Origin of the sequence: Streptomyces sp. NPDC005791 (genome assembly GCF_042871485.1) — a bacterium.
Classification (GTDB): domain Bacteria; phylum Actinomycetota; class Actinomycetes; order Streptomycetales; family Streptomycetaceae; genus Streptomyces.
Genome location: NZ_JBIAIP010000009.1, coordinates 169,050 through 366,475, shown reverse-complemented (window position 1 = coordinate 366,475; position 197,426 = coordinate 169,050). Strand labels below are relative to the sequence as shown.

General features: G+C 70.7%; 166 protein-coding genes, 4 tRNA genes and 6 pseudogenes (1 of these 176 only partly in view). 105 read left to right on the top strand and 71 right to left on the bottom strand.

Annotation, left to right across the window (positions count from 1 at the left end):
* The first annotated feature begins 36 nt into the window (after nucleotides 1–36).
* From ACFYSH_RS20225 to ACFYSH_RS20210, 4 genes are all read left to right on the top strand, one after another.
* The gene (locus ACFYSH_RS20225; RefSeq protein ID WP_388754176.1) at nucleotides 37–348 is read left to right on the top strand and encodes a pore-forming ESAT-6 family protein; all 312 of its coding nucleotides are present in this window, start codon (nucleotides 37–39) and stop codon (nucleotides 346–348) included.
* A gap of 81 nt (nucleotides 349–429) precedes the next feature.
* The gene (locus tag ACFYSH_RS20220; protein WP_388754173.1) at nucleotides 430–858 is read left to right on the top strand and encodes a DUF6507 family protein; all 429 of its coding nucleotides are present in this window, start codon (nucleotides 430–432) and stop codon (nucleotides 856–858) included.
* Nucleotides 855–4,106, top strand: coding sequence for a hypothetical protein (locus tag ACFYSH_RS20215; protein WP_388754170.1), 3,252 nt, complete (start codon nucleotides 855–857; stop codon nucleotides 4,104–4,106). Before ACFYSH_RS20220 ends, ACFYSH_RS20215 begins: the two co-directional genes overlap by 4 nt.
* Entirely contained in the window at nucleotides 4,103–4,870 is a 768-nt protein-coding gene (locus ACFYSH_RS20210) for a hypothetical protein (protein ID WP_359464270.1), read from the top strand. Before ACFYSH_RS20215 ends, ACFYSH_RS20210 begins: the two co-directional genes overlap by 4 nt.
* A 363-nt stretch (nucleotides 4,871–5,233) precedes the next feature.
* Here ACFYSH_RS20210 and ACFYSH_RS20205 read toward each other — a convergent pair.
* Nucleotides 5,234–5,422 (bottom strand): annotated as a pseudogene (locus ACFYSH_RS20205) (transposase); the annotation flags it as partial.
* Nucleotides 5,423–5,517: 95 nt separating this feature from the next.
* Here ACFYSH_RS20205 and ACFYSH_RS20200 point away from each other — a divergent pair.
* The 3 genes from ACFYSH_RS20200 to ACFYSH_RS20190 all read left to right on the top strand — a co-directional run bounded on the left by ACFYSH_RS20200 (nucleotide 5,518) and on the right by ACFYSH_RS20190 (nucleotide 7,328).
* Nucleotides 5,518–5,979, top strand: coding sequence for a hypothetical protein (locus tag ACFYSH_RS20200; protein ID WP_388754167.1), 462 nt, complete (start codon nucleotides 5,518–5,520; stop codon nucleotides 5,977–5,979).
* Complete coding sequence (locus tag ACFYSH_RS20195) at nucleotides 5,936–6,835, top strand: immunity 49 family protein (protein ID WP_388754165.1); 900 nt, start codon at nucleotides 5,936–5,938, stop codon at nucleotides 6,833–6,835. The genes ACFYSH_RS20200 and ACFYSH_RS20195 overlap by 44 nt, the downstream gene beginning before the upstream one ends.
* A gap of 79 nt (nucleotides 6,836–6,914) precedes the next feature.
* Entirely contained in the window at nucleotides 6,915–7,328 is a 414-nt protein-coding gene (locus ACFYSH_RS20190; protein ID WP_388754162.1) for a hypothetical protein, read from the top strand.
* 417 nt (nucleotides 7,329–7,745) lie between these two features.
* Here ACFYSH_RS20190 and ACFYSH_RS20185 read toward each other — a convergent pair whose 3' ends face one another.
* Both ACFYSH_RS20185 and ACFYSH_RS20180 read right to left on the bottom strand, forming a co-directional pair.
* Nucleotides 7,746–8,048, bottom strand: coding sequence for a hypothetical protein (locus tag ACFYSH_RS20185; protein WP_388754159.1), 303 nt, complete (start codon nucleotides 8,046–8,048; stop codon nucleotides 7,746–7,748).
* Nucleotides 8,045–8,254: a hypothetical protein gene (locus tag ACFYSH_RS20180; RefSeq protein WP_388754156.1), complete on the bottom strand. Its 210-nt coding sequence runs from the start codon at nucleotides 8,252–8,254 to the stop codon at nucleotides 8,045–8,047. Before ACFYSH_RS20180 ends, ACFYSH_RS20185 begins: the two co-directional genes overlap by 4 nt.
* A gap of 165 nt (nucleotides 8,255–8,419) precedes the next feature.
* Between ACFYSH_RS20180 and ACFYSH_RS20175 the strand changes: the two genes are divergently transcribed.
* Together ACFYSH_RS20175 and ACFYSH_RS20170 are read left to right on the top strand one after the other, a co-directional pair.
* Nucleotides 8,420–9,226 (top strand): helix-turn-helix transcriptional regulator, encoded by an 807-nt coding sequence (locus ACFYSH_RS20175; RefSeq protein ID WP_359464278.1) that lies wholly within the window; start codon nucleotides 8,420–8,422, stop codon nucleotides 9,224–9,226.
* Nucleotides 9,207–9,428, top strand: coding sequence for a DUF397 domain-containing protein (locus tag ACFYSH_RS20170; RefSeq protein ID WP_359464281.1), 222 nt, complete (start codon nucleotides 9,207–9,209; stop codon nucleotides 9,426–9,428). Before ACFYSH_RS20175 ends, ACFYSH_RS20170 begins: the two co-directional genes overlap by 20 nt.
* A 37-nt stretch (nucleotides 9,429–9,465) precedes the next feature.
* Here the strand turns inward: ACFYSH_RS20170 and ACFYSH_RS20165 are convergent, their stop codons facing one another.
* Nucleotides 9,466–10,593, bottom strand: a complete 1,128-nt coding sequence (locus ACFYSH_RS20165) for a tetratricopeptide repeat protein (protein WP_388754153.1) — start codon at nucleotides 10,591–10,593, stop codon at nucleotides 9,466–9,468.
* Nucleotides 10,590–11,825, bottom strand: coding sequence for an ATP-binding protein (locus tag ACFYSH_RS20160; RefSeq protein ID WP_359464286.1), 1,236 nt, complete (start codon nucleotides 11,823–11,825; stop codon nucleotides 10,590–10,592). Before ACFYSH_RS20160 ends, ACFYSH_RS20165 begins: the two co-directional genes overlap by 4 nt.
* Before the next feature lie 246 nt (nucleotides 11,826–12,071).
* Between ACFYSH_RS20160 and ACFYSH_RS20155 the strand changes: the two genes are divergently transcribed.
* The 3 genes from ACFYSH_RS20155 to ACFYSH_RS20145 all read left to right on the top strand — a co-directional run bounded on the left by ACFYSH_RS20155 (nucleotide 12,072) and on the right by ACFYSH_RS20145 (nucleotide 16,773).
* Entirely contained in the window at nucleotides 12,072–12,233 is a 162-nt protein-coding gene (locus tag ACFYSH_RS20155) for a hypothetical protein (RefSeq protein ID WP_359464289.1), read from the top strand.
* Between the two features lie 9 nt (nucleotides 12,234–12,242).
* Nucleotides 12,243–16,214, top strand: a complete 3,972-nt coding sequence (gene eccCa, locus ACFYSH_RS20150) for a type VII secretion protein EccCa (protein ID WP_388754149.1) — start codon at nucleotides 12,243–12,245, stop codon at nucleotides 16,212–16,214.
* Between the two features lie 148 nt (nucleotides 16,215–16,362).
* Entirely contained in the window at nucleotides 16,363–16,773 is a 411-nt protein-coding gene (locus ACFYSH_RS20145) for a RidA family protein (protein WP_359464293.1), read from the top strand.
* Between the two features lie 282 nt (nucleotides 16,774–17,055).
* On the opposite strand, the gene ACFYSH_RS20140 is transcribed toward ACFYSH_RS20145, so the two are convergent.
* Both ACFYSH_RS20140 and ACFYSH_RS20135 read right to left on the bottom strand, forming a co-directional pair.
* Nucleotides 17,056–17,658: a hypothetical protein gene (locus ACFYSH_RS20140; protein WP_388754146.1), complete on the bottom strand. Its 603-nt coding sequence runs from the start codon at nucleotides 17,656–17,658 to the stop codon at nucleotides 17,056–17,058.
* A 208-nt stretch (nucleotides 17,659–17,866) separates the two neighbouring features.
* Nucleotides 17,867–18,721: an alpha/beta fold hydrolase gene (locus ACFYSH_RS20135; protein WP_388754143.1), complete on the bottom strand. Its 855-nt coding sequence runs from the start codon at nucleotides 18,719–18,721 to the stop codon at nucleotides 17,867–17,869.
* A 240-nt stretch (nucleotides 18,722–18,961) separates the two neighbouring features.
* Here ACFYSH_RS20135 and ACFYSH_RS20130 point away from each other — a divergent pair, with 240 nt between their 5' ends.
* On the top strand, nucleotides 18,962–19,363 hold the full coding sequence (locus tag ACFYSH_RS20130) for a peptidase inhibitor family I36 protein (RefSeq protein ID WP_359464301.1): 402 nt from the start codon (nucleotides 18,962–18,964) through the stop codon (nucleotides 19,361–19,363).
* 273 nt (nucleotides 19,364–19,636) lie between these two features.
* Here the strand turns inward: ACFYSH_RS20130 and ACFYSH_RS20125 are convergent, their stop codons facing one another.
* Nucleotides 19,637–20,104 carry an Asp23/Gls24 family envelope stress response protein gene (locus tag ACFYSH_RS20125; protein ID WP_359464304.1) on the bottom strand — a complete coding sequence of 156 codons (468 nt, stop codon included), beginning with the start codon at nucleotides 20,102–20,104 and terminating at the stop codon, nucleotides 19,637–19,639.
* 168 nt (nucleotides 20,105–20,272) lie between these two features.
* Complete coding sequence (locus ACFYSH_RS20120; protein ID WP_359464306.1) at nucleotides 20,273–20,614, bottom strand: DUF5713 family protein; 342 nt, start codon at nucleotides 20,612–20,614, stop codon at nucleotides 20,273–20,275.
* Between the two features lie 198 nt (nucleotides 20,615–20,812).
* On the opposite strand from ACFYSH_RS20120, the gene ACFYSH_RS20115 reads away from it, so the two are divergent.
* The 4 genes and pseudogenes from ACFYSH_RS20115 (at nucleotide 20,813) to ACFYSH_RS20100 (ending at nucleotide 24,380) form a co-directional block, all read left to right on the top strand.
* Nucleotides 20,813–21,970, top strand: a complete 1,158-nt coding sequence (locus ACFYSH_RS20115) for an acyl-CoA dehydrogenase family protein (RefSeq protein WP_359464309.1) — start codon at nucleotides 20,813–20,815, stop codon at nucleotides 21,968–21,970.
* 21 nt (nucleotides 21,971–21,991) lie between these two features.
* Nucleotides 21,992–22,867, top strand: a complete 876-nt coding sequence (tesB, locus tag ACFYSH_RS20110; protein ID WP_388754138.1) for an acyl-CoA thioesterase II — start codon at nucleotides 21,992–21,994, stop codon at nucleotides 22,865–22,867.
* Between the two features lie 31 nt (nucleotides 22,868–22,898).
* Nucleotides 22,899–23,021 (top strand): annotated as a pseudogene (locus ACFYSH_RS20105) (cation transporter); the annotation flags it as partial.
* A gap of 129 nt (nucleotides 23,022–23,150) precedes the next feature.
* Nucleotides 23,151–24,380 (top strand): cytochrome P450, encoded by a 1,230-nt coding sequence (locus tag ACFYSH_RS20100; RefSeq protein WP_388754135.1) that lies wholly within the window; start codon nucleotides 23,151–23,153, stop codon nucleotides 24,378–24,380.
* 7 nt (nucleotides 24,381–24,387) lie between these two features.
* On the opposite strand, the gene ACFYSH_RS20095 is transcribed toward ACFYSH_RS20100, so the two are convergent.
* Nucleotides 24,388–25,185, bottom strand: a complete 798-nt coding sequence (locus ACFYSH_RS20095) for a phosphatase (RefSeq protein WP_388754132.1) — start codon at nucleotides 25,183–25,185, stop codon at nucleotides 24,388–24,390.
* Nucleotides 25,186–25,280: 95 nt separating this feature from the next.
* Complete coding sequence (locus ACFYSH_RS20090; RefSeq protein ID WP_359464321.1) at nucleotides 25,281–25,895, bottom strand: TetR/AcrR family transcriptional regulator; 615 nt, start codon at nucleotides 25,893–25,895, stop codon at nucleotides 25,281–25,283.
* Nucleotides 25,896–25,993: 98 nt separating this feature from the next.
* Here ACFYSH_RS20090 and ACFYSH_RS20085 point away from each other — a divergent pair, with 98 nt between their 5' ends.
* From ACFYSH_RS20085 to glmS, 9 genes are all read left to right on the top strand, one after another.
* Nucleotides 25,994–27,625: a carboxyl transferase domain-containing protein gene (locus tag ACFYSH_RS20085; protein ID WP_388754129.1), complete on the top strand. Its 1,632-nt coding sequence runs from the start codon at nucleotides 25,994–25,996 to the stop codon at nucleotides 27,623–27,625.
* Nucleotides 27,626–27,638: 13 nt separating this feature from the next.
* Nucleotides 27,639–29,687, top strand: coding sequence for a biotin carboxylase N-terminal domain-containing protein (locus ACFYSH_RS20080; RefSeq protein ID WP_388754126.1), 2,049 nt, complete (start codon nucleotides 27,639–27,641; stop codon nucleotides 29,685–29,687).
* Between the two features lie 17 nt (nucleotides 29,688–29,704).
* Nucleotides 29,705–30,634, top strand: a complete 930-nt coding sequence (locus ACFYSH_RS20075) for a hydroxymethylglutaryl-CoA lyase (protein ID WP_359464782.1) — start codon at nucleotides 29,705–29,707, stop codon at nucleotides 30,632–30,634.
* Between the two features lie 8 nt (nucleotides 30,635–30,642).
* Complete coding sequence (locus ACFYSH_RS20070) at nucleotides 30,643–31,809, top strand: acyl-CoA dehydrogenase family protein (protein ID WP_359464330.1); 1,167 nt, start codon at nucleotides 30,643–30,645, stop codon at nucleotides 31,807–31,809.
* A gap of 54 nt (nucleotides 31,810–31,863) precedes the next feature.
* Nucleotides 31,864–32,106 (top strand): hypothetical protein, encoded by a 243-nt coding sequence (locus ACFYSH_RS20065; RefSeq protein ID WP_388754123.1) that lies wholly within the window; start codon nucleotides 31,864–31,866, stop codon nucleotides 32,104–32,106.
* Between the two features lie 174 nt (nucleotides 32,107–32,280).
* Complete coding sequence (locus tag ACFYSH_RS20060) at nucleotides 32,281–33,309, top strand: ABC transporter substrate-binding protein (RefSeq protein WP_359464333.1); 1,029 nt, start codon at nucleotides 32,281–32,283, stop codon at nucleotides 33,307–33,309.
* Nucleotides 33,310–33,385: 76 nt separating this feature from the next.
* On the top strand, nucleotides 33,386–34,243 hold the full coding sequence (locus tag ACFYSH_RS20055) for a siderophore-interacting protein (RefSeq protein WP_359464336.1): 858 nt from the start codon (nucleotides 33,386–33,388) through the stop codon (nucleotides 34,241–34,243).
* Nucleotides 34,244–34,443: 200 nt separating this feature from the next.
* A complete protein-coding gene (locus ACFYSH_RS20050; protein WP_359464338.1) occupies nucleotides 34,444–34,719 on the top strand; it encodes a hypothetical protein in 276 nt (91 codons plus the stop codon).
* 59 nt (nucleotides 34,720–34,778) lie between these two features.
* Nucleotides 34,779–36,608 carry a glutamine--fructose-6-phosphate transaminase (isomerizing) gene (gene glmS, locus ACFYSH_RS20045; RefSeq protein WP_359464340.1) on the top strand — a complete coding sequence of 610 codons (1,830 nt, stop codon included), beginning with the start codon at nucleotides 34,779–34,781 and terminating at the stop codon, nucleotides 36,606–36,608.
* An 83-nt stretch (nucleotides 36,609–36,691) separates the two neighbouring features.
* Here the strand turns inward: glmS and ACFYSH_RS20040 are convergent, their stop codons facing one another.
* On the bottom strand, nucleotides 36,692–37,213 hold the full coding sequence (locus ACFYSH_RS20040; RefSeq protein ID WP_359464343.1) for a universal stress protein: 522 nt from the start codon (nucleotides 37,211–37,213) through the stop codon (nucleotides 36,692–36,694).
* Nucleotides 37,214–38,037: 824 nt separating this feature from the next.
* Here ACFYSH_RS20040 and ACFYSH_RS20035 point away from each other — a divergent pair.
* The 16 genes and pseudogenes from ACFYSH_RS20035 (at nucleotide 38,038) to ACFYSH_RS19960 (ending at nucleotide 47,182) form a co-directional block, all read left to right on the top strand.
* Entirely contained in the window at nucleotides 38,038–39,273 is a 1,236-nt protein-coding gene (locus ACFYSH_RS20035) for a helix-turn-helix domain-containing protein (RefSeq protein WP_359464345.1), read from the top strand.
* Nucleotides 39,274–39,283: 10 nt separating this feature from the next.
* Nucleotides 39,284–39,889: an oligoribonuclease gene (gene orn, locus ACFYSH_RS20030; RefSeq protein ID WP_359464348.1), complete on the top strand. Its 606-nt coding sequence runs from the start codon at nucleotides 39,284–39,286 to the stop codon at nucleotides 39,887–39,889.
* 150 nt (nucleotides 39,890–40,039) lie between these two features.
* Nucleotides 40,040–40,112 (top strand) — tRNA-His (locus ACFYSH_RS20025).
* 141 nt (nucleotides 40,113–40,253) lie between these two features.
* Nucleotides 40,254–40,454, top strand: a pseudogene (locus ACFYSH_RS20020) (HAD hydrolase-like protein); the annotation flags it as partial.
* Between the two features lie 274 nt (nucleotides 40,455–40,728).
* The gene (locus ACFYSH_RS20015; RefSeq protein ID WP_388754117.1) at nucleotides 40,729–40,947 is read left to right on the top strand and encodes a hypothetical protein; all 219 of its coding nucleotides are present in this window, start codon (nucleotides 40,729–40,731) and stop codon (nucleotides 40,945–40,947) included.
* Between the two features lie 240 nt (nucleotides 40,948–41,187).
* Nucleotides 41,188–41,487, top strand: a complete 300-nt coding sequence (locus tag ACFYSH_RS20010) for a gas vesicle protein (RefSeq protein ID WP_359464352.1) — start codon at nucleotides 41,188–41,190, stop codon at nucleotides 41,485–41,487.
* Between the two features lie 58 nt (nucleotides 41,488–41,545).
* Complete coding sequence (locus ACFYSH_RS20005) at nucleotides 41,546–41,989, top strand: gas vesicle structural protein GvpA (RefSeq protein ID WP_359464354.1); 444 nt, start codon at nucleotides 41,546–41,548, stop codon at nucleotides 41,987–41,989.
* A gap of 3 nt (nucleotides 41,990–41,992) precedes the next feature.
* Nucleotides 41,993–42,706 carry a GvpL/GvpF family gas vesicle protein gene (locus ACFYSH_RS20000; protein ID WP_359464356.1) on the top strand — a complete coding sequence of 238 codons (714 nt, stop codon included), beginning with the start codon at nucleotides 41,993–41,995 and terminating at the stop codon, nucleotides 42,704–42,706.
* A 33-nt stretch (nucleotides 42,707–42,739) separates the two neighbouring features.
* Entirely contained in the window at nucleotides 42,740–42,997 is a 258-nt protein-coding gene (locus ACFYSH_RS19995; RefSeq protein ID WP_359464358.1) for a gas vesicle protein GvpG, read from the top strand.
* Between the two features lie 26 nt (nucleotides 42,998–43,023).
* Nucleotides 43,024–43,590: a hypothetical protein gene (locus tag ACFYSH_RS19990; protein ID WP_359464359.1), complete on the top strand. Its 567-nt coding sequence runs from the start codon at nucleotides 43,024–43,026 to the stop codon at nucleotides 43,588–43,590.
* A complete protein-coding gene (locus ACFYSH_RS19985; RefSeq protein WP_359464361.1) occupies nucleotides 43,587–44,762 on the top strand; it encodes an SRPBCC family protein in 1,176 nt (391 codons plus the stop codon). Before ACFYSH_RS19990 ends, ACFYSH_RS19985 begins: the two co-directional genes overlap by 4 nt.
* Before the next feature lie 36 nt (nucleotides 44,763–44,798).
* Nucleotides 44,799–45,215: a gas vesicle protein gene (locus tag ACFYSH_RS19980; RefSeq protein WP_359464363.1), complete on the top strand. Its 417-nt coding sequence runs from the start codon at nucleotides 44,799–44,801 to the stop codon at nucleotides 45,213–45,215.
* The gene (locus ACFYSH_RS19975; RefSeq protein WP_388754110.1) at nucleotides 45,212–46,036 is read left to right on the top strand and encodes a GvpL/GvpF family gas vesicle protein; all 825 of its coding nucleotides are present in this window, start codon (nucleotides 45,212–45,214) and stop codon (nucleotides 46,034–46,036) included. Before ACFYSH_RS19980 ends, ACFYSH_RS19975 begins: the two co-directional genes overlap by 4 nt.
* The gene (locus ACFYSH_RS19970; RefSeq protein WP_359464367.1) at nucleotides 46,033–46,224 is read left to right on the top strand and encodes a gas vesicle protein; all 192 of its coding nucleotides are present in this window, start codon (nucleotides 46,033–46,035) and stop codon (nucleotides 46,222–46,224) included. The genes ACFYSH_RS19975 and ACFYSH_RS19970 overlap by 4 nt, the downstream gene beginning before the upstream one ends.
* A gap of 20 nt (nucleotides 46,225–46,244) precedes the next feature.
* Nucleotides 46,245–46,658 (top strand): gas vesicle protein K, encoded by a 414-nt coding sequence (locus ACFYSH_RS19965; RefSeq protein ID WP_359464369.1) that lies wholly within the window; start codon nucleotides 46,245–46,247, stop codon nucleotides 46,656–46,658.
* Between the two features lie 47 nt (nucleotides 46,659–46,705).
* Nucleotides 46,706–47,182 (top strand): hypothetical protein, encoded by a 477-nt coding sequence (locus ACFYSH_RS19960; RefSeq protein ID WP_388754106.1) that lies wholly within the window; start codon nucleotides 46,706–46,708, stop codon nucleotides 47,180–47,182.
* A 158-nt stretch (nucleotides 47,183–47,340) separates the two neighbouring features.
* Here ACFYSH_RS19960 and ACFYSH_RS19955 read toward each other — a convergent pair whose 3' ends face one another.
* The 8 genes from ACFYSH_RS19955 to ACFYSH_RS19920 all read right to left on the bottom strand — a co-directional run bounded on the left by ACFYSH_RS19955 (nucleotide 47,341) and on the right by ACFYSH_RS19920 (nucleotide 58,628).
* Entirely contained in the window at nucleotides 47,341–49,179 is a 1,839-nt protein-coding gene (locus ACFYSH_RS19955) for a TerD family protein (protein WP_388754103.1), read from the bottom strand.
* Between the two features lie 186 nt (nucleotides 49,180–49,365).
* On the bottom strand, nucleotides 49,366–50,412 hold the full coding sequence (locus ACFYSH_RS19950; RefSeq protein WP_359464375.1) for a LacI family DNA-binding transcriptional regulator: 1,047 nt from the start codon (nucleotides 50,410–50,412) through the stop codon (nucleotides 49,366–49,368).
* A 244-nt stretch (nucleotides 50,413–50,656) separates the two neighbouring features.
* A complete protein-coding gene (locus ACFYSH_RS19945; protein ID WP_359464378.1) occupies nucleotides 50,657–52,114 on the bottom strand; it encodes a GH1 family beta-glucosidase in 1,458 nt (485 codons plus the stop codon).
* Nucleotides 52,115–52,271: 157 nt separating this feature from the next.
* A complete protein-coding gene (locus ACFYSH_RS19940; RefSeq protein WP_359464380.1) occupies nucleotides 52,272–53,192 on the bottom strand; it encodes a carbohydrate ABC transporter permease in 921 nt (306 codons plus the stop codon).
* A 15-nt stretch (nucleotides 53,193–53,207) separates the two neighbouring features.
* Entirely contained in the window at nucleotides 53,208–54,206 is a 999-nt protein-coding gene (locus ACFYSH_RS19935) for a carbohydrate ABC transporter permease (RefSeq protein WP_388754098.1), read from the bottom strand.
* 164 nt (nucleotides 54,207–54,370) lie between these two features.
* Complete coding sequence (locus tag ACFYSH_RS19930) at nucleotides 54,371–55,693, bottom strand: ABC transporter substrate-binding protein (protein WP_359464385.1); 1,323 nt, start codon at nucleotides 55,691–55,693, stop codon at nucleotides 54,371–54,373.
* Between the two features lie 782 nt (nucleotides 55,694–56,475).
* Nucleotides 56,476–57,927: a HAMP domain-containing sensor histidine kinase gene (locus tag ACFYSH_RS19925; RefSeq protein ID WP_359464389.1), complete on the bottom strand. Its 1,452-nt coding sequence runs from the start codon at nucleotides 57,925–57,927 to the stop codon at nucleotides 56,476–56,478.
* Nucleotides 57,924–58,628 carry a response regulator transcription factor gene (locus ACFYSH_RS19920; RefSeq protein WP_359464392.1) on the bottom strand — a complete coding sequence of 235 codons (705 nt, stop codon included), beginning with the start codon at nucleotides 58,626–58,628 and terminating at the stop codon, nucleotides 57,924–57,926. The genes ACFYSH_RS19925 and ACFYSH_RS19920 overlap by 4 nt, the downstream gene beginning before the upstream one ends.
* 78 nt (nucleotides 58,629–58,706) lie before the next feature.
* On the opposite strand from ACFYSH_RS19920, the gene ACFYSH_RS19915 reads away from it, so the two are divergent.
* Complete coding sequence (locus tag ACFYSH_RS19915) at nucleotides 58,707–59,264, top strand: hypothetical protein (RefSeq protein ID WP_359464393.1); 558 nt, start codon at nucleotides 58,707–58,709, stop codon at nucleotides 59,262–59,264.
* Nucleotides 59,265–59,351: 87 nt separating this feature from the next.
* On the opposite strand, the gene ACFYSH_RS19910 is transcribed toward ACFYSH_RS19915, so the two are convergent.
* Both ACFYSH_RS19910 and ACFYSH_RS19905 read right to left on the bottom strand, forming a co-directional pair.
* Nucleotides 59,352–60,239 carry a fused MFS/spermidine synthase gene (locus ACFYSH_RS19910; protein WP_359464397.1) on the bottom strand — a complete coding sequence of 296 codons (888 nt, stop codon included), beginning with the start codon at nucleotides 60,237–60,239 and terminating at the stop codon, nucleotides 59,352–59,354.
* A gap of 86 nt (nucleotides 60,240–60,325) precedes the next feature.
* Nucleotides 60,326–60,688: a hypothetical protein gene (locus tag ACFYSH_RS19905; protein ID WP_359464399.1), complete on the bottom strand. Its 363-nt coding sequence runs from the start codon at nucleotides 60,686–60,688 to the stop codon at nucleotides 60,326–60,328.
* Nucleotides 60,689–60,940: 252 nt separating this feature from the next.
* Here ACFYSH_RS19905 and ACFYSH_RS19900 point away from each other — a divergent pair, with 252 nt between their 5' ends.
* The gene (locus tag ACFYSH_RS19900; RefSeq protein WP_388754092.1) at nucleotides 60,941–62,296 is read left to right on the top strand and encodes a tetratricopeptide repeat protein; all 1,356 of its coding nucleotides are present in this window, start codon (nucleotides 60,941–60,943) and stop codon (nucleotides 62,294–62,296) included.
* A 23-nt stretch (nucleotides 62,297–62,319) separates the two neighbouring features.
* On the opposite strand, the gene ACFYSH_RS19895 is transcribed toward ACFYSH_RS19900, so the two are convergent.
* Nucleotides 62,320–62,916 (bottom strand): histidine phosphatase family protein, encoded by a 597-nt coding sequence (locus ACFYSH_RS19895; RefSeq protein ID WP_388754090.1) that lies wholly within the window; start codon nucleotides 62,914–62,916, stop codon nucleotides 62,320–62,322.
* Nucleotides 62,917–63,228: 312 nt separating this feature from the next.
* Here ACFYSH_RS19895 and ACFYSH_RS19890 point away from each other — a divergent pair, with 312 nt between their 5' ends.
* The 7 genes from ACFYSH_RS19890 (at nucleotide 63,229) to ACFYSH_RS19860 (ending at nucleotide 69,569) form a co-directional block, all read left to right on the top strand.
* Complete coding sequence (locus ACFYSH_RS19890) at nucleotides 63,229–64,176, top strand: phosphatase PAP2 family protein (RefSeq protein WP_359464406.1); 948 nt, start codon at nucleotides 63,229–63,231, stop codon at nucleotides 64,174–64,176.
* Nucleotides 64,073–65,257, top strand: a complete 1,185-nt coding sequence (locus ACFYSH_RS19885; protein WP_359464408.1) for a hypothetical protein — start codon at nucleotides 64,073–64,075, stop codon at nucleotides 65,255–65,257. The genes ACFYSH_RS19890 and ACFYSH_RS19885 overlap by 104 nt, the downstream gene beginning before the upstream one ends.
* The gene (locus ACFYSH_RS19880) at nucleotides 65,248–66,885 is read left to right on the top strand and encodes a hypothetical protein (RefSeq protein ID WP_359464411.1); all 1,638 of its coding nucleotides are present in this window, start codon (nucleotides 65,248–65,250) and stop codon (nucleotides 66,883–66,885) included. Before ACFYSH_RS19885 ends, ACFYSH_RS19880 begins: the two co-directional genes overlap by 10 nt.
* Nucleotides 66,882–68,216: an AAA domain-containing protein gene (locus ACFYSH_RS19875; protein WP_359464413.1), complete on the top strand. Its 1,335-nt coding sequence runs from the start codon at nucleotides 66,882–66,884 to the stop codon at nucleotides 68,214–68,216. The genes ACFYSH_RS19880 and ACFYSH_RS19875 overlap by 4 nt, the downstream gene beginning before the upstream one ends.
* A gap of 72 nt (nucleotides 68,217–68,288) precedes the next feature.
* Nucleotides 68,289–68,630 (top strand): hypothetical protein, encoded by a 342-nt coding sequence (locus ACFYSH_RS19870; RefSeq protein ID WP_359464416.1) that lies wholly within the window; start codon nucleotides 68,289–68,291, stop codon nucleotides 68,628–68,630.
* A gap of 179 nt (nucleotides 68,631–68,809) precedes the next feature.
* Entirely contained in the window at nucleotides 68,810–69,505 is a 696-nt protein-coding gene (locus ACFYSH_RS19865) for a bifunctional DNA primase/polymerase (RefSeq protein ID WP_388754084.1), read from the top strand.
* Nucleotides 69,496–69,569 (top strand) — tRNA-Lys (locus ACFYSH_RS19860). Before ACFYSH_RS19865 ends, ACFYSH_RS19860 begins: the two co-directional genes overlap by 10 nt.
* 58 nt (nucleotides 69,570–69,627) lie before the next feature.
* Here the strand turns inward: ACFYSH_RS19860 and ACFYSH_RS19855 are convergent.
* The gene (locus tag ACFYSH_RS19855; protein WP_359464420.1) at nucleotides 69,628–70,869 is read right to left on the bottom strand and encodes a M6 family metalloprotease domain-containing protein; all 1,242 of its coding nucleotides are present in this window, start codon (nucleotides 70,867–70,869) and stop codon (nucleotides 69,628–69,630) included.
* Between the two features lie 422 nt (nucleotides 70,870–71,291).
* Here ACFYSH_RS19855 and ACFYSH_RS19850 point away from each other — a divergent pair, with 422 nt between their 5' ends.
* Entirely contained in the window at nucleotides 71,292–73,133 is a 1,842-nt protein-coding gene (locus tag ACFYSH_RS19850) for a putative bifunctional diguanylate cyclase/phosphodiesterase (protein ID WP_388754081.1), read from the top strand.
* A gap of 19 nt (nucleotides 73,134–73,152) precedes the next feature.
* Here the strand turns inward: ACFYSH_RS19850 and ACFYSH_RS19845 are convergent, their stop codons facing one another.
* Together ACFYSH_RS19845 and ACFYSH_RS19840 are read right to left on the bottom strand one after the other, a co-directional pair.
* Complete coding sequence (locus ACFYSH_RS19845; RefSeq protein WP_359464427.1) at nucleotides 73,153–74,253, bottom strand: LLM class flavin-dependent oxidoreductase; 1,101 nt, start codon at nucleotides 74,251–74,253, stop codon at nucleotides 73,153–73,155.
* A gap of 102 nt (nucleotides 74,254–74,355) precedes the next feature.
* Entirely contained in the window at nucleotides 74,356–75,120 is a 765-nt protein-coding gene (locus ACFYSH_RS19840) for a decarboxylase (protein ID WP_359464429.1), read from the bottom strand.
* Nucleotides 75,121–75,691: 571 nt separating this feature from the next.
* On the opposite strand from ACFYSH_RS19840, the gene ehuB reads away from it, so the two are divergent.
* The 6 genes from ehuB to ACFYSH_RS19810 all read left to right on the top strand — a co-directional run bounded on the left by ehuB (nucleotide 75,692) and on the right by ACFYSH_RS19810 (nucleotide 79,934).
* Nucleotides 75,692–76,594, top strand: coding sequence for an ectoine/hydroxyectoine ABC transporter substrate-binding protein EhuB (gene ehuB / locus ACFYSH_RS19835; protein ID WP_359464432.1), 903 nt, complete (start codon nucleotides 75,692–75,694; stop codon nucleotides 76,592–76,594).
* Between the two features lie 21 nt (nucleotides 76,595–76,615).
* Nucleotides 76,616–77,350 carry an ectoine/hydroxyectoine ABC transporter permease subunit EhuC gene (gene ehuC / locus ACFYSH_RS19830; protein ID WP_359464436.1) on the top strand — a complete coding sequence of 245 codons (735 nt, stop codon included), beginning with the start codon at nucleotides 76,616–76,618 and terminating at the stop codon, nucleotides 77,348–77,350.
* Nucleotides 77,347–77,988, top strand: coding sequence for an ectoine/hydroxyectoine ABC transporter permease subunit EhuD (gene ehuD / locus ACFYSH_RS19825; protein WP_359464440.1), 642 nt, complete (start codon nucleotides 77,347–77,349; stop codon nucleotides 77,986–77,988). Before ehuC ends, ehuD begins: the two co-directional genes overlap by 4 nt.
* Complete coding sequence (ehuA, locus tag ACFYSH_RS19820) at nucleotides 77,978–78,811, top strand: ectoine/hydroxyectoine ABC transporter ATP-binding protein EhuA (protein WP_388754075.1); 834 nt, start codon at nucleotides 77,978–77,980, stop codon at nucleotides 78,809–78,811. Before ehuD ends, ehuA begins: the two co-directional genes overlap by 11 nt.
* A 176-nt stretch (nucleotides 78,812–78,987) precedes the next feature.
* Nucleotides 78,988–79,746 (top strand): IclR family transcriptional regulator C-terminal domain-containing protein, encoded by a 759-nt coding sequence (locus ACFYSH_RS19815; RefSeq protein ID WP_359464442.1) that lies wholly within the window; start codon nucleotides 78,988–78,990, stop codon nucleotides 79,744–79,746.
* Nucleotides 79,747–79,860: 114 nt separating this feature from the next.
* Nucleotides 79,861–79,934: transfer RNA gene (locus tag ACFYSH_RS19810), tRNA-Lys, on the top strand.
* 61 nt (nucleotides 79,935–79,995) lie between these two features.
* Here the strand turns inward: ACFYSH_RS19810 and ACFYSH_RS19805 are convergent.
* The 3 genes from ACFYSH_RS19805 to ACFYSH_RS19795 form a co-directional block, all read right to left on the bottom strand.
* Nucleotides 79,996–80,586 (bottom strand): lytic polysaccharide monooxygenase, encoded by a 591-nt coding sequence (locus ACFYSH_RS19805; RefSeq protein ID WP_359464444.1) that lies wholly within the window; start codon nucleotides 80,584–80,586, stop codon nucleotides 79,996–79,998.
* A gap of 170 nt (nucleotides 80,587–80,756) precedes the next feature.
* Nucleotides 80,757–82,631: an SPFH domain-containing protein gene (locus ACFYSH_RS19800; RefSeq protein WP_388754070.1), complete on the bottom strand. Its 1,875-nt coding sequence runs from the start codon at nucleotides 82,629–82,631 to the stop codon at nucleotides 80,757–80,759.
* Nucleotides 82,632–82,674: 43 nt separating this feature from the next.
* Complete coding sequence (locus ACFYSH_RS19795; RefSeq protein ID WP_359464449.1) at nucleotides 82,675–83,949, bottom strand: peptidoglycan-binding protein; 1,275 nt, start codon at nucleotides 83,947–83,949, stop codon at nucleotides 82,675–82,677.
* A 169-nt stretch (nucleotides 83,950–84,118) separates the two neighbouring features.
* Between ACFYSH_RS19795 and ACFYSH_RS19790 the strand changes: the two genes are divergently transcribed.
* The 3 genes from ACFYSH_RS19790 (at nucleotide 84,119) to ACFYSH_RS19780 (ending at nucleotide 88,349) form a co-directional block, all read left to right on the top strand.
* Nucleotides 84,119–84,192 (top strand) — tRNA-Lys (locus ACFYSH_RS19790).
* 318 nt (nucleotides 84,193–84,510) lie between these two features.
* On the top strand, nucleotides 84,511–86,418 hold the full coding sequence (locus ACFYSH_RS19785; protein ID WP_359464451.1) for a cellulose synthase catalytic subunit: 1,908 nt from the start codon (nucleotides 84,511–84,513) through the stop codon (nucleotides 86,416–86,418).
* Nucleotides 86,415–88,349, top strand: coding sequence for a galactose oxidase-like domain-containing protein (locus ACFYSH_RS19780; RefSeq protein WP_388754066.1), 1,935 nt, complete (start codon nucleotides 86,415–86,417; stop codon nucleotides 88,347–88,349). The genes ACFYSH_RS19785 and ACFYSH_RS19780 overlap by 4 nt, the downstream gene beginning before the upstream one ends.
* A 96-nt stretch (nucleotides 88,350–88,445) precedes the next feature.
* Here ACFYSH_RS19780 and ACFYSH_RS19775 read toward each other — a convergent pair whose 3' ends face one another.
* The 6 genes from ACFYSH_RS19775 to ACFYSH_RS19750 all read right to left on the bottom strand — a co-directional run bounded on the left by ACFYSH_RS19775 (nucleotide 88,446) and on the right by ACFYSH_RS19750 (nucleotide 94,281).
* Nucleotides 88,446–89,516 (bottom strand): glycoside hydrolase family 6 protein, encoded by a 1,071-nt coding sequence (locus ACFYSH_RS19775; protein ID WP_388754063.1) that lies wholly within the window; start codon nucleotides 89,514–89,516, stop codon nucleotides 88,446–88,448.
* A gap of 286 nt (nucleotides 89,517–89,802) precedes the next feature.
* Nucleotides 89,803–90,477 carry a class F sortase gene (locus ACFYSH_RS19770; RefSeq protein WP_359464458.1) on the bottom strand — a complete coding sequence of 225 codons (675 nt, stop codon included), beginning with the start codon at nucleotides 90,475–90,477 and terminating at the stop codon, nucleotides 89,803–89,805.
* 1 nt (nucleotide 90,478) lies between these two features.
* Nucleotides 90,479–91,042, bottom strand: coding sequence for a hypothetical protein (locus ACFYSH_RS19765; protein ID WP_388754060.1), 564 nt, complete (start codon nucleotides 91,040–91,042; stop codon nucleotides 90,479–90,481).
* Between the two features lie 66 nt (nucleotides 91,043–91,108).
* Nucleotides 91,109–91,903, bottom strand: coding sequence for an HAD-IIA family hydrolase (locus ACFYSH_RS19760; RefSeq protein ID WP_359464461.1), 795 nt, complete (start codon nucleotides 91,901–91,903; stop codon nucleotides 91,109–91,111).
* A 222-nt stretch (nucleotides 91,904–92,125) separates the two neighbouring features.
* Complete coding sequence (locus ACFYSH_RS19755) at nucleotides 92,126–92,995, bottom strand: hypothetical protein (protein WP_359464464.1); 870 nt, start codon at nucleotides 92,993–92,995, stop codon at nucleotides 92,126–92,128.
* 140 nt (nucleotides 92,996–93,135) lie between these two features.
* Nucleotides 93,136–94,281, bottom strand: a complete 1,146-nt coding sequence (locus ACFYSH_RS19750) for an ROK family transcriptional regulator (RefSeq protein ID WP_359464467.1) — start codon at nucleotides 94,279–94,281, stop codon at nucleotides 93,136–93,138.
* 56 nt (nucleotides 94,282–94,337) lie between these two features.
* Between ACFYSH_RS19750 and ACFYSH_RS19745 the strand changes: the two genes are divergently transcribed.
* Nucleotides 94,338–95,444 (top strand): Gfo/Idh/MocA family oxidoreductase, encoded by a 1,107-nt coding sequence (locus ACFYSH_RS19745; RefSeq protein WP_359464469.1) that lies wholly within the window; start codon nucleotides 94,338–94,340, stop codon nucleotides 95,442–95,444.
* The gene (locus ACFYSH_RS19740) at nucleotides 95,441–95,920 is read left to right on the top strand and encodes a heme-degrading domain-containing protein (RefSeq protein ID WP_359464470.1); all 480 of its coding nucleotides are present in this window, start codon (nucleotides 95,441–95,443) and stop codon (nucleotides 95,918–95,920) included. Before ACFYSH_RS19745 ends, ACFYSH_RS19740 begins: the two co-directional genes overlap by 4 nt.
* A 43-nt stretch (nucleotides 95,921–95,963) precedes the next feature.
* Here the strand turns inward: ACFYSH_RS19740 and ACFYSH_RS19735 are convergent, their stop codons facing one another.
* The 4 genes from ACFYSH_RS19735 to ACFYSH_RS19720 all read right to left on the bottom strand — a co-directional run bounded on the left by ACFYSH_RS19735 (nucleotide 95,964) and on the right by ACFYSH_RS19720 (nucleotide 98,721).
* Nucleotides 95,964–96,824 carry a fumarylacetoacetate hydrolase family protein gene (locus ACFYSH_RS19735; protein WP_359464472.1) on the bottom strand — a complete coding sequence of 287 codons (861 nt, stop codon included), beginning with the start codon at nucleotides 96,822–96,824 and terminating at the stop codon, nucleotides 95,964–95,966.
* Nucleotides 96,825–96,949: 125 nt separating this feature from the next.
* The gene (locus ACFYSH_RS19730; RefSeq protein ID WP_388754053.1) at nucleotides 96,950–97,720 is read right to left on the bottom strand and encodes a YidC/Oxa1 family membrane protein insertase; all 771 of its coding nucleotides are present in this window, start codon (nucleotides 97,718–97,720) and stop codon (nucleotides 96,950–96,952) included.
* 91 nt (nucleotides 97,721–97,811) lie between these two features.
* Entirely contained in the window at nucleotides 97,812–98,144 is a 333-nt protein-coding gene (locus ACFYSH_RS19725; RefSeq protein ID WP_388754050.1) for a DUF6412 domain-containing protein, read from the bottom strand.
* A gap of 43 nt (nucleotides 98,145–98,187) precedes the next feature.
* A complete protein-coding gene (locus ACFYSH_RS19720; RefSeq protein ID WP_359464480.1) occupies nucleotides 98,188–98,721 on the bottom strand; it encodes a helix-turn-helix domain-containing protein in 534 nt (177 codons plus the stop codon).
* Between the two features lie 132 nt (nucleotides 98,722–98,853).
* Here ACFYSH_RS19720 and ACFYSH_RS19715 point away from each other — a divergent pair, with 132 nt between their 5' ends.
* Both ACFYSH_RS19715 and ACFYSH_RS19710 read left to right on the top strand, forming a co-directional pair.
* The gene (locus ACFYSH_RS19715; protein ID WP_388754047.1) at nucleotides 98,854–100,257 is read left to right on the top strand and encodes an MFS transporter; all 1,404 of its coding nucleotides are present in this window, start codon (nucleotides 98,854–98,856) and stop codon (nucleotides 100,255–100,257) included.
* 120 nt (nucleotides 100,258–100,377) lie between these two features.
* The gene (locus tag ACFYSH_RS19710; RefSeq protein ID WP_388754044.1) at nucleotides 100,378–101,385 is read left to right on the top strand and encodes an SEC-C domain-containing protein; all 1,008 of its coding nucleotides are present in this window, start codon (nucleotides 100,378–100,380) and stop codon (nucleotides 101,383–101,385) included.
* A 28-nt stretch (nucleotides 101,386–101,413) separates the two neighbouring features.
* On the opposite strand, the gene ACFYSH_RS19705 is transcribed toward ACFYSH_RS19710, so the two are convergent.
* From ACFYSH_RS19705 to ACFYSH_RS19695, 3 genes are read right to left on the bottom strand one after another with little or no spacing between them, the layout of a single operon-like run.
* Complete coding sequence (locus ACFYSH_RS19705; RefSeq protein ID WP_388754041.1) at nucleotides 101,414–102,865, bottom strand: extracellular solute-binding protein; 1,452 nt, start codon at nucleotides 102,863–102,865, stop codon at nucleotides 101,414–101,416.
* Nucleotides 102,862–105,681, bottom strand: coding sequence for a substrate-binding domain-containing protein (locus tag ACFYSH_RS19700; protein WP_388754038.1), 2,820 nt, complete (start codon nucleotides 105,679–105,681; stop codon nucleotides 102,862–102,864). Before ACFYSH_RS19700 ends, ACFYSH_RS19705 begins: the two co-directional genes overlap by 4 nt.
* A 5-nt stretch (nucleotides 105,682–105,686) precedes the next feature.
* Entirely contained in the window at nucleotides 105,687–106,211 is a 525-nt protein-coding gene (locus ACFYSH_RS19695) for a hypothetical protein (protein ID WP_388754035.1), read from the bottom strand.
* A gap of 252 nt (nucleotides 106,212–106,463) precedes the next feature.
* On the opposite strand from ACFYSH_RS19695, the gene ACFYSH_RS19690 reads away from it, so the two are divergent.
* The gene (locus ACFYSH_RS19690) at nucleotides 106,464–106,670 is read left to right on the top strand and encodes a DUF4287 domain-containing protein (protein WP_359464498.1); all 207 of its coding nucleotides are present in this window, start codon (nucleotides 106,464–106,466) and stop codon (nucleotides 106,668–106,670) included.
* 55 nt (nucleotides 106,671–106,725) lie between these two features.
* Here ACFYSH_RS19690 and ACFYSH_RS19685 read toward each other — a convergent pair whose 3' ends face one another.
* Complete coding sequence (locus ACFYSH_RS19685) at nucleotides 106,726–109,038, bottom strand: SpoIIE family protein phosphatase (protein ID WP_388754032.1); 2,313 nt, start codon at nucleotides 109,036–109,038, stop codon at nucleotides 106,726–106,728.
* A 182-nt stretch (nucleotides 109,039–109,220) separates the two neighbouring features.
* Nucleotides 109,221–110,786 carry an MFS transporter gene (locus ACFYSH_RS19680; RefSeq protein WP_359464503.1) on the bottom strand — a complete coding sequence of 522 codons (1,566 nt, stop codon included), beginning with the start codon at nucleotides 110,784–110,786 and terminating at the stop codon, nucleotides 109,221–109,223.
* 114 nt (nucleotides 110,787–110,900) lie between these two features.
* Between ACFYSH_RS19680 and ACFYSH_RS19675 the strand changes: the two genes are divergently transcribed.
* The 6 genes from ACFYSH_RS19675 (at nucleotide 110,901) to ACFYSH_RS19650 (ending at nucleotide 119,210) form a co-directional block, all read left to right on the top strand.
* Complete coding sequence (locus ACFYSH_RS19675; protein WP_359464506.1) at nucleotides 110,901–111,818, top strand: TetR/AcrR family transcriptional regulator C-terminal domain-containing protein; 918 nt, start codon at nucleotides 110,901–110,903, stop codon at nucleotides 111,816–111,818.
* A gap of 196 nt (nucleotides 111,819–112,014) precedes the next feature.
* On the top strand, nucleotides 112,015–113,544 hold the full coding sequence (locus ACFYSH_RS19670) for an ATP-binding protein (RefSeq protein WP_359464510.1): 1,530 nt from the start codon (nucleotides 112,015–112,017) through the stop codon (nucleotides 113,542–113,544).
* Between the two features lie 45 nt (nucleotides 113,545–113,589).
* Entirely contained in the window at nucleotides 113,590–116,493 is a 2,904-nt protein-coding gene (locus ACFYSH_RS19665; protein ID WP_359464513.1) for a Z1 domain-containing protein, read from the top strand.
* Nucleotides 116,494–116,513: 20 nt separating this feature from the next.
* Nucleotides 116,514–116,966, top strand: a complete 453-nt coding sequence (locus ACFYSH_RS19660; protein WP_359464515.1) for a very short patch repair endonuclease — start codon at nucleotides 116,514–116,516, stop codon at nucleotides 116,964–116,966.
* Nucleotides 116,963–117,919: a DNA (cytosine-5-)-methyltransferase gene (locus ACFYSH_RS19655; protein ID WP_359464518.1), complete on the top strand. Its 957-nt coding sequence runs from the start codon at nucleotides 116,963–116,965 to the stop codon at nucleotides 117,917–117,919. Before ACFYSH_RS19660 ends, ACFYSH_RS19655 begins: the two co-directional genes overlap by 4 nt.
* Before the next feature lie 46 nt (nucleotides 117,920–117,965).
* Nucleotides 117,966–119,210: a DNA cytosine methyltransferase gene (locus ACFYSH_RS19650; protein ID WP_359464521.1), complete on the top strand. Its 1,245-nt coding sequence runs from the start codon at nucleotides 117,966–117,968 to the stop codon at nucleotides 119,208–119,210.
* 49 nt (nucleotides 119,211–119,259) lie between these two features.
* On the opposite strand, the gene ACFYSH_RS19645 is transcribed toward ACFYSH_RS19650, so the two are convergent.
* The 3 genes from ACFYSH_RS19645 to ACFYSH_RS19635 all read right to left on the bottom strand — a co-directional run bounded on the left by ACFYSH_RS19645 (nucleotide 119,260) and on the right by ACFYSH_RS19635 (nucleotide 123,220).
* The gene (locus ACFYSH_RS19645) at nucleotides 119,260–120,162 is read right to left on the bottom strand and encodes a DUF6339 family protein (RefSeq protein ID WP_359464523.1); all 903 of its coding nucleotides are present in this window, start codon (nucleotides 120,160–120,162) and stop codon (nucleotides 119,260–119,262) included.
* The gene (locus tag ACFYSH_RS19640) at nucleotides 120,159–121,070 is read right to left on the bottom strand and encodes a hypothetical protein (RefSeq protein ID WP_359464525.1); all 912 of its coding nucleotides are present in this window, start codon (nucleotides 121,068–121,070) and stop codon (nucleotides 120,159–120,161) included. Before ACFYSH_RS19640 ends, ACFYSH_RS19645 begins: the two co-directional genes overlap by 4 nt.
* A gap of 62 nt (nucleotides 121,071–121,132) precedes the next feature.
* Entirely contained in the window at nucleotides 121,133–123,220 is a 2,088-nt protein-coding gene (locus tag ACFYSH_RS19635) for a helix-turn-helix domain-containing protein (RefSeq protein WP_388754025.1), read from the bottom strand.
* A 327-nt stretch (nucleotides 123,221–123,547) separates the two neighbouring features.
* Here ACFYSH_RS19635 and ACFYSH_RS19630 point away from each other — a divergent pair, with 327 nt between their 5' ends.
* The 5 genes from ACFYSH_RS19630 to drmB all read left to right on the top strand — a co-directional run bounded on the left by ACFYSH_RS19630 (nucleotide 123,548) and on the right by drmB (nucleotide 135,857).
* Nucleotides 123,548–123,919 (top strand): hypothetical protein, encoded by a 372-nt coding sequence (locus tag ACFYSH_RS19630; RefSeq protein WP_388754022.1) that lies wholly within the window; start codon nucleotides 123,548–123,550, stop codon nucleotides 123,917–123,919.
* A gap of 118 nt (nucleotides 123,920–124,037) precedes the next feature.
* On the top strand, nucleotides 124,038–128,837 hold the full coding sequence (locus tag ACFYSH_RS19625) for a DEAD/DEAH box helicase (protein WP_388754019.1): 4,800 nt from the start codon (nucleotides 124,038–124,040) through the stop codon (nucleotides 128,835–128,837).
* Nucleotides 128,834–130,750 (top strand): UvrD-helicase domain-containing protein, encoded by a 1,917-nt coding sequence (locus ACFYSH_RS19620; protein WP_388754016.1) that lies wholly within the window; start codon nucleotides 128,834–128,836, stop codon nucleotides 130,748–130,750. Before ACFYSH_RS19625 ends, ACFYSH_RS19620 begins: the two co-directional genes overlap by 4 nt.
* Complete coding sequence (locus ACFYSH_RS19615; protein ID WP_388754013.1) at nucleotides 130,747–133,998, top strand: helicase-related protein; 3,252 nt, start codon at nucleotides 130,747–130,749, stop codon at nucleotides 133,996–133,998. Before ACFYSH_RS19620 ends, ACFYSH_RS19615 begins: the two co-directional genes overlap by 4 nt.
* Nucleotides 133,999–134,000: 2 nt before the next feature.
* Nucleotides 134,001–135,857, top strand: a complete 1,857-nt coding sequence (gene drmB / locus ACFYSH_RS19610) for a DrmB family protein (RefSeq protein WP_388754010.1) — start codon at nucleotides 134,001–134,003, stop codon at nucleotides 135,855–135,857.
* Between the two features lie 254 nt (nucleotides 135,858–136,111).
* Here the strand turns inward: drmB and ACFYSH_RS19605 are convergent, their stop codons facing one another.
* Together ACFYSH_RS19605 and ACFYSH_RS19600 are read right to left on the bottom strand one after the other, a co-directional pair.
* Nucleotides 136,112–136,303: a DUF397 domain-containing protein gene (locus tag ACFYSH_RS19605; protein ID WP_388754007.1), complete on the bottom strand. Its 192-nt coding sequence runs from the start codon at nucleotides 136,301–136,303 to the stop codon at nucleotides 136,112–136,114.
* Nucleotides 136,300–137,163 carry a helix-turn-helix domain-containing protein gene (locus tag ACFYSH_RS19600; RefSeq protein WP_388754004.1) on the bottom strand — a complete coding sequence of 288 codons (864 nt, stop codon included), beginning with the start codon at nucleotides 137,161–137,163 and terminating at the stop codon, nucleotides 136,300–136,302. Before ACFYSH_RS19600 ends, ACFYSH_RS19605 begins: the two co-directional genes overlap by 4 nt.
* A 242-nt stretch (nucleotides 137,164–137,405) precedes the next feature.
* Between ACFYSH_RS19600 and ACFYSH_RS19595 the strand changes: the two genes are divergently transcribed.
* Nucleotides 137,406–137,870, top strand: a complete 465-nt coding sequence (locus tag ACFYSH_RS19595; protein ID WP_388754002.1) for an ATP-binding protein — start codon at nucleotides 137,406–137,408, stop codon at nucleotides 137,868–137,870.
* 467 nt (nucleotides 137,871–138,337) lie between these two features.
* On the opposite strand, the gene ACFYSH_RS19590 is transcribed toward ACFYSH_RS19595, so the two are convergent.
* From ACFYSH_RS19590 to ACFYSH_RS19580, 3 genes and pseudogenes are all read right to left on the bottom strand, one after another.
* Nucleotides 138,338–139,165, bottom strand: coding sequence for a cytochrome c oxidase assembly protein (locus ACFYSH_RS19590; RefSeq protein ID WP_388753999.1), 828 nt, complete (start codon nucleotides 139,163–139,165; stop codon nucleotides 138,338–138,340).
* A gap of 11 nt (nucleotides 139,166–139,176) precedes the next feature.
* Nucleotides 139,177–139,740, bottom strand: a complete 564-nt coding sequence (locus ACFYSH_RS19585; RefSeq protein ID WP_388753996.1) for a DUF2243 domain-containing protein — start codon at nucleotides 139,738–139,740, stop codon at nucleotides 139,177–139,179.
* A 99-nt stretch (nucleotides 139,741–139,839) separates the two neighbouring features.
* Nucleotides 139,840–140,282 (bottom strand): annotated as a pseudogene (locus ACFYSH_RS19580) (sugar nucleotide-binding protein); the annotation flags it as partial.
* 442 nt (nucleotides 140,283–140,724) lie between these two features.
* Between ACFYSH_RS19580 and ACFYSH_RS19575 the strand changes: the two are divergent.
* The 4 genes from ACFYSH_RS19575 (at nucleotide 140,725) to ACFYSH_RS19560 (ending at nucleotide 143,717) form a co-directional block, all read left to right on the top strand.
* Nucleotides 140,725–141,165, top strand: a complete 441-nt coding sequence (locus ACFYSH_RS19575) for a MarR family winged helix-turn-helix transcriptional regulator (RefSeq protein WP_388753993.1) — start codon at nucleotides 140,725–140,727, stop codon at nucleotides 141,163–141,165.
* Between the two features lie 82 nt (nucleotides 141,166–141,247).
* The gene (locus ACFYSH_RS19570; RefSeq protein ID WP_388753990.1) at nucleotides 141,248–142,138 is read left to right on the top strand and encodes an NmrA/HSCARG family protein; all 891 of its coding nucleotides are present in this window, start codon (nucleotides 141,248–141,250) and stop codon (nucleotides 142,136–142,138) included.
* Nucleotides 142,139–142,430: 292 nt separating this feature from the next.
* Nucleotides 142,431–142,799 carry a hypothetical protein gene (locus ACFYSH_RS19565; RefSeq protein ID WP_388753987.1) on the top strand — a complete coding sequence of 123 codons (369 nt, stop codon included), beginning with the start codon at nucleotides 142,431–142,433 and terminating at the stop codon, nucleotides 142,797–142,799.
* Nucleotides 142,800–143,087: 288 nt separating this feature from the next.
* On the top strand, nucleotides 143,088–143,717 hold the full coding sequence (locus ACFYSH_RS19560; RefSeq protein ID WP_388753985.1) for a CAP domain-containing protein: 630 nt from the start codon (nucleotides 143,088–143,090) through the stop codon (nucleotides 143,715–143,717).
* Nucleotides 143,718–143,815: 98 nt separating this feature from the next.
* Here ACFYSH_RS19560 and ACFYSH_RS19555 read toward each other — a convergent pair whose 3' ends face one another.
* On the bottom strand, nucleotides 143,816–147,343 hold the full coding sequence (locus tag ACFYSH_RS19555; RefSeq protein WP_388753983.1) for an NACHT domain-containing protein: 3,528 nt from the start codon (nucleotides 147,341–147,343) through the stop codon (nucleotides 143,816–143,818).
* Between the two features lie 431 nt (nucleotides 147,344–147,774).
* Here ACFYSH_RS19555 and ACFYSH_RS19550 point away from each other — a divergent pair, with 431 nt between their 5' ends.
* Nucleotides 147,775–149,910, top strand: a complete 2,136-nt coding sequence (locus tag ACFYSH_RS19550; protein WP_359464568.1) for a hypothetical protein — start codon at nucleotides 147,775–147,777, stop codon at nucleotides 149,908–149,910.
* A 32-nt stretch (nucleotides 149,911–149,942) separates the two neighbouring features.
* Here ACFYSH_RS19550 and ACFYSH_RS19545 read toward each other — a convergent pair.
* Nucleotides 149,943–150,053: pseudogene (locus ACFYSH_RS19545) on the bottom strand (NADPH:quinone reductase); the annotation flags it as partial.
* Between the two features lie 177 nt (nucleotides 150,054–150,230).
* Between ACFYSH_RS19545 and ACFYSH_RS19540 the strand changes: the two are divergent.
* From ACFYSH_RS19540 to ACFYSH_RS19530, 3 genes are all read left to right on the top strand, one after another.
* Entirely contained in the window at nucleotides 150,231–151,991 is a 1,761-nt protein-coding gene (locus tag ACFYSH_RS19540; protein ID WP_388753980.1) for a hypothetical protein, read from the top strand.
* 71 nt (nucleotides 151,992–152,062) lie between these two features.
* Nucleotides 152,063–152,605, top strand: a complete 543-nt coding sequence (locus ACFYSH_RS19535; RefSeq protein WP_388753977.1) for a hypothetical protein — start codon at nucleotides 152,063–152,065, stop codon at nucleotides 152,603–152,605.
* Complete coding sequence (locus tag ACFYSH_RS19530; protein WP_388753974.1) at nucleotides 152,602–153,369, top strand: hypothetical protein; 768 nt, start codon at nucleotides 152,602–152,604, stop codon at nucleotides 153,367–153,369. The genes ACFYSH_RS19535 and ACFYSH_RS19530 overlap by 4 nt, the downstream gene beginning before the upstream one ends.
* Before the next feature lie 89 nt (nucleotides 153,370–153,458).
* On the opposite strand, the gene ACFYSH_RS19525 is transcribed toward ACFYSH_RS19530, so the two are convergent.
* The 5 genes from ACFYSH_RS19525 to ACFYSH_RS19505 form a co-directional block, all read right to left on the bottom strand.
* On the bottom strand, nucleotides 153,459–154,301 hold the full coding sequence (locus ACFYSH_RS19525; protein ID WP_388753971.1) for a phosphotransferase: 843 nt from the start codon (nucleotides 154,299–154,301) through the stop codon (nucleotides 153,459–153,461).
* A 69-nt stretch (nucleotides 154,302–154,370) separates the two neighbouring features.
* Entirely contained in the window at nucleotides 154,371–154,976 is a 606-nt protein-coding gene (locus ACFYSH_RS19520; protein WP_359464578.1) for a response regulator transcription factor, read from the bottom strand.
* On the bottom strand, nucleotides 154,973–156,190 hold the full coding sequence (locus ACFYSH_RS19515) for a sensor histidine kinase (protein WP_388753968.1): 1,218 nt from the start codon (nucleotides 156,188–156,190) through the stop codon (nucleotides 154,973–154,975). Before ACFYSH_RS19515 ends, ACFYSH_RS19520 begins: the two co-directional genes overlap by 4 nt.
* A gap of 57 nt (nucleotides 156,191–156,247) precedes the next feature.
* Entirely contained in the window at nucleotides 156,248–157,060 is an 813-nt protein-coding gene (locus ACFYSH_RS19510) for an ABC transporter permease (protein WP_359464583.1), read from the bottom strand.
* Nucleotides 157,057–157,983 carry an ABC transporter ATP-binding protein gene (locus ACFYSH_RS19505; protein ID WP_388753964.1) on the bottom strand — a complete coding sequence of 309 codons (927 nt, stop codon included), beginning with the start codon at nucleotides 157,981–157,983 and terminating at the stop codon, nucleotides 157,057–157,059. The genes ACFYSH_RS19510 and ACFYSH_RS19505 overlap by 4 nt, the downstream gene beginning before the upstream one ends.
* Before the next feature lie 310 nt (nucleotides 157,984–158,293).
* On the opposite strand from ACFYSH_RS19505, the gene ACFYSH_RS19500 reads away from it, so the two are divergent.
* The 3 genes from ACFYSH_RS19500 (at nucleotide 158,294) to ACFYSH_RS19490 (ending at nucleotide 164,204) form a co-directional block, all read left to right on the top strand.
* Nucleotides 158,294–160,504 (top strand): HelD family protein, encoded by a 2,211-nt coding sequence (locus ACFYSH_RS19500; RefSeq protein ID WP_388754190.1) that lies wholly within the window; start codon nucleotides 158,294–158,296, stop codon nucleotides 160,502–160,504.
* Between the two features lie 181 nt (nucleotides 160,505–160,685).
* Nucleotides 160,686–161,252 carry a hypothetical protein gene (locus ACFYSH_RS19495; protein ID WP_388753961.1) on the top strand — a complete coding sequence of 189 codons (567 nt, stop codon included), beginning with the start codon at nucleotides 160,686–160,688 and terminating at the stop codon, nucleotides 161,250–161,252.
* Nucleotides 161,253–164,204 (top strand): M56 family metallopeptidase, encoded by a 2,952-nt coding sequence (locus tag ACFYSH_RS19490; RefSeq protein ID WP_388753958.1) that lies wholly within the window; start codon nucleotides 161,253–161,255, stop codon nucleotides 164,202–164,204.
* A gap of 131 nt (nucleotides 164,205–164,335) precedes the next feature.
* On the opposite strand, the gene ACFYSH_RS19485 is transcribed toward ACFYSH_RS19490, so the two are convergent.
* The 3 genes from ACFYSH_RS19485 to ACFYSH_RS19475 all read right to left on the bottom strand — a co-directional run bounded on the left by ACFYSH_RS19485 (nucleotide 164,336) and on the right by ACFYSH_RS19475 (nucleotide 168,517).
* Nucleotides 164,336–165,013: a response regulator transcription factor gene (locus ACFYSH_RS19485; protein WP_359464591.1), complete on the bottom strand. Its 678-nt coding sequence runs from the start codon at nucleotides 165,011–165,013 to the stop codon at nucleotides 164,336–164,338.
* Entirely contained in the window at nucleotides 165,010–166,203 is a 1,194-nt protein-coding gene (locus tag ACFYSH_RS19480; protein ID WP_388753955.1) for a sensor histidine kinase, read from the bottom strand. The genes ACFYSH_RS19485 and ACFYSH_RS19480 overlap by 4 nt, the downstream gene beginning before the upstream one ends.
* A gap of 97 nt (nucleotides 166,204–166,300) precedes the next feature.
* Complete coding sequence (locus tag ACFYSH_RS19475) at nucleotides 166,301–168,517, bottom strand: MMPL family transporter (RefSeq protein ID WP_388753952.1); 2,217 nt, start codon at nucleotides 168,515–168,517, stop codon at nucleotides 166,301–166,303.
* 260 nt (nucleotides 168,518–168,777) lie between these two features.
* Between ACFYSH_RS19475 and ACFYSH_RS19470 the strand changes: the two are divergent.
* Nucleotides 168,778–168,963, top strand: a pseudogene (locus tag ACFYSH_RS19470) (AraC family transcriptional regulator); the annotation flags it as partial.
* An 8-nt stretch (nucleotides 168,964–168,971) separates the two neighbouring features.
* Here ACFYSH_RS19470 and aac(3) read toward each other — a convergent pair.
* Nucleotides 168,972–169,841 (bottom strand): aminoglycoside 3-N-acetyltransferase, encoded by an 870-nt coding sequence (aac(3), locus tag ACFYSH_RS19465; protein WP_388753949.1) that lies wholly within the window; start codon nucleotides 169,839–169,841, stop codon nucleotides 168,972–168,974.
* Nucleotides 169,842–170,047: 206 nt separating this feature from the next.
* Here aac(3) and ACFYSH_RS19460 point away from each other — a divergent pair, with 206 nt between their 5' ends.
* From ACFYSH_RS19460 to ligD, 8 genes are all read left to right on the top strand, one after another.
* Entirely contained in the window at nucleotides 170,048–172,096 is a 2,049-nt protein-coding gene (locus ACFYSH_RS19460; protein ID WP_388754187.1) for a fibronectin type III domain-containing protein, read from the top strand.
* A 382-nt stretch (nucleotides 172,097–172,478) separates the two neighbouring features.
* Entirely contained in the window at nucleotides 172,479–174,164 is a 1,686-nt protein-coding gene (locus ACFYSH_RS19455) for a cellulase family glycosylhydrolase (protein WP_388753947.1), read from the top strand.
* Nucleotides 174,165–174,284: 120 nt separating this feature from the next.
* Nucleotides 174,285–174,653, top strand: coding sequence for a CU044_2847 family protein (locus tag ACFYSH_RS19450; RefSeq protein ID WP_359464604.1), 369 nt, complete (start codon nucleotides 174,285–174,287; stop codon nucleotides 174,651–174,653).
* A gap of 1 nt (nucleotide 174,654) precedes the next feature.
* A complete protein-coding gene (locus tag ACFYSH_RS19445; protein WP_359464606.1) occupies nucleotides 174,655–176,856 on the top strand; it encodes a trypsin-like peptidase domain-containing protein in 2,202 nt (733 codons plus the stop codon).
* Nucleotides 176,853–177,845, top strand: coding sequence for an AAA family ATPase (locus ACFYSH_RS19440; protein WP_388753943.1), 993 nt, complete (start codon nucleotides 176,853–176,855; stop codon nucleotides 177,843–177,845). Before ACFYSH_RS19445 ends, ACFYSH_RS19440 begins: the two co-directional genes overlap by 4 nt.
* Nucleotides 177,846–177,847: 2 nt before the next feature.
* Nucleotides 177,848–181,576 (top strand): SAV_2336 N-terminal domain-related protein, encoded by a 3,729-nt coding sequence (locus ACFYSH_RS19435; RefSeq protein WP_388753940.1) that lies wholly within the window; start codon nucleotides 177,848–177,850, stop codon nucleotides 181,574–181,576.
* Between the two features lie 224 nt (nucleotides 181,577–181,800).
* Entirely contained in the window at nucleotides 181,801–182,394 is a 594-nt protein-coding gene (locus ACFYSH_RS19430) for a dihydrofolate reductase family protein (protein WP_388753937.1), read from the top strand.
* Between the two features lie 46 nt (nucleotides 182,395–182,440).
* Nucleotides 182,441–183,403, top strand: coding sequence for a non-homologous end-joining DNA ligase (gene ligD / locus ACFYSH_RS19425; RefSeq protein ID WP_388753934.1), 963 nt, complete (start codon nucleotides 182,441–182,443; stop codon nucleotides 183,401–183,403).
* Nucleotides 183,404–183,424: 21 nt separating this feature from the next.
* Here ligD and ACFYSH_RS19420 read toward each other — a convergent pair whose 3' ends face one another.
* The 3 genes from ACFYSH_RS19420 to ACFYSH_RS19410 all read right to left on the bottom strand — a co-directional run bounded on the left by ACFYSH_RS19420 (nucleotide 183,425) and on the right by ACFYSH_RS19410 (nucleotide 185,808).
* Nucleotides 183,425–184,360, bottom strand: coding sequence for a Ku protein (locus ACFYSH_RS19420; RefSeq protein WP_359464615.1), 936 nt, complete (start codon nucleotides 184,358–184,360; stop codon nucleotides 183,425–183,427).
* A gap of 170 nt (nucleotides 184,361–184,530) precedes the next feature.
* On the bottom strand, nucleotides 184,531–185,007 hold the full coding sequence (locus ACFYSH_RS19415) for a GNAT family N-acetyltransferase (protein ID WP_359464617.1): 477 nt from the start codon (nucleotides 185,005–185,007) through the stop codon (nucleotides 184,531–184,533).
* Between the two features lie 105 nt (nucleotides 185,008–185,112).
* Nucleotides 185,113–185,808: an SDR family oxidoreductase gene (locus tag ACFYSH_RS19410; RefSeq protein ID WP_359464619.1), complete on the bottom strand. Its 696-nt coding sequence runs from the start codon at nucleotides 185,806–185,808 to the stop codon at nucleotides 185,113–185,115.
* Between the two features lie 138 nt (nucleotides 185,809–185,946).
* On the opposite strand from ACFYSH_RS19410, the gene ACFYSH_RS19405 reads away from it, so the two are divergent.
* From ACFYSH_RS19405 to ACFYSH_RS19390, 4 genes are all read left to right on the top strand, one after another.
* The gene (locus tag ACFYSH_RS19405; RefSeq protein ID WP_388753929.1) at nucleotides 185,947–186,843 is read left to right on the top strand and encodes a helix-turn-helix transcriptional regulator; all 897 of its coding nucleotides are present in this window, start codon (nucleotides 185,947–185,949) and stop codon (nucleotides 186,841–186,843) included.
* Between the two features lie 216 nt (nucleotides 186,844–187,059).
* Nucleotides 187,060–187,905: an excalibur calcium-binding domain-containing protein gene (locus ACFYSH_RS19400; RefSeq protein WP_388753926.1), complete on the top strand. Its 846-nt coding sequence runs from the start codon at nucleotides 187,060–187,062 to the stop codon at nucleotides 187,903–187,905.
* Nucleotides 187,906–188,057: 152 nt separating this feature from the next.
* A complete protein-coding gene (locus tag ACFYSH_RS19395; RefSeq protein ID WP_388753923.1) occupies nucleotides 188,058–188,900 on the top strand; it encodes a ketose-bisphosphate aldolase in 843 nt (280 codons plus the stop codon).
* Nucleotides 188,901–188,926: 26 nt separating this feature from the next.
* Entirely contained in the window at nucleotides 188,927–189,706 is a 780-nt protein-coding gene (locus ACFYSH_RS19390; RefSeq protein WP_388753920.1) for a DeoR/GlpR family DNA-binding transcription regulator, read from the top strand.
* Nucleotides 189,707–189,718: 12 nt separating this feature from the next.
* Here the strand turns inward: ACFYSH_RS19390 and ACFYSH_RS19385 are convergent, their stop codons facing one another.
* On the bottom strand, nucleotides 189,719–190,240 hold the full coding sequence (locus ACFYSH_RS19385; protein ID WP_388753917.1) for a hypothetical protein: 522 nt from the start codon (nucleotides 190,238–190,240) through the stop codon (nucleotides 189,719–189,721).
* A gap of 111 nt (nucleotides 190,241–190,351) precedes the next feature.
* Between ACFYSH_RS19385 and argG the strand changes: the two genes are divergently transcribed.
* Nucleotides 190,352–191,800 (top strand): argininosuccinate synthase, encoded by a 1,449-nt coding sequence (gene argG, locus ACFYSH_RS19380; RefSeq protein ID WP_359464633.1) that lies wholly within the window; start codon nucleotides 190,352–190,354, stop codon nucleotides 191,798–191,800.
* Nucleotides 191,801–191,868: 68 nt separating this feature from the next.
* Nucleotides 191,869–192,174, top strand: a complete 306-nt coding sequence (locus ACFYSH_RS19375; protein WP_359464636.1) for a hypothetical protein — start codon at nucleotides 191,869–191,871, stop codon at nucleotides 192,172–192,174.
* A gap of 45 nt (nucleotides 192,175–192,219) precedes the next feature.
* Here ACFYSH_RS19375 and ACFYSH_RS19370 read toward each other — a convergent pair whose 3' ends face one another.
* Nucleotides 192,220–193,581 carry a DUF445 domain-containing protein gene (locus ACFYSH_RS19370; RefSeq protein ID WP_388753914.1) on the bottom strand — a complete coding sequence of 454 codons (1,362 nt, stop codon included), beginning with the start codon at nucleotides 193,579–193,581 and terminating at the stop codon, nucleotides 192,220–192,222.
* Between the two features lie 153 nt (nucleotides 193,582–193,734).
* Between ACFYSH_RS19370 and ACFYSH_RS19365 the strand changes: the two genes are divergently transcribed.
* The gene (locus ACFYSH_RS19365) at nucleotides 193,735–194,988 is read left to right on the top strand and encodes an SGNH/GDSL hydrolase family protein (RefSeq protein WP_359464640.1); all 1,254 of its coding nucleotides are present in this window, start codon (nucleotides 193,735–193,737) and stop codon (nucleotides 194,986–194,988) included.
* A gap of 28 nt (nucleotides 194,989–195,016) precedes the next feature.
* On the opposite strand, the gene ACFYSH_RS19360 is transcribed toward ACFYSH_RS19365, so the two are convergent.
* The 3 genes in view from ACFYSH_RS19360 to ACFYSH_RS19350 are tightly spaced (at most 18 nt apart) and all read right to left on the bottom strand, a layout consistent with a single transcriptional unit that may run on beyond the window.
* Nucleotides 195,017–195,727: a DUF1707 domain-containing protein gene (locus tag ACFYSH_RS19360; RefSeq protein ID WP_359464643.1), complete on the bottom strand. Its 711-nt coding sequence runs from the start codon at nucleotides 195,725–195,727 to the stop codon at nucleotides 195,017–195,019.
* Nucleotides 195,728–195,737: 10 nt separating this feature from the next.
* Nucleotides 195,738–196,730 (bottom strand): ATP-binding cassette domain-containing protein, encoded by a 993-nt coding sequence (locus ACFYSH_RS19355; RefSeq protein ID WP_388754185.1) that lies wholly within the window; start codon nucleotides 196,728–196,730, stop codon nucleotides 195,738–195,740.
* 18 nt (nucleotides 196,731–196,748) lie between these two features.
* Nucleotides 196,749–197,426, bottom strand: the 3' portion of a protein-coding gene (locus ACFYSH_RS19350; RefSeq protein WP_388753911.1) for an ABC transporter permease. It continues 195 nt past the right edge of the window; only the last 678 of its 873 coding nucleotides appear in the window; the start codon falls outside the window, past its right edge — the gene reads right to left on this strand; the stop codon is at nucleotides 196,749–196,751.

The window sequence follows — 197,426 nt, the reverse complement described above, 5'->3', positions numbered from 1 at the left end:
CAGGCTCGGTTTTCATTCCACGGGGAGTAATCAGTTATGGCCACGGACAGTGACCGGCGTTCGTACGACACGGGTGCGTCGAGTGAGGCGCAGGGCAACATCCAGGCGGTGATCGCCCGTCTGGAGCAGGTGATCTCGGCGCGGGACGCGCAGGTGAAGGCGGCGATGCTGGACTTCGCGGCTGACGGGGTGGCGGATGAGTACCACGGCAAGGAAATCCGCTGGAACAACACCTCGAACGAGGTCAGGAACATCATCCAGTTGCTGAGGACGACGCTGGAGAAGAACGACGGCACCGCGCAGCAGACGCTGTCGCGTGCGAAGGCAGCGGTCGACAACATCGGCTGAGCCGCTGTGTGAGGGCGTCGGGAGGAACGTTCCTTCTGGTGGTTGTGTGGTGGGGTGTGGGTTCACGGGGGTGGGGTGTTCATGACGGCGTGGGACATCAAGCCGCAGGGTGTGCAGGGTCAGTTGCAGGTCACCGGCACGCATGCGGGTGACCTGGAGAAGGCTCTGACGGCGCTGGTCACGACGATGTCGGAGGCGGCGACGGCTGCGGGGACGGCCGTACCGGGCACGGAGGCCACCGTGCCGCTGCAGGGGCCGGTACCGGTGGGGGCGGCCCCGTTGTCGGCGCCGACGCTGGGGCCGGTGGCCTCCGCACTGAGCCAGTACATGGCCCAGCGCCAGGGGTATCTGAATTCGATGGCGGAGCGTATCCAGGCCGCTGTGCTGGGGGCGGCCAAGGCCACCAACGAGTACGTGGCCGGTGACCTGGACGCGGCGAAGCACGCGCAGGACGCGGCCAGGGCCGTGCGGCTGGACCTGCTGAAGGAAGCTCCCGGGGGGAACAAGTGAGCAACGACCAGCCGATACCCCTGGAAGGCATCCCGGTCTTCACCGGGAACCTCGCGACTCTGGACGTGAACGTCACCGAGCTGACTTCGGCCGGGGAGACCATCGCGACGGCCACGAGTGACGTCCACAGCAGCTTCGGCGGCCTCCGGGCCTTCTACAAGGCGCCCGAGGCAGAGCAGCTGTTCGCGACGACGAAACCGGTCGCCGACAGCGGGCTGACACTGCAGTCCGACCTCAAGACCATCGCCGGTGCGCTGAGCACGTACTCGGACGAGGTCCATCCGCTGGTCGAGAAGCTGAAGGAGATCAAGCGGGACGCCGGCGCGTTCCTCGTGAAGGTCAACGCCGACGACAAGTGGCGCGAGGACGGCGACCTGATCGAGGAGAACAACGACCGCCGCGACGAGATCCGTGAGACGTTGGCGGCTTTCCAGGCAGCCGAACGCGACTGCCACAACAAGATCGTCGCGCTGGTCTGCGGTGTGCCGCTGAAGGCGCACGACGGCTCGGAGAGCAAGCACCAGTACGGCTACGACGCCGAAACCCTCGAGCACGTCAAAGGCCTCCCCTGGGGCGACCCACTCGTCGAGTCCACGCCGGGCTGGCAGGTGTGGGAGCACGCCTGGGACTTCACCAAGGGCTTCTTCGTCGACGGGGTCTGGGGCACGGTCAAGGGCCTGGGCACCCTGGTCGGCTTCGACGGCTGGGACGCGGCCGGCCAGGCGTGGAAGGGCCTGGCGCAGCTCGCCACCGGTGTGGCGATATCGCTGAGTCCGGTGGCGGCGGTGCAGTTCTGGACGGCGAAGGACGAGGACCTGCCGACCTGGCTGCGTGAGTCCCGCACAGCTGTGAAGGAGACCGGGAAGGCGCTGATCGCCTACGACCAGTGGGGCGAGAACCCCGCCCGGGCGGCCGGGGCGGTCACCTTCAACGTGGTCACCACCGTCTTCACCGGCGGTACGGGTGGCGCGGTCGCGGGCGGCGGCAAGGCCGCCCTCGCCGCGAAGGCCCTGTCCGCGGCGGGCAAGGTGGGCCGCTTCGTCGACCCGATGACCTACATCTTCAGGGGCACAGGCTTCGGCCTCACGAAGATCGGCGACGCGATGGCCGGCCTCAAGGGCCTGGGCACCATCGAGATACCGCCCCTCCCCGACAACGTCTTCACCCTCCCCGAAGGCGCCGTACGCCTGGCCGACGGGACGGTCGACCTCCCCGCGGGCGCCACCCTCCCGGACGGAGCGGTCCGCCTCGCGGACGGCACGGTCAGACTCCCCGAAGGCGTGATCGCCCTCCCCGAAGGCACCGTCAAGAACCCCTTCGACGAGGGCGCCGCCTACGCCGACCTCAACGGCAACCTCTACGACGAGAGCGGCAACCTCGTCCAACGCGCCGAAGACGCCCGCACGGAACCCGCCAAGACCGACCTCGACGCGAACACCCCGGACCACACCCGCGTCGAAACCCCGGTACGGCAACCGATGCTGGTCGGCGCGGGGGCGCGCGGCGGGAGCGGTATCGGTGACGGCATACGCCTTGGCAACGACTTGGGTGGCGTCGACCGGGTTGGCGATGATCTACTAGGCGGCCGCCCCGACGACTTCGCTCACGGTCCGGCCGCGAGCCACGGGCCCTCCACCGGCGGGCACGGGGACAGCCCCCACGAGGGTAGTAACTCCGACGGACTTGCCGGCAGCGACCGCACTCCAAAGGGTGGGAGCGACCACGTTCCGGGCGGCTCCGGATCAGATGGCCCGCCTCCTCCCGACGCAGACGGGCTCGGTCGTCCAGGCGCCGCCCAGCCCGACAGCCCACGCGGCAACTTGCCCGACGGCTCCTGGACAGGTGAGAACGGCCTGCGCCTCGATCGGGAGGCGAACGCGGCAGCGGACGACTTCATGCGCAGATCCGCCGAGGCCGAACCGCGTATTACCCAGTCCATGCAGAGCATCGCAGGCAAGGTGGATAGCGGCAGGCTGATAGGGCTTGAGTACCGCTTGAAGGGCGACGAGTCCCTCAAGCGCAAGTTTGCCACGGACATGCTGGAAGACAGCGCCGTGGCCTATGGCAGGATGCTCGACGACATCAAGGACTCCATCCGCTACACGATGGAGGTCCCCGGCAAGAACTACACTCACGGCGTCCAGCAGGTGATCAACGACCTGCAGGCCAAGGGGTTCGAGAACGTGACGTTCAAGAACACCTGGGACTCTGTTGGCTACAAGGGCATCAATTCGACCTGGCGCGATCCGCTCAGCGGCCAGATTTTCGAGCTCCAGTTTCATACGGCGGACAGCTTCGTGGCCAAGATGGACGGCCACGCCCTTTACGAGAAGGAGCGTTTGCCAGGCAACACCTCGGATGAGCTCGCCGCGATCAGAGCTGAGCAGTCGGAGCTGTTCGGCAAGGTGCCCATACCGCGCGACGCGGGCGCCATCAGGCTCGGCGCACACAACGCCGACGACGTGGCATCCGCATTCGGCAGACATGTAGACGCGACGCCTAACGAGGTTCCGCTGGTCGCCGACGACGTGGGGCATCTAGGCGACGACGCTGCGGAAGAAGTCGGCAGGGCGACCGACGATGCCGCCGATGGTGCGGGCAAGACACAAAACGGCTACACCAACGGCTCCGACGGAGGCTGGGGAGGGGCCGGCTGGGTCGAGCAACCCTCCGACTACGCGGCGGGAATCTACGACTCTCTGCGGGCCACGCCCAATCACATCGACATCCCGGCGATGTCGCGGAACACCGGCATCAATGAGTCGGTGCTCCGCCAGGTGAAGAGCCACATGATCCGCTCCCAATACGACGTGGTCGTTCGGCCCGGCGAGTGGGTGCGGGGCCGGTTCACGCCTCGTGACGACATCGCAGACCTGTGGGATGGCGCACGCAAGGGAACGCTGGACAAGGCGCAGATCAAGGAATTCAGGAACCTCATGACGCATGAGTACGTGGAGAGCCGACTTATGAAGGCAGGTCTGCCGTACCTCCATGACCAGGCAGGCCTGTGGCGGAAAGAGGCCGATGGCACGTACGCCGACGGCGGAAGGTACTCGCCGAAGAGCCTGAGTGCGGCTGGCGCACACGACCTGGCGCCGAACCCCGTGCGAGGCGGTTTCGGTACCGCCTGGCAGAAGCTCGGTCTGAGACACCCGAAAACACAACTTGCTGAGGATTTGTCGAATATCGATGACTTCGTGAAGGATGTTTTCCATGAGCTACGCGCCAAGGGACTGAATCTGAAGTGACTGACAAGCTTTCGCGTATCGTGTCGGACCGGCTGCGGGCCATCAACTGGGCCGATGACTCCGCTGCCTTCGACCATCCGCATTCGCGTGCTCTGCTCATGCGTGAGTACCTGCGCCGGGCGGCTCTGTGGGCCAAGACCTACGACGCCGAGTCATCCTGGCCGTTCTTCGACATTGCCGAGCACATCGACGCCGAGATCAAAATCTCGCCCCACATCGCTGACGAGCTGGAGGGGCTCCTGGAGGAGCTCGCCCCCGCCTCCCTCAGGACCACCTGCCGCGGTGCCGTCCGCTGGGCGGCCCTGCGGGAAGCCCGCAACGACCTCCCTACGGATCTGCCGGATCCGTACGAGCCGCTGCTAGCCATGTACGAGCGCGGTGGCGGCTACTACCTCGAGGAATATCTCGACCTCAACGGCGTCATGATCCCGTTGGGAGACGTGGAGAGCAACGCCTCCGCACCTCCATTCCTCACGATCGCCCCGGCCACCCTCGACGCGCTGGACGCCGAGGGGGAGATGACGTACTACGCGAAGATCAGCGACGGGTACCCTCGGCACAGCCCGCGCGGGATCGTTCGTCGGCGAGTCGACGGTGATCGGACGTACGACGAAGCCTTCACCCGCAATCTCCGCTGGGAGCCGACCGAATACCTGAGGCTGTACGATCTCGGGCACAACGACATCGACCATGTCGGGATCACCGAGATCGAGGCTGCCGCGTTCATTGAAGCGCTGACGGAGAAGCTCGTCGGCTCTCCATGAGTCCACAGGCGCGCTCTCCGCTCAGATATTGTCTCCGGGCTCTTCCCGCCGCCACCCAATCGGGTCGGGCAGGAGGGCACTTTTTGCCTTGAAGCGCGCCCCAGCTTTTCCGCGATCCGGTGTACGTCGCGCAGCGCTTCGGCCATGTACTCCACGACGTAGCGGGATTGGACCGGCGTGTCCTGCCAGTCGTCAAGCATGTTTGCCGCAGGTTGAACAGTCCGCAGCCTGGATGGTCTCGACGTCGTCAGCAACACGAGAGACATAGCTCGGACCGTTGCCGACGGACGTAACAGGGCTGGCCATCCGCCATGGCAGAAGCCATCCCGGGGCGCCTGTCTGGTCGCGCCTTAAGAGGGCGTCTCATTTGGTTCGTCTGCGGTAGCAGATGAGGGTGTAGGCGATGCTGGTGAAGGCCAGGAAATGTTCGGCTTTGCGTTCGTAGCGGCGGTGGAGTCGACGGCATCCTGCGAGCCAGGCCATGGTGCGCTCGATGGTCCAGCGGTGGCAGCCAAGGCGCTTCGAAGACTCGATCGCCCTGCGGCCGCGACGGAGCAGACGGCACCACCCGCTCGAACAACATCCACAACTCATCCGGCACCAACCGCTCCACGATTCCCACGACACCGGATTACCGAACAAACCAAATGAGACATCCTCTTAACAGCAAGCTTGGCGAGGCCCTTGGCGAGGAGGCCGCCCGTAAGCGCATGCTCCTGCTGAAAAAATTCGACGGCGCCCGAGAGATAACCGACCTCCTTGATACGCCCAACGGTTCCAGAAAGTTCGACCAGCTCTGGCGTGACAGGGACGGGAACCTGATCGTCGTCGAGGCGAAAGGGCCCCAGGGAACCCTGCTCTGGCGTCAAGGAAACGGCGATCTGGACAGTGGCACTTTGGTGAAGCAGGGGACCCTCGAGTACGTCCGTACTATTGTCGCTGATATGGAAGAGCGCGCCCTCTTCTCACCGGAAGATGCGAAGTACGCCGAGGAGATCGATACGGCCATCAAGAAAAAGACCTTGCGCTACGTCCTTGTGCAGGCTACTGAGAACACCGGTAAGTATGCTGGAGCCGAGCTCAAGCATTTCAAGATTTTCGAGGAGTAACGCGTTGGTTTTCCACATCTCCCACCCCTCCCTCCCCACAGAGAAGGCGGAAGCAGGCATCGCCGTGCTCCAAGCGAGCGCCCAGAAGCTTATCGATGGGCTCGAGACTGACTCTACGGATTTGGGCCGTGCCCAGCGCACCACGCTCACCCTGGCCCAGTCCCATTGTCTACTGGATCCGCGGGCATCGATCTTCCCGACGTGGGATGCCTGGGTCACCGCAATGCAGGTCAGCTCCGCCGTGTTCGCCGCAGCGACCACGACCGAGGAGCAGGTGCAGTGCCGCATCGCACACGAGGACCTCACGCTCCGGGCCACCGGCCCCCAGTCATACGTGACCCCTGGCTCTTGGACCACCGCCTTCTACCTGGCAGTGATATGCCGTGAGAAGGCCCGGATCACCGCCCTGTGCCACGTACCGCTCGCCCTGCTCCGGGAGAACGGTTCACGCTTCGACGCCTACCACTACAACTGGATCAGCACCCTTCAGGCCTACTGGCTGGGCGGACCCGACCTCGGCGAGAAACTGGTGGCCGCCGTCGACGGCACCGACCCCGAAACCGCCTCTGACCCGGAGACAGCGGGCAAGCTGATGTACCCGCCGATGGAGATGTTCCACCGCTTCATCCGCAAGGACCACGCCGGCTTCACCAAGGCCCTCACCACCGCCCTCCAGTGGCACAAGGAGTACTGGACCGAGGAAAGCCGCATGTACCAGTCCCCGGGCCTCGTCGCCCTCGCGCCCCTCGCCATGGCCTGCATCGCCCACGACGCGGGCATCCCCATCGAAGTCGAGTCTGAGTACCTGCCCGCCACCCTCCTCGGACGCAACTGGTGCGGTGAGTTCCCCACGTAAACGAGCAGAACTCCAGCTGCCCGGCCTCCAGCACCAGCTTTTGAGCGGCCATTCCAGTGGTTCACCGCTGAAGCCCTGGGTGAGTTCAACGGCAGCCGCCTTCTCACTCCTGGTGATCAGGAATGTCGTGCAGATCTCCGCCGACTCCCCCGCGTTCAGCTTCTTCTCGGATTCGGGGGCCGGGCAGTTCGGCCAGGTCGCATCGCCCATGAGGACGAAAAGGGCCTTGGTGCGGTCCCCCCGGTCCGTCCTGATGACCAGGTCGTTGTCCATCTCATCGACCTTCATGGCTGTCCTGCCGCTCTTGTGGGTGAGCGTGGACCACACGTACACGGGGACCCTGGGGCCCGGCAGCTCGGCCGTGTCCAGGCCGGAGTTGTCCACATCGGCCGACGTCCCCATCTGCACCTTCGTGGGTGTGACCGTGTACTTGCTGTCCGCCGACGTCGTCATCGCGCTCTCCTGCAGCGGGCTGGGCTCCCCCAGGCGGTAGGACGTCTTGTCCTTCGCCGCCGGCGAACCGGAACTGCTCGCGCCCTTCCCCGAAACCGAGTCGTTGCAGCCGGTCCGCACCGTAGCCAGCGCCAGGGCGCTCGCAGCCGCCGGAACGGCGCGTATCCAGGTGATCATGTTTCTCGCTCTCCCCGTTGCGGCTCGGCTGCCCTGAGAGCCGAGCCGCCGTCAGCACAGACAGACGATCATGACAGAACGGAACCGTCGGGCCGACGGAGGACTACGGCGCGCGTTCGCGCTGCGCGCCGCCTCCGTCGGTGCACAGGCTGCTCCAGCGGGGTGAGAGGCCGGGCACCGAGCCCGCCAGAGGGCGCAGTCCTCCTGAGGGACAACTCCTCTTCAGGCTTGATCGTCGGTGGGCACTCGCAGGCCGTGCAATCGGGCACCCTTCGAATCGTCACTGCCTCCCTGGTACTGCGCGAAGGCGTGCGCCCCGGCTCTCCGCGATCCGGTGCACGTCGCGCAGCGCTTCGGCCATGCGCGCCACCACGTAACGCAGTTGTGCTGCGGTGACCTGGCGGTCGTCGAGCATGTCGGCTGCGTGGTCGAGCAGTTCGGCAGCCATCCCGAGCTGGACGCTCTCGACGTCGTCAGCGATCCGTGAGACGTATCCCGCCCCGTCGCCGAGTACGTAGCAGGGCTTGCCGTCCAGGCCGGTCCACGGCAGAAGTCGTGCCGCGCGGGGCACCTGACCGGTCATGTCATCCCCCACATGCCGCAGTTCGAGCAGGGCTTGGTGTCGATGCCGTACATCGCGAGCCACAGTCCTCGCTCCGGTGCGGGACCGGGGCGCGTGACGGGCTCGGGGGTTTCGCACACGGGAGTGGGAGGGACCCGGGGCGCCGGCGGGGCAGGCCGCAGGAGGCGCAGCAGCGTCTCGAGGATGCGGATGTTGCAGGGCAGCACGTCTTCAACTCCGTTCAGGCAAGGGGCGATGGCCGCAACCGTGCCCATGGGCCAGCGCCTGGCCTTCTGTCGCTGAGTAGCGATCCAGTCACAGAGTGGGATGAGCGGGGTTAGGCTCGCCAGGGGGGCGTTGGTGACAAATCATTCGTCACATGGGAGGCGACGTTGAGTAACACCTATGGGGAGTGGCTCAAGGAAAAGCGCCGGGCAGCAGGGTTGACCCAGCAGGAGCTGGCCGATGTAGCGGTCATGACCCGTTCGCACATCGCGCACATCGAGGCGGGGCGTCGCATGCCGTCGAAGGAGGACGCCCGACGGCTGGACACGGTCCTGAACACGGGAAACGTACTGAGCAGCTTCCTGCCGGATGACGATGCGGCGGTGGCCGACTACTTCGAAGCGGCTCTGCTGCTCGAACGACAGGCGTCGATGATCCGCGAGTTCGCATACGCCTTCGTCCCCGGCCTTCTCCAGACGGAAAGGTACGCGCGTGCGGTACTGAGTGCTGCGTTCCCTCCTGCGAGTGAAGCGGAATGTGACAGGCTCCTCGTCACACGCCTCGAACGAGCCGCCGTCCTTGACAACCCGGTGACACCCGTCGTCTGGGCTCTGCTGGATGAGGGAGTGCTTCATCGCACCGTGGGGTCTCCCGCGATCATGGCCGACCAGATCAGGCACATCGTTCGTTTGGCTGAGCGAGGGCGGGTCCGAGTTCACGTGGTGCCGTACAACGTCGGGGCATACCAGCTCCTGCAGAGCATGCTGACTCTGATGTGGTTCGAGGATCAGCCACCCGTGGCGTACTCCGAAGGGCTTCACATGGGCAAGCTGCACGATTCTCCGGCCGTGGTCACACGCCTTCAGAGCATCTACGATCTCGCCATGAGCGACGCACTGTCGTTGAAGGAGTCACTCGACCTGCTGCGGGCGACAGCGAAGGGCTACGAATCCCATGATCAGGCACACCATTGAGGACGTCTCCGCACTCACCGGTTGGCGTAGGTCCACCTACAGCAACACCGAAGGCGGCAGCTGCCTAGAGGTCCTGGACGGCCACCCCTCCGGCGTCCCCGTCCGCGACTCCAAGTCGCCCCAGGGTCCCGCCCTGCTGATACCGGCCGCAGGCTGGTCATCATTCGTCTCCGCCGTCAAGGCTGGGCAATTCTGCGTGTGAAGAGGCACACGAACGGGGCCTCGACGTGCCGTCCGGCTCAGCCGGTCTTCCTCCGGTCGAACCACATCGTCGCAACCACCGGAACCAGGCCGGCCCAGAACAACACGAGCGGAACCGTGCGCTCCGTCCAGGGGATCTGGGTGATCGACAGCGCACAGAGCATGACCCACGCCGCCTGGCCCAGGACGATGCGGGGCCAGGTGCGGCGTCGGATGAGCGAGCGCAGGTTGACCTGGATACCGGCGCGCAGGCGGCGGTACCGCAGCAGGGCGCCCAGGACCCAGACGACGGCCATGGGGACGAGGTCCCAAAGCCGCTGGCCGAGCACCAGCGGCAGCTCCCGCTGGGTCTCCCCCTCCGTGGCGAACAGGTCGATTCCCAGTGCTGCGAAGACCAGGCAGAGCAGGGCCAGCCAGCGGACGCCGCGCAACAGGCGGTAGGAGGCGTGGTCCAGGCCACTCTGCATCAGCGCAGAGCCGGGGGCGGAGGACAGCGCGTCGGCGTACAAGGTGGCGGCCTCCTTCGCCATGACGCCGGGTGCCGTCGCCGCCTTCCTCGCCCGCCGGGACAGAGCCTCCTCGTGCTGCGGGTCGATCCGGAGGATGGCCCCCTCCCACTGGTCGGCGGCGGCCCGGTCGCCCAGCATGTCGGCGATCAGCAACGCCACCTCGTAGGCGTACAGCTCCTCGGGGCTCAGCCGGATGGCCTCCCGGACGAGTTCGTCGCTCTCCCGCAGGCCGGTCTCCATGTCCTCGCGTCGTGCCTGGCCGCCGTTGGCCTGTCCGGAGCGGACCAACGCGATGCGCCACAGCCAGTCGGCGAGCAGCGCGTAACCGTGCCAGTGGCCGGGGGCCAGGCGGATCACCTCGCGCAGCACGCCCTCCGTCTCAGGGAAGCGGCCCGACGCACGCAGGGCGTGGGCGTGCATGGTGAGGGCCCCGGTGTCCTCCGCGTTCAGGGCAAGTGCCCGCTCGGTGGCTTCCAGTGCCTTCGCGCCGTCCTTCTCGTCCCCGAAGAGGTGGCTGCGGGCAAGTCTGACCCAGGCCCGGATGTCGTCGGGGTCCTCCGCGAGCCGCCGCGACAGCAGTTCCCTGGCCTCTTCGTACCGCTTCAGGTCGATGAGCAGGCCGGCCCGCTCCACGGCGGGGTGCAGGGTCTTGGTCACAGCTTTCGCCTCTTCTTCAGGTACGCCACCAGGTCGTCGTACATGCCGCCCTCGTTGGCGAACATCGCCACGTTGCGCGCGGAGGCGAACCACGGTTCGGCGGACGGTACGACGTCGTCGGCGGCGGCCAGCAGGTCCTTCATGCCGATCATCCGCACGGTCCCGGTGCGTGCCGAGTCCAGCAGTGCCCGTTCGGCCGCGGCCTCGCAAACGTGGGCCAGGTCCGCGCCGGACAGACCGTCGGTGATCTTGGCCAGCTTGCCCAGGTCGATGTTCTCGATGGGCCTCTCCCGCAGGTGGTGGCGGAGGATCGCCTCCCGGGCGGGCCGGTCGGGGGGCAGGACGAGGATCGTCCGGTCCAGGCGTCCGGGGCGGCGCAGCGCGTTGTCCACGTCCCAGGGCACGTTGGTGGCTGCCAGCACGAACACGCCCTCGTTCGCTGCCGAGTCGACGCCGTCCAGCTCGCTGAGCAGTTGGTTGACCGTGTTGCGCATGCCGCTGTGCACGGTGCGGCTGCGCTTGGCTCCGAGGGCGTCCAGCTCGTCCAGGAAGACCACGCAGGGCGCCTGGCGGCGGGCGGTCTCGAAGATCTCGTGCATGTTGCGCTCGGAGTTGCCGATCCACATGTCCAGGACATCGTTGATGGACACGGACAGGAATGCGGCGCCGAGTTCACCGGCAACTGCCCGCGCGACGTACGTCTTGCCGCATCCGGGCGGCCCGTACAGCAACAGCCCGCCGCGAAGGCTCTTGCGGTACAGCCTGCGAAGCTCGGGGTTGCGCAGCGGGGCGAGGAAGGCGGCCTCCAGGCGTTCCTTCACGTCCTGCATGCCGCCGACGTCGGCCAGCCGCACGGCGCCGGGCTCCTCCACGTCCCACGCGTCGGCGTCTGCGGAGTCGTCCTGCCCGTCGGCGCGCATCGGCGTCTCGGCGAACCGCGGCGGCACGGCGTCCCCGACCTGGTCCGCGGCGGCTTTCCAGTCGAACCCGGCTCGCGGGCGCGAGGGCTGCTCCGAGGCCGGGGGCGCCACGCCCATCGCCTGGACCATCAGAGCCCGGGCCTGGGCATCGCCCGGTGCGTGCTGCAGGGCTACGGCCGCCTCGGCGACGGCATCATCGGGCCGTTCCGCCTCCAACAGGAGCTGAGTCAGGTGCAGCCGCAGGGGGACATCGGCGGGAGCGGCGGCAACCGCGGCACGCAAGCTTCGTATGAGAGGGGAGTCGTCCGGCACGATGCTCAGACTAACCAAGAGCTCCTCACGCGATCTTGTTAAAGTGTGCTGGTGGGTGTAATCGGCGTGTGGATTCGGCCGTTCGTGAGGGTGTGGGTACTCAACCGTGGATCGTGGACGATGAGTTGTGTGCGCTGATCGAGCCGCCGCTGTCGCCGCTTCGGTCAGAGCGAGCCCGGCTGGGGCTCGGCTCGAGCCGGACGTTCTGACATCGCTTGAACGAGTGGCAGAGGGCAGGGGTCGAGCGTGCGGGTCCTACCGTTCGGCCGTCACCTGGCCACCGGCCGGGCGTTCCACGCCGAACTGCTCTCCCGCGCGACACGGCAGGCCGTCACCCGGCTCGGCGCGGACGTCTTCCCACTCCCGCAGCAGCGTCGCTGCCCCCTGGCCGAGCCCGACCGTGAGTGACGGACGCCCATGAGCACCCGCCTGATACACCGCCCGGCCAGGACCACCCGCCCCCCAGCCGCCGTGCCTCCCCTCACCATCGAGGCCCCGCCCAACCTCCCCGAGGGGAAGGCCGGCGTCATCGCGGTGTCGCTGTTTCCCGCCGGGGTCATGTCGTCCGTCGTGCTGATGACCGCCGTACGCGACAGCCGGTTCGCCGCCCTGGGCGCGGTCATCCTCGTCGTGACCGTCATCGGCTCCGTCTCGCTCCACTTCTCCTCCCACGGCAGGGCCCAGCGCACCCACCGGACGCGACGGGAGACCTACCTCGCCTACGTGGAGAAGCTGCGTCGGCAGCTCTCCGCGGAGGAGCGCGCGCGCCGGGAGCTCGCCGACGTACTCGATCCGCCGCCGGGCGCCCTGTACGACATCGTGCGGGACCCCGCCCGCCGGTGGGAACGCCGCCGCGACGACACGGACTTCCTGCGTGTGCGGGTCGGCGTCGGGGAGATACCCGTGGGCGACCTGAAGATCGCCCGCACGAGGTCCTCCGTCCTCACGCCACCGGACCCCTTCATGCTCAACGAGGCCTCGGCGCTGGTGAGCCGTTTCCGCACCGGGACCGACCTTCCCCTCACGGTGCCCCTGGACCGGGCCGGGAACATCAGCGTCGTCGGCCCGCGCGAGGACTGCCTGCGCGTGGCCCGCGCCCTGCTCGTCCAGACCGCCGCGACGCACGCCCCCGAGGACGTGGCGATGGCGCTCGCCGTGCCCGGCGACCGGATCGCCGACTGGGACTGGGCGAAGTGGCTGCCGCACCTCCTGGACGTAGAACAGCACGACGGCCCGGTCGCCGCCCGGCGTATCGCCCCGTCGGCCCCCCAGCTCGCGCGACAGCTCGCCGCCGACCTGGGCCGCCGCGCGTCCTGCGCGGTGGAGGTACGTGGGGGGCCGGCCGGGCACGATGCCCTGTCCAGGACGTCCCGGCTCCTCGTCGTCACCGACGGACACGGCGGGAACGCCGTCGATCTGCCCCTCCCCGACGACACGGTCGGCCTGCGTGACATGGGCGTCACCGTCCTGCACCTGCTCGAACACCGCGTTCAGGAGCCCGGACGCGTCGGCATCCGGCTCACCGTCGAGGGCACCCAGGTCGTCATGGAGGACCTCCGCGAGCCCGAACCCGTCAGTGCCCACGGCACCGTCGACGAGGTCGGCAGCTCCTTCGCCGAGGGCCTGGCCCGGATGCTGGCGCCGCTGCGGCTGTCCGACGACGCCCTGGTGGCCTCCCCCCTGCCGGACACCGGCGGTTTCGCCGGTCTCCTCGGCATCGACGACCCGGCGCGCCTCGACCTGTCCCGGCTGTGGGCCCCACGCGGCGAACCCGCCTTCCTGCGCGTGCCCATCGGCGTCAACGACAGGCGTGAGCCGGTGCTGCTCGACCTCAAGGACTCCGCGGAGCTCGGCATGGGCCCGCACGGGCTGTGTGTCGGCGCCGACGGTCCGGGACGGTCCGAGTTCCTGCGCTCCCTCGTCCTCACCCTGGTGACCACGCACCCGCCCGAGGACCTCGCCCTCGTGCTCGTCGACTACGAGGACGAGGCGACCTTCGCACCCTTCGCGATGCTCCCCCACGTGGCCGGTGTCATCACCGGCCTGGAGGGCCGGGCAGGCCTCGTCGAGCGCCTGCACGCCTCGCTCGCCGGTGAGGTGGAGCGCCGACGGCAAGCCCTCGAGGAAGCGGGCGACGTCGCCGACATCGGTACGTACACCGCACTGCGATCCGAGGAACGGCCCGAGCTGGATCCGCTGCCGCACCTGCTCGTCGTCATCGACGAGTTCGGTGAACTCCTCGCCGAAGAGCCCGGCTTCATCGAGCTCCTCCTTTCCATCGGCCGCATCGGCAGCTCCATCGGTGTGCATCTGCTCCTGTCCGGCCGACAGATCGAGTACGACGGTCTCAAGGGCCTGGAGACCGCCCTCTCGTACCGGATCGGTCTGCGCACCTTCTCCGCCGACGAGTCGCGCGCGGTCCTGGACACCACGGACGCGTTCCACCTGCCCCTGCGGCCGGGCCTCGGATACCTCAAGGTCGACACCCGTCATTACGAGCGCTTCCAGGCCGCCCCGGTGTCCGGCGGCTACCGGGGGCCCTCGCAGCGTGCGGACGAGGCGCAGAGCGGGCCTCTCGCGGTGGAGTACGAGGCGTTCAACACCCTTTCCGCACCGGGCGGCCCGGGCCCTGGGGTACCGGCGCCCGGACGCCGTGAGACCGGGCCGTCCGAGGTGGACGTCGTGGTCGAACAGCTGGAGGACGCCGCAGCAGCGGTACACGGCATCTGGCTTCCACCGCTGCCTGCCGCGCTCGCCCTCGACAAGGCCGCCGGCCCCGTGGAAACCGGCCCGCGCGGAATGCAGCTGGCCGGGCGGCGGGGCCCGCTCCAGGTTCCGCTCGGCCTGCTCGACGATCCGGTCGGGCAGTGGCAGGGACAGTGGTACCTGGACCTCACGGCGGCCGGGGGCCACGCCGCCGTCATCGGTGACCCGCAGTCGGGCAGGACGACCTTCCTGCGCACCCTGGTCCTGTCCCTCGCGCTCACCCACACCCCGCAGGAGGTCGGTGTCTACGGCCTCGACCTGGTCGCCGACGACCTCCAGGTCCTCGCCGGGCTGCCGCACGTCGGCGGCATCGCGGGGCACGACGACCGCGCACGCGTGGTGCGTGCGGTCGAGATGGTGGGAAGCATGCTCGACGCGCGCGAGGACCTCTTCCGCGAGCACGCCGTCGAATCGGTCGAGCACCTGCGCACCCTGCACCGGACGGGCAGGCTGCCCCAGCTGGCGTCGGCGGAGGTCGTGCTGGTCATCGACGGTTTCGACGCACTGCGCGACGACTTCGACGAGCTGGACGACACACTCCTCGACATCCTGGAGCGGGGCGGTGGCCACGGCATCCACATCGTCGCCGGCATGCGCCACTGGAACGAGGTGCGCACCGCCACCCAGGCGTCGTTCGGCACCCGGGTCGAGCTGTGTCTGGACGACCCCGGCGATTCCGGCATCGATCCCGAGCTCGCCGAGACCCTGTCACCCGACGAACCCGGCCGCGCCCTGACCGACAGCGGGCTCTTCGCCCAGACCGCGCTCCCGCGTACGGACGGACGCGCGGACGCCACCGAGCTGGAGGCCGTCCTCGAACGCACGGTTCGTGCGGTCCACGCCGCCTGGAGCGGTGAGGTCACCCCGCCCGTCCTGGTGCTGCCCCACCTCCTGGAACCCCACCTGCTCCCCCGCCGGGCCGCCGAGCCCCGCCAGGTGCCGATCGGCCTGGACCAGGACGCGCTCGCTCCCGTTCTGCTCGATCTCTTCCGCCAGGACCAGCACCTGCTCGTCCTGGGCGACAGCGGGTGCGGGAAGACGACCCTCCTCAGGACCGTCGTCCACGGCCTCGTCGACCGCTACAGCGGGGACGAGCTGCTCTTCGCCGTCATGGACCCGAAGCAGGGGCTGCGCGGCGTGATCCCTGAGGGGTACGACGGCGGTTACGCCTACAACGCCAAACTGTGCGAGGGTCTCGCCGCCGCAATCGCCATCGAGCTGGAGAAGCGGCTGCCCGACGACAGCACTCCCCCCGAAGACCTGGAGCCCGGCAACTGGGGCCCCGGCCCACGGATCGTGGTGCTCGTCGACGACTTCGACGTCCTGATGACGGGCCGCCACTCACCGCTCGACCCGTTCGTGCCGTACATCCACTCGGCGGTGGACCTCGGCCTGCACTTCGTCCTGTCGCGGCAGGTGACAGGAGCGTCGTGGGGCATGTACGAGCCGCTGGTCCACAGCCTGCGCGAGTCGGGAGCATCCGCCGTCCTCATGGCCGGCGACCACTCCGAAGGCCAGCTGTTTCCCGGGGTGTACGCGAGTCAACAGCCGCCGGGCCGAGGGGTTTTCATTCGCAAGGGCCTGCCGAACCGCCTGATCCAGACGGTGTACACACCCGAATGAAGCACGTCGGCGGCGGGGTGCACGGGCGCTGTCACTCTTCATGTGCCGCCGGTTCTCGGCGAACGGAGCCAGGTCGGAAATGACGGGAAGTCCGGACAGCTGTCTGCTAGAAAGACGAACCCAGCCCGTCAACGAGGACTTGGATGCCATGCCCCGTGCCGTCACGCTCATCCGTTCCGCCGCCCTGTCCGACGTGGCCGAGTACGCCTACGCCGCCACCGCACCTGCCGACGCACGGCTGATCTTCCTCGCCGGGGCGTGCCCGCTGAACGAGGACGGGTCCACAGCGGCCGTCGGCGACTACGCCGGCCAGGCGGCGAAGGCCCTCGAGAACATGAAGACCGCGCTCGCAGCAGCGGGGGCCGGCCTGGAGGACGTCATCAGTACGCGCGTACTGGTCGCCTCTGCGCGGCGGGAGGACCTGGTGACCGCCTGGGAGGTGGTCCGGAACGCCTTCGGCGACCACGACGTCCCGAGTACGCTGCTCGGCGTCACGGTTCTCGGATACGACGACCAACTGGTGGAGATCGAAGGCGTAGCCGCCGTGCTCGACTCCTGATCGCCCGGCGGCCGGCCCCTCGGCCGTGAGTCCGAGGGCGAAGGACCTTCGCACGTGGCATCCGCTGCCCGACGGTGACAGCGGGGGCGGGCTCGACGTTCCCGGCTAGGGCGTGTTTCGAAAGTAGCGCCGTCCGCCCGAAGGGCGGGCCTGGCGGCGTCTGGTGCGTGCGATCGCAAGGCGGAGGGTCGCCCCGATACTGGATGTATCGGGGTGATCCCGACAACGTGGCGAGCGTGCGTGCCAGACGTCGCCAGGCAGGCGGGACTTTCGAAACACGGCCTAACCCTTGAGCGGCCACTCCAGCGGTTCCCCGCTGTAGCCCTGCGTCAGTTCGACGGCAGCCGCCTTCTCGCCCCTGGTTATCAGGAATGCCGTACAGATCTCCGCCGACTCCCCCGCGCTCAACTCCTTCTCGCTGTCGGGGGCGGGGCAGTTCGGCCACGTGGCATCGCCCATGAGGACGAAGAGGGCCTTGGTGCGGTCACCCCGATCCGTCCTGATGACCAGGTTGTTGTCCATCTCATCGACCTTCACGGCTGTCTTGCCGCTCTTGTGGGTGAGCGTGGACCACACGTACACGGGAACCCGGGGGCCTGGCAGCTGGGTCGTGTCCAGGCCGGAGTTCTCCACGTCGGCCTCCGTCCCCATCTGCACCTTGGTGGGTGTGACCGTGTACCTGCTGTCCGCCGTCGTCGTCATGCCCTCCTGCGGCGGGCTGGGCTCCCCGAGCCGGTAGGACGTCTTGTCCTTCACCGGTGCCGGGGCGGAGCTGCTTCCACCGTTGTCCGTGACCGAGCCGCCCGAGCCGTTGCAGCCGGTCAGCACCGCAGCCAGCGTCAGTGCGCCCGCAGCCGCCGGGACGACGCGTATCCACATGCTCATGTCTTCTCGTTCCCCCGTCGTGGCTTCGGCTGTCCTGAGCCGAGCCCTCGTCAGTGCAGTCGGACGATTATGGCAGTGCGGAACCGGCGGGCCACCGCAGAAGCCGTGCCGGGCGCGGCACCGGCCCGGTCCTGCTGTGCCTGTGCGTACGTTGCCGCGATGACCGGCAGCGCCGCTCCCGCAGCGCCGCCGGTCACCTCCTGGGGTGTCAGTGCTGAGCGAGGCCCGCGAGCAGCTCGGCGGCGGGCTTCGGATGGACGAGCCAGCGCAGGTGACTCCCCTCCAGCGTCCGGACGTCGAAGGGGTTGTCGGGTGTGAGCACGTCGGCTTCGCGAATCATGCGGTCCTGCACGGCCGGCGGGAGGCTGGTGTCGGCGGCCAGGCGCACATAGGTCCTGGGAATCCGGCCCCAGGTCGCGGCCTGGGCCCGGTCTGCCGACGTCCCGACGTCGAGGTTCTCGTCGGGCTGGAAGGTGTTCAGGAAGGTCCGGAACTCGTCATCCGTGAGGTCGGCCGCGAACGCCTGCTTGAACGCGGCGAGCGCCGTCGGATCGGCGGTGCGGAAGTTGACGCGGAGCAGGCCCAGTTCGGCCGGGTTCCCGACGAGCGCGGCTGCCAGGGCTCCCGCGTCGACGTCCGCCATCTCAGGCTGGGCGTAGTAGTCGTTCACGTCCAGATCGACGGGGCACCAGGCGGAGACGTAGACGATACGGTCGATCAGCTCGGGCCGGGCGTTGGCGACGGCGGTGGTCGTGGCACCGCCCCTGCTGTGGGCGACGAGGATGGTGGGCCCGTTCCGCTTGGCCCGTTCGAGGACTTCGATCACGCGGGCGGCGTTGTCCGCCAGCGTGACTCCCCTGATGCCCCCCGGTTCCGCGGCGAGGGCCTCGAGATCCTGAGGAGCCTGGTAGGGCGCGGGGAAGGTCGCCTCGAATCCGTGCCCGGGAAGATCGACCGCGACCGAACGGTGCCCCAGCAGGGCGAGTTCGGCCTGAAGCGGCGCGAAGGAGAACGAGTTCGCGAAGGCCCCGTGGACGAGGACGAAGGTCGGCTGATTCTGCATGCCTCAGCCTCCGACAGAACGATCTTCGGGGCAATACCCGGGAGCGGGGGCGGGGCGGCGGACACCCTACGGCTCCGAGCCGGCCGCCACGTTCACGCCGGTGCGCGCAGGCGCGCCCCGCCCCGCCGAAAGGGCCTCGGGCGCCCCCCGTTCGGGGGCTGTCTGTGCAGGTCACCGGGGTGCCACGCTGTTGTTGATCACGGGCATCGCCCGGTCGACGAACAGCGAAAGGTCTTCACCGTGAACCGCATCACCGCACTCGCCGCCACCGCGGTCGTCCTGGCCTTCGGACTGGGCACGGGGCCCGTCTCCGCCACCGACGCCGGCAAGCCCGCAGTAAGGGAAGCCGTCGCCCCGAGCGCCGCGTTCGCCCGGTGCAGCCATGGCTACTTCTGCGCCTTCGACGGCTGGAACGGCGAGGGAACCCGCTGCCAGTGGTCGGCTCGCGAGATGAAGAACACCGCCGACAACTGCTCCTTCATCCGGAACGGTAAGAACGTCCTCTCGGTGTGGAACAAGACCGAGCACCGCGTGCAGTACTACACCGGGACGAACTTCAAGTCTCGGGTCGGCTCGACCCTGGCCGGGCAGGGCGGCAACCTCCAGGGGAGCTACCAGATCCGCTCGTTCAGGCCGCAGTAGTTCCCGGCGTCCACGCACGAGGAAGGACCGCCCGCCCAGGTCGCGCTCCCCGGGCGGGCGGTCCCCCCGCACGGCGACACACATCGCACGGTGGTGGGGGTTCCGGACGGAGCCTGAGGTCTCGACCACTCCTGACGTACTGGCGGGACCGCCGGAGGAAGTGGCGGGACCGCCGAGGAAGTGGCGGGACCGCCGAGGAAGTGGCGGGACCGCCGAGGAAGTGGCGGGACCGCCGGAAGGCCACCTGACCGCACCGGGGTCCCGGCGGCTGGCTCACTGCACGCGCGGGGCCACCGTGCTGCCGCCGGAGCGGTTTCCGTCGTCCTCGCCCTCGTCGTCGCCCGGGACATGGACGTCGAAGACGTTGATGTTGGTCTCGACGACTTCGAGGCCCGTCATCGTCTCCACCGCGTCCGTCACCTGCGTCCTGATCCGGTCGGCGAGCTCATGGATCGGGATGCCGTACTCCACCGCGATGTCGACGTCGATCGCGGCCTGCTTCTCCCCCACCTCCACCTTCACACCGCGTCCCTCACCACCGGATCTGGACACCCGTCCCGCGACGGCGCCCAGGGCCTTCGAAGCGCCTCGGCCCACCGAATACACGCCTTCGGTCTCCCGGATGGCGATTCCGGCGATGGTGGCCACGACGCCGTCGGCGATGGTGGTCGTGCCGCGTCCGGTCCGTTCCGCGTTCCTGCCTGCCATGGAGCTCCCGCCCAGGGAGTCGACATCAGCCATGATTGCCTCACAGGGGGTCGTTGCGACGAGGCGACTCGTCCCTCGTCGGCACCTCGTCCCACTGTGCGCCTGCCTGTCGCCGACCGCCATCGGAGTGAACGCGGCGCTCCGCGGCACCGCCCGCCGCCACGGGGCCGAGGCCGCAGGGCCCCGGGCGCGGCTGTGGCGTCACCACTCCCGGGCAGCGACCAGCTCCTCCACATCCGCGTGCTCGAACCCGTACGCCGACGCGACGAACCAGAAGCTCTCCGCTATCTCCTCGCGGGCGACGGTCTCGATCTCGCTGCCGGCCTCCTCGAACTCCGCCTCCAGGGCGTTGAACTCCTCCGTCGCGACCTCGGTCAACGCGTACAGCGCGGTCAGGTCCGCCGGCTGTTCCGCCTCGATCCGCTCGCAGAGCCGGAGCAGAACGGCCCTGCCCTTGTCGACCACGTGGTCGGGGTAGTAGCCGTCCTCGTACAGCCCACGCAGGAACACGTACTGCGTGATGCGCTCATTCGTGATCGCCACGGCGATCCCCCCGTCCGCTCGGTGATCGTTCGTTCCGATCCTGCACCACACCACTGACATCCCGGGGACGACGCGGAACCAGGCGTGCTCAGCATCACCCTGGACAGCCACCGTGACCGCCGGGTAACTTCTGACCAGGACTGAGCAAGCGCTTAGCCACTGCGACCGAAGCCCGAAGCTGACACCAGGAGGCACCCCGTGCGCCGTACGGTTTACAACGAGGACCACGAGGCGTTCCGGGAGACCGTCCGCGCCTTCATCGAGGCCGAGGTCGTCCCCGTCTACGACGAGTGGTTCGCGGCGGGCCAGGCGCCCCGCGACTTCTACTACAAGCTCGCCGAACTGGGCATCTTCGGCATCGAGGTACCCGAGGAGTACGGCGGCGCGGGCATCGAGTCCTTCAAGTTCGAGGCCGTCCTGTACGAGGAGACCGCTCGCGCGGGCATCTCCTTCGGCGGCTCCGGGGTGCACGTCCTGCTGTGCCTGCCGTACCTCAAGGCGTACGCCACCGAGGAGCAGAAGAAGCGCTGGCTGCCGGACTTCGTCTCCGGCAAGTCCATGTACGCGATAGCCATGACCGAGCCGGGCACCGGTTCGGACCTGGCCGGCATGAAGACGACCGCCAAGCTCTCCGAGGACGGCACCCACTACGTCCTCAACGGCGCCAAGACCTTCATCACCGGTGGCGTGCACGCCGACAAGGTCATCGTCTGCGCCCGCACGGACGCCCCCAAGGCCGACGACCGCCGCCACGGCATCTCGCTCCTGGTGGTCGACACCAAGTCCGAGGGCTACTCGGTCGGCCGCAAGCTCGACAAGCTGGGCCTGAAGGTCTCCGACACCGCCGAACTGGCCTTCGTGGACGTCAAGGTGCCCGTCGAGGACCTGCTGGGCGAGGAGAACAAGGGCTTCTCCTACCTCGGCCAGAACCTCCCCCAGGAGCGCCTGGGCATCGCCGTCGGCGCGTACGCGCAGGCCGCCGCCGCCGTGCGGTTCGCCCAGCAGTACACGCAGGACCGCACCGTCTTCGGCAAGACCGTCGCGTCCTTCCAGAACACCAAGTTCGAACTCGCCGCCTGCAAGGCCGAGGTCGACGCGGCCGAGGCCGTCTGCGACCGTGCGATCGAGGCTCTGGACGCCGGGGAGCTGACCCCTGCCGAGGCCGCCTCCGCGAAGCTGTTCTGCACCGAGGTCGCGCACCGCGTGATCGACCGCTGCCTCCAGCTGCACGGCGGCTACGGCTTCATGAACGAGTACCCCATCGCCCGCCTGTACACGGACAACCGGGTCAACCGCATCTACGGCGGCACCAGCGAGGTCATGAAGTCGATCATCGCCAAGTCCATGGGCCTCTGAGAACGGCTACGTTTCTCCTCCATGAGCGCAGCACTCGAATCCCTGCTCGATCTGCTCGACCTGGAGCAGATCGAGCAGGACATCTTCCGGGGCACGAGCCGTTCCGCGGTCGTGCCCCGTGTCTTCGGCGGCCAGGTCGCGGCCCAGGCCCTGGTCGCCGCCGGGCGCACGGTCCCCGACGACCGGGGCGCGCACTCCCTGCACGCGTACTTCCTGCGCCCCGGGGACCCGGGCGCGCCGATCGTCTACAGCGTGGACCGGATCCGCGACGGGCGGTCCTTCACCACCCGGCGGGTCGTCGCCGTCCAGCACGGCAAGCCGATCTTCCACCTGTCGGCGTCGTTCCAGGTGCACGAGGACGGCATGGACCACCAGGCGGTCATGCCCTCGGCGCCGGACCCGGAGTCCCTGCCGACCGCGGCGGAGATGCTGCCCCGGTACGCGGACCGCTTCACCGACCCGCGCATGGTGGACCGGCTGCTGGAGGCCCGGGCCGCGGTCGACCTGAGGTATGTCGACGCCCCGCCGTTCGCCACGGCCGGTGAGCCGCGCGAGCCGCGCTCCCAGGTCTGGTTCCGCACGCACGGCAAGCTGGCGGACGACCCGCTGCTGCACGTCTGCATGGCGACGTACGTGTCCGACATGACACTGCTCGACTCGGTGCTGCTCGCCCACGGACGCGGCGGTTGGTCGGTCGGTGACGTGGTGGGCGCCAGCCTGGACCACGCGATGTGGTTCCACCGCCCCTTCCGGGCGGACGAGTGGCTGCTGTACGACCAGGAGTCCCCCTCCGCGTCCGGCGGGCGCGGTCTCGGCCAGGCACGGATCTACACGGCTGACGGGAAGCTGGCCATCACGGTCATCCAGGAGGGCCTGGTCCGCGTCCCGAGGGGCTGAGGCCGCGCACTCGGTCGCCGACACCGCGCAGATCGGGTGGGCGTGCGAGGAGACCGAGCAGCAACTGCGGGAACGCTACCCGTCGATCCAACGGGTGTACCTCGACCCGACGCCGGGGCGCACACAACGGCGTGCGGCGCGCGCCGAAAGCTGATCCGTGCGCGCGGCGGTCACGGGTGAGCCGGGCGTCCTCCTGAACGCTGGAGTGCTACCGGGCGCCGGATCCCGGCTTCCTGGCGACGGGTAGGACTCCGCCGATCGTCCCCAGCGAGGAGGACCGGCCGTGCCCCAGCATCCCGCGCCCATCGTCCTGGACCCCGCCGCCCACGACGCGGACGCCGAACACGAGCTGTTACGCGCCCAGGGCTCCGCGACACGCATCGACATCCTCGGCGTGGAGGCCTGGTCCGTGACCGACCCGGCCCTGCTGAAGGAGCTGCTGACCAGCCCGGACGTGTCCAAGGACCCGCGGCGGCACTGGCCGGGATTCGAGGAGGCGCTGCAGACCTGGCCGCTGGCCCTGTGGGTCGCCGCCACCAATATGTTCACCGCCTACGGAGGCGATCACCGCCGACTGCGCCGCATCGTCGCCCCGGCGTTCAGCGCCCGGCGCATCGCGGCGCTGAGACCCATCGTCGACGGCATCGTGGAGGGGCTCCTGGATGCTCTGGAGGCCACGCCTCCCGGTGAAGTCGTCGACATCCGCGACCGCCTCGCCTACCCGCTGCCCATCACGGTCATCGGCAGGCTGCTGGGCGTCCCCGACGACCGGGCAGGCGAGTTCCGTGTCCTCGTCAACGACGTGTTCGCCACCACCCTGTCCCCCGAGGAGGCCGCCGCCAACACCGCGCGGCTGTACGGCATGCTCGACGCCCTCATCGCCGCCAAGCGGGCCGAGCCGGGTGAGGACACGGCGTCCGTGCTGATCGCCCTGGGCGAGGAGGGCGCCGACGGGGAAGGGCTGGCGGAGGAGGAGCTGCGCGACACGCTGCTCCTGCTGATCAACGCCGGCTACGAGACCACCGGCAACCTGATCGACCAGGCCGTCACGGCCCTGCTCACGGACCCGGACCAGCTCGCCCACATCCGCGAGGGCCGCGCGTCGTGGCCGGACGTCGTGGAGGAGACCCTGCGCCACTCCCCGCCGGTCAAGCACCTCCCCCTGCGGTTCGCCGTTGCGGACATCCCGCTGCCCGACGGACGGACCATCGCGAAGGGGGAGGCCATCCTCGCCTCCTACGCGGCGGCCAACCGGCACCCCGCCTGGCACGACGACCCGGACGTCTTCGACGTCACCCGGATCACCAAGGAACACCTCGCCTTCGGCCACGGGATCCATTTCTGCCTCGGCGCCGCGCTGGCCAGGATGGAGGGGGAGGCCGCTCTGAGCGCCTTCTTCACGCGGTTCCCGGACGCCGAACTCGTCCCCGAGGAGGGGGACCTGAGGCCCGTGGCATCGCTGATCAGCAACGGCCACCGGTCTCTGCCCGTACGCCTGCGCCCCGGGAAGTGACCGCGCGTCAGTCCTGGCCGACCGCGGGGAGCAGCCCCGCCGCGTCCAGCAGGTAGTCGGTCATCGGGTCGTAGTAGCGCGGGTCCGTGACGTGGTCGTCCAGCGGCACGGTGACCTGGAGGGTGCCCTCCGCCTCACCCAGGAACAGCGCGGGGTCGTTGCAGTCCGCGTAACCGATCGAGTCGATGCCGCGCTGCCCCGCGCACCCGGCCCAGCCGTGGTCGGCCACGACCAGGTCGGGCCTCGGCCGGCCCTCGCGCTCCAGGCCGTCCAGGATGGCGGCCATCGGGGCCGGGGAGTGGGTGTGCCACAGGGTCGCCCCCCGCTCCAGCACCGCGACGTCGGCGAACTGGAAGACCATGCCCTCGTCCGCCGTCAGCCCAGCGGGGATCCGTACGATCTCGCATCCGGCGGCCCGCAGGGCGTTCGCGGTCTGCCGGTGCACATCGAGCAGCCCGCCCGGGTGGCCGGTCGCGAACAGGACCCGCTCCCCGTCCGCCGCCGCCTTCCGCAACCGGGCGGCCATCCGGTCCAGGGCGTCGACCGTCAGCTCCGGGTCGATGGTGTCCTGCCCCACCCGGTGCTCGGGGTCGTCGTTGACCCCGCATCTCTCGGCCATGACGGCCAGCACGTCCTGCTCGTCACGCCAGCGGTCGCCGAGCTCGAGCCCCAGCCAGAAGTGGCGGTTGCCGTTGGCGAGCTGGCGGTAGTGGGAGAGGTTGTTGTCACGGGGGGTGGCGACGTCTCCCGCGATACGGGTGCGGACGAGGTGCTCGACGAGGGCGGCGCGGCTGGGTATCGGCATGCACCCATTGTGCCGCCGGTGAAGCGCTGTGTACCCGGTGTCTCGTACGACGGAACGCTCCGGGGGCCGGCCGGCGGGCGGCAGCCGGTGGTCCTTTACGCCGCCGCCGCCTCGAAGGCCCCGCGTGCCAGCCGGTGGAGCAGTGCCGCCGTGGCGGCGCGGTCGGGGAGGGCTTCGGGGCGGGTCAGGTGGGGGGTGGAGTTGAGCAGGCCGAACACCGCGTGGACGGTGACCCGTGCCTCGTTCTCGGCGAGGGTCGGGTAGAGGGCGCGTACGACCTCGACCCAGACCTCGACGTACTGCCGCTGGAGCTGGCGTACGCGCTTGCGGTCGGTGTCGCGCAGCCGGTCCAGCTCGCGGTCGTGGAGGGTGATCAGGGGGCGGTCGTCCAGGGCGAAGTCGATGTGACCCTCGATGAGGGCGTCCAGGAGGGCCCCCGGGGAGCTGTCCCGGGAGGCGCCGTCCTCGGTGACGCGCAGCCTGCCGCCGGCCAGCAGGCGCTCACTGATGCCGACGAGCAGTTCGGCGAGCATCGCGTCCTTGCCGGGGAAGTGGCGGTAGAGACCGGGGCCGCTGATGCCGACCGCCGCCCCTATCTCGTCGACCCCGACACCGTGGAAACCGCGCTCGGCGAAGAGGCGGGCCGCCTCCCTCAGGATCTGTTCGCGGCGGGTGGGAGCCGCGACGCGGGCGGCGGCATGGGTGCTCATGGGGATTCATTCTAGACAGGGCCGTTAGCGGTCGTTAACCTGAGCTCACGCGTTAACGCTCATTAACCACCGCGGTACGGGCAAGGGGGCTCGACAGGATGCAGCAGGCACCGGTCCTGGTGAGCGCGGCCGATCCCGCCTCGGAGGCCTGGCAGGCCAACGAGGCAGGGCATCACGCGCTCACCGAGGAGCTGCGCACGCGGCTCGCCACGGCACGGCTCGGCGGGGGTGAGCAGGCCCGCGCCCGGCATGTGGCGCGCGGAAAGCTGCTGCCCCGCGAGCGGGTGGACACGCTGCTCGATCCGGGCTCGCCCTTCCTGGAGCTGGCACCGCTCGCGGCCGAGGGGCTCTACGGGGGCGCGGCGCCGGCGGCCGGGGTGATCGCCGGAATCGGGCGGGTCAGCGGCCGGGAGTGCGTGATCGTCGCGAATGACGCCACCGTCAAGGGCGGCACGTACTACCCGATGACGGTGAAGAAGCACCTGCGTGCCCAGGAGGTGGCCCTGGAGAACCGGCTGCCGTGTCTGTACCTGGTGGACTCGGGAGGCGCGTTCCTCCCTATGCAGGACGAGGTGTTCCCCGACCGGGACCACTTCGGGCGGATCTTCTACAACCAGGCCCGGATGTCGGGGGCCGGTGTCCCGCAGATCGCCGCGGTCCTCGGTTCGTGCACGGCGGGCGGGGCGTACGTCCCGGCGATGAGCGACGAGGCCGTCATCGTCAGGAACCAGGGCACGATCTTCCTGGGCGGGCCCCCGCTCGTGAAGGCGGCCACGGGTGAGGTCGTCACGGCGGAGGAACTGGGCGGGGGCGAGGTGCACTCCCGCACGTCCGGGGTCACCGACCATCTCGCCGAGGACGACGCGCACGCGCTGCGGATCGTGCGGAACATCGTCGCGACCCTGCCCGGCCGCGCCCCGCTGCCCTGGTCCGTGGAGCCCGCCGAGGAGCCCAAGGCCGACCCGGCGGGCCTGTACGGGGCGGTGCCGGTCGATTCGCGCACGCCCTACGACGTGCGCGAGGTCATCGCCCGGGTGGTGGACGGCTCCCGCTTCCAGGAGTTCAAGGCGGAGTACGGCCAGACGCTGATCACCGGCTTCGCCCGGATCCACGGGCACCCGGTCGGCATCGTCGCCAACAACGGGATCCTGTTCTCGGAGTCCGCCCAGAAGGGCGCCCACTTCATCGAGTTGTGCGACCAGCGCGGCATCCCGCTGGTGTTCCTGCAGAACATCTCCGGCTTCATGGTCGGCCGGGACTACGAGGCGGGGGGCATCGCCAAGCACGGCGCCAAGATGGTCACGGCCGTTGCGTGCACCAGGGTGCCGAAGCTGACGGTCGTGGTCGGCGGGTCGTACGGCGCCGGGAACTACTCCATGTGCGGCCGGGCGTACGGGCCGCGCTTCCTGTGGATGTGGCCGAACGCCAAGATCTCGGTCATGGGCGGCGAGCAGGCCGCCTCCGTGCTGGCCACCGTCAAGCGCGACCAGATCGAGGGACGCGGCGAGGAGTGGCCGGCCGAGGACGAGGAGGCCTTCAAGGATCCGGTCCGCGCACAGTACGAGCAGCAGGGCAACGCCTACTACGCCACCGCCCGGCTCTGGGACGACGGAGTGATCGACCCGATGGAGACCCGGCAGGTGCTGGGGCTCGCCCTGACCGCGTGCGCCAACGCCCCGCTGCCCGAGAAGGATCCCGACGGTCCCGGTTTCGGCGTCTTCCGGATGTGATGTGAGGACTTCCATGTTCAGCACTGTTCTGGTCGCCAACCGTGGCGAGATCGCGGTCCGGGTCATCCGGACCCTGCGCGAGCTCGGTGTGCGGTCGGTCGCCGTCTTCAGCGACGCCGACGCGGACGCCCGGCACGTACGGGAGGCCGATACGGCGGTACGGATCGGGCCCGCGCCCGCAGCGGAGAGCTATCTGTCGGTGGAGCGTCTGCTGGAGGCCGCCCGTCGTACGGGCGCCGAGGCGGTCCACCCCGGTTACGGCTTCCTCGCCGAGAACGCGGGCTTCGCCCAGGCGTGCGCGGAGGCGGGTCTGGTCTTCATCGGCCCGCCCGCTCCGGCGATCTCGCTGATGGGCGACAAGATCCGGGCCAAGGAGACCGTCGCCGCGGCGGGGGTGCCGGTGGTGCCGGGCTCCTCGGGAAGCGGGCTGACCGATGCCCAGCTGGCGTCCGCGGCCCGGGAGATCGGGATGCCCGTGCTGCTGAAGCCGTCGGCGGGCGGCGGCGGCAAGGGCATGCGCCTGGTGCGCGAGGAGGCGCTGCTGGCCGATGAGATCGCGGCGGCCAGGCGCGAGGCACGCGCCTCGTTCGGCGACGAGACGCTCCTCGTGGAGCGGTGGATCGACCGGCCGCGTCACATCGAGATCCAGGTCCTGGCCGACGGCCACGGCAACGTCCTGCACCTCGGCGAGCGTGAGTGCTCGCTCCAGCGCCGACACCAGAAGATCATCGAGGAGGCGCCCTCGGTCCTCCTCGACGAGCGGACCCGTGCGGCGATGGGCGAGGCGGCCGTACAGGCGGCCCGGTCCTGCGGATACACCGGGGCGGGCACGGTCGAATTCATCGTCCCGGGCGGTGACCCCTCCTCGTACTACTTCATGGAGATGAACACCCGCCTCCAGGTCGAGCACCCGGTCACGGAGCTGGTCACCGGCCTCGACCTGGTGGAGTGGCAGCTCCGGGTCGCCTCGGGTGAGCCGCTGCCGCACGCGCAGGCGGACATCACGCTCACCGGGCACGCCGTCGAGGCCCGGGTGTGCGCGGAGGACCCGGCGCGCGGTTTCCTGCCCTCCGGCGGCACGGTGCTCGCGCTCCACGAACCGCAGGGCGGCGGGATCCGGACGGACTCGGGACTCAGCGAGGGCGTCCCGGTCGGCAGCACGTACGACCCGATGCTCTCCAAGGTCATCGCGTACGGCCCCGACCGGGCGACGGCCCTGCGCCGGCTGCGCGCGGCACTGGCGGACACGGTGGTGCTGGGCGTTCCGACGAACGCCGGGTTCCTGCGGCGGCTGCTGGCCCATCCGGCGGTGGCCGCGGGCGACCTGGACACCGGTCTGGTGGAGCGGGAGGCGGACGGGCTGGTGCCGGACGGGGTGCCGGAGGAGGTGTACGCGGCGGCGGCGCTGCTGCGGCAGCCGTCCCCCGCACCCTCCGGGGGCTGGGTCGACCCGTTCTCGGTGCCCAGTGGCTGGCGGCTCGGCGGCACTCCCGCCGAGACCTTCCACCACCTCCGCGTCCCGGGCCACGATCCCGTGCGCGTGGGTCTGCGTACGGGCACGGACGGCACGGCCGCGCTGACGTTCGGCCATGCCGGGGACCGGGAGGGGCCCGCGGACGCGTGCGGTCCGGTGCCGTCCCTGCCGGGCGCGGAGAGGTCCCGGCTCGTCGAGGTGTCCGGGCGGCGCGTCGTCGTCGAACTCGACGGCCTGACGCACACGTTCAGCCGGGCGTCGTCCACGGAAGGGGTCTGGATCGGCCGGGACGGGGACGCCTGGCACGTCCAGGACCACGATCCGGTGGAGGCCTCGCTCAGGGGCGCCGCCCGGTCGGGCGTGGACACGCTCGCCGCGCCCATGCCCGGGACCGTCACGGTGGTGAAGGTCGCGGTCGGCGACGAGGTCGCGGCCGGGCAGAGCCTGCTGGTCGTCGAGGCGATGAAGATGGAGCACGTCATCTCCGCCCCGCACGCCGGCACCGTCACCGAGCTGGACGTCGCCGCCGGCGCCACGGTCGCCATGGACCAGATCCTGGCCGTGGTGGCTCCGAGGGAGGAATCGTGACCGACACCGGACTGCCCATGACGGTGCCCGCGCCGGGGCTGCCCGCCCGGGTCCGTATCCATGAGGTCGGCGCCCGCGACGGGCTGCAGAACGAGAAGACCGTCGTACCGACCGAGGTGAAGGCGGAGTTCGTCCGCCGGCTCGCGGTGGCGGGGCTCTCCACGATCGAGGCCACCAGCTTCGTGCACCCCAAGTGGGTGCCCCAGCTGGCGGACGCGGAGCAGCTGTTCCCCCTGCTCGGGGAGATCGCGGACGTCGGGGACGTGGCACTCCCCGTCCTCGTGCCGAACGAACGCGGCCTGGACCGGGCGCTCGCGCTCGGTGCCCGACGGATCGCCGTGTTCGGTTCGGCGACCGAGACGTTCGCCGCCCGCAACCTCAACCGCACGGTGGGCGAGTCGCTCGCCATGTTCGAGCCGGTCGTGGCCCGGGCGAAGGGCGTCGACGTCCATGTGCGCGGCTATCTGTCGATGTGCTTCGGCGACCCCTGGGAAGGCGCCGTGCCCGTCGCGCAGGTCGTCCGGGTCGCGAAGGCGCTGATGGACCTCGGGTGCGACGAGCTCTCCCTCGGCGACACGATCGGGGTGGCCACCCCGGGCCATGTGACGGCGCTGCTGACCGCGCTGAACGAGGCGGGGGTGCCCACCGGCACGATCGGGGTGCACTTCCACGACACGTACGGCCAGGCGCTCTCCAACACCCTGGCCGCGCTCCAGCACGGAGTGACGACGGTGGACGCCTCGGCGGGTGGCCTCGGCGGCTGCCCGTACGCGAAGAGCGCGACCGGAAATCTCGCCACCGAGGATCTCGTGTGGATGCTCGACGGCCTCGGTGTCGACACCGGGGTCGACCTCGGCGCACTCACCGCCACAAGCGTGTGGATGGCCGAACAACTGGGCCGCCCGAGCCCGTCCCGTACCGTCCGCGCGCTGTCCCACAAGGAGTGAAGCAACCCATGTCCCTTGACCACCGGCTGACCGCCGAGCACGAGGAACTGCGCCGCACCGTGGAGGAGTTCGCGCACGATGTGATCGCCCCGAAGATCGGCGACTTCTACGAGCGCCACGAGTTCCCGTACGAGATCGTGCGGGAGATGGGGCGCATGGGCCTGTTCGGCCTGCCCTTCCCTGAGGAGTACGGCGGCATGGGCGGCGACTACCTCGCCCTCGGGATCGCCCTGGAGGAGCTGGCCCGGGTCGACTCGTCCGTCGCGATCACGCTGGAGGCCGGGGTCTCGCTCGGCGCCATGCCGGTCTACCGCTTCGGGACCGAGGAGCAGAAGCAGCGCTGGCTGCCGAGGCTCTGCTCGGGCGAGGCGCTCGGGGCGTTCGGACTGACGGAGCCGGACGGCGGCTCGGACGCCGGCGGCACACGGACGACGGCCGTCCTGGACGAGGCCGCGGGCGAGTGGGTGATCAACGGCTCCAAGTGCTTCATCACCAACTCCGGTACGGACATCACGGAGCTGGTGACGGTGACGGCGGTCACCGGCCGCAAGGACAACGGCGCGCCGCGCATCTCCGCGATCATCGTCCCGTCCGGCACCCCCGGGTTCACGGTGGCCGCCCCGTACTCCAAGGTCGGGTGGAACGCCTCGGACACCCGTGAGCTGTCCTTCTCCGACGTCCGCGTCCCAGCGGCGAACCTGCTGGGCGAGGAGGGCCGCGGTTACGCGCAGTTCCTCCGGATCCTGGACGAGGGCAGGATCGCCATCTCGGCGCTGTCGACGGGTCTGGCCCAGGGCTGTGTGGACGAGTCGCTGAAGTACGCGAAGGAGCGGCACGCCTTCGGGAAGCCGATCGGCTCCAACCAGGCCATCCAGTTCAAGATCGCGGACATGGAGACGCGGGCGCACATGGCCCGCATCGGCTGGCGGGACGCGGCCTCGCGGCTGCTGGCGGGCGAGCCGTTCAAGAAGGAGGCGGCGATCGCGAAGCTGTACTCGTCGACGGTGGCGGTGGACAACGCCCGCGAGGCGACCCAGATTCACGGTGGCTACGGCTTCATGAACGAGTACCCGGTGGCCCGCATGTGGCGCGACTCCAAGATCCTGGAGATCGGCGAGGGCACGAGCGAGGTCCAGCGGATGCTGATCGCCCGGGAGCTGGGCATGGACGCCTGAGACACGGGGAGCGCCACCCGCCGTGCGGACCGGGACCATGAACCGTTCTTCACCATGCTCGGCCAGATCTTCGGGTGGGTCCCCTCACTCGAAGACCCCTGGCCGAGGATCATCGAAGTACAGCGAGAGCTCGTGAGGATCGGCCACCACCGGGACCTCTCGCCCATCGACGTCCTCATCGCTCTCACAACCCGGCAGCACCGGCTCACCGTGCTGCACGTGGACGACGACTTCGGCGCGATCGCAGAAGTGTGCCCGGACATCGACATGCTGCGCCTCCAGCCGGTCGCCGGCTGAGCCGGGCGTTCGCGACAGCCGCCTTCCCTGGTCACGGGAGGGCGGCTTTCCCGTGTGCGGGTAACGGAACGGCCGCTTCCCTTGCCCTCCCCGCCTACCGCGTGTGAGGTTAGGCTAGCCTTCCCTCGAATCGTCAGCGGGCGCCCTGGGGCGCGTACGAAAGCAGACCCACTCATGTCCAACCTCCGGACCAGCCCACTCTCCCGCCGCGGCCTGCTGGCCGCCGGTGGCGCCGTCGGTCTCGGCGCCGTCCTCGCGGCCTGCGGCGACGGTGACGAGGCGAGTTCCGCCTCGGGTTCGGGTACGGAGAAATCCGGCCCCTGGTCCTTCAAGGACGACCGCGGACAGACGGCCGAGGCCGATTCCGCACCGAGGAACATCGTCGCGTTCGTCGGTGTCGCCGCCGCGCTCCACGACTACGGCGTCGAGGTCAAGGGTGTCTTCGGCCCGACGAAGACCTCCGACGGTACGGCGGATGTGCAGGCCGGCGACCTGGACGTCAGCAAGGTCGAGGTGCTCGGCAACGTCTGGGGCGAGTTCAACGTCGAGAAGTACGCCGGTCTCGCACCGGAACTCCTCGTCACCGCCATGTGGGAGAAGGACGCCCTCTGGTACGTGCCGGACCAGTCCAAGGACAAGATCCTCAAGCTGGCGCCGAGCGTCGCCCTGTGGGCCGCGCAGACCACGGTCCCGAAGGCGATCCAGCGCCACGAGGACCTCGCCGCCTCCCTCGGCGCCGACGTCAAGGCCAAGAAGGTCACCGACGCCAAGGCCGCCTTCGAGAAGGCGGCGGCCCGGCTGCGCGCCGCCGCGAAGTCCCAGCCGAACATCAAGGTCCTGGTCGGTTCGGCCAGCCAGGACCTGTTCTACGTCACCCTCGCCGAGACGGCCGCCGACACCCTGTACTTCCAGGAGCTCGGCGTGCAGTTCGTCGAGCCGAAGGTGAACGCGGCAGGGTTCTTCGAGGAGTTGAGCTGGGAGAACGTCGACAAGTACGACGCCGACATCATCATGATGGACAACCGCTCCTCGGCCCTGCAGCCCGACGCCCTGACCTCCAAGCCGACCTGGACGGGGCTGCCCGCCGTCAAGGCCGGCCAGGTCATCCCGCGCACGACGGAGCCCATCTACTCCTACGACAAGTGCGCACCGATCCTCGACGCCCTCGCCGAGGCCATCGAGAAGGCCAAGAAGGTCGGCTGACCACCCGGCCCGGTCCGGAGCGTCTCCGGGCCGGGCCGTCACCGTTGCCCAGGTTCCGGTTCCGGGAGGACCCCGTATGACGACCGCCACCGCGCCCACCGCACCCACCGCCCCCTACCGGTTCTTCGACCTGACGGTCCTGCGGACCGTCCGGCTGGGTCCGTCGATGCGGAGGATCACTCTCGGCGGACCGGGAAGCGACGGCTTCGTCGCGGGTGGGCGGGACCAGAGCCTCTCCATCTTCCTGCCGCCTGCCGGCCGGACCGAGGCCGTGGTGCCCGTCGACGAGAACGGCGAGTGGTTCCCGGCCTGGCGCGCCCTGCCCCCGGACGACAGGGCGGTCATGCGGTCGTACACCGTGCGCGCCCAGCGGTGGACCGAGGACGGCTCGGCGGAGGTGGACATCGACTTCGCCCTCCACGAGCACGGCGGACCCGCCTGCCGCTGGGCGGAGGCCGCCGCCCCCGGGCAGCGGCTCCTGGTGCTGGGCCCCACCGGTGAGGACAACAACGGGATCCGCTTCCAGCCGCCGCAGGACACCGGGTGGGTGCTGATCTGCGCGGACGAGACCGCGCTGCCCGCCGCCTCGGCCGCCCTGGAGTGGCTTCCGGCCGGCACGAAGGCCCGGGTCTGGCTGGAGGTCCCGCACGGCGAGGACCGGCTGGAGATCCGCACCGAGGCCGACGTACACCTCACCTGGCTCGTCCGGGACGAGGGCGCCCCCTCGGCCGTGGACGCCGTGCGCGCCGCCGACCTGCCCGGGGAGACTCCGTACGCCTGGATCGCCGGCGAGTCCTCCGGGGTCCGTGAGCTGCGCCGCCATCTCGTCCGGGAACGCGAGTTCGACCGCGGACGCGTCACCTTCGTCGGCTACTGGCGCCGTGGGCTGAGCGAGGAGCAGCTGAGGGAGCAGGCCGCGCGGGTCTCCGCGTAGCGGAGGTTGTGGCCGAACTAAGCCGTACCCGTTTCAACCAAACCGCACAGTCGGTCAGACACGACGAGGGCGGACGACGGCTCGGCCCCGGATGGGAATATACGCACCATTTCCGGCATACAGCCCGCACTGGATGAGATTCCTGCCCGATTCCGGGCAGATTTCTTGCGTAGCGACATCCGTCCACGCAGTATCGACGAGTGCTCGAACGCCGCCAGACGCATGACGACCTCATCGACCACCTCGTACGCTCCACCGCGCTCCAGCGCGGTGAGGCCGCCCGGGTGATCCTCGACGTGCTGGCGTACTTCGACGAGACGACCGAGGACTTCGTCCGGCGCCGCCACCGCGAACTACAGGCAGGCGGCCTGGTGAACCCGGAGATCTTCGCGCGGATCGCGGCCGAGCTGCCGCACCGCGCGGTGGCGCCGCAGGAGCTCTCGCTCCGCCAGCTGCGCCGCATCGTCTACGGCTGAGCGGGACGGACGGCAGTCGGGCACCGGACTTTTTGTACGTCGATGGAGGGCAAAGACCTATGTGCGGGATCGTCGGTTACATCGGGAAGCGTGACGTGGCTCCGCTGCTCCTGGAGGGCCTGCAGCGGCTTGAGTACCGGGGATACGACTCCGCGGGCATCGTCATCACGGGCAAGGCCGCGGCGGGGAAGCCCGGCACCCTGAAGATGGTCAAGGCGAAGGGCCGGGTCCGCGAGCTGGAGGCCCGCGTGCCGAAGCGGTTCGCCGGCACCACCGGCATCGCCCACACCCGCTGGGCCACCCACGGCGCCCCGAGCGACGAGAACGCGCACCCGCACCTGGACGCGGAGAACAACGTCGCCGTCGTCCACAACGGCATCATCGACAACGCCTCCGAGCTGCGCGCGAAGCTCGTCGCCGACGGCGTCGTCTTCCTCTCCGAGACCGACACCGAGGTGCTGGTCCACCTGATCTCCCGGTCCCAGGCCGGCACCCTGGAGGAGAAGGTCCGCGAGGCGCTGAAGTCCGTCGAGGGCACGTACGGCATCGCCGTCCTGCACGCCGACTTCAACGACCGCATCGTCGTCGCCCGCAACGGCTCCCCGGTCGTGCTCGGCATCGGCGAGAAGGAGATGTTCGTCGCCTCCGACGTCGCGGCCCTGGTCGCGCACACCCGCCAGATCGTCACCCTGGACGACGGCGAGATGGCCACCCTCAAGGCCGACGACTTCCGTACGTACACCACGGAGGGCTCGACCACGACGGCCACGCCGACCACCGTGGAGTGGGAGGCCGAGTCGTACGACATGGGCGGCCACGACACGTACATGCACAAGGAGATCTCCGAGCAGGCCGACGCCGTGGACCGCGTGCTGCGCGGCCGCATCGACGACCGATTCTCCACCGTGCACCTGGGCGGCCTGAACCTGGACGCGCGCGAGGCCCGCGGCGTCCGCCGGATCAAGATCCTGGGCTGCGGCACCTCGTACCACGCGGGCATGATCGGCGCCGGCCTCATCGAGGAGCTGGCCCGTATCCCCGCGGACGCGGAGCCCGCGTCCGAGTTCCGCTACCGCAACCCGGTCGTGGACCCGGACACCCTGTACGTCGCCGTCTCGCAGTCCGGTGAGACCTACGACGTGCTGGCCGCCGTGCAGGAGCTCAAGCGCAAGGGCGCCCGCGTCCTCGGCGTGGTGAACGTCGTCGGCTCGGCGATCGCCCGCGAGGCGGACGGCGGCATGTACGTGCACGCGGGCCCCGAGGTCTGCGTCGTCTCCACCAAGTGCTTCACCAACACCGTGGTCGCCTTCGCGCTGCTCGCCCTGCACCTGGGCCGCATCCGCGACCTGTCGGTGTCCGACGGCAAGCGGATCATCGAGGGCCTGCGCAAGCTGCCGGAGCAGATCGGCCAGATCCTCGAATCCGAGGACGAGATCAAGAAACTGGCCGAGGAGTACGCGGGCGCGCAGTCGATGATGTTCATCGGCCGCGTCCGGGGCTACCCCGTCGCGCTGGAGGCCTCCCTGAAGCTCAAGGAGATCTCGTACATCCACGCCGAGGCCTACCCCGCCTCGGAGCTCAAGCACGGTCCGCTGGCGCTCATCGAGCCGGCGCTCCCCACGGTCGCGATCGTCCCGGACGACGACCTGCTGGAGAAGAACCGGGCCGCGCTGGAGGAGATCAAGGCCCGCAGCGGACGCATCCTCGCCGTGGCCCACCGCGAGCAGGAGAAGGCCGACCACACGATTCTCGTCCCGAAGAACGAGAACGAGCTGGACCCGATCCTGATGGGCATCCCGCTGCAGCTGTTCGCGTACCACACGGCGCTGGCCATGGGCCGTGACATCGACAAGCCGCGCAACCTGGCGAAGTCGGTCACCGTCGAGTAGGACGGGCACCCGCCCCCGCCTGCCGCCCCGGAGGCAAAGGCACCAGGAAGGCCCCTGACGGTGCGTCAGGGGCCTTCCGGCGCTCAGGGGATGACGATGACCGGGCGCTGGGCGCGGCGCGCGAGGCGGCCGGCCACGGACCCGAAGATCCGGCCCACGATGCCGTGCGTCGAACCGACGACGATGGCGTCGGCCGAATACTCCCGGCCGACCTCCTCCAGCTCGTGGCAGATGTCGCCACCGCGCTCCACGAGCACCCAGGGAACCTCGGCGAGATAGTCCGCACAGGCCAGCTCCAGGCCGAGGACCTCCGTGCGGTGGTCGGGCACATCGACGAAGACGGGCGGCTCGCAGCCGGCCCAGACCGTGGTCGGCAGACGGTTGGCCACATGGACGATGATCAGGCCGGAGCTGTGCCGGTTCGCCATGCCGATGGCGTACGCGAGGGCCCGCTCGCTGGACATGGAGCCGTCGAAACCGACCACGACGCCATGCCGGAAGGCGGGATCGCAGGAAGGGCGCGGCTCTACGACCGGCTGCGGTACCGACCCGGGGTCGGCTACCTGCTTGCGGTCTGCGGGTTCGGGGATTTCGTGACCGGCCATCGGTGTCTCGGCGAAGAGAGTCCTCGTGAGGAGGGGAGCGGTTTGGAGGTGTACCTGCGAGCGGTGAAGCTGTGTCCGGGAAACATCTTCCCAACCCCTTACCCCCAAGGGTACGGCGCCACCCCTTCACTGCCCAGCCCTCGCACAGCGCAGGCGGCAATGGAGGGAGCATGCCGGACACCGCCCCGTATGGCAATGCCGGTTGCGTCCTACATCCAGCTCGTGAAGGCTCCGACGGGTTCCGATCACACCCTCCGGTCGGCTTCTCGCGGGCCCGAAAAGGGCAGCCGAATGCGCCAAACGGGCCTCCGGTCCGGACCGTCACATTCCGCCACCGCGTGACCGCACATCGTTCACCTCCGGCGTCCGGACGGCCCCGAGGGGCCTAAGAGGCGCACAGAGGCTTCTGAGGTCAGGGGGCGTACGCCGGTCTCATGACTGGATTACGCGCATGCAACCATCGGTTTTCAGCCAACTTCACCACGACTTGGTTCCCTTGCCTTCACGGCCGCTCAACCCGCGTGCCACCAGGCAGGAATAGACCGCGCGGTACGCTTTGACCCTATGGGGACGGGCCATGATCGCGATGCGCACTTCCCTGCGGGGCTCGCGAGTGAAACGCTTCGTGATCGAACGCTTCGCGCCAAGTTGCCTTGTCGACATAGTGCCGGTGGGGGAACGTGTCACGTCGGCGTCACGGGACCCAGTAGATTCGATCATGAGTGTCGAGGACTGGGGACGCGTGCGAGACCGAGGGGAAACGTGCAGGAGCGACAGGCCCGTAGGGACCAGGAAGACGCGAACACCGAGGGGGGCTTAGCGTCATGAGCCAGGACTCCGCCACCGCAACGGAGGCCGCACGGAAACTGACCGGACGGCGACGCCGGGAAGTCGTAGCCGTACTGCTGTTCAGTGGCGGCCCTATATTCGAGAGCTCCATTCCGCTCTCCGTCTTCGGGATCGACCGGCAGGACGCGGGCGTACCGCGTTACCGCCTGCTGGTCTGCGGGGGCGAGGACGGACCGCTGCGCACCACGGGCGGGCTCGAACTCAGCACGCCGTACGGCCTGGAGGCGATCAGCAGGGCCGGCACCGTCGTGGTGCCCGCCTGGCGGTCCATCACCTCCCCGCCGCCGGCTGAGGCATTGGACGCGCTGCGCCGCGCCCATGAGGAGGGTGCCCGCATCGTCGGGCTCTGCACGGGGGCCTTCGTCCTCGCCGCGGCCGGCCTGCTGGACGGCCGTCCGGCCACCACACACTGGATGTACGCACCGACGCTGGCCAAGCGCTATCCGTCGGTGCACGTCGATCCGCGTGAGCTGTTCGTCGACGACGGCGATGTGCTCACCTCGGCCGGGACCGCGGCCGGAATCGATCTGTGCCTCCACATAGTCCGTACCGACCACGGCACGGAGGCGGCAGGCGCGCTGGCCCGCCGGCTCGTCGTACCGCCGCGGCGCAGTGGCGGCCAGGAGCGCTACCTGGACAGGTCTTTACCTGAGGAGATCGGCTCCGACCCGCTCGCCGAGGTCGTGGCCTGGGCGCTGGAGCACCTCCACGAACAGTTCGACGTGGAGACGCTGGCCGGGCGCGCCTACATGAGCAGGCGGACCTTCGACCGCAGGTTCCGTTCGCTCACGGGCAGCGCACCGCTCCAGTGGCTCATCACCCAGCGCGTGCTGCAGGCGCAGCGGCTGCTCGAGACCTCCGACTACTCGGTGGACGAGGTGGCGGGCCGCTGCGGCTTCCGTTCGCCGGTCGCGCTGCGCGGGCACTTCCGCCGCCAGCTGGGGTCCTCCCCCGCCGCGTACCGGGCCGCCTACCGGGCCCGGCGTCCACAGGGCGGGGTGCTGGAGAGCGTCAGCACGGTGCTGGAGACGTCCGTACCCGCGCAGGGAACGGCGTCGTCGAGCCGGAGGGCCGCAGCGGCGTCCTCCTCCGGCCCGTCCCCGCTCACCGCGGCAGCCACTTCCGGCGGCCCGGTGGAGCGCCTCGGGCCTGGTCCCGAGGCGTATGTTCCGGGCCGCCCGGCCCTGCCGGGGCAGCGCACAGCCCCGTAGGGTGGGGGCCATGAACGACCGCATGGTGTGGATCGACTGCGAGATGACCGGGCTCTCGTTGGCGGACGACGCACTCATCGAGGTGGCCGCACTGGTCACCGACTCGGAACTGAACGTGCTCGGCGAAGGGGTGGACATCGTGATCCGCCCGCCGGACGCGGCCCTGGAGACCATGCCCGAGGTGGTGCGGCAGATGCACACCGCCTCGGGCCTCCTCGACGAGCTGGCCGGGGGTACGACCCTGGCCGACGCCGAGGAGCGGGTCATGGCGTACATCCGCGAGCACGTGAAGGAGCCGGGCAAGGCCCCGCTGTGCGGGAACTCGGTCGGCACCGACCGTGGCTTCCTGGCGCGCGACATGCCGTCACTGGAGGGCTACCTCCACTACCGGATCGTCGATGTGTCCTCGGTCAAGGAACTGGCGCGCCGCTGGTACCCGAGGGCGTACTTCAACAGTCCGGACAAGAACGGCAACCACCGGGCACTGGCCGACATCCGCGACTCCATCACGGAGCTGCGTTACTACCGGGACGCGGTCTTCGTGCCGCAGCCCGGCCCGGACTCGGCCCGCGCCAAGGAGATCGCGGCGCGCCACACGCCGGCCGCCGGGGCGTAAGGGCTGTCCCGTAATCCCTGGCGGGCGCACAGCCGCTGGTCACGGGCCCTCCGGGGCCCGTGCACCCTCCCGGAACAACTCGTGCGCGAGCACCCTCTCGGACCCTGTACACTTTTTCTCGGCCGGTCAGAAAAGCGACCGGGCGACATGGTGGGTATAGCTCAGCTGGCAGAGCACCTGGTTGTGGTCCAGGATGTCGCGGGTTCAAGTCCCGTTACTCACCCTGAATGATCAAGGCCCGACCTGCGAAAACAGGTCGGGCCTTCGTCGTGCCCGGACCTCGGGGGATATAGCGGGTGGTCAGTCCCTCACCGACTCCCGGCCTGACCATCGTGTCGCTCCCCCTCGGCGGGCAGGCCACTTAATCCTGTACGTGGGCGACCGCGTCGACAACGATCTCCGTCCCGCCGTCGCGGCCGGGATGCAAACCGCGCTCGTCCACCGCGGCCCCTGGGCGACGATCCAGTGGAACACCCTGGAAGCACAGGAACTCCCGACCTTCCGGATCGAGAGCCTCCTCGAGCTGTCTCCGCTGATACGCGACCTCAACGGGACAGAGCACTGACGGTCGTCGACCACCCGTACAACCGCTCGTCGAGGGCGCACACACTGTTCGTGCTGGTGGGGGGCCAGGGACTGGCGCACCTCGCGGACGCGGTCCATACCGGTCGCGTACCACGTGCGCTCCAGCTGGTCGAGCGCACGGACTGCGTAGTCACACGCGGCCCCGAGCTCCCCGGCCGCGGTCTCGACAGCGGCCAGGTCCGCGAGAACCACCGACCGCTGTTTCTCCTCCGTCGCGGGCAAGCTCCGACACCGCCGGTGGCGCCCAGGTGTGGGTGAGCCGTGAGGACGGCGCCGCCGCCACCGCAGCCGGTGGAGAGGATGTCTGGCAGTACGGCCCCGGGTTCCTGTGGGAGGAGATCGAGCAGACCTGGCTGGAGTACACGGCACTCGGGCACCCCGATGCCGACCAGTTCGGGCTGACGGTGACCGACCGGAGACAGCGGGTCCGGCTTCGCGATCCGCACGCGGTCATCGAGCCGGCCAGGCGTTGACCGCGCCCCGGGTCCGCCCTCTGCCATGGCACCCGGCCCTGTTGATCCCTGCCGCGTCTCCCTCGACGCGGCAGGGCTTTTGCGCGCACCTGCGTGCCGAACATCCGCAGCTGTGTGGAAGGCGTGAGCATCGTTCATGCATACGTTCGGGTCTCATGGGCACGCGAACTGCAGCCCCGAACGAATGGCTGACCGAACGAACCGACTGGAAGCCACCATGACGCGCGGCAGGTGACATACATGGCGACGACAGAAAACACCGAGAGCGATCACGGCAGCAAAGGCCGGGTCGATGTCTCCACGGCGATGCGCAACGCAGCCGAGCAGCTTGCCCAACTCCTGCAGCGCGCACCCGATTCGGTGTCCTCGCTGAATGCGACGGACGACGGGTGGACCGCGCATGTGGAAGTCGTCGAGATCGAGAAGATCCCGGACACCATGAGCGTGATGGCCTCCTATCGCGTGAACCTCGACGGCCAGGGCCAACTCGTGGGTTACGAACGAATTCGACGGTACTCGCGGGGGCAGGTCGACCGCTGATCTGCCCGCCGGGCAGCCGTGACCGCAGGAAGACCACTCATTGGAAGGAAGACCGACCATGAGTCTCGTGCAACAGAGCAACGCCTCCAACAGCGGGGGCGGTTCCGGAAATCTCTACGACGTCCTTGAGCTCATTCTCGACAGGGGGCTCGTCATCGATGCCTTCGTTCGTGTCTCGCTCGTCGGGATCGAGATCCTCAAGATCGATGTACGTGTCGTCGTGGCCAGCGTGGACACGTATCTGCGCTTCGCCGAAGCGTGCAACCGGCTGGACCTGGAATCGGGCCGCAAGGCTCCCACCCAGCTGACCGACATAGTCGGGGACACGATGGAGAGCGGCGCCAAGGGAAAGTCGAAAGGCGCGCTGACCGGCGCGGTCGAAGCCTTCACGGATTCACTCCAGGGTGGCCGTGACGACTCCGAGGAGAAGGAGAAGCGGCCGGCGCGCAAGTCCTCCGCTTCGAGCAGCAGCCGTCGTACCGCCCAGCGGCGGGAGGAGTAACCCATGCCGACCTACATCTACGCCATCACCGCCGCCGACCACCCTCTGCGGCTGGACGGCCTGTCCGGTGTCGGGGAACCGGCCTCGGACCTGCGGACCGTCACGACGGACACGCTCGGCGCGGTGGTCAGCGACGCGCCGGACGGACTACGGGCGAAGCGACGTGATCTCGTCGCGCACCAGAACGTGCTGGAGCGGCTGATGGCCGACGGCGCCGCGCTGCCGATGCGCTTCGGTCTCGTGGGTCCCGACGACGAACAGGTCCGTGCCGCGCTCGATCAGGGGAAGGACAGCTACACGGCGCGTCTTTCCGAACTGGACGGCCGTCTCGAGTACAACCTCAAGGTCTCCCGCGAAGAGGAGAGCCTGCTGCGGGAAATTCTCACGGAATCGCAGGAGGCCCGGCGGCTCAGCGAGTACACCCGGCAGAATCCGGGCGCACAGGACCAGAAGATGGCCCTCGGCGAGCTCGTTTCGCGTGAGATCCAGGCACGGCAGGAAGCAGTGGGAAAGGACGTGGCGAACGCGCTCGCGTCCGCCGCGGAACGGGTCTCCGAAGGAGAACCCACGAAGACCCACTTCCTGAACGTGTCCTATCTCGTGCGACGCGACGAGGCGTCCGCCTTCTCGCAGGCGGTGCACGAAGAGGCCGAGCGCCGGGGTGACGACTACACGTTCGCGCTCAACGGCCCGCTGCCGCCCTACAGCTTCGTCTGACGTACATCCCTCGCAGAGGGGAGGCACCACTTCATGGGCCTCATTTCGCACCTGCTCACTCTTCCGCTGGCCCCGGTACGCGGTACGGCGTGGGTCCTCGATCAAGTGGTGCTGGCCGCAGAGCGTGACCACTACGATCCGGGCCCCGTACGCACGCGATTGGCCGAGCTGGAACGTGAACTGCTGAGCGGAGAGATCGACGACGAGGAATTCGACCGGCGCGAGGACGAACTACTGGATCGGCTCGCCGATTGCGAGACCTATCAGAGACGTCTGAACGAGAATTCATGACCCTGGGAGATTGAGGTGCACAGCAGATGACCGGCAACGCGAAGATAGGTGTGGCCCTCGTGGGCGGATACCTACTGGGTCGTACGAAGAAAGCCAAGTTGGCGATCGGCTTCGGGATGTTCCTGGCCGGCAAGAAGCTGAACCTGGACCCGAAGCAGCTCGGCAGGATGCTGGCGGACTCGCCGCTCCTCGGCACGCTCAACGACCAGGTTCGCGACGAACTGGTGGGCGCCACGAAGAAGGCCGCCACCAACGCCCTCACGCAGCGCGCGACCGGCCTCGCGGACTCCCTGCACAAGCGCACCCTGGAGCTCGACGATCCGTCCCACGGGCGGGCGGATGACGCGCAGGACGACGAGGACCGGGACGACTCGGACGGCACGGACGACTCGGACGACTCGGCCGCCGGGGACACGGGCGGCGGGGGCGCCGACGAGAAGCCGGCCCCGCGCCGCTCGACCGGGGCCAAGAAGGCCGCCAGGTCGGCGGGCAGCGCCCGGAAGAAGGCTGCTCCGGCCACGCGCAAGGCCGCCTCGGGGGCCCGCAGGACGGCTTCGCCGAGCGCGCGCCGCGAACGGGGTGGCAGCAAATGACTGACACGGCTTTCGGCAGGCTCAAGGACGACGTGGTGAAGAACCCCGCCACCGACCGTCTCAAGGAGGAACTGCAGGACTACCTCCGCGCCCGGGCCCAGCACGCGGTCACCCACCTCGGTCACAAGCTCGGGGAGGGGGTCGGCAGGCTCGCGGACGGCAAGGGCTCCCCCGGCGGCGCGGTGAAGAGCCTCGCCAAGGGCGGTAAGGCGCTCGGCGAGGGCAAGTCACCGGCACAGGCTGCCGTCAGCGCCGGCGCCTCCCATCTGAAGGACGCCGTCAAGGACAAGGTCAAGGGACTCTTCGGCAAGGGGCGCAAGGGCGGCGGGGGCAAGTCGAAGAGCGTCACGATCAGCGAGGACATCGACGTCGGTGTGCCCGTGCGCGAGGCCTACGACCAGTGGACCCAATTCCAGGAGTTCAGCACCTTCGCCAAGGGCGTCGTGAGTGTCGAGAAGGCTGACGACACCAGCAGCAACTGGAAGGTGAAGGTCGCCAAGTCCACGCGCAGCTGGAAGGCGAACGTCACCGAACAGGTGCCGGACGAGCGGATCACCTGGACCACCGAGGGCGCCAAGGGCACGGTCAAGGGGGTGGTGACCTTCCACGCCGTGACCGACAACCTGACGCGGGTGCTGCTCGTTCTCGAGTACTTCCCCAAGGGGCTGTTCGAGAAGACCGGCAACATCTGGCGTGCCCAGGGCCGCAGGGCCCGCCTCGACCTGAAGCTGTACCGCAAGTTCATCATGATGCGCGGCGAGGCGACCGACGGGTGGCGCGGTGAGATCCGCGACGGCGAAGTCGTCCTGGAGCACGACGAGGCCGTGGAGGACGAAGAGGCCCGCGCCCAGGAGGAGAACGGCCCCGACGCGGAGCACTCCGAGCCCGACGACACCGATGCGGAGTCCGGGCACACCGACGCGGAGGACGAGGATCCCCACGCGGAGGACATCGACGAGGAGGACGAGCCCGAGGAGGACGAAGAGCTTCCCCCGGAGGACGAGGACGACGAAGAGCTCCCGCCGGAGGACGAGGAAGACCTGCCGGAGGACGAGGAGGCCTACGAGGACGCGGAGGAGGAACCCCTTGAGGACGAGTCCGAGACCGAGGACGAAGCAGAGGAGGAGCCGGCCCCGCGCGCCCGGCGCCGTACCGCTTCCGCCCGCAGCTGACATGCCCCACCCACAGCACGAGGGGACTGATCCGACGTGACCGACTCACTGGCCGGCCGCATGGGAGCCTCTTCCGCAGCGTCCCCCTACGGCCAGCAGCAGTCCTCGGCGAACCTGGCGGACATCCTCGAACGCGTCCTGGACAAGGGCGTCGTCATCGCGGGAGACATCCAGATCAATCTGCTCGACATCGAGCTTCTGACGATCAAGCTGCGGCTGCTGGTCGCTTCGGTCGACAAGGCCAAGGAGATGGGCATCGACTGGTGGGAGCACGATCCCTCGCTCTCCTCCCGGGCCCGCCCGGAGCAGGCCCCCGAGGTGAGCGCCGCTCCCGCGACGAACCAGGTGGAGGCGGAGAACGCACGGCTGCGGGCCGAGATAGCCGAGCTGCGCGCCGCTGTGGGGCTGCCGGCCGGGCAGGCCGCGCATGTGGAAGGCGAGGAATCCAAGTGACTGCGGAAGCGACCTCGGCGGCCGGCCCGGTCATGTCCTACGTCTACGCCGTCAGCCGCGCCGGCGCCCCCCTCGACGCGGCGCTCACGAACCGGCAGGGCCTGGAGGGAACCCCTCTGCGGACGGTCCGCGCCGGGGATCTCGTGGCTCTGGTCTCGTCCGTCCCCTCCGCCCTGTACGGAACCGAGGGCGTGAAGGCGCAGATGGAGGATCTCGGACGGCTGGAGGTGCTGGCCCGGACCCACCACGCGGTCGTCGAGGCGGCGTACGAGCACGCGACCGTACTGCCCATGCGCCTGGCGACGGTCTACCTCGACGACGAGCGCGTGCGGGGGATGCTCGGCGCACGCGAGCCGGAGTTCGCCGACCTGCTCGCCCGTCTCGAAGGACACGTGGAACTCGGCGTCAAGGTCTACGCCGACCCGCGCGCGGCGGTCACGGTGGGCGACCCTGGGCCGGCCACGGACGCGCCGGCAAGTCCGGGGCGGGCGTACCTCCAGCGGCGCCGTGCTCAGCAGCAGAACCACCGGGTGACCTACCGGGCGGCGGGCGCGGTGGCCGCCGAGGTGCCCGCCCGGGTGAGCGACATCGCCGAGGCGCACGTGACGCACCGTCCGCAGCAGGGTGATCTGGCCCAGGCCGCCGGGGAGAACATCGTCAACGACGCCTATCTCGTCGAGGCTGCCCAGGCCGACGCCTTCCGCGCGGCACTCACGGGGCTCGCCGACGGCGTACCGGGGGTGCGCGTGGAGATCACCGGCCCGTGGGCGCCGTACTCCTTCGCGACGCCGCCCGCGGCGGACGGCGGTGAGCCGCGATGAACGAGGACTCCGTCGAGTCCCTGGCCGGGCGCCAGGTGGCGCTCATCGACCTGCTCGACCGGTTGCTGAACGGGGGCGCGGTGCTCACGGGAGACCTGGTTCTCTCCGTCGCCGAGGTCGACCTCGTGCACATCAACCTGAGAGCCGTGATCCGGTCGATCACGTCGGAGGAACCGGCACCGTGGTGAGGACGAACGAGGAGCGCCCCATGCCCGAGCAGCCCGAGGAAACAGCGGGCCCGCGTACGCAGGCGACGAGCCTCCAGGAGGTCGCCCAGGCCGCAGCACACGCCTTCGACCTCGTGCCCGCCGGGCCCGACGAGCCGGGCACACGCAACGGCCTGGCGCAGCGTCTGGAGACCGACCCGGACACGGTGGAACGCGATCTCATCAAACTGGTGCTGACGATCGTCGAACTGCTGCGCCAGCTCATGGAGCGCACCGCTCTGCACCGGGTCGACGTGGGCGATCTACGTGAGGAACAGGAGGAGCGCATCGGGATGACGCTGATGATCCTCCAGGACCGCATGGCGGAGCTCTGCGAGCGCTACGACCTCACCATGGAGGACCTCAACCTGGACCTCGGCCCGCTGGGTTCGCTGCTTCCACGGGATTCCGGCTGAGTTCCGCCAGTCCGTTTCGAGCCGCGTCGAGAGGTAACACGAACACCATGACTGCAGAGAGCGAAGACACCAAGAAGAATGTGAACGGTTCTGCGGAGAAGGCCGGTACGGGTGCCCGGGCGGCCGCCACCAAGGGGCGACAGACCACTGCGGCGGCCGGAAAGCAGGCCAGGTCCGGCTCGGCGGTCGCAGCCTCGAAGGCCAAGTCCTCGGCACAGGACGCCAAGTCCAAGGCCCAGGACGCCGCCGGGTCCGCGGAGGCCGGTGTACGGTCGGCCGGCCTGGCGACGAAGCGCGCCGCTGTCGCGGGCTGGGACACGGGCCGGCAGACCGTCCTGGACACGGCGGGCAAGGTGACCTCGACGGCGACCACGGCGTGGACCGTCGTCAAGCACCGCAAGGCCATGGCCGTGGGCGCCGCAGCGGGTCTCGGTGGCCTCGTCGGCGGCGCGTTCGCCCTCGGCCGCCAGACGGCCAGGACCCACGCCGGCCCGATCACCCGCCTCACCGGCGGCCGGCTCTGACCGGACCGCGGTACGCACCGAACCCCTGGAGGGCCGACAGAGCACTGTCGGCCCTCCTTTCCTGGGCACGGACCGGCGGCGCGGGCCCCGCCGCGAGTCGCCGGGCGCGTTTCCACCGACGGTGACGACGGCCGGGGCGGGGACGACGGACGACGGCGTCAGACCCGGCGGCAGCGCTCTCGCAGCTCGGCGATGACGGCTTTCTCGCGCGCGTCGACGTCACCGTCCACCGTGGCCACCCGGTCGGCCACGTCGAGGAGGTCGCTCAGGTCCCCTGGCTCCGCGTCCAGGCGTCGCCACACCTCGGCAGGGTCGATGTCGACGAGATGAGCGAGCTGCTCGTCGACCACCTGGTGCTGTTCCCGGACCAGTCGCACCAGATGCCGCATCAACAACGTCTCGTCATCCGCGATCTTGTCGTCCGCCATGACGACGAGCCACGCGACCCACAGCATCAACTGCGGGTGCTGACACCGCTTGGTCAGCCCTTCGGCGAGTTCGATCACCCGCGCCTCGTTCCGGAACACGGCTTGCGCGTGCCGCCCGGCGAGCAGCGTCGTGTAGCGGTTCAGCACCACCGCGAGGGGAACGCCGACCAGGGGGATGCCGATCTTGATGACGTTGCGCTGCAGGAGGTACTTCCCGACGACGGGGAGGCCTCTCGCCGCGGTCAGCACCCCTCCGGAGTAGAAGCGCTTGATCACCGGCCGCACCAGGGCCGGGACCGCCTTGACCACACCTCCCCGGACCGCTTCCCCGCTCTTGATCGTGAAGGCCACCCGGATGAGCTTCCACATGTCCTCGGGGTCGGACAGGTCGAGCGGGACCCGGTAGAGGACCGCGATGTCGTAGGCCAGGCGGAGCTGGAGCCGGGTGACGAAGGCGACATCGACCATCATGGTCGCGACGGCGGCCGGGACGGTCGCCGCCGAGGCGCCCCCGAGGCTTCCGATGGTGGCGGCGACGGCCGCCGTGTAGGCCCCGGCGGACAGCCCGCCTTCGAGTGCGGCGTACCGAGCCGCCAGCTTCATCCGCTGATCGACGACGGCGTCCGGGGGTACGCCCTCGTACCGCTCCTGGAAGTACTGCCAGTCGACCTTGTCGGTGTAGGAGCTCATGGCCTGGGCGCTCAGCTTGGTGAACCAGCCGCCCGACTTGATGTCGTCCGGGCTCAACCCCTTGATGAACTCCCGCAGTTCGGCTCGCTCCCGCTCGACAGCCTCCCGGTCGGCGTCGTCGCCCGGGGCGTCGACGACGTCGACCGGGGTTTCCGTCACGGGTTGCCCGGCGGGCTCCTCCTGGCTCCTGGCCTCCCCGGTGCTCGCCGGGGCCGCGGCCTCGGGCTCCGGTGCCCGGGGTGGAGGCACCGCCGCCAGGGGCGCGGTCTGCGGGACGGACTGGGGCGGGGTGTCCTCGTCCGGGCCCTGGGCAGCCACCCCCTCCTCCCCGGCGTCGTCCTCGTCGTCGAGACCGAAGTCCGCCTCCAGCCCGGCCAGGCCGGACGCGTAGCCCTGCCCGACGGCACGGAACTTCCACTCGTCGGCGCGCCGGTAGAGCTCTCCGAAGATGAAGGCGCCCACGGCGCCCGCCTCCTCGACGGAGAACTGGACCAGACGGGTGCCGGAGCTGTCCGTGAGTGTCAGGTAGAGGTCGTTGAGATCCCCGAAATGGGCTCCGCCGTAACGGCTCGCGGCCACCACGATCCGCTCGACCTCGGACGGTACCGCGTCGAGATCACAACTGATGCGGTCCTCGTAGGCGTCGGCCGTGGGAGCCTTCCCGAGCAGCTGGACACTGCCGTTGCCGACGACCGGGTTGTTGTGGAAACAGAAGTCGGCGTCGCTGCGCACTTTGCCGGTGTCGCCGAGCAGCCACAGGGAGACGTCCGCGTCACCCTCGCCCGTCGGGCTGCTCCACCCCAGGCTCATCGTCACCGAGCCGACGTGGTCGCTGAGCGCGGCCAGCCCGACGTTCGCCCCTCTGATCATCTTCTGCATGCGTGCCCCCAGATGCGCTGCCGGACCAGAGCGCACGTGCGGCAGACCGTTGCGTGACGTCGTGTGGTGCGTCACACATTCGCCGGACTCCGGGAACCCTATCGGCCGAGTGGGTGCTTCATGGAGATGTTGTGAAAACGTTCACTCACCATGGGTGCGGCCGCCCTCGGCCGACGACGGCGCACCTCAGGAGGACTCCCGCACGACCAACTCCGTGGGCAGTACGATTCTCGGGCGCTTCTCCGCGGTGGTGCCCGACGAGCGGTTCGCGATCTCCTGGAGAAGGACGCGGGCCATCGTGCGGCCCATCTCCTCGATCGGCTGGCGCACGCTCGTCAGGGGCGGGTCCATGTGGCGGGCCACCGCAGAGTCGTCGAAGCCGATCAGGGCCACGTCGTCCGGGATGCGGCGGCCGGATTCACGCAGCACCTGACGGGCTCCCGCCGCCATCACGTCGGAGGCCGCGAAGACCGCGTCGACCCCGGGGCGGCGCTCCAGCAGCTCCCGCATCGCCCGGGCGCCGCCCTCCTCGCTGAAGTCGGCGGGTGCGATCAGCCGTTCGTCCGGGTCGAGACCGGCCGCGGCGATGGCCTTGCGGTAACCGTCGAGGCGGCGCTGCGCCCCGTAGACGTCCAGGCGCCCGGTGATCGTGGCGATGGAGCGGCGGCCTCGCGAGATGAAGTGGTCGACGGCCGCGCGGGCACCCTCGAAGTTGTCGGAGTCGACGGAGGGCAGCGTCTCCGCCGCGTGCCTGCGGCCGCTGATCACGGAGGGCATTCCGAGCTGTTCGAGGAGGTCCGGCAGCGGGTCGTCGGCGTGGACGGAGACCAGGAGCACCCCGTCGACCCTGTGCGCGGTCAGATACTGGGCCAGTCGGCGGCGTTCACGGTCGTTGCCGGCGAGGGTCAGCAGCAGCTGCATCTCCGTGTCGGCGAGGGCCGCCCCGACACCGCGCACGATGTCGGAGAAGTACGGCTCGGCGAAGAACCGGGTCTCGGACTCGGGTACGACGAGGGCGATGGCGTCCGTGCGGTTGCCCGCGAGCGCCCGGGCCGCGCGGTTGGGTACGTATCCCAGCTCGGCGACGGCCGCCTCGACGGCCTCCCGGGTCTGTTCGCTGACCCGCGGCGAGCCGTTGATGACGCGTGAGGCCGTGCCCCGCCCTACTCCGGCCCGGGCCGCTACCTCTTCGAGCGTGGGCCGCCCGCCACTCCGTACTCGCGCTGCCGCCATGGCTGCCTCCCGTTCGCGGTCAATTTCTCACAGCGGGTTGGTCAAACCAAGTCCCGCTGCCCGATCCCTCGACACCGCTCCGGACCCGTCGGTCCTTCGCGGCGCCACACCCTTGGGAGCGCTCCCAAGCCTACGGGGTCCGGGTGCCGAGCACGTAAGGCGGGCAGGAGGCGGACACGGAGGAGCGGGACCCGGCGCACCGCCGGGTCCCGCTGTTCGTGCTGGTCGTCCGTGCCGGCCGAGGTCAGACGGTGCCGACCGGGGGCAGTGCGTGGCGGCGGATCACGTCGCTGTACCAGTGGGCGCTCGCCTTGGGGATGCGGCGCTGCGAGGCGTAGTCGACGTACACCGCGCCGAAGCGCTTCGAATAGCCGTACGCCCACTCGAAGTTGTCCATCAGCGACCAGAGGAAGTAGCCGCGGACGTCCGCCCCGTCGGCGACGGCCCGCTGCACTGCGTCGAGGTGGCCGTGCAGGTAGGCGACCCGCTCGGGGTCCTGGACCTTGCCTTCGGGCGAGACGTAGTCGTCGAACGCGGCACCGTTCTCGGTGACCATCAGCGGGAGGCCGGGGTGGTCGCGGGTGACGTCCATGAGCAGGTTGTAGAGCCCGTCGGGGTCGATCGACCAGTCCATCGCGGTGCGCTCCTTCCCCTCGGCGAGGTGGAAGGCGACGTGCTCCGAACCGGGCCACGGGGAGTGTGCGCTGGCGCCGTGGGCGTCACTGCGCGCGTAGTCGGCGTTCTGCTCCGGGATGGAGACGATCGTCGGCGCGTAGTAGTTGATGCCCAGGGCGTCGACCGGGCGCGAGATGGTCGCGAGGTCGCCGTCCTTGACCAGCTTCGACCAGTCCACCAGGTGCGAGGTGTCGGCGATCAGGTCCGCGGGGTACTCCCCGCGCAGCATCGGACCGGTGAAGACACGGTTGCCGACCGCGTCGATGCGGCGGGCGGCGTCCGCGTCGGCCTCGCTGCCGGTGAGCGGGCTGACCTGGTGGAGGTTGAGGGTGACCGAGGTCTGCGCAGCAGCGGGGAGTTGGGCGCGCAGAACCTCGATCGCCCGGCCATGGGCGAGGTTGAGGTGATGGGCCGCCTGCAGCGCCGCTGCGGGCTCGGTGCGGCCGGGGGCGTGTACGCCGGAGCCGTAACCGAGGTAGGCCGAGCACCACGGCTCGTTGAGGGTGGTCCACATGCCGACGCGGTCGCCGAGGGCGCCGGAGACGATCGCGGCGTAGTCGGCGAAGCGGTCGGCGGTCACGCGCTCGGGCCAGCCACCGGCGTCCTCGAGCTCCTGGGGGAGGTCCCAGTGGTAGAGGGTGGCGACGGGCATGATGCCGGCGTCCAGCAGTTCGTCGACGAGCTTGCGGTAGAAGTCCAGACCGCGCTCGACGGCCGGACCGCGGCCGGTGGGCTGGACCCGGGACCAGGAGACCGAGAAGCGGTACGCCTTCAGGCCGAGCTGCTTCATGAGCGCGACGTCGTCGCGGTAGCGGTGGTAGTGGTCGGCGGCGATGTCGCCGGTGTCGCCGTTGCGGACCTTGCCGGGCGTACGGCTGAAGGTGTCCCAGATGGACGGCGTGCGGCCGTCCTCGGCCGCGGCGCCCTCGACCTGGTAGGAGGCGGTCGCCGCTCCCCAGATGAAGCCCGTGGGGAACTGTGCCTCGGGTGCCTGCTTCGGGGTGGTGTCGGGTCGTACGGCAGTCATGCGGGAGCGCTCCCATGGGTGGAGGGACGAGGACAGGAAGTGCGGGGGCCCGGCCCCCGTACGGCCTGGTCAGGTACAGGTCGTACGGTACGGCCGGGCCGGACCTGGTGCGGAACGGCGGACCGGGATCGGACCGGGATGGAGCGGCGGGCCGGGGTCAGCCCTTGACGGCGCCGGACATGATGCCCCCGACGATCTGCTTGCCGAAGATCACGAAGACGACGAGCAGCGGCAGGGTGCTGATCAGCGCGCCCGCCATGACGATGCTCTGGTCGGGCACGTAGGACGCGCTCAGCTGGCCGAGGGCCACCTGGAGCGTGGGATTCTCCTGGTTCAGAGCGAGGTACGGCCAGAAGAAGTCGTTCCAGGCCTGGACGAAGGTGAGCATCCCGAGCACCATCATCGCCGGACGGGCGACCGGAAGCACGATGCTCCACACGATGCGGAGGTTGTTCGCCCCGTCCACCCTGCCCGCCTCGATGAGTTCGTACGGCAGCGCCTCGAGGAGGTACTGCCGCATGAAGAACACGCCGAACGCGCTCACCAGCGTCGGGAAGATCACCGACTCCAGCTGACCGCCCCAGCCGATGTCGGACATCATCATGAACAGCGGGACGACGCTGAGCTGCGGGGGGATCGTCAGGGTGGCGATGACCGCGGTCATCAGCGCGCCACGGCCCTTGAAGCGCATCTTGGCGAAGGCGTAGCCCGCCAGGGTGCAGAAGAACAGGGTCGCGGCCGTGATGCAGCCGGCCACGATGGCGGTGTTGACGATGGCCTTGCCGAGGTGGGCCTGCTCCCAGGCCGCTTCCAGGTTCTGGAACAGGTTGCCGCCAGGCAGGAGCGGCGGGGTGCTCGCCAGTATCTCGTCCTGGGTGCGGGACGCGGCCACGAGCGTCCAGTACAGCGGGAAGATCGAGCCGAGGCCCACGACGGCCAGGGCGATGTAGGCGAAGGGGCCCGCGTGGTGCTGACGGCCCGCGCCGGGCCGGAAGCGCCTGCTACGCGGGGGTTCGCCGGCGCCCGCGGTCTTGGAGACGCGGCGGTCCGGAACGGTGATGGGGCTGGTGGTGGTCATGGATATCGCTCCCGGTCAGGCCGCGGTCTTGCGCATGAAGCGCCCGATGAGCCAGTTGATCGCGGCAATGAGCAGCAGCAGGACGAGCATGGCCCAGGCGACCGCGGCGGCCGTACCGAGGTGCCCGAGGTTCCAGCCGTAGTTGTAGAGGTAGATGCTGAGCGTCTCGTACTGGTTCTCGGTGCCGCCCGTCGCGCCGTTGGTCCCGCCCTCCAGCAGGAGGGGCTCACCGAAGAGCTGCATCGAGCCGATGGTCGAGATGACGATCGTGAAGAGGATCGTCGGCCGCAGTGCCGGGATGGTCACGTTGCGGAACTGCTGCCAGCGCGAGGCACCGTCGAGCGAGGCGGCCTCGTACAGGTCGGACGGGACGGCCTGCATCGCGGCGAGGTAGATCAGCGTGTTGTAGCCCGTCCACCGCCAGATCACGATGACCGCGATGGCGATGTTGGACGTCCAGTGGCCGTTGACCCAGTTCGTCTCGCCCATGCCGAAGAACCCGAGCACCCAGTTCAGCAGGCCGCCGTCGGCGCGGAACACCAGGGCGAAGACGAGGGCCGCGGAGGCGACCGAGGTGGCGTACGGGGTGAGGATCACCGTGCGCCAGAAGGTGCTGGCCCGCAGTTTGTAGTTCAGCAGGTGGGCGAGGCCCAGCGCGATCATCAACTGGGGGACGGTCGAGATGACGCCGATGACGAAGGTGTTGGTGACCGAGGTCCAGAATTCGGAGTCCTGGAGGATGTTGCTGAAGTTCCCGAAGCCGACCCATTCCATCTGGTCGAGGCCGGTCATCTCCACCTTGTGCAGGGCGATCCAGCCGGTGTAGACGAGCGGATACAGCCCGAAGGCGCCGAAGACGAGGAAGAACGGAGCGATGTACGCGTACGGCGACGCCTTGTCGTCGAAGCGCCACAGCCGGCTGCGCCATGCCTGGCGGCCGGGGGTCATGGGCTTCGGAGTGCGCCGGCGATGCTGTGAGCCTTGCGAGCCCCGTGTGGGGGTCGTGGTTGCCACGGGTGGGAGTCCTTCCCTGGGTGTGCCGACACCGCAGGGGCAGGCCGGACCTCTGTCGGGTTCAGTGCGGGTGTCGGAAGCGGTACCGGTGCCGGTGGTGAACCGGCACCGGCGCGGGCGGCCGGGACGCGTGGAGGACGTCCCGCCGCCCGCACGGCGGAGGATCAGCCGACCACCTTGTCGATGGTCTCGATGGCCGCGTCCCAGGCAGCGTCCGGCTTGGTGCCCCGCTGCTCCATGTTGTTGATCTGCTTGGAGAAGGTGTCCTTGATGTTGCCGTCCTTCGCGCCGAGTACGGCGGCGGGGATGGCGTTGGCCTCTTCGGCGTAGATCTCGCCGATGGGCGCGTTGTTGAAGTACTCCAGCTTGGCGGTCTTCACGTCAGGCAGGGTGTAGGCGCCCTTGTTCGACGGGAAGAGACCGGCGGCCTTGAACACGGCGGCCTGCTGCTCCGGCGCGGTCAGCCACTTCACGAGCTCACCGGCCTCCTTGACGTGCTTGCCCTTGGCGGGCACGGAGAGGAAGGAACCGCCCCAGTTGGCGGCCGTGTCGCCCGGGGCGCGGGTGATGTCCCACTTGCCCTTGAACTCGTCACCGGAGTACTCGGCGATCTGGGCGGCCATCCATGCGGGACAGGCGATGGTCGCCATGGTGCCCTGGCGCAGAGCGGCCTTCCACGGGTCCTGGAACTGGGCCAGGCCCTGGGTCAGCTTCTTGTCGACCGCCTGGCTGGCGAGCTTCCAGCCCTCCTTGACGCCGGCGCTCTCCTTGTAGATCGGGTCGCCGTTCTTCGCGTAGTACTGCTCCGAGTGGGAGCTGACCACACCGTTGTACATGGCGCTGGCGGAGTCCATGTAGAAGGTGCCCTTGGGCGCCTTCTTCGTGTACTCCTCACCGAGCTTGAGGTAGTCCTCCCAGCCGCCGGCGAGCTTCGCGGCGACTTCCTCGCGGTCGGTGGGCAGCCCGGCCTTCTCGAACAGGTCACGGCGGTAGCAGATGGACATCGGACCGATGTCGGTGCCGGCGCCGATGACCTTGCCGTCCTCGGTGGTCGCCTGCAGCGCCTTCCAGTTCACCCACTGGTCGGTGTCGACCACCTTGGAGAGGTCGGCGAAGGCGTCCGCCTTGGTGTCGACGAGCTCCTTGGCCCGGCCGACCTCGATGCCGTGCACGTCGGCCAGACCGCTGCCCGTGTTGAGCTGCTGGAGGAACTTGGTGTAGTAGACCGGCTCTTCGGCCGCGGTGTTCGCCTTGACCGTGATGTTCGGGTGGAGCTCGTGGTACTTCTCGAAGAGCCCGGCCTCCTTGTAGCCGAACTGTCCGAAGTCGGCCACGGTCAGGGTGATGTTCCCGTTCGCGTCGGCCCCTTCCGAATCCGAGTCGGAATCGCCGCAGCCGGTCAGCAGCAGGGCGGCGGCCGTGAGGCCCGTGGTAGCCATGACGGCGGTTCTGCGGCTTCGACCTGCGACGGTGCGGGTGATGCGCATTCCACTACTCCTTGTTCCAGGGTGGGACAGGCGTTCATCTGCTCGGCATACGCGCTGGTGGGTGCGGGTGCCAGTGGTACGGAGAAGGCATGGGCCGTGCCGTCCCCGTACGAGCGAAAAACCTCGTTCGAAATGGGAGCGCTCCCATGCGCTGATGCCGGAAGATTGCTACCTCAGGGGGTGGGTGTCAAGAGTTGAAGACGCTTCCGTTGCCCATGTGTGTCCTGCAAGTCACGGGAACGTGTCCGACCGAGGGCTTGCGTTTACCTCCACCCCCTGCATGGGGGACCGGACAGGATCCCAATTCCCGCAGGTCAGTGGGGTGTTGGGGCGCCATTCGGGCTGTTGGTCGCCAAGAACGGCGGTACGGGCAGCGGTTTTCCGAGCCACGCGCGAATGGGCGCCGACAGCCACTGCCGTCCGGCGAGGCCCGCCGGAAGATGAACGGGGCAGGGCGTCCTGGGGGTGCACAGGGGGGTCATGAGGCGTTTCCGTGTTCTTTCCCCGAACTCCACAGGGGGACAGGGAGGTTCCGCTTCCCGCCGTACGGGTGGGGCGAGGACGGACACGACGGAGCCGTTGCCTTGAGTATGGGAGGGGCGGGCAGGGGGCGCCCCGGCCGGGTGTGGGGGGTGTGGGGGGCCGGCCGGGGCGCGGGTCGTCGGCGGTGTCCTGCCGGGGTGACCACGTCCGTACGCTAGCCGCCGTGAACCAGGCAAATGGGGCTGATGGGACTCGGCTTGGCGTTCTTAGGGTCCGCTTAAGGAGGGCATCGGCGCGGGTTAAAGGTTCGGGGCGTCACGGAGCTCCGTGTTCGGGCCCTTCGCTGCGCGTGGCCCCCGCCGACCGCCGCGCCGCCCCAGCCGGTGCCCCCGGCGCGCGCGCTCGACGGGGCCTCCGTCGAGCCCGATCCAGATGCGCACCTCCGCGCCGCCGAGCACCGAGCGCCCGATCCGCAGGTCGCCGCCGGTGGCTTCGGCGACCCTGCGGACGATGTCGAGGCCGAGGCCGGTCGACCCCACCGCGCCCTGCGCCCCGTTCCTCCCGCCGGCACCCCGGGCCAGGGCGGATTCCGGATCGGGTATGCCGGGCCCGGCGTCCGAGACCAGCACGATGACCGCGTCGCCGCTGTGGTGCACGTCGACGGCGAAGGCGGTGCCTTCCGGTGTGTGCCGGAAGACGTTGCCGAGCAACGCGTCCAGGGCGGCGGCCAGTTCGGGCCGGGCGACCGGGATCCGTACGGTGCGGTCCACGCCCGCGAGGCGCACCGTGCGGCCCTCGTCCTCGGCCAGCGCCGACCAGAAGCCCATGCGCTCCCGGATGACCTCGGACGCGTCGCACCCGGCGCCCGCCCCCGTCTGCCCGCCCTGGGTCTGCGGGCGCTGCTCCCGCGCCGTGCGGATGATCGTGTCGACCTCGTGCTCCAGCTGCTCGACGGCGGCCCGGGTCTGCTCGGCGGCGGGTCCCTCACCCAGCGAGGCGGCGTTGAGCCGGAGCACGGTCAGCGGGGTGCGCAGCCGGTGCGAGAGGTCGGCGGCCAGTTCGCGTTCGTTGGCCAGGAGCTGGACCACCTGGTCGGCCATGGAGTTGAACGCTGCGGCGGCGGACCGGAGTTCGGTCGGGCCCTCCTCGGGCACCCTGGTCCCCAGCCGGCCCTCCCCCAGGTCCTGGGCGGCGCCCGCGAGCCGTTGGGCGGGCTCCACCATCCGTACGCCGAGCCGGTCGGCCACGGCCACCGAACCGACGATCAGTGCGATCCCGACCCCGGCGAGCACCAGCCAGGCCGTGCCGACGCCGTGGGAGACCTCGTCGTCGGGCACGAACACCTCGACGACCGCGATGCCTCCGGAGCCGAGCGCGGTGGGCTGGAGGAGGGCGGAGCCGCCGGGTACCCCGGCGATGGCGGCGCGCCCCGACGTGCCGACCGTCTCCAGGTCCTCGCGGGCGGCGCGCCGGGTGCCGATCTCCAGGCGGTCACCGCCCTGTTCCGCGGCGGGGACGTGGACGGCGAGGCGTCCCCGGCCGCCGGGCTCGGTGGACAGGACCGCCCGGGTCAGTTCCTCGCGGTCGGTGGTGATGGTGAGGGTGGGACCGATGGCGGCGGCCTGTCGTTCGGCGTCGGAGAAGGCACGGTCGCGGGCCATCTCCTTGATGACGAGTCCGAGCGGTACGGCGAAGGCGATCACGACCATGGCGGTGACGGCCAGGCAGACCTTGACCAGGGCCCATCTCATACGGACGGTCCCTGGGCGGGAGGTTCGAGCTTGACGCCGACTCCGCGCAGGGTGTGCAGATAGCGGGGCCGTGCGGCTGTCTCGCCCAGCTTGCGGCGCAGCCAGGAGAGATGGACGTCGATGGTCTGGTCGTCTCCGTAGGACTGCTTCCAGACCTCGGCCAGCAGCTCGCGGCGCGGCACGACGACGCCGGGGCGCCCGGCGAGGAAGGCGAGGAGGTCGAACTCGCGGCGGGTCAGGTCCAGTGCGGTGCCGTCCAGTTCGGCCTGGCGGCGCAGCGGGTCGACGGACAGCCCGCCGACCTGGATGACACGCGGCGGCGGGGCCTCGGCGCCGGGCCCCCGGGTACGGCGCAGGACGGCCGCCATGCGGGCGGAGAGGTGCTCCACCGAGAACGGCTTGGTCAGATAGTCGTCGGCCCCGTCGTTGAGCAGCCTGACGATCTCGGCCTCGTCGTCCCGGGCGGTCGCGATGATCACGGGTACGTCGGTGATGGAGCGCAGCATCTTCAGGGCTTCGGCGCCGTCGAGGTCGGGCAGCCCGAGGTCGAGCACGACGACGTCGAAGCGGAAGTGCGCGACCTCGCGCAGCGCTTCGAGTGCGGTGCCGACACTCCGTACGGTGTGCGAGGCCTCGGTCAGGTGCCGGATGAGGGCGGAACGTACGAACTGGTCGTCCTCGACCACGAGCACACTAGGCATGCGCCGCACCGTAGCCCATCCGGAGGAACGGGGTCCCCTCCAGGACGGTGCCTGTGCGGGTGGTGCAGGATGAGCCCGATGCAACGAGGACTCGTACACGTGATCGCGTGGTCGCTCGCCACGGGTGCGGCGGTCGCCCTGTCCTGGTGGGGTGTGCACACGGTCATGTCGGGTACGGCGTACGACCCTCCGCGTGCGGTGCCGATCTCGGTGGACGCGCGGGACGGGCAGGCCACGGACGAACCGGTGTCGTCCTCGACGCACCGCGCGCCGCCCTCGGCCTCCCCGAGTGCCACCGCCTCCCGGGCCACGCCCGCACCGTCCTCCCGGCCGTCCCGGCGGCCGTCCTCCCGGCCTCCTTCCGCGAGTCCGGGCCCGGCGAGGACCACGCCACCCCCGGTGTCCGACGCGGGCGCGGTGAAGAGTTACCCGACGCGTGGCGGCAGGGTCGTCCTGGAGTTGGCGGACGGCTCGGCGAAGCTGGTCTCGGCGACACCGCAGCCTGGTTGGTCGATGCAGGTGTGGACGAACGCGGAGTGGCTGCGGGTGGACTTCAGCGACGGGGCGGGTGCGACGGTGTCCGTCTTCTGCACCTGGAACGGCCATCCGCCGATCGTCGAGGTCGTCGACCAGTAGGGCCGGCGGCACAGACGGACGACGACGCCCGGCCCTCGGGGGAGCGCGCGCCCGGCCCCCGCGACGCCGCCCCCGCCCACACCGTCCTCAGGAGAAGGCGCCGGGCGGCGGGGCCGGGGACGGTTTGGCGCCTGCGTCGGTGACGACGGCGGCGCCCCCCGTGAAGTCGGCGAGCGCGCGCCCGTGTTCGACGCGGCCGGGGTGCGGGTCGCTCGCGACCCTGCGGGACAGTTCGGCGACCGCGATCGGCAGGTCGGAGGCGACCAGGACGGCGTTACCGAAGCGACGGCCGCGCCAGACGGTCGGATCGGCGGCCAGCGCCAGTTCGGGGAAGAGTGATGCGGCCGTGGCGATCTGGCCGCGCAGGTGTGCGAGCGGCGGGCCGTCGGCGAGGTTGGCGGCGTACTGGCCGCCGGGCTTCAGCACCCGGCGTACCTCGGTGAGGAATTCGGCGGAGGTGAGGTGCGCGGGGGTGCGGGCCCCGCCGAAGACGTCGGCGATGACGAGGTCCGCCCAGCTGTCCTGGAGCTTCTCGAGCCCGGCGCGGGCATCGACCGAGCGGACCCGTATCCGGGCCTGCGGGTCCAGGGGCAGCTCCCGCCGCACCAGTTGGACCAGGGGTGCGTCGATCTCCACGATCTGCTGGGTGGAGCGGGGGCGGCTCGCGGCGATGTACCGGGCGAGGGTGAAGGCCCCGCCGCCCAGGTGGACGGCCTGGAGAGGCCGTCCGGGCGGGGCGGACAGATCGATGACGTGGCCGAGCCGACGCTGGTATTCGAACGAGAGGTACGCGGGGTCGTCCAGGTCCACATGGGACTGCGGGGCGCCGTCCAGCAGCAGGGTCCAGGCGCGTGGGCGTTCGCGGTCGGGCACGAGTTCGGCCAGGCCGCCGTCCACCGTCGCGGAGACGGGCTCCTGCCGGCGCTCGGACCGCTTGCGGTCGCTCGCGCCCCGGCCCGCTCCTCGACGTGCCACGCGCTCGTCCTCGTTCACCGGTTCGGGCCGGTTACCTGGGAAGGCCCGGCGACGGCGGATGGTCCGCCCACCTGGCCATTATGGCCTCAGCGGCAGTTGTCGGCCGCTTCGATGAGCCGGGCCGCCTGGTCGAGGGCCGCCCGGAGAACGGCGGGGTCGGTGACCGGGACCTCCGCGGCGGGCGGCAGGAGCCAGCCGCCTCCGGTGACGGGCGGCTCGGCGGGGATGCGCAGCCCCCGGCCGTCCGTCCGCGTACAGGCGCTGCCGGGCACGTCCCACGCGTCCGCCGTGCCCGGCGGCACGAGAAATCCGAGGACGGCACAGGCCCCGTCGTGCAGGACCGGGCCGACGGACTCGTTCTCCGACCGCCTGCGCAGGATGTCAACGGCCTCCAGGCCCTGACGCGCCGGGACGGTAACCAGATCGCACGGTGTGGTTTCCGGGCCCATGTGAGGCAAGGGAACCCCTCCTCTCGTCTCGACGAGACGGTGCCACGCCCCGTCTCCGCATGGACCAACGCCCCGACGGCGTCAAGGGCTACGGCGGCACGCCGCCGCAAAGGGTGGCAGTTCATGGCGGATTGTGGGCGAGATGCCCGTTTTATAGGTAAACGCTGTGTGTGCACCTCGTCACAGCAGGTACGTTCTGCTCCGCCGGGACACCGGAAGCAGGCGCCCGGCTGCGCCAGAGAGGGCCCCGCCATGGTCTCGACACGGGCAGTTCCCAACCTCGCCTTCCGGCGGCTGCGCGGACAGCGCTCCGCCGGGGAGTTCGCGGCGGCGATCCGAAGGGCCGCCCGCGAGATCGGTGAACAGGTCGCGTGCGACGCCCGCTACGTCGGGCGCGTGGAGTCCGGTGAGATCCGCTGTCCCAACTACGCGTACGAACGGGTGTTCCTGCACATGTTTCCCGGGGCCGGCCTCGCGGACCTGGGTTTCTCGGCCCGCGAGAGCGTGCGCGGCCGGGGGGCCCGCACCACGGCCGTGCCCCCGCCCATCACACCCCCCACGCTCCACAGCGACATCCACGAGGAGAGCGACGTGCTGCGTCGCGTGTTCATGACCAGCGGTACCGCCACGGTGGCGGCCGCGTCCCTGGGCCTCGGCGGGCACCCCGCCGAGGCGGACCCCCTCGCCGTTCCCGCACCGCGCCGGGTCGGCGAAGCCGAAGTGAGCGCCGTGGAGAAGGCGGTGCGCCGGATCCGGCTGCTGGACGACCGGCACGGGGCGGACGGCCTCTACCGACAGGCCTCCCAACCGCTCAGGGCCGCGTACGCCCTGCTCGATTCCGGTACCACCACTCGGCGCAGCACGGCGGACCGGCTGCACGCGGGCGCCGGTGAGCTGGCGATCTCCGTGGGCTGGCTGGCCCACGATTCCGGACGCTTCGACGACGCGCGCTCCCATTACGCGGAGGCGCTGGCGACGGCGCGGCTGGCCGGGGACGCGGCCCTGGAGGCGCACGCGTTCTGCAACGCGTCGTTCCTGGCCCGCGACACGGGACGGGCCCGCGAGGCGGTGCGCGCCGCGGAGGCCGGGCAGCGGGCCGCCCGGCCGCTCGGCTCACCGCGACTGATGGCCCTGCTGACCCTGCGGGAGGCGGGCGCCAGGGCGTGGCTCGGCGACCGCACGGGGTGCGAACAGGCGATCGGGCGGGCGCAGACGGCGTTCGACCGCGGGGCGAGCGAGGCGGACCCTGAGTGGATGACCTTCTTCCGGGAGGCGGAGCTGGAGCTGCTGGAGGCGCAGTGCTGGTCGGCACTGGGTGACTGGCCGCGGGCGGCGCGGCATGCCCGGCGGGCGACCCGGCTGCAGGATCCGCACTTCACCCGGAACCTCGCGCTGTACCGCGCGCAACTCGCCGGTGACCTGGCGCGGGCGGGCACGGCCGACGAGGCCGCGGAGGCGAGCCACCAGGTGCTGGACCTGCTGGACCGGGTCCGGTCCTCCCGGATCCGCGGGATGCTGGCGGGCGCCGTGCGGGTGCTCCGGCCCCAAGGCGGCCCGGATGTGACGACCCTCCTGGCGCGCTACGACGAGCTCCCCGCGGACGCCTGACACGGGCCCGCCCCGGCTCGGGTTCAGCGGTCCAGGTGGCCCGTGTCGTTCCAGCGTTCCAGGGCCGGCAGGCCGTACGCCCAGCCCAGCACCGACAGCGACGTCGGCTCCAGCCGGATCCGCGCGGCGAACGACACCTCCTCGCCCAGCCACCGCGCCCCCAGCGCCCGCAGGATGTGCCCGTGGGCGAAGACCAGCACGTCGCGGTCGGACGAGCGCGCCCAGTCGACGACCTCGTCCGCGCGGGCCGTGAGCTCGGCGAGGGTCTCGCCGCCGGGGACCCCGTCCCGCCAGATGAGCCAGTCCGGCCGGTCCGCCTTGATCTGCGCCGGGGTCAGGCCCTCGTAGTCCCCGTAGTCCCACTCCATCAACGCGTCCCACGGCTGGGCCCGCTCACCGAACCCGGCGATCTCGCAGGTCTCGGCGGCACGGACGAGCGGGCTGGTCCTCACCTCGACGCCGGGCAGACCGTCCCAGGGCTCCCGGTGCAGCCGTTCGCCGAGCAGCTTGGCACCCTCGCGGCCGGTGTCGAGGAGGGGAATGTCGGTCCTGCCGGTGTGATTGCCCTGGACCGACCACTGTGTCCGGCCGTGCCGGGCGAGCAGGATTCGCGGTGCCATGACGGCTCTCCCTGAAAATACGGAGATCCGAAGATCCGGGGACCCTAGGATCTGGTGGGTCCGGGACAGCGGTGTCCGGGACAGCTGAAGGGGCTGCGGGCGCGGGCGACCGGCTGGAAGACCGGTGCGTGCGCGGGCCCCGTTCCATCATCCCGCACCTGTTCCGCGCGCAACCTGCGGGGCGACGTCCGCGTCCCTCCCCGCGCATGACCAGGGACGTCCGCCCGTGTGGCCACCACGGAAATCCGGGCATACGACCGCCGTACGGTTGAACGCCCGCCGTCGACCGCATGAACAGGGGAGAGCCGCCGGATGCCGCACGCCATCACCGCGCCACCGTCCTCGGGCCTCCGGCCCCGCTGGTGGACGGAGCTTCCGCTGCTCGCGGTGGTGTACGGGCTGTACGCGATGGGCCGGCTGCTGGTCCACGAGAACGTCCCGGCGGCCGTGGAGAACGGTCTGGCGATCCTCCGCCTCGAGCAGGCGCTGCACCTCAACGCCGAGCACCCGCTCAACCGGCTCCTGACCGCCCACCCCGCACTCGGCATACCCGCCGACTTCGCGTACGCCTCCCTGCACTACGTGGTCACCCCGGCCGTCCTGATCTGGGTCTTCCGGCGCCGCAGTGCCGCCTACCGGGCGGCCCGCACCTGGCTGATGACCTCCACCCTCCTCGGGCTGACCGGCTTCGCCCTGCTGCCGACCTGCCCGCCCCGGCTGCTCGACGCCCACCACGGTTTCGTCGACACGATGGCGCAGTACAGCGCGTACGGCTGGTGGGGCACCGGTGCGAGCGCCCCACGCGGGCTCAGCGGGATGACCAACCAGTACGCCGCGATGCCGAGCCTGCACGTCGGCTGGGCGGTGTGGTGCGGCGTCCTGCTGTGGCGCCACGGCCGCCACCCGCTCGTCAGGGCGGCGGGCGTCGCGTATCCGCTGATCACCGTGTTCGTCGTCATGGGCACGGCGAACCACTATTTCCTCGACGCCGTGGCCGGTGCCGCCGTGATGGCCGTGGGCGCCCTGCTGACCAGGCCGTTCATGCGCCTCTCGGAGCGCGTGAAGGACCGTGCCGGGGCGGTGTTCGCACGGGTGCCCGCCTCCCGGACCCCCGCGGAATCCACGATTGTCAGTGACGGATGCAAGACTTCCGCGGGTGAGCGAATACCCGGCCGGCGGACCGCCTCCGCAGATCCCAGCGTCGCGAGCGCCCGCTCCCCGGCCCACGCCGACACCGACGCTCCGGCAGCGGCTCGCTGAGCTGCGCGGTCCCTCCGTCGCACCGCATCCGCTGGACGCACGCGCACTGGCCGCGCTCGCCGCGAACCCGGGATGCAGGCGACGTGCCCTGCTCGACGGCGCGGGTGTCGACAAGGCCGGACTGGCCACGGCGCTCGGCTCCCCCGCCGCGTTCGGCCAGTCCCAGTTCGCCTTCGTCCGGGGCAACGCCTTCGAGGCGAAGGTCAAGGCCGACGGCGGTACGGAGCTGCTGCGCCTCCTCGTCGAGCGGTTCGGCGGCGGCGCCGAAGCGCCGGCCGAGGTCACGGTGCCCGATCTGACGGCCGCCGGCCCCGAGGGCCGCGCCGCGCGTACGGCGCTGGCGCTGCGCGAGGCCACGGCGGCGGGCGGCTGGGCCCTGCTCGACCATCCGATGCTGGCCCTGGAGGTCGCGGGTTCCCCCGCCTATCTGGAGCCGGACGCCGTGGTGGTGCACCCCGACGGCACCTGGACGGTCGTCGAGATCAAGTCCTTCCCCATGATCGACAGCTCGGCGGACGCCGCGAAGGTCGGTGCGGCGGCCCGCCAGTCCGCCGTCTACGTCCTGGCGCTGGAGCGGATCGCCGCGAAGACCGAGGGCGCCGAGGTCGGGCACCGGGTCCTGCTGGTCTGCCCCAAGGACTTCTCCAACCTGCCGACCGCCTCCGTCGTGGACGTACGCAAACAACGCGCCGTCACCGCCCGCCAGCTGACCAGGCTGACCCGCGTGGAGGACATCGCGGACGCCCTGCCCGAGGGCACCACCTTCGACCCGGGCTGCTCCCCCGACGAGCTCGGCACCGCCGTCGAGGCGGTCCCCGCGGCGTACGCCCCCGAGTGCCTGGCCGCGTGCGAGCTGGCCTTCCACTGCCGGGCGAAGGCCCGCGCCGAGGGCGCGGTGGAAGCGCTGGGCCGCAGTGTGCGGGGCGAGCTCGGCGGCCTGACCACGGTCGCCGGAGTGCTGGCCGCGGCAGCCGGCAAGGAGGGCGACCCCGCCGATCCGACGGTGGCGGCCCTGCGCAGGGCCGCCACCCTGCGGGCCGAAGCCCTGGCCGGTGTGGACGGCGGTGTTCCATGTCGCTGATCAGCACCCTCGCCCGGCTGGAGGCGGTCGACAGCGGACGGGCCCAGCCGCTGGCCACCGTGCGCCACCGTCATCTGACCGGCCGGCCGCTCGTGCTGGTGCCGCTGACGACCGCCGGTGAGGCCGGCGCCCCGCTCGGCGCACTCGTGGGCACGGACCGTGCGGCGCCCCGGCTGCTGGCGGTGCCCCAGCCGCGCGACCGTGATCTGCGGTTCGCGTTCCTCGCCGAGCTGGCCGAGGCGGTGCTGCCGCACATCGAGTCGTACGCCGATGTCGTCGAGGCCGCCGAGCGCAACGAGACCGATCCCGCGACCGGCAAGAAGGTCAAGGTCGAGGTCGAGCTGTGCGCGGACGCGGCGCAGCTGATCGTGCCCAGCAGGGCCGGCATCGACTTCGTACGGCTGCTCGGGCGGTCCATGCGGTTCCGGCGTACCGCCGAGGACGACCCGGACACCCCGTATCCGGCTCCCGCCCGTGTGCCGCTGCTCGGCCGCTGGCTGACGCACTACGGGGAACGGGCCAGGGTGCCGGGCTCCTCGCTGCTGCTCGCCACGACGGACCTGCTGAGCCGGCACTGGGCGACGGGGCAGAGCAGCCTGGAGGACCAGCACCTCGGCGCGCTGCTCGCCTGGGTCGATCCGCCGGCCGGCGGGTCCGGTGCCGAGGCCGCGCTCCGGGCGGAGGGCGAGCGGGACCGTGACGGTCAGCTGGTCTGCCCGCCGGCCGGGCCGGCGACGGACCCGGCGTTCGACAACCGGCTTCTGGCGCCCGCGATCGAGCGGTACGACCGCGCGCGCACGGCGCTGGCCGCAGCGGAGGACGGCCTCGACGCCGACACCCGGCTCGGCGAGCTCAGCAGCGCCGAGCGGGACATCAGGTCGCTGCTCGCGGGGGTGCTGCTGCCCACCTGGGACGCGGTGTGGCGGGGGCTCGACCTGCTGGCGGAGCTGCCCGAGGGTGCGAGGGCGGAGGACCGCTGGACCAGGGACCGCTGGTCGTTCACCGCGCACCGGGACCGGGTGCGTGCGGGCGAGCCCCCGCAGCCGCGCCGGGACGACGCGGTGACGGCGGCGCAGAAGCTGGCCTCGCGGGAGACGGCCCAGGCCCAGCTGGACGCCCAGGAGGCGCTCGACGATCCGCTGGTGCTGGCGGGGCGCAGGCTGGCCGGCGAGGCGTTCGTCGGGGAGGTGACGGAGGTCGTGATGGCGTACAGCGAGTCGAAGCGGCCCTCACCGCGTCCCCTGGTCACGGTGCGGACGGACGAGCGCCCGCACCTCGGTGAGCGGACCAAGGTGTACCGCTCGCTGGACGGGGACCCCGTCAGATCACAGACGGCGGAGTTCGTGGCGTACGGGGCCGCGTCCGCCGAGGACGCGGAAGCCGCCGGCACGGTCGAGCTCGTCCTGCGGATCACGGACCGGATGGGCCGGAGCAAGGAGCCGGCACCGGGTTCGGTGCCCGAGCCCGGCGACCGGATCACCTGGACCCTCTTCGAGCACGACCAGCGGGGCGGTCCGAAGCTTCCCGATCCGGAGGACACCCCGTGGACCCATGGCGGTCCGCCGGGTGCCGCCGGCGCCGGACCTGCCGAGCAGCCCGATCCCGTGACCGCGGAGGACCTCCTGTGACAGCCGTTCTCGACCCGGGCGCCGCGGCGGCGCGGGCGACCGACGCCATCCTCGGCGACACCCTGCGCGGTGCGGCGCGCGGCATCGTGGTGGACTCTCCGCCGGGAGCGGGGAAGTCGACGCTGGTGGTGCGCGCCGCGCTGGAGCTGGCCGCCGCGGGCCGCCCGCTCATGGTGGTCGCGCAGACCAACGCGCAGGTGGACGACCTGGTGGTGCGGCTCGCCGAGAAGGCTCCCGAGCTGCCGGTGGGCCGGCTGCACAGCAATGACTCCGATCCGTACGACAAGGTCCTGGACGGCTTGGACAACGTACGGAAGTCGGCGAAGGCGGCGGATCTGGCGGGCCTGGACGTCGTCATCTCCACGGCCGCCAAGTGGGCGCACGTGAAGAACGTCGAGCCGTGGGGGCACGCGATCGTCGACGAGGCGTACCAGATGCGCTCGGACGCCCTGCTGGCGGTGGCCGGGCTGTTCGAGCGGGCGCTGTTCGTCGGGGATCCGGGCCAGCTGGACCCGTTCTCGATCGTGGGGGCCGACCAGTGGGCGGGCCTGTCGTACGACCCTTCGGCGAGCGCCGTCTCCACGCTCCTGGCGCACAATCCGGAGCTGCCGCAGCACCGGCTGCCGGTGTCCTGGCGACTGCCCGCGTCGGCGGCGCCGCTGGTCTCCCACGCGTTCTACCCGTACACGCCGTTCCGCAGCGGTACGGACCACGGGGACCGGCGGCTGTCGTTCGGCGTGCCCTCGGACGGGTCGGGCCCGGACCGGGTGCTGGACGAGGCCGCGGAGTCCGGTTGGGGGCTGCTGGAGCTCCCGGCCCGGCGCACCCCGCGCACGGACCCCGAGGCGGTGCGGGCGGTGGCCCTGGTGGTCCGCAGGCTGCTGGACAGGGGCGGCTCCGCGACGAGTGAGCGCGGCCCCGGCCCCGTCCCGCTGACGGCGGAGCGGGTGGCGGTCGGCACGGCCCACCGCGACCAGGCGGCAGCGGTGCGGGCGGCGCTCGCGGAGCTGGGGGTGACGGGCGTGGCGGTGGACACGGCGAACCGGCTCCAGGGCCGTGAGTTCGACGTGACCGTGGTCCTGCACCCGCTGTCGGGCCGCCCGGACGCCACGGCGTTCCATCTGGAGACGGGCCGCCTGTGCGTGCTCGCCTCGCGGCACCGGCACGCGTGCATCGTGGTGTGCCGTGCCGGGGTGGCGGACCTGCTGGACGAGCACCCGTCGACGGAGCCGGTCCAGCTGGGCGTCACGGTGAAGTTCCCTGACGGCTGGGAGGCGAACCACGCGGTCCTGGCCCACCTCGCCGAGCACCGCGTGCATTGGACGCCCTGATCCTGGGCAGCGCTCTTGCGCGGGGCCGGACAATGGAAGGTGGCCGTCCGGCCGTACGAGGAAGGACACCACATGGCACAACCCGAGCGGAACGAGCGGCAGAGGCTGCGTCCGGCGCCGCTGCTCTTCGAGCCGTCGGAGGCGGCAGCCGATCCGGAGCACTTCTTCGACCTGGAGTCGATGGAGGACCCCGGCGCGCTGCTGGCCCGCGCGACGGAGCTGACGCTCGCCTTCCGGGCGGCGACCGACCGGGCCGTGGAGTTCCAGGCGGTGGCCGCCGCCCAGCTCGCCGATCCACGCCGTTTCGACCGGCTCACGCCCGCGGACATAGCCGAGCGCGCGGAGTGGACCGAGGACTACGCCAAGAAGATGATCGAGTTCGGCCGGTCCCTGCTGGAGACCCCCGCGTCCTGACCTCCGGCACAGGACAGGGCCCCGGCTACGGCCCGCGGCCGTGAAGCCGCACGACCGTACGTCACTGCGGGTACACCCGTGGCATATGCCGCCGGGCAAGATACCGCGTCGGTTCGCGCCCTGTCCGGCTTTCGGCAACTCTGCGGGACAGGAGCGTCACGGCCGGTAGACATGTCGTCATGAGCGCATGGCTGAACGACGAAACGACCCTGCGGACCGCCACAGCCGCCCCCCGAGGTGTCGACATCTTCGCCCTGCTGCGGGACCGCGCCGACCACCGGTCCGACGACAGGGCCGCTCAGGTCACGGCGTCCGGAGCGGCATGGCTGGCGGGCGCCTCGCCCAGTCCCCGCAGCACGCTCTCGCAGTGGGAGGCACATCCCTCCGCCCCCGGCGTCCTGCCGTGCGGCTCCGCGTTCGACGTCGTGAACGTGCCGGCACTGTTCGGCCGGCGCATGCTGGAGCGGCTCTGGGCCGAGGGGCCGGGGTCGGGCCCGGTGGCCACGCACCGGGGCAGGATGCTGCTGTTCGCCTCCCCGGGCACGGCCCAGCGGCTGCCGTCCCTGCTGGCGTGGGAGGAGTGGGGCACGGGGAGCGCCGGGGGCTCCCGCCACCCGGGCGCCCTGCCACCGGTCCTCTGTCACGGCACGGGGGACGCCGTCACCGTCCCGCCCCTGACCGGCTGCGAGGGCGCCGGCGGGCCCCGCTGGGTGGTCGCCCCGGACACCCGCGCCCCTTGGCTGCCGGGCCCGGACGTGCTGCTGTGGGCCTGTGTACGGGTGGGCAGGACGGCGGCCCCGTCGACCACCGGGAATTCGATTTTTCCTCCCGCCGATCCGGGTGCTAATGTCTACGACGTCACCAGGCGCCGTTAGCTCAGTTGGTTAGAGCAGCTGACTCTTAATCAGCGGGTCCGGGGTTCGAGTCCCTGACGGCGCACAGACGGAAGAGGCCCCTCGCGAGAGCGAGGGGCCTCTTCGTGTGCGTGGTGCGGGAGTCAGATGCCGGTGGCGACCCGGACGGTCCAGGCCCCCGACCGGGTCCGGTCGGCGACGTCGATACGGACGCGCTCCCCCGGCACGGTGAAGCGCTCCCCCTCCCGGATCGGGGCGTCCGCGAGTGGCGGGTAGACCGACCGGTCCCAGCAGGCGTCGGAATCGGGGTGGGTGTCCAGCACCTCCACCGGGCCGCCGCCGGAAGGCGTGGCGTTGCGGATGCGGTAGACGAGCACCCCCTCGGTGCAGGTCGTCCGGTCGTTGCCCGTGGCGCTGCGGGCCTCGATGGCCAGTGCGCTGCCCGCGCCGGTCCTGATGACGGCGAGCCGGGTCCCGAGGGACGCGCCCGGCACGGGCACCTCGGCCATGGGTTCCAGGGTGAGGTCGGCGGCGCCCTGCACGCACACGACCTCTTCGCCCTCCAGCCAGCCGAGCTTCCACTTGTGCCAGCCGAAGAGGTCCGGGGACAGCCCGAACTGGCTGCCCATCACGTCCCAGTCGCCGACGTACGTGTCCCAGTCGCCCTTCCCGTCCTCCGGCCGGTGGTAGAGGTCCGCCAGGTCGAAGACGTGCCCGGTCTCGTGCGCGAGGACGTTACGGTCCGGCGGGTGCTCCTCGAAGACGGTGACCACGCGCCGGATGTCCGTACCGTCGGCACGCACCGGCCGGTCGAAGTTGACGACCTTGGTGGCGTCGGAGTCGACACCGGGGGCGTCCGGATCGGCGACGATGTAGACGATGTCGTACGCGGAGAAGTCGGTCCCTTCGTCGGCGGCCTCGAGCGCGTCGCGCAGGTAGTCACTGCGCCGCTCGGAGCTCCAGTCGCGCTGTATGCCGTACGCGGTGGAGGGGCTCGGCATGGGGGTCCACTGCCGCTGGGGGTGGGCGCGCAGGGTGAACTTCCCGTACGAGGCACGCCGGAAGAAGTGGGTGGTGGAGGGGAAGTAGTCGGCGGCGAGCACCTCGGGGCCCACGACGGGTTCGGAGTCGGGGAAGGAGAGGAAGATTACGACCGCGTCGAGGCCGCGTTCGGGGCGTGGGTACGCGTCGTTCCAGGTGTCGAGGCCGAGGGAGTGGTGTGCCGCCGTCCGGGGCAGGGCGCACGGCCCGGCGTCCCGCGAGGCCGCCACGGCGGGTCCTGCCACGAGTCCGGTGGCGGCGAGCGCCAGGAGGGACGTCAGAGCGGCTGCCGCACTGCGCAGGCTCGGCTTCTCCAGCCCCCCGGACCCGTGCTGACGCGGCACATCTACCTCCGGGTGGCGAATGCGGGACTTCCCCCTCACCCTGGGCCGCTCCGGGGTCGTACGCCCTGTTGTGCTGCCCCACACGGGTCAGCGGTGGCCCGGGTGATGCCCTTGAGGCGCATGACTGCGCTCACGGACAGTCACAATCACTCACTCTGAAACACGAATCATCTGTATCGACGCAAAAGTGATCACTTACTGCCACACCACACGGGGCGCCTTCCGGGTGACAGGTATGGGGCAGGCGTGGGACATGCGCGTACCGCGTGTCCGAAACGGCGGACGCGCTGGAACGGCCGCCGCGCCACCCTCTATGCTTCACCTCGCTTTCCTGCGTGGTTCCCGCCTCTGGCACGGCACTTCACTCCACGCCCCTGCCCGGCCATACCTGTTCATGACGATCTGCACAGCGGGAGCGAGCGGTGAGCGGAACCACCGAAGGGCCGACCCCCCGGGCGGAGGCGGCCCCCGGCGCCGGCCCCTCGGAGATCACGCGGTGTGATCATCAGAGACCGGGCCTCTCCGAGCTGCGCGACTACCGCGCCGCGTACGCGGCAGCCGCTCTCCCGATGGCCGTCGTCGACCACCGCGGCCGGATCGCGAGGCCGAACGACGCGCTGGGCGGCCTGCTCGGCGCCGACCCCGCGTCCCTCACCGGGCAGCCCGCGGCCGGTCTCGTCGGTCTCGCATCGGACGGCCCCGCCTTGCGGGCGTACAACGAGGTCCTGCGCGGCGCCCGGCCCCGGTTCCGGTGCGTCCGTCGGCTCAAGCACACCGACGGCCGGCCCCTGTGGGCCGAGGTCACCGTCGTGCGGATGGGCGATGTGGCCGACGGCACCGGCCGGGTGCTGCTGTCAGTCGCCGACGTCAGCGAGCGGCGCGAGCTGCGGGAGCGGCTGCGCCATCTGCGGATGCACGACCCCGTGACCCGGCTGCCCAACCGCACGCTGTTCTTCGAGCGGCTCGCCGCCGTCCTGGCGACCCCGCCGGTCCCGGACGGCTCGCCGGCGCCCCGGCACGGCCGGATCGGCCTCTGCTACCTGGACATCGACGGCTTCAAGGCGGTCAACGACACCCTGGGGCACCGCACCGGCGACCGGCTGCTCGCCGCCGTCGCCGGACGGCTCACCCACTGCGCCGAGGCCGACGGTCTCTCCACCGGCAGCCCTCTGGTAGCGCGCCTCGGCGGTGACGAGTTCGCCATCCTGGTGGAGGACTCCTCGGGCACACAACAGCTCGCCGACCTCGCCCGCTCCGTCCTCGCGGCCCTCCAGCGGCCGTTCGAGGTGACCGGGCACCGGCTGTCGGTCTCCGCGTCGATCGGCGTGGTGGAGCGGGCCACCGCGGGCACGTCCGCCACCGCTCTGATGCAGGCCGCGGACACCACGCTGTACTGGGCGAAGGCCGACGGCAGGGCCCGCTGGACCCTCTTCGACCCCGAGCGCAACGCGCACCGGATGACCCGGCAGTCGCTCTCCTCCACGCTCGGCCCCGCCGTCGAACGCGGCGAGTTCACGCTGGAGTACCAGCCACTCGTCGGCATGGCGGACGAGGTCGTGCGGGGTGTGGAGGCACTGGTCCGGTGGAACCACCCACGGTTCGGGCTGCTGGCACCGAGCCGGTTCGTCCCGATCGCCGAGGAGGACGGCACGATCGTCCAGCTCGGCCGGTGGGTGCTGCGCACGGCCTGCCGCCAGGCCCGTCTCTGGCAGCTGGAGCACCCGGAGGACCCGCCGCTGTTCGTCAGCGTCAACGTGGCCGTGCGGCAGGTCCGGGACTCCGACCTGGTCACCGACGTGGCGGAGGTACTCGCCGAGACGGGGCTGGAACCCGGGCTGCTGCAACTGGAGTTGACCGAATCGGCGGTCATGGGCTCGCCGGGCCGGCCGCTGCGGGTGCTTCAGGCGCTCAGCGACATGGGGGTCCGCATCGCGATCGACGACTTCGGTACGGGCTACTCCAACCTCGCCTATCTGAGCCGGCTGCCCGTGTCCGTGCTGAAGCTCGACGGCTCCTTCGTACGCGGGTTCCGCTACGAGGACGGCGCGCACCCCAGCCCGGCCGACGAGACGATCGTCGAAGCCATGGTGCAGCTCGCGCACCGCCTGGGCCTGACGGTCACCGCGGAATGCGTGGAGACCTCGGGCCAGGCGGAGCGGCTGCGCCGGATCGGCTGCGACACCGGGCAGGGGTGGCTGTACTCGCGGGCGGTGGCCCCGGAACGGATCGCGGAGCTGATCGGCAGCAGGCCCCAGGACAGCTGACCGGGTCAGCTCGTTCCGGTCAGCTCGCCCGGGGCAGCCCGTAGGCGTCGGCGATGAGCTCGTACGAGCGCAGCCGGGCCTCACCGCCGTGCGCGTTGGCCGTGATCATCAGCTCGTCCGCGCCGGTGCGCTTGGCCAGGTCGTCCAGACCGCTGCGGACCTCGTCCGCCGTACCGTGGACGATGTCCTTCAGCCAGCCGTCGACGAATTCACGCTCCATCGGGCTGAAGTCGTACGCCTCCGCCTCCTCGGGACTCGGTACGAGACCCGGGCGGCCGGTGCGCAGCCGGACCATCGACAGGGCGCCGGTGAGTACCTGGCGACGGGCCTCGCGCTCGTCGTCGGCGGCCAGCGCCGCGACCCCGATGAGGGCGTAGGGGGCGTCGAGCACCGCGGAGGGCTTGAAGGACTCCCGGTACAGGTCCAGGGCGGGCACGGTGTTGCGGGCCGAGAAGTGGTGGGCGAAGGCGAAGGGCAGGCCGAGGACACCGGCGAGCCGGGCGCTGAAGCCGGAGGAGCCCAGGAGCCAGACCGGCGGGCGGGCGGCGGACTGGACGCCGCCGGGCGAGGTGGCCTGCACGGGCCCGGGGACGGCGTGGATACGGGCGTAGGGGTGCCCGTCGGGGAAGTCGTCGTCCAAGAAGTGGATCAGCTCGGCCAGCTGCTGCGGAAAGTCGTCGGCTCCCTCGTTCAGCCGGTCCGTACGACGCAGAGCGGCCGCGGTGGCACCGTCGGTACCGGGCGCCCGGCCGAGGCCGAGGTCGACGCGGCCGGGGGCCATCGCCTCCAGGGTGCCGAACTGCTCGGCGATCACCAGGGGGGCGTGGTTGGGCAGCATCACGCCGCCGGAGCCGAGCCGGATGCGCTCGGTGTGCGCGGCCAGGTGCGCGAGGATCACGGCGGGGGACGAGGAGGCCACGCCCGGCATGGAGTGGTGCTCGGCGACCCAGAAGCGGTGGAAGCCGCGGCTCTCGGCCAGCTTGGCGATGTCCACGCTGGTGCGCAGGGCCTGGGTCGCCGTGCGGCCCTGGCCCACCGTCACCAGATCGAGCACGGACAGGGGCACGGAGGCCGCCCCGCCCGCTGTGCCCCGAATCTGGTCGCCTCGGTTCTCGTCCACGTGTTTCGGCCTCTCCGGTGGTGCGTCTGGGTACCGGAGGGTGCCAACAGGAGGATGACTCCGCTTATTCCCGTACGGCTCTCTCCCGGCCGGGCCGGGCCGCTACTCCCGCACCTCGATGCCCCGGGGCTCGGTGGCGCCGAGCGGGGGCTCGCGGGTGGCGAACAGGGTGCCGAGGGTGGGGGCCCACATACGGCGTTCGGAGAGCCGGAGGCCTTCCCAGACGGCCACCTGGTTGGCGGTGAGGACCGGCTTCCCGAGGAGTTCCTCCAGCTCGGGGACGTACGCGGCGGTGTGCAGGGCGTTGTCGGGGAGCAGCACCACCTCGGCGTCGGGGTGGTCCCCCGCCACGGCCAGCTCCTTCACCAGTTCCACGTCCGCGGCGGCCGCCTCGGACGCCGCGATGATGCCGCTGCCCCGGGTGGCGGCCACCTCGACGCCGGCGGAACCCAGGAAGCCGGCGAACAGCGCGGCGACGTCCTCGGAGTAGGTGGCTGCTACCGCGACCCGGGAGGCACCCAGCTCGCGCACCGCGTGGACGAAGGCGATGGAGGTGCTGGACGCGGGGAGCCCGGCCGCCCTGGCCAGGTCCGCGGCCTGCGTGTGCGCCCCGTCCCAGCCGTAGGCGAAGCTGCCGGCCGAGCAGGCCCAGACCAGGGCTTCGGCGCCGGCCATCCGCAGCTCCTCGACCCCTGCGTCCAGGCGGTCCGGCGCGCCCGCGGCCCGCAGGTTCCCGGCCCTGCGGGTGTCCTCGTCGACATCGGTGTAGAACAGCGGCAGTCTGATGTCGCTGTCGAGCATGACCTCGATCCGCGGGAAGTCGTCCTCCGCGGCGTGGCCCGGGTAGAGAAGTCCTACGGTCGTCATGTCCGTCCTTCCGGTTCGGCCGGATGTCCTGGCACTCCAGTCACCGTTGCCCCTGCCTGGGACAAGTATTCCCCTTATGGCCCCATATCGTCGCCCGCAGCACGTGTGACCAGTGGTTTCACCCACGAGGCGGAGGCCCTGCCGACGGGTGTGCGCCCCGGTGCGGGCGTAGCCGTCCGGACACGCCCCGACACCGCGCCGGGGCCGGCCGACGGAACCGCCGTCCGGCACGCCGACGAACGGACACCGGCCGGTCGCGCAGCTCGCCCCGCCGCGCCGGGCAGCGGGCAGCCGCCTTCCGGCGCGGTGGGCATGCACCGCGACGCAACACCTTCCCCTGACATCACTGACCGATGTACGGCATGACGGGCACTCATGAAGGCGCGCACGCCGGGGTATACGCCCCGCACACCCGTCGTCGCCCCGCGCCCATGACGGGACACGGGAAGGTCACCCTCCGGCCACCGTTCGGTTACATGGCGGCGGTTGCTGCATAGGAGCCCTGGATCGGGCAGGTGCTCACCCTGTCCGGACTGTTCGGCACCCCGATTTCTCCAGGAGATTGCGAACCATGGCTGACTTCCCTCACCTGTCCCGTCGGGGCTTCCTTAATCGAACAGCCGCTGTGGGAGGTCTGCTCGTCGTTCCCGGCCTGCTCTCCGCCTGCAGCAAGACCGACGCCGGCGCGGCGGACGGTGAGGGTGCCCTCGACAAGCTCCGCAAGCAGGGCTTCGTCCGGGTCGCGTACGCCAATGAGGCCCCCTACGGCTACATGGAGGGCAAGGAGCTCAAGGGCGAGGCCCCCACCCTGCACCGGGAGATATTCAAGGCGCTCGGCGTCGACGAGCTGAAGCCCACCCTCTCGGAGTGGGACGGCCTCGTCCCCGGCCTGCAGGCGGGCAAGTACGACGTGGTCAGCGCGGGGATGGCCATCACCCCGGAGCGCTGCGCCAACGCCCTGTTCTCCGAACCGGAGTTCATCTCCCCCACCGCCCTGATGGTGAAGAAGGGCAACCCGAGGAAGCTCACGGACCTCGCGTCCGCGAAGGCGGCCGGGGTCACCATCGGCGTGATGTCCGGTGCGGTCGAGGGCTCGTACGCCGAAGGGGCGGGCATCGCCGAGGCGAAGATCAAGACCCTGCAGAAGCCGCAGGACGGCGCGGACGCCGTCAAGGGCGGCCGGATCGACGCCTTCCTGCTCACCGGGATCTCGCTGCGCTGGCTCGCGAAGACCAATCCCGACACCGAGGTCACCGAGGCGTTCGTCCCCGAGCTGGACGGTGTGAAGCAGTTCTCCCCGGGCGGCGCGGTGTTCCGCCAGGGCAACGAGGACCTGCGGGACTCCTTCAACCGCGAGCTCAAGAAGATCGTCTCCGACAAGTCGCGCTATGTGAGCCTGCTCCAGGACTACGGGTTCGGCGCCACCGAGCTCCCGCCGGCCACCCTGAAGACGGCCGATCTGTGCAAGGGCTGACGAGGGCGGAGCACCTACCGTATGAGTGACTTCTTCTCCACACTCCTCGATGAGTTTCCCCAGGTCAGAGCAGGTCTGTGGGTGACGGTCCAGGCCACCGTCCTGGGCTCCCTGCTCGCTCTGCTCCTGTCGTTCGCCCTCGGTTTGGCGGCCGGCAGTAGACTGCTCCTGGTGCGCGGGGTCTCCCGCACCGTCGTGGAGTTCTTCCGCGGCACCTCGCTCTACATCCAGTTGTTCTGGCTGTACTACGCGATGCCGCAGCTGACGGGCTACGAACTGACGCCGGTCCTCTGCGGCGTCGTCGCCTTCGGCCTGAACTACGGCGCGTACGGCTCCGAGGTCGTGCGGGGGGCGATCAATTCCGTGCCGCGCGCCCAGTACGAGGCGGCGGTGGCACTGAACATGACGCCCTTCCACCGGATGCGGAAGGTGATCCTTCCGCAGGCCTGGGTCCAGATGATCCCGTCCTTCACCAACCTGCTGATCCAGCTGCTGAAGTGCACGCCGCTGCTGTGGCTGCTCTCCGCCGCCGACCTGATGACCGTGATCCAGACGATCCGCGACCGCACGGGTGAGAGCCTGACCGCCTACCTGACGCTGCTGGCCGTCTACTTCGTCCTCGCCTATGCGCTGACCCTGCTGATGAACCTGCTGGAACGGACCGCCAAGCGACGGCTCGGCCTGCACACCGGCGGGGGAAGCCTGCTGAGGACACGCAGCGCGGCCCCCGCCCCGACGGCCGGAGGTGCCCGGTGACCACGTTCGACTGGGATGCCGTCGGGGAAGCGCTCCCCCTGCTGCTCGAAGGATTCCGCGTCACCCTGCTCGCGACGGTGCTGGGCACGCTCGTGGCCGCCGTACTCGGTCTGGCGATCGCCGTGGCCGGGCGGGCACCGTCCCGCTTCGTGACGGTGCCCGTGAAGGCCGTGATGGAGTTCATCCGCTCCACCCCGCTGCTGGTCCAACTGGTCGGTGCGGCAGCCGTCTTCACCTCGGTGGAACCGCTGACCATCGGCATCGTCGTGCTCGGCGTCCACTACGCCACCTACACCTCCGAGGTGTACCGGGCCGGCATCGACGGCGTACCCAGGGGCCAGTGGGAAGCCTGCCGGGCCCTCTCGATGTCTCCGCGGCGGACCTGGCAGGCGGTGATCCTGCCGCAGGCGGTGCGCAACGTGCTGCCCGCCCTCGGTAACTACGCCATCTCGATGTTCAAGGAGACCCCGTTCCTCGCCGTGATCACCGTGCAGGAAATGGTCTTCGAGGCCCGGAAGTACGGAGCCGACCACTTCGCGTACACCGAGGCTTTCACGCTCGCCGGCCTGGTCTTCCTGGTCGCGAGCTACCCCACCTCGCTGCTGATGAGAAAGCTGGAGAAGCGCCTTGGCCACTGACTCTGCCCCCCTGAAGGAGCCCGCGGACGCCGCACTCAGCACCGAGGCGGTCGGAGTGGAGCCGTTGGTCCGCTTCGACAAGGTCGTCAAGCGGTACGGCGACCATGTGGTCCTGGACGAGCTGGACTTCACCGTGCGGCGTGGTGAACACGTCACCCTGATCGGACCGAGCGGCTCGGGGAAGACCACCATCCTGCGGCTGCTGATGACGCTGGAGAAGGTCAGCGACGGCGTGATCTGGGTGGACGGCTCGCCGCTGTCGCACGTGCGCAAGCCGGACGGCTCACTGAAGCCCGCGGGCGAGAAGGAGCTGCGCGCGTCCCGGAAGAAGATCGGGATGGTCTTCCAGCAGTTCAATCTCTTCCCGAACATGAAGGTCCTGCAGAACATCACCGAGGCGCCGGTCAACGTGCTGGGGACGGACCGCGACGTGGCGGAGGCACGGGCCCGCGAACTGCTCGACCTGGTCGGGCTCTCCGGCAAGGTCGACGCCCACCCCTCCCAGCTCTCCGGCGGCCAGCAGCAGCGCGTCGCCATCGCCCGCGCGCTGGCGATGCAGCCGGAGATCCTGCTGCTCGACGAGGTGACGTCGGCGCTGGACCCGGAGCTGGTGGCGGGCGTGCTGGAGCTCCTCGGCGACATCGCGCGGAACACCGACATCACGATGCTCTGTGTGACCCACGAGATGAACTTCGCCCGCGACGTCTCGAAAAAGGTTCTGATGTTCGATGCGGGACGGGTCGTGGAGTCCGGTCCACCGGAGAAGATGTTCACCGACCCCGAACACGAACGTACGCGCGCGTTCCTCGACGCGGTGCTCTGACCTCACCGCCGACATCACGCCCATGACCTAGGCATGTGCCGACCGGCGGCGCCCCGGTCCCCGGAGCCGGGGCGCACCGCCGACTCCCCGACAGCCCCTCCGAATCGGCCACTTGGCGACTATCGTGGGTCAGGAGCGTACGGTCACGACCTGGCAGATGCCCTGAAGGGGGAACCGTGGCGTTGAAGCCCGAGCCGAAGGCGCCGTTCCATTCGGTCCAGTACGCCCTGCGTGTCCTCGAATCAGTGTCCACCCACGACAGCGGGGTGACCGACGCCCGGATCGCCCGCGAGACGGGGCTGCCGTCCGGCCACCTCGCACCCCTCCTGTTGATGCTGCGCCGCGAGGGATACATCGAGCAGGTCGCCGACGGCGCCTACGTCATCGGCACCTCGCTCCTGGAGCTCGGCTCCGGCGCCGCCCGCAGGCGGGCCGTGGAGGCGAGGCTCCAGCAGTCGCTGGTGCAGCTGCGGGACTCGGTCGGCGCGGCGGTCTATGTCAGCCGGTACGTCGACGGGGAGATCCGGGTGACGCAGGTGGCCGACGGGCCCCGTACGCCCGCCGTCAACGAGTGGGTCGACTTCCGCTCGGCGGCGCACGCCAGCGCGATCGGCAAGTGCCTGCTGACCCAGCTGGACCAGAACGGCCGCCGCGACCACCTGGCCCGGCACCGGATCGCCCGGCTCACCTCGCGGACGATCACCAGCGAGAAGGTGCTGTTCTCGAAGCTGGACAGCCAGCCGGCGACGGTGCCGGTACTGGATCTGCAGGAGTACGCCGTGGGCACGGTGTGCGCCGCCGTCCCGCTGACGGCGGGCTCGTCGGCGGGGTGCCTGGCCCTGTCCCTGCCGATCGAGCACGCGCACCGGCTGCGCGCCGCGGCGGCCACGCTGAACCGGCGCGCGGCACCGGTTCTCCTGTCGCTGGCGCTGTGAGCTGCGACGCACTCGGCCCGGCGCTGCGGCCCGGGCAACGCGCGGACGGCACCCGCCCGCCGGGCGGGTGTCATCAGCACCCCTGAGCACCAGGTATTATTTTCGAGTCAGCAGGCGCCGTTAGCTCAGTTGGTTAGAGCAGCTGACTCTTAATCAGCGGGTCCGGGGTTCGAGTCCCTGACGGCGCACAGACACCACTGTGGGTGGTCTCCCTCCGGGGAGACCACCCACAGTGCGTTGTGCCGCGAATCAGAACTTCACGTCGGAGCACGCGTAGAACGCGTTGGTGGTGTCCGCGACGTTCCAGACGGCCAGGATGACGTGCTTCCCGGACTTCTGGGTGGGCATGCTGCCCTGGTGCGTGAGGGTGGCCGGCGGCTGCTGGTTCCCGTACGGCACCGTCATGAAGGGCTGCGACTCCAGGGCGGCCCTGGTGAGCGGCTTGGTGGAGTCCCAGCCGTTCTTGGTGATGTAGTAGCGGAAGTCGCTCGTGGAGTGCCGGGCGGTGAACTGCCAGCGGAAGCTGTAGCCCTGCCCCGCGGTGACCTGGGTGGCGGGCCAGTTGCCGCCGCGCGGGTCGTCGAGCTGAGCGAAGGTGCTGTTACCGCCGGAGCAGATCTTGCCGTCCGCCGGTCCTGCCGCCGGGAAGCCCTTGGGGCCCTCGACGCTCTGCGGTTCCCACTGGATGTTGCCGCAGCCGGTGACGGTGCCGTTGGCGCAGAGCTTCTGCCGGCTGATGGGTGAGTCCGTGTAGCCGTGGCTGCTGGCGCTGCTGGTCGCGAACATGGAGACGCCCGCTATCGCCAGGCCGATGACGGCCGCGCTTGCCCTTTTCCGCATGCTGTGTCGCTCCTCGAGAACGTGGGGGGGTGTTCTGGGGATGAACCGAGCTGTGCTGCGCGCGCCTCACTGTGCGGTCTAGACCAAGTCCAGATTATTGACAGAGCATGAACATGTCCAGACCAATGTGCATCGCGTTTCGGCGCGTGCTCCCCTACGAGCGGAAGCGCTCAGACCGTTTCCCCACCGCTCCGGCCCACGTAGAACGCCACGGTCAGATCCCTGACCAAGGCCTTGTGTTCGTAGGCGTCGAGCTCGACGATGCCGCGCGCGGTCAGCCGGCCGACCGTGTCGTCCACCGCGTCGACCACCGAGGTCAGGACTCCGTCGCGGTGCTTCGCGTCGATGGCGGCCACCCGGCACCGCTGCATCGCCGCCGCGACCTCGGGGGCGTACTCGATCGCGGTCGGCTGCGCGGAGTACACCTCGATGCCCACCGGCGCGCAGTCCGCCCGCACCATCCGGGTCAGCGCGTCGCCCACCGCCTCCGCGTCGCGCAGGGTGCGGGCGTCCTCGTGGAAGGCGTCGGCGGGCAGCTGCGAGAGCACCCGCGCCAGCGCCGCCTCCACCTGGTCGCACAGATACCGCTCGTGGTCCGCGACACCGAGCGTCGCCCGCGCGGTGTCCTTCACCCTCCAGACGACGAGGACCACGGCCCGCAGAGCGGTACCGTTCGCGTCCACGGCGGGCAGCGACTCACTGCGCCAGTGCCGCAGGCGTACGTCGATCCGGCGGCGCCGCAGGAGGGGCGAGATCCACAGGAGACCGGTACGGCGGACGCTGCCCCGGTAGTCACCGAAGAGCGTCAGCACCGAGACGTGTCCGACACGGCCCCGCCCGAGACCGCAGAGCGCGAACAGTGCCACGGCCGCCAGCAGCGTGAGCAGCGCCCAGGCGCCGATGCCGACGCCGTCGTACGGACGCGCACCGAGTCCGAAGCGGCCGGTCAGGGAGGCGGGCAGCACGCCGTGCCACCCCAGCACGGCGAGTGCGGCGACCGCCGCCGTCGCCGTGGTGCACAGCGCCGACCACCCCGGCAGTGCGGGGCCGGGCCGCTCGGTGAGCCGGGGGTCGGCGAGGGGGGCGGGCCGGGTGGGGCTCTGCACCCGGGGGGAGGGCGGCAGGGACGGACGGCGGTCGGTGGGCCGCCGCACGACGCCGGCCCCGGCGGCGGTGGCGTCCGTGCCGACGGCCTCGCCGTCGTGGCCGTCGCCGGAGTCGTGGTCGCCGTGGTCGTGGTCGCCGTGGCCGTGGTCGTGGTCGTGGTCGTCGTCGTCGCGGAAGAGCAGGTGCACGGGGGCGGGGGCGGTGTTCTCGGTGGCGACGACGGGCTGCCTCCGACCGGCCTTCGACCAGGCGACCGGGTCCACGGCCCCGACGTGGAGCGCCGCCAGGGGGCGCTCCACGTCGGGGTCGGCCGGCCGGCTCCCGCCCGGGAGGGACTTCCGGAGGTCCGGCGGCCCGTCCCCGGGCCTGGCCCTCCGGCCCGCCGGAACGTGCTTCGCCTCCGGGAGTACGCCGGCGACGGCCTCCTGGGCCGGCTCCGGGGTGGACCGCAGGTCCGGACGCAGCGCTGCCGGAGCACGCGCCGGACCCGGGTCCAGGTCTTCCGGCTCCGGCCACAGGTGCAGGTCCTCCGGGTCGGGCTCCGGCTCCGGCTCCGGCTCCGGCCACAGGTGCGGGTCCTCCGGCTCCGGCTCCGGCTCCGGCGAAAAGTGCAGGCCCTCCGGCTCCGGCGACAGACCCAGGTCCAGGTCCAGGTCGACCAGGCCCCCACCGGCGGCCGGGGCGGTCGGGCCCACCACGGCCACCGCGTCCATCGCCGGCCACAGGTCCGCCGGGATGTCGTCCTCCAGCTCCACGGCGGACACCTCCACCCCGGGCGCCGCCACCGCGGGCGCCGCCACCGCGGGCACGGCGGGCTCCTTCTCCGGTTCCGGATCCGCCACCGGCGGCCCCGGGTCCCCCACACCGGGCCCGGGCAGGAGCACTCGCGTGTCCCGCGCGCCCAGCTCGTCCCACTCGCCCCGTACGTTCTCCGTCATTCGCATTCCCGCCTCCGTCATGTCCGTTCCGTCACCTCAGCCGTCACGCGAAGAGCCGTCGCCATGTCTCCGGCCCCGGATATCCGTCGGCCGCCCTCCCGCTCCAGCCCTGGGCACGCTGGAACGCCTCGACGTTGCGGCGGTAGGTCTCCGTCCAGTGCGGGCCGGGGCCCGTCACGTAGTGCGCGCCGTATCCCTTCTCCACCAGCCGGTCACCGAGCCGCTGGACGTGGGCGCCGGACCGCCCGGGGCGGAAGTGGCTCTCCCCCGGGTACGTCATGACCCCACCCGGCCCGGCGGCGGGGATCGGGTGCCCGCTCCCCTTGACCAGCAGGTCCCTGGTGTCGGGGCCGGGAATGCCGTCCGCGTCCCTGCCCTTCCACCCCTGCGCCAGCTGGAAGGCCCGTGTCGCCCGCCGGTCCGCGTCACTCCAGCGCGGCCCCGCGCCCTGTGCGTAGAAGCGCTCGCCGCCCTGGGCGATGAGCAGCTGCCCGAGCAGGGTGACGTGCGCGTTGTCCGCACCGGGTCCGAACTCCCCGACCCCGGGGAGCTCGGTGTCCGAGCCGCTGCCGCTCGCCCCGCTGACGACGCCCTTGTAGCGGTAGGCCACGTACTGCGAGGAGTTGCTCCAGTACGCCATCGGCGTCGTCGCCTTGCGCGTGTGCGGACGAGCCTGCTCGTACGCGAGGTAGTGACTGTGCGTGTCGTCGGTCCAGCCGCCGAAGACCGTGACGTGCGACCCCACCGCGGGGTCGGCCGGGTTGTGGAAGAGGAGGATGTCGCCGGGCTGCAGGTCCGCCCGGGCGATCTTCGTGCCGAAGGTGGCGAGACTGCCGGTCCACTCGTTGCTGCCGAGGTCCCAGGCCATCGACACGAACCCGGAGCAGTCCTGCCGGTAGCCGTCCGACCAGTACGCCGCCATGTCGTACGGGACCTTCGCCGTCACCCACTTCCTGGCGCGGGTGATGATGTCGGCCCGGGTCGTCGTGCGCTGCGCCGAGTCCGTGGGGCCTGGCGGCTCCGGGGGGCCGCCGTCGTCCAAAGGACCCACCGTGCCTTGCGGGGTGCCCGGCTGGGGGTCGGCCACCGTGCCGGCCCGGGCGTCGCGCCCGGCAGCGGTGGCGGCGGCCTGGCCGGCCCCGCAGGACAGGACCACCCCTGCCGCGGTGACGAGTACCAGCGCCCGCCGCGCACCGTGCGCCGCGGGGTGCCCGCCGTAGCGGACGGGCAGCGCGGCAGCCGTACGACGTCGTCGGGCGCAGCCCGGACAGCCGCAGTCGGCAGCGGGTTCGTACTCCTCGAAGACCGGCACAGTCATGCGACTCCTCTTCCTCTCGGCAGTCGTCCAGATCTTCCGTATCGCAACTTTCCCGGCATAGCTCATAGTGACTGACTAAAGGGAAAAAACGACCATCCGACAGGCCGCGCGAGAGAGGGATTGGTCAGGAGCACCTCCCCGCGTCGGGTAAAGTTGTCCAGGTCAGCAGGCGCCGTTAGCTCAGTTGGTTAGAGCAGCTGACTCTTAATCAGCGGGTCCGGGGTTCGAGTCCCTGACGGCGCACGCACACGAAAGGCCCCCTTCACCACAGGTGAAGGGGGCCTTTCGCATGCTCCCGGCGCGAAGGCGCCCCCGTGCGCCTTTCGTCACTCCTGTGCGCCTCCTTAACGGTATTCCCTTAAATGGCGTGTATGGCTGATAAATAGCCCGTTTCACCCTTGCGTTCATGGCACGAATCGGACAACCTGACCCGTGTCGGCCGGAGGATCCACGGGACCCCGGCCCGGGGGAAGAGGGACCGGCTACGAGCGGGGTGGGGACCCCGCCGACGTACGCACAGCAGAATTCACGCAGGGTGGCCCTGCGTGCGGGGGGATGACCATGACGTCGACGCCGTCAGGCGACCGGCAGCACAACGACCCTGCCCGGACGGTCCAGCTACGGCTGTCTCCGCGGCCGCGCGCCGGGAGGCAGAGGCGGCAGAAGCAGGCGCTGCCGCGCTACGACTACGAGCACTACAGCCGGCTCGCCGGGCCTCTGACCCAGCCCGGCCCCGACGAGCCGTACCGCGTGCGCTACCGCTCGCTGCTCTCGCAGGAGACCCACCGCGTACGCGCGGCACTGCTGCTGGGCGCCGCGCCGCTCGTGTCACTGGGCCTGTTCGCATGGCTCATGCAGCCGGAGCACTGGACGGAACGCGATCCGAACCTCAGGAACGACACCCTGCTCGTCCTCGACGTGGTGATGCTGGTGGCGATCGGCCTCATCGAGCTCTTCCGCACCCTGAACGTCCTGTCGAACGCGCACGCCACGCTGGTGGCCCGCGACCCGGTACCCGTCATTCCGGAGAGCGGCACGAAGGTCGCCTTCCTCACCTCCTTCGTCCCGGGCAAGGAGCCCCTGGAGATGGTGACGAAGACGCTGGAGGCCGCCGTACGCATCCGGCACCGCGGACTGATGCACGTCTGGCTCCTCGACGAGGGCGACGACCCCGCCGTGAAGGAGGTCTGCGCCCGGCTCGGTGTGCACCACTTCTCCCGCAAGGGCGTCGCCCGCTGGAACCAGGCGAAGGGCCCGCACCGGGCGAGGACCAAGCACGGCAACTACAACGCCTGGCTCGACGCGCACGGTGACGCGTACGACTTCTTCGCCTCCGTCGACACCGACCACGTCCCGCTGCCCAACTACCTGGAGCGGATGCTCGGCTACTTCCGCGACCCGGACATCGGCTTCGTCATCGGCCCGCAGGTCTACGGCAACTACGACACCTTCGTCACGAAGGCCGCCGAGTCCCAGCAGTTCCTCTTCCACGCACTGATCCAGCGCGCGGGCAACCGCTACGGCGCACCGATGTTCGTCGGCACGAGCAACGCCGTGCGCATCTCGGCCCTCCAGCAGATCGGCGGCCTCTACGACTCGATCACCGAGGACATGGCCACCGGCTTCGAGATCCACCGCCACCGCAACCCGCTCACCGGCAGGAAGTGGCGCTCGGTCTACACCCCCGACGTCCTGGCCGTCGGCGAGGGACCGACCGCGTGGACCGACTTCTTCACCCAGCAGCTGCGCTGGTCCCGGGGCACGTACGAGACGATCCTCAAGCAGTACTGGAAGGGCTGGTTCTCGCTCCCCGCGGGCAAGCTCTTCAACTACACGATGATGATCATCTTCTATCCGATGTCCGCCCTGAACTGGATCCTCGCCGCCCTCAGCTGCGCCCTGTTCCTCGGCATGGGAGCCTCCGGTGTCCAGATCGACCCGGTGATCTGGATGATGCTGTACGGCAACGCCTCGGCGCTCCAGATCGGCCTCTACGTCTGGAACCGCCGCCACAACGTCTCACCGCACGAGCCCGAGGGCTCAGGCGGTCTCGCCGGTATGGCGATGTCCGCGCTCTCCGCACCCGTCTACGCCCGCTCGCTGATGGACGCGGTACTGCGCCGCAAGAGCTCGTTCGTGGTGACGCCCAAGGGCGACTCGTCCAGCCCGGACACGCTCTTCGGCACCTTCCGTATCCACCTGTTCTTCATCCTGGTCTTCGGCGGTTCGATCGCCGCGTCGTTCGTCCTCGGCCACAGCCACCCGGCGATGCTCACCTGGGCCTGCCTGGCACTGCTGATCACCGCCGCGCCCGTCATCGGCTGGCGGTACACGGTCCGCGCCGAGCGGAGGAAGCGCCGCGACGGGCCGCCCGCCGCACCGGCGCCCGAGCCCGAGCATCAGCCCGCACCCTCGTGGGCGGGCCACGAAGACACCCTGCAGATCGCCCTTGGGGGACGTAACCGATGAAGTACCGTCCGAGCCGCCGTACCCGCCGCCTGGCGATCGGTACGGCGGTCGTCCTGGCGCTCGCGGGGGCCAACGGACCGTGGCTGTACCGCTTCAGCACCGAGCGCTACCACGAGTACGCCGTCAACCAGCCGGAATACAAAGCCAGGAACGGCCACTGGGACTTCCTCGACGTCCCGTCGGAATTCCGGATCAACACGATCCACGCCGCGCTGCTGCACACCGGCAAGGTGCTGCTCGTCGCGGGCTCCGGCAACAGCCAGAAGAACTTCGACGCGAAGAGCTTCCGGTCGGTGCTGTGGGACCCGCGGGAGAACACCTACAAGAACATCTCCACACCGAAGGACATGTTCTGCGCCGGGCACACCCAGCTGCCCGACGGGAAGCTCCTGATAGCCGGAGGCACGAAACGGTACGAGAAGCTCGAAGGCGACGTCACCAAGGCCGGCGGCCTGATGATCGTCCACAACGAGAACCCGGACAAGCCGATCACCCTGCCCGCGGGCACCACCTTCACCGGCCGGGACAACGGCAGGACGTACAGCTCCAAGGACCCGGTGCTGGTGGAGAAGGCCACCAAGGTCTTCGACAAGAGGACCGGCGCGTTCCTGCGGAACGAACCGGGGCTCGGCAGGATCTACGTCGAGGCGAAGAAGTCCGGGACGAAGTACGAGACGGGCACCGAGGACAACTACCGGATCCCGGGGCTCACCGGCGCCGACAGCCGCAACGTCTACGGGATCGCGCAGAAGCTGGCCCTCGACAAGAAGGACTTCCAGGGCATCAGGGAGGCCTACGAATTCGACCCGGTGGCCGAGAAGTACATCAGCGTCGACCCGATGAACGAGGCCCGCTGGTATCCGACGCTCACCACGCTGGAGGACGGCAGGGTCCTCTCCCTGTCCGGGCTGGACGAGATCGGCCAGATCGTGCCGGGCAAGGACGAGATCTACGACCCGGAGACCAGGACGTGGGAGTACACCGGCGTCGTCCGCAGGTTCCCCACCTATCCCGCCGTCTTCCTCATGAACAACGGCAAGCTCTTCTACTCCGGCTCCAACGCCGGTTACGGGCCGGCCGACGTGGGCCGCGACCCGGGCATCTGGGATCTGGGGTCCAACACGTTCGAGAAGATCCCCGGGCTCAGCGACCCGGACAAGATGGAGACCTCGGCGACCGTACGACTGTCGCCCGCCCAGGACGAGAAGTACCTGGTGATCGGCGGCGGCGGGGTCGGTGAGTCCGACAGGTCCAGCGAGAAGTCACGGCTGGTCGACCTGACCGAGGACGACCCGCGCTTCACGGACGGCGCCGGCCTCGCCGAAGGCACCCGCTACCCGAGCGCCTCGCTCCTCCCGGACGACTCCCTGCTGGTCACCGGCGGTTCCCACGACTACCGGGGGCGCGGCGGTTCGAACGTCCTGCAGGCCAGGCTGTACGACGCGAAGTCGGACAGCTATCAGCGGGTCGCGGACCCTGCGGTGGGCCGCAACTACCACTCGGGGTCCGTACTCCTCCCCGACGGCCGGGTCATGATCTTCGGCTCCGACTCGCTGTACGCCGACGACGCGAACACCCGGCCCGGCACGTTCGAGCAGCGCATCGAGATCTACACGCCGCCGTATCTGTACCGCGACGGGCGTCCGGAGCTGACCGCGGGGCCGAAGCGCATCTCCCGTGGCGGCACGGGGGTGTTCACGACCCGGCACACCCCGTCGATCACCTCGGCGAAGCTGATGCGCCCGAGCGCGGTCACACACGTCACGGACACCGACCAGCGGTCGATCGCGCTGGACCTGAAGAAGTCCGTCGACGGCATCACCGTGACCGTCCCGAAGAACCGGGCCCTGGTCCCGTCCGGCTGGTACATGCTCTTCGTCACCGATGCCGACGGCACACCGTCGGAGGGCATGTGGGTGGAGATCCCGTAGGGCGTGTTTCGAAAGTAGCGCCGTCCGCCCGAAGGGCCAGGCAGGCGGGACTTTCGAAACACGCCCTAGGATCTCCACCCACGGGGGCCGGCCCGCCTACTTCGTGGCGCGGGCCAGCCCCAACGCGTATTCCGGCCACCAGTCCCCGGCCTTGGGACCGCCCTTGCAGTCACCGTCGGACTCACCCGGGCGCTTGATCCACAGGTAGGCGTCCACCAGCGCGTCACCCGTCTCCGTCGTCGGGGACTCACCGAGCGCACGTCCCGGCGGGTTGCACCAGTTCTCCGCGGGGTCGCCGCCGTCGTACGGGCCGTTGCCGTTACGACTGGTGTCGATCACGAACGGCTTGCCGCCGACCTTCGCCGACAGCTGCTTCCCGAAGTCCGTACTCGCCGCCGTGGTCTGGAAGTTGGACACATTCACCGCGAAGCCGTCCGCCGCCGCGATCCCCGCCCGCTGCAGGGGCTCGAACAGCGCGTCGGGCGACTGCCAGCCCGCGTTGCCGGCGTCCACGTACACCGTGGTTCCCGGCTGCTGCTTCAGGCGCTCCACCGCGCCCTTGAGCAGGTCGTACCGATCCTCGTGGAACTCCTGGGGGGTGCACCCGTCGACCAGGTGCAGCAGCGCGTCCGGCTCCAGGATCACCGTGGCCCGGCGGTCACCGATGCCCTGGGCGACACCGTCCACCCAGGTCCGGTAGGCGTCGCCGTCAGCGGCCCCGCCCTTGGAGAACTGGCCGCAGTCCCGGTGCGGAATGTTGTACAGGACGAGCAGCGCGTCCCGCTCCGCCCGCTCCGCCGCCTCGGTGAAACCCTTCGCGGCCCCCTGCGGATCGTCCGGGCTGATCCACTCCCCCACGGGCTGCTCCGCTATCTTCCGGATCAGCTCGGCGTTCGCCGTCTCGCCGTCCTTCACATACGCGGCGACCTGCCGCGCGGCCCTGCCCTCGGGGTTGACCCAGTACGGGTCGCCGCCCTCGGGCTGCCGGCCGACGGCGGCCGGTGCGTCCTTCCCCCCACCGCCGGACGATCCATCGCCGGACGAGCCGCCGCCGGACGAGCCCTCGTCCGACGAGCCGCCGTCCGACGAGGAACACCCGGCCAGCAGCAGGACCGCGACCGCCCCGGCTGCCACGCTCGCCATCCGTCCGGTGCAACTGCCGTACATGCACTCCCCCTTGTGCCGATGCACTGCCGGTCGCATCCATCCTGGCACAGCGATCCGGGCCCCGGCCGGATCCGGACATCCTGCCAAATAATCGCCGGGTGCCACGTGCCGTCGGCCTACAGTGTCGTCCAGTGGGTACGCGTCGTCCCCGTACGAACGATCCGACCTCCCGCGTCGTGCCCGGGCCACTCCCGCGGTCCGGACACCGCGGTAGAGGACCGGCCCGGCCGGCGCTCCGAGGGGGAGCGGACGCCGACCGGGCCGGGTCGTCCCGCGCGGGACACCCTCAGGCCCGGCTCCGCTCCGGACTCCTCTCCGCCGTCAGATACGCGGAGACGACGACGTTGGCCGTGTACGCGTGGGTCTTGTGGTCGTACCTACCGCCGCAGGTGATCAGCCGGAGCTCGGCCCGGCCGTCCTCGCGCGGCCCGTACGCCTTCTGCGCGTCGAAGCGTTCCCGGCTGAAGACCTGGACGTCGTCGATGGTGAACTCGGCGACCTTCCCGTCGGACCGGCTCACCCTGACCTTCTCGCCCGGCCGCGCGGCGCTGAGCCCGTAGAACACGGCGGGCTCCGTCTCGGTGTCGACATGACCGACGAAGAGCGCGGCCCCCTCCGTGCCGGGCTCGGCGCCCTCGGCGTACCAGCCGACCGCGCCCGGTGTCCCGAACGGCGGGGGCTCGATCGCCCCGTCCTCGTCGAGCCCGCGCCGTACGACGGCCGCCTCGACGCCGATGGACGGGATCTCGACCCGCTGCGGTGCGGCGCCGCCGAGCGGATCGTGGGCCGGGGGCAGCGGCGCGCCCAGGGGGCGTCCGACCGCCGCGACGTCACCGGTCGTCGGGGCCGAGCTGCCGGCGGTGGCCGCACGGTCCCACAGCCACAGCCCCAGCAGGAGTACGGCCCAGGCGACGCCGGTCAGCAGGCGTCCAGTTCCGGCGGAACGGTCCGGGGCGGACATGTCAGTGCTGCGCCGGACGGCGGCGGCGAGCGCCGCGGAAAGCGACGGCGACGGCCGCGACGGCACCCAGTCCGAGGCCGATCACCGCATGCGGGCTGCCGGGGCCCTCATCGGCCGCGGCCTTCTCGGCGAGCACCGCGGTACCTCCGCCACCGGCCCGAACGGGGGCGACGGGCGAGGGGCGGCCGTGGCGGACGACGGTGACCGTGCCGGTGGCCTTGCCGTGGCCGTCCTTGCAGGTCACCCAGATCTTGTAGGCGCCGGGGGCGGCGTTCGAGCGGATCCGGGCCTCTGCGACAAGGCTCTTGCCGCCGGCCGGCTCGAAGCGCGCTTCGGAGGCGAACGCCTCGGAGTTGCCACGGGCCGACTTCCCCTTGCCGCAGACGTCGACGCGGAGTTCCACCTCCTCGCCGGGGGAGACACGGGACGGGTCGACGAAGACCGTTCCCGGACGCTTCTCGTCCCTGGGGGCGTCGGCTCCGGACTCGGCCAGTGCGACGGACGCGGGAAGGGCTATCGTCCCGGCCACCACTGCGGCACAGAACGTGAAGGGCAATGAACGCATCGTAAACCTCCTGAGGGAAGGTTCACGCGTGGGGCGGCAGCCCGCATCCGCTGTAGCCCGGTCGGGTTACTCCACGGGCAGGTCGACCAGGTCGACGAGGTCCGCGATCGAGTCGACGACCGTGGAGGGCCGGAAGGGGTAGCGGTCCATGTCGGCCTCCGTGGTCAGGCCGGTGAGGACCAGGAAGGTCTGCATCCCCGCTTCCAGGCCGGCGAGCACGTCGGTGTCCATCCGGTCGCCGATCATGGCGGAGGTCTCGGAGTGGGCGCCGATGGCGTTGAGTCCGGTCCGCATCATCAGCGGGTTGGGCTTGCCCGCGAAGTACGGTGCCTTCCCGGTGGCCTTGGTGATCAGCGCGGCGACCGAACCCGTCGCGGGCAGCGGGCCCTCGGCGGAGGGGCCTGTCTCGTCGGGGTTGGTGCAGATGAAGCGGGCGCCTCCGTTGATCAGCCGGATCGCCTTGGTGAGCGCTTCGAAGCTGTACGTCCGAGTCTCCCCGAGAACCACGTAGTCGGGCTCGTGGTCGGTGAGGACGTAGCCGATGTCGTGCAGCGCGGTGGTGAGTCCGGCCTCGCCGATGACGTACGCCGTGCCGCGCGGCCGCTGGTCGTCGAGGAACTGGGCGGTGGCCAGGGCGGAGGTCCAGATGTTCTCCACGGGCACGTCCAGACCCATGCGCTTGAGGCGCGCGTGCAGGTCACGGGCGGTGTAGATGGAGTTGTTCGTGAGGACCAGGAACGGCAGTCCGGAATCCCTCAGCCGCTTGATGAAGGCGTCGGCCCCGGGGATCGGCGTGCCCTCGTGGATGAGGACGCCGTCCATGTCGGTCAGCCAGGATTCGATCGGCTTGCGCTCTGCCATGGTGACGGGCTCCTGCCGTACGCGCTGTGCACTCGAGGTGCTGGACGCCGGCGGCACCGCGTTGTGCAGCGCCGACGCCCTGATTTTAGGCCGCCCGCTCCGCCGGGCGGAACCGTCGGGGCGCAGGTAGCTGATCTTCACCGGGTGGTCATCCGCCGCTCGGTCCCGCGCGCGTGGCAGGCGCACATGAACCGCACGGGGCCTTCACAAAAGCCCTGTCGGTCAGCCCCGTGCGCGGCGGATCCTCCGCGCTCCCGCCAGTGCGCCCACACCGCCGACGAGCAGCACACCCGACGCGATCGCGGCCGCGGCCGCCTGGTCCTCCTGTCCGGTGCGGGCCAGTTCGGAGGCTCCCGTGCCGCTCTCCTCCTCGGCGTCGGTCCCGGGGCCGGTGGGTTCCAGGTCCGTCCCGCCGTCGAGGTCTCCCTCGACGACGGAGAAGGTGTAGTCCTCCGACTCCCCCACCCAGTCGCCGTCGCCGCCCTCCGTCGCCGCCAGCCGCTGCACGACGGCCGCGTTGGCCGTGATCCGTCCGGGCTCGGTGTCCGAGGTGAAGCCCATCCGGACCTGGACGGTGACGGTGCCTCCGGCCGGCACGGTGAAGCCGGCGAAGTCGTCGTCCTCGCCGCCGCCGAAGACACCGATCTGTTCGTGCCGTTCCGTGGTCTCCCAGGTGACGCGGTGCCGTGCGTCCGGATCGGACAGCTCGGAGAATTCCAGCTGGATCCGGGCGGGGGTGAGTGTGCGGTCCTCGTCGGTGAGCACCAGCACCGGATGGATGGCCCCGCACCGCTCGGAGGTGGTGTTGGTGAGGTCGAGGTACCAGGTCCCGTACCCGCCGCCGGAGGCGTAGGTGTCCGGGCCTCCGTGGATCCGGGTCTCGATCGGGAAGCGCTCGGCGGTCGGCTCACCGCAGGTGGGCTGCTGGTCGTCGGCGACGACGGCGGTGGTGGCGGGGGCCGCCGGCGCGGCACCTGCCTGCGTGCCGGCGAGGAGGACGGCCGGTACGGCGAACCCGGCCGCCAGCCCGAACGTCCCGAGAGTGGAGAAGACACGGCCGTCGCGCGGCCGTGCGGGGGGTTTGGGTCCCATCGGAGAGAACTCCCTTCGCTACTCGCGAACGACCGGCGCGTAGGGCCACCGGCTGCCGCGGACGACGCTGCCACGCGCGCACGGGGCCGGCCACCGCCGACCGGTGAACATCGCCCGTCCGGGCTCCGGAATCCGCCCGATCAGCTCTGCTCGACCCGGTCCTCGGCCTCGCCGGCCCGCCCGAAGAGCGGGGCGAGGACGAGCTGGGCGGCTCCCTCGGCGACGGGGCGGTCACCACCGCCGGCCACGGTGACGGGCACGGCGGTGGTGACGCCTTCCCGCCGGGCGCGTTCCTCGACGACGGCGCGGACCCCGCGCACATAGGTGTCCTCGTGAGCGGCGACGGCCCGGCCACCGAGGACGACCCGGTCGATGTCGAGCAGCCCGACGAGGTTGGCGGCGCCCGCTCCCAGGACCCTGGCCGCCTCGGCGATGTCGCCGCGGGCGGCGGCGGTGAGGCAGAGCGCCTCGATGCAGCCGCGGCCGCCGCAGTCGCACGGGGGCCCGTCCAGCTGGAGGGTCTGGTGGCCGAATTCTCCGGCGCCGGTACGGGCTCCTCTGTGCAGGGCGCCGCCGAGGACGAGCCCGGCGCCGAGGCCGGTACCCAGGTGGAGGTAGGCGAAGTCCGTCCCGGTGCGTCCGCGCAGGGCGAGGCCGAGGGCGGCGGCGTTGGTGTCCTTGTCGACGACGACGGGCAGTCCGGTGTGCTCGGCGAGGGCGTCGCGCAGCGGGTAGCCGTCCCACTGCGGGAAGCCGGTGACGCGGTGCAGCACCCCGTGTCGGTGGTCCAGCGGCCCCGGCAGGGCGACGCCCACGCCGAAGACCTGCCGGGCCGCGGTCCGGGGGGCCTGGGGTGCGTCGGCCAGTACCGCCTGCACCGCGTGGGCCGCCGTGGCGAGGACCTCGGCGGCCGGGGCCCCGAGGTCGAGCGGGCCGGTGCGGACCGCGACCGTGGTGCCGGCGAGGTCGGCCAGGACGGTGGTGAGCTCGTCGCGGTCCAGGTGGAGGCCGACGGCGTGTCCGGCGTCGGGGACCAGCCGCAGGACGGTGCGGGGCTTGCCGCCCGTGGAGGCGAGCCTGCCTGCCTCGGCGGCGAGGCCCTCCGTCCGGAGCCGGGCGGTGATCTTGCTGACGGCCTGCGGGGTGAGTCCGGTGTGCTCGGCGAGCTCCAGCCGGCTGATGCCCTGCTCACCGGCCACGCGCAGCAGGTCGAGGACGAGCGACGCGTTGTGGTGACGCAGGGCGGGCAGGTTTGCCCCGCCGCTTCTGCTGTTACTCCTGTTCACCCCACCATTGTCTCCACCGCTTGCACTTTGGCAACAGCGTTGCTTAAGTGGTTGGCATGACTGCCAACGCTCCTCTCCTCGTCGGGCTCGTCGGCTACGGCCTGGCGGGTTCCGTCTTCCACGCCCCGCTGATCTCCGCGACCGAGGGCCTTGTCCTCGACACGGTCGTCACATCGAACGAGGAGCGTCAGGCGCAGGCCCGCGCCGAGTTCCCCGGTGTACGCCTGGCGGCCTCACCGGACGAGCTGTGGCCGCGTGCGGGCGAGCTGGACCTGATCGTGATCGCCTCGCCGAACAGGACCCATGTCCCCCTCGCGAAGGCGGCGCTGGAGGCGGGTCTGCCGGTGGTCGTGGACAAGCCGCTCGCCGGTACGGCCGCCGAGGCCCGTGAGCTGGCGGCGTTCGCCGCCGGGCGCGGGCTGCTGCTCTCGGTGTTCCAGAACCGCCGCTGGGACAACGACTTCCTGACGCTGGCCGGTCTGCTCGAGGTGGGTGAGCTCGGTGAGGTGCAGCGTTTCGAGTCCCGCTTCGAGCGGTGGCGCCCGCAGCTGAAGGGCGGCTGGCGCGAGTCGGGCGACCCGGAGGAGATCGGCGGCCTGCTGTATGACCTGGGCAGCCATGTCGTCGACCAGGCGCTGACCCTGTTCGGCCCCGCGGTGCAGGTGTACGCGGAGTCGGACGTACGCCGCCCGGGTGCGGCGGCCGACGACGACACCTTCATCGCGATCACGCACGCCGACGGGGTGCGCTCGCATCTGTACGTGAGCGCGACCACGGCGCAGCTCGGACCGCGTTTCCGGGTGCTCGGCTCGAAGACGGGCTATGTGAAGTACGGCCTGGACCCTCAGGAGACCGCCCTGCGGGAGGGCGCGCGTCCGGCGGCGGGTGTGCCGTGGGGCGAGGAGCCGGAGGCGCTCTGGGGCCGGATCGGTTCGGGTGAGTCTCCGCTGACCGGCGGCGGTGACCCGGTGCGTACGCTTCCGGGCGACTATCCCGCGTACTACGCCGCCGTCACCGCCGCCCTGCGCGGTGAGGGTGAGAACCCGGTGACGGCCTTGCAGGCCGCCGCCGCACTGGACGTCCTGGAGGCGGCGCGGCGTTCGGCCCGTGAGGGTGTGTCCGTGACCCTTCTTCCCCACCACGACGAGGAGCAGCACGCATGAGCAGCGGCGCGCCGACCATTTCCGAGCTGATCGCGCAGGAGCGGCGTCTGACGCTGCCGCGGTTCGGCTACGACGAGGCGTACGCGCTGGGCGGCCTGCTGGTCGCGCTGGCCCGTGAGCGGCACGCGCCCGTCGCGATCGACATCCGGCGGGGCGGCCAGCAGCTCTTCCATGCCGCGCTGCCGGGTTCGAGCGCGGACAACGACGCCTGGATCGACCGTAAGCGCAGGGTGGTGGAGCGGTACGGCGAGAGTTCCTACCTGGTCGGTACGCGTTTCCGGGCGAAGGGCACCACGTTCGAGGAGTCCTCGCGGCTGGACCTGGACACGTATGCCGCGCACGGCGGCTCGTTCCCGATCGCCGTGGAGGGCGCGGGCGTGATCGGTTCGGTCACCGTCTCGGGCCTGCCGCAGGCGGAGGACCACGCGCTGGTGGTGGAGGCCCTGGAGCAGTTCACCGCGCGCCCGCGGGACTGACGGCGGTGCGGCCGCCGGGGGTCCCGGCGGCCGCGTGGCTGCGTCAGGCGTCCTTGAGCTCCTGGCGCTGGCGTCCCAGCCCCTCGATCTCGAGCTCCACCACGTCTCCCGCGCGGAGGTAGGGCTTCGGCTCCGGCCGGCCCATGGCGACGCCCGCCGGGGTGCCGGTGTTGATGACGTCGCCCGGGTAGAGCGTCATGAAGTGGCTCAGGTAGCGCACGACCTCGCCGACCGGGAAGATCTGCTCGGCCGTCGTGCCGTCCTGCTTCAGTTCCCCGTTGACCCACAGTTTCAGCGGCAGCGCCTGCGGGTCGGGCACCTCGTCGGCGGTGACGAGCCAGGGGCCCAGCGGGTTGAAGGTCTCGCAGTTCTTGCCCTTGTCCCAGGTGCCGCCGCGCTCGATCTGGAACTCGCGCTCGGAGACGTCGTGCGAGGTCGCGTATCCGGCGACGTGACCGAGCGCCTCCTCGGCGGAGTCGAGGTAGCGGGCGGTCCGGCCGATGACGACGGCGAGCTCGACCTCCCAGTCGGTCTTCCGGCTGCCGCGCGGCACCAGGACCGTGTCCTCGGGACCGACGACGGTGTCGGGTGCCTTGAAGAACAGGATCGGCTCGCCCGGGATCGCCGCCCCGGTCTCGGCGGCGTGGTCGTGGTAGTTCAGCCCGATGCACACGATCTTGCCGATCCGTCCGAGGGGCGGCCCGACCCGCAGTCCGTCCGCGTCGAGCGGGGGCAGGACGTCGGGCGTCTGGGCCGCTTGCTTCAGCCGGGCCAGTGTCGAGGCGTCGGCGAGGAGCTCGCCGTCGATGTCGGCGACGAGGCCCGAAAGGTCACGCAAGATGCCGTTACGGTCCAGTAGTGCGGGGCGTTCCGAGCCCGCCGTACCCACGCGAAGAAGCTTCAACGGTCCATCTCCCCTTGGTCGAGATCGAGCCCGTCGATGGGTTGCGGCCAGCGAAAGGCTCGTCCGATCCTCCAAGACATCGGATCACTCCGCAAGACCCTGTTCACGCACTGGACCCGTTGCCCTTACACGGCGGGCGCGACGGCGGCCTCGGTGGCCGGGGTCTCCCGGTAGAGGTGGGCGCGCTCGATCGCCGTCCAGGTGGTGCTGGTGACGATGTACAGCGCGGCGGCGAGCGGGACGTAGGCCACGGAGAGGAGCGTCAGGAAGGACATCAGAGGCATGATCTTCGTCATCGCCCCCATGCCGGGCATCGGCTGTCCGTCCGGGCCGGTGGCCGGTGTCATCGGGTTCGCGGCCATCTGCCGCTTGGTGCGACCGTAGTTGAAGGTGGCGACGGCGGCGACGATCACGAAGAGTGCGAGGTAGACCAGCCCTTGCTCGCCGAAGGGGCCGCCGTCGGCGAGCGCGTCGCGCCAGCGTTCGCCGAGCGGTGCGCCGAGGAGTTCGTGGGCGAGGAGCGCGTTGGGGTCGCCGCCGATCTTCTGGCTGGAGAAGAGGTGGTACAGCAGGAAGAAGGCGGGCATCTGGAGCAGGCTCGGCAGGCAGCCGGAGAGGGGCGAGACCTTCTCCTTCGCATGGAGCTCCATGAGCGCCTTCTGCATCCGGTCGGGGTTCTTGGCGTGCTTCTTGCGCAGCTCGGCGATCTGCGGCTGGAGCTTGGTGCGGGCCTTCTGACCGCGCGCCGCCGCTCGCGACAGGGGGTGGACGGCGAGCCGCACGAGGGCGGTGAAGAGCACGATGGCGGCGGCGGTGGACGCGTGCTGGAAGAGCGGCTGGAGCAGGTCGGCGAACGCGCCGACCAGGCCTGCGAAAGCGAACATGAACGCGGACATGGGTGAGCCCTCCGGGGGTCTCGTCGTGCCGGGGAGTGGGTGACTCGGCAGGACGGGCCGCGCGGAAGGCGGTGAAGGAAGGGTGCGCCCTCTACGCGGCCGTCAGGAGGGCTGCGCCGGGTGCTCGGGGCCTGGTGCGTCCCCGGGCGTCGGGGTCCCGTTGCGGGAGGAACGCGGTGCGCTTCTCGCGGTCGCGGATCGCGGTGCGCACTCTCGTGCGGGGCACGGGGGCGGCGCAGCGGGCGCTGATGACGGAGCAGACGAGGAGCGCCGAGCCGGCGGCCGCGGTGGCGGCGAGGGCGACGGCGGCGGAGAGGCTGCCGCCTTCGGCGAGCAGGACCTCGGTGAGGAACAGGACGAGGAAGGCGGCGGGGCGGAGGAGGCGGGCGACCGCACGGCGTGCACGGTTCATGTCGTCGTTCATCGGCCCTCCCCTTCGCTTCGCGCTCGTACGTGTCCTTCAGCCGTTATACACGATCGGTGTCCAGCGGCTGAAGGAGCCGGCGGGGGGTGAGCAGCGCGCGGCTGACGGGGTCGTCGGGGTCGGGATCGAGTCCGGCGCCGGGCCTCATCTCCACGTCCTCGAGCGGTACGCCGATGTTTCCGCAGGCCGTGCACTGGCCGTACGCCCCGAGTTCGCTGCCGCAGGTGGCGTGGAAGAAGAACCGCTTGGGGGTCGTGCCCTCGATGTGGTCGCGACCCCAGAGGCCGAGGGAGCGCACGGTGGGCCAGAGCGCCTTGCCCCTTTCGGTGAGGACGTACTCGTCGCGCGGGGGCGACTCCTGGTAGCGCTGCTTGACCAGGACCCCCGCCTCGGTGAGCGCCTGGAGCCGGGAGGCCAGGACGGCGCGCGGGGTGCCGAGGTGGGCGAGGAAGTCGTTGTACCGGCGCACGCCGTAGAAGGCGTCGCGCACGACGAGCAGGGTCCAGCGCTCGCCGATCACTTCGAGCGCGCGGGCGATCGAGCACTGCTGCGCCGCGTAGTCCTTACCGAGAGCCATGCCGCCACCCTACTCCTTGGGTTCGGTGAACGAACCTACTCGTGCTAACGTGACGCGCTCAGTAGGTTCATTCATCGAACCTACGGCCCGCGCACCAGCACCCCGGCGGGCCGAGCCCCCGGGAGGGACGTCATGACCCAGCAGCCCGTACAGACCGTCACGGTCCCCGCACCCCCGCCGGGCCGCCTCCCCCGGCCGCTCCGGCCCGGGGCGACGCTCGCCGTCACCAGCGCGGCCACCACCGTCGCGCTGATGAACTACACCGCGCCGATGGGGACGCTGCCCGCGCTCACCGCCGCCTTCCACACGCCGCCGTCCGCCCAGGCCTGGCTGCTCAACGGAGCCCCGCTCGGCCTCGCCGTGCTGCTGCTGGTCGCGGGCAGCCTCGCCGACGACTTCGGCCGGCGCAGGCTCTTCCTCATCGGCACCTTCGGTCTCGGCGTCACCGCCGCGCTCGGCGCGCTGGCCACCGGCACCGCCGGTTTCACCCTCGCCCGGGCCGGGCAGGGCGCCGCGAGTGCGGCGATCCTGGCCACCAGCCTGGGCCTGCTGGTCGGCGCCTATCCCGCCGGCCACGCGCGGATCAAGGCGATGGGGGTGTGGGGAGCGTTCGTGAGCGCCGGGATAGCACTCGGCCCGCTGCTCGCCGGCTCCCTCGGCACCCTCGACTGGCGGCTGACGTATCTGGCGCTGGGCCTCGGCGCCCTCGTCATCGGGTTCCTCGCCTTCCGTACGCTCACCGAGTCCCGCGCACCCCGCGCCGGCCGCCCCGATCTGGCCGGCGCCGCCGTGCTCGGCCTGGCGATGACCGCGCTGCTGACCGCCCTGACGCTCGGCCGGGACGGCTGGCTGCGCGCGCCGGTCGGCCTGCTGCTGCTCGCCGCCCTGGCCCTGACCGCGGTGTTCGCCGCGGTGGAGCGCCGGGCGGCGGCTCCGCTGATCGACCTGTCGCTGCTGCGCAGCCGCGCCTTCCTGGCCTCGGCGGTGGGGGGCCTGTTCACCGGACTCTCGGTGATCGGCCTGTTCAGCTACCTGCCGACCCTGCTCCAGCACGCGCTCTCGCTGTCCTCGCTCGACGCGGCCTGGCTGTTCCTCATCTGGTCCGGTACGTCGTTCGTCGTCGCGCTCCAGTCCCGGCGCCTCACCGGCCGGGTCACGGCCAGGCACCAGCTGGCGGCCGGCTTCACGCTCCACGCGGTGGCGGTGCTGCCGATGCTGGGGCTCCTGACCGGCACCCCGGGCGGCGCGGACGCCGCAGTGTGGCTGCGTCTGGTCCCGGCGCTGATCGTGGCCGGTGCGGGCAGCGGCCTGATCAACGCGGCGCTGCCCCGCCTCGCGGTCGAGTCGGTGCCGCCGGAGCGGGCGGCCATGGGGTCGGGTGCCAACAACACCGCCCGCTACCTCGGCTCCTCGGCCGGTGTGGCCGTGACGATCGCGGTGGCGACGACTCCGGCGGGCGCCGACGGCGCGGTGCTGCTGTCGGCCGCCACGGCGCTCGCCGCCACGGCGGGCGTGCTGTTCCTGCGGGAGCGCTGAGCGCCCCGCCCCCGCCCGCAGGCCGTCAGCCGAGTGTTCGTCCCACCGTTCCCCGCCCTTCATGAGCACTCCGGTCCGCTCCCTCTCACCTTCCCCCCGGCCCGCAGTACCGTGTGGTCCATGCGCCCCGACACGCCTGCCGACCACATCACCGAAGCCGAGCGCCTGCTGCGCACCGCGGCGCAGTATCCCGAGGACCATGAACCGCTGTTCCTCCAGGCCGCGGCCCATCTGGAGCTCGCCGGTGAGCGCGCCCGCGCGAGCACCCTCTACGACGAACTGCTCGGCTCCACCGAGATCACCATCGAGCGCCCGCACCTGGTCAAGGCACTCAAAGCGGCCAACCTGTGGGAGTACGGACACGAGGCGGAAGCCCGCGCGATCATCGACGGCATCCGCACCGCCGGCCCGCTCGACGCGGCACCGTGGGAGATCGCCGCGGAGACCCTCGAAGCGCACGACGAGCTGGAGGCCGCCCACGACTTCTTCTCGGCCGCGCTGGGCCTGCTCCTCGCGCCGGGCGAGGAAGTCCCGTACGCCGTTCAGTCGCTGCTGATCGGGCGGCACCGGGTGCGCAGGCTGAGGGGCGTCACCCATGACGCGTGGGACGAGCTGGCCGACGCGCTGCACACGGCCGCCGTCCCCCTCGACGAGCTGCACGACCCGAAGCGCCTGTGGGCCCTCGGCTCCTCCGACCCGGGCGAGCTCCAGGCGGAGATCAACCGTCTCCGGGCCGAACTGGGCACCTACCGCAGCGCGCTGTCCCGCCCGTTCCCCGTCGCGGTGCTGCGCTGGCCCGAGGACGAGCTGCGCGAACTCCTCACCGCCTACCCGGAGCTGGCCCAGGAGTACGTCACGCACGAGGACCATCTGGCACGCCTGGAAGCGGCGTTGCGCGATCTGCACGCCACGGGCACACCGAATCTCGGCATCGTGACCGGCACGGTCCCCTCCTACGAGGCCTTCGCCGCCTCGGAGGCCGCGTCCCCTTCCGACCCCGACCTGCTCCCCCAGTACGCCACCACACTGGCGGCCCGCGGCCGTGCCGTCCCGTGGCCCCCGGCGCGCGGCGCGGCGTGCTGGTGCGGCTCGCCACGCTCGTACCGCGACTGCCACGGGGCGGCCTGAACCGTACGTCCCCGGCTCCCGGGCGCCCTCATCCGCCGGCGAACGCGTCCCGCAGGTCCTTGTCGAGCTTCTCGGCGGCCTCGCCGGTGTCGGGCCGGTGCCTGGCCAGCAGCGCGTGCACGTGGGTCTGCAGCACCTGCGTGAACGCGCCGTAGTACGGGGTGCGCGGCCGTTGCACCGCCTCGGCCAGCGCCTCGGCGAGGGTACGGATGTACGCCGCACGCGCCTGGGGTCCCTGCCCCTCCGGCGCGCCCTCCCCCGTGGCCGCCGCCTTCGGCGCGTCACCGGCCGGCCGGAGCGCGGCGGCGACCCGGGGCCAGCAGGGCTTCGCGGAGGCGCTGTACACGGAGGTCCGGGTCGCCGCGAAGCCCGCGTCGAGCAGGCAGCGCTCGCTCTCGCGGGAGGTCAGGAAGGTGATGAGGGCCCGGGCGTTCTCGGCCCGGGGCGAGTCGCCGGTGACCGAGGTGACGGCGAGGTTCTGCCCACCGAGCACAGCCTTCCCCGGCAGCCGGTTCACGGCGTAGTCGTCCGGTTTCATCAGGTCCTCCAGGGCCCCGTACGCATACGGCCAGTGGCGCAGGAAGACGGCGCGGCCCTCGGCGAAATCGGTGAGCGACTCCGTCTCCTTGGACGCGTGGGCGGCGGGCTGGACGCGCCCCTGCCCGACGCGGTCGAGGAGCGCCTCCAGCCCCTTCTTCAGCTCCTGCGGGTCGGAGCTGTACGTCCCCTCGCTGTCGGTGAGTTCGACACCGGCGTCGGCGAACGCCTCGACGGTGTTGACGGTCAGCCCCTCGTAGGGGGCGAGTTGTGAGGTCCAGCCCCAGAGGTCCCCGCTGCGGACCGGGTTCAGCCCGAGGGTCTTGACGGAGGAGTAGAGCTGGTCCCACGTCCAGGTGGCGTCGGGCTGCTTGTCCACCGCGATGTCGGCCTCCGTCAGCAGGTCGGGCCGGTAGTAGAGGAGCCCCACATCGGTGTTGAACGGCCGGCCGTAGGAGCGGCCGTCCCAGACGGTCGTGGCGTGGACCTGCCGGATGAAGTCGCGCTCGTCGGCAGCCGGCGCGCCGCTCTCCGTGACCGGCATGGGGCTGATGAGCCCGGCCTCGGCGAATTCGGGGATCCAGGTGATGTCGAGGTTCACCACGTCGTAGCGGGCGCTGCCGGACTGCAGGGCGCCGAGGAGCTGGCTGCGCTGCCGGTCCGCGTCACCGGGCAGCTCGACGAGTTCGGCCTGCTGGTCCTCCGACCCGGCGTGCCGGCGGTTCCACTCCTCTATGAGCTGCTGCCGCACACTGCCGGAACCGGTGACGTCGAGCCCGCTGGCGACGACGATGGGCCCTTCGGCCGTCTCCCGGCCCTGGCCGGTCCGCGGCGTTCCTCCGGGGTCTCCCGTACAGGCGGCGGAGAGGAGCGCGAGCAGACCGCCGACGGCGACGGCCGCCCTGGCCCGGCGACGGCCGGCGCGACGGTGTCCGTGAGTCATTCCGCGTCCCCCGTACCGGTCTTGGCGACCTCCGCCGCGAGCTCGACCGTGAGGTCGTCGGCCGGACTCAGGCAGCGCCCGCCGCTCGCGTCGGCGAGCCGTGGGCCGAACCGGCCCTCCGCGCAGGCGCCGTTCTGCAGCGACACCGTCACGATCCTCACGTGCGGCGTCCGTGCCGCCTGCGCGACCAGTTCCTTCCGCTCGGCCTCCTCGACGGCCTCGAAGTCCTCACCGTCGGTGACCAGGACGAGGAGCCGCGGCTGCTCCCTGTCCGTGGGCTCACGACGCAGGGTCTCGAACGCCTCCCTCAGGCCCGCCGCGATACGGGCGTCGAACGCAGCGGTCCTCGCGCGGGCGACGGCCTTCTGCGCATCTGCCCTGGTGTGCCGCCCGAACGCCACGAGGTCCGTCGCGCGTTCTTTGTCCTTCACCGCCGTCATCCACACCCCGTACTCGTCCTTGCCGCCCAGGGAGCTCATCGAGCGGGCCACCAGTTCCTTGGCCCCGCCGGTGCCGTCCCAGACCCGTTCGTCCGCCGTGGAGGTCGAGTTGTCGAGGAGGTAGAGCACCCTGCCGGGTCCGAGCGCCCCCCGGTAGCGGCTCAGGGTGTCGCTCAGTGACGCGGCCACGTCGGTCTCCTGGCCGGTCGCCGGGATCTGTTCGCGTACGGCCGTCGTGTTGTCCTCGGACCGCAGCACCGAGTCGGCGGCGGGCGGTGCCGGGCCGCTCGTGCCGACGCCCCGGAAACCGTCGTCGGTGAAGCACTTCTGCGCGTCCCGGTCCGTGGTCAGCCAGTCGTGGAAGGCATCGACGGCCGCCTTGCGGTCGTCGGCGTCCCGGTCCGCCCCGGCCCAGGTGACCCGGACGAAGGGCAGGTCCAGCATCGGCACGTCGGAGGGGTAGTGGGCGACCCTGTGGGCCAGCGCCTCCGTCGCGCAGTCGGGCCTGCCGTCCTCGCCCGCCGCCAGGTTGAACTGCGCCAGGGTCTGCTCCGGTACGAGGACGGCGGCCTGGTCCTCCAGGGTGTTGTGCGTGCCGTCGGCCAGTACGCACATCAGGTCACGCGCGGTGGAGGGCATGGGGCGCAGGACCTGTGCCATGCCCTGCTCGATCGTGGCCGCGCGCCCGTCGCCGGAGGCGGTGTAGAGCGCGTCGGTCGCCAGCAGGGCGCCTTCGGTCCCCTCGGGGTCGGGGCGCAGGATCGTGACCTCCTGGCCCTTCCTGAGCCCGGAGATGATCGCGTCCAGGGGGTCGTCGGTCTGCAGGGACTGGGCCAGCGCCATGGTGTTCGGCACCCCGAGGACCATCGGTGTGTAGGCGATGGGACCCAGCCGGTCGAGGTCCACCACGCTCTTCGCCGCGTCCGCGGCGGGCTCGTCGGCCCCGGTCGCGGAGGCGGTGCCGCCGCCCGCGCCCTCGGCCGTCGCCCGCTGCCACGCACTGTCGGCCGCCGGGATCCAGATGTCCGGCTGTGCGCCGACGTCCCGCTGGGGCCGCAGGCAGTCGCCGGAGGGCGGGCAGGAGGCGGGCGGATCCTGCCAGAGCGAGGAGGACCTGAGGGCCGCCACAGCGTCGGTCGTCTTGGCGTCGTACACCGTGATGCCGACGGTGCGGCAGCCGGCGCCGTCCCGTTCGAGGTAGGTGTCGGCGGCCTTCTTCACGGTCGCCCGCAGATCGGGGTCGGTGAGCACGCGCAGCTCAAGGGGCGAAGCGCAGTCGTCGCCCGAGGTGGGACCCAGCACGTACCAGGCCCCGGCACCTGCGAGAGCGACGACGCCTGCCAGGACGAGGGCTGTCGTACGTCTCGTACGGCGGACCCGGGCGGGAAGCACGCGTCGCGACCGAGCCGTCAGCCGCTCACGCCACGCCGGGACCACCGGCGGCCGGGGCGACGGGTCCGGGGGCGGCACGGGCCGGGGCGTGGGCTGGGACTCAGGCGCAGGTGTGGGGGTCGGCGCAGGCGTGGGGGCGGGCTCAGGTGTGGGTGCGGGCTCAGGCGTGGGGGCGGGCTCAGGTGTGGGCGGGGGCTCAGGTGTGGGGGCGGGCTCCAGGTCTCCCGCGCGTGCGAGCACCACGTCGTCGCCGTGCCGCAGCTCGTCCGGGATCCACGGGTGCCCGTCGACCGCCTTGAGCGGCGCCATCGCCCGGCGTATCCCGGTGACGAGCCGGGTGAAGGTGACCGGCTCCCCCTCGCCGGTGGTCAGCAGCCGGTGCAGGGCGGCCGTGAACTCCGTACCGGTGGCGGGGTCGCCGGGCGGGATCTCCACGCCCGGCTCCGCCGCGGTGAGCAGGGCGAAACTCTGTCCGACGTGCGGAGTGAAGGACCGGAGGGCGTTGCCGGCGAAGCAGCAGTCCAGAATGACGACGACCCAGTCGGCGTGGGCGTTGCGCAGCTCCGGCATGATGTCGTCACGCCAGGACAGGGTGTCCACGAAGGGGTCGTGGCGCCGCCCCCTGATCACCCGGGACTCGGTGAACATCAGGTTGAGATCGCTGCCGTCGGGGCGCACGATGCCGTGCCCGGCGAAGTAGACGACGAGCAGCCCGGTCACCTCCTTGCGGGCGGCGGCCAGCACGGCACGCACCCGGAGCTGATCGACGGTGACCGCCGGGCCGCCTTCCGCGGGGACCACGACGAGGTCCTCGGGGTCGAGCAACCCGGTGGACCCCGCGGTCAGGGCCTCGCGCATGAGGCGCAGGTTCGTGGTGACGGCCGGCAGGTCGTTGCGGGTGCCGGCGTAGTGCTCGACCCCGATGAGCACGGCTCTGTGCCGCTTGGCCCTGTTCGCCTCGCCGCGCGCGTCGTACGGCGGCACGGCCGCTAGACCTCTCCGGGCTCGTCGCCGCCGTGCGTTCGGTCACGCCCGTCGGCCGGGGGCCCGGCCTCCGGTCTCCCGGCCCGGCCGGTGCCGGAATCCGTGCCGGGGCCGGTAGCGGGGTCACGGTCGGTGTCACGGCTCAGGTCGGACCCCGGCCCCTGCGACGGCCCGTCGAGGGTGACGCGGGGCGTCTCCTCGGGGTCTGCGAAGCGGCGCCGGTTGCGCAGCCAGGTCTCCACGGAGCGCCAGGCGTTCTCGGACACGCTGCGGGCCAACTCGACGGAGACGACGAGGATGATGTCCTGGATCAGCTCCCCGCCCATCGCCTCGATCTGCGTGAGCGAGTCCTTGCGGGTGAGGGCCAGTTCGTTCCGTGCCAGGGCGTCCTCGATGACCGGCGCCTTCTTCAGCCAGCTGTTCAACGCTTCGAGGTCGTCACGCCGGGCGTGTGTCCCGTAGAGGCTGATCCGTAACTCGACCTTCCCCTGCCCCTGTTGCCGCGCGCCCGTGTCCGTCCCGTCCGTCATGCCCGCCCCCATAGGCCCCGTCGACCCCATCCCCGGACCCGTTCGGGGATGGGCACTGAACACAGCATCATGGCACGGCAGTTGACACCGAGCACCCCTTCGTTCTGTTCCAACTGGCGACCGTTGCGCGCCCACGGATCACTTCTGCGCCCAGCGATCACTTTCGCGCCTGCCGGCAGTCATGACCCCTGAGAGACTCACGATCACCTCGCGGTGCCGCCACGAGGGATTTCACGGAGGGGACACGAAGACATGACCGACGCGGTCAAAGGCCCGGCGAGCTACTTCCCGGCGATCGAGAAGAAGTACGGCCGCCCGGTCGCGGAGTGGAAGGACCTGATCCGCTCCTCGCCCCTGACCAGGCACATGGAGCTCGTCTCCTGGCTCAAGACCGAACACGGCCTGGGCCACGGCCACGCCAACGCCTTGGTCGCCCACACCCTCGCCGAGGCCGGGTAGGCCCCCGCGCAGGCCGCGTAGGCCCTCGCCCGGGCACACCGCCCCGGCGGCCCGCTCAGACGCCGTCCCCGGGAATCGCCTGCTCCGACCAGACGGTCTTGCCCTCGGCGGCGTACCGGGTACCCCACAGGGAGGCGAGCTGGGAGATGATGAAGAGTCCCCGCCCGCCCTCGTCGACCGCTCCGGCGTACTTCATGTACGGCGCGGTGGTGCTGCCGTCCCGGATCTCGCAGGTCAGCCCCCGGTCGAGGATGAGGCGCAGCTCCACCGGCGGTTGGCCGTAGCGCACGGCGTTGGTCACCAGCTCGCTGACGATCAGCTCGGTGGCGTCCCGTGTGTCGCCCTCGAGGTGCCAGTCGGCCATCCTCTTGGAGGTGAGGCGGCGCGCGGTGGCCGGGGCCGTCTTGTCGTAGGGGAGTTCCCAGGCGGCGTACCGGTCCTCGGGCATGGCGTGGGTCCGGGCCAGCAGCAGGGCGGCGCCCCGGAGGTCGGCGCTGTCCGGCAGGGCGTGGGCGACCGAGTCGCAGAGATCCGGCATCGGCCGGTCCGTGGGCGTGAGCGCCTGGCGCAGTGCGCCCGAGGAGGGCTGGGCGTGGCTCCGCAGCGCGTTGCTGTGGAGCACGAGCAGGCTGCCCGCGCGGAGCGGGACGGAGACCTCGGCGACGGGGGCCCGGTCCGCGGTCCCCAGGGGCGGCCCCACGGCCAGGCCGACCACGAAGGCGTCGCCGCCCGGTTCGACGACGAGGGGGGCGGGGTGGCCCGCCGAGGCCACCGTGCACTTCTCGGTGAACGGGTCGTACACGGCGTACGCGCAGGTCGCGGCCAGCGGCTCCTGCTGCAGCGGGTCGCTCTTGGGCAGCTGGGCACGTTCGTTCGCGAGCCGTGCCGCCGTGTCGTAGAGGCGTGCGAGCAGCTCGTCGGGCTCCAGGTCCAGCGCGGCGAGAGCGTGCACGACGGTGCGCAACTGCCCCATGGTGGTGGCCGCGTGGATGCCGCCCTCGGCCACTTCCCCGATGACGAGGGCCGTACGGGCCCCGGACAGGGCGATCGTGTCGAACCAGGTGTCGGCGCCGCCGCCGGGCAGCAGCAGGTGGTCCGTCTCGACGGCGGGCTGGGGGGCGGGGCGCTGCGGCAGCAGCCGGCGTTGGAGAGCGCTGGCGATGGTGTATTCGTGGACGTACCGGCGGGCGTTGTCGATGCCCAGTGCGGTGCGGGACGCCATCGCCGACACCACGGGGATGTCCTCGTCGGTGAACGGCTCGGAGTCACCGCACCGGTAGAGGCTCACCAGCCCGAGGGCCGCACCGCGCAGGGTCAGCGGCGCCACCAGCAGCGTGTGCGCGCCGATGTTCCGTACGGAATCCGCTCGCGCGGCGTCGGCGTCGGCCCAGGGGGCGTCCTTCAGCGGGAGGACGCGGACCCGCAGGTCGGTGAGGGCCCGCTGGAAGGGGGTCCCGGGCTGCACCTCCCGTACGTCACCGACCGGGTGCGTGCCTTGGTTGCCGCCCTCGAACGCGGCGCGCCGCAGCGGCACGTCGGGGGCGAGCGGCCCGGGCTCGGGGGTCTCGCCGCGCAGGACCGCGTCGACGACCTCGACGACGCCGACGTCCGCGTACCCGGGGACCAGCGCCTCCACGAGGTCACGGCAGGTGGCGTCGACGTCCAGCGTCCAGCCCACCCCGTCGCGGACCGCGGCGAGCGCCGCGTCCCGGCCCCGGCGCCTGACCTGCTCGCTGACGTCGACCACGGAGACGGCGGCCCCCAGGATCTCGCCCGGGTCACCGTGGCGCACCCCGTGCCCCTCCTGGAGCCGGAACGCCGTCACGGCCAGGGTGCGCCGCCCGCCGGGTCCGTCGTCGGGAGGGGCGCGGAACGGCCGGTCGACCCCTGGTGCACCGGTGCGCAGGACCTCCCGTACGAAGGCCTCCACCCGCTCCGGTTCCTCGAAGGCGCACACCTCCCGGAACGGCCGTCCGCGCAGCCGCTCGCTCTCGTCGGCGCCGGGGTCGGCGGAGGGGTCGCTGATCCTGAGGAGGCGGAGCTCCGGATCCAGTACGTGGACGCATACGCGTGCCTGCGTGAACAGCACGTCCAGCAGTGCCGCTTCGACGACGTCGCTCCGCGCACCGGGCCCGGGGGGCCCGTGGGCCTCCCAGACGGCCCAGCTCGCGCCCGCCAGGGGCTCCAGCCGCAGCCCGGCGGCGGCACGGCCGTCGCCGCCCCCCGGCCGGCGGTCGCCCGCCAGTACGTCCATCACGCGCAGCCCCAGCGCGTCGGCGGCCGTGGGCCCGAAGCGCCTCTCGGCCGCCCGGCTCCACCCGGTGACCAACCCGGCGCCGTCCACGACCATCAAGGGCGCGTCAGCCATGAACCCAGCTCCTTCGCCCCCTCACGGGGCCCGGGGCCCCGCACACGTGGACACGTACGCAACCAGCATCGGTCCCCGGCCTGCCGCCCGCGACCGGAGCGGAGGCGGCTCCGCCCGGCGGGCCCGAGGGTGCCGCACCGGTGCGCCGGCGGGCTCACCGGCTGACCCCGCACGGCGTCGCGTCAGCGCGCCGACGCCGTCGGGCGGTCGTGGTCCGAGGGCGGCGGCGTGGGCCGCGCCTGTCCGCCCACGCCCCGCAGGAAGCCGATCGACACCACCCCCGCACCGGCCATGACCACGGCGGCCCCGATCGCCGCGATGCCCAGCCCGTGGGTGAAGGCGTCCCGCGCGGCCGACAGCACGGCGTCCGCCGTCGCGGCCGGCAGGTCGGCGGCGACCGCTGCCGCGCCGCCCAGCGTCTCGCGTACCGCGTCGGCGTCCGGCAGCCCGGCGGGGAGCGCGTCGGCCATGTCCCGGCTGTAGACCGCGGCGCCGATGGAGCCGAGGATCGCCATGCCCAGGGCCCCGCCCAGCTCCTGCCCCGACGACAGCACGGCCGCCGCCGATCCGGCGCGTTCCGGCGGGGCCGCGCCGAGGGCGAGTTCGTTGGCGAGGGTCATGGCGGCGACCAGCCCGCCGGCGTACGCCGCCGCGCCGACGAGGACGAACCACAGCGGCGAGTCGGTGCGCAGCTGCGACAGCCAGAGGAATCCGCAGGCCGCGACGAGGAAGCCGCCTCCCATGACGTACGCGCGGTCGGTCCGCTGGGCGAGCGCGGCGGCGGTCGGTGCCATGAGGGCCACGCCCACGGCCGGCACCAGGCTCCACAGCGCGGCGGTGAGAGGGCTCTGGCCGAGCACGGACTGCAGGTACTGGGTGAAGAAGACGGCCATGCCCACCGTGGCGAACATCGCGAGCAGGTCGGCGAGCACCGGGCCGCCGAACGCCCGCTGCCCGAGGAGGCCGAGGTCGATCATCGGGTGGGTGAGGCGCCTCTGCCGGCGTACGAAGACGACGCCGAGCACGAGCCCCGCGACGATGCAGAGCGCGGGCAGCGGCTCGTAACCGTGCCGGGCCCATTCCTTGATGCCGTAGATGACCGGGAGGAGGGCGCCGAGCGAGAGCGCGGCGCTGAACAGGTCGAAGCGGCCGCGTGCGGAGGTCGCGGTCTCCGGCACCAGGAAGGGCACCAGCACGATCAGCAGCACCATGGCGGGCAGGTTGATGAGGAACACCGAGCCCCACCAGAAGTGTTCGAGCAGCAGCCCGCTGACGACGGGCCCCAGCGAGATACCGGTGGTCATGACGCCCGTCCAGATGGTCACCGCCTTCGCCCGCTGCTTCGCGTCGTGGAAGAGGTTGCGGATCAGGGCGAGGGTCGAGGGCATCAGGGCGGCGCCGCCGAGGCCGAGCAGCGCGCGTACGGCGATGAGGAGTTCGGCGGAGTGCGCGTACGCGGCCGCCACCGAGGCCGCGCCGAAGACGGCGGCTCCCGCCAGGACCAGCGTGCGCCGCCCGATCCGGTCGCCGAGGGCGCCCATGACGATGAGCAGGCCCGCGAGCACGAAGCCGTACATGTCCAGGATCCACAACTGCTGGGTGGCGCTGGGCTCCAGGTCCTGGCTGATGTACGGGATCGCGAAGTAGAGGACGGAGACGTCCATCGAGACGAGCAGCAGCGGCAGCATGAGGACGCCGAGTGCGGTCCATTCCTTACGGCCCGCGCGGGAGCCGGGTGTGTTCTCCATACGCAGTACGGAAGCGGCTCTGCACGTACAGCGCAAACAGCTGCCTAGTGCACCGTACGGGACCGCCAGCTGACGGGGGTGTGACGGGCCCAGGTGCACTAGTACGGTGACGCCATGACCACCGAACCGCCCTACCTCCGCATCGCCGGAGACATCCGCCGTCGTATCGCCTCGGGCGAGCTCGGCCCGGGTGATCCCGTCCCCTCCACCCGGCGGATCACCCAGGAATGGGGCGTGGCGATGGCCACCGCGACGAAGGCGCTCGCCGCGCTGAACCAGGAAGGGCTGGTGCGCCCGGTGCCCGGCATCGGCACGGTGGTGGCGGAGAGCGGCCGGCAGCGCGCGACGGCGCCCGGACTCCAGCTCAGCCGGGAGCGCATCATCCGTACGGCGATAGCGCTGGCCGACGAGGAGGGCCTCGCCGCCCTCTCGATGCGGCGCATCGCCACGGAGTTCGGCACGTCGACCATGGCGCTCTACCGCCACGTCCCGAGCAAGGGCGAACTGGTCCGGCTGATGTCGGAAGCGGTGTTCGGCAGCGGCCCGCCCGGCCCACGCCCGACGGGCTGGCGTCCGCTGCTGGAGTGGGAGGCACGCTGGCTGTGGAGGCAGTACGAGCAACACCCGTGGCTGGCACGCGCCATGGCCGGCCTCACCCGCCCCATGGCCTCCCCGAACGCCATGCAGTACCTCGAGCGGATCCTGCGCGCCCTGACGGGCCTCGGCCTCACCCCGGCCCAGATGATGCACATCCACCTCACGGTGCTCGGATACGCCCAGGGCATCGCGATGGCCGTGGAGCTGGAGTCCCAGGCACGGCAGGACAGCGGCATGACGGCGGACGAGTGGCTGGCGTCGATGGAGCCACGCATGGACGCGCTCCAGACGACCGCGGCCCACCCGGTGCTGTCCACGCTCTTCACGGAGGACGACTTCGAGCTGGACCTGAACACCCTCTTCGAGTTCGGCCTGGCCCGGGTGCTGGACGGGGTGGAGGCGCTGGTGGCGGGGGTGCGGGGGGAGGCGGGCTGATGTGAGCGCACCAGCTCATGAGTTATGCCGCCGGGGTCCGGCATGACGGTCCTCAATGCCGCAGTCATGTAACAGCGGCCGGCCGAACCCCGGGAGGGACACCCCCATGTCCCACCTTTGCAATACCATCACATTCAACAATCAACTCCGGGCCGCTCACCCCCACAGGCCCCGTTCCGTCTGTGCGAGGACGCCCATGCCGCCCTATCAGCCGTCCTCGGACTGGCAGTACGAGATCCCGACGGCCGGCAGCAAGCGGCTGCCGCCCGCCGCCCGTTACGTCGAATCGCTGACGCACCAGGGGTACGGATTCGAGGCGGCGATAGCCGACCTCGTCGACAACTCCATCGACGCGGGTGCGCGCAACGTCGTCATCAGCTTCCTGCGGGACGAGGACCGCCTGGTCAGCCTCCTGGTCGTCGACGACGGGCGGGGCATGACCGACGAGACGCTCGACACCGCCATGACCGTCGGCGGCCGGCAGGAGTACGGGGAGAACGCGCTCGGCCACTTCGGCGCGGGCCTCAAGGCCGCGTCCCTGTCGCACGCCGATTCGCTCACGGTGATCAGCCGCACCAAGCGCAGCCCGTCCACCGGCCGCCGGTGGCTGACGGCCCGCGCCCAGGCCGACTTCACCTGCGACATCGTGGACCCCGGCTACTGCCAGGACCTCGTCGACCGTTACGACGGGCTGATCGAGTGGCACGGCACCATCGTGCGCTGGGACAAGGTCCGGGCGTTCGACACGATCACCGCCGGCCAGGCCGACCGCTACCTGAACGACGCGATCGAGAAGCTGGAGACCCACCTCGGGCTCCACCTCCACCGCTTCCTTGCCGACGAGACCTTCAACGTCGACATCGTCGTCGAGGACGTCAGGACCAAGGAGGAGCTGGACCACCGTGGCGTCGAACCGATCGACCCGTTCGGCTACCGCGTCCCCGGCCGGGCCGGCTACCCGCGTACGTACACCGCTCCCGTCGAGGGCGTCGGCGACGTCGCACTGACGGCGCACATCTGGCAGCCGAAGTCCCCGCTGGTCAGCTTCCGGGGGATCGGACCGCTCGCCGAGCGGCAGGGCTTCTACATCTACCGCAACAACCGCCTGGTGCAGGCCGGTGGCTGGAACAGCACCCGCAGCGCCGAGGGGCACCTCGTGCTGGCCCGCATCGCGATCGATCTGCCGGCCGAGGCGAACGACGTCTTCAGCCTCACGGTCAAGAAGGACGGGGTGACGGTCACCCCTGCCTTCGCCCGGGGGCTCGAACAGGCCACGGACGCGGCGGGCCACACCTTCGCCGAGTACGTCCAGGAGGCGCAGACGACGTACCGTGAGGCCGCCAAGCGCGCGTCAGAGCCACAGCGCAAGGCGGTGATCCCGGCGGGCAAGGGGCTCGACCCCCGCCTGAAGCGCACGCTCAGGGACGAACTGCCGGAGCTTGAGGGCGAGGACCCGGTGGCCTTCCGCTGGGAGTCGCTGCCGTCGGACGTGTTCTTCGAACTCGACCGGGAAGAGCGGGAGATCAGGCTCAATAAGGAGTACCGGCAGGCCTTCAACGGCGGCAGGCGCGGCGGGCTGAACGACGCCCCGGTCGTGAAGAGCATGCTCTACCTGATGGTGAACGAGATCTTCCAGAAGGAACGGGTCCGGGCGGTCCACACGGACAACGTCGCCCTGTGGAACACCGTCCTGGTGGCAGCGGCCCGCTGCGAACTGGCCCGCTGACACCCCTCCCTCCCCACCGCTCCTCGCAGGAAGCCGCACCCGCCCATGACCGACCACTTGTTCAACCTCCACGGCGACGTCCTGGCGTCCATGCGCCGGGGCCCCAAGGCGTTCGCCAAGCTGGCGTTCGCCCTCTCCGAGGCGGAGGAGCCGGCCGACACCGGCCTCGGCCACTTCCACGACCGGATAGTGGGCGCGGGCCCCGGCGACGAGCTGACCGCTCTCTGGCACCGCGCCCTGACCTCCTGGGACCTCGCCGAACAGGCCGACTGGTCCACGGCGCCGCCCCGCACCGACGCCCGCCGCACGGACACGTTCAACCGCCTCGGCTTCGGCGCCGACCTGCGCAAGGCCCTCGACCACGCCGTGCCGGTGTTCAAGGAGCCCGGTGCGACGGTCATCAGCAAGGAGTTCACCTCCTGGTACTCCAGGGACACGGCCGCGGCCCGGTCGTTCTACTGGAACTCCTACGAACAGACACTGCGCCGCAAAGGCTGGTCGGACGCGGCGGTCGCCGGCCTGGACGAGGCGAGCCACGCCGTGGTCGAGCGCCTCTCCGACCCCACCCGCACGGAGGCCTACGGCGCCCGGGGCCTGGTCGTCGGCTACGTGCAGTCCGGCAAGACCGCCAACTTCACCGGTGTCACCGCGAAGGCCATCGACGCGGGCTACCGCCTGGTCATCGTCCTCGGCGGCACGCTGAACCTCCTGCGGAGCCAGACCCAGCGGCGCCTGGACATGGAGCTGATCGGCCAGGAGAACATCCTTCGAGGCGCCGACCCGTCGGACGTGGACGCCCTGGTCGGCGTCGACTACCAGGACGACGAGGACTGGCCGGCGCGGTTCGTCAGCCACGGTGGCCGTCCCTCGGCCCTCGGCGCTTTCGACATCGAGCGCCTCACCACGCGCGACGACGACTACAAGAGTCTGCTGAACGGCATCAGGGCCCTCGAATTCGAGAAGCAGGTCCGGACGCAGCCGCTCCACGCCCCGGCCAACCTGCACCACGCCGCAGCGCGCGTGATGGTGGTGAAGAAGAACAAGTCCGTCCTGGCCAAGCTCATCAAGGACCTCAAGAAGATCGGCCCGATCCTCTCGGAGATCCCGGCCCTGATCATCGACGACGAGTCGGACCAGGCCTCGGTCAACACGACGGACCCGAAGAAGTGGGAGGACGGCAAGGTCGTCCGCAAGGCCATCAACGGCCAGATCACCCAGCTCCTCGGCCTCCTGCCCCGTGCTCAGTACATCGGCTACACGGCGACCCCGTTCGCCAACGTCTTCGTCGACCCGGGCGACGAGGAGGACATCTTCCCTCGCGACTTCCTGATCTCGCTGCCGCGCCCGACCGGCTACATGGGCGTGCAGGACTTCCACGACCTGGAGTCCGAGGGCACGGCGGAGGAGACGCACGTACGCGGTATCTACGACAGCACCGGTGACCGCCTCCAGGAGGCGCTGGACTCCTTCGTCCTCACCGGAGCCCTGAAGCTGTACCGCGCGGCCAACGGCGTCCCGGAGGGCCCGTTCCGCCACCACACGATGCTGGTCCACGAGTCGAGACGCATGGCCGAGCACGCGGCACTCGCCCTGCGCATCAACTCCCTGTGGCACCGGTCGGCGTACACCGGCCCCGAGGGCCACACCCGCCTCGCCGCACTCCTCGCGGCCGACTTCCAGCGTTACGCGGACGAGGACCTGCCCACCCCTGCCTCGTACGACGACCTGAAGCCGTACGTCTCGCGCGCCCGCCAGCTGATCAACTCGGGCGGCGAGCCGGTGATCGTCGTCAACGGCGACACCGAACGCGACTACGAGCAGCCCGAGCTGGACTTCGACCGCACCCCGCACGTGTGGAAGATCCTGGTCGGCGGCACGAAGCTGTCCCGCGGCTTCACGGTGGAGGGCCTGACGGTCTCGTACTACCGCCGCAGGCCCCAGCAGGCGGACACCATGATGCAGATGGGCCGCTGGTTCGGCTTCCGCCCCGGCTACCGCGACCTGGTCCGCCTGTACATAGGCCGCGAGGAACCCCTGGGCAAGACGAAGACGGTCGACCTGTACGAGGCCTTCGAGGCGATCTGCCGCGACGAGGAGACCTTCCGCACCCAGCTCACCCGCTACGCGGCCCTGGTGGACGGCAAGCCGCAGGTCACGCCGGCGCAGATCCCGCCGCTGGTGTCGCAGCACCTGTCCTGGCTGAAGCCCTCGTCCCGCAACAAGATGTTCAACGCGGAGCTGGTGGAGATCCGGTCGCCGGGTCAGTGGGTGGAGCCGACGGCGTACCCGACGGGCGCGGCGGACCTGCGGCACAATGCGGAGATCTGGCGTCCCGTCCTCGAGGGGCTGGCCCCTTCTCCGGTCGCGCTGAGGTGTCGCGCCAACGGCCGGGACGACAGCTACGAGGCCGTACTCGGGACGCTCGACCACAGTGCACTTGTCGCAATCCTGAGCGAGCTCAAGTGGTCCGTGCCGACCCATTTCTCGCCGCATCTGGAGTCTCTCGTCTCGGCGGGTGACTCCATCACCGACTGGCTGGTCATCGCTCCACAGCAGACCTCGACACGAAGGATCGAGGCGAGCATTCTCGGCTCACGCCCGCTCTCACTGGCGAGCCGTGCCCGGCGCCGGGGTGATCTCTTCGGTGCGATCAGTGAGCCCAAGCACCGTGGGGTCGCCCTGCGGGTGGCGGGCGCCCTGCCGGACTCCCAGGACCCCCTGGTCGAATCACTCGCACGCCCCCGACGCGGTGCCCTGGTTCTCTACCCCACGGTCGAGAGCGAGCCTCGGCTTTCCTCCGGCGGCGCGATAGATCCCGGGGACGTGGTCATGGCCTTCTCCCTGGTCGCCCCGACGTCCCCGGCCGGCGGGCAGAGGAGCCTGGTGCGCTTCCGTGCCATCGATTCGAGCAGGAGCAATTTCGCCGTCATTGATCGCGAAGAGGACTGAGCGTAGGAAACTGGGCAGTGATGAGCACCGCCAAACCATCCTCCCCAGACGTCTCGGCCCGAATGAGCCGCCAGGCACGCCGCGACACCGCGCCCGAGGTGGCGGTCCGGAAGCTGCTGCACGCGTCCGGCTACCGCTACCGCCTCAACGAGCGTGTGCCGGGTATGTCCCGGCGCACCATCGACATCGCCTTCACCCGGGTCAAGGTGGCGGTGATGATCGACGGATGCTTCTGGCACGGCTGCCCCGAACACGCCACGCAGCCGAAGTCGAACGCGGAGTGGTGGCGGGAAAAGCTCGACAAGAACATGGCGCGGGACTCGGACACGACGTCACACCTGGTCGCCGAGGGGTGGACGGTCCTGCGCTTCTGGGAACACCAGTCCCCGGCACAGGTCGCCGAGCAGGTGGCGGAAGCCGTCGATCGCGAGAGGCCGGCCAGGCGGACAACACAAGAGGGCGGGGCCTCGTGAGCGGGTTGCGGTTCGTGGATGTGTGCGCAGGCGCGGGCGGGCTGGCGTTGGGGTTGGAGCAAGCGGGCTTCGATCCGGTGCTGCTGGTGGACAACAAGGCGGTGGCCTGCGAGACGCTGCACCTGAACCGCCCGACATGGGACGTACTGGAGATGGACCTTCTGGATTTCGTTCCAGACGAGTACCCGAAGACCTACGACGTAGATCTCCTGTCGGCGGGCCCGCCCCGGGTGAAGTCCAACGCGACCGCCGGGAGGGCGGAGACCAGGGAGGAACAGCGCCTCCTGGAAGCAGCGGTCCTTCTCACCCATTCCATCCAACCGCGCGCTCTCCTCATCGAGAACGTGCCGGGGCTCGTGGCAGCTCCGGAATTCGGGTCCTTGCGTACGTTCATAAGCGAGGAGTTGGAACACCTCGGATATCGGCTGCACTGGTTCGTCCTGAACGCGGCCGACTTCGGCGTACCGCAGGATCGTAAACAGGGCGTACTGGTCGCTTTGAAGGAGCGGTATTCCGCCCTCTTCCGGCCACCGCTGCCGACGGTCGACAAGCATGTGTCGGTAGGTATGGCGCTCCGGCGCTCCATGGCAGCCCGCGGCTGGCTCGGCGCTGACGCGTGGGCGGCTCAGGCACTCAGCGTGGCACCGACGCTCGTCGGTGGCTCCGACAACCGCGGCGGAGCGGATCTGGGACCGACGGGAACGAAGAAGGCCTGGGCACGCATGGGGGTCAACGGGGGCGCACTCGCTGATGAGGTCCCGGGGCCCGATCTCGACGGCTCCTCCGAGATGATCAAACTCACTGACTCGCAGGCTGCGCTTCTGCAGAGTTTTCCGCGTGAGTGGCAATTCGCGGGCAGGAAGACCGCCCGGTACCGGCAGATCGGTCACGCCTCGCCACCGCCGGTCGGGGCAGCTCTGGGGCGAGCCGTCGCAGCCGCGCTGGAAGCCTGATCACCATGGAAACGACGAGGTCACCGGCCGGCTACACTTGCACATCATGACCCGCCCTCTTCATCCGTCGCTTCCCCATGCGAAATACATGATCGTCGATCTTTTCGCGGGCCCAGGTGGCCTCGATATCGCCGCCACGATCATGGACGACGTGGAGAGCATCGGCGTCGAGTGGGACGACGCGACCTGCGAGACGCGTCGGGCAGCCGGCCTGCTGACCACCACGGTGAGAGATGTCGCCGCGCTAGGCCCCTGCCATGACGAGGTCATCGAAGCGAACGTACTCACTGGCGGCCCCCCGTGCCAGTCCTTCTCCGTCGCGGGCAGCCGGAAGGGCCACCGGGCTCTGGAGCAGGTCAAGGCACTAGCCACGCGGTTGACCGAACATGACGATCTTGTGAAGTTCGAAGCCGCTTGGCAAGAGGTCAAGAACGAGACGGACAACATGTCCGACGACCGCACCGGCTTCGTCCTCCAGCCACTGCGCTGGATCATGGAGGCCAAACTCAAGCGTGGCAATCCGTACGAGGTGATCGTCCTCGAGCAGGTCCCCACGGTGCTGCCTGTATGGAAGCACTACGCCGAACTCCTCAGGAAGGTCGGTTATGCCGCCGACGCCCACGTTCTGCATGCCGAGGACTTCGGCGTCCCGCAGACGCGCCGCCGTGCCGTACTGATCGCTCAGTGGGACCCGGAGAACGTGAACCGGCCCGTGAAGTTCCCCCTCCCGACGCACCAGCGCTACAGCAAGGGAGCCACTCGTCTCCGGCAGCAGCACGACACGGAGCATGGGAAGCAGGGGCTGTTGTTCCCCGCGCCTCGACACGTGAAGAGACCGGTCGAGCCCTGGGTCGCCATGCAGGACGTACTCACTGAGCGTCCACGCGACTTCGAGGTGGTCTCCAACTACGGATCAGGTGGCGACCCCAAGAACCGGGGCCGCCGGACTTCCGACCAACCCGCAGCAACGATCACCGGAAAATTCCGGCGTAACAAGGTCTTCATTCTCAAAGAGACCGAAGCCGGCACGAAGGACATCGGTGAGGAGCTGGAGCGGCTCAAGCCCGAGGAAGCCGGCCTTCTCCAGTCGTTCCCGAGGCGGTACCCCTGGCGGTCCACCGATGTGGCCCAACAGATCGGGAACGCTATTCCGCCCCTCCTCTCCCTGCACATTCTCAGCAGTGCGCTCCGACTCGGCCCGCCGAGCAAGGATCTGATCAGCAAGCTGGCGACGTGGGAACCGCAGCACTCGGCCGGTGCAGCGGATGAGGTCCTCACCGAGAACGCGTGACCCGGACGGACCTGCCGCAACAGGCCCGTCCGGACGCACACCGGGGCTTTCAGTCCGGTGGAGCGGTGGAGCGAGTCCTGTCTCGCAACGGCGCCTCCGCGGCAAAGCGCTCGAACATCGCCGTGAGGACCTCGCAGGAGGAGCGCCGGGCGGTGCCGTCGGGCGGCCCGTCGGGGAGTCGGTCCCACGGGACGGCCGAAGCCGATTCCACTTCTTCGACCCAGTCGGAGAGTGCGAAGTGATCGGGTACGTCGTCCGGAGCTATCACCTCGTACATGAGCGTGCTACCGGCCACGTTGACCGCCGTGCACAACGCGTTGACCCGATCCCCGAGTCGCGTGACTCCCTGTCGGGACAAGTTGTCGAGGACCCGCACCAGGGACAGGGCAGTGGGTTTGTGATCGATGGTGGAGAGCCGGAGAGCCGTGTTGATCATGTCCTGATTCCCGCAGGCGATCTCTGCGGAGGTGTAGTCGGACCCGTCTCTGAACATTTCGGCGGCCCACCACAGTCGGGAGAAGGTCTGACTGTAGTGAGGCCCCACGAACCTGACCCCGGCGACCTTCTTGGGATCGTCCTCGGAACCGCCGAGCGGCAGGTGCCGCCACAGGACGTAGTCCGGCGCCACAGCCAAGGCCAGGAAGTTCCACAGGCCGGAGTTCGCCGCCTCGCTACGGGTCATCCGCAAGGTGGCGTGCAGTCGCGGCGCCAGCCAGGCGTCGGCATCGGTTCTCACCGTATCGAACCGGCTCATGGCCTCTTCGACAAGCTCTCGCACCGGTTCGACGCTCCATCGGACGGAGTCGTTCTCGATCGGTGTACTCGCCCGAAGAATCGCGACCTGTGGCAGGCCGTCCCGGCCCGTAAGTACCCCGTGGGTGAGGAAGGCCGTGGCGGCATGGCCCGGAAGCAGAGCGAGCCGTTCGGGAGGCTCGATGTGGTGTCGGCTCATCGACGCGGACCCTCCTGGGCACGACGCACGGCGCGGATGGTCGCCGTCAAATTCTTGGGCACCTGTCCTCGTCTTCCTGCTGCATAGTGGATCCTCGACTGGATCTCTGCCCACCCTCGACCGTCGCCTCGGCGACTGTGCGCCTCTGCCAAGGCTTCTGCAAGGGGCAATCCGGGGAGCGCCTCAGGAAGCATTGAGCGCAGCACCGACTCCCGCCATCCACCGGGGAAGTGCGGGGTGCCGTCCTCATCGAACTCGAGGTCGCTCAGTGCCGAGTGGAACATGGTGGCCCAGGCCTCACCCGCGATCTGCGCGGCCACCATTCCGGCGGTCGCCTTCTCCAACGGACCGCGCGCACCGGACAGCAGCTCGGGAAGCCCTTCGAAGGACGTGTTGATCAGGACCGCCGGCAGGTCCCCGGCGGTGTCGATCAGCCAAGGAGCGTCCGCGAACCGACGCAGCCACTCCTGGGGCCCGTCCCGGAAATCCTTCTCCAGAATCTCCATATCGCGCTGCCTGGTCGGTGTGCGGGCAAGCAGGTCCACGATCCAGGGCGTATCCGTCCTGCCGATGACGCGCCCGTCGATTCCACCGTGGCTACCGACGACGCTCACGTCGAGGAGCGCGCGTGCCGCGTGAGTGGAGCGGCGCACCCGGACTTCCCCTCGCCAGTGGGTGTCGCCACGACGACGTTCCAACCGTGTCACGACACGGGTGTTGGTGGCTCCCTCGGTCAATACGGCGACGCAGCTGACCCCTGACCACGGGCCCTCGTCCAGTTCATCGGTGGGGAGGGAGACTTCCAGGTCAAGGACGCCCTCGGTCCAGTCGTCCCGCTCTATCTGGTGAAGGGCGACAACCTGATCGCGTTGGGAGATCAGCGAGAGCTGCAAGGGCTTCCCGTCCATGGTCGCCCCTCGGACGGTGACCTCGATCTTCCCCACCAAGGTTGGGTACGCGTACACAGTGCTCACGCCGAAGTCTCCCGTGGCTGCTGGATGTCGACGATCACACCGGCCATGGCGGCGGCCACCGGGTGACTACGGACAGCCGTAACGCCTCCGAAGCGCGCCGACCGCACATCCGGATCGATGAGCAGTCGGCCCTCGACTACCTGACAGTTCTCCTTCGCAGACAGTTCCGCCCACTCCAACGAGGGGCGGCCACCCGATCGCACATCGAACTTGACGACCGGCAGCAACTGCCACCGACTGTCGCGCTGCGGGACGGTCAGCGACACGTCCAGGGTCCAGGCCCCGTCCCTGTCCACCTTCCCGACGACCCGGTCCACGAGTGGGTGCCCGGTGCCGCGACGAACGCCAGCTGCCGCAGGCGCATCAATACGTAGGAGCTTCCGAAGGATTTCGGGGCCGGTCGAGTCCTGGCCGGTGGTTCGCCGACCGATCAAGCTGCGCAGTGCAGCGTCCATGGCTGTGTTGAACTCGGTCAGGCGGCGTGGCGCGTTGGCGTAGGCGGCGGTGAGTTCCTCGGTCGTCCCCCACCTGTCGTGCTCCGGCGGCTCCGCGGCCCGGAGAAATGCTTCGGCCGCGTGCGTCGCCGAGCTGTCGTCACCTGTGGCGAAACCGGCGAGCAGGACGGCTTGGAAAGGGTCCACTCCCGCACCCAGGCTCCGAGGGGTACGGGCCGTGACCGACATACGGGTGCCGCGCATACAGATGATGCGGCTGTGCTTCTCGTCGTTGTCCGCAGCGGGAGTGACCAGGAGTACGGCACGGTGGTCATGTCCTCCGGCTCCGCGCCCGGCGGCCCGCAGCGGCGGGACAGTGAGGGTCACTCCCCTGGCCGCTACCTGCCCGGAGTCCGTGAGTTCTTCGACCGTTTCTCCGTCGAGGTACGCCCGGAGAGCGTGGACCAGGGCCGGGTGCCGGTCGAGCGGATCAACTCGCTGCTCAGGAATCACGAATTCACCGTTGCGAAGAGCGCGGACCGAGGCCTCCAGCATGGCCGGCGCCGAACGGCCTGCGGTCATGGCAGCCCAGAAATTGTCGGACAGCGCCCGACCGAGGGCCGCGTGCAGGTCTTCCAGGGTGTCGTTGCCCCCGGCCGCGTCGTGTGCGCCGACGACGAGGAAGGACGTACCCGGATCATCGCTGTCCCGGTCGAGACGTAGATCGGCGACCACTTGTTCGTCGGCCCACCAGGAGCGGGACACGCCTTCGTGCTCCTTCTCCGTGTCCGGCTCACCGAGCCAGGCGGGCCCTGCGTAAGCGACTCCGTCGACCTCACGCCAAGGAAGGTCCAGACGACCGACCACCCGGCGGACCGTCCGCCCCTCATGTGTCTCCGACAAGGTGCTGTTGATCAGCACCAGGCCCAGCCGGCTGGCCGCCCACAATGTGGCCTTGCCCAATCCGTACGAGCCACCGGCCCGGTCGTTGCTCTTGTGACTGTCGAGCTGCCGGCGAACCACAGCGGCGTACCGACCGTCTCCGTACTCGGGTCCGGTCAGCCCCGAGGCGTTGTAGTCGTCGACCCGGAGCAGCAGGAGGGAGGAGTCCTCACGCAATGCCCGCAGCCCTTCGGCGAGCGCCCTGCCGACCTTGTGCCGGGCCTGTGCCGCCGCCGCGTAATGGGGTTCGAGCTGGTCCCACTTCAGTGCGGAGAGGAAGGAGTGCAGGTGCTCACCGGTCAGCTCGTGCAGGGTGAATCGCACCCGCACCGGGCGCGCCGGATCCAATCGTTCGTCCAGGGAGTTCTGCGTGACTTCCCTGGCCAACACGGCGAGGTTCGCGTCGAAGGCGAAGACAGCCGCGTTGCCGTACTCCCGACCGCCGTCCTGATGCGCACCCCGGTGGTACCAGCCGATCGGCCGATCCGATCCGGCGTCGACGTCCCTGGTGATCAGGGTGGCAACATCCGTCTCCAGAATCCTGGCCATCTCGACCATCAGCTCCGGTCTCGGCCGCGACCTGCCGGTGACCCACGCCGACACGGCCGCCCGCGTCAGGTTCAGCTCCTTGGCGAAATCTGCCTGCGATATGCCGCTGCGGCGCAACTGGCGTGCGAGCCAGATGCCGAAGCCTTCGACGTCCTCCATCGAACCCACTTCCTCTTGGTTCCGAGCAGGTCCACGGTAACACCCGCATTTGACACAACCGGACCCGTCAAACGCTGATTGACATCATGGCCGACTGGTGCGCCAGCAGGGGTGGTTGGAAAAATGATCATCACACTGTCAGCTCGTCGGATCGTGTCGACGTGCTAGCGTTCAGCCCACGCAACTGCCGTTGCTAAAACGGCTGTTGGAGGACACGCCTGTCCAGGAGACAGGTGAGGTGTGTCCTCGGACCGGTTGCGCGGCACGCTTGCAAGCGCCAACAGGTCGAGGGACTCGATGGCGTTACCACTGGGAGGGGAACCCCGCATGAGCGACGACGATGACGACTGGATGGCACGGATCATCAAGGAGTACGACAACACGGAGGACCCGGACCTCCGGGCCGAGCTTCTGATGTGTCACGGCATCCACCCCCGGGCCTTGGCCTCGGCCCGGCAGCGTCTCGCCCGCCGCGAGAAGACGTCACTCACGGCCTCCACACCCGAACCCCGCGTGCGGCGCATGTCCCGTGCCACCCGCCGCCCCATCACCCCTCGGCGCCTCGGTAGCCCTTGCACCCAGCTCCTCCGCGCCCGCCACAGCACTCGGAAGGTGCACACGACCGGGCGGACTGTGACCGTCATGACGACGACCGTTACGGTCACGACTGTCACCACGGTCACCACCACCAACAGCTGACCCCCCTCTCTATTCAGCTGCCCCGCTGCTTCACCAGGGGTGCCGGCACCACGCGTCGGCACCCCTGCTCCCCCCGCGCATCCTCGGTTCGTTTTCTCTCGCTCGAGACAGGTGCTCCATGACCGACATGCCGTTGGCCAATTCTTCACTCCCGCCCGTGATCGACACAGTGATCCGCCAGTCCTCAACCGTCCTCAGGACGTATCAGGTCGACCCGGGGTTGATACAGGAACACGCCAACGGAGAGCGTCGCATTACACAGGGGGGCTACGGCGAACGCCAGTTGTTCGAACTTGTCCAGAATGCGGCCGACGAGATCGCTGCAAAGCCCGGGGGCAAGCTGCACGTCGTCCTGACCGATACCCACCTCTACTGCGCGAACGAGGGCACACCTGTCACGCCGGAGGGTGCCGAGACGATCCTGCGCATGAGTGTGTCCCGCAAGCGCGGTGGGCAGATCGGCCGCTTCGGCGTCGGTGTGAAGTCAGTACTCTCCGTGTGCGACTCGCCCCAGTTCTTCAGTGGTAGCGGTGCCTTCGGGTTCGGGTTCGACCGGGAGTGGTCCGCCACCGAGATCGCCCGAGCGCTCGGCCGACAGGATGACATCGGCATGGATACCCCGGTGCTCCGGATGGCCCGTCCTCTCGATGTCGCCCAGGAACGGGCTGACGACGACGTATTGCACAAGCTCCTGAGCTGGGCAACCACCGTGGTTCGTCTGCCCCTGTTGCCGGGTGCCGCCGAACGTCTTGGGCGCGACATCAGCGGTCACAGGAGTCGCAACGGACGAGAGACTGACGCGTTTCCTGCCCATTTCCAGTTGTTCTCTTCCCATGTCGGCCAGGTACTCCTGCACGACGAGCGCACCATGCCACCCACGCGCAGGGAGATTTCGATCGAGCGCAAGGGCAATCACCGCACCCTTCGTGAGGTAGCACGCGGCGCCAAGCAGACGATCGAGAAGTGGAAGGTTTTCTCAGCCAGCTACTCCCCCGCCGGAGAGGCCGCGGACAGCGCGGGCGAGTTGCACGGCCGACCGATACTCGAGGTTTCCTGGGCGGTGCCCGAGTACACCGTCCGCAACGGCCTGCACACCACCCCCGTCGGCAAGGGTTCGTTCTGGGCGTTCTTCCCCACCAAGTACGAGGTGTCACTGACCGGCATCCTGAACGCCCCGTGGAAGACCAACGAAGATCGTCAGCACCTCCTCGACGGCAGTCCCTTCAACCGGGAACTGCTGCAGGTGGCTGCGGGATTGGTGATCGACACCCTGCCCGGCCTCATGCCTCCCGAGGATCCCGCCGCATACCTTCCCCTGCTGCCTGGTCGGGCCAAGGAGAAGCTCAACTGGGCCGATGATTACTTCCTCAGGCGCGTATGGGAGATCGCTTCTCAACGCCCCTCTCTTCCGGACCAGACCGGGAAGCTCCAGATCCCCCGCGATCTGTGCATCACCCCTGCCAACCTGGACAAGGAATGGGTACAGATCTGGTCGGAGTACAGCGGTCGCCCCACCAACTGGGTGCACCCGTCCGTCGACGCCTCCGACAATGCCGTCCGCCGTGGCAAGATGATGCACATCTTGGACGCGGCGGGAAAGACGCCCGAGAACGTCAAGGACTGGCTTGAGGCCTTGGTCACGGACGGCACCGCAGAGGCGTCGTCCCATGCCATCGAGATCTTGTCCCTCATGGTGCTCAAGGATCAGGCCGCACGGCTACGCGGAGATTCCCCACTCACTGCCGAGGCACGCACAGCCAGGATCGTCCTGACCGAGAGGCACGGACTGGTCGCACCCGTAGCCGGTGAGATCTTCCACCGTACCTCTGCCGACACCCTCCGTGACGACATGGTCTACGTCCACCCTGCGATCTCCGAACGCCCGGAAATGGCGCGTCACCTGCACGCGATCGGCATAAGGGTCGCCGACGCACAGGGACGGTTCGAGGGTGTCCTCGACCAAGGGTTCGGCAACTACGACAACAACGCATGGGCGAACTTCTGGGTTCTGCTGCGCAGCGCCGGCGGCAGCCTGCAGGTCGACAAGGTGCGCACCAAGGTGCCCAAGCCGATGGAGACGCTGCGTGTCCGCACCCTGGAGGGTCGATACCGGCCGATGCGCGACTGCCTTCTGCCCGGCCCGGTGGTGCCTGCCGATGGCAGCCGTGACAAGGCCGTCACCGTCGACATGGCGTTCCACGAGAGCGACAAGTCGGTCTTCCGCGACCTCGGATTGTTCGACCGGCCCACCGGCGGGCACCGGCCCCAGGAAGAAGCGTGGTTTCAGGAGTACCGGCAGGTCATCCACGACCGACACCTCCGCAGTCTGGCCAGCACAGCACCGCGCCCCAGCATCACCCGACTTGTGATCGAAGGTGCTCCGACACTGGGGCCACTGCATCTGTTGCCCACTCTGTCCGAAGAGGGACGCGCTGCCTTCGTATCGGCTCTGCCGGCATCCGAGATCTCGCAGAACTGGCAGATGCAGTACGGAAGCGCCGCCAACACACGCAAGGCTGTCGTCTCTCCGCTGCTCTGGGTGATCAACAAGCACGGGTTGGTCAAGACCTCCATGGGCCTGACCCGAGTGTCCGAGGCTGTCGGTCCCCAGCTCAAGAACTTCCGATCTGTGCTCCCTGTCGCGGAGGTCTCGGACGAGACGGCTCGAAGGCTGAATATGCCCACGTCTGCCGACGAGGTGCCCACCCGGCGCTGGAGCAAGTTGTTGGACCTCCTGCTCGTGAGCGAGGACGACGCGTTCATCGGTCGTGCCTACGCCCTGCTGCACCGGGTCGGTTTCGAGTTCCCGGAAGGCCTTCTCACCCGCTGCCGGGTGGGAGAGGCATGGGAGGGACGCCCCGACAGCGAGATCGCTGTCGCAATGAACCCGATGGAATTCCAGGAACTCGTCCGGGAGCGACTTCCCGCTCTCCTGGTCACCGATAAGGCCGACGTCGCCACTGCGAAGGAGATGATCGAGGACTGGGGCATGCTCAAGGTCTCCGACGTCATCAGCAGGGAGATCGAGTCCGTCAAGATCGGGCGGGCTACGTCCTTGTTCGAGGAGTTCCCGACGGTCAAGGCACGCCTCGGCCAGGCCGCCAGCAGCCAGAAGATCCAGCGCTGCTCCGAGCTCGACGAGGTCATGCGCACGCCCATGGGAAGCGATCGGAAATCGCTGCCGTTCGCCCGGAAAGGTCAGACGCTCTACGTACTGGACTCCCTCGACCGGCAGCAGGTGCTGGAGGCCGCTGACAAGGAGTTCAAGTGGGGGTGGGGTGCGGCCGGCTGTCGCCAGGCCCTCACCCTCCAGGACAAGCAGGAACGTAACCAAACCCTCCAGAAGCGTCTGCGGGAGGTGCGGGAATCCGAGAGCATCATCGACAAGATCGCTCTGCTGATCAGTGAGGAAGCCCTTCGCAGCCAGCTCCCCCCTGGGCTCATGGAGAGCGAGATCCACGAGCAAGGTGCCGAGCCGAGTCTGCGGCGCATCGCGGAGATGGCCTTCAACGCACACGGTGAGGCGATCCTTCGGGTCCACTCCCGCGATCTCGCTCTGGACTTCCCCACCCACGCCCCCAGCTCATTCACCGGGAGCCCGAAGGCTCTGCAGTTCGTCACCGACTTGGGGTTCCCCGACTCCTTCGCCGGTGCACAGGTGCCCTCCCTGGAACCCCGCTTGGAGATCGACGGTCCCATGGAGTTCCCTGCTCTGCACCCGTACCAGGAGGAACTCGCTCAGGCGCTGCTCGGCCTGTTGAGTAGTCCTATGCCTCAGCGCGGCATGCTCAGCCTGCCGACCGGAGCCGGCAAGACGCGTGTCACAGCCGAGGGCGTGATCCGCTGGATCCGTGACCGGACGATCCTGCCCGGGCCGATCCTCTGGATCGCGCAGACCGAGGAGCTGTGTGAGCAGGCGGTACAGAGCTGGAAGTTCGTGTGGTCGAAGGTCGGCCCCGAACATCCTCTGGTCATCAGTCGGCTCTGGTCGTCGAACGAGGCCACACCGGTGGACGGGCGCCCTCACCTGGTCGTCGCCACCGACGCGAAGCTGGACAGCTGCCTGGAGAAGGAGAACTACGCCTGGCTGAGGGCCACCGCCTCGCTCGTCATCATCGACGAAGCGCACACTGCGATGTCCAAGCGCTACACACGACTGCTCGAACAGCTCGACCTCACGCACCACCGCACCGGTCGTCACCTGGTCGGTCTGACCGCGACCCCGTACAAGAACAACGCGGAACTGACCCGCCTGCTGGTGCAGCGGTTCGGCAATCGCCTCGACACAAGGGTCTTCGACGGCGATCTGTCCGTCGCCATGAAGGGTCTGCAGCAGATCGGTGTCCTCGCCCAGGTGAAGCACCGGGAGCTGCCCGGTGCTGCCATAGCACTGACGGCCGATGAGCGCGCACAGTCCGAGAAGTTCGCCACCCTGCCCAAGGGAGCCGAGCAACGGCTGGCCGAGGACCACGGTCGCAGCCAGCGCATCGTCGACGAAATCGCTGCCATGCCGTCGGACTGGCCGGTTCTGGTATTCGCGACCTCGGTGGCCCACGCCAAGTTGCTCGCCGCCAAGCTCGGTGACCGGGAGATCAAGGCCGCCGCGATCGACTCGACGACGCCCACCAATGAACGTCGGAAGCAGATCGACGACTTCCGCAAGGGACGGATCCAGGTCCTGACGAACTACGGCGTGCTCACCCAGGGCTTCGACGCGCCCGCCACCCGTGCCGTGGTCGTCGCCCGCCCGACGTACAGCCCGAACATCTACCAGCAGATGATCGGACGTGGCCTGCGTGGCCCGAAGAACGGTGGTAAGGAGAGCTGCCTGATCCTGAACGTGCGGGACAACATCACCAACTACGGCGAGAGCCTCGCCTTCACCGAGTTCGAGTACCTGTGGGACGGGAACCAGTGACCATCGCCCCCCTCACCGAACATCGGCTCACTCCCGCGCAGCAAGCCGTGGTCGACCAGCCCTGGGATGCCCGGGTCCTGGTCACGGCGGGAGCAGGCGCCGGCAAGACGCACACCCTCGTGCGACGACTCGACATGTTGGTGGAGCGCGAGGAGCTGGAAGCCGGGGAGATCCTGGTGCTCAGCTTCTCCCGCGCCGCCGTGCGCGAGCTCACGGAGCGGATCGAGCGGCACGCCGCCGCCGCACAGCGCATCCGTGTCCAGACCTTCGACGGCTGGGCCTCTGCCCTGCTCAACCGTGCCTACCCAGACGTGGACTGGGGGAAGTACACCTTCGACAGCCGCATCGAGGCGGCCACCGAGGCGATCGACAAGGGAGCGGTCGAGGGCGGCGAGTACGTGCCCGCGCATGTGGTGATCGATGAGGTCCAGGACCTCGTCGGTGTCCGCCGGGAGATGGTCGAGGCGTTGCTCGACCGTTTCCAGGAGAACAGCGGATTCACCGTGGTGGGGGATTCGGCTCAGGCCGTGTACGGCTTCCAGGTGTCCGATCCGGAACAGCGGGCCGAGGAGACCGATCGCTTCCTGGAGTGGGTGCGTGCCACGTTCGGCGAGGACCTGGTGGAGCTCCACCTGGGCGACAACTTCCGGGCCCGTGGCGAAACGGCTCGGGTGGCTCTGCCCTACGGCTCGCCGTTGCAGCGATTGCCTCGCGATCGGGGCGCGGCCGCGGGCGAGGCGGAGCGTATCCACGGCGATCTCCGTGCACTGCTGCTGTCGACGCCGAACTTCGGAAGCCTGGAGGACCAGTTCGTATTGGCGGCCCTGCGGGACTTTCCCGACACCACCGCCGTCCTGTGCCGCGACAACGGCCAGGCATTGACGTTGTCCGGCATCCTGGCCGCGGCCGACGTACCGCACACGCTGCAGCGCTCGGCCCGCGAGCGCTCGGCCCCTGTCTGGATCACCGAACTCCTCGCCTCGACCGGCACGACCGCTCTCACCCGGGAGCGCTTCGAGCAACTGCTGATCGACCTGCCGATTCCTGCCGGCAGCGTGCCGGAAGCGCTGTGGCGGTCCGTACGAAAAGTGGCGCGGGGCCGTGGCCGAGGAACCCTCGATGTCGTCGCGCTGCACCGCGCGCTCGCCGAAGGCCGGTTGCCTGATGAGCTCACCGCGGCGCTGCCGTCCTCGCTCGTGATATCGACGATGCACCGGGCCAAGGGGTTGGAGTTCGATCGGGTCCTGGTCGTCGAACCACGAACGCTGAAGGAGCCGGCACCGGTCAGGAAGAAGAAGTACGACTACGACCCGGCTGCCGAGGCCCGGCTGCTGTATGTGGCCATGACGCGGGCCCGGGACGATCTCTACGTCCTGGACGCACCCAACTCGTGGCTCGTCCGGAAGGACAAGAGGATCGACCGCTGGTACCTGGGCGGTCGTGGCACCTGGGCCCGTAACGGGATCGAGCTGATCGGTTCGGACGTCTCCCACGAGCAGCCTCCGGGCACGGAGGGGTTCCGGCAGGACCCCGAGGAACTCTGGCGTCATCTGGTGACCGGCGTCGCCGCCGGTGCCGAGGCGGAGCTGGCCCTGTTGCACAACATCCCTGTCGACTCCGACCAGTCGCCTCCGTACGCGGTAGTCGTCGCAGGGCGACAGATCGCCGTGGTGTCCGAACGCTTCCGGACCGCCCTGAACCGCATGCTGCGCCGCACCTCCCACTCCGAGGTCGATCGATGGCCCCCGCTGATCACCGGCCTGAGGGTCGAATGTGTGGAGAGCGTTGCGGGCAGCCCCGCCGCTACCGAAGCCGCCGGCCTGGGTTCGCACGGCGCCTGGATCGCACCCCGTCTGTGCGGCCTGGGACGCTTTCACTGGTACGCGAACGAGACCGAGGGGAACGAAGAATGAGCGGGTCGACCCACCAGACGCACTACGAGGTGCGCGACTCGCTCCTCGAAGCCCTTCGGCAGGACCTGCTCGGCCCCGTGGGTGGCGTGGACGAGGTGCTCACGGATGACGCGCCGATCACCATGTACCCGGTCGGGGTGCTCTTCCCACGCTCCCGCCCGGACGGGTCCGACAGCTCACCCCGTACCGGAGCGACCGAGCAGGGGGAGCTGGAGTCCGAGCGGGACGGGCTCGACATGGCGCCTCTCGGCGTCCGTCGGGACGTCGAGGAAGGGCCCGGCGATCTGGGCGTCTCGCTGGCGAACGTCCGGATGCCGTCGTCCATCGGCCTCACCTTTGCCGTGGACCCGACCGTGTCCAGCTGGATCCGGTTGGCCGTAAGCACCGCCGTCTACCTTCCCGAGGACGCCGAGGGGAAGCCGGTGGCCGCGAAGCGGACCGAGGCACGGAGCACGAAGGCTCAGCGGGAGCATTGGCGGCGCTCCACCCTGCGGATCGAACCCGTCGATGTGGACGTGACTCAGCCCGGTCTGCTCGATCCCTTCGTCCTTCACCCGGGGCTGGAACTGCGTGTGCTGGTCCGCCCCCGGTCCACGTCGGACGGGACCGTGACCGTGACGGCCACGGTCGTCAACAGTCATGAGGTCGGCCGGTTCGACCTCCGTGACGCGCACTGCTTCTACCAGCCGGTGCTGAGCGTAACGGCGAAGGACGGCACCAGCCCGGTGTTCGTGGTGCGGCCTGCCGCTCTGGGCGCGGTCGACTCGGAGCAGGCGCTGAGCAGGCTCCTGCATCGCCATGTGCCGAGCTTCGCCATCGGCCACGGGTGCGCGGCGCATTGGGATTGGACGCCACCTCCGGTGGGATCCGTATCGATCGGGCGTCCGACGGTCACCGCTCTGCGGACCGAGTTCGTCCCCTCCCACGAGGTGCTGCTGACCGACTCCAATCCCGGGATCGACGACAAGCCACTGACCATGTACCGGTTGGGAACCGCCCCGACCCATGAGGTCGTGTCGACGCTGCGCGCACTGCTGGCAGGGTACGAGCGGTGGATCGGGACCCAGGAGGACCAGGCCCAGCTGCTGCGCGGCACCGAGCACGGCAAGACCGCGAACGATCAGGTTCTGCTGTGCCGCCGCGCTCTGCTCCGGATGCGTGAAGGCGTGGATCTCCTGGAAGACTCCGAGCGACCGGACACCATGCACGCGTTCCGGCTGGCGAACCTCGCCATGGCCGACCAGCGGGCACGTACCGTGTGGATCAAGGAGGGCAGGTCCGGCCGACCGGACGAACAGGCCGGACGGTGGCGGCCCTTCCAGCTCTCCTTCATGCTGCTCTGCCTGGCCGGAATCGTCGATCCGGGCCACGACGACCGAAAGATCTCCGACCTGCTGTGGTTCCCCACAGGCGGTGGTAAGACGGAGGCGTACCTCGGGCTCATCGCTTTCACCACCTTCCTCCGACGGCTGCGGGACGGGGCCGCGGGGGCAGGCGTCACCGTGCTCATGCGGTACACGCTCCGGCTGCTCACGCTCCAGCAGTTCGAGAGGGCCGCAGCGCTGATCTGCGCCATGGACCGGCTGCGGGCCGCCGATCCGGTGCGGCTGGGACACGAGGAGATCTCCATCGGCATGTGGGTGGGGCGTTCGGCGACCCCCAACACGCTGACGGTCGCCGAAGGCAAACTGGCCGACCTCGTACGTAACGAGGCCCTCCAGTTGCAGACGGAGAACCCGGTTCAACTGCGTAACTGCCCATGGTGCGGTGAGCCGATGCGTCCACGTGACTATGCGGTCGACAAGGACGCCCGACGCATGACGGTTAACTGCCCGTCGGGCATCTGTGACTTCCACCGGGGGTTGCCGGTGCACCTCGTCGACGAGGCCGTCTATGCCTATCGGCCGACCTTGGTCATCGCGACGGTCGACAAGTTCGCCTCGATGCCCTGGCGACCCGCGTCAGCGGCTCTGTTCAACCGGGACGTCGACGGGGTCCGGCCGCCCGAACTCATCGTGCAGGACGAGTTGCACCTCATCTCGGGACCGCTCGGCACGCTCACCGGTCTGTACGAAACGGCCATCGACGCGCTGGCCGAACGTCCCAAGGTCATTGCCTCGACCGCCACCATCCGACGCGCCGGTGAACAGGGCACCCGGCTCTTCGACCGCGAGGTGGAGCAGTTCCCGCCCGGCGGCCTCGACGCGAGGGACTCCTGGTTCGCCGTCGAGACGCCGCGTGAGCGCAAGGCGGCACGCTGTTACGTCGGCCTGCTGACCTCCAGCACCAGCCAGGCCACGTTGCTGATCAGGGTGTACGCGGCTCTGCTGCACCGGGCCCACGCCCACGATGCTCCGCCCGAGGTGAAGGACGCGTACTGGACGCTGGTCGGCTACTTCAACAGCTTGCGACTGTTGTCGGCGGCAGAGCTCCAGGTCCTCGACGACGTCCAGGAAAGGCTGGGTCACCTCGCGGCGCGGGACGGCCTCAAGGCGCGCCGCGCGGACGCTCTCACGGAATTGAGCAGTCGAGCCAACGCCAGTGACATCTCCCGCCGGCTCAAGGACATCGAGCGACGGCACCCCAGCCCTGAGGCCCTGGACGTACTGCTCGCCACCAACATGATCTCCGTCGGGGTCGACGTCGACCGACTCGGGCTGATGGCCGTGATGGGGCAACCGCAGACCACTGCCGAATACATCCAGGCGACGAGTCGGGTCGGCCGACAACACCCGGGCCTCGTCGCGATCATGCTCAACTCCACCAGGTCGAGAGACCGTTCGCACTACGAGGACTTCCAGAGCTTCCACTCCGCTCTGTACCGCGAGGTGGAATCCACGAGCGTCACCCCGTTCTCCGCCCGTGCCCGTGATCGAGGCCTGCACGCCGTGGTGGTGGCCCTGGCCCGGTTGATGCTTCCTGCCGCACGGGCCAACGAAGCGGCCGCACACGTGGAGGACTTCCACACCGAACTCCGCGACAAGGTCGGAAAGGTTTTGCTCGACCGAGTGGAGACGGTCGAGTCGGACGAACTCGCGTCCACCACAGCCGCATTCGAGCAGTTCGTCGAATGGTGGCGGGGTGAGGCATACGAGCGACCGAACCTTGTGTACGAGGCTCCACGTGGTTCCCGCGCCCCCGCCCTGTTGGCCAACTACGACGACGAGTCGTCCTATGTGTCGCCGTGGAAGACACTGTGGAGTCTGCGAGACGTAGACGCCTCGTCCACCTTTTTCGAGGAGCGCTGACCATGGGCCCCGTACCTCCCCGCACCCGCCGTCGCGGCCTCCCTTCGACAACAGCACGTAGCGCCCGCAAGCTCGGAGAGATCCGCCGGGCCCAGCTCATCACGACGTACGGCGTCGGAGCGATGATCGCCGTGGAGAACGAGTCCTTCCTCATCCGTGGTATCGACTCGTGGGACATCTCCGAGGCACCTTTCATCTCGGAGCCCCGCTTGGCTCGGCAGCTGGGAGTCTCCGGGTTCCGGATGCCCCCCGCTCCCGATGCCGACTCGGCACGGGACGGTGTACGGGCGGTGCGCTTCCCGGAGATGTACTCATGTCCTCACTGCCATCAGTTGCAGCCCTTCCGTAAGTTCAACGCACCGGCCGGACGGGCCGAGTGCTCGACATGCCAGGAGAGCCTGGTCCCCTCCCGCTTCGTGATCGCGTGCACGCACGGCCATCTGGAGGATTTCCCTTACTGGAAGTGGGTCCACCGGGGCAACCGGGCGGGTTCCGGTGGCTGTGGGGGCCAACTGTCCTTCCAGGCCGATGGCTCGACCGCATCCCTGCGTGCCGTACTGATCAGTTGCAGTTGCGGAGTGGAGAAGGTGTCCATGGAGGGGTCGTTCCGACGCCAGGCCCTCAGGGACCTCGGCATCCGGTGCGGCGGCCGTCGCCCCTGGCTCAAGGACGCTCCTACCGAGAGCTGCCAGGAGCCACCGCGCACCCTCCAGCGTGGTTCTTCCTCGGTCTGGTTCCCGGTCATGCACTCGGCCCTGTCCATCCCTCCGTACAGCCAGGGCATCGCCAAGATCGTGGCGCCGTTCTACGACGGTTTGAAGGACGAGGATCCCGCCTCCATCAAGTCGTTCGTACGCGTCATGAAACTGCTGCTCCATCACCCGAAATACACCGACGACGACGTGGTGGCAGAGGTCGAGCGGAGGCGTACGGCCGAGATCGATGCCGGAGAGCAGGACGATGACACGGAAGCCGCCAACCGCGTCGGCGACTACCGGCGGAAGCTTTACGAAGGCGAGTATCGAAGTCTGTCCACACCTCACCCTGAAGATGCCGAGGAGAAACAGGAGTTCGTCTGTGAAGCCCCCACCGCCCCGATCGACATCCTGCGCTCGTCACACGGGCTGACCCAGGTGATGCTGGTCAAGCGACTGCGCGAAGTACGGGCACTGCAGTCGTTCCGACGTGTGGAGGAACCGAGCCCGGCCGATTCCCAGTTGCGCCAGTCAGCGATCTCGTTGACGAAACCGAGTTGGCTTCCGGCTTTCGAAGTGAGCGGTGAAGGTGTGTTCCTTCGCCTCGCCCCGGAGCGGCTTCGGATCTGGGAGGAGCGACCGGAACAGGTCGCTCGCGCCGCCCGGATCCGCGAGAACCACGAGCGACTGCTGTCAGCCCGCGCGAGCGACTCGGACAAGCCGATTCCTCCTTCACCCGCCACGCCCCGCTTCCTCCTTCTGCATGCTTTGGCCCACACACTGATCAACGAATGGAGCCTGGACGGTGGCTACCCGGCCGCATCCCTGCGGGAGCGGCTCTACAGCGACGAAGACATGGCGGGTGTGCTGATCTACACGGCCACCAGCGATTCCGCCGGCAGTCTCGGCGGCGTCGTCGCGCAGGGCGAGCCGGACCGTCTCGACGCCTCTCTCCGGGCCGCACTGCACAGGGCGAGTTGGTGTTCGAACGACCCCCTGTGCATGGAGGCGGAGGCGAGCGGCGCGGACAGCCTGAACATGGCCGCCTGCCACGCCTGCCTGCTCCTGCCGGAGACGAGCTGCGAGAACAACAACATATTGCTCGACCGCGCTGCCTTGGTGGGAACCCCGGATGGCCGGGTGCCGGGCTTTTTCAACCTCTGACCCTGGGAGCAGGGCGCCCGCGCGCCGTAGGTCGGTGCTCAGACCGGTGCCTGCGGCGAGGGCGGCTGCCCGCATGGCCACCGAGCGTGGGAAGGCAAGGAGCCGGGGATGCGCATCATGCCCGATTTCGCGTCCCACCGCCCCTATTGACGGCTCCCTGCAACAGCCGAGGCTCGGTTCCGTGTCTGGCTGTCGCGGCCGGAGTCACGACCGGTCGACGGGGCAACAGGACGACTGCTGCCCCTACCGGCCGTTCAGACGCGCGAGTCCGCAGCCAGCACCGTGAATGACGACCATGCGCGAAGGGAGACAGTCAGCGCGGGCCTCTGCGTGTCCTTCGAGTCCCGGACCAGCACAGCCTCGGGACGTACGGCGATCTCGACGCAGTTGTCGCCGCCGCCTCCGCTGTAGCTGCTCTTGGACCAGGCAAGCTCCACGGTGCTCATTGCCCTCCTCGCATCTGTTCCAGCAAGCTCGTCGTGTCCTGATGGCTCAGGGCCTGCGAGCGCATCTTGCCATAGCGCTGGAGCATGTGACTTGCCGCTTTCGGATCGCTGATGAGCATGCTGGTGCCGTGCCCCTCGACGTAACCGGCCCACCGGTGGTCGGCGGTTTCCGCGAGGTACATCTCGCCTTCGAAACCGGCGTGGTCCTCCTGGACCAGTGGCATCACCTGGAGTTCCACGTTGCGGTAGCGCCCCACGAGGAGCAGGTGGTCGAGAAGAGCCTTCGTCACCCGGGCGCCGCCCAAACGCCGTTCCAGTAGCGCTTGTTCGATGATGAAACTGAAGGTGGTGTTCGGACGGTCGATGAGGAGTTGCTGGCGGGCCAATCGATCCGCCACCTGGCGTTCGGACTGCTCCTGGGTGAGTGGAGGCAGGTGGCGATCGAAGACCGTCTGGATGTACGGCTCGGGCTGCAGCAGGCCGGGGATGACCCTGCACTCGTAGGCGTAGAGCGAAGTCGTCTCCTCCTCGACGGCCGCCCACTGCAGGAACCACGAAGCCAGGCCGGTTTTCCGTGTCAGGCCTCGCGCCGCCGCCACCAGCACCCGGGCCGCGGCCGCCCCCAGTACCTCCTCCGAGCGCTCCAGCAAGTCCCTCGGCGGGAACCGCTTGCCCTGCTCGATCTTGGCGATGTACGCCGCCGAGTACTGCACCAGAGGCGCGAACTGCTCCTGCGTCAGACGGGCTTCGTCCCGCAGTGCCTTGAGTACCGCCCCGAACGTCTTGAGGCTGTCGGACACCTCCGGCTCGCCGCAGTTTCCGTTTCCCCCACCCCTGCCACCGTCGTTGTCCGTAGCCATGCGCGGCCGCCTTTCCCTGTGCCTGGCCCGTTCGCAGGGCCCACCCGTGCCGTACCGTGCGTCGTCCGCGCTGCGCCACCCGCCCGACCCGGCCAATGGTCACGCACCGTGACCCACCCGGTCCAGTGCGTGAGCTGATACAAGCCGATCTGTATCGGTGCCGTGCCTGCCGCAGAGCCGCATGACCCCGCCAGGCTGAGCCCCATGCCAGCCCCTCACCACGAACCCCCGCCCCCGCGCGTGTGTTCGCCCAGCGCTTCTCCGCCACTCGGCGCGGAGCGCGCCTCGCGCGTCTGCTCGCCGCGCTCCAGCTCGTCGAGTGGGGGCACCCCCGCGGGACGGGTGACCACGACGCCGTCACGCTGGTCGTCGCCGAGCTCGCCGCCAACGCCGCGCTGCACGGCCGCGTGTCCGGCCGGGACTTCGCGCTGCTCCTCGCGTACGACGCCTGCCGGAGCCTCATCCGTATCGAGGTGTCCGACACCCACCCCGCGCGGCCGTCCCCTGTCGTGCCGACGCCCGCCGACGACCACGGTCGTGGCCTGGTGCTCGTCGACGCCCTCTCCACCCGCTGGGGCGTACGCGACCGCGTCGGCCCGGGGAAGACGGTGTGGGCGGAGTACGTGATGGCGACGAGCCTCGACACGCCCGCAGACGGACAAGCCGCCCTACGGGCCGGGGCTCGCCGTCGCACCACCCGCATCTGAGCCGAGGTCCCGGCTCACCGCACCGATACCCCGACGCGGGGGACAGCCCCGGGCCGCCCAACACCTTACGGAGAACCGATGTTCCCGGAACACCGACGCCCTTGCCGCGCCCTGGGGGCGGCGAGCGGGCCGGTCCTGGGCGGGCAGGCCTCGTTCATGCCCACCCGACCTCACCAGCCCCCGCCGCCGGCTACTGCCCGACCTGGACGGGGCCGATCCGCAGGAGTACACCCGCTGGCACGCGGCAGGGCGGCCGTCGGTCGAGCGGATGCGCCTGCGTGTCGGGCCGGAGGGGCAACGTCTGACGTGGCCCACGCCCGGCCGGTCGTTGGGGAGTTACGGACAGCAGGCGCCCCGATATGTCCAGGATTGGCTGTCCGTAACTCCCGGATGACCGCAGCCGGGGCGGCGGCGTGGGGATCAGCTGTCGGTGCCTCCGGGGGTCCGGTCTCGCGGCGGCCTCCGTGTCAGGCGACTGCGGGCGCCTCCCCCGGCGCGGTGGTGCGGCGGGCGGCCCGGCGGTGGCGTGGGGCGGGGCGCCAGGTGGACACCAGGGCGGCGGCCAGCAGCAGTTCGGCGATGTCGCCGCCGTAGTACATGATCTCCGCGCCTGCCTGGACCTGGTGGATCGGCGCGTGGATGTCGACCCAGAAGCCGCCGTACATCAGCTGTGAGATCACCGCGTGCCCCGTGATCGCGACGCCGAGGCAGATCAGCCGTGCGCGCACGCTCGGGCGGTGAGGGGCGGGGTCGGGGCCGGCGATGACGTGGGCGAACAGGCATCCGGACAGGAGGAAGTGCGCGTGCAGCAGCCAGTGTGCCGCCGGGCTGTCCGTGGTCGCGTTGTAGAGGGGCGTGAAGTAGAGCACCGCGAGGCTGCCCGTGGACAGTGCCGGTGCGACCAGGGGGTGGACGAGCACGCGCGCGGGTGGGCTGCGCAGCGACGCGGCCAGCTGCCGCGCCCGGGTCGCGGGCAGGGAGCGCAGCAGGAGGGTGACAGGGGCGGCCAGGACGAGCGCGAGCGGCGCGTACATGCCGATGAGCATGTGCTGGGCCATGTGGCCACGGAAGTCCTCATGTGCGTACGGCGCCAAGGGCGGCACCAGTGCCGCTCCCAGAAGTGCTGTTCCTGCCAGGAAGCTGCTGGTCCGCCATCGGCTCCAGCCCAGGGCCGGGTTGCGGCGGCGTGCACGGCGGACGAGCAGCAGGTAGGCACCGGCGGCGGCCGGCAGCAGGAGCGCGGGCAGCAGCGTCTCCAGGGTGCTGCCGCCCGCCGCGTGCCCGTGTGCGGGCATGGGGTGGTCCATCAGGTGCGCCGGCCCTCATGGTGACCGGAGTGGGCGCCGGGGTCGAAGGGCCGTCCGCTGCGCTGGAGCAGGAAGCCGACGGCGACCAGCAGGGCGCCCAGGGCGAGGAAGCCGATGTCCCACCAGACCTGGTCGTCTCCGGCGTGGACGTGGTGGATGCCCAGGATGTGGTGGTCCAGGACTCCTTCGACGACGTTGAACAGGCCCCAGCCGACGAGCATCCAGCCCCACAGCACCGGGGATGTCCACACCCGCAGCCGGTGGTGGGTGACCCGCGCGTACAGGAGGGCGAGTCCGAGCAGGACCGAGAGCCAGCACACGGTGTGAAAGATGCCGTCCCACACGGTGTTCATCTCCAGGCCGGTGACGGTGTGGGGGCTGTAGTACTTCACCCCGATGTGGTCCTGGTCGGTGCTGGTGAGCATGTGGTGCCACTGGAGCAGCTGGTGCAGCAGGATGCCGTCGACGAACCCTCCCATCCCCACCCCGAGGACGATGCCCGGCAACTGGATTCCGCTGGGCTGTGAGAGTCCGTCCCGTGCCTCGCCCGCCGTGGTGGCCATCGCTCGTCTCCGCTCCTGCTTCCGGGCTCCGCTGGCAGATGCCTCGGTCACAGGCTCCCGTCTCCGTGGCGCTCATGCGCGCGCGTGCCCCCATCCGGCTCAGTCGCGTGAAGGCTGCCCGTCCCGGGTGAGGAACTCGTCGGCCCCGCGCAGAGTGGTGCGCAGTGCGCGCCGGGTCGCGCTGCTGTCGGGGCGGACGTCGAGGCCCCCGGGTTGCGCGCTGTCCGCCCGCAGGCCCGTGGGCAGTCGGGCTTCGTCGAGCCCGTCGCGTCGGGCGATGAGGACGCCCAGGGCGTGACGGCTCATGGCATCGCGTCCGCCGAGATGGTGGATGCCGCTCGCGTCTCCCGACGCGAGTTCCATGAGGGCTGCGGCCAAGTCGGTCACGTGCACCGGGCAACGGATGTCGTCCGTGAACAGGACACCGGGACGGGCCCCGGAAGCGATTTCGTGCACCACCCGTTCGTGTGCGGACTTCCCGTCGCCGATGATCAGCGAGGTGCGGGCGACCACAGCGCCGGATGTACGAGAAGGATCCCCGTCCGCGATCCGCTGGTTGGGTGATGTCCGTGGGCGCGTCCTTTCAGCTTGTGTATGTGCCGGTGGACCATGAGACTCAACGGGCTCGGATCGCGCATCGCCAGTCGACCACCCCTGATCAGATCTTCGCGATGAGCGAGACGGACCTCGTGCACCGGAGGACGCTGTTCGAGGAGCCCGATGTCGCGGAACTCGAGGGCCGTGAGGTGGGAAGTCCGCCTCCTGGGTGGTCAGACTGGTTGGAGTGGGCTACCGATCAGTGGCCGTCACCCGCGTGATCGTCCGGCTGACCTTGGTGCCGGTACTGGGTGCGGGAACCTGAGGTCAGCCGTGGGCGCACGTGGATGGTTCGACGACCTGGCCGTGCCAGGGGCGCCGGGGCGTGGTCTGCCTGGCCCGCGACAAGTAGGCTGATCGTTCGTCATCGGAGGGGGAAGGCCCGGCGTGGACTATGGCGACAAGCTCTTCTGGCTCTCGGTCGTGATTCAACGCAAGTACGCGCAGGTCTGCGCCGAGTTCGACCTGACCCCCTCGCAGGCCACGCTGCTCTGCGCAGTCAGGAACGAGCCGCGGCAGATGGCCGACCTCGCCGCGTCGTTGGGTATGACCAAGAACGCATTGAGCCAGCTGGTCGATCGCACCGCGCGGCGCGAGTTGGTCGGCCGGGCAAGCTCGGCGCAGGACCGACGGGTCGTCATGCTCAGTGCGACGCCCACGGGGAAGGTGCTCGCCGAGGCCATTTACGCCGAGGTCGCCAAGCGCCTGCCCGAGATCGCGAGGGACCTCGACGCCGATGACCAGCGCGACTTCGAGCGCGTGGCCACCGCCATCGTGGACACCTCGGACCTCTCTTCGCCCACCTCGAACCGACCCATCACACCGTGAGGTCCCGCTACACCCACACCTTGACGAAGTTCATGCCGTGAACTAATTTCGTTCATGCCATGAACTTACTGATGGGGAAGCGATGAGCACACAGACGACCGGCACGATCGCAGTCTTCGGTGCGACGGGGCAACAGGGCGGGGCGGTGGTCGACGCGCTGCTGGACCACAAGGCGCGGGTGCGGGCTTTGGTCCGCAACCCGCAGTCCGACCGGGCTCAGGCGCTGGCCGCCCGCGGCGTCGAGCTGGCGGCCATCCGGGCCGACGACCCGGCGTCGCTGGCCGCCGCGCTGGCGACGGTCAGGGGGTTCTACTTCATGACCCCGGAGGCGAACAGCCTCGAAGAGGTCGAGACGGAGATCCGCATCGGTACCGCGCTCGTCGACGCGGCGGTCGAGGCGGGCGTCCCGCACGTCGTGTTCAACTCGGTCTTCGGAGCGGACCGGGAGTCGGGTGTGCCGCACCACGACTCGAAGCACTGGATCGAGGAGCACCTGCGGAAGTCCGGCCGCAGGGCCACGATGGTTCGCGCGACCGCCTTCATGGAGAACTTCGCGAGCGTGATGGCACCGAGCCTGGAGCATGGGGAGATCGTGCTGAGGCTGCCGCTGCCGGAGGACGTCGCCCTGAAGATGATCTCGGTCAGGGACATCGGCCGGGTCGCCGCCGCGCTCCTTCTCGACACCGCGGAGGCGCCCGGCGGGGCCGTCGAGCTCGTCGGCGACGAGCTGACGGGCCCCCAGATCGCCGCGGTGTTCGGCGCGCGCGCCGGGCTCCCGGCACGGTACGAGGCCCTCCCGTTGAGCGTGCTTCCCAACGACCTCGACAAGGCGATGTTCCGCCAGTTCGCGGAGGCGACGGAACACCCTTCGGACCTCGCGGTGGTGCGCTCGATCGAGCCGGCCACCCTGGACCTGGTCGAGTGGATCCGAGCCACCGGCTGGACCGCGCCCACAAGCGTGGCTGGTTCCTGAGCCTCCGGCCGCGATGAACGCCCCGCGATCGTGCCCACGGTCTCGGCGCTCTGGGCACGGCAACGCATCCGCCAACAGTTGAAGGTGCTGCGCCGGTTGTCGCGAAGCATGCCCTGGACGGCCTTGAGGACGCGTCCGCGTTTGTCGGCGCCGGCCCGCTGACGTGCGGCTTCGAGGATCTCTGCAGGCGTCCTGGAGAGCTTCGCGCGTCCGGAGCGCGAGTTGGAGATCGTGCACTGCGACGAGCGCGTCCTGAAGCTTCGTCCACATCACCCTGACGTGAAGGCACTACGTGGCCTTCACACCTCTGTCGAGCCACACCGCGCGGGTGTCGGCCGGCGACGGCACGCTGTCAATGAGCCGGCCCGAAGGCGGCAAGGAGCACTGCGGGCTCGTGCCGGCCGACACCGGTGGATTCCAGAACGCCGCCAGCGAGGCGTTCGACAGCGTCCTGGAGGGCGAGTACGTCAACCGCCACGCCTTCCGCGCCCGCGCAGTGGCCCGGATCAGGGCCGCCACCTGGATCCCGGCTTCCACCACACCTGCCGACTGCACAGCGTGTGCGGGTTCGAGAGCCCGGGCGACTACGAGAACGACCACCGGGCCGGGCTCACCATGGGTCTGGCTGCAAGGGGATCGACATCTGAGTGACCGCGGCTGAAGGGGAAGCGCGTGGCGGCCGCTGTGGTGGTGTACGGCCACTTGGTGGACCGGTGGGTACCGGCGGCCTCGGACAACGGACCAGGGTATCGAGGCATTCGCCGGTGTGCCGCCCGGATGGCGACCTCGTGGGGGTGGGTGTAAGGCTTGAAAGGTCAGCGCAAGCCGGATAACGGCACGGCCGTGAATTCTGTCCGGCACCTGCTGTCCCAGCGCTGGCGTCCCCGGCCTGTCCACCTCGCTCACGGCGCACGGTCGGCAAGCTGCGCCAAGGGAAAGGCACCCCTCCATGGGAAATCACACCGCACGAACGAAGTTCGCTGCTCTCGCCGCAGCGGTGGTCTGCTCGGCACCTCTGGTCCTGATCGCCACGCCGGCGGCAGCCGCTCAGCCTGAGTGTGGCGATGCTTCGACCACCTCCGCCATCGACCGGGCCCCCTCCGAGGGTTCCCACGGTGATGACCCCTTCTCCAGGGCGCTCATATGCCTGATCAACGATGAACGGGCGAAGCGAGGCCTGCCCACGCTCTCCCAGGACCCTGCGCTTACCGCGGCGGCGACGTTGCACGCGCGCCAGGCAACATCCCAGCAGTGGTGGGGGCCAGGCAATAACCCGCACAACAACCCAACGACCGGCTCGACGCCGGAGAGCCGCATCAAAGGCGCCGGCTACTGCCCGAATCCGAGATCGTGGGCGTTCAGTGAGATCACGTACACCGGCTGGGGCGGAGGGGGCACCCCGAGGGCTGCCGTCAACTGGTGGATGAACATCAGCAAGGCTGGGCACCGTGAAGCCATCCTCAATGCGTCGATGACGGCGTTGGGCACAGGGGTTCAGGGGGGAGCGGCGGCCCCCGCCGGCAGAGGCTTCACCGACGCAGGCACCTACGTCGTGACCTTCGGGCGCTGCCAGCGGTAACTCTGGTCGGAAGCTTGCCGGCCAGCACGTCGGCGTGAAACCTTCCCGCACCGGTGGCGGGACCTGTCCCCGGGTGGTCAACGGCCCCCACCGTTGGTTCAGCGGGAGGGGGTCCGTGACCGGGCCGCCATGTTCTCCCAGAAATCCCGGAGTTCGGCTGCCGTCATGCCCTGCCACGGCGCTCTCTTGCGGCGCAGCCAGGACAGTGGGTTCAAGGTGCGGTACCCATGCAGCAGCGCCTGCTGCTGCCGGCAGAAGGTCTCCGGCAGCTCGGCTCGCGGTTGCTTGCCCATGGCGGGGTAGGGGCACAACTGGAAGGGACAGTCCCGCAGGCAGGTGCTCCCTGGTGGCGCGTCCTCGGCGACGCCCACCGTCCGTCTCGGCCGGAGCGGGTGGCGGTCCTTGGTGAGGCACGGCGGCAGCACGGACCGGTCCGCGCGCTCCAGGCGCTCCTCCAGTTTGGCCGGCGGCCCGTTCCACTCGGTGAGGTTGATCAGGAGGCAGGCGTCAGCGAGGAGCTGCTGGGCGCGAGGGTGCAGGGTGCTCCACCCCACCGAAGGCGGTATCCAGAGGATGTGCTTGCGGTAGGCATCGGGATCTGCCGAGGAGGAGCCGATGTGGTTCATGGCGGCGATCTCGTCGATCCAGATGAAACGCTCGGGGTGTCGGCTCTCCAGGGCGAGGACCGCGAGGTTGGCCGCCTCGGCGACGAACGGGTGCAGCCGGTCCCCTTTGCTGGTCCGGTCCCCCGGGTGCAGCGCGGCGGGATCCTGCTTGCTGCCGGCCAGCGCGAGCCAGCGTTCCACCGCCTGTACGGGGGCGGCTCTCCTCACCGATGGGAGGGCGAACCGGGCCTCGTCCGGGTCGGCATGAGGTTCCGCCGCGTCCAGGGCTCGGCGGCCGTACCGCCCGCCCGGTGGGGGCTCGCCGGTGACGTCCGGCAGCTCCCACAGACACAACGCATGGATGAGTGTCATCTGGGAGTACCAGCAGCGCGCGTGGCTGAGCATGTGTTCCGCCTGCGCGACGAGGAAGTCCCTGACCTTGTCGTTGGACTGCGGATGGCGCCGCCTGCGGTTCGCCGCGCACTTGAAGCCCTGCGCAAGGGCGATCTCGAGGGAGCGGGGCAGCGCTGCCTGCCGTGCCGCCGCGCTGTTCGGCTCCAGATGACGCAGCCAGAGGCCGAGCCGCTCCTTCGCCTGCTCACGGTGCTTGTCGCTGACCGAACCCACCATCATGGGCACCAGCCAGGCCCGCATCGTGAACCGGCGCCAGATCTCGCTACGGCACGTCCTGCTCGCCTCCGTGTACCGGTCGTACCGCGCCCACGTCTCGTCGTTGTCGGGCCGCAGACTGAGGAAGATCTCCCGGGTCCGCTGATCCGTCTCGGCCTGTTCGCGGCATGCCGTCTCGTACTGCACTGCGGGGTCGTTCGCCTCGTCGTCCCCGTTCCTGGGCAGCGGGAACATGGTGCGCAGCACATCGAAGGCCCGGTCGCCTCCCACCCCTATCTCCTGCGCGGCGGCGATCCGCAGCGGGTACGAGGTCTCGGTCACGGCGATTTTGAAGAGCCATTCGTAGGCGGGAACCCGGCCCCTCGTGGGGGAGTCCCTCCTGCCCTGTGCCGCGTCGATCGCCCGTAGCACATCGCCGAACCGCCGTATCAGCACCTGCTTGGTGTCTTCCAGTGTCCTGCGGTCGCTCCCCCTGATCTGATCCCACCTCTCGTACAGCACCTGGGCGATGTGCTGATGCTGCGGCGCTCCGGTCACCAGGTCGATTTCGAGGGCGGCCCCGAACATGTCGAGCGCCTTGGCGTCCTTGCGCTCTTGCGCAGTGTCGAGGAGCAGTTGGACGACTTTCAGCCGTGCGTCCTCGGTGGAATCCGTTCCCCGGGGTTCCCGGGAGCTCAGGACGAGGGCGATGAGGAGTTCGCGCCCGGGGCCCGGCTCTTCGAGCGCTGCGGCCACCGGCTCGTACGAGGCGACGTCGAGGTATCCGGCCCCGAGGTACGCCTGTACAAGGCTGTGCGGGAAGCGGACCATTTCACCGCGGATCTCCACCAGGCCGAGCTGCTCTGCCTGGGTGGCGCACAGCGACAGGAAATCGCGCCGACGCCTGGCGTTGTTGTCGGTGGGCGACAACGCGTCGACCCTCTTGGCGATCCGCTTCCGGATGTGCAGGGCTCCGGAATTCGCGTCATCGGTGCGCGTGCTGTGCGATGCGTTCACCTCGCTGGGAGCGGCGCCGCCCTCGTCCGGTTCGAACAGCTCGTTGATCCTGACTTCCAACTGGTCCCGGAGCAGCCCGATCCCCGCCAGTGCGGAGATTGTTTCGAGAATGTCGCGGCGCTCCTCGTAGGGCAGCGCCACTTCCTCGTGGATGCGCCCTTCGACCAGGGCCTTCCGCCACGTCGCGAGCAGCCGCCATTGCAGATCCACCCGGTCACCGTTGCGGGTGTCCACCAGTTTTGCCCAGTCCTTGGCCCCGGTCAGATGCTCGAACAGGTGGTGGTCCTGCAACTGGTGGGCGATCTGCAGATACAGCGGCGACTCGGAGACCGCCGCTGTTTCGACGATCCAGTCCATGCGGTGCTTGTCGACCTCCGAGCGGCCCCGCTCCAGGTACTCCAGCGCGGCTTCCTCGCTGAGCGGCTCCAGCTCGATGACCGCAGCCGGGGTGTGCTCCAGAGGCGCGTGCGGACGGGTGGCGATCACCAAGGGGAGCTTCTGTTGCTCCGCTTGTCGGATCGCGTGCCGGATGAGGAGGTCCCGCTCCTTCTGCCTGCCGTCCTCGGCGAACATCTCCTCGAGGCCGTCGGCGATGACGACGGCCCGGTCGTCCAGGCACAGTTGCCGCCATACCCGTTCGCTCTGCCTTCCGGACAGCGCGCCCCGGTCCACCGCTTCGCAGAAGCGCTTCATTCCCACCTCACGGAAGTCCAGCCGGGAGGTGCCCAGGTCGACGTCCCGTAGCCGGACGGGCACCGGCACCGCGCCTTTCTCGGCCAGCATCTGGGTGAGCTGTACGAGTACCGAGGTCTTCCCGGTGCCCACGCCGCCGACGAGCAGGTACGGGCGCCTGGTCCGCCGGTCGCGCAGCGCCCGTGCAATGACCAGGCACATCTCCTTGCGGCCGACCACGTCCGTGAGTGTGGGACCGGCCGTGGGCACGATGCTGCTCGGGTGTTTCTTGGCCATCCGGGTCAGCGGTCTGCGCACCGAGACGTACTGGTACAGGAGGAAGGCCAGAGTCGCCAACCCGAGGCTCAGGAACGGTGTCAGGAACCCGTAGGTCACCGTGCAGCCCGAACCCGAGTCCTTGCACCAGCCCTCGACCGGGGACGTCTCACGGGTGACGAGCGCCCAGACCGCTGTTCCCACCCAGCCCCCCAGAGCCAGAACGGCCAGCCAGGAGAGGCGCTGCAGGAACGCCATCAGCGACCATTTCATCCACCACCGTCGCGAGGGGGCGACCTTGCTGCGGGCGGCCGACCGGACCAGCAGTTTCCGTAGCACCCCTTCGGCGGCGTCGACCACGCGGGTGACGTAGCGCCTCGGCCGGACCAGGAGCGGGGAACTCCGTGGCACGACCTTGCCCGGGGGATGCCTGATCACGTAGTTCATGTCGTATCAGTGCTGGTTGCGCTGCCTTCCTGATGGTCAGTCGGCTGCTCTACCGGGAAGCGGGTCCACCATCCGGTTCTGTGCCCGCAGTTCCCGTATTCCATCGTGGGTCAGTATGTGGCCGGTGTCGAATCGTGGAGTCGGCGTCCGGCGAACGGCGAGTTCGGCCTGGTTCAGGGCCCCGTGCTGGTCGACAGGGCGTCACGGCCCGGCGCAGTGCGCGAATGTTCGTGAGGTCACCATCACGTCGCCCTGTTCTCGGTGTGTTCCCCCGCCCCCACGCCCCGTCCCGGCGTCCGGGACGGCAGGGTTTGCCGTCCCGTTCCACGGCTGCGGGGTGCGGGGCCGGGCGGTAGATTGAAGAACGGGTACGGCGTCGTGCTTCCACTGGCTACAGGCGCATCGGTCCTCCCGACAAGGAGCCGGACATCATGGCCAAGTCCGTCCGCCTCGGCATCATTCGGGTCCGGCACGACACCACCGTGCCCGTCATCCCCGAGGCTGCCTGCATCGCAACGCTCATGACCGGTGACCACGCCCTGCTGCCGTTCTGGGAGAACACCACTCGGGGGCACCTCGACTTCGTCGACTCGCCGATGTTCCCGTGGGTCGACGCGACGATCGGGGCCGACACCTCCCGAACCGCCCAGGCCCGCGCTGCTGTCGACGCGCTGCGTGCCCGGTTCCCCGACCCCCCGGAGTGGCCCGGACTCAACGGCCTGATCGTCATCACCCACCCGGGACAACGGACCGTGCCGAACCCCCTGGCGGGGCAGCCGGGACAGCCTGCCACGATCACGCAGGGCTTCGACGCCGGTGCGACCGCTGTCGACGGGTTGCCGGTCGCCGTGCTCCCGGTGATGTCGAGTGACCTCACCTTCATGTGCCACGAGGTCGGCCACGTCCTCGGCCTCGACCACACCTTCGGGCTCGACAACAACGGTACCGACTGGGATCCGGCCGACGCCACCGTCATCGTCGGTCAGGAGTACGGCTCTCCCTACGACCTCATGTCATCGGCCACCTTCGCCGGCCGCTTCCTCGGCACGGAGCCGTTCTACTCCGGCCAGCCGACCTTCACCGGGCCGACAGTCACCGACTGGCCGTACGCCGGGGCCTTCACCATGGGCCCGCACCTCGCGCGCGCGAACCTGCACCTGTTCATGCCGGACGCGCTGACCGGCCGGGTGGTCGAGGCGTCCTTCCCGCAACCGGGCCTACCGGTCACCGCACGCCTCGTGCCGGCGTCCGCGTCGAACGGCAGATGCCTGCTCGTGCTGCACCCGCCCGGCGAGCCGGCCAACGGGGTGGGCCGGGTCTACGTCGAGTACCGCGTTCCGGCGGGCTGGGACACCGGCATGGACCCACTGGGACCCAGCCTTTCGCGGGAAGGGGTGGTCGTCCACTCGGTCGTCGACATCGCCGGCAAGGGGCCGCGCGCGTGGTACCGGGGATCGGTACCGACGGCGTCGCCGGACACCGATGTCGCCGTCGCGACGACACCGCTCGTCGTACGTACCGTCACAGTCGATCCCGAGCGGCAGTGGGTGGATCTGTCGATCACGGCGGGCGCGGCGAAGGCGGCCGAGATCGTCCGGGAACTCCAGACCGACGACGTGGTCGGCCCCGTCGGTGACGTCCACGAGACCATGACGCCGTGCGGCGACACTGTCCGTCGGGGAACCTTCGCCACCGCCACGACCGCCCGCTTCGGTGTGCGCAGCTCCGGCCTCGGCGGCAGCGGCGAGCCCGTCGACCCGCAGCCCACGATCGCCTGGACCGTCGGAGGCGTGCCGCTGGGCGCGCCGAGCGGGAACGTCAGCGTTACCGTGGACGGGGCGGCGTTCACGCTCGACTACACGATCGATCCGGTCGTGTTCGAGCTCACGCTCACCTCCCGGGGCGGGGAACGCTACGAGACGCCCGCAGTGGTGACGGTCAGTGGGGACGGGACGACGGCGTCCGCCACCGCCACGTTCACGGCGCAGGGGTGGACCGAGGGAATCCATCCCGACGATGTGCAGAAGTTCGGTGACTGCCTGCGCCGGATCACGGAGCGGTACCGGCGGATGCCCGCGCCGTTCCGCAGGCCGACGCCCGAGCCGCCGTGGAGCGGCCTGGCTACGCGTCGGTTGAACGAACAGGCCTGGCTGAGGAAGGCGTTCCGGCTGATCGCCCAGCCACCGGACCTCGACGCCACCGGCCGCAGCGAGCTGATTCGGCTCCTCCAGGTGCAGGCACCGCCTACCGCTTTCATCGACGCGCTGGGGGAGGCGGACATCGATTACAGCGTGTCGGAGGCGGACCTCACCGAATGGCTCCGGAACCCCGAGTTCACCCCTTACCCGGCGCTCGCCCAGTGGTTGCTGCTGAGGTTGGAGAACGCGCGGTTGAAGCGTCCGGTGTTCTTGGACGTCATCGCGTTCAACTACGAGAACTCGCCGGGGAAACCGTCGCCGCGTCTGTGGGAGGACGTGGACACGAACATCGTGGAGGCGGCCGTGGTGGAGGGGTGGAACGTCCGGTACGGCGAGGCCGTGTCGGAGTTCGCCGAACTGTTGGCGTGATGATGGTGTCGGGTACGACGGGACGGAGTGCCGCGGTCCAGTACGGGGGTCGCGCCGAGGCGGCGCAGCCGTTCGCCACGCTCGGCCGAGGACGTGGTGACCGCCACGGCGGACGCGCCGCCGCGAGCGGCGAGTTGTACCGCGCGGCGGTGCCGGGCTGCGGAGTCATCGCGTCCCCGGCCCGTTTTATCACGAACCCACCCACCGGGTGCACAGTGTGACACCGGTATGGCGCAATGTAGTCGACTGCTCTAGAGTCTGGCGCCTCACAGCAATCGATTCGCCGCGACTCGTGGCTACACAGAGGGATCGGGGCCACCTTGACGGTTCCTGCTCAGCCGAATCCACACCCCGGTCCGCAGCCGTCCGGCGGCCGGTACTCCCATACCGGGACCACCCGCCTGCTCTGCGCGGGACCGTATCTCCAGGCACGTTTCCGGCGCCGTGTCGTGGAGGAGCTGGTCGAGCACGACGGGAGGGCGGTGGCGCCGTCGGCCGGGGTCGATGTGGTCCCCGTGCTGGCGCACGCCTTGCGGGCCCGCAGGCTCGAGTTACAGGCCGGTGGCTTGATCGCGCTCCTGTGGACGCTGTTCTGGCTGGCCGACCTGTACGGGGACGGCTTCGGCTGGATGACCTCCTGGAGCCTGGCCGACGCGTACGACCAGAGCTACACGGAACGGCGCTTCTTCCTCCCGACCGATCTGTTCGAGGACGGCGACTACGTCCGGCGCTATCCGGGCGCCGGTGTCTGGGCCCTGAACTACGCGATCGTCTGCGGCCTTCTGTGGCTGGTCAGGAACGTGTCGGGGCGCGGCACCAGCGTGTACTCCCTGGACGGTCTGCTGCCGGCGAGTGACGGCTGGGCCCGGCTCCTGCCTTTCGGGCCCCGGCTCCTGCTGGCCCTGTACTGGGCAGCCGCGCTCGCCGCCGTGTGGAACACCTCCGCGAACTGGATGGCCGTGGTCTTCCCGCTGCTGCTGGTGCTTCCCGTGTGGAGGCACCGCAGCGCGGTGGAGGCGGTGATGTGCGACCGTCTCAGCGCTGGGGAGTTCGAGCGGCGGCCCCGGGAGGAACTGACCGAACCGGAGTGGCTGCGGGATCTCGGTCAGGCCATCGACAGGGAGCAGGACTCGGGACTCGTCCTGTACGAACCCGCCCGGCCCTTCGTCGGATCCGGGCGCCCCCTGGAGCCCTGGTCCCTCGTGATGGACCTGCGCCGCAAGCCGGAAGCGGACGCGGAGCCGCTCACCGCGGCCGGGGTGCTGAACTGCGTACGGGAGCGGCTGGCGGACCTCGGCCGGCTTCCGGAGCCCCCGTCGGGGCTCGACCGCCTCAGGGAGGTGGAGCTCGACGAGCTGGTCTATCTGCCGTCCGGTCCACCGAGGCACGAGGTCGATCACGGGGCCGACGCCACGGCGATGCACCGGCTCACCTCGGTCGGTGAGGGCGGCGAGGCCCGGCGGCACTTCCTGCGGGTCCGGGTCAGCGCGTGGGAGCACCAGGTGGTGGTCTCCGTGCTGATCCGGGTGCACACCCAGGGCGAGCTGCTGGTGCTGGAGGTCGTTCCGCACGTACTGGACCCGCTGAAGCCGGAGTTCGGGCTCGTCGACGCCATCGTCGAGCGGGGCCGCGCCTACCCGGCGATCGCGGCGGCCCGGGCCCTCGTGACCGCTCCGGCCGCCGGCGTGGCGGCGGCCTTCTCCGCCGCGCGTTCGCTGGACAGCGCGGTCCGCTGGTCCCCGCGCCGCGCCGGGTACGCGGAAACGCGGGAAGCCTCCGCCGAGGGCGCCGCGGCGTCCGTACGCGAACTGGCGTCCGTGCGTGGCGAGTCACCGCTCCAGCAGATGGACGTCAGCCGCTATCTGCGGACGATCCAGGAGCGCATCGGCACGGGGGCGCTCCAGGCGCTGAGCGAGAAGGGCCATGACACCGGGCAGTTGGAGCAGCAGATCGTCCAGGTGAGCAACGGTGGCGTCTTCATCGGGACGATGAGCGGCGGTGCGGTGGCGACGGGCCGGGGTGCCAGGGCGCGGGCCGACGGAGCGCTGCAGCAGGTGCTGGGCCGCCGCGACGGCGGGTGACGGTCCGGCGGCACGCGCCTGTCGAGCCGTGGGGACTGTGGAAGACCGAACGAGAGAGCGGGGTGCGGGACATGGCTGGGCGTAACGAAGCACAGCGGGCGGACCGGGAGCCGGGCGACGGCGAGGAGCCGACGGGTGCGGAGCCGGCGGGGACGGAGCCGGCGGGTGGCATCGTCGTCGGCGAGTTCGACGGTGGGGCCGTCGCGGCCGGGTCGCGGGCGGAGGCCGAGGACGCCGGCCGGCGGATCGGCCGGCCGCGTGGTGCGGACCTGCTGCCGCCGCCGGTGGTGGCGCCGGTCCCGGGCGGTATCGCCATCGGCCGGATGACGGGCGGCGCCGCGGCCTCGGGCCCTGACGCGAGGTCCACCGACCGGTCGGAGCGGTTCATCGAGGCGACGCCTCAACTGGTCGACGCGCTGCGGCTGTTGCGCGGCACGGAGGGTGAGCTCCGCACCGAGGCGGCGGAGGCCGAGCGGGAGGTCCAGGCCACCGGCGGGGTGGAGGGAGGCAGGCTGCGGCGCCTTGCGGCGCTGGCGGGCCGCGCGGCCGGGTCCGTGGGCGGGCAGACGGCTGCCGGGGTGGCCGCCGGGGTGATCACGGGAATGCTGCCATGACGGGGTGGGACACCGGGGGGCAGCGGTGGCAGCCGTCCTCGGCTCCGGACACCGGGCGGCCGCAGGCCACGGAACGGGCTCTGCGGATCGCGGCCGTCGCGCTCGCGGTGGCGGTGGTGGGCACGGTCGCCTTCGGGGGCGGGCGGCTGCTGTTCCGCGAGGACGAGGCGCACGGGGTGGAGGCGTCCGCGGAGGCCACCCCTGGGGCGACGGACGCCACCGGCACGGCCGCCGGCGCCGACGGGACCGAGGAGACCGGCACCGGGAGCGAGACCCCCACCGCCGAGGCACCTCCGCCCGGCTTCGTGGCACAGGAGGACGTGCAGGGCTTCGGCGTACAGGTCAGGGAGGGCTGGCAGCGCCGGGAGGACCCGCGCCTGGAGGGCACCGTCGTCTTCTACGAGACGAACGGCGGGGAGGGCCTCCTGCAGATCTACCAGATCTCCGAGCCGGGCTACACGCCGTACGACGCCCTGGAGGAGACGGACCGGCTGGTGGGGAAGGCCGACGGTTACCAGCGGCTGCGGCTGGACGAGCTGGACCCCGCCGACGGATCGCAGGCGGCTGAGCTGGAGTACCTCGTGCCGCGCGACGACGGGACGGTCCGGCAGTCACTGCTCAGGGCGTTCGTCGCCGAGGACGGGGTGCGCTGGGTGATCCTCGTCGCCGGTCCCGAGGACGAGTGGGACGCCACGTACGCGGAGGCGGCCTCGGTGGCGGCCGCCTCGTTCTGCCCGCAGGGCTACTGCCCCGCCGCGCCCTGAGCCGGTGCGGCGTCCGCCGGCCCCGGTGCGGCGGCTCGCTCGCCGCCGCGGCGGGGCCGGCGTCCGAGGACAGCCGCCCTGGTGTGCCTTCAGCCCGGTCCGCAGCGGTCGAGAGCGGCACGAAGCTCGTCGAGACCCGCCACTCTCCGGTGGGCCCGGTCGGGCATCTGGTCGTCCCGGCGCCAGCGCCAGGCCGAGAACAGCGCCCAGTTCAGGGCGCGGCACCGGTGGATCAGCCCGTGGTCAGCGCCCTCGTAGTGCTCCCCCACCGCTTCGGGCGCATGGGCGAGATCGAACTCGACCGGCCCGCGGCAGCAGGTGGCGAGGTCCACGAAGAGCGGACCGCGCCGCGTGTTCAGGACGTTGCCCGGATGGGGTTCGCCGTGCAACAGCTGGTCACCGGCGTTCTCGGTGCTGAGCGCGGCGCCCAGTCCCTCGAGTGTGTCGCCGAGGAGCCTCCGGTCGGACTCGGGCAGATCGGGGGACCGCTTCCGGTCGTTCACCACTCCGAGGGCCACGGCGACCCGATCGGTGACGTGGGGGGCGTTCAGGTCGATCCGACGCAGGGCGGCATGGTGCCGCAGGAACACGTCCGCGTAGTCGGCCGGCGTGATCTCCGCCCGCGCGGGTTCGTAGTAGGTCCAGAGCGAGACGGCGAAGGAGTCACGGGAGAAGACGCGCGGTCCGGCCCGGGGATCGAGCTCGGCCACCGGAGCGTCCACCTCGGCGAGACGGCGGGCGACCTCCACCTCGAACGCGGAGTCGGCCAGGTGCCCGAGAGGTGCGACCCGCGCCAGGACACCGCACGGGTCCAGGCGCAGCGCGACGCGGTCCGAGTCGTGGATGACGACCACGTCGTCGACCTGAAGACCCAGCCCGGAAGCGGTGGCCCGTCCTGCCTCCACCGCGCGGCGAAGTTCCGACCGTCGCATACCGTCCTCCTCGTCGATGCCTACGGACGCGCGTCCAGGCCGGCAGCGACGGCCACGGGGAGCGGCGTCTCAGAGCCAGCCGTGCTCCCGAGCGATGCGGGCCGCCACATGGCGGTTCTCCGCGCCCAGCTTCATCGCCGCCGCCGAGAGGTAGTTACGGACCGTACCGCTGGACAGCGAGGCGCGGGCGGCGATGTCCGCGACCGGGGCGCCGTCCTCGGCGTACGACAGGAGTTCCGCCTCCCGGGGCGTCAGGGGTGACTCGCCCGCCGCGATGGCGTCGGCGGCGAGTTCCTGGTCGACGTAACGGCCGCCGGTGTGGACGGTGCGGATGATCTGCGCCAGGTCGTGCGCGGACACCGTCTTCGGTACGAAGCCGCGTACGCCGACGCTCAGCGCCCGTTTCAGGGCGCCTGCCTGTGCGTGGCTGGTGACGATCATCGCGGCGCACCCGGGCACGGCGTCCCGCAGGCGCGCGGCCACCGCCACGCCGTCGAGACCGGGCATCTGGAGGTCGAGTACGGCGACGTCGGGGCGGTGCGCCGTGGCCATGGCCACGGCTTCGTCGCCGGTCGCGGCCTGGGCGACGACCCTGATGTCGTCCTCCAGGGCCAGGAGGGAGGCGAGCGCACCCCGGATGAGGTGCTCGTCGTCCGCCAGCAGGACCGTGATCATTCGCCATCCTCCCAGGGGACGCGTGCGGTGAGGCGGAAGAAGCCGCCGGGGTCGTGCTCGGTGGCCAGGGTGCCGTTCAGTCCGGCCAGGCGTTCCTTCAGTCCGGCCAGGCCCGTGCCGGTGCCGGGTTCCGCGTCGGACACCCCGTCATTCTCCATCACCAGCAGGGCCTCGGACGGGCCGGCGGTGCGCAGTGACATCGTGGAGCGGGACGCGCCCGGCGCGTGGCGGAGCACGTTCGTCGTCCCTTCGCGCACCACCCAGCCGAGGGCCGACTGCACGTCGGTGGGCAGGCGGGACGCGGGTCCGTACTCGATGCGGCAGTCGATGCCCGCGGCCTCCAGGACGGAGCGTGCGCCGGCGAGTTCGGTGTGCAGGTCGGCGGTGCGGTAGCCGCGGACCACCGACCGGATCTCCCGCTGCGACTCCCGCGCGATGCGCTGCACCTCCACCATGTGCTCGACCGCCTCGGGCCGGCCGCGCCGGGCCAGCTGAGCCGCGAGCTCGCTCTTCAGTGCCACGACCGCGAGGTTGCGGCCCAGGACGTCGTGCAGGTCACGGCCGAAGCGCAGCCGTTCCTCGGCGACCGCCAGGCGGGCCTGCGTCTCGCGTGCGGCAGCCAGTTGCTCGATCAGCAGGACACTCCAGCCGGAGGCCCGGGACGCGACGGCCATGAACGGCACCATGACGACGCTGCCCCCGAGGGCGAGACCCAGGGGTGGTCCCGTCAGTCCCGCCGCGACGGGCCCGGCCAGGCAGGCGACCGTGACGGCGGCCAGGAAGACCATGCCCACGCGGGGCGGCAGCGCCAGCATGGGCGGGCCTGCGAAGAACATCAGCAGCCACACCGTGAAGGAGGTCAGATCGGCGTCGTCGATACGGCCGGACGACAGCAGGACGCACCCCAGGGCCGCCATGGCCAAGGTCACCGTCGTGAACGCCACCGTGAGCCCGACGGGCCGGGGGCCGACGGCGAGGTAGTGGCTCAGCGCGGCACGCCAGAGCAGGAACTGGAGGACGGCGTGCACCGAGCCCAGGACGGCCACGGACGCCAGGGTGAGCGCGTCTGCGCCCGACTGCGCCACCCAGACGGCCCACAGACCCACCTCACTGACGGCGAGGAAGCCGACGCTGCCCAGGGCGTAACGGCGGTAGCGGTCGGGGCCGTCCTGGCCACCGAGCCGTTCCACCCAGTCCTCCACGCTCGTGCTCATGCTCATGTTCCTCAACATCTTCAACTCCCCCGGCTCCCCGCTCGACGGCCGTCGTCCTCAGTTGCGCGGGCTCCAACGGAACCACTGCCGCACGCCCAGGGCCGCCACTCCCGTCCAGGCCAGGGCGGCGAGCACCAGGCGGACCTGGTCCATGCCGCCGAGGTCGCCCGTCCAGCCTCCCCGTACGAGGTCCATCACCGGGGAGAACGGCAGCCAGGCACTGATGTCGGCTGCCACACCGGGCAGTACCTCGCGCGGCATGAAGACCCCGGATCCTGCCATGGTCACCAGCATGAACGGGAGGAACGTCAGCTGCGCACTCTCCGCCGTCCGGGTGAAGGCACCCGTCAGCGCCGCCCCGGCCACGAGCAGCAGTACGCCGAGCAGCATGCCGAGGACCACGAGGTGCGGGGCCGCGGGCGCGTCGGCGTCGAGGACGGCGGTCATGCCGACGGACAGCAGCACGCTCTGCACCAGCACCAGTACCACCGCCGGCAGCGCGCCGCCGGCGAGGATCTCCCAGTCGCGCACCTCCCCGGCACGCAGCCGCTTGAGCACCAGGCTCTCGCGGCGTGTGACGTACACGCCGACGAGGTTCGTGTAGACGGAGAAGAACAGGGCCATGGCCAGGGTCCCCGGCAGGAGGACCGTCGCGATCGACAGGCCGGTGCCACCCAGGTCGAGGCTCTTGACCATGCCGCGCATGGAGAAAGCCATGACGGCGGGCAGCACGAGCGCGGTGAACAGGGCCGCCCTGCTGCGCACCAGCAGGGACATCTCCGCGCGGCCGAGGGCGGCCATGCGGGCGACGGGGGTACGCCGCGTGGGCGGGGTGGTGGTCAGCGGCCGGGCGGGGGCGGTCGTCGTCATCGGATCTCCTCCGTCTCGAGGCCCTTGGCGATCTCCATGAAGGCCTCCTCCAGTGATGCGGAACGGGCGTCCAGGGCGTGCAGCGCGACGCCGGTGTGCCGGGCCCAGGTGAGCAGTTCGGTGGTGGTGCGCTGCAGGTCCCGGGTTTCCAGGCGGACGGTGCCGCCCTCGTCGGAGTGCCGGGTCACGCCCATCGGCGCGAGCGGCGGGAGTTCGCCGAGGAAGCGGTCCCGGGGCAGGGTGAAGGTGATCCGGGAGGGCCGTTCGGCCACCACGTCGGCGACCCGTCCGGTGGTGGCGATCAGTCCCTTGTGCATGATCGCCAGCCGGTCGGCGAGCTGCTCGGCCTCTTCGAGGTAGTGCGTGGTGAGCAGCACCGTCGTGCCCTGGGCCTTCAGTTCGCGGATCAGTTCCCAGGTGTCCCGGCGCGACTGGGCGTCCAGGCCGGTCGTCGGCTCGTCGAGGAACAGCACCTCCGGCCGCCCGAGCAGGGCCAGGGCGAGGTCGAGGCGCCGGCGTTCGCCGCCGGAGAGCTGCTTGACCCTCACCGTGCGCCGGTCGGACAGGTTGGTCAGCGCGAGGGCCTCGTCGGTGGGGCGGGCGCCGCTGGTGCAGCCGGCCCACATCCGCAGGGTCTCCGTGACCGTCAGCTCCGGTGGGAAGCCGCCCTCCTGGAGCATCACCCCGATGCGGTGGCGTACCTGTGTCCGGTCACGGAACGGGTCATGGCCCAGGACCCGGACGCTTCCGCCGGTGGGTGCGGCCTGGCCCTCCAGGAGTTCGAGCGTGGAGGTCTTGCCGGCGCCGTTGGTGCCCAGCAGGGCGAAGAGCTCTCCGCGAGCGACCGTGAAGTCGATGCCGCGTACGGCGTCGAACCCCTTGTAGCTCCGTTTCAGTCCCACGGTTTCGATGACTGTGTTCATGCCTTCCACACTCCCGGCGATACGGGGCCGAGGGCAGTGCGGTGTGTCATCGGCTTCCTGTGACGGCTGTCATGCGGACCGCGTGACACACCGCACCGCGTCCGTGGACCGTCTCCGTGGACCGCTGCCGGGGCGTGCGCGCCGGACGACGCCGGGTACGGAAAATCCCCGGTCCGAAATTGCGGACCGGGGATTTCCTCGCGTATATTCAATGGTTCTGTGTGCCCACAGAAAAGGGCCCCTCACTGGGGGCCACTAGAAACACCATATCCGGCAGGGAGCGATTTTGTCAACTCGCGGAAACGTCGAATTGCAGAAGGAGCAGGAATTCGTCGACCGGCTCTACGACCGTGTCGACGAGCTGCGCGGGGTCACCGCGCAGCACGTCGAGGACGCGTTGACGCCGGTGGGGAACGGTCTGCAGGCTCGTCACGAGCGCGATGTGCTCGTCGCCGAGCGCTCGGGCCTGCTGGCGGCCCTGAATGCGGTGGACGGCTCACTGTGCTTCGGCCGCATCGATCTTCGCGACGGCGCCGCGCACCATATCGGCCGTATCGGAATTCGTGAGGACGACAAGGAACACACGCCCCTTCTGATCGACTGGCGGGCACCGGTCGCCCGGCCCTTCTATCTCGCCACCGGGCACACGCCCATGGGGCTGCGCCGGCGCAGACACCTCACCACCGAGGGCCGCACGGTGACCGAGCTGCACGACGAGATCCTCGATCTGGGGGACGAGGAGCGCAGCGGTTTCGAGGACCCGAGCGGTGACGCCGTGCTGCTCGCCGCGCTGAGCTCCGCCCGCACCGGCCGCATGGGCGACATCGTGCGGACCATCCAGGCCGAGCAGGACCGCATCATCCGCGCCCCGCACCGTGGGGTCCTCGTCGTCGAGGGCGGCCCCGGCACCGGGAAGACGGCGGTCGCGCTGCACCGGGCCGCCTTCCTGCTGTACGAGCACCGTGAGCTCCTGGCCAAGCGAGCGGTCCTGGTCGTGGGCCCGAACCCCGCCTTCCTGCGGTACATCGGCGAGGTGCTGCCCGCCCTCGGCGAGACCGGCGTCCTGCTGGCCACGCAGGCGGAGCTCTTCCCCGGCGTCCACGCCCGGGGCACCGACACCCTCCGCGCGGCGGCCGTCAAGGGCGGCGCGGGGATGGCCGAGGCGCTCGCCCTCGCCGTACGCGACCGGCAGGCGCTGCCGGAGCCGGGTGAGCCGGTGATCGTCCCGCACGACGACGGTGACCTCGTGCTGGACTGGGAGATCGCCTACGAGGCCCGGCAGGCGGCCCGCGAGACCCGGCTGCCGCACAACCTGGCCCGGCCGTACTTCACGTTCCACGTCATCGACGCCCTCACCCGCCAGCTCACCGAGCGCATCGGTGCGGACCCGTACGGCGGCCCCAACTTCCTGGGCCCGGACGACGTCGCCCAGCTCGGCAAGGGCGTCGCCGCGAGCCAGGAGGTGCACGCCGCCGTCGGTGAGCTGTGGCCGGTGCTGACCCCGGAGGAGTTCCTCGCCGACTACCTGGCCGAACCGGTGTACGTACCGGAGGAGGACGCGGACGCCATCCGGCGTGCGCCCGGGGACGGGGAGTGGACGCCGGCCGATGTGCCGCTCCTCGACGAGGCGGCCGAGCTGCTCGGGTCGGACGACAGCGCCGAGCGGGCCGCCGCCGAGGCGGAGCGACAGGAGCGGGTGGCGTACGCGCAGGGCGTCCTGGAGCTGTCCCGGGGGTCGGAGTCGTACGAGTTCGAGGACGAGGAGTCCGAGTTCCTGGCCGCCCACGACATCATCGACGCCGAGCGGATGGCGGAGCGGCAGGAGGAGGCCGACCACCGCAGCGCGGCCGAGCGCGCCGCCGCCGACCGGACCTGGGCGTTCGGGCACATCATCGTCGACGAGGCGCAGGAGCTGTCGCCGATGGCGTGGCGACTGCTGATGCGCCGGTCGCCGACCCGTTCGCTGACGCTGGTCGGCGACCCGGTGCAGACGTCCGAGGAGGCGGGCATCGGCTCGTGGGAGCGGATCCTGGAGCCGTACGTCGGTGACCGCTTCGAGCATGTGCGCCTGGGGGTCAACTACCGTACGCCCGCCGAGATCATGGAGCTGGCGGCCAGGGTCGTACGGGCCGAGGACCCGTCGTTCGAGCCGCCCGGTTCGGTGCGGTCGACGGGCGAGCTGCCGTGGAGGCGGGACGCCGGTGCGGACCTGGCGGGCGCGGTGGCGCGGGCCGTCGAGGAGCTGACACCCGGGGAGGGACGCCTCGCGGTGATCGCGCCGCGCGAGCTGCACGAGGAGATCGCGGCGCCGCTCGACGGGGTCACGGCGGGCGCCGAACCCGACCTCACCCTCCCCGTGGTCCTGCTGGGCCCACGCGAGGCCAAGGGCCTGGAGTTCGACAACGTCCTGGTGGTGGAGCCCGGGCGGTTCGGGACGAGCGACCTGTACGTGGCGCTGACCCGCGCGACGCAGCGCCTGGGCGTCGTCCACCGGGAGGAGCTGCCCGCGTCGCTGCGGTGACGGGCGCTGCGACGGGGGCGGGGCTCGGCTCCGTGGGCCTCGCACAGGCCCTGTCCGGGCCGCCGGGCACGGCGTCCTGATCGCGGTCGCGCTCGTTCCTGAAAGTCCTGTGGGGCCGTCACCTCCCGTGCCACAGTGAAGCCTGTGAGGCCCGGTTCCGTGCGGGCCGGGAGGGTGCGGGATGTCTGGGGGACGCGTGGAAGCCGGTACCGACGGGCCCGGTGACGGCCGGTCGTACCCGGTGCGTGATCTGGTGCGTTCGGTGGTGGAGTCCGTCGCGCCGGAGGAACTGCCGCTCGTGGAGGGGCTACGCCGCTTCGACGACGCGACGGTGACACGGCGGCTGAGCCGCGGGGACGGGCGCCGCGAGCCGCTGGGGTTCGGCATCGGAGAGGTCGCCGCGCTGGTGACACCCGTCGTGTGGCTGGTGCTCGACGGGGTGGCGCAGCAGATGGCGGCCCCGACGGTGAACAGCATCGCGCAACGGCTGACGAACATGACGCGGCGGCTGGTGCGACGACCGGCCCCGGTGGCGGTGCTCCAAGCGCCGACGCGGGACGAGTTGGTCCGCATCCGGGCGCTCGTCCTGGCGGCGGCCCGGCAGCGGGGCATCCCGACCGGGCGGGCCGAGGAGATCGCCGACGCGGTGGTGGCTCGGCTGGTCCTGTCCGACGCGTCGGAAATGCCCGCTCCGCCGGAGCCTCCGCAGGAGCCGGGCGCCACGGGCTCGGCCACCGGGCAGGACTAGGTGTCCGCCGGACCGGGACCGGGAGAGCGGCTCCGGATCGACGAGAAGGTCCTGGGTGCGGGGACGGGCCCCCGGTTCGTCGCCCTGTTGCTCCTGATGCTGACCGCCGGCGGGTCCATGATCCTGGAGGTCTTCAGAGTCCTGGCCGACGGCGACGTGACCGGATGCGCCCTCGCCGCAGGTGTGGACCCCGCTGACGGCAGCTACTGGAACACGTCGCTCAGCATCTCCGGTCAGGGCATAGCCTTTCGCTCCTGCCTGTCCCTGTGGGCACCCGCACCACCGTGGTGGCAGTTGGCCGGCTGGCCCCTGCTGCTGATGGTCATGGCCGGGCTGCTGTTCGCCGTGCTTCCGCGGTGGAAGGCCCGTCGCAGCCGTGTCGTGCCGCTGGAGTCGGTCGACACGGACGGTGAGGTCCTCGACGAGCTCAGCCGGATGTGCGCCGAGAGGGGCGTGACGCCACTGCCCCGGCTGGTGGTCGACCCGGCGGCCGCCTCGGTCAGCGCGGTGGTGTTCGGCCGCACTCGCCGTCCCGTGGTCTGTCTGCACGGCGGTCTGCTCGTCGTCCGCAACAGCGATCCGAAGCGGTTCCGGGCGGTGCTGCTGCACGAGCTCGCCCACATCGCCAACCGTGACGTCACCCTGACCTACCTCACGGTGGCCCTGTGGCGGGTCTTCCTCGCGTTGGTGCTGCTGCCGTACGTGCTCTGCCTGGCGTACGTGATGTACGGGGTGGCCGCGGACGGTGGCGTGCCACGGCTGGACCGGGCCGCGGCACTGTCCGTCGTCATGGTCGTACTGCTGTATCTCGCCCGCTCCGACACCCTGCGGAGCCGGGAGATCTACGCCGACCTGACCGCGGTGGGCTGGGGCGCGGACCCGCACGGCTGGTCCGTCACCGACACGCCGCAGCACGGTGCGGCGCGCCGCGCCCTCGACTCGTTCCTCGAACTGTGGCGCACACACCCGCGTTGGGGTCTGCGCCAAGGGGCACTCGCCGACCCCGCGCCGCTGTTCCGTGTCGCGGTCCTGCCTCTCTTCCTCCTCGGCACCGTGCCCGTCATGGCCGTACCGCAGGTGCTCCGGCAGATCGGGCTGTACCGCGTCAACTTCACCAACAACCTGATGGTGATCCTGGTCGTCGTCCCCGGTGCGCTGGTGGCCGGTGTGATCGTCATCGCCCTGTGGCGGGCGGTCGCGTACGCCCTGCTGACCGGCTCCCGCGTGCCCTCCGGGGCGTGGGCCGGGGGGTGGCTGGGGGCCGGGATGTCGGTCGGCCTCGTCCTGAGCGGCTTCGGCGCGGGGTGGGCCTGGTCGCCGGCGCGACCGTGGGTCCTGCTCGTCCCCGTGACGGCCGGGGCGGCCTTCGGATGGTGGGTCACGCAGTGCGCGCGTCTGTGGATCGGCACCTCACGCGGCCGGACTCTGCGCCCCGCGCTCGCGCTCTGTGCGGCTGTCGCCTCCCTCACCATGACGGCGTGGCTCACCTGGTGGCTGCTCGCCGGGGCCACCAACCTGAACAGGGACGTTCCGAGCGCCCAGATGATGGCCCGCAGCGTTCTGCAGTGGCTTCCCTCCTCGGATCCGGCCGGGGACCTGAGCAAGGTCCCCGGCATCGCCACGGTGCTGCCGCAGTTGAACGACATCGCGGACACACCGATGGGCGCCCTGGTGATCACGCTGCTGTGGGCCCTGCCCCTGCTCGCCTGGGCGAAGGGCCCCGCAGCGGGCAGCCCCGACTGGGAGCCGACCCGGGCAGCTCTGAGGGAGGAGCCCGTGGCGTCGCTGCGCACGGTCGTACGCCCCGGGCTGGCGGGCGGGGCGCTGGCGTGCCTGGCCGTCGTGGGCATCCAGGCGTACGTCCACACCGGGCAACCGGTTCCGGAGGCACGGGGCGGGCTCTACGCCCTGCGGTACACGGCGCTCCTGCTGCTGGCACTGTGCCTGCCGGCCACCCTGGCCGCCGCCGCGGCGGCGAGCACCGCGGACCGGCGCTACCGCCTGCTGAGTGGCCTGATAGCCGGTCAGACAGCAGCTCTTTCGGGCCTCGCCGCCATGACGCTCCTGGTGTCCGTGGACGGCTGCATCACCCCCCTCGACGTCCTGTCGGACAGCTGCGCCTGGCGGCCGGCCTGGCGGCGGCCGCTGTTCCCGTTCACGTTCGTCCTGAACAACGCCCTGGTCCTCTCCGCGCTGGCCGCCGTCCTCACCGCTCTGGTCACCGGTGTGCTCCACCGCCGACGGCCACCGGACGCGCGCGTCACCGGTCCCGCGGACGCGCGGACCCGCGGAACCCGCGCTCAGCTCCTCGTGGTGGGTCTGCTGTGCGCCGCGGCGGTCGCGGCCACCGCGACGGACGGAGCTGTCCGGAGGTACCAGCTAGGCCTCACCACCGATGCCCTCACCCACCAGCGCAACCTGGTGCAGAACTGGGGCCTCCCGGACCCGCGGCTGTCCGAAGCCACCCGCCTCAGGCAGATCCGGGCCTGGTACCGCCTCCAAGGTGACGACCTCATCGACGCGGCGATCCTGTACGACCACCGCCTGACCGCCGCCCTCCGTGCCGCGCAGGCCGACGAGGACCGCTGGGGCACGCTGTACCGGCAGATCCCCTCGGTCTGCAGGGACTGGGAGACGGCCGCCTGGTTCGAGGCCATATGGTTCCGCGTGCCCGCCGAACCATCCGTACGAGCCGACTGGCATCAGATGGTCACCTGGGCGGACACCGGAAGCCGCCGCTGCACCCAGGCACTCGACGCACGCGACAACAAGGTCCTGGCGAGCGCTCTGCATCAGCTGAGAGCGGCCGCCTACTGCGCCGAGTCCGTCAACGCCAGGATCGACGGAATGCTGCGTGAGGGCGGCTACCGGGGCACCTCCCGCCCGGCCGCGACGGGCTCCACGGCCGTCTGTCACCACACCGGCCAGGACCCGGCTCCGGACAGTTCCTGAGGGAGGCTCCGGCCGATCTGTCAGCGGTGAATCCGACGCTCGAGGAGCAGCGGGTGCCTGGTGCTGACCTCCATCGAGGACGAGCGCCTTCCAGCTGGTGAACGCCGACCGAAGACCCTCCGAACGTTGCTTCAGCCCTCGTACGGGCGGGCCTGGACCAGCCCGCTCTGGTAGGCGATGACGACGAGTTGGGCGCGGTCGCGGCAGTGGAGCTTGTTCATGGCGCGCTGGATGTGGCTGCGGACCGTCAGGGGGCTGACCACCAGGTGGTCGGCGATGTCGGCGTTGGACCTGCCGTGCGCGGCCAGGGCCATGACCTCGCGTTCGCGGTCCGTGAGGGCGGCGAGGCCGTCCGGCGGCGCGAGGGGCGCGTCGTCGGGGGTGGCCAGGAAGCGGGTGATGAGAGCGCGGGTCGCGGTGGGAGAGAGCAGGGAATCGCCCGCGGCGACGGTGCGGATGCCGGTCAGGAGGACGTCCGGGCCGACGTCCTTGCCGAGGAAGCCGCTGGCCCCGGCGCGCAGGGCCTCGGCGACGTTCTGGTCGTTCTCGAAGGTGGTGAGGATGAGGACGCGGGTGGCCGCCAGTTCCGGACGGGAGCAGATGCCGGTGGTGGCGGCCAGGCCGTCGGTGCCGGGCATGCGGATGTCCATGAGGACCACGTCGGGGGCGTGTTCGACGGTGAGGTCGATCGCCTCCTGCCCGTCGGCGGCCTCGGCGACCACGGTCATGCCGGGGTCCGACTCGATGAGGATGCGGAAGGTGGCCCGGAGCAGGGCCTGGTCGTCGGCGAGCAGGACACGGATCGTCATGGGGCGGTGCTCTCTTCGTGGCTGTCCAGGGGGAGGGTGCAGGAGACTTCGAAGCCGCCCTCCGGGCGTGACCCGGCACGGAAGGTGCCGCCGGTGGCGAGGGCGCGCTCGCGCATGCCGAGGAGCCCGAAGCCGTGCCCGGGGCCGGGCCGGTCCGCGGGGCGGGTGGTGTCGGCGTCGTTCGTGACCGTCAGGGTCAGTGCGTGCGGGGTGCGGGCCAGCCGGACCCGCGCGGTGCGGGTCGCGGCGTGCTTGGTGACGTTGGTCAGGGCCTCCTGGACGATCCTGTACGCCGTCAGGTCGAGCCCCGGCGGGAGGGGACCCGGCTGGCCCTCCACGGTGACGGTGACGTCCAGGCCGGCTGCTTCGCAGGCGGCGACCAGGTCGGGCAGTTGCTCCAGGCCTGGTGCGGGGGCCAGGCCGTCGTGGGTGTCGGTGTCCTGGCGCAGGAGGCCGACGGTGGCCTTGAGTTCGCGCAGGGCCGCGGCCGTCGTCTCCGACAGCCTGCCCAGCATGTCGTACGCCTGCTCCGGATCGGCCCGTGCCAGGTGGGCGGCGGTCCCCGCCTGGGCGTTGGCCAGGGCGAGGTGGTGGGCGACGACGTCATGGAGTTCGCGCGCGATGCGCATGCGTTCCTGGACGACGCGGTGGCGGGCCTCCTCCTCCCGTTCGCGGGCGGTGTGCTCGGCGCGTGCGGCGGCGTAGTCGCGGCGTACCCGCACATAGCTCCCGAGGGCTGTGGACAGCAGGACCCAGGCCGCCGGATTGGCGATGCCGATGATCCAGTCGGAGTGGAGTTCGCTGCGCCAGATTCCGGGTACGACGGTGACCGCGGCGGTCACCAGCGCTCCGCACCAGGCGGCCACGCGGTTGATGCGCAGGCTGAGGGAGTACTGCGCGGCCAGCAGCGGGCTGAACAGGACGGGCGTCATGAGATAGCCCATCGCGCCTTCGACCACGGCGCACAGCGCGGTCGCCACCAGCACCGGCACGGGGTGACGGTGACGCAGGACGAGTGCGGCGCAGCCGAGCGCGGACAGCGCGACGGCCGGCCACAGGGCACGCGGGCCGAGCATCGTCCAGTCGCTGAGGAGCGCGCCCGCGACGGCGACGGCGAACAGCAGGACGAGTTTCATGACCTCGGTGGTGCGGGGACTGCGCATGGCCCGGCGCCGCCAGGTGGTGCTCATCGTGGGTTCTCCGAGGTCGGAACAGATGCGGCCATCGTGACAGACACGGATCGCGGAGCCGTCGACCACGGCTCCGCGACCCGCTGGGCGTGCCCGCTCAGATGCGGGCCGGTTCCTGCGGACGGGTTCCGTCGCCGGAGGGACCCTGGACGGGAGCCGGCTCCCGGGTGAGTCCCGTGCCTTCGATGTCGACACGGGGCAGCACCGTGTCGAGCCACCGGGGCAGCCACCACGCCCGGTGCCCGAGCAGGGCGAGCACGGCGGGGACGAACGCCATGCGGATGACGAACGCGTCGAACAGCACGGCGACCGCGAGGCCGAAACCGATGGTCTTGATCATGGACTCGCCGGATCCGACGAACCCGGAGAAGACCGCGATCATGATCACCGCTGCGGCGGCGACCACCCGGGCACTGTGTCGGAAGCCGGTGACCACCGCCTGCGCGGGCCGCTCGCCATGGACGTACGCCTCGCGCATCCGGGCGACGAGGAACACCTCGTAGTCCATGGCCAGGCCGAAGACGATGCCCACCAGGAAGATCGGCATCAGGCTCATGACCGGGCCGGCCTGTTCCACACCCAGCAGCTCGGCACCCCAGCCCCACTGGAAGACGGCCACGACCGCGCCGAGCGAGGCCAGCACCGACAGCAGGAACCCGATGGCGGCCTTGACCGGCACCAGCACCGAGCGGAAGACCACCATCAGCAGCACCAGGGACAGCAGCACGATCACGATCAGATAGGGCACGAGGGCGTCCTGCAGTGACTGGGCGACGTCGATGTTCATCGCGGTCGAGCCGGTGACCTCGAAGGTCGCCCCGGTCGCCTCCTCCAGCCCCGGCCGCTCCCCCCGGATGGTCTGCACGAGGTCCTTGGTGGTCCCCTCGCTCGGGCCGGTGGAGGGCACGGCGGAGAAGAGCGCCGTGTCGTCCGCCGCGTTGAACTGCGGCGGGGAGACGGACACCACGCCGTCGGTGTTCTTGATCTGCTCGGCGATCGTCGTGGCGGCGGCCTCGGGATCGGCCGCGTCGCCGACGTCGGCGACGATCGTCAGCGGACCGTTGAAGCCCGCGCCGAAGCCGTCGGCGAGCGCGTCGTAGGCGCGCCGCTCCGTCGACGAGACCGGCTTGGCCTCGGCGCCCGGCATGCCCATCTCCAGGTCGGCGGCGGGCAGGGCGAGCACACCGAGCCCCACGACACAGGCCACCAGCACCGCTGTCGGACGGCGCAGCACGAACCTGGCCCACCGGGTGCCGCCGTTGTCCTTGCCCCTGGTCCGGTCCGCACGTCGCCGCGCCGTGCGGGACAGTACGGCGTTCGGCCACATCCCGAGGAGCGCGGGCACCAGCGTCAGCGCGACCAGGACGCCGAGGACGACGGCCCCGGCGGCGCAGAGCCCCATCTTCGTCAGCATGGGTACGCCGATCACGGACAGCCCGGCCAGTGCGATGACGACGGTGAGTCCGGCGAAGACCACAGCAGATCCCGCGGTGCCGACCGCGAGACCCGCCGCTTCCGCGGGCTCGTGGCCGTGCGCGCGCTCCTCGCGGTAACGCGACACCACGAGCAGGGCGTAGTCGATGCCGACCGCGAGGCCGAGCATCGACGCGAGCGTGCCCGTGGTCATGGTCAGCCCGAGGGTGCTGCCGAGCGCGAGGATCGCGCACATGCTGACGCCGACGCCGACGACGGCGGTCAGCAGGGGCAGCCCGGCCGCCGCGACGGAGCCGAAGGTGATCAGCAGGACGACGGCGGCGAGCCCGATGCCGATGACCTCACCCGCCCCGCCGGCGGCCGGCTGTTCGGCGAGCGCGGAGCCGCCCACCTCCACCGTGAGTCCGGCTTCGCGGGCCTCGCCGATGATGTCCTCAAGGGCGCCCTTGTCGGCGTCCGAGAGGTCACCGGCCGAGACCCCGTAGCTGACGGTGGCGTACGCCGTGGAGGCGTCCTCGCTCACCGCGCCGGCCTGTAACGGGCTGACGGCGCCGGAGACCTGGGGTGCCCCGGCGGCCTCCTCGACCAGCGTGTCGATGGCGGCGCGGTGGCCGGCCGCCGTCACCTTCTCTCCGTCGGGGGCGATGAACACGATCCGTGCGTCGGCACCGTCGGCGTCCGCGCCGGGGAAGCGCTCGCCGATGAGGTCGAACGCCTTCTGCGCCTCGATGCCGGGCATGAAGGACGTTCCCTCGTCACCGGCGGCAGGTGCCTTGGCGGCGCCCGCGCCGACTGCGGCGAGGACCACCGCCCACAGCAGGACCACGGGCCAGCGCCGCCGGAAGGCAGCGCGGCCCATGCGATACAGGAAGGTAGCCACGAGTCTGAGATCTCCGCATCCGGTGGGCTGGGGTACCGCTCAAGACTCGCGAAAGGCGGCGTGCCAGGCGTCGTGCGCCTACCGTCACTTCGGTCTGGTGCACCCGCACGAGCGGAGGTGCCGCCTCCTCCCTGCGGGGGAGGCGGACCGGCCGTGCGGGTCAATACAGCTAGGGCGTGAGCTCGGCGAGCGCGGACACGCGCGGCGGCGGACCGACCCGTCGGAGCCCCCTCCCACCCCACCGCATCGGGCACAGGATGTCGGGTCCGGGAGGGTGGTGTCCGCAGGCCCTTCAGCACCTGTGGCGGGACGTGTACACGCAGTGGTTCCCGTCGAACCCGTACGGGAGCAGGCCCGGGCCCGAGATCCTGAGCGTGCGGCTGGCCGGGGACGGGGCGCGGGCGGACGCCGAGCTGTGGATCCCGGTGGAACGGTCCGCCGCCTGAGCGGACCGCTACCGGGCGCCGCCCAGCTTCTCCTCGATCCAGGCGAGGCCGAAGTCCACGACCTCACCCGCCTCGAAGAGACAGCTGTCGGCGGCGCCGACCTTGCCCCGGCAGCCGATTCCGGCGGCCAGCATGCCCCGGACGATCGTCTCGAACGGGTCCTGGCCTTCGGGCGTGACGGTGGAGTAGTCGAAGGCTCCGCCCGAGGAGTCGATGTCGCGGAACCGGCGCCAGACCCGCTGTCCGCCCTCCCGCACCGGCTGTTCGTACTCCACGAACCGCTTTCCGGGCGCGTCGGCGAGCGCCTCGGCGTGGTGCAGCAGGGTGAGGGTCTCCAGCGGCGCGCCCAGCATCAGCACCCGGCCGCCCAGGGCGACCAGCCGGGCGAGCGGGCTGCCGGGACCGTGCGGGTCGTCCCACGGGTGGCCGGCCATCAGCGCGGTGGCCTCCGCCCCGAGCGCGGCGCAGCTCACGTCGGGGTGCCGGCTGCGGACCGCCCCCGGCCACCGGCGCAACGCCTCGGGGAGGCGGCCGTTGTCGTGGTCGGCCTCGCTCGACACCGGGTCGTACGCGGGATGTTCGGCCCGTACGGCGTCCTGCCAGGGCTGCGGCCAGTCGGCGAAGCCGTACGGCAGGGCGTCGTTCCAGCCACAGGTCACCATCAGGGTCCCCCGCTCACCCACGGCCTCCCGCAGGGCGCCGATGAGGGTCGGGGGGCCTCCGGCCACGTAACCGAGGGCGGACATCCGCGTATGGAACATCACGGTGTCCCCCTCGGCGAGACCGAGTGCGATGAGATCACGGACGAGCCGGCGACGGGTGACGGGGCCGTCGGCGCGCGCGAGCAAGGCGGCCTGGGAGGAGAGCGGTTCATCCATGGGGACGACGCTATCGCCGGCGTGGCCGAGGAGCGTCCCACACACAGGACCGTTCACCGGGGGCGGTCGCGCGGGCAGGCGGGTGCTACGGCGGTCGGCGGAAAAAGGCGCGGTGCGGAGCAACCCTGCCCCTGCCTCACGGGTCACACAGGAGTCACCCGCTTCATCTGATCCCCCGTTGCTCCCGAAGGGCCCCGTTCTCCGTGATGACTCGTAACCGGCTGGCCACGCTGGCCGCGACAGCCGCACTCACCGCCGGGGGTGGCCTGATCACCGCCGCCCCGGCCTCCGCGGCCGTCACCTGCGCCTCTCCCGTGTGGAAGGCGCAGTACTACGGCAACTCCGCCTTCAGCGGCACACCGAAGCTGACCGCCTGCGACTCCGTGATCAGCGAGAACTACGGTTCCGGCGACCCGGCCGGTGTCACGCTGCCCAAGGACAACTTCTCCGTCCGCTGGTCCCTCACCCGGGACTTCGGCTCCGGTGGCCCCTTCCGGCTCTCCGCCGCGACTCAGGACGGCATGCGCGTCCATGTCGACGGCGTGCGGAAGATCGACCTGTGGAAGAACGTCTCCACGACCGCCCGCAAGACCGTCGACCTGACCATCCCGGCCGGCACGCACACGATCCGTGTGGACTACGTCGCCTGGACCGGCGTCGCCAACGCCGGGTTCACCTACACCCCGCGCACCGAGGCCGCCGTCGACACGGTCAAGCCGCTCGCCCCGGCCGGCCTCGCCGCCGCGTACGACCGGGACACCTCGAAGACCACCCTGCGCTGGGCCGCGAGCAAGGAGATGGACCTCGCCGGTTACCGCGTGTACCGACGCCTGAGCACCACCTCGTGGGCGAAGGTCAGCGGCCCGTCACCGCTCACCTCCCCGTCCTTCGTGGACGCGACGCCCGCCACGGGCCAGACCTTCCTGTACGAGGTCCGCGCCGTCGACAAGGCGGGCCGCGAGTCCGCCGGCAGCGCGGACGTCACCGCCGTCACCGTGGACCGCACGGGCCCGACGGCACCGACCGCCCTCACGGTCACCGGTGACGCGTGGTGGGCCACCCTGGCCTGGCACGGTCCCGCCGACGCCGCGAGGTACGAGGTCTACGCCGCCCCCGTGGCCACCGGTCCGTTCGAACTGCTGGGCACGACGACCACGGCGTCGTACCGCACCGATGCCCCCATGAACACCGCCCGGTACTACCGGGTCCGTGCCCTCGACGCGCTCGGCAACCCGTCGGCGTACGCCGCCGTCACCGGCGACGGCGTCGACCGTACGCCGCCGAAGTCCCCCACCTCCCTCGGCCACGTCGCGGAAGCCGGCTACACCGACGTGTACTGGAAGCAGCCCGACGGCTTCTTCGAGGACTTCGACAACGGCGGGACCTACCACGTCTACCGTTCGCCCGGCAAGACCCTCGACCTGGCCGCGCTCGACCGTGTGACCTGCGCGGAGGAGAGCGACGAGACCAGCACGGGCGGCAGCTGCCACGACCTGGGCATGCCCGCGGGCACGTACGTGACCTACGCGGTCGCGGCGGTGGACCCGGCCGGCAACGAGTCGGCGCTGTCCGCCCCACTGGTCGTCCGCACCGGCGACCGCGTCGCTCCCGGCCCGGTCACCGGCGTGAGGGCCACCCCTCGCGCCGACGGCGTGCTGGTGAGCTGGGCCGCCTCGGCCGAGGACGACATCGAGCGCTATGTGGCCTGGACCGGGACACGGCAGGCCGACGGCACGGTCAAGTGGCTCAGCTCCTCCTCCTGCCGGGAGGGCACCAGCGACCCGCTCGCCGTTCTCTGCGGGGACCTGCCGGACGGCGAGACGTACGTGTACGCGGTCGTCGCCCGGGACCGCTGGGGCAACGCGCTGCCCCCGAGAGACCCGAAGGTCACGGCCGTCGAGGTCACCGAACTGGACGTCCGGCCGTCCGTGACGGTCACCCGGGACTGGCAGCTCGGCGGCCTGGGCTACGGCACGGTGATCGGGTCCGACCAGGACGGGCCGGCCATCAACTGGAGGTGCGACAAGACGGCTGAGTGCGCCACCGTCGAGGGATACCGGGTCAGCCGGTGGAACGCGGCCACGAAGGCGTACGAGCCGCTGCACGCCGGACTGCTGCCGGCCGAGACCCGTCTCTACACGGACACCACGGCCGCGCGGGGGACCACGCACTTCTACACGCTGGAGGCGGTGCGCGCCGACGGCGGCGTCGCGGGCACGCACGTCTGGAGCTGCGTCTTCCAGGACCGCGTGTAAAGGCTGTCCGAGGCCCGACACGCGCAGGAGCCGTCCGGTGACCGGAGCCCCCCGGGGGCAGGTGCACGGCGCGTGTCGGGCGAGGACGGGCGAGAGGGCCGGACCGCCCCGCCGGGTGACCACCCCGGAGACGCCGGCGCGGGCGGCGGGCGGCCCGTGGTCGGGGCCCGCGCGGACGACCAGGCGAAAGAAGTGGCCCTGCGAGCGGCGGGAGCAGGGGTCCGCGCGCCCGCAGGCGCGGGCCTTGCGGAGGAAGTGCGCACAGTCGTGCGCCGAAGTGTGCGCTACTCCTTGACGTGCCCCTGTCGGGTGGCTTGTATGGGAGCGCTCCCACGTCATGTCCGACGTGTGCGTCACCCGGCACCCACCTTCTGGAGTCGCAGTGAGATCAGCAACGAGCACCGCATCGCGCACGACACGAAGCAGTCCCCTGGCCGTCCTGCTGAGAGGGCTCGCCGCCCTGCTCGGCGTCGTCCTGCTGGGCGCGCTCGGTCCGGCGGCGCAGGCCCGGCCCGCCCAGGCGGAAGCCGCGGCCACCGGTCTGCACATCAGCGACGGCCGCCTGCTGGAGGCCAACGGCAACGACTTCGTCATGCGCGGCGTCAACCACGCGCACACCTGGTATCCGGGCGAGACGCAGTCGCTGGCCGACATCAAGGCCTTCGGCGCGAACACCGTCCGCGTCGTCCTCTCCGACGGCCACCGCTGGACGAGGAACGGCCCCGAAGAGGTCGCGGGCATCGTGGAGGACTGCAAGGCCAACCGGCTCATCTGCGTACTGGAGGTGCACGACACCACCGGTTACGGCGAGGACGCCGCGGCGGGCACCCTCGACCACGCGGCCGACTACTGGATCAGCCTCAAGGACGTACTGGCGGGCCAGGAGGACTACGTCATCGTCAACATCGGTAACGAGCCCTGGGGCAACACCGATCCCGCCGGGTGGACCGCGCCCACGACCGCCGCCGTCCAGAAGCTCCGCGCCGCAGGGTTCGCCCACACGATCATGGTGGACGCGCCCAACTGGGGCCAGGACTGGCAGGGCGTCATGCGCGCCAACGCCCAGGCCGTGTACGACGCCGACACCACGGGCAACCTGATCTTCTCGATCCACATGTACAGCGTCTACAGCACGGCCCAGGCGGTCACCGACTACCTGAACGCCTTCGCCGACGCCGGACTGCCGCTCCTCATCGGCGAGTTCGGCGGCCCCGCCGACCAGTGGGGGGACCCGGACGAGGACACGATGATGGCCACGGCCGAGCAGCTGGACCTCGGCTACCTCGCCTGGTCCTGGAGCGGTAACACCGACCCGATCCTCGACCTGGCCATCGACTTCGACCCGAGCCGGCTGAGCTCCTGGGGCGAGCGCGTCTTCCACGGCGCGAACGGCATCGCCCAGACCTCCCAGGAAGCCACCGTCTTCGGCGGCGGCGGCCCGGACGACACGGAGGCCCCCACCACCCCCGGCACCCCGACCGCCTCCGCGGTGACGGCCACCTCCGCCACCCTGACGTGGCCCGCGGCCTCGGACAACGTTGCCATCGCCGGTTACGACGTCGTCCGCGTCAGCGGCGCCACCGAGACCACGGCCGCCTCCTCCACCACCGACAGCGTCACGGTGACCGGCCTCACCGCGGACACGGCGTACACCTTCGCCGTCTACGCCCGCGACGCGGCGGGCAACCGCTCGGCGCGGTCCGCCACGGTGAGCGTCACCACCGACGAGGGCGGACCCGCACCGGGCGTGGGCTGCTCCGTCGGCTACCGGGTGATCGGCGACTGGCCCGGCGGATTCCAGGGTGAGATCACCATCCGTAACACCGGAACCACCACCCTGAACGGCTGGAACCTCGCCTTCGCCTTCGCCGACGGCCAGACCGTCTCCAACATGTGGGGTGGGACCCCCACCCAGAGCGGCTCGACGGTCAGCGTCGCCCCCGCCGGATACACGGCCTCGATCGCCGCGAACGGCGCGGTCACGGTCGGCTTCACCGGTACCAGGGGCACCACCAACACACCCCCGACCGCCTTCACGCTCAGCGGCACCACCTGCACGACGGCCTGACCCGGCCGGACTCACCGGCCGGCAGGGGCCCCGCCCCTGCCGGCCGGCGCCGCGTGCGAACTGCGGATCATCTTCGCCCAATCACGCCTAATCGTCGGGCCGTTGGGAGAGGATTACTCCGTGTCAGACTTCATGGAGTTCGAGTTCGAGGACGGTTCGTCGCTGGCCCTCCAGGTGTTCCCGGCTGCCGCTCCGGCCGAGGTCCCGACGCCGGGCTTCGGCGCGTCCGTGCCGGTGGCCCGGGGGTCGCGCCTGGGAGCGGCCGCCGGAACCGCGCTGCGGGGGGTACTGGCTCCGCTGGTCCCCCTCCTCCAGCAGATCCGCGACACGGCGGCCGCCGTCCCCGATCCGCCCGACGAGATCTCCGTCAGCTTCGGGGTCCGGATCGGGCACGACCTCAAGCTGGGGGTCGTGGGCGCGGCCGGTGAGGCGACGCTGACCGTCACCGCGAACTGGCACCTGGGGCAGCAAGCCACCACGGACGGCTGAGATGCTCGGACGGGGGGATCGTGACACGTCCGACAAGGACGCCGCACGGCTGTCCCTGGTGTCGGTCCTGAGCCCGGGTACGGCTCGCATCGTGGGCAGCGGCGTCTACGTGGGTGAGCGGCGGCTGCTGACGTGCGCCCATGTGGTCGACGAGGCGCTGGGCCGTGCCATGTTCACCCGGTCGGCACCGGAGAACGCCTCCCTGCGGGTGTCGTTCCCGTGCCTGCCGGAGCGGCCCGCCCTCGCCGCTCGGCTGGTGGCGTGGAAGCCCGCGCACCGAGCCGGGGCACCCGACATCCCCGTGGTGCTCGGTGAGCCGCTCTGGGGCGGGGACCTGGCCGTGCTGGAACTGACGGAGGAGCCCGGGCATCCCGCGGCCCCCGCGCACTGGCAGTACATGGACCGGGGCCAGGAGGTCCGTGCGTGGTACGGCGACGGCTCGTCGTTCACCTACGCGGACAGCAGTGTCGGCTCGGTGCATCACGACCACGGTTTCGTCGACGGCGCGCCGCGCGGTGCGGCGATCGGCCCCGGCTACAGCGGAGGGCCGCTGTGGTGCGAGAAGGAGCAGGCGGCGGTCGGGCTCGTGCTGGGGGTGATGTCCCCGCCGGACGGCCCCTTCCGCGGCGAGAACGTGCTGCGCCGTGCCATCGTCGCGCCCTGGCAGACCGTCGAACGCTTCCTGGCCTCTCGGGAGTCGTCCGCCGGCGCGGCGCGTGGCGACACCGGCCGGCTGCCTCCCAAGGAGGTCGCTCCGGTCCTGCGGCACAAGCTCCACAAGGTCGTCCTGAGCCTGCTCCCGGAGGAGGACCAGCGTCTGCGCCACACCCACCGGGTGCTCGCGGCACTCGGGCTGCCGGGCGGTCCCGCCACCGACGCGTCGGTGGCCGCACTGGTGGATCTCGTACTCACCCGGCCCCGTGCCGCGGCCGTCCTCACCGACGAACTGCCCGGCGCCCTGCGCGAGACCGCGCTGAAGCTCCTGTCCCTGTGCCGTGGTGCGCTGGTCCCCGGGATCCTCACCCCGCTCGAACTGGCGTCCCTGCTGGCCCTGCTGGACGGGGATCCGGGCCGACTGCTCGAGGAAGCCGCGCGTGACGCACTGGTCAACACCACGTTCTGGGACGAGCCGCTCGAGACGCTCCGGGGGGATCCGGACGACGCCGTGAGGCATCTCGTACTCGCCCTGGAGAACTACTGGGGTGACAGCGGGTCCACCGACACCCCGCACCGCGTGCCCGCCCTGCTGACCGCGGTGGAGTACGTCGCCGCGCTCATCGCCCCCGGACAACGGCGTGAGCTGCGCGAGTGGGTCGCGGCAGTGGCGGAGCGGACCGGCGTGCACGAGTCGGTCCTGTTGTCCCGGCGCACCGACGCAGAGGACTGGGCCCGCGCCAGACAGGCCCGTACGGCACCCGCGGAGCCGCGTCTGACCGTGCAGCTCGCCCGGGACCCGTCAGGCGGGCACCGCTGCACCGTCTGGTACGACCCCGGCAACGGGCAGGACGGCGCCCTGCGCCAGGTGCTGGCGGACGACGACCCACGCGAGCCCCAGGACGTGGCCCGGCTGGTCCAGGACATCCTCCTGCGCGAGGTCCCCGCCGCGGTGCGGGTACGCAGCTCCCCGCTGATCGAGTTCCTCGTCGAGCCGGAGGACCTCGACCTGCCGGTCGACCGCTGGGACGACGGCGACACGGACAGTGGCTTTCCGTCCGTCCTGGGCGTGGAGTACGCCGTCGTGGTGCGCTGCCCGGAACTGCGCACACAGTCGCTCAAGAGGCTGCGGGCCTGGGAGACGAGGTCGGTGGGCTTCCCCTCCGGCGGTTTCGCCCGGCTCATGCCCGAGCACAGCGAGCCGGAACACGTGTACAAGCTCCTGCACCAGGACCAGCAGACCGGCCGGCTCGCCATCGGCTGCGCGCCGGAGCACCGGCCCAGGCTCCAGGTCGTCTGCCTGGCGCACGGCATCCCCGTCGTGCTGTGGGACCGCAACGACTCACCGCGCCGGATCGACCAGCTCACCGCACTGATGCTCAACGGACATCCCCGGAGCCTGCCCGAACGCGTCCGGGCACACCGCGCACGGACGCTGGGCAACTCCGTGGAGGAAGCGGTGGCCCCCGTACTGGTGTGGGACGACGCGTCCCGCACCCCGCCCGAGCCCTACTGGAGCGACCCGTCCTGGGAGGACGCGACCTCATGACGGCAGCAGAGCACCTCACGTCGCAGGACCCCGGCAGCTGGCGGCTCTTCCGCGGTGAAGGACCGCCGCGCCGGGTGACGATGCCTCCGGCGCCGCCGTGGCGGCGGTTCGGAGGGCGGGATACGGCCGCGTCCGACGAGACGGCAGCCCCGAGGGCCTCACGCCCGTACCTGATCGGGCCGACCCAACGGGACATCGTCAACGCCGCCCTCCATCTGCGCAGGCCACTGCTGGTCACCGGTCACCCGGGCACCGGCAAGTCGTCGCTGGCCCATGCCGTGGCCCATGAGCTCTCCCTGGGGCCCGTACTGCGGTGGCCGGTCAACAGCCGGTCCACGCTCGCCGAGTCGCTGTACCACTACGACGCGGTGGGCAGGCTGCGCGAGACCAATCTCCGGCAGCACGCGGACGACACCGCCCCCGGCATCGGCTTCTTCATCCGGCTCGGCCCCCTCGGCACAGCCCTGGTGACGGACGGGCATCCCCGCGTGCTGCTCGTCGACGAACTCGACAAGGGGGACGTCGACCTGCCCAACGACCTCCTGACGGTCTTCGAGGAGGGGGAGTTCGAGATCCCCGAGCTCTCCCGGCTGCCACCCGGCGAGGACGACGTCGAGGTCCACACCGCACGCGGTGGTGACACCGTCACCGTCCACCGGGGTGTGGTGCGCTGCAAGGAGTTCCCGGTCGTGGTCATCACGAGCAACGGCGAGCGGGAGTTCCCGCCCGCCTTCCTGCGACGCTGCCTGCGGCTGGACCTTCCCGACCCCGACGAGGAACGGCTGCGCGCCATCGTGGCCGCCCATCTGGGCGCGGATGCGCTACCCCGGGTGGACGATCTGGTGCGGGCGTTCCTTGCCAGGCGGGCCCCTGGTGAGCTGGCCACGGACCAGCTGCTGAACGCGGCGTTCCTCCGGCTGAGCGGGGTCGATCTGGACGCCGACGGGCTGCTGGAAGCGGTGCTGCACCGGCTGGGGGGTGCTCTGTAGCCGTGCCCGACCGTCTGCTCTCCGTGCTGCGGGACGTCGGCTTCGACGTCACCGCCGAGGAGCTGGTCGACTTGCTGTGGCTGGCCGAGCGTATGCCGCCCGACGCGCCTCTGGCAGTGGCCGCGGGTCTCCAGGGCGTGGACGTCCGGCCGCCCGGCACGGCCGCGGAATCCGACGCCCCACAGGTGACCGCCTGGCCGGAGGCGACGGGGACGGCCGGGCGGCCGGACGCGCCGGAGGACGAGCCGCCACGGGCCGCACTGCACGCCGCCGCCCCGCCGGAGGAAGCGCCCCGGGCGGACGGCAGCGACGGCCCCGATGACGTCGTCCCGGAGGACCCGAGCCGGGAAGACGGCCCCGACGTCCCCGGGACCGGGACAGCGGCGGAGCCCGTCGAGGACCGGAGCCGCGCCCTGCCCGTGCGCATCCCCCATCCGCACGCGCTCGCCCTCCCGTTACGTACGGCCCGCGCGCTGCGGCCGCTGAAGCAGTACCGCCCGCATCCGTCGGCCGAGGAACTGGACGAGGCGGAGACCGCGGCGCAGATCGCCCACTCGGGTTTCCTCGACGTGGTGACACGCCCCGCCCGTGAACGCTGGCTGGACCTCGTCGTCGTCGTGGACGACGGTGTCTCGATGCTCCTGTGGCAGCAGCTCTGCTCGGAGCTCAACTCGCTGCTCGCGCACCTCGGCGCCTTCCGCCAGATCCGTACCTACGGGCTACGGCTGAGGCCCGGCCGGGCACCGAGGCTCAGCTCGCGCCCCTTCGTGCCGGACGCGCCGGCCGTGTCCGCCGAGGTGCTCACCGACCCGTCGGGCCGGACCATGACCCTGGTGATCTCCGACGGGGCCGGCCCCGGGTGGCGCACCGGTGCCATGCGGTCCGTGCTGTCCCGCTGGGCGTCGCACGGTCCCACCGCGGTGATCCACACGCTGCCGCCGCGCATGTGGCGGGGTTCCGGACTGCCCACCCGCCGCTGGTCGGTGCGGGCGCCAGGCCCGGGGGCCGCCAACTCCACGTGGCGGGTGCGGGATCCTGTGCTGCCGGAGCCGCTGCCCGCGTCCGGCATGACGCCCGTCCCCGTCCTGACACCGTCGCCCCGGTCATTCGCCGACTGGGCCAGGGTCACCGCGTCCGGAGGCCCCGGAGGCGTGCTGGCCCTGTGGGACGCGGAGGCGGCGGAACGGCAGCGGCCGTCGGGTGTCCGGGCCTCCTCGCGCACGAAGGGGTCGGCCCGACGCGTCCTGCCCGACGCGGAGGTGCGGCGCTTCCGCCGCGCCGTGTCGCCCGAGGCGTACCGTCTGGCCGCCCATCTCGCGGCGGTGTCACCGCTGACGGTCCCGGTGATGCGCCTCGTGGTCCACTCGCTCCCGCGTCCGGTCACCACGGCTCACCTGGCCGAGGTGTTCCTGAGCGGCATGCTGCGTCCGGCGGAGGCGGAGCACGGTCCTCCGTCCGCCACGGTCCTGCCCCAGCAGCGTGTCTTCGCGTTCAGCAGCCACTCACGGGACATCCTCCTGGACGCCGTCCCCACCACCGAGGTCCTGGCCTCCACCCGCCGGGTCTCCGAGCACATCGCCGAACTGGTGGGCCGTTCACCGGACTTCCCCGCCTGGCTGGACCGCCCTGACGGGACGAGCCGGCTGCCCGAGGACAGCAGTGCCTTCGCCTGGCTGAGCCCGGCGCTCCAGGACCGCCTCGGGCTGACCGGCCTGTCGGCGCAGGAGTGGGCCGAACAGCCCACGCTGCCGCAGGAGATCCGGCTCAGCCCGCCGGGGAGCATCTACCCCAATTACCCGCTGGTGGGGTACTCACAGATGCGGAGCGACTGGTCCGCCGTCGACCACCTCGCCTTCCATGTCCAGAAGCCCATCGGCGGATACCGGATCACCGGTCAGGCCCCGGGGTGGCGTGACAAGCCCGATCTGTTCGCCGGGGAGAAGGACGGGCACACAGCTGTGATCCGGGTACCGCTCCCGAAATTCCCCCAGGGTGTCTCCCTGATACGCCGGGAAGCCCTCGTCCTCGCCCGGTTCGACCACCCCTGTCTGCCCTCCCTCCTCGACGCCGACCTGAGCGCCCCCACCCCCTGGGCGGCCGCCACCGGGGCCATCGGCAAGTCGGGATACGGAGCGCCGACACTGCAGGCCCTGGCCATAGGCCTGCGCATGTACGAACGCTTCAGTACGGACCTGATCCTGGTGCTCGGCCAGCGGCTCGCCTCGGCCCTCGACCACAGCCACAGTGCGGGAGTCGTACACGGCCATCTGACGGCCGACCGCATCCTGCTCACCCTCGACGGACCGCTGCTCGTCGGCTGGCACCGTGCCGAGGTCGCCGACCCCGGCACCGGCCGGCCGGCCGGCGGAGACGTACGTGCGCTCGCCGCCCTGCTCGGACTCCTCGGGGCCCGGGCGGACCGGCACCCGATGGGCGGGAGGAGGTTCGCGCCCCTTCTGACCGGTGACGACGACGCACCTGCGGTGGGCCGTGAACTCGTCGACGAGATCTCGGACCCGTCCCTGGCCGCGATCCTCCGCCCCTTCCTGACACTCCCGGCGCACCACAGGGCGATGACCGCGGAGTCCATGCTGGCCGCCTTCCGTGACCGCGTCCCCCGCGACGCGTTCCTGCAGCCGTTCTTCTGGTGGCTGCCCGCCAGTACGAGGGACGTCGTCGACCGAGCCCGGCTCGATCTGTCCCCGAGAGCCGCGCCGGACCCGCGCCTCCTGCTCCCCGCGCCGCCGCCGCCCGCACCCGAGATCCCGGTCCCGGGCGAAGAGCCCCCCGCGGCCGACCACCCGCCCGCGGCACACCAGCCGGGCCTCCGGGGACGCCAGCTCACACGGTGGTTCCGCCTGCCGGGCCGCCCCGAGCAGATCTCACGCCGTAACCTCCGCCGCCGTACGAAGGCCGGCGAGGAAACCGTCATCCGTCCGCTCGACGACGGGACGAACCGCCCGGGCCGTCTCGCCCTGGTGTTCGGCGCGGGAACGGGCTGCGGGCGGTCGACCGTGGCCGTACAGCTCGCTTCCGCCCTCGCCGCGGCGGCCCCCGCCTCCCGGCGTCCGCCCGTGCTGATGCTGCCGTTCGATCCTGCGACCCACGTACTCGGATACCGCATGGTGGCCGACGGAGGGGCCGCGCACCGGCACGGGCTCCCCGGCTACCAGGTGTCGGCGACGCTCTCCCCCGCCGACGTCCGGCTCTCCCCCACCGGGGTCTGGGTGACGCTCAAGGACTCCAACCGTGCGGACTTCGTCCACCAGCACGCTCCGGCGGGACAGCCGCCGCCCCCGGCCCGCGAACACCGGGACATCCTCTCCCGCATGCGCAGGATGGGCACCCTCGTGGTCGACTTCACCGGCGGTTTCGCACCGCCGGGACCATCGCTGCGCGGGACCTTCGGCGACATCGACCGGCTCGTGGTCGCCTGCTCAGGCGACCCGGACCAGGTGGCCGGGACCGTCGCCGAACTGGGCTGGATCGCGCAGCACCGTCACGCGTCGCTCGTGTCCGACGCCCTCCTGATCCTGTCCGACCTCACCGGTACTGCCGCCGGGCGGACCGGTCTCGACGAAGCGGAAGCACTGATCGGCCCTCTCGTGCGGAACGTGGTGCGTGTCCCGCACGACGCGGCCCTGCGGGACGACGGTCTCGTCGACCACTCGGCTCTCGCGCCGGACACGAAAAAGGCGTTCAGGAAAGCTGCCCACGGCCTCTTCGGCTGATCCCGTCCCACGCACCCGACCCGCCACCTCGGCGAGGGCGGCCGGTCGGCGCCCACGCCATCATGGCGGCCGGCGCGCGGCTCGGGCGGACGGACGCGTATCTGCCCGGCCAGGCGGCCGGCAGTTTCCGGCCCCTCAACTCGATTGTCATACCTGTCGGTTACTTTTCCGGCGTGCGGCAGTCTTCACAGCCGTACATCCGGAACGGAAAGAGGAGCGAAGCCGTGCGCATCGTCATCAGTGAGTTCATGAGTCTGGACGGCGTCGTGCAGGCGCCCGGCGGGCCCGAGGAGGACACCGAGGGCGGATTCACGCAGGGCGGCTGGTCGCACCCGTACTTCGACGAGGTGGTGGGCGGGGCCTTCGACACCGCGCTGAAGGACGCCGACGCCCTGCTCTTCGGGCGCCGCACGTGGCAGAACATGGCCGGGGCGTGGCCGGAGCGGGCGGGCGACCCCTTCGCCGACCGGATGAACTCCCTCCCGAAGTACGTCGTCTCCAGCACCCTCGGGGACGACGAGCTGACCTGGGACAACACCACGCGCATCCCCGGCGGCTCGGCCGTCGCCCGCATCCAGGAGCTGCGCGCGGCGGAGGGCCGTGACCTGCTGGTCATGGGGAGCCCCACCCTCGCGCGGACCCTGCTGCGGGAGGGCCTGGCCGATGAGCTGCGGCTCATGATCATGCCGGTGATCGTCGGCGGCGGGAAGACGGTCTTCCCCGGGGACGGTGTGCTGCGCCCCCTCCACCTGGTGTCGACGGTGACCAGCGGAACCGGCGTGCAGGTCTGCACGTACCGCGCCGCGGCCGAGGCGTAGGCCGTGTCCGCGAGCCGGGCGGCGTGACTGCTGGGAGGCTGCTGCCATGGCCTCTCTGCCCCGGATCGCCCCCATGCTCGCCACTCCAGGCCGTCTGCCGTCCGCCGCCGTGGACGACCAGTGGGCCTATGAGGTGAAGCAGGACGGCCAGCGCGCCATCGCCTGTCTGCCGGGGGACGGTTCGCTCCAGCTGCTGGCCAGGTCCGGGGCCGACATCACCCCGGCGTACCCGGATCTGGCGGCGCTCGGGGCGGCGCTCGGCGGCGTACCGGCGGTGCTGGACGGTGAGATCGTCGCGCCGGACGAGCAGGGGCGCAGTGACTTCGAGCGGCTGCAGTCACGGATGGGGCTCTCCGGGTCGCCCGGCAAGGCCGCCCGTATGGCGCAGCTGGTACCGGCCCACCTGGTGCTGTTCGACGCCGTGTTCCTGCGCGGCCGGAGCCTTCTGCCCCTGCCCTACACCGAGCGGCGGGCGGCGCTGGAGGAGCTCGGGCTGCAAGGGCCGCACTGGTCGACGCCCGCGGTGGTCGTGGGACACGGCGAGGAGGCCCTGGCCATGACACGTGAGGCCGGTCTGGAGGGCGTCATCGCGAAACGGCTGAGCTCGGTGTACGAACCCGGGGTGCGCGCCCGTACGTGGATCAAGATCCGCCATGCCCGCACGGTAGACGTGATCGTCGGCGGCTGGGTGCCCGGACGCGGGCGGCTGGGCGGTCTGCCCGGTGCACTGCTGGTCGGCGAGCGGCACCCGGGCGGCGGCCTGCGCTATGCGGGCAGCGTCGGCACGGGGTGGAGCGACGCCGAGCGGCAGAGGCTCGCCGAACTGCTCCACGTCGCCGCGGTCGACACCTGCCCCTTCGACGGGACGCCACCGGTCGCCGGGGCCCACTGGGTGCTGCCCCGGCTGGTCGGCGAGGTGCGGTACGCGACGCGGACGAAGGCGGGCCGGCTGCGCCATCCCTCCTGGCACCGGCTCCGCCCGGACCTGGCGCCGGACGACCTCGCATGAGGTGAGGGCCCTGGACGCCGGTCAGGAGGCGGTGCGCTTCTTCGCGGCCGTCTTCCTCGCAGGCTGCTTCTTGGCCGCCGCCGTCTTCTTGGAAGCCGTCTTCTTCGCGGCGGGGGCGGCCTTCTTGCGGGTACGGGGCTTGCCGGGCGTCATCTCGTGCACGGTCGCGTCCTCGCCCCGCGTCTCCTTGGCCGCCTTCACCGACGCGTTCAGCGCGGCCATGAGGTCCATGACCTTCCCCGACTCCTCCTCCTCCTGCCCCGCCGCCTCCGGCAGCGCCTTGCCCTCGGACTTGGCCGCGAGCAGCTCCTCCAAAGCCTCCCGGTAGCCGTCACGGAAGCCCGAGATGTCGTCGAGGGCCATGCTGTCGGTGAGCTGCACGGCGCGTTCGATCTCGCCCTCGTCCAGCTCGGTCTCCCGGGGGGCGAGGGACGCGGGGCTGCGGATCTCGTCCGGCCAGCGCATCGAGTGCAGCACGATCGCGTCCTCCCGCACCCGCAGCAGGCCGAGCCGCTCACGGTTGTGCCAGGCGAACTTCGCCACGGCGACCTTGTCGCTGCGCTCCAGCGCCTGCCGCAGCAGGGCGTACGGCTTCGCGGCTACCTGGCCGTCGACCGCGAGGTAGTAGCTGTCGCTGATCCGTACGGGGTCGATGCTGTCGGCTTCGACGAACGCGACGATCTCGATGGCCTTCGCCGTCGGCAGCGGCATCCGGTCGAGTTCCTCGTCCGTGACGGGCACGGTCCGGTCCTTGGCGACCTCGTAGCCCTTGCCGATCTCGTCCTGCGAGAGGACCTTGCCGTCGACCTCGCACACCTTGCGGGTGCGGATCCGGCCCATGTCCTCCTGGTGGTACTGGTGGAAGGAGATCGCGTGGTTCTCGGTGGCGGACACCACCTTGATCGGGATCGTGACCAGTCCGAAGCTGATCGCTCCTGTCCACAGGGGCCGCGGCATCCAGTACCTCCAGACCCCCCTGGTGGCTTGGCCGGGAGGCGGACCGGAGCGCCTGGAAGGGAGAACCGGGCCCGAGAGGGGCCTTGGCGCGGACCGGCCCACCGCCCGTACCCCCGATCCTCGCGCGCCCGGCCCAGGACCGCATGTGGATCACCGGTCACGGGCCACGGTCAGGCGTGGTGGAGGTCCTTCTCGCCGACCACCTCGTCCTCGCTCATCTCCCCGGTGCGCCGGAACCCGAGCCGCAGATAGAACTCCTCCGGGCCGCCCTCCCCCGGCGTCCAGGTCACGGTCACCCGCTCCTGTCCGCGCCGCAGGATCTCCTCGCACACGGAGTTCACCGCGAACCGCCCGTACCCCTTGCCCTGCTCGTCGGCCGCGACGGCCAGCCGCCAGAGGCCGGAACGGGGCCGGTCCGCGGGGTTCGCGGGGTCGAACCGTACGTCGAAGAAGGCCATCACGAAGCCGACCAGCCGGTCACCGTCGAACACCAGCCGGGGCCAGGCAGTCCCCGGGTCGGCGTACGCCTCGGCCAGTGACCGTGCCACCGGTGCGACGAACCGTTCCTGGCCCGGTGCGACCTTCAGCCGGCACGCTGCGAGGACGTTGTCCGGAGTCACCTTCTCGAGGCGGAGCTGCGCTGTCATGCGCGTACCGTACGGGCTCGGTCCGGCGCCGGGCCATCGGTTTCGCCCCACGGGCCCGGCCGGCCCGCTCGGAGGTCAGGCCCGCCCGGCCGGGCAGTGGTCACGTCACCAGGCGGCGGGGCCGGCCTCGTCGAAGAAGCCACCGGTCGGGCCGTCGGCGTCGATGAGTGCCATACGGACGATGATGTCCGCGCCGTCCTCCACCGTGTTGTGGCCCGTGTTCCCGTTGAGGTCGGTGGCGGTGTAACCGGGGTCGACGGCGTTGAACCTGATGCCCGGGTAGGCCTTCGCGTACTGCGACGTCACCATGACCAGCGCGGTCTTGGACGAGTTGTAGTCGAGCGCCGCCACGCCGAACTCGATGCGGTCCGGGTCGTTCGTCGCCGCCAGTGAGCCGAGACCGCTGGACACGTTCACGACGACCGGGTCCTTCCCTGCCTCCAGCAGCGGCAGGAACGCCTTGGTCACGCGTACGGCGCCGAAGACGTTGGTCTCGTACGTGTTCCGCATGTCCTCCCCGGTCGTCTCGCCCACCGGCTTGCGGGCACCGACGATCCCGGCGTTGTTGACCAGGACGTCCAGCCGGCCCGCCTCCTTCCGTACGAACGCGGCGGCGTCCTCGACGGACTCCTCGTCCGTGACGTCGAGCCGGACGAAGCGCGCCCCGAGCCGCGCCGCCGCTTCCTCACCGCGCCGGATGTCGCGCGCCCCGACGTAGACCGTGTGGCCGGCCTCGATGAGGCGGCGTGCGGTCTCGAAACCGAGGCCCTTGTTCGCCCCGGTGATGAGGGTGGTGGTCATGATGGCGCTCCCGTGTTCAACAGACGGTTGGTCGATGCCTTCACCGTGCCCGTGTCCCCGGGGAACAGGGAGTGCCCGCCGTAACGGGTGGACCGCCGGTACCAGGCTGTTCCGGGACTCCGCCCGGATACTGGACGGGTGAGCGCACCCAAGGACACAGCACCGCCGAAGGCCCGGTCCGCGAACCCGTCCGGGGACCCGGGCTCCAACGCCCTGGGCAGGGCCCTGCACGGGTGGCGGGACCGGATCTCGCCGGAGACCGTAGGTCTGCCCGCCGGTGGAGTACGGCGCGCGACGGGCCTCCGTCGCGAGGAGCTGGCCCAGCTCGCCGCCCTGTCCGTCGACTACATCACCCGGCTCGAGCAGGGCCGGGCCACCTCCCCGTCGCCGCAGGTCCTCGCCTCGCTGAGCCGCGCCCTGCGCCTCTCGGAGACCGAGCGCACCTACCTGTACCTCCTCGCAGGACAGCCCGAGCCCGGGCCCGGCCACATCTCGGCCCACATCCCGCCCGGACTGCGCCGGCTGCTCGACCAGATGAACCGCACCCCGCTGAGCGTCCACGACGCCGCCTGGAACCTCGTCGAGTGGAACCCGCCCTGGGCGGCGCTGCTCGGCGACCCGTCCGCGCTGCGCGGCCGCGAACGCAACGTGGTCTGGCGGCACTTCGCCGGCCGGCCCGGCCGGGTCCGCCAGACCCCCGAGCAGCGTGCCGCCTTCGAAGCGACGATGGTCGCCGACCTCCGGGCGGCAACGGCCCGCTACCCCGCCGACGTGGGGCTGCGCTCCCTGATCAAGGACCTGCGGGAGACCGGCACCGACTTCGCCGCACTGTGGGACTCGGGCATCGTCGGCATCCACCGGTCCGGCGCCAAGACCATCACCCACCCGGACATCGGCACGATCACCCTCGACTGCGACGTCCTGGTCGCCGCGGGCAGCGACCTACGGGTCGTCGCGTACACCGCGCCCCCCGGCAGCGATGCCGCCGCCCGGCTCGGTCTCCTCGACGTCATCGGCACCCAGGCCATGGCCTGACCCGGCCGGGAGCCCGGAATGGGCTGTCCCGGGAGGGTGGACGGCTCGCCGCCTGAAAAACGCCCGGAACCCCTCCACCACCTCTACACATTTTCATCACAATTGCGCTTCCTTTCCACGGAAAGCATCGTCACGCCGGATCGCCGCTGCGAGCATCACCCCCTCCACCGCACAACAGCACGGAAACGCCTTGGGGGGCACATGAACGCTCGAGTGATGAACGGCCGGCTCAGAACGGCGGCGGGGGCCGCGGTCCTGGCACTGGCCCTGGCGGGATGCGGGGGCGACGACGGCGTCACGACCCAGGACGCGAAGCCCGCCGCGGCATCCGCATCGGCCTCCCCGCAGCGGGCGCTCGCGCTCGCCGACGACGTGACGAGCACCGAGGCCGGCCAGGAGATCGTGATCGAGGCGCTGGCCAACGACCGCGTGACCCTGGAGACCGGCACCGACGCCGCACTCCTGGATACCTACCGGCCCGCCGAATTCAGCCTCACCGTGGACAGCCCGACGCCGCACGGGGCCGTCACGGTGCAGGGCACCACGCTCGTCTACACCCCCACGGACGGATACGCCGGCGAGGACGAGTTCACGTACGACGTCGCGGTGAAGGGCGCGGGCCCTGCGGCCGACAGCGCAGTCGTGCGGATCACCGTCGCCGAGCCCACTCCGACTCCGACGCCCACCCCGACGCCGACGCCCACGGTCGCCCGGACACCGAAGGCGAAGGCCACGAAGCCCGCCGAACCCTCCGTGTACTACGCGAACTGCGACGCCGCACGGGCCGCCGGGGCGGCCCCCGTCCGGCGGGGCGACCCCGGTTACGCCGCCCACCTGGACCGGGACGCCGACGGAGTCGGCTGCGAGCCGTACGGATCCTCCGGATCGAGCGGCGGGGGCTCCACCGGCGGGAGTTCCGGCGGGGGCTCCACCGGCGGAGGCGACACCTCCTACGCCAACTGCACCGCCGTCCGCGCCGCGGGAGCCGCCCCCATCCACCGAGGGGACCCCGGATACGGATCCCACCTCGACCGGGACGGCGACGGAGTCGCCTGCGAGTAGTCCCGCCCTCTCCGGTCACCACCTCAGCAGCCGCCTCCGGTTCCCGACGGAGGCGGCTGCTCTTTTCCGACCTGCGCCAAAGGCGCTATAAATGAGCAACTTCGAGCACCATTCGCCTGGGTTCACGCAGCCCGCACCCGCGAAGGACGCCCATGCCGCTCATATCCACCGGTGACATCACGCACGGCGCCCGGAGAGACGCGACCGGCGTCGGGGCCTTCAACGTCGTGCAGATCGAACACGCACAGGCCATCGTGGGCGGGGCGGAAGCCGCCGGGCTGCCGGTGATCCTCCAGGTCAGCGAGAACACCACCCGCTACCACGGCGCCCTCGAACCGATCGGGCTCGCCTCGCTCGCCGTCGCCCGGCGGGCGGGCGTGCCGGTGGCCGTGCACCTCGACCACGCCGAGTCGGCGGCGCTGGTGCACGAGGCGGTCCGGCTCGGCTTCACCTCCGTCATGTTCGACGCATCGGCGCTGCCGTACGCCGACAACGTCGCCGCCACCCGCGAGATCACCGCCTACTGCCACGGCCACGGCGTCTGGGTGGAGGCGGAACTCGGCGAGATCGGCGGCAAGGACGGGGCGCACGCCCCGGGTGTGCGGACCGATCCGGACGAGGCGCGGGCCTTCGTGGAGGCCACGGCCGTCGACGCGCTGGCCGTGGCCGTCGGCAGTTCGCACGCGATGCTGACCCGCGACGCCGTGCTCGACCTCGCGCTCATCTCACGGCTGCGCGACGCGGTGGGCGTCCCGCTCGTCCTGCACGGCTCCTCCGGCGTCGGGGACACGGGCCTCGCCGCGGCGATCTGCGCGGGCATGACGAAGGTCAACATCTCCACTCACCTGAACAAACTGTTCACCCGGGCCGTCCGCGCCTATCTGGACGACCACGCCGACGCCGCCGACACCCGCGCCTACCTCGGCCCGGCCCGCGACGCCGTCGCGGCGGAGGTGGCGCGCCTGCTCGACATCCTGGCCCGGCCCGGGCGATAGGGTTCGCTGCGAGCAAGGGAGACCAGGTGGCGGCACACACACGATGGACCCGGCTGCTGGAGATCCTCAGCGACCAGGGCCACCTCGACGTGCTCGACGCCGCCGAACAGCTCGGCTGTTCCGCCGCCACCGTCCGCCGCGACCTGGACGAGCTCGCCCGGCAGAACCTGCTGACCCGCACCCGGGGCGGGGCCGTCGTGAGCACCGTCGCCTACGACCTGCCGCTGCGCTACAAGGCGGCCCGCAGGGCCGACGAGAAGCAGCGCATCGCGAAGGCCGCCGCCGAACTCGTCCCGACGGGGTCCACCGTCGGCCTCAACGGCGGCACGACGACCTCCGAGGTGGCCAGGGAGCTGGCGCTTCGGCCCGAGCCGGCGGGCGGAGGCGTGGCGCTGACCGTGGTCACCAACGCGATCAACATCGCCAACGAACTGGCGGTCCGCCCGCAGGTGAAGATCGTCGTCACCGGCGGGGTGGCCAGGCCCCATTCGTACGAACTCGTCGGCCCGCTGGTCGACTCCGTGCTGCGCACCCTCGCCCTCGACTACACGATCCTCGGCGTGGACGCCGTGCACCCCCGCTTCGGAGCGGCCACGCACGACGAGTCGGAGGCCGGCGCCAACCGGGCCCTCGCCGAGTGCGCGGGCACGGTGATCGTGGTGGCCGACTCCTCCAAGCTCGGCCGCCGGGCCTTCGCCCAGGTCTGCGAGACCGGTGCGGTGTCGATCCTGGTCACGGACCGGGGCGCATCCGAGGACGTCGCCGAGGAGTTCACCGCCCTGGGGATCGACGTACTGCGGGTGTGACCCGGCCGCCGGTCAGCGGTAGTCGTCCGGGTGGTCCTGCATCCAGGTGTTGACGCGGTCCCGGGTCCCGATCAGCGCGGCGCGGTGCTTCTCCAGATTCGGCGTGGAGACATCGCCGTCCAGCGTCGTACGCAACGCGCTCGTCCACGCGAGGGGTTCCTCGAAATGGCCGGGGCCCTTCTTGTCCGCCTTCATCGCCTCGTCCAGACGGTTCAGTTCGTCGTTGACCCGGCCCAGGAAGTAGGCACAGTCCCCCGCCCCGGGGGTGCAGGTGTCGTCCAGCGTCGCCTGGAGTCCGGCGAAGGCGTCGCGGACGAGCTCCGGCGCGTTCGGATCCTCCTGGATGACGAGGGTGGGCGTCGGTGACGGTGTGGGCATCAGGGACACCCCACCCGCCGCCGTCCCGGCCGCGGACGGGACCGCCTGCGGGACGTCGTCACCCGGCCCGTCCGTGGTGGTCGCCGCACCGCAGCCCACCAGCAACGCCCCCAGAACCACGGCCGGTATCACGGCACGCGGACGGATACGGATCATCTTGAGGCCCCCCTCGTCGTTCGGACCCGGACCGTATCCCGAGGCCGGCGGCCATGTCTTCCCGCGAACACCCCATTTGCATATGCATGCGAACGAGTGCATACTCTTCCTATGTCTAAGGTTCTCACCTCCCTGCCCACCGGCGAGCGCGTCGGCATCGCTTTCTCGGGCGGCCTCGACACCTCGGTCGCGGTCGCGTGGATGCGCGACAAGGGTGCCGTCCCGTGCACCTACACCGCCGACATCGGCCAGTACGACGAGCCCGACATCGCGTCGGTGCCCGGCCGGGCGAAGGCGTACGGCGCGGAGATCGCGCGCCTCGTCGACTGCCGGGCGGCACTGGTCGAGGAGGGCCTGGCCGCGCTCGCCTGCGGCGCGTTCCACATCCGCTCGGGCGGCCGTGCCTACTTCAACACCACGCCGCTGGGCCGTGCCGTCACCGGCACGCTGCTGGTCCGCGCGATGCTCGAGGACAACGTGCAGATCTGGGGCGACGGCTCCACGTTCAAGGGCAACGACATCGAGCGGTTCTACCGCTACGGCCTCCTCGCCAACCCGCACCTGCGCATCTACAAGCCGTGGCTCGACGCCGACTTCGTCACCGAGCTCGGCGGCCGCAAGGAGATGTCGGAGTGGCTGGTCGCCCACGGGCTGCCCTACCGCGACAGCACCGAGAAGGCGTACTCCACCGACGCCAACATCTGGGGCGCCACCCACGAGGCGAAGACCCTGGAGCACCTGGACACCGGTGTGGAGACCGTCGACCCGATCATGGGCGTCCGGTTCTGGGACCCCTCGGTCGAGATCGCCACCGAGGACGTCACGATCGGCTTCGAGCAGGGCCGCCCGGTCACGATCAACGGCAAGGACTTCGCCTCCGCCGTCGACCTGGTGATGGAGGCCAACGCCATCGGCGGCCGGCACGGCATGGGCATGTCGGACCAGATCGAGAACCGGATCATCGAGGCCAAGAGCCGCGGCATCTACGAGGCACCGGGCATGGCCCTGCTGCACGCCGCGTACGAGCGCCTGGTCAACGCCATCCACAACGAGGACACCCTCGCCCAGTACCACAACGAGGGCCGTCGTCTGGGCCGCCTCATGTACGAGGGCCGCTGGCTGGACCCGCAGGCGCTGATGGTCCGCGAGTCCCTGCAGCGCTGGGTCGGCTCGGCCGTCACCGGCGAGGTGACGCTGCGGCTGCGGCGCGGTGACGACTACTCGATCCTGAACACCACGGGTCCCGCGTTCAGCTACCACCCGGACAAGCTCTCCATGGAGCGCACCGAGGACTCGGCGTTCGGCCCGGTGGACCGCATCGGCCAGCTCACCATGCGCAACCTCGACATCGCCGACTCGCGTGCCAGGCTCGAGCAGTTCGCCGGCCTCGGCCTCGTCGGCACGACCCAGCCCTCGCTGATCGGAGCCGCACAGGCGGCGGCGACCGGCCTGATCGGCGCCATGCCCGAGGGCGGCGCCCAGGCCATCGCCTCACGCGGCGAGGTCTCCGGCGACGACGAGCTGCTGGACCGCGCCGCCATGGAGTTCGGCACCGACTGACGGGCGGCCTATCCTCGGATTCCCGGCGGACACGCCGACGGATACGCAGGAGAGCGAAGGTGGCGGCAATGGCGAAGGTCCCGGCAGCGGCAGTGGCGGCGGGCGGTCTCCTCGGCGGGTACGGAATCGCCCGCTGGACCAGGAAGCGCCCGCTGGGCGGCATCGCACTGGCCGCCGCGGGGTCGGTCGCGGCGTACGAGTGGAACCGGCAGGCCGGGGCCCGCGCGGCCACGGGCCTGACCGTCGCCTATGTGGCCGCCTTCGCCGGCTCGCACCCCCTGGCCAAGAAGGTCGGCGCCTGGCCCGCGGTGTTCACCGTGGCGGGCGGCGTCGCCGCCGCGTCGTGGGCGGTCACCCGGCGCAGCGCCGGGTGACGACGAGCAGGGTGTGCCCGTACGACAGGCCGGGCACACCGCCGGTCAGCCTCCCAGCGCGTGGGACACCGAGTAGATCGCCAGACCGGCCAGCGCACCCACCACGGTGCCGTTGATCCGGATGAACTGCAGGTCGCGACCGATGTGCGCCTCGATCTTCTTCGAGGTCTGGTCGGCGTCCCAGCCGGCCACCGTGTCGCTGATCAGCGAGGTGATCTCCGCACGGTAGGTCGTGACCACGTACGCCGCCGCGTCCTCCAGCCAGCCCTCCAGCTTGGCCTGCAGCCGCTCGTCCGTGGACAGCCTGGCTCCCAGGGACATCAGCGACGTCCGGGCCCGCATCCGCAGCTCGCTCCGCTCGTCCTCGGCCGCCGCGAGGATCATCGTACGGACGGAGGACCATGCGGAGGCGATGACGTCCTGGACCTCACCGCGCCCCAGGATCTCCGACTTCAGCCTCTCCACCCGGGCCCGGGTGTCCGTGTCGGTCTGGAGGTCGGCGGCGAAGTCCGTCAGGAACGTGTCGATCGAGCCGCGCGCCGGGTGCTCCGGCATGTCGCGCATCTCCGTGACGAAGCGCAGCAGCTCCTTGTAGACCCGCTCCCCCACCCGCTTGTCGACGAACCGGGGTGTCCAGCCGGGCGCCCCGCCCTGCACCGCGTCCATCACGGAGTCGCCGTGCAGGACCAGCCAGTCGTGCGCCCGTACGCAGACGAGGTCGACGACCCTGCGGTGACCGCCGTCCGAGACGATCTTCTCCAGCATCTTGCCTATCCCCGGGCCGACTTCCGCCGCGTCCGCCCGCCGGGTGATCGCCTCCCCGACGACCGCCTGCACATCGGAGTCCCGCAGCACGGTCAGCGCGCCGCGCAGCGCGGTGGCCAGTTCGGCGGTGACCCGGTCCGCGTGTTGCGGCTCCGCCAGCCAGGTACCGAGCCGCGAACCGACCCCCAGGGCGTGAATTCGGTCACGAACGACGTCCCCGGAGAGAAAATTCTCGCCCACGAAGGAACCGAGTGACTCCCCCAACTGGTCCTTCTTGGTGGGAATGATGGCGGTGTGGGGGATCGGCAGACCGAGCGGACGCCGGAAGAGCGCCGTGACGGCGAACCAGTCCGCCAGCGCACCGACCATCCCCGCCTCGGCAGCCGCTGCGACGTAGCCCGGCCAGCCGCCCACACCCGCGTTCTCCGCCCAGGTGGCGAGGACGTACACGAGCGCGACGAGCAGGAGCAGACCTGTGGCGGTGGTCTTCATGCGGCGCACACCGCGCCGCTTCTCCTCATCGGCGGCGGTGTACGCGAACCCGCCCAACGTCGGCCTCGGCCGCCCGCCAGGAGCCCCGGGCCGTCCGGGCACATGGTCCTGCGCCCCGGATGCCGTTCCTTGTCCCGCGTCCTGTTCCATCCGCTCCACCCGTCCGCGTACGCGTCACGCCGTGCCGTACGCATTGTCCCTACCTCACCTACTCCCGGGCCGCACGTCGAGTTCCCCGGGGCCTGTCGCATCATGAGAGCAACCCGGACACCGGGCCGAACACCGCAAGGAGAATCACCGCAGATGCCCAGGCGCCAGGGGTACGCCCTGCTCATCGCCCTCGTGGCAGGCACCGCCGCGCTCGCCGCCGCCGTCGCGTTCGGTACGTCGCTGATCGCCGGGGCCCGCCAGGCACCGCTCAGCGGGCCCGAGACCCGTGCGGCGGCCCGCGATCCCGCCGCGCCGGCCAACTCCATCGGCACCTGGGTCGCCACCTGGACCGCTGCCCCCGTCAGCGCGGAGCCGCACACCGGGCAGGGCTACCCCGGCCGCACCATCCGCAACATCGTGCACACCAGTGTCGGCGGGGACGCCGCCCGCATCACGCTGTCCAACCTCTTCGGCGTCGCCCCGCTCGTCATCGACCAGGCCACCGTCAACACCCGCCGGGTGACCTTCGGCGGTCTGCCCACCGTCACCGTCGCCGCGGGCCGACAGGTCGTCAGCGACCCTGTCGTCGTCCCTGTCGCCCCCGACACCGACCTCGAGGTCGCCTTCCGCACCCCGCACGCCTCCGGGCCGGTCACCCAGCACCCCAACACCCACCAGACGTCCTACCTGGCCGACGAGCACGCCACCTGGAGCACCACCCGGTGGCGGTACCTGACCGCCGTGGACGTCCGCAACACGACGTCACCCGGCGCGATCGTCGTACTCGGCGACTCCCTCACGGCCGGCAGCGGCTCCACCACCGACGCCGACAACCGCTGGCCGGACGTCCTCTCCGACCGGCTGCGGCACACCTACGGCATCGCCAACCAGGGCATCGCCGGCAACCGCCTCCTGCGCGACAGCCCGCCCGCACGCAACGGGGCGGGCGGGCAGAGCGGTGCGCACCGCTTCGAGCGCGACGTACTGTCCGTCGCCGGCGCGCGGACCGTGATCGTCGCGCTCGGCATCAACGACGTGCAGCAGCACCCCCAGGAGCACGACCCCGACCGCATCACGGCCGGGCTCCGCTCCCTCACCGAGCGCGCACGCGCCCAAGGGCTGCGGGTCGTCGGAGCGACGCTGACGCCCTTCCAGGGCTACGCCACCTGGTCGCCCGAGAGCGAGCGTGTGCGCCGGGCCGTCAACGAGGAGATCCGTTCCGGCCGGATCTTCGACGCGTTCGTCGACTTCGACCGGGTCGTGCGCGACCCGTACGCCCCCAACCGGATCCTGCCCGCGTACGACTCGGGCGACCGGCTGCACTTCAACGACGCCGGTTACCGCGCCCTGGGCCACGCGATCGACCTCGGCACGGTGGACGGCACCCCGAAGGCCGACGCCTTCTGACACGGGCTCAGGCCGGACGCCCGGCCGCTCAGCCGAGCTCCTTGCGCCCGTCCCCCGCGTCCGGCTTCCGCAGCCGCAGCCGCTCCGCCTCCTTCAGCCGCTGCCGCTGCGCCTTGCTCCACTTGCGGTCCACGCCCACCCCGCCCATGAGCGCGAATCCGGTCACCCGCACCCGCGGGGCGCCCGGCTCCGGTTCGCCCGCGTCCTTCGTCCGCTCGTCGAAACCACCCATGAAGCCGACGCCGTTGACGTGCAGGTCCACGTTCGGCGGGACCTTCACGTCGATCCCGCCCATGATCGCGAAGCAGCGGATCACCACCTCACGGTCCTCGAAGTCCGCCTCGCGCAGATCGATGTCGCCACCGCCCCACACCGCGACCGCGGTGAACACCCGCCCCACCGTCCAACGGCCCCTGCGCCCGAACCCGCTCCAGAAGGCGAACGCCTTCGTCGAGGTCGCGGGACCACCGATACGCCGCGACCAGTCCGCGGAGGGGGACGCCCCAGGGACCGTGACGGGCGGCGGACCCACCACCGGCGCCACAGCCGCACCCGGCGCCGGAAGGTCACTGACGAGCGGAACCAGTTCCCCGTGCGTACGCGCCTTGAACGTCGCGTCGAGCCGCTGCTCGAACTCGTCCATCTGCAACCGGCCCTCGGCCACGGCCTCCCGCAGGGCCTCGGCGACCCGCTCACGTTCCGCGTCGGAGGCACGCATGTCCGGGTTTTCACTTGTCATACCGCGCACCTTATAGAGCGACGCCGGGACGGGCCTGGAGAGCAGAATCCGACACGTACATCTTCGCGATCACGGACTCGATGTCCGGCTCCCGCACCGACAGATCGACCAGCGGATAGTCCGCCGCGATACGCGCCACCAGCGGAGCGGCCGACGCCGCCGCCGGGAACGCCAGCCACTGCCGGGGCCCCTCCACCTTCACCACCCGCACCGAAGGTTCCGACCCGAGCTCGATCGGCGGAAGCTCCCGCTCCAGGTCCACGACCAGCGTCCGCTCACTCCCGCCCCTCTCGTGCAGCCCCGTGAGCGCACCGTCGTACATCAGACGCCCGTGGTCGATCACCATCACCCGCTTGCACAGCTGCTCGATGTCGGTCAGGTCGTGCGTGGTCAGCAGAACCGTCGTGGACCGCTCCGCGTTCAGGTCCCTGAGGAACCCCCGTACCTTCGCCTTGGAGACCACGTCGAGCCCGATCGTGGGCTCGTCCAGATACAGCACCTCCGGATCGTGCAGCAGAGCCGCCGCGATATCGCCCCGCATCCGCTGCCCCAGCGACAGCTGACGCACCGGAACGTCCAACAGGGCGCCCAGATCCAGGAGTTCGACGCACCGGTCCAAATTCTCCCGGTACCGGCTGTCCGGGATCCGGTACATCCGGTGCATCAGCCGGTACGAGTCCCGCAACGGCAGGTCCCACCACAGCGTCGTACGCTGCCCGAACACCACCCCGATCCGGTGCGCCAGCTTCGTACGCTGCCTGGACGGATCGATCCCCGCGACCCGCAGCCGGCCACCGCTCGGCGTGAGGATGCCCGTCAGCATCTTGATCGTCGTCGACTTGCCCGCCCCGTTCGGGCCGATGTAGCCGACCATCTGCCCACGCGGCACCCGGAAGCTGATGCCGTCCACCGCCCGCACCTCACGCCGCTCACGGCGCAGGAAACCCGCCCTGCGGCGCACGTCGAAGACCTTCTCGACACCGTCGAGCTCGATGAAGTCCATGTCGCCCACGCCCACTCCTCAGCTTCCCGTGCTGCGGTACGCCCGCAGCCCCGCCCGCCACGCCAGACCCGCGAGCACCCAGCACCCCACGGCCACCAGCGGCGGCAGGAACGCCACCCACCGGGGCAGGTCCAGCGGATAGTCCCGGCCCAGCACGTACAGGGCCGGGAGCCAGCTCACGAACGCCAGCGGCACCACGAACGTCACCCCGCGCACCAGGTCCTTCGCGAAGACCGACGGCGGATACTGCAACAGCGTCGTCCCGCCGTACGTGAACGCGTTCTGCACCTCCGACGCGTCCTGGACGTAGAACTGGAACGCCGCACCCGCCACGAACACCGCCCCGAAGATGGCCGCGCCGCTCAGCACCATCAGCGGCAGCATCACCACCTTCAGCGGCGACCAGTCGATGTCCAGCGTCCACAACGCGTACCCCAGCACCAGCAGGCCCTGCGTGATCCGCCCCAGCCTGCGCAGCGCGAACCGGTCCGCCGCCACCTGCGCCAGCACCGGGACGGGCCGCACCAGCAGCGTGTCCAGCGTCCCGTCCCGCACCCGCCGCCCCAGCCGGTCCATCGACCCCAGCACCAGATCGGACAGCCCGAACGCCGTCGCCGACGTCCCGTACAGCAACGCGACCTCCGGCAGGGTGAAGCCACCCAGCACGTCGACGTGCGCGAACATCAGCATGATCGT

Excerpts from the sequence above, each read along its gene's own strand:
- ACFYSH_RS19520 (WP_359464578.1), bottom strand. The coding sequence starts at position 154,976 with ATGATCACGGTCCTGCTGGCGGACGACGAGCACCTCATCCGGGGTGCG.
- ACFYSH_RS20185 (WP_388754159.1), bottom strand. The coding sequence starts at position 8,048 with ATGACCGGTCAGGTGCCCCGCGCGGCACGACTTCTGCCGTGGACCGGC.
- ACFYSH_RS19460 (WP_388754187.1), top strand. The coding sequence starts at position 170,048 with ATGACTCGTAACCGGCTGGCCACGCTGGCCGCGACAGCCGCACTCACC.
- ACFYSH_RS19360 (WP_359464643.1), bottom strand. The coding sequence starts at position 195,727 with ATGACAAGTGAAAACCCGGACATGCGTGCCTCCGACGCGGAACGTGAG.
- ACFYSH_RS20065 (WP_388754123.1), top strand. The coding sequence starts at position 31,864 with ATGCTCGGCCAGATCTTCGGGTGGGTCCCCTCACTCGAAGACCCCTGG.
- ACFYSH_RS19420 (WP_359464615.1), bottom strand. The coding sequence starts at position 184,360 with ATGCCGCGGCCCCTGTGGACAGGAGCGATCAGCTTCGGACTGGTCACG.
- tesB (WP_388754138.1), top strand. The coding sequence starts at position 21,992 with ATGAGCGCAGCACTCGAATCCCTGCTCGATCTGCTCGACCTGGAGCAG.
- orn (WP_359464348.1), top strand. The coding sequence starts at position 39,284 with ATGAACGACCGCATGGTGTGGATCGACTGCGAGATGACCGGGCTCTCG.
- ACFYSH_RS19665 (WP_359464513.1), top strand. The coding sequence starts at position 113,590 with ATGACCGACCACTTGTTCAACCTCCACGGCGACGTCCTGGCGTCCATG.
- argG (WP_359464633.1), top strand. The coding sequence starts at position 190,352 with ATGTCTAAGGTTCTCACCTCCCTGCCCACCGGCGAGCGCGTCGGCATC.
- ACFYSH_RS20070 (WP_359464330.1), top strand. The coding sequence starts at position 30,643 with ATGTCCCTTGACCACCGGCTGACCGCCGAGCACGAGGAACTGCGCCGC.
- ACFYSH_RS19705 (WP_388754041.1), bottom strand. The coding sequence starts at position 102,865 with ATGACTCACGGACACCGTCGCGCCGGCCGTCGCCGGGCCAGGGCGGCC.
- ACFYSH_RS19590 (WP_388753999.1), bottom strand. The coding sequence starts at position 139,165 with ATGCCCGCACACGGGCACGCGGCGGGCGGCAGCACCCTGGAGACGCTG.
- ACFYSH_RS19765 (WP_388754060.1), bottom strand. The coding sequence starts at position 91,042 with ATGCGTTCATTGCCCTTCACGTTCTGTGCCGCAGTGGTGGCCGGGACG.
- ACFYSH_RS19755 (WP_359464464.1), bottom strand. The coding sequence starts at position 92,995 with ATGGGACCCAAACCCCCCGCACGGCCGCGCGACGGCCGTGTCTTCTCC.
- ACFYSH_RS19625 (WP_388754019.1), top strand. The coding sequence starts at position 124,038 with ATGACCGACATGCCGTTGGCCAATTCTTCACTCCCGCCCGTGATCGAC.
- ACFYSH_RS19760 (WP_359464461.1), bottom strand. The coding sequence starts at position 91,903 with ATGGCAGAGCGCAAGCCGATCGAATCCTGGCTGACCGACATGGACGGC.
- ACFYSH_RS19550 (WP_359464568.1), top strand. The coding sequence starts at position 147,775 with ATGGCCAAGTCCGTCCGCCTCGGCATCATTCGGGTCCGGCACGACACC.
- ACFYSH_RS19400 (WP_388753926.1), top strand. The coding sequence starts at position 187,060 with ATGAACGGCCGGCTCAGAACGGCGGCGGGGGCCGCGGTCCTGGCACTG.
- ACFYSH_RS19795 (WP_359464449.1), bottom strand. The coding sequence starts at position 83,949 with ATGACTGTGCCGGTCTTCGAGGAGTACGAACCCGCTGCCGACTGCGGC.
- ACFYSH_RS19640 (WP_359464525.1), bottom strand. The coding sequence starts at position 121,070 with ATGGACGGGAAGCCCTTGCAGCTCTCGCTGATCTCCCAACGCGATCAG.
- ACFYSH_RS19710 (WP_388754044.1), top strand. The coding sequence starts at position 100,378 with ATGCGCCCCGACACGCCTGCCGACCACATCACCGAAGCCGAGCGCCTG.
- ACFYSH_RS19725 (WP_388754050.1), bottom strand. The coding sequence starts at position 98,144 with ATGAACGACGACATGAACCGTGCACGCCGTGCGGTCGCCCGCCTCCTC.
- ACFYSH_RS19985 (WP_359464361.1), top strand. The coding sequence starts at position 43,587 with ATGACTGACACGGCTTTCGGCAGGCTCAAGGACGACGTGGTGAAGAAC.
- ACFYSH_RS19600 (WP_388754004.1), bottom strand. The coding sequence starts at position 137,163 with ATGGCTACGGACAACGACGGTGGCAGGGGTGGGGGAAACGGAAACTGC.
- ACFYSH_RS19375 (WP_359464636.1), top strand. The coding sequence starts at position 191,869 with ATGGCGAAGGTCCCGGCAGCGGCAGTGGCGGCGGGCGGTCTCCTCGGC.
- ACFYSH_RS20195 (WP_388754165.1), top strand. The coding sequence starts at position 5,936 with ATGCTGGAGCCGAGCTCAAGCATTTCAAGATTTTCGAGGAGTAACGCG.
- ACFYSH_RS19480 (WP_388753955.1), bottom strand. The coding sequence starts at position 166,203 with ATGAGCACCACCTGGCGGCGCCGGGCCATGCGCAGTCCCCGCACCACC.
- ACFYSH_RS19650 (WP_359464521.1), top strand. The coding sequence starts at position 117,966 with ATGACCCGCCCTCTTCATCCGTCGCTTCCCCATGCGAAATACATGATC.
- glmS (WP_359464340.1), top strand. The coding sequence starts at position 34,779 with ATGTGCGGGATCGTCGGTTACATCGGGAAGCGTGACGTGGCTCCGCTG.
- ACFYSH_RS19410 (WP_359464619.1), bottom strand. The coding sequence starts at position 185,808 with ATGACCACCACCCTCATCACCGGGGCGAACAAGGGCCTCGGTTTCGAG.
- ACFYSH_RS19415 (WP_359464617.1), bottom strand. The coding sequence starts at position 185,007 with ATGACAGCGCAGCTCCGCCTCGAGAAGGTGACTCCGGACAACGTCCTC.
- ACFYSH_RS19840 (WP_359464429.1), bottom strand. The coding sequence starts at position 75,120 with ATGACGACCGTAGGACTTCTCTACCCGGGCCACGCCGCGGAGGACGAC.
- ACFYSH_RS19525 (WP_388753971.1), bottom strand. The coding sequence starts at position 154,301 with ATGCGACGGTCGGAACTTCGCCGCGCGGTGGAGGCAGGACGGGCCACC.
- ACFYSH_RS19445 (WP_359464606.1), top strand. The coding sequence starts at position 174,655 with ATGCTCGGACGGGGGGATCGTGACACGTCCGACAAGGACGCCGCACGG.
- ACFYSH_RS19395 (WP_388753923.1), top strand. The coding sequence starts at position 188,058 with ATGCCGCTCATATCCACCGGTGACATCACGCACGGCGCCCGGAGAGAC.
- ACFYSH_RS19670 (WP_359464510.1), top strand. The coding sequence starts at position 112,015 with ATGCCGCCCTATCAGCCGTCCTCGGACTGGCAGTACGAGATCCCGACG.
- ACFYSH_RS19965 (WP_359464369.1), top strand. The coding sequence starts at position 46,245 with ATGCCCGAGCAGCCCGAGGAAACAGCGGGCCCGCGTACGCAGGCGACG.
- ACFYSH_RS19515 (WP_388753968.1), bottom strand. The coding sequence starts at position 156,190 with ATGAGCACGAGCGTGGAGGACTGGGTGGAACGGCTCGGTGGCCAGGAC.
- ACFYSH_RS19535 (WP_388753977.1), top strand. The coding sequence starts at position 152,063 with ATGGCTGGGCGTAACGAAGCACAGCGGGCGGACCGGGAGCCGGGCGAC.
- ACFYSH_RS19960 (WP_388754106.1), top strand. The coding sequence starts at position 46,706 with ATGACTGCAGAGAGCGAAGACACCAAGAAGAATGTGAACGGTTCTGCG.
- ACFYSH_RS19865 (WP_388754084.1), top strand. The coding sequence starts at position 68,810 with ATGAGCGCATGGCTGAACGACGAAACGACCCTGCGGACCGCCACAGCC.
- ehuB (WP_359464432.1), top strand. The coding sequence starts at position 75,692 with ATGGCTGACTTCCCTCACCTGTCCCGTCGGGGCTTCCTTAATCGAACA.
- ACFYSH_RS20135 (WP_388754143.1), bottom strand. The coding sequence starts at position 18,721 with ATGCAGAATCAGCCGACCTTCGTCCTCGTCCACGGGGCCTTCGCGAAC.
- ACFYSH_RS20200 (WP_388754167.1), top strand. The coding sequence starts at position 5,518 with ATGAGACATCCTCTTAACAGCAAGCTTGGCGAGGCCCTTGGCGAGGAG.
- ACFYSH_RS19675 (WP_359464506.1), top strand. The coding sequence starts at position 110,901 with ATGACCACCGAACCGCCCTACCTCCGCATCGCCGGAGACATCCGCCGT.
- ACFYSH_RS19365 (WP_359464640.1), top strand. The coding sequence starts at position 193,735 with ATGCCCAGGCGCCAGGGGTACGCCCTGCTCATCGCCCTCGTGGCAGGC.
- ACFYSH_RS19485 (WP_359464591.1), bottom strand. The coding sequence starts at position 165,013 with ATGACGATCCGTGTCCTGCTCGCCGACGACCAGGCCCTGCTCCGGGCC.
- ACFYSH_RS20095 (WP_388754132.1), bottom strand. The coding sequence starts at position 25,185 with ATGCCGATACCCAGCCGCGCCGCCCTCGTCGAGCACCTCGTCCGCACC.
- ACFYSH_RS20010 (WP_359464352.1), top strand. The coding sequence starts at position 41,188 with ATGGCGACGACAGAAAACACCGAGAGCGATCACGGCAGCAAAGGCCGG.
- ACFYSH_RS19745 (WP_359464469.1), top strand. The coding sequence starts at position 94,338 with ATGACTGCCAACGCTCCTCTCCTCGTCGGGCTCGTCGGCTACGGCCTG.
- ACFYSH_RS19805 (WP_359464444.1), bottom strand. The coding sequence starts at position 80,586 with ATGCGGAAAAGGGCAAGCGCGGCCGTCATCGGCCTGGCGATAGCGGGC.
- ACFYSH_RS20170 (WP_359464281.1), top strand. The coding sequence starts at position 9,207 with ATGATCAGGCACACCATTGAGGACGTCTCCGCACTCACCGGTTGGCGT.
- ACFYSH_RS19555 (WP_388753983.1), bottom strand. The coding sequence starts at position 147,343 with ATGAACTACGTGATCAGGCATCCCCCGGGCAAGGTCGTGCCACGGAGT.
- ACFYSH_RS19870 (WP_359464416.1), top strand. The coding sequence starts at position 68,289 with ATGGCACAACCCGAGCGGAACGAGCGGCAGAGGCTGCGTCCGGCGCCG.
- ACFYSH_RS19685 (WP_388754032.1), bottom strand. The coding sequence starts at position 109,038 with ATGGCTGACGCGCCCTTGATGGTCGTGGACGGCGCCGGGTTGGTCACC.
- ACFYSH_RS20080 (WP_388754126.1), top strand. The coding sequence starts at position 27,639 with ATGTTCAGCACTGTTCTGGTCGCCAACCGTGGCGAGATCGCGGTCCGG.
- ACFYSH_RS19915 (WP_359464393.1), top strand. The coding sequence starts at position 58,707 with ATGCAACGAGGACTCGTACACGTGATCGCGTGGTCGCTCGCCACGGGT.
- ACFYSH_RS19905 (WP_359464399.1), bottom strand. The coding sequence starts at position 60,688 with ATGGGCCCGGAAACCACACCGTGCGATCTGGTTACCGTCCCGGCGCGT.
- ACFYSH_RS19720 (WP_359464480.1), bottom strand. The coding sequence starts at position 98,721 with ATGGCTCTCGGTAAGGACTACGCGGCGCAGCAGTGCTCGATCGCCCGC.
- ACFYSH_RS20125 (WP_359464304.1), bottom strand. The coding sequence starts at position 20,104 with ATGGCTGATGTCGACTCCCTGGGCGGGAGCTCCATGGCAGGCAGGAAC.
- ACFYSH_RS19740 (WP_359464470.1), top strand. The coding sequence starts at position 95,441 with ATGAGCAGCGGCGCGCCGACCATTTCCGAGCTGATCGCGCAGGAGCGG.
- ACFYSH_RS19560 (WP_388753985.1), top strand. The coding sequence starts at position 143,088 with ATGGGAAATCACACCGCACGAACGAAGTTCGCTGCTCTCGCCGCAGCG.
- ACFYSH_RS19730 (WP_388754053.1), bottom strand. The coding sequence starts at position 97,720 with ATGTCCGCGTTCATGTTCGCTTTCGCAGGCCTGGTCGGCGCGTTCGCC.
- ACFYSH_RS19970 (WP_359464367.1), top strand. The coding sequence starts at position 46,033 with ATGAACGAGGACTCCGTCGAGTCCCTGGCCGGGCGCCAGGTGGCGCTC.
- ACFYSH_RS19780 (WP_388754066.1), top strand. The coding sequence starts at position 86,415 with ATGAAGTACCGTCCGAGCCGCCGTACCCGCCGCCTGGCGATCGGTACG.
- ACFYSH_RS19355 (WP_388754185.1), bottom strand. The coding sequence starts at position 196,730 with ATGGACTTCATCGAGCTCGACGGTGTCGAGAAGGTCTTCGACGTGCGC.
- ehuC (WP_359464436.1), top strand. The coding sequence starts at position 76,616 with ATGAGTGACTTCTTCTCCACACTCCTCGATGAGTTTCCCCAGGTCAGA.
- ACFYSH_RS20040 (WP_359464343.1), bottom strand. The coding sequence starts at position 37,213 with ATGGCCGGTCACGAAATCCCCGAACCCGCAGACCGCAAGCAGGTAGCC.
- ACFYSH_RS19605 (WP_388754007.1), bottom strand. The coding sequence starts at position 136,303 with ATGAGCACCGTGGAGCTTGCCTGGTCCAAGAGCAGCTACAGCGGAGGC.
- ACFYSH_RS19900 (WP_388754092.1), top strand. The coding sequence starts at position 60,941 with ATGGTCTCGACACGGGCAGTTCCCAACCTCGCCTTCCGGCGGCTGCGC.
- ACFYSH_RS20140 (WP_388754146.1), bottom strand. The coding sequence starts at position 17,658 with ATGAGCATGTGGATACGCGTCGTCCCGGCGGCTGCGGGCGCACTGACG.
- ACFYSH_RS19495 (WP_388753961.1), top strand. The coding sequence starts at position 160,686 with ATGTCTGGGGGACGCGTGGAAGCCGGTACCGACGGGCCCGGTGACGGC.
- ACFYSH_RS19715 (WP_388754047.1), top strand. The coding sequence starts at position 98,854 with ATGACCCAGCAGCCCGTACAGACCGTCACGGTCCCCGCACCCCCGCCG.
- ACFYSH_RS19890 (WP_359464406.1), top strand. The coding sequence starts at position 63,229 with ATGCCGCACGCCATCACCGCGCCACCGTCCTCGGGCCTCCGGCCCCGC.
- ACFYSH_RS20005 (WP_359464354.1), top strand. The coding sequence starts at position 41,546 with ATGAGTCTCGTGCAACAGAGCAACGCCTCCAACAGCGGGGGCGGTTCC.
- ACFYSH_RS19690 (WP_359464498.1), top strand. The coding sequence starts at position 106,464 with ATGACCGACGCGGTCAAAGGCCCGGCGAGCTACTTCCCGGCGATCGAG.
- ACFYSH_RS20060 (WP_359464333.1), top strand. The coding sequence starts at position 32,281 with ATGTCCAACCTCCGGACCAGCCCACTCTCCCGCCGCGGCCTGCTGGCC.
- ACFYSH_RS20225 (WP_388754176.1), top strand. The coding sequence starts at position 37 with ATGGCCACGGACAGTGACCGGCGTTCGTACGACACGGGTGCGTCGAGT.
- ACFYSH_RS19775 (WP_388754063.1), bottom strand. The coding sequence starts at position 89,516 with ATGTACGGCAGTTGCACCGGACGGATGGCGAGCGTGGCAGCCGGGGCG.
- ACFYSH_RS19570 (WP_388753990.1), top strand. The coding sequence starts at position 141,248 with ATGAGCACACAGACGACCGGCACGATCGCAGTCTTCGGTGCGACGGGG.
- ACFYSH_RS19370 (WP_388753914.1), bottom strand. The coding sequence starts at position 193,581 with ATGGAACAGGACGCGGGACAAGGAACGGCATCCGGGGCGCAGGACCAT.
- ACFYSH_RS19995 (WP_359464358.1), top strand. The coding sequence starts at position 42,740 with ATGGGCCTCATTTCGCACCTGCTCACTCTTCCGCTGGCCCCGGTACGC.
- ACFYSH_RS19880 (WP_359464411.1), top strand. The coding sequence starts at position 65,248 with ATGTCGCTGATCAGCACCCTCGCCCGGCTGGAGGCGGTCGACAGCGGA.
- ACFYSH_RS19385 (WP_388753917.1), bottom strand. The coding sequence starts at position 190,240 with ATGATCCGTATCCGTCCGCGTGCCGTGATACCGGCCGTGGTTCTGGGG.
- ACFYSH_RS19530 (WP_388753974.1), top strand. The coding sequence starts at position 152,602 with ATGACGGGGTGGGACACCGGGGGGCAGCGGTGGCAGCCGTCCTCGGCT.
- ACFYSH_RS19695 (WP_388754035.1), bottom strand. The coding sequence starts at position 106,211 with ATGACGGACGGGACGGACACGGGCGCGCGGCAACAGGGGCAGGGGAAG.
- ACFYSH_RS19925 (WP_359464389.1), bottom strand. The coding sequence starts at position 57,927 with ATGAGATGGGCCCTGGTCAAGGTCTGCCTGGCCGTCACCGCCATGGTC.
- ligD (WP_388753934.1), top strand. The coding sequence starts at position 182,441 with ATGGCCTCTCTGCCCCGGATCGCCCCCATGCTCGCCACTCCAGGCCGT.
- ACFYSH_RS19585 (WP_388753996.1), bottom strand. The coding sequence starts at position 139,740 with ATGGCCACCACGGCGGGCGAGGCACGGGACGGACTCTCACAGCCCAGC.
- ACFYSH_RS20145 (WP_359464293.1), top strand. The coding sequence starts at position 16,363 with ATGCCCCGTGCCGTCACGCTCATCCGTTCCGCCGCCCTGTCCGACGTG.
- ACFYSH_RS19680 (WP_359464503.1), bottom strand. The coding sequence starts at position 110,786 with ATGGAGAACACACCCGGCTCCCGCGCGGGCCGTAAGGAATGGACCGCA.
- eccCa (WP_388754149.1), top strand. The coding sequence starts at position 12,243 with ATGAGCACCCGCCTGATACACCGCCCGGCCAGGACCACCCGCCCCCCA.
- ACFYSH_RS19955 (WP_388754103.1), bottom strand. The coding sequence starts at position 49,179 with ATGCAGAAGATGATCAGAGGGGCGAACGTCGGGCTGGCCGCGCTCAGC.
- ACFYSH_RS19920 (WP_359464392.1), bottom strand. The coding sequence starts at position 58,628 with ATGCCTAGTGTGCTCGTGGTCGAGGACGACCAGTTCGTACGTTCCGCC.
- ACFYSH_RS19945 (WP_359464378.1), bottom strand. The coding sequence starts at position 52,114 with ATGACTGCCGTACGACCCGACACCACCCCGAAGCAGGCACCCGAGGCA.
- ACFYSH_RS19800 (WP_388754070.1), bottom strand. The coding sequence starts at position 82,631 with ATGACGGAGAACGTACGGGGCGAGTGGGACGAGCTGGGCGCGCGGGAC.
- ACFYSH_RS20000 (WP_359464356.1), top strand. The coding sequence starts at position 41,993 with ATGCCGACCTACATCTACGCCATCACCGCCGCCGACCACCCTCTGCGG.
- ACFYSH_RS19785 (WP_359464451.1), top strand. The coding sequence starts at position 84,511 with ATGACGTCGACGCCGTCAGGCGACCGGCAGCACAACGACCCTGCCCGG.
- ACFYSH_RS19930 (WP_359464385.1), bottom strand. The coding sequence starts at position 55,693 with ATGCGCATCACCCGCACCGTCGCAGGTCGAAGCCGCAGAACCGCCGTC.
- ACFYSH_RS19940 (WP_359464380.1), bottom strand. The coding sequence starts at position 53,192 with ATGACCACCACCAGCCCCATCACCGTTCCGGACCGCCGCGTCTCCAAG.
- ACFYSH_RS19630 (WP_388754022.1), top strand. The coding sequence starts at position 123,548 with ATGAGCGACGACGATGACGACTGGATGGCACGGATCATCAAGGAGTAC.
- ACFYSH_RS19895 (WP_388754090.1), bottom strand. The coding sequence starts at position 62,916 with ATGGCACCGCGAATCCTGCTCGCCCGGCACGGCCGGACACAGTGGTCG.
- ACFYSH_RS20075 (WP_359464782.1), top strand. The coding sequence starts at position 29,705 with ATGACGGTGCCCGCGCCGGGGCTGCCCGCCCGGGTCCGTATCCATGAG.
- ACFYSH_RS19635 (WP_388754025.1), bottom strand. The coding sequence starts at position 123,220 with ATGGAGGACGTCGAAGGCTTCGGCATCTGGCTCGCACGCCAGTTGCGC.
- ACFYSH_RS19645 (WP_359464523.1), bottom strand. The coding sequence starts at position 120,162 with ATGAGCCGACACCACATCGAGCCTCCCGAACGGCTCGCTCTGCTTCCG.
- ACFYSH_RS19615 (WP_388754013.1), top strand. The coding sequence starts at position 130,747 with ATGAGCGGGTCGACCCACCAGACGCACTACGAGGTGCGCGACTCGCTC.
- ACFYSH_RS19505 (WP_388753964.1), bottom strand. The coding sequence starts at position 157,983 with ATGAACACAGTCATCGAAACCGTGGGACTGAAACGGAGCTACAAGGGG.
- drmB (WP_388754010.1), top strand. The coding sequence starts at position 134,001 with ATGGGCCCCGTACCTCCCCGCACCCGCCGTCGCGGCCTCCCTTCGACA.
- ACFYSH_RS19770 (WP_359464458.1), bottom strand. The coding sequence starts at position 90,477 with ATGTCCGCCCCGGACCGTTCCGCCGGAACTGGACGCCTGCTGACCGGC.
- ACFYSH_RS20085 (WP_388754129.1), top strand. The coding sequence starts at position 25,994 with ATGCAGCAGGCACCGGTCCTGGTGAGCGCGGCCGATCCCGCCTCGGAG.
- ACFYSH_RS20090 (WP_359464321.1), bottom strand. The coding sequence starts at position 25,895 with ATGAGCACCCATGCCGCCGCCCGCGTCGCGGCTCCCACCCGCCGCGAA.
- ACFYSH_RS19510 (WP_359464583.1), bottom strand. The coding sequence starts at position 157,060 with ATGACGACGACCGCCCCCGCCCGGCCGCTGACCACCACCCCGCCCACG.
- ACFYSH_RS19440 (WP_388753943.1), top strand. The coding sequence starts at position 176,853 with ATGACGGCAGCAGAGCACCTCACGTCGCAGGACCCCGGCAGCTGGCGG.
- ACFYSH_RS19950 (WP_359464375.1), bottom strand. The coding sequence starts at position 50,412 with ATGGCGGCAGCGCGAGTACGGAGTGGCGGGCGGCCCACGCTCGAAGAG.
- ACFYSH_RS20035 (WP_359464345.1), top strand. The coding sequence starts at position 38,038 with ATGAGCCAGGACTCCGCCACCGCAACGGAGGCCGCACGGAAACTGACC.
- ACFYSH_RS19990 (WP_359464359.1), top strand. The coding sequence starts at position 43,024 with ATGACCGGCAACGCGAAGATAGGTGTGGCCCTCGTGGGCGGATACCTA.
- ACFYSH_RS20220 (WP_388754173.1), top strand. The coding sequence starts at position 430 with ATGACGGCGTGGGACATCAAGCCGCAGGGTGTGCAGGGTCAGTTGCAG.
- ACFYSH_RS20055 (WP_359464336.1), top strand. The coding sequence starts at position 33,386 with ATGACGACCGCCACCGCGCCCACCGCACCCACCGCCCCCTACCGGTTC.
- ACFYSH_RS19660 (WP_359464515.1), top strand. The coding sequence starts at position 116,514 with ATGAGCACCGCCAAACCATCCTCCCCAGACGTCTCGGCCCGAATGAGC.